This is a genomic window from Sphingomonas sp. 35-24ZXX, from assembly GCF_000786215.1.
In the GTDB taxonomy this organism is placed as follows: Bacteria; Pseudomonadota; Alphaproteobacteria; order Sphingomonadales; family Sphingomonadaceae; genus Blastomonas.
Genome location: NZ_JROG01000004.1, coordinates 630,925 through 854,227, shown reverse-complemented (window position 1 = coordinate 854,227; position 223,303 = coordinate 630,925). Strand labels below are relative to the sequence as shown.

At 64.4% G+C, this 223,303-nt stretch carries 227 protein-coding genes, 4 tRNA genes, 1 other RNA gene and 1 pseudogene (2 of these 233 running past the window's edge); 101 read left to right on the top strand and 132 right to left on the bottom strand.

All coding sequences use genetic code 11. The annotated features are described in order from the left end of the window. From LI72_RS12195 to LI72_RS12180, 4 genes are all read left to right on the top strand, one after another. Positions 1–148, top strand: the 3' end of a protein-coding gene (locus LI72_RS12195) for a serine hydrolase domain-containing protein (RefSeq protein WP_033926053.1). 1,229 nt of this gene lie to the left of the window's left edge; only the last 148 of its 1,377 coding nucleotides appear in the window; its start codon lies off the left edge, out of view; its stop codon occupies positions 146–148. A 3-nt stretch (positions 149–151) separates the two neighbouring features. Continuing rightward, positions 152–1,045 carry a hypothetical protein gene (locus LI72_RS12190; RefSeq protein ID WP_033926052.1) on the top strand — a complete coding sequence of 298 codons (894 nt, stop codon included), beginning with the start codon at positions 152–154 and terminating at the stop codon, positions 1,043–1,045. A gap of 32 nt (positions 1,046–1,077) precedes the next feature. Continuing rightward, positions 1,078–1,153: transfer RNA gene (locus LI72_RS12185), tRNA-Thr, on the top strand. Positions 1,154–1,210: 57 nt separating this feature from the next. Continuing rightward, a complete protein-coding gene (locus LI72_RS12180) occupies positions 1,211–2,017 on the top strand; it encodes a hypothetical protein (protein ID WP_033926051.1) in 807 nt (268 codons plus the stop codon). Here LI72_RS12180 and LI72_RS12175 read toward each other — a convergent pair whose 3' ends face one another. Then, complete coding sequence (locus LI72_RS12175; protein WP_033926050.1) at positions 2,018–2,596, bottom strand: superoxide dismutase family protein; 579 nt, start codon at positions 2,594–2,596, stop codon at positions 2,018–2,020. A 134-nt stretch (positions 2,597–2,730) separates the two neighbouring features. On the opposite strand from LI72_RS12175, the gene LI72_RS12170 reads away from it, so the two are divergent. Further along, a complete protein-coding gene (locus LI72_RS12170; RefSeq protein ID WP_033926049.1) occupies positions 2,731–3,174 on the top strand; it encodes a PaaI family thioesterase in 444 nt (147 codons plus the stop codon). Positions 3,175–3,189: 15 nt separating this feature from the next. On the opposite strand, the gene LI72_RS12165 is transcribed toward LI72_RS12170, so the two are convergent. Then, entirely contained in the window at positions 3,190–3,981 is a 792-nt protein-coding gene (locus LI72_RS12165) for a DUF1499 domain-containing protein (RefSeq protein ID WP_197051887.1), read from the bottom strand. Positions 3,982–4,138: 157 nt separating this feature from the next. Between LI72_RS12165 and LI72_RS12160 the strand changes: the two genes are divergently transcribed. From LI72_RS12160 to LI72_RS12145, 4 genes are all read left to right on the top strand, one after another. Next, positions 4,139–4,657, top strand: a complete 519-nt coding sequence (locus LI72_RS12160; protein WP_033926047.1) for a GNAT family N-acetyltransferase — start codon at positions 4,139–4,141, stop codon at positions 4,655–4,657. 61 nt (positions 4,658–4,718) lie between these two features. Continuing rightward, positions 4,719–5,300 carry a DUF1285 domain-containing protein gene (locus LI72_RS12155; protein WP_033926046.1) on the top strand — a complete coding sequence of 194 codons (582 nt, stop codon included), beginning with the start codon at positions 4,719–4,721 and terminating at the stop codon, positions 5,298–5,300. Then, positions 5,297–5,887 carry a CoA pyrophosphatase gene (locus LI72_RS12150; RefSeq protein WP_033926045.1) on the top strand — a complete coding sequence of 197 codons (591 nt, stop codon included), beginning with the start codon at positions 5,297–5,299 and terminating at the stop codon, positions 5,885–5,887. Before LI72_RS12155 ends, LI72_RS12150 begins: the two co-directional genes overlap by 4 nt. Next, a complete protein-coding gene (locus tag LI72_RS12145; protein WP_033926044.1) occupies positions 5,884–7,083 on the top strand; it encodes a CCA tRNA nucleotidyltransferase in 1,200 nt (399 codons plus the stop codon). Before LI72_RS12150 ends, LI72_RS12145 begins: the two co-directional genes overlap by 4 nt. Here LI72_RS12145 and LI72_RS12140 read toward each other — a convergent pair whose 3' ends face one another. Both LI72_RS12140 and parC read right to left on the bottom strand, forming a co-directional pair. Then, the gene (locus tag LI72_RS12140; RefSeq protein WP_052129771.1) at positions 7,084–8,736 is read right to left on the bottom strand and encodes a putative bifunctional diguanylate cyclase/phosphodiesterase; all 1,653 of its coding nucleotides are present in this window, start codon (positions 8,734–8,736) and stop codon (positions 7,084–7,086) included. A 160-nt stretch (positions 8,737–8,896) separates the two neighbouring features. Beyond that, positions 8,897–11,200 (bottom strand): DNA topoisomerase IV subunit A, encoded by a 2,304-nt coding sequence (gene parC, locus LI72_RS12135; protein WP_052129770.1) that lies wholly within the window; start codon positions 11,198–11,200, stop codon positions 8,897–8,899. A 196-nt stretch (positions 11,201–11,396) separates the two neighbouring features. Between parC and LI72_RS12130 the strand changes: the two genes are divergently transcribed. The 3 genes from LI72_RS12130 to LI72_RS12120 all read left to right on the top strand — a co-directional run bounded on the left by LI72_RS12130 (position 11,397) and on the right by LI72_RS12120 (position 16,427). After that, positions 11,397–12,380, top strand: a complete 984-nt coding sequence (locus LI72_RS12130) for a bifunctional helix-turn-helix transcriptional regulator/GNAT family N-acetyltransferase (protein WP_033926042.1) — start codon at positions 11,397–11,399, stop codon at positions 12,378–12,380. Between the two features lie 152 nt (positions 12,381–12,532). After that, positions 12,533–13,312: a phosphoribosylaminoimidazolesuccinocarboxamide synthase gene (gene purC, locus LI72_RS12125; protein WP_033926041.1), complete on the top strand. Its 780-nt coding sequence runs from the start codon at positions 12,533–12,535 to the stop codon at positions 13,310–13,312. A gap of 172 nt (positions 13,313–13,484) precedes the next feature. After that, positions 13,485–16,427 (top strand): M16 family metallopeptidase, encoded by a 2,943-nt coding sequence (locus LI72_RS12120; RefSeq protein WP_052129769.1) that lies wholly within the window; start codon positions 13,485–13,487, stop codon positions 16,425–16,427. 15 nt (positions 16,428–16,442) lie between these two features. Here LI72_RS12120 and LI72_RS20325 read toward each other — a convergent pair whose 3' ends face one another. Then, a complete protein-coding gene (locus tag LI72_RS20325) occupies positions 16,443–16,592 on the bottom strand; it encodes a hypothetical protein (protein WP_197051886.1) in 150 nt (49 codons plus the stop codon). Between the two features lie 176 nt (positions 16,593–16,768). On the opposite strand from LI72_RS20325, the gene purS reads away from it, so the two are divergent. Together purS and purQ are read left to right on the top strand one after the other, a co-directional pair. Further along, complete coding sequence (gene purS, locus LI72_RS12115) at positions 16,769–17,002, top strand: phosphoribosylformylglycinamidine synthase subunit PurS (protein WP_033926040.1); 234 nt, start codon at positions 16,769–16,771, stop codon at positions 17,000–17,002. Next, positions 16,999–17,673 carry a phosphoribosylformylglycinamidine synthase subunit PurQ gene (purQ, locus tag LI72_RS12110; RefSeq protein ID WP_033926039.1) on the top strand — a complete coding sequence of 225 codons (675 nt, stop codon included), beginning with the start codon at positions 16,999–17,001 and terminating at the stop codon, positions 17,671–17,673. Before purS ends, purQ begins: the two co-directional genes overlap by 4 nt. 39 nt (positions 17,674–17,712) lie before the next feature. On the opposite strand, the gene LI72_RS12105 is transcribed toward purQ, so the two are convergent. The 7 genes from LI72_RS12105 to glmU all read right to left on the bottom strand — a co-directional run bounded on the left by LI72_RS12105 (position 17,713) and on the right by glmU (position 24,980). Then, the gene (locus tag LI72_RS12105) at positions 17,713–20,064 is read right to left on the bottom strand and encodes a putative bifunctional diguanylate cyclase/phosphodiesterase (protein ID WP_331378441.1); all 2,352 of its coding nucleotides are present in this window, start codon (positions 20,062–20,064) and stop codon (positions 17,713–17,715) included. Positions 20,065–20,250: 186 nt separating this feature from the next. Then, on the bottom strand, positions 20,251–20,406 hold the full coding sequence (locus LI72_RS20320; protein WP_197051885.1) for a hypothetical protein: 156 nt from the start codon (positions 20,404–20,406) through the stop codon (positions 20,251–20,253). A 37-nt stretch (positions 20,407–20,443) separates the two neighbouring features. Next, positions 20,444–20,833 carry a GFA family protein gene (locus LI72_RS12100; RefSeq protein WP_231562456.1) on the bottom strand — a complete coding sequence of 130 codons (390 nt, stop codon included), beginning with the start codon at positions 20,831–20,833 and terminating at the stop codon, positions 20,444–20,446. Between the two features lie 15 nt (positions 20,834–20,848). Beyond that, complete coding sequence (glmS, locus tag LI72_RS12095) at positions 20,849–22,672, bottom strand: glutamine--fructose-6-phosphate transaminase (isomerizing) (protein ID WP_033926038.1); 1,824 nt, start codon at positions 22,670–22,672, stop codon at positions 20,849–20,851. Positions 22,673–22,687: 15 nt separating this feature from the next. Then, on the bottom strand, positions 22,688–23,068 hold the full coding sequence (locus LI72_RS12090; protein WP_033926037.1) for a PIN domain-containing protein: 381 nt from the start codon (positions 23,066–23,068) through the stop codon (positions 22,688–22,690). Next, the gene (locus tag LI72_RS12085) at positions 23,065–23,442 is read right to left on the bottom strand and encodes a ribbon-helix-helix domain-containing protein (protein ID WP_033926036.1); all 378 of its coding nucleotides are present in this window, start codon (positions 23,440–23,442) and stop codon (positions 23,065–23,067) included. Before LI72_RS12085 ends, LI72_RS12090 begins: the two co-directional genes overlap by 4 nt. Before the next feature lie 179 nt (positions 23,443–23,621). Then, on the bottom strand, positions 23,622–24,980 hold the full coding sequence (glmU, locus tag LI72_RS12080) for a bifunctional UDP-N-acetylglucosamine diphosphorylase/glucosamine-1-phosphate N-acetyltransferase GlmU (protein WP_033926035.1): 1,359 nt from the start codon (positions 24,978–24,980) through the stop codon (positions 23,622–23,624). A gap of 94 nt (positions 24,981–25,074) precedes the next feature. Between glmU and LI72_RS12075 the strand changes: the two genes are divergently transcribed. Continuing rightward, positions 25,075–25,770, top strand: coding sequence for an HAD hydrolase-like protein (locus tag LI72_RS12075; protein WP_033926034.1), 696 nt, complete (start codon positions 25,075–25,077; stop codon positions 25,768–25,770). Then, positions 25,755–26,177, top strand: a complete 423-nt coding sequence (locus LI72_RS12070; RefSeq protein ID WP_052129768.1) for a GNAT family acetyltransferase — start codon at positions 25,755–25,757, stop codon at positions 26,175–26,177. The genes LI72_RS12075 and LI72_RS12070 overlap by 16 nt, the downstream gene beginning before the upstream one ends. On the opposite strand, the gene LI72_RS12065 is transcribed toward LI72_RS12070, so the two are convergent. The 4 genes from LI72_RS12065 to LI72_RS12050 form a co-directional block, all read right to left on the bottom strand. Further along, the gene (locus tag LI72_RS12065) at positions 26,174–27,193 is read right to left on the bottom strand and encodes a nucleotidyltransferase domain-containing protein (protein WP_033926033.1); all 1,020 of its coding nucleotides are present in this window, start codon (positions 27,191–27,193) and stop codon (positions 26,174–26,176) included. The genes LI72_RS12070 and LI72_RS12065 overlap by 4 nt on opposite strands. Then, positions 27,190–28,080, bottom strand: coding sequence for an HprK-related kinase A (locus LI72_RS12060; protein WP_033926363.1), 891 nt, complete (start codon positions 28,078–28,080; stop codon positions 27,190–27,192). The genes LI72_RS12065 and LI72_RS12060 overlap by 4 nt, the downstream gene beginning before the upstream one ends. A gap of 96 nt (positions 28,081–28,176) precedes the next feature. Then, a complete protein-coding gene (locus LI72_RS12055; RefSeq protein WP_052129767.1) occupies positions 28,177–28,485 on the bottom strand; it encodes an HPr-rel-A system PqqD family peptide chaperone in 309 nt (102 codons plus the stop codon). A 21-nt stretch (positions 28,486–28,506) separates the two neighbouring features. Further along, the gene (locus LI72_RS12050) at positions 28,507–28,935 is read right to left on the bottom strand and encodes a hypothetical protein (protein ID WP_033926032.1); all 429 of its coding nucleotides are present in this window, start codon (positions 28,933–28,935) and stop codon (positions 28,507–28,509) included. Between the two features lie 189 nt (positions 28,936–29,124). On the opposite strand from LI72_RS12050, the gene LI72_RS12045 reads away from it, so the two are divergent. From LI72_RS12045 to LI72_RS12010, 8 genes are all read left to right on the top strand, one after another. Further along, on the top strand, positions 29,125–30,423 hold the full coding sequence (locus LI72_RS12045; RefSeq protein ID WP_052129766.1) for an ATP-binding protein: 1,299 nt from the start codon (positions 29,125–29,127) through the stop codon (positions 30,421–30,423). Positions 30,424–30,668: 245 nt separating this feature from the next. Next, positions 30,669–31,682: a substrate-binding domain-containing protein gene (locus tag LI72_RS12040; RefSeq protein WP_443018122.1), complete on the top strand. Its 1,014-nt coding sequence runs from the start codon at positions 30,669–30,671 to the stop codon at positions 31,680–31,682. A 7-nt stretch (positions 31,683–31,689) separates the two neighbouring features. Further along, entirely contained in the window at positions 31,690–33,066 is a 1,377-nt protein-coding gene (gene pstC / locus LI72_RS12035) for a phosphate ABC transporter permease subunit PstC (protein ID WP_033926031.1), read from the top strand. Positions 33,067–33,076: 10 nt separating this feature from the next. Then, on the top strand, positions 33,077–34,360 hold the full coding sequence (gene pstA, locus LI72_RS12030; protein WP_052129765.1) for a phosphate ABC transporter permease PstA: 1,284 nt from the start codon (positions 33,077–33,079) through the stop codon (positions 34,358–34,360). Between the two features lie 8 nt (positions 34,361–34,368). Next, positions 34,369–35,157: a phosphate ABC transporter ATP-binding protein PstB gene (pstB, locus tag LI72_RS12025; RefSeq protein WP_033926030.1), complete on the top strand. Its 789-nt coding sequence runs from the start codon at positions 34,369–34,371 to the stop codon at positions 35,155–35,157. Positions 35,158–35,247: 90 nt separating this feature from the next. Further along, positions 35,248–35,958: a phosphate signaling complex protein PhoU gene (gene phoU, locus LI72_RS12020; protein ID WP_033926029.1), complete on the top strand. Its 711-nt coding sequence runs from the start codon at positions 35,248–35,250 to the stop codon at positions 35,956–35,958. A gap of 32 nt (positions 35,959–35,990) precedes the next feature. Then, positions 35,991–36,686 (top strand): phosphate regulon transcriptional regulator PhoB, encoded by a 696-nt coding sequence (gene phoB / locus LI72_RS12015; RefSeq protein ID WP_017669853.1) that lies wholly within the window; start codon positions 35,991–35,993, stop codon positions 36,684–36,686. 162 nt (positions 36,687–36,848) lie between these two features. Further along, positions 36,849–37,745: an SDR family oxidoreductase gene (locus LI72_RS12010; protein WP_033926358.1), complete on the top strand. Its 897-nt coding sequence runs from the start codon at positions 36,849–36,851 to the stop codon at positions 37,743–37,745. A gap of 143 nt (positions 37,746–37,888) precedes the next feature. On the opposite strand, the gene serB is transcribed toward LI72_RS12010, so the two are convergent. After that, on the bottom strand, positions 37,889–38,767 hold the full coding sequence (gene serB, locus LI72_RS12005; RefSeq protein ID WP_033926028.1) for a phosphoserine phosphatase SerB: 879 nt from the start codon (positions 38,765–38,767) through the stop codon (positions 37,889–37,891). Between serB and miaA the strand changes: the two genes are divergently transcribed. From miaA to LI72_RS11945, 12 genes are all read left to right on the top strand, one after another. Beyond that, positions 38,760–39,725, top strand: coding sequence for a tRNA (adenosine(37)-N6)-dimethylallyltransferase MiaA (gene miaA, locus LI72_RS12000; protein WP_033926027.1), 966 nt, complete (start codon positions 38,760–38,762; stop codon positions 39,723–39,725). The genes serB and miaA overlap by 8 nt on opposite strands. A 225-nt stretch (positions 39,726–39,950) precedes the next feature. Beyond that, positions 39,951–41,699, top strand: a complete 1,749-nt coding sequence (gene ilvB / locus LI72_RS11995; RefSeq protein ID WP_033926026.1) for a biosynthetic-type acetolactate synthase large subunit — start codon at positions 39,951–39,953, stop codon at positions 41,697–41,699. A 115-nt stretch (positions 41,700–41,814) separates the two neighbouring features. After that, positions 41,815–42,330 carry an acetolactate synthase small subunit gene (gene ilvN / locus LI72_RS11990; protein ID WP_033926025.1) on the top strand — a complete coding sequence of 172 codons (516 nt, stop codon included), beginning with the start codon at positions 41,815–41,817 and terminating at the stop codon, positions 42,328–42,330. Positions 42,331–42,449: 119 nt separating this feature from the next. Further along, on the top strand, positions 42,450–43,469 hold the full coding sequence (ilvC, locus tag LI72_RS11985) for a ketol-acid reductoisomerase (protein WP_033926024.1): 1,020 nt from the start codon (positions 42,450–42,452) through the stop codon (positions 43,467–43,469). 7 nt (positions 43,470–43,476) lie between these two features. Beyond that, the gene (locus LI72_RS11980; protein ID WP_033926023.1) at positions 43,477–44,616 is read left to right on the top strand and encodes an 8-amino-7-oxononanoate synthase; all 1,140 of its coding nucleotides are present in this window, start codon (positions 43,477–43,479) and stop codon (positions 44,614–44,616) included. Then, a complete protein-coding gene (gene bioD / locus LI72_RS11975; RefSeq protein WP_033926022.1) occupies positions 44,613–45,230 on the top strand; it encodes a dethiobiotin synthase in 618 nt (205 codons plus the stop codon). The genes LI72_RS11980 and bioD overlap by 4 nt, the downstream gene beginning before the upstream one ends. After that, a complete protein-coding gene (locus LI72_RS11970) occupies positions 45,227–46,480 on the top strand; it encodes an adenosylmethionine--8-amino-7-oxononanoate transaminase (RefSeq protein WP_033926021.1) in 1,254 nt (417 codons plus the stop codon). Before bioD ends, LI72_RS11970 begins: the two co-directional genes overlap by 4 nt. An 86-nt stretch (positions 46,481–46,566) precedes the next feature. Further along, on the top strand, positions 46,567–47,190 hold the full coding sequence (locus LI72_RS11965; protein WP_033926020.1) for a YceI family protein: 624 nt from the start codon (positions 46,567–46,569) through the stop codon (positions 47,188–47,190). Positions 47,191–47,348: 158 nt separating this feature from the next. Next, positions 47,349–48,017 carry a DUF2490 domain-containing protein gene (locus LI72_RS11960; RefSeq protein WP_033926019.1) on the top strand — a complete coding sequence of 223 codons (669 nt, stop codon included), beginning with the start codon at positions 47,349–47,351 and terminating at the stop codon, positions 48,015–48,017. Positions 48,018–48,380: 363 nt separating this feature from the next. Continuing rightward, positions 48,381–50,045 carry a 2-isopropylmalate synthase gene (leuA, locus tag LI72_RS11955; protein WP_033926018.1) on the top strand — a complete coding sequence of 555 codons (1,665 nt, stop codon included), beginning with the start codon at positions 48,381–48,383 and terminating at the stop codon, positions 50,043–50,045. Positions 50,046–50,279: 234 nt separating this feature from the next. After that, positions 50,280–51,254 carry an NAD(P)H-dependent flavin oxidoreductase gene (locus LI72_RS11950; protein ID WP_033926017.1) on the top strand — a complete coding sequence of 325 codons (975 nt, stop codon included), beginning with the start codon at positions 50,280–50,282 and terminating at the stop codon, positions 51,252–51,254. A gap of 116 nt (positions 51,255–51,370) precedes the next feature. Beyond that, a complete protein-coding gene (locus LI72_RS11945) occupies positions 51,371–52,291 on the top strand; it encodes a hypothetical protein (protein WP_033926016.1) in 921 nt (306 codons plus the stop codon). Between the two features lie 16 nt (positions 52,292–52,307). Here the strand turns inward: LI72_RS11945 and LI72_RS11940 are convergent, their stop codons facing one another. The 11 genes from LI72_RS11940 to LI72_RS11895 all read right to left on the bottom strand — a co-directional run bounded on the left by LI72_RS11940 (position 52,308) and on the right by LI72_RS11895 (position 63,532). Next, complete coding sequence (locus LI72_RS11940; RefSeq protein WP_033926015.1) at positions 52,308–52,607, bottom strand: putative quinol monooxygenase; 300 nt, start codon at positions 52,605–52,607, stop codon at positions 52,308–52,310. 11 nt (positions 52,608–52,618) lie between these two features. Further along, a complete protein-coding gene (locus LI72_RS11935; RefSeq protein WP_033926014.1) occupies positions 52,619–54,538 on the bottom strand; it encodes a potassium transporter Kup in 1,920 nt (639 codons plus the stop codon). Between the two features lie 185 nt (positions 54,539–54,723). Continuing rightward, entirely contained in the window at positions 54,724–55,425 is a 702-nt protein-coding gene (locus tag LI72_RS11930) for a tetratricopeptide repeat protein (RefSeq protein WP_033926013.1), read from the bottom strand. Beyond that, positions 55,425–55,814 carry a cytochrome c-type biogenesis protein gene (locus LI72_RS11925; protein WP_231562454.1) on the bottom strand — a complete coding sequence of 130 codons (390 nt, stop codon included), beginning with the start codon at positions 55,812–55,814 and terminating at the stop codon, positions 55,425–55,427. Before LI72_RS11925 ends, LI72_RS11930 begins: the two co-directional genes overlap by 1 nt. A gap of 137 nt (positions 55,815–55,951) precedes the next feature. Then, positions 55,952–56,479, bottom strand: coding sequence for a DsbE family thiol:disulfide interchange protein (locus LI72_RS11920; protein WP_033926012.1), 528 nt, complete (start codon positions 56,477–56,479; stop codon positions 55,952–55,954). Next, positions 56,476–58,458: a heme lyase CcmF/NrfE family subunit gene (locus LI72_RS11915; RefSeq protein WP_033926011.1), complete on the bottom strand. Its 1,983-nt coding sequence runs from the start codon at positions 58,456–58,458 to the stop codon at positions 56,476–56,478. Before LI72_RS11915 ends, LI72_RS11920 begins: the two co-directional genes overlap by 4 nt. Beyond that, a complete protein-coding gene (gene ccmE / locus LI72_RS11910) occupies positions 58,455–58,907 on the bottom strand; it encodes a cytochrome c maturation protein CcmE (RefSeq protein ID WP_033926010.1) in 453 nt (150 codons plus the stop codon). The genes LI72_RS11915 and ccmE overlap by 4 nt, the downstream gene beginning before the upstream one ends. Before the next feature lie 27 nt (positions 58,908–58,934). Then, a complete protein-coding gene (locus LI72_RS20640; RefSeq protein WP_269429436.1) occupies positions 58,935–59,063 on the bottom strand; it encodes a hypothetical protein in 129 nt (42 codons plus the stop codon). Continuing rightward, positions 59,060–59,791 carry a heme ABC transporter permease CcmC gene (gene ccmC / locus LI72_RS11905; RefSeq protein WP_033926009.1) on the bottom strand — a complete coding sequence of 244 codons (732 nt, stop codon included), beginning with the start codon at positions 59,789–59,791 and terminating at the stop codon, positions 59,060–59,062. Before ccmC ends, LI72_RS20640 begins: the two co-directional genes overlap by 4 nt. Before the next feature lie 169 nt (positions 59,792–59,960). Beyond that, on the bottom strand, positions 59,961–62,540 hold the full coding sequence (gene clpB, locus LI72_RS11900) for an ATP-dependent chaperone ClpB (protein ID WP_033926008.1): 2,580 nt from the start codon (positions 62,538–62,540) through the stop codon (positions 59,961–59,963). Positions 62,541–62,650: 110 nt separating this feature from the next. Continuing rightward, entirely contained in the window at positions 62,651–63,532 is an 882-nt protein-coding gene (locus tag LI72_RS11895; RefSeq protein WP_033926356.1) for an HpcH/HpaI aldolase/citrate lyase family protein, read from the bottom strand. Positions 63,533–63,783: 251 nt separating this feature from the next. On the opposite strand from LI72_RS11895, the gene LI72_RS11890 reads away from it, so the two are divergent. Next, positions 63,784–64,227, top strand: a complete 444-nt coding sequence (locus tag LI72_RS11890; protein ID WP_197051884.1) for a winged helix DNA-binding protein — start codon at positions 63,784–63,786, stop codon at positions 64,225–64,227. A gap of 83 nt (positions 64,228–64,310) precedes the next feature. After that, positions 64,311–64,772, top strand: coding sequence for a PilZ domain-containing protein (locus LI72_RS11885; RefSeq protein WP_033926006.1), 462 nt, complete (start codon positions 64,311–64,313; stop codon positions 64,770–64,772). 58 nt (positions 64,773–64,830) lie between these two features. Here LI72_RS11885 and serA read toward each other — a convergent pair whose 3' ends face one another. From serA to LI72_RS11865, 4 genes are all read right to left on the bottom strand, one after another. Continuing rightward, a complete protein-coding gene (gene serA / locus LI72_RS11880) occupies positions 64,831–66,417 on the bottom strand; it encodes a phosphoglycerate dehydrogenase (RefSeq protein WP_033926005.1) in 1,587 nt (528 codons plus the stop codon). Between the two features lie 129 nt (positions 66,418–66,546). Beyond that, entirely contained in the window at positions 66,547–67,704 is a 1,158-nt protein-coding gene (locus LI72_RS11875) for a phosphoserine transaminase (RefSeq protein ID WP_033926004.1), read from the bottom strand. Positions 67,705–67,858: 154 nt separating this feature from the next. Beyond that, a complete protein-coding gene (locus LI72_RS11870; protein ID WP_231562453.1) occupies positions 67,859–68,170 on the bottom strand; it encodes a PepSY domain-containing protein in 312 nt (103 codons plus the stop codon). Positions 68,171–68,186: 16 nt separating this feature from the next. Further along, positions 68,187–68,792, bottom strand: a complete 606-nt coding sequence (locus tag LI72_RS11865) for a sulfite oxidase heme-binding subunit YedZ (RefSeq protein WP_033926002.1) — start codon at positions 68,790–68,792, stop codon at positions 68,187–68,189. A gap of 368 nt (positions 68,793–69,160) precedes the next feature. Between LI72_RS11865 and LI72_RS11860 the strand changes: the two genes are divergently transcribed. Genes LI72_RS11860 through LI72_RS11850 form a run of 3 tightly spaced genes read left to right on the top strand, consistent with a single transcriptional unit; the run spans position 69,161 to position 71,272 of the window. Further along, the gene (locus LI72_RS11860; protein ID WP_052129824.1) at positions 69,161–69,853 is read left to right on the top strand and encodes an extensin family protein; all 693 of its coding nucleotides are present in this window, start codon (positions 69,161–69,163) and stop codon (positions 69,851–69,853) included. 25 nt (positions 69,854–69,878) lie between these two features. Then, positions 69,879–70,748 (top strand): LOG family protein, encoded by an 870-nt coding sequence (locus LI72_RS11855; RefSeq protein WP_033926001.1) that lies wholly within the window; start codon positions 69,879–69,881, stop codon positions 70,746–70,748. Then, positions 70,706–71,272: a GrpB family protein gene (locus tag LI72_RS11850; protein WP_231562452.1), complete on the top strand. Its 567-nt coding sequence runs from the start codon at positions 70,706–70,708 to the stop codon at positions 71,270–71,272. The genes LI72_RS11855 and LI72_RS11850 overlap by 43 nt, the downstream gene beginning before the upstream one ends. Here the strand turns inward: LI72_RS11850 and proC are convergent. The 6 genes from proC to LI72_RS11820 form a co-directional block, all read right to left on the bottom strand. Next, positions 71,266–72,069 (bottom strand): pyrroline-5-carboxylate reductase, encoded by an 804-nt coding sequence (proC, locus tag LI72_RS11845; RefSeq protein WP_033926000.1) that lies wholly within the window; start codon positions 72,067–72,069, stop codon positions 71,266–71,268. The two genes, LI72_RS11850 and proC, sit on opposite strands and share 7 nt — an antisense overlap. Positions 72,070–72,182: 113 nt before the next feature. Beyond that, positions 72,183–72,710 (bottom strand): YbjN domain-containing protein, encoded by a 528-nt coding sequence (locus LI72_RS11840; RefSeq protein WP_052129764.1) that lies wholly within the window; start codon positions 72,708–72,710, stop codon positions 72,183–72,185. 119 nt (positions 72,711–72,829) lie between these two features. Then, the gene (locus LI72_RS11835) at positions 72,830–73,099 is read right to left on the bottom strand and encodes an accessory factor UbiK family protein (RefSeq protein ID WP_033926352.1); all 270 of its coding nucleotides are present in this window, start codon (positions 73,097–73,099) and stop codon (positions 72,830–72,832) included. 97 nt (positions 73,100–73,196) lie between these two features. Beyond that, the gene (locus tag LI72_RS11830; RefSeq protein ID WP_033925999.1) at positions 73,197–73,766 is read right to left on the bottom strand and encodes a TspO/MBR family protein; all 570 of its coding nucleotides are present in this window, start codon (positions 73,764–73,766) and stop codon (positions 73,197–73,199) included. A 105-nt stretch (positions 73,767–73,871) separates the two neighbouring features. Next, positions 73,872–74,651 (bottom strand): TlyA family RNA methyltransferase, encoded by a 780-nt coding sequence (locus tag LI72_RS11825; RefSeq protein WP_052129763.1) that lies wholly within the window; start codon positions 74,649–74,651, stop codon positions 73,872–73,874. A 488-nt stretch (positions 74,652–75,139) separates the two neighbouring features. Next, a complete protein-coding gene (locus LI72_RS11820) occupies positions 75,140–76,135 on the bottom strand; it encodes an adenosine kinase (RefSeq protein ID WP_033925997.1) in 996 nt (331 codons plus the stop codon). 132 nt (positions 76,136–76,267) lie between these two features. Here LI72_RS11820 and LI72_RS11815 point away from each other — a divergent pair, with 132 nt between their 5' ends. Together LI72_RS11815 and LI72_RS11810 are read left to right on the top strand one after the other, a co-directional pair. Beyond that, positions 76,268–76,948 (top strand): EI24 domain-containing protein, encoded by a 681-nt coding sequence (locus LI72_RS11815; RefSeq protein WP_033926351.1) that lies wholly within the window; start codon positions 76,268–76,270, stop codon positions 76,946–76,948. Then, complete coding sequence (locus tag LI72_RS11810; RefSeq protein ID WP_033925996.1) at positions 76,948–77,313, top strand: hypothetical protein; 366 nt, start codon at positions 76,948–76,950, stop codon at positions 77,311–77,313. The genes LI72_RS11815 and LI72_RS11810 overlap by 1 nt, the downstream gene beginning before the upstream one ends. A gap of 1 nt (position 77,314) precedes the next feature. Here the strand turns inward: LI72_RS11810 and tatC are convergent, their stop codons facing one another. The 9 genes from tatC to LI72_RS11765 form a co-directional block, all read right to left on the bottom strand. Further along, complete coding sequence (gene tatC, locus LI72_RS11805; RefSeq protein WP_033925995.1) at positions 77,315–78,157, bottom strand: twin-arginine translocase subunit TatC; 843 nt, start codon at positions 78,155–78,157, stop codon at positions 77,315–77,317. After that, on the bottom strand, positions 78,154–78,552 hold the full coding sequence (gene tatB, locus LI72_RS19075; RefSeq protein ID WP_052129761.1) for a Sec-independent protein translocase protein TatB: 399 nt from the start codon (positions 78,550–78,552) through the stop codon (positions 78,154–78,156). Before tatB ends, tatC begins: the two co-directional genes overlap by 4 nt. A gap of 55 nt (positions 78,553–78,607) precedes the next feature. Beyond that, positions 78,608–78,856, bottom strand: coding sequence for a twin-arginine translocase TatA/TatE family subunit (locus tag LI72_RS11795; protein ID WP_017670128.1), 249 nt, complete (start codon positions 78,854–78,856; stop codon positions 78,608–78,610). Between the two features lie 29 nt (positions 78,857–78,885). Beyond that, a complete protein-coding gene (gene scpB, locus LI72_RS11790) occupies positions 78,886–79,542 on the bottom strand; it encodes an SMC-Scp complex subunit ScpB (protein WP_033925994.1) in 657 nt (218 codons plus the stop codon). After that, positions 79,539–80,360: a segregation and condensation protein A gene (locus LI72_RS11785; protein ID WP_443018117.1), complete on the bottom strand. Its 822-nt coding sequence runs from the start codon at positions 80,358–80,360 to the stop codon at positions 79,539–79,541. Before LI72_RS11785 ends, scpB begins: the two co-directional genes overlap by 4 nt. After that, positions 80,357–81,364 (bottom strand): beta-N-acetylhexosaminidase, encoded by a 1,008-nt coding sequence (gene nagZ / locus LI72_RS11780; RefSeq protein ID WP_033925993.1) that lies wholly within the window; start codon positions 81,362–81,364, stop codon positions 80,357–80,359. Before nagZ ends, LI72_RS11785 begins: the two co-directional genes overlap by 4 nt. A gap of 33 nt (positions 81,365–81,397) precedes the next feature. Beyond that, a complete protein-coding gene (locus LI72_RS11775) occupies positions 81,398–82,024 on the bottom strand; it encodes an SPOR domain-containing protein (protein WP_052129760.1) in 627 nt (208 codons plus the stop codon). A 47-nt stretch (positions 82,025–82,071) separates the two neighbouring features. Then, a complete protein-coding gene (gene argS / locus LI72_RS11770) occupies positions 82,072–83,808 on the bottom strand; it encodes an arginine--tRNA ligase (protein WP_033926347.1) in 1,737 nt (578 codons plus the stop codon). A 199-nt stretch (positions 83,809–84,007) separates the two neighbouring features. Next, complete coding sequence (locus LI72_RS11765) at positions 84,008–84,673, bottom strand: hypothetical protein (protein ID WP_033925992.1); 666 nt, start codon at positions 84,671–84,673, stop codon at positions 84,008–84,010. Between the two features lie 185 nt (positions 84,674–84,858). On the opposite strand from LI72_RS11765, the gene ispH reads away from it, so the two are divergent. Genes ispH through rnhA form a run of 3 tightly spaced genes read left to right on the top strand, consistent with a single transcriptional unit; the run spans position 84,859 to position 87,269 of the window. Further along, complete coding sequence (gene ispH / locus LI72_RS11760) at positions 84,859–85,824, top strand: 4-hydroxy-3-methylbut-2-enyl diphosphate reductase (protein ID WP_033925991.1); 966 nt, start codon at positions 84,859–84,861, stop codon at positions 85,822–85,824. After that, the gene (thrB, locus tag LI72_RS11755; protein WP_033925990.1) at positions 85,824–86,795 is read left to right on the top strand and encodes a homoserine kinase; all 972 of its coding nucleotides are present in this window, start codon (positions 85,824–85,826) and stop codon (positions 86,793–86,795) included. The genes ispH and thrB overlap by 1 nt, the downstream gene beginning before the upstream one ends. 36 nt (positions 86,796–86,831) lie before the next feature. Then, positions 86,832–87,269: a ribonuclease HI gene (gene rnhA / locus LI72_RS11750; RefSeq protein WP_033925989.1), complete on the top strand. Its 438-nt coding sequence runs from the start codon at positions 86,832–86,834 to the stop codon at positions 87,267–87,269. 66 nt (positions 87,270–87,335) lie between these two features. Here the strand turns inward: rnhA and LI72_RS11745 are convergent, their stop codons facing one another. From LI72_RS11745 to gspI, 5 genes are all read right to left on the bottom strand, one after another. Beyond that, positions 87,336–88,403, bottom strand: coding sequence for a Leu/Phe/Val dehydrogenase (locus LI72_RS11745; protein WP_033925988.1), 1,068 nt, complete (start codon positions 88,401–88,403; stop codon positions 87,336–87,338). 64 nt (positions 88,404–88,467) lie between these two features. Next, positions 88,468–88,544: transfer RNA gene (locus LI72_RS11740), tRNA-His, on the bottom strand. A gap of 161 nt (positions 88,545–88,705) precedes the next feature. Continuing rightward, the gene (gene gspK / locus LI72_RS11735) at positions 88,706–89,707 is read right to left on the bottom strand and encodes a type II secretion system minor pseudopilin GspK (RefSeq protein ID WP_033925987.1); all 1,002 of its coding nucleotides are present in this window, start codon (positions 89,705–89,707) and stop codon (positions 88,706–88,708) included. Continuing rightward, on the bottom strand, positions 89,704–90,399 hold the full coding sequence (gspJ, locus tag LI72_RS11730) for a type II secretion system minor pseudopilin GspJ (protein WP_269429435.1): 696 nt from the start codon (positions 90,397–90,399) through the stop codon (positions 89,704–89,706). Before gspJ ends, gspK begins: the two co-directional genes overlap by 4 nt. After that, complete coding sequence (gene gspI, locus LI72_RS11725; protein WP_052129758.1) at positions 90,396–90,773, bottom strand: type II secretion system minor pseudopilin GspI; 378 nt, start codon at positions 90,771–90,773, stop codon at positions 90,396–90,398. The genes gspJ and gspI overlap by 4 nt, the downstream gene beginning before the upstream one ends. A gap of 113 nt (positions 90,774–90,886) precedes the next feature. Here gspI and LI72_RS11720 point away from each other — a divergent pair, with 113 nt between their 5' ends. The 5 genes from LI72_RS11720 to LI72_RS11700 are packed head-to-tail and all read left to right on the top strand — an operon-like array spanning position 90,887 to position 95,111. Beyond that, positions 90,887–91,534 carry a prolyl hydroxylase family protein gene (locus LI72_RS11720; RefSeq protein WP_052129757.1) on the top strand — a complete coding sequence of 216 codons (648 nt, stop codon included), beginning with the start codon at positions 90,887–90,889 and terminating at the stop codon, positions 91,532–91,534. Further along, positions 91,504–92,754 carry an NRAMP family divalent metal transporter gene (locus tag LI72_RS11715; RefSeq protein WP_052129756.1) on the top strand — a complete coding sequence of 417 codons (1,251 nt, stop codon included), beginning with the start codon at positions 91,504–91,506 and terminating at the stop codon, positions 92,752–92,754. The genes LI72_RS11720 and LI72_RS11715 overlap by 31 nt, the downstream gene beginning before the upstream one ends. After that, entirely contained in the window at positions 92,751–93,542 is a 792-nt protein-coding gene (pxpA, locus tag LI72_RS11710) for a 5-oxoprolinase subunit PxpA (protein WP_156139581.1), read from the top strand. The genes LI72_RS11715 and pxpA overlap by 4 nt, the downstream gene beginning before the upstream one ends. Beyond that, the gene (locus LI72_RS11705; protein ID WP_052129754.1) at positions 93,514–94,173 is read left to right on the top strand and encodes a 5-oxoprolinase subunit B family protein; all 660 of its coding nucleotides are present in this window, start codon (positions 93,514–93,516) and stop codon (positions 94,171–94,173) included. Before pxpA ends, LI72_RS11705 begins: the two co-directional genes overlap by 29 nt. Next, positions 94,170–95,111 (top strand): biotin-dependent carboxyltransferase family protein, encoded by a 942-nt coding sequence (locus LI72_RS11700; protein ID WP_052129753.1) that lies wholly within the window; start codon positions 94,170–94,172, stop codon positions 95,109–95,111. The genes LI72_RS11705 and LI72_RS11700 overlap by 4 nt, the downstream gene beginning before the upstream one ends. Positions 95,112–95,123: 12 nt before the next feature. On the opposite strand, the gene LI72_RS11695 is transcribed toward LI72_RS11700, so the two are convergent. Both LI72_RS11695 and LI72_RS11690 read right to left on the bottom strand, forming a co-directional pair. Further along, complete coding sequence (locus LI72_RS11695; protein ID WP_033925985.1) at positions 95,124–95,759, bottom strand: glutathione S-transferase family protein; 636 nt, start codon at positions 95,757–95,759, stop codon at positions 95,124–95,126. Positions 95,760–95,807: 48 nt separating this feature from the next. Then, complete coding sequence (locus LI72_RS11690; RefSeq protein WP_033925984.1) at positions 95,808–97,127, bottom strand: serine hydrolase domain-containing protein; 1,320 nt, start codon at positions 97,125–97,127, stop codon at positions 95,808–95,810. A 286-nt stretch (positions 97,128–97,413) separates the two neighbouring features. Here LI72_RS11690 and LI72_RS11685 point away from each other — a divergent pair, with 286 nt between their 5' ends. Continuing rightward, positions 97,414–97,809 (top strand): hypothetical protein, encoded by a 396-nt coding sequence (locus LI72_RS11685; protein WP_033925983.1) that lies wholly within the window; start codon positions 97,414–97,416, stop codon positions 97,807–97,809. Between the two features lie 15 nt (positions 97,810–97,824). Here the strand turns inward: LI72_RS11685 and LI72_RS11680 are convergent, their stop codons facing one another. From LI72_RS11680 to LI72_RS11650, 7 genes are all read right to left on the bottom strand, one after another. After that, on the bottom strand, positions 97,825–98,574 hold the full coding sequence (locus LI72_RS11680) for a hypothetical protein (protein ID WP_033925982.1): 750 nt from the start codon (positions 98,572–98,574) through the stop codon (positions 97,825–97,827). Positions 98,575–98,663: 89 nt separating this feature from the next. Beyond that, on the bottom strand, positions 98,664–99,353 hold the full coding sequence (locus tag LI72_RS11675) for a glutathione S-transferase family protein (protein WP_033925981.1): 690 nt from the start codon (positions 99,351–99,353) through the stop codon (positions 98,664–98,666). A 2-nt stretch (positions 99,354–99,355) separates the two neighbouring features. Continuing rightward, a complete protein-coding gene (locus LI72_RS11670) occupies positions 99,356–100,258 on the bottom strand; it encodes an alpha/beta hydrolase (protein ID WP_033925980.1) in 903 nt (300 codons plus the stop codon). After that, on the bottom strand, positions 100,255–100,890 hold the full coding sequence (locus tag LI72_RS11665; protein ID WP_033925979.1) for a 3-oxoacid CoA-transferase subunit B: 636 nt from the start codon (positions 100,888–100,890) through the stop codon (positions 100,255–100,257). The genes LI72_RS11670 and LI72_RS11665 overlap by 4 nt, the downstream gene beginning before the upstream one ends. Before the next feature lie 3 nt (positions 100,891–100,893). Beyond that, complete coding sequence (locus LI72_RS11660; RefSeq protein WP_231562450.1) at positions 100,894–101,346, bottom strand: hypothetical protein; 453 nt, start codon at positions 101,344–101,346, stop codon at positions 100,894–100,896. Further along, positions 101,343–102,242: an HAD family acid phosphatase gene (locus LI72_RS11655; protein ID WP_231562449.1), complete on the bottom strand. Its 900-nt coding sequence runs from the start codon at positions 102,240–102,242 to the stop codon at positions 101,343–101,345. Before LI72_RS11655 ends, LI72_RS11660 begins: the two co-directional genes overlap by 4 nt. Next, the gene (locus LI72_RS11650) at positions 102,242–102,949 is read right to left on the bottom strand and encodes a CoA transferase subunit A (RefSeq protein WP_033925978.1); all 708 of its coding nucleotides are present in this window, start codon (positions 102,947–102,949) and stop codon (positions 102,242–102,244) included. The genes LI72_RS11655 and LI72_RS11650 overlap by 1 nt, the downstream gene beginning before the upstream one ends. Before the next feature lie 179 nt (positions 102,950–103,128). Between LI72_RS11650 and LI72_RS11645 the strand changes: the two genes are divergently transcribed. After that, complete coding sequence (locus LI72_RS11645) at positions 103,129–103,950, top strand: universal stress protein (protein ID WP_052129752.1); 822 nt, start codon at positions 103,129–103,131, stop codon at positions 103,948–103,950. Positions 103,951–103,977: 27 nt separating this feature from the next. Here LI72_RS11645 and LI72_RS11640 read toward each other — a convergent pair whose 3' ends face one another. Next, positions 103,978–106,173, bottom strand: coding sequence for a TonB-dependent receptor (locus tag LI72_RS11640; RefSeq protein WP_231562448.1), 2,196 nt, complete (start codon positions 106,171–106,173; stop codon positions 103,978–103,980). A gap of 204 nt (positions 106,174–106,377) precedes the next feature. On the opposite strand from LI72_RS11640, the gene LI72_RS11635 reads away from it, so the two are divergent. Then, positions 106,378–107,412, top strand: a complete 1,035-nt coding sequence (locus LI72_RS11635; RefSeq protein ID WP_052129751.1) for an alpha/beta fold hydrolase — start codon at positions 106,378–106,380, stop codon at positions 107,410–107,412. A gap of 13 nt (positions 107,413–107,425) precedes the next feature. After that, positions 107,426–108,154 carry a ParA family protein gene (locus tag LI72_RS11630; protein WP_033926335.1) on the top strand — a complete coding sequence of 243 codons (729 nt, stop codon included), beginning with the start codon at positions 107,426–107,428 and terminating at the stop codon, positions 108,152–108,154. A gap of 7 nt (positions 108,155–108,161) precedes the next feature. On the opposite strand, the gene LI72_RS20635 is transcribed toward LI72_RS11630, so the two are convergent. From LI72_RS20635 to ispG, 5 genes are all read right to left on the bottom strand, one after another. Beyond that, positions 108,162–108,290, bottom strand: a complete 129-nt coding sequence (locus LI72_RS20635) for a hypothetical protein (protein WP_269429434.1) — start codon at positions 108,288–108,290, stop codon at positions 108,162–108,164. Between the two features lie 54 nt (positions 108,291–108,344). Beyond that, the gene (locus LI72_RS11625) at positions 108,345–108,725 is read right to left on the bottom strand and encodes a type II toxin-antitoxin system VapC family toxin (RefSeq protein WP_033925977.1); all 381 of its coding nucleotides are present in this window, start codon (positions 108,723–108,725) and stop codon (positions 108,345–108,347) included. After that, complete coding sequence (locus LI72_RS11620; protein WP_033925976.1) at positions 108,722–109,012, bottom strand: AbrB/MazE/SpoVT family DNA-binding domain-containing protein; 291 nt, start codon at positions 109,010–109,012, stop codon at positions 108,722–108,724. Before LI72_RS11620 ends, LI72_RS11625 begins: the two co-directional genes overlap by 4 nt. A 104-nt stretch (positions 109,013–109,116) precedes the next feature. Continuing rightward, positions 109,117–109,596: a GNAT family N-acetyltransferase gene (locus tag LI72_RS11615; RefSeq protein WP_033925975.1), complete on the bottom strand. Its 480-nt coding sequence runs from the start codon at positions 109,594–109,596 to the stop codon at positions 109,117–109,119. Continuing rightward, entirely contained in the window at positions 109,593–110,744 is a 1,152-nt protein-coding gene (gene ispG, locus LI72_RS11610; protein WP_033925974.1) for a flavodoxin-dependent (E)-4-hydroxy-3-methylbut-2-enyl-diphosphate synthase, read from the bottom strand. The genes LI72_RS11615 and ispG overlap by 4 nt, the downstream gene beginning before the upstream one ends. 106 nt (positions 110,745–110,850) lie before the next feature. On the opposite strand from ispG, the gene LI72_RS11605 reads away from it, so the two are divergent. Together LI72_RS11605 and LI72_RS11600 are read left to right on the top strand one after the other, a co-directional pair. Then, positions 110,851–112,284, top strand: coding sequence for a M20/M25/M40 family metallo-hydrolase (locus LI72_RS11605; RefSeq protein ID WP_081984864.1), 1,434 nt, complete (start codon positions 110,851–110,853; stop codon positions 112,282–112,284). A 17-nt stretch (positions 112,285–112,301) separates the two neighbouring features. Next, positions 112,302–112,964, top strand: coding sequence for an SDR family oxidoreductase (locus LI72_RS11600; protein WP_033925973.1), 663 nt, complete (start codon positions 112,302–112,304; stop codon positions 112,962–112,964). Positions 112,965–112,971: 7 nt separating this feature from the next. Here the strand turns inward: LI72_RS11600 and egtD are convergent, their stop codons facing one another. The 5 genes from egtD to gluQRS all read right to left on the bottom strand — a co-directional run bounded on the left by egtD (position 112,972) and on the right by gluQRS (position 117,032). After that, positions 112,972–113,955, bottom strand: coding sequence for an L-histidine N(alpha)-methyltransferase (gene egtD, locus LI72_RS11595; protein WP_052129750.1), 984 nt, complete (start codon positions 113,953–113,955; stop codon positions 112,972–112,974). A 31-nt stretch (positions 113,956–113,986) separates the two neighbouring features. Next, positions 113,987–115,249, bottom strand: a complete 1,263-nt coding sequence (gene egtB, locus LI72_RS11590) for an ergothioneine biosynthesis protein EgtB (RefSeq protein ID WP_052129749.1) — start codon at positions 115,247–115,249, stop codon at positions 113,987–113,989. A 107-nt stretch (positions 115,250–115,356) separates the two neighbouring features. Then, a complete protein-coding gene (locus LI72_RS11585; RefSeq protein ID WP_033925972.1) occupies positions 115,357–115,920 on the bottom strand; it encodes a cob(I)yrinic acid a,c-diamide adenosyltransferase in 564 nt (187 codons plus the stop codon). A 30-nt stretch (positions 115,921–115,950) separates the two neighbouring features. Further along, positions 115,951–116,172, bottom strand: coding sequence for a hypothetical protein (locus tag LI72_RS11580; RefSeq protein WP_033925971.1), 222 nt, complete (start codon positions 116,170–116,172; stop codon positions 115,951–115,953). After that, the gene (gene gluQRS / locus LI72_RS11575; protein WP_443018121.1) at positions 116,169–117,032 is read right to left on the bottom strand and encodes a tRNA glutamyl-Q(34) synthetase GluQRS; all 864 of its coding nucleotides are present in this window, start codon (positions 117,030–117,032) and stop codon (positions 116,169–116,171) included. Before gluQRS ends, LI72_RS11580 begins: the two co-directional genes overlap by 4 nt. A gap of 196 nt (positions 117,033–117,228) precedes the next feature. On the opposite strand from gluQRS, the gene LI72_RS11570 reads away from it, so the two are divergent. Further along, entirely contained in the window at positions 117,229–117,831 is a 603-nt protein-coding gene (locus LI72_RS11570) for an HNH endonuclease (protein ID WP_033925969.1), read from the top strand. Positions 117,832–117,901: 70 nt separating this feature from the next. On the opposite strand, the gene LI72_RS19640 is transcribed toward LI72_RS11570, so the two are convergent. From LI72_RS19640 to LI72_RS11560, 3 genes are all read right to left on the bottom strand, one after another. Then, positions 117,902–118,342, bottom strand: a complete 441-nt coding sequence (locus LI72_RS19640; RefSeq protein ID WP_197051882.1) for a hypothetical protein — start codon at positions 118,340–118,342, stop codon at positions 117,902–117,904. Positions 118,343–118,636: 294 nt separating this feature from the next. Beyond that, on the bottom strand, positions 118,637–120,022 hold the full coding sequence (locus LI72_RS11565) for a protein arginine N-methyltransferase (protein WP_033925968.1): 1,386 nt from the start codon (positions 120,020–120,022) through the stop codon (positions 118,637–118,639). A 119-nt stretch (positions 120,023–120,141) separates the two neighbouring features. Next, complete coding sequence (locus LI72_RS11560; protein WP_033926331.1) at positions 120,142–120,684, bottom strand: DUF3237 domain-containing protein; 543 nt, start codon at positions 120,682–120,684, stop codon at positions 120,142–120,144. Between the two features lie 120 nt (positions 120,685–120,804). Here LI72_RS11560 and LI72_RS11555 point away from each other — a divergent pair, with 120 nt between their 5' ends. The 6 genes from LI72_RS11555 to LI72_RS11540 all read left to right on the top strand — a co-directional run bounded on the left by LI72_RS11555 (position 120,805) and on the right by LI72_RS11540 (position 128,902). After that, on the top strand, positions 120,805–121,641 hold the full coding sequence (locus LI72_RS11555; protein ID WP_033925967.1) for an ImuA family protein: 837 nt from the start codon (positions 120,805–120,807) through the stop codon (positions 121,639–121,641). Continuing rightward, the gene (locus LI72_RS11550; protein ID WP_197051881.1) at positions 121,523–123,142 is read left to right on the top strand and encodes a Y-family DNA polymerase; all 1,620 of its coding nucleotides are present in this window, start codon (positions 121,523–121,525) and stop codon (positions 123,140–123,142) included. The genes LI72_RS11555 and LI72_RS11550 overlap by 119 nt, the downstream gene beginning before the upstream one ends. Next, positions 123,139–126,402, top strand: coding sequence for an error-prone DNA polymerase (locus tag LI72_RS11545; protein ID WP_033925966.1), 3,264 nt, complete (start codon positions 123,139–123,141; stop codon positions 126,400–126,402). The genes LI72_RS11550 and LI72_RS11545 overlap by 4 nt, the downstream gene beginning before the upstream one ends. Before the next feature lie 189 nt (positions 126,403–126,591). Next, positions 126,592–127,119, top strand: coding sequence for a hypothetical protein (locus LI72_RS20315; protein ID WP_197051880.1), 528 nt, complete (start codon positions 126,592–126,594; stop codon positions 127,117–127,119). Then, entirely contained in the window at positions 127,116–127,862 is a 747-nt protein-coding gene (locus LI72_RS20035) for a hypothetical protein (RefSeq protein WP_156139580.1), read from the top strand. The genes LI72_RS20315 and LI72_RS20035 overlap by 4 nt, the downstream gene beginning before the upstream one ends. 182 nt (positions 127,863–128,044) lie before the next feature. Beyond that, on the top strand, positions 128,045–128,902 hold the full coding sequence (locus tag LI72_RS11540) for a class I SAM-dependent methyltransferase (protein ID WP_033925965.1): 858 nt from the start codon (positions 128,045–128,047) through the stop codon (positions 128,900–128,902). A 15-nt stretch (positions 128,903–128,917) separates the two neighbouring features. Here the strand turns inward: LI72_RS11540 and LI72_RS11535 are convergent, their stop codons facing one another. Next, positions 128,918–129,628: a hypothetical protein gene (locus tag LI72_RS11535; RefSeq protein WP_033925964.1), complete on the bottom strand. Its 711-nt coding sequence runs from the start codon at positions 129,626–129,628 to the stop codon at positions 128,918–128,920. 4 nt (positions 129,629–129,632) lie between these two features. Continuing rightward, positions 129,633–130,157: a hypothetical protein gene (locus tag LI72_RS11530; RefSeq protein WP_231562447.1), complete on the bottom strand. Its 525-nt coding sequence runs from the start codon at positions 130,155–130,157 to the stop codon at positions 129,633–129,635. Between the two features lie 352 nt (positions 130,158–130,509). On the opposite strand from LI72_RS11530, the gene LI72_RS11525 reads away from it, so the two are divergent. After that, a complete protein-coding gene (locus LI72_RS11525) occupies positions 130,510–132,345 on the top strand; it encodes a sensor domain-containing diguanylate cyclase (protein WP_197051879.1) in 1,836 nt (611 codons plus the stop codon). 406 nt (positions 132,346–132,751) lie between these two features. Here LI72_RS11525 and LI72_RS11520 read toward each other — a convergent pair whose 3' ends face one another. From LI72_RS11520 to aroA, 6 genes are all read right to left on the bottom strand, one after another. Continuing rightward, positions 132,752–133,033, bottom strand: coding sequence for an integration host factor subunit beta (locus LI72_RS11520; protein WP_033925962.1), 282 nt, complete (start codon positions 133,031–133,033; stop codon positions 132,752–132,754). A 321-nt stretch (positions 133,034–133,354) separates the two neighbouring features. Further along, the gene (gene rpsA / locus LI72_RS11515) at positions 133,355–135,067 is read right to left on the bottom strand and encodes a 30S ribosomal protein S1 (RefSeq protein ID WP_033925961.1); all 1,713 of its coding nucleotides are present in this window, start codon (positions 135,065–135,067) and stop codon (positions 133,355–133,357) included. Positions 135,068–135,267: 200 nt separating this feature from the next. Next, on the bottom strand, positions 135,268–135,909 hold the full coding sequence (gene cmk, locus LI72_RS11510; protein ID WP_033925960.1) for a (d)CMP kinase: 642 nt from the start codon (positions 135,907–135,909) through the stop codon (positions 135,268–135,270). Further along, positions 135,906–136,829, bottom strand: coding sequence for a subclass B3 metallo-beta-lactamase (gene bla / locus LI72_RS11505; RefSeq protein ID WP_033925959.1), 924 nt, complete (start codon positions 136,827–136,829; stop codon positions 135,906–135,908). The genes cmk and bla overlap by 4 nt, the downstream gene beginning before the upstream one ends. Next, a complete protein-coding gene (locus LI72_RS11500; RefSeq protein ID WP_033925958.1) occupies positions 136,826–137,110 on the bottom strand; it encodes a CBU_0592 family membrane protein in 285 nt (94 codons plus the stop codon). The genes bla and LI72_RS11500 overlap by 4 nt, the downstream gene beginning before the upstream one ends. After that, positions 137,107–138,450 carry a 3-phosphoshikimate 1-carboxyvinyltransferase gene (gene aroA, locus LI72_RS11495; RefSeq protein ID WP_033925957.1) on the bottom strand — a complete coding sequence of 448 codons (1,344 nt, stop codon included), beginning with the start codon at positions 138,448–138,450 and terminating at the stop codon, positions 137,107–137,109. Before aroA ends, LI72_RS11500 begins: the two co-directional genes overlap by 4 nt. A gap of 186 nt (positions 138,451–138,636) precedes the next feature. Here aroA and LI72_RS11490 point away from each other — a divergent pair, with 186 nt between their 5' ends. The 3 genes from LI72_RS11490 to LI72_RS11480 all read left to right on the top strand — a co-directional run bounded on the left by LI72_RS11490 (position 138,637) and on the right by LI72_RS11480 (position 139,892). Beyond that, a complete protein-coding gene (locus LI72_RS11490; RefSeq protein WP_017669778.1) occupies positions 138,637–138,951 on the top strand; it encodes an FYDLN acid domain-containing protein in 315 nt (104 codons plus the stop codon). Between the two features lie 130 nt (positions 138,952–139,081). Continuing rightward, positions 139,082–139,157: transfer RNA gene (locus LI72_RS11485), tRNA-Ala, on the top strand. Between the two features lie 102 nt (positions 139,158–139,259). Further along, the gene (locus LI72_RS11480; RefSeq protein WP_033925956.1) at positions 139,260–139,892 is read left to right on the top strand and encodes an NAD(P)H-binding protein; all 633 of its coding nucleotides are present in this window, start codon (positions 139,260–139,262) and stop codon (positions 139,890–139,892) included. A 14-nt stretch (positions 139,893–139,906) separates the two neighbouring features. Here the strand turns inward: LI72_RS11480 and LI72_RS11475 are convergent, their stop codons facing one another. From LI72_RS11475 to hisI, 8 genes are all read right to left on the bottom strand, one after another. Next, positions 139,907–141,571: a M20/M25/M40 family metallo-hydrolase gene (locus LI72_RS11475; RefSeq protein ID WP_033925955.1), complete on the bottom strand. Its 1,665-nt coding sequence runs from the start codon at positions 141,569–141,571 to the stop codon at positions 139,907–139,909. 88 nt (positions 141,572–141,659) lie between these two features. Continuing rightward, positions 141,660–142,880, bottom strand: coding sequence for a GNAT family N-acetyltransferase (locus tag LI72_RS11470; protein WP_033925954.1), 1,221 nt, complete (start codon positions 142,878–142,880; stop codon positions 141,660–141,662). A gap of 141 nt (positions 142,881–143,021) precedes the next feature. Continuing rightward, entirely contained in the window at positions 143,022–144,539 is a 1,518-nt protein-coding gene (locus LI72_RS11465) for a globin-coupled sensor protein (protein WP_033925953.1), read from the bottom strand. A gap of 271 nt (positions 144,540–144,810) precedes the next feature. Further along, positions 144,811–145,095 (bottom strand): hypothetical protein, encoded by a 285-nt coding sequence (locus LI72_RS11460; RefSeq protein WP_033925952.1) that lies wholly within the window; start codon positions 145,093–145,095, stop codon positions 144,811–144,813. A gap of 330 nt (positions 145,096–145,425) precedes the next feature. Next, positions 145,426–147,228 carry an acyl-CoA dehydrogenase C-terminal domain-containing protein gene (locus tag LI72_RS11455; protein ID WP_033925951.1) on the bottom strand — a complete coding sequence of 601 codons (1,803 nt, stop codon included), beginning with the start codon at positions 147,226–147,228 and terminating at the stop codon, positions 145,426–145,428. 99 nt (positions 147,229–147,327) lie between these two features. Beyond that, positions 147,328–147,756 (bottom strand): MerR family transcriptional regulator, encoded by a 429-nt coding sequence (locus tag LI72_RS11450; protein WP_052129746.1) that lies wholly within the window; start codon positions 147,754–147,756, stop codon positions 147,328–147,330. A 41-nt stretch (positions 147,757–147,797) separates the two neighbouring features. Continuing rightward, a complete protein-coding gene (locus LI72_RS11445; RefSeq protein ID WP_033925950.1) occupies positions 147,798–148,328 on the bottom strand; it encodes a hypothetical protein in 531 nt (176 codons plus the stop codon). After that, the gene (hisI, locus tag LI72_RS11440) at positions 148,325–148,690 is read right to left on the bottom strand and encodes a phosphoribosyl-AMP cyclohydrolase (protein ID WP_033925949.1); all 366 of its coding nucleotides are present in this window, start codon (positions 148,688–148,690) and stop codon (positions 148,325–148,327) included. The genes LI72_RS11445 and hisI overlap by 4 nt, the downstream gene beginning before the upstream one ends. Before the next feature lie 138 nt (positions 148,691–148,828). Here hisI and purF point away from each other — a divergent pair, with 138 nt between their 5' ends. From purF to LI72_RS11425, 3 genes are all read left to right on the top strand, one after another. Then, the gene (gene purF / locus LI72_RS11435; protein WP_033925948.1) at positions 148,829–150,289 is read left to right on the top strand and encodes an amidophosphoribosyltransferase; all 1,461 of its coding nucleotides are present in this window, start codon (positions 148,829–148,831) and stop codon (positions 150,287–150,289) included. Positions 150,290–150,300: 11 nt separating this feature from the next. Further along, positions 150,301–151,014 (top strand): SDR family NAD(P)-dependent oxidoreductase, encoded by a 714-nt coding sequence (locus tag LI72_RS11430; RefSeq protein ID WP_033925947.1) that lies wholly within the window; start codon positions 150,301–150,303, stop codon positions 151,012–151,014. Between the two features lie 334 nt (positions 151,015–151,348). Next, on the top strand, positions 151,349–153,751 hold the full coding sequence (locus tag LI72_RS11425) for a TonB-dependent receptor (RefSeq protein WP_052129745.1): 2,403 nt from the start codon (positions 151,349–151,351) through the stop codon (positions 153,749–153,751). Positions 153,752–153,954: 203 nt separating this feature from the next. On the opposite strand, the gene serS is transcribed toward LI72_RS11425, so the two are convergent. Then, a complete protein-coding gene (gene serS, locus LI72_RS11420) occupies positions 153,955–155,226 on the bottom strand; it encodes a serine--tRNA ligase (RefSeq protein ID WP_033925946.1) in 1,272 nt (423 codons plus the stop codon). A 239-nt stretch (positions 155,227–155,465) separates the two neighbouring features. Between serS and LI72_RS20490 the strand changes: the two genes are divergently transcribed. From LI72_RS20490 to LI72_RS11395, 4 genes are all read left to right on the top strand, one after another. Continuing rightward, a complete protein-coding gene (locus tag LI72_RS20490; protein ID WP_231562446.1) occupies positions 155,466–156,584 on the top strand; it encodes a hypothetical protein in 1,119 nt (372 codons plus the stop codon). A gap of 219 nt (positions 156,585–156,803) precedes the next feature. After that, positions 156,804–157,034 (top strand): hypothetical protein, encoded by a 231-nt coding sequence (locus LI72_RS20310; protein ID WP_197051913.1) that lies wholly within the window; start codon positions 156,804–156,806, stop codon positions 157,032–157,034. A 268-nt stretch (positions 157,035–157,302) separates the two neighbouring features. Beyond that, complete coding sequence (gene dksA / locus LI72_RS11400) at positions 157,303–157,767, top strand: RNA polymerase-binding protein DksA (protein ID WP_017672417.1); 465 nt, start codon at positions 157,303–157,305, stop codon at positions 157,765–157,767. A gap of 129 nt (positions 157,768–157,896) precedes the next feature. Further along, positions 157,897–158,271 (top strand): PilZ domain-containing protein, encoded by a 375-nt coding sequence (locus LI72_RS11395; RefSeq protein ID WP_033926325.1) that lies wholly within the window; start codon positions 157,897–157,899, stop codon positions 158,269–158,271. Positions 158,272–158,308: 37 nt separating this feature from the next. On the opposite strand, the gene LI72_RS11390 is transcribed toward LI72_RS11395, so the two are convergent. Next, positions 158,309–159,499, bottom strand: a complete 1,191-nt coding sequence (locus tag LI72_RS11390; protein WP_033925944.1) for a CaiB/BaiF CoA transferase family protein — start codon at positions 159,497–159,499, stop codon at positions 158,309–158,311. A 233-nt stretch (positions 159,500–159,732) separates the two neighbouring features. On the opposite strand from LI72_RS11390, the gene LI72_RS11385 reads away from it, so the two are divergent. Then, entirely contained in the window at positions 159,733–159,915 is a 183-nt protein-coding gene (locus LI72_RS11385; RefSeq protein ID WP_033925943.1) for a hypothetical protein, read from the top strand. A 23-nt stretch (positions 159,916–159,938) separates the two neighbouring features. On the opposite strand, the gene LI72_RS11380 is transcribed toward LI72_RS11385, so the two are convergent. From LI72_RS11380 to prfB, 4 genes are all read right to left on the bottom strand, one after another. Next, positions 159,939–161,099 (bottom strand): acyl-CoA dehydrogenase family protein, encoded by a 1,161-nt coding sequence (locus LI72_RS11380; protein ID WP_033925942.1) that lies wholly within the window; start codon positions 161,097–161,099, stop codon positions 159,939–159,941. Positions 161,100–161,201: 102 nt separating this feature from the next. Beyond that, positions 161,202–162,605 (bottom strand): NAD(P)H-dependent flavin oxidoreductase, encoded by a 1,404-nt coding sequence (locus tag LI72_RS11375; RefSeq protein ID WP_033926324.1) that lies wholly within the window; start codon positions 162,603–162,605, stop codon positions 161,202–161,204. A 94-nt stretch (positions 162,606–162,699) separates the two neighbouring features. Beyond that, positions 162,700–163,431, bottom strand: a complete 732-nt coding sequence (locus LI72_RS11370) for a class I SAM-dependent methyltransferase (protein ID WP_052129744.1) — start codon at positions 163,429–163,431, stop codon at positions 162,700–162,702. Beyond that, entirely contained in the window at positions 163,421–164,548 is a 1,128-nt protein-coding gene (gene prfB, locus LI72_RS11365; protein WP_017672410.1) for a peptide chain release factor 2, read from the bottom strand. Before prfB ends, LI72_RS11370 begins: the two co-directional genes overlap by 11 nt. A 112-nt stretch (positions 164,549–164,660) precedes the next feature. Between prfB and aat the strand changes: the two genes are divergently transcribed. Then, a complete protein-coding gene (gene aat, locus LI72_RS11360) occupies positions 164,661–165,488 on the top strand; it encodes a leucyl/phenylalanyl-tRNA--protein transferase (protein ID WP_033925941.1) in 828 nt (275 codons plus the stop codon). A 35-nt stretch (positions 165,489–165,523) separates the two neighbouring features. Here aat and LI72_RS20485 read toward each other — a convergent pair. The 4 genes and pseudogenes from LI72_RS20485 to LI72_RS11345 all read right to left on the bottom strand — a co-directional run. Further along, positions 165,524–165,706: pseudogene (locus LI72_RS20485) on the bottom strand (DUF2155 domain-containing protein); the annotation flags it as partial. Between the two features lie 248 nt (positions 165,707–165,954). After that, positions 165,955–166,350: an NADH:ubiquinone oxidoreductase subunit NDUFA12 gene (locus LI72_RS11355; RefSeq protein WP_033925940.1), complete on the bottom strand. Its 396-nt coding sequence runs from the start codon at positions 166,348–166,350 to the stop codon at positions 165,955–165,957. 182 nt (positions 166,351–166,532) lie between these two features. Further along, positions 166,533–167,438: an RNA polymerase sigma factor RpoH gene (gene rpoH, locus LI72_RS11350; RefSeq protein WP_033925939.1), complete on the bottom strand. Its 906-nt coding sequence runs from the start codon at positions 167,436–167,438 to the stop codon at positions 166,533–166,535. 76 nt (positions 167,439–167,514) lie between these two features. Beyond that, a complete protein-coding gene (locus tag LI72_RS11345; RefSeq protein WP_033925938.1) occupies positions 167,515–168,468 on the bottom strand; it encodes an RluA family pseudouridine synthase in 954 nt (317 codons plus the stop codon). A 16-nt stretch (positions 168,469–168,484) separates the two neighbouring features. On the opposite strand from LI72_RS11345, the gene LI72_RS11340 reads away from it, so the two are divergent. From LI72_RS11340 to rnpB, 10 genes are all read left to right on the top strand, one after another. Beyond that, positions 168,485–168,895 carry a M67 family metallopeptidase gene (locus LI72_RS11340; RefSeq protein WP_033925937.1) on the top strand — a complete coding sequence of 137 codons (411 nt, stop codon included), beginning with the start codon at positions 168,485–168,487 and terminating at the stop codon, positions 168,893–168,895. A gap of 145 nt (positions 168,896–169,040) precedes the next feature. Next, complete coding sequence (locus LI72_RS11335) at positions 169,041–169,691, top strand: histidine phosphotransferase family protein (protein ID WP_033925936.1); 651 nt, start codon at positions 169,041–169,043, stop codon at positions 169,689–169,691. 95 nt (positions 169,692–169,786) lie between these two features. Further along, positions 169,787–172,165, top strand: a complete 2,379-nt coding sequence (locus LI72_RS11330) for a chemotaxis protein CheA (protein ID WP_033925935.1) — start codon at positions 169,787–169,789, stop codon at positions 172,163–172,165. Next, positions 172,162–172,596 (top strand): chemotaxis protein CheW, encoded by a 435-nt coding sequence (locus LI72_RS11325; RefSeq protein WP_033925934.1) that lies wholly within the window; start codon positions 172,162–172,164, stop codon positions 172,594–172,596. The genes LI72_RS11330 and LI72_RS11325 overlap by 4 nt, the downstream gene beginning before the upstream one ends. A 110-nt stretch (positions 172,597–172,706) precedes the next feature. Further along, positions 172,707–173,072: a response regulator gene (locus LI72_RS11320; protein ID WP_033925933.1), complete on the top strand. Its 366-nt coding sequence runs from the start codon at positions 172,707–172,709 to the stop codon at positions 173,070–173,072. 28 nt (positions 173,073–173,100) lie between these two features. Continuing rightward, positions 173,101–174,195: a chemotaxis protein CheB gene (locus tag LI72_RS11315; protein ID WP_081984951.1), complete on the top strand. Its 1,095-nt coding sequence runs from the start codon at positions 173,101–173,103 to the stop codon at positions 174,193–174,195. Next, positions 174,192–175,061, top strand: a complete 870-nt coding sequence (locus LI72_RS11310) for a CheR family methyltransferase (protein WP_033925931.1) — start codon at positions 174,192–174,194, stop codon at positions 175,059–175,061. The genes LI72_RS11315 and LI72_RS11310 overlap by 4 nt, the downstream gene beginning before the upstream one ends. A 103-nt stretch (positions 175,062–175,164) precedes the next feature. Next, positions 175,165–176,082, top strand: a complete 918-nt coding sequence (locus LI72_RS11305; protein ID WP_231562474.1) for a DMT family transporter — start codon at positions 175,165–175,167, stop codon at positions 176,080–176,082. A 67-nt stretch (positions 176,083–176,149) separates the two neighbouring features. Continuing rightward, positions 176,150–176,785, top strand: a complete 636-nt coding sequence (locus LI72_RS11300) for an N-acetylmuramoyl-L-alanine amidase (RefSeq protein ID WP_231562473.1) — start codon at positions 176,150–176,152, stop codon at positions 176,783–176,785. 37 nt (positions 176,786–176,822) lie between these two features. Next, positions 176,823–177,224, top strand: an RNA gene (gene rnpB / locus LI72_RS19105) — RNase P RNA component class A. A gap of 44 nt (positions 177,225–177,268) precedes the next feature. On the opposite strand, the gene LI72_RS11295 is transcribed toward rnpB, so the two are convergent. Continuing rightward, complete coding sequence (locus tag LI72_RS11295) at positions 177,269–177,460, bottom strand: hypothetical protein (protein WP_033925929.1); 192 nt, start codon at positions 177,458–177,460, stop codon at positions 177,269–177,271. A gap of 249 nt (positions 177,461–177,709) precedes the next feature. Here LI72_RS11295 and LI72_RS11290 point away from each other — a divergent pair, with 249 nt between their 5' ends. Beyond that, complete coding sequence (locus tag LI72_RS11290) at positions 177,710–178,243, top strand: J domain-containing protein (RefSeq protein ID WP_033925928.1); 534 nt, start codon at positions 177,710–177,712, stop codon at positions 178,241–178,243. Positions 178,244–178,272: 29 nt separating this feature from the next. Continuing rightward, entirely contained in the window at positions 178,273–178,569 is a 297-nt protein-coding gene (locus tag LI72_RS11285; protein ID WP_033925927.1) for a hypothetical protein, read from the top strand. An 89-nt stretch (positions 178,570–178,658) separates the two neighbouring features. On the opposite strand, the gene LI72_RS11280 is transcribed toward LI72_RS11285, so the two are convergent. Continuing rightward, positions 178,659–179,042: a glycine zipper 2TM domain-containing protein gene (locus LI72_RS11280; RefSeq protein ID WP_033925926.1), complete on the bottom strand. Its 384-nt coding sequence runs from the start codon at positions 179,040–179,042 to the stop codon at positions 178,659–178,661. A gap of 190 nt (positions 179,043–179,232) precedes the next feature. Between LI72_RS11280 and LI72_RS11275 the strand changes: the two genes are divergently transcribed. Both LI72_RS11275 and rarD read left to right on the top strand, forming a co-directional pair. After that, positions 179,233–179,454 (top strand): hypothetical protein, encoded by a 222-nt coding sequence (locus LI72_RS11275; RefSeq protein ID WP_033925925.1) that lies wholly within the window; start codon positions 179,233–179,235, stop codon positions 179,452–179,454. A gap of 9 nt (positions 179,455–179,463) precedes the next feature. After that, positions 179,464–180,372 carry an EamA family transporter RarD gene (gene rarD, locus LI72_RS11270; protein ID WP_052129742.1) on the top strand — a complete coding sequence of 303 codons (909 nt, stop codon included), beginning with the start codon at positions 179,464–179,466 and terminating at the stop codon, positions 180,370–180,372. 114 nt (positions 180,373–180,486) lie between these two features. On the opposite strand, the gene grxD is transcribed toward rarD, so the two are convergent. From grxD to leuC, 8 genes are all read right to left on the bottom strand, one after another. Further along, positions 180,487–180,819 carry a Grx4 family monothiol glutaredoxin gene (grxD, locus tag LI72_RS11265; protein WP_033925924.1) on the bottom strand — a complete coding sequence of 111 codons (333 nt, stop codon included), beginning with the start codon at positions 180,817–180,819 and terminating at the stop codon, positions 180,487–180,489. Between the two features lie 34 nt (positions 180,820–180,853). Continuing rightward, a complete protein-coding gene (locus LI72_RS11260) occupies positions 180,854–181,087 on the bottom strand; it encodes a BolA family protein (RefSeq protein ID WP_033925923.1) in 234 nt (77 codons plus the stop codon). Between the two features lie 3 nt (positions 181,088–181,090). Beyond that, positions 181,091–181,417, bottom strand: a complete 327-nt coding sequence (locus LI72_RS11255) for a DUF1476 domain-containing protein (RefSeq protein ID WP_033925922.1) — start codon at positions 181,415–181,417, stop codon at positions 181,091–181,093. 90 nt (positions 181,418–181,507) lie between these two features. After that, positions 181,508–182,503, bottom strand: coding sequence for an NADPH:quinone oxidoreductase family protein (locus LI72_RS11250; RefSeq protein WP_033925921.1), 996 nt, complete (start codon positions 182,501–182,503; stop codon positions 181,508–181,510). 64 nt (positions 182,504–182,567) lie between these two features. Beyond that, positions 182,568–183,161: a 3-isopropylmalate dehydratase small subunit gene (gene leuD / locus LI72_RS11245; protein ID WP_033925920.1), complete on the bottom strand. Its 594-nt coding sequence runs from the start codon at positions 183,159–183,161 to the stop codon at positions 182,568–182,570. Continuing rightward, positions 183,148–183,333 (bottom strand): hypothetical protein, encoded by a 186-nt coding sequence (locus LI72_RS11240; RefSeq protein ID WP_033925919.1) that lies wholly within the window; start codon positions 183,331–183,333, stop codon positions 183,148–183,150. Before LI72_RS11240 ends, leuD begins: the two co-directional genes overlap by 14 nt. A 5-nt stretch (positions 183,334–183,338) precedes the next feature. After that, positions 183,339–184,178, bottom strand: coding sequence for an N-acyl homoserine lactonase family protein (locus tag LI72_RS11235; RefSeq protein ID WP_033926320.1), 840 nt, complete (start codon positions 184,176–184,178; stop codon positions 183,339–183,341). 73 nt (positions 184,179–184,251) lie between these two features. Then, the gene (gene leuC / locus LI72_RS11230) at positions 184,252–185,679 is read right to left on the bottom strand and encodes a 3-isopropylmalate dehydratase large subunit (protein WP_033925918.1); all 1,428 of its coding nucleotides are present in this window, start codon (positions 185,677–185,679) and stop codon (positions 184,252–184,254) included. Between the two features lie 143 nt (positions 185,680–185,822). Here leuC and LI72_RS11225 point away from each other — a divergent pair, with 143 nt between their 5' ends. Further along, the gene (locus tag LI72_RS11225; protein ID WP_033925917.1) at positions 185,823–186,326 is read left to right on the top strand and encodes a sterol desaturase family protein; all 504 of its coding nucleotides are present in this window, start codon (positions 185,823–185,825) and stop codon (positions 186,324–186,326) included. Positions 186,327–186,525: 199 nt separating this feature from the next. Here LI72_RS11225 and LI72_RS11220 read toward each other — a convergent pair whose 3' ends face one another. From LI72_RS11220 to LI72_RS11200, 5 genes are all read right to left on the bottom strand, one after another. Further along, complete coding sequence (locus LI72_RS11220; RefSeq protein ID WP_033925916.1) at positions 186,526–187,695, bottom strand: acyl-CoA dehydrogenase family protein; 1,170 nt, start codon at positions 187,693–187,695, stop codon at positions 186,526–186,528. A gap of 33 nt (positions 187,696–187,728) precedes the next feature. Next, on the bottom strand, positions 187,729–188,895 hold the full coding sequence (locus tag LI72_RS11215; RefSeq protein WP_081984862.1) for an acyl-CoA dehydrogenase family protein: 1,167 nt from the start codon (positions 188,893–188,895) through the stop codon (positions 187,729–187,731). A gap of 4 nt (positions 188,896–188,899) precedes the next feature. Further along, on the bottom strand, positions 188,900–189,712 hold the full coding sequence (locus LI72_RS11210) for an enoyl-CoA hydratase/isomerase family protein (protein ID WP_052129741.1): 813 nt from the start codon (positions 189,710–189,712) through the stop codon (positions 188,900–188,902). Further along, on the bottom strand, positions 189,712–190,734 hold the full coding sequence (locus LI72_RS11205) for an NADP-dependent oxidoreductase (protein WP_231562445.1): 1,023 nt from the start codon (positions 190,732–190,734) through the stop codon (positions 189,712–189,714). The genes LI72_RS11210 and LI72_RS11205 overlap by 1 nt, the downstream gene beginning before the upstream one ends. An 89-nt stretch (positions 190,735–190,823) precedes the next feature. Beyond that, a complete protein-coding gene (locus LI72_RS11200; RefSeq protein WP_033925914.1) occupies positions 190,824–191,330 on the bottom strand; it encodes a MarR family winged helix-turn-helix transcriptional regulator in 507 nt (168 codons plus the stop codon). Between the two features lie 110 nt (positions 191,331–191,440). Here LI72_RS11200 and LI72_RS11195 point away from each other — a divergent pair, with 110 nt between their 5' ends. The 3 genes from LI72_RS11195 to LI72_RS11185 all read left to right on the top strand — a co-directional run bounded on the left by LI72_RS11195 (position 191,441) and on the right by LI72_RS11185 (position 193,919). Beyond that, complete coding sequence (locus LI72_RS11195; RefSeq protein ID WP_033925913.1) at positions 191,441–192,526, top strand: branched-chain amino acid aminotransferase; 1,086 nt, start codon at positions 191,441–191,443, stop codon at positions 192,524–192,526. A 119-nt stretch (positions 192,527–192,645) separates the two neighbouring features. Beyond that, positions 192,646–192,720: transfer RNA gene (locus LI72_RS11190), tRNA-Gln, on the top strand. A 302-nt stretch (positions 192,721–193,022) separates the two neighbouring features. Continuing rightward, complete coding sequence (locus LI72_RS11185; RefSeq protein ID WP_052129740.1) at positions 193,023–193,919, top strand: ThuA domain-containing protein; 897 nt, start codon at positions 193,023–193,025, stop codon at positions 193,917–193,919. Positions 193,920–194,040: 121 nt separating this feature from the next. On the opposite strand, the gene LI72_RS11180 is transcribed toward LI72_RS11185, so the two are convergent. Then, positions 194,041–196,206 (bottom strand): PKD domain-containing protein, encoded by a 2,166-nt coding sequence (locus LI72_RS11180; protein WP_197051878.1) that lies wholly within the window; start codon positions 196,204–196,206, stop codon positions 194,041–194,043. Positions 196,207–196,295: 89 nt separating this feature from the next. Beyond that, entirely contained in the window at positions 196,296–199,112 is a 2,817-nt protein-coding gene (locus LI72_RS11175) for a TonB-dependent receptor plug domain-containing protein (RefSeq protein ID WP_197051877.1), read from the bottom strand. A 422-nt stretch (positions 199,113–199,534) separates the two neighbouring features. Between LI72_RS11175 and LI72_RS20030 the strand changes: the two genes are divergently transcribed. The 4 genes from LI72_RS20030 to LI72_RS11150 all read left to right on the top strand — a co-directional run bounded on the left by LI72_RS20030 (position 199,535) and on the right by LI72_RS11150 (position 205,094). Further along, on the top strand, positions 199,535–199,885 hold the full coding sequence (locus LI72_RS20030; protein ID WP_156139578.1) for a hypothetical protein: 351 nt from the start codon (positions 199,535–199,537) through the stop codon (positions 199,883–199,885). 153 nt (positions 199,886–200,038) lie between these two features. Further along, positions 200,039–202,282: a glycoside hydrolase family 3 N-terminal domain-containing protein gene (locus LI72_RS11165; protein ID WP_033925910.1), complete on the top strand. Its 2,244-nt coding sequence runs from the start codon at positions 200,039–200,041 to the stop codon at positions 202,280–202,282. A 17-nt stretch (positions 202,283–202,299) separates the two neighbouring features. Then, entirely contained in the window at positions 202,300–203,805 is a 1,506-nt protein-coding gene (locus tag LI72_RS11160) for a GH39 family glycosyl hydrolase (RefSeq protein ID WP_197051876.1), read from the top strand. Positions 203,806–204,218: 413 nt separating this feature from the next. Beyond that, on the top strand, positions 204,219–205,094 hold the full coding sequence (locus LI72_RS11150; RefSeq protein ID WP_033925908.1) for an SDR family NAD(P)-dependent oxidoreductase: 876 nt from the start codon (positions 204,219–204,221) through the stop codon (positions 205,092–205,094). Between the two features lie 58 nt (positions 205,095–205,152). Here LI72_RS11150 and LI72_RS11145 read toward each other — a convergent pair whose 3' ends face one another. Genes LI72_RS11145 through LI72_RS11125 form a run of 5 tightly spaced genes read right to left on the bottom strand, consistent with a single transcriptional unit; the run spans position 205,153 to position 209,827 of the window. After that, on the bottom strand, positions 205,153–206,163 hold the full coding sequence (locus LI72_RS11145) for an alcohol dehydrogenase catalytic domain-containing protein (protein WP_033925907.1): 1,011 nt from the start codon (positions 206,161–206,163) through the stop codon (positions 205,153–205,155). Continuing rightward, entirely contained in the window at positions 206,160–207,341 is a 1,182-nt protein-coding gene (locus LI72_RS11140) for a sulfotransferase family protein (protein ID WP_033925906.1), read from the bottom strand. Before LI72_RS11140 ends, LI72_RS11145 begins: the two co-directional genes overlap by 4 nt. Positions 207,342–207,353: 12 nt before the next feature. Then, a complete protein-coding gene (locus tag LI72_RS11135; protein WP_033925905.1) occupies positions 207,354–208,526 on the bottom strand; it encodes a hypothetical protein in 1,173 nt (390 codons plus the stop codon). Then, the gene (locus tag LI72_RS11130) at positions 208,516–209,301 is read right to left on the bottom strand and encodes an SDR family NAD(P)-dependent oxidoreductase (protein ID WP_033925904.1); all 786 of its coding nucleotides are present in this window, start codon (positions 209,299–209,301) and stop codon (positions 208,516–208,518) included. Before LI72_RS11130 ends, LI72_RS11135 begins: the two co-directional genes overlap by 11 nt. Positions 209,302–209,311: 10 nt before the next feature. After that, positions 209,312–209,827, bottom strand: a complete 516-nt coding sequence (locus tag LI72_RS11125; RefSeq protein WP_033925903.1) for a VOC family protein — start codon at positions 209,825–209,827, stop codon at positions 209,312–209,314. A 1-nt stretch (position 209,828) separates the two neighbouring features. Between LI72_RS11125 and LI72_RS11120 the strand changes: the two genes are divergently transcribed. After that, positions 209,829–210,536 carry a TetR/AcrR family transcriptional regulator gene (locus LI72_RS11120; protein WP_156139577.1) on the top strand — a complete coding sequence of 236 codons (708 nt, stop codon included), beginning with the start codon at positions 209,829–209,831 and terminating at the stop codon, positions 210,534–210,536. Between the two features lie 34 nt (positions 210,537–210,570). On the opposite strand, the gene LI72_RS11115 is transcribed toward LI72_RS11120, so the two are convergent. The 3 genes from LI72_RS11115 to cysD are packed head-to-tail and all read right to left on the bottom strand — an operon-like array spanning position 210,571 to position 214,153. Next, the gene (locus LI72_RS11115; RefSeq protein WP_231562472.1) at positions 210,571–211,302 is read right to left on the bottom strand and encodes a 3'(2'),5'-bisphosphate nucleotidase CysQ; all 732 of its coding nucleotides are present in this window, start codon (positions 211,300–211,302) and stop codon (positions 210,571–210,573) included. A gap of 17 nt (positions 211,303–211,319) precedes the next feature. Then, positions 211,320–213,224 carry a sulfate adenylyltransferase subunit CysN gene (gene cysN / locus LI72_RS11110; protein WP_033925900.1) on the bottom strand — a complete coding sequence of 635 codons (1,905 nt, stop codon included), beginning with the start codon at positions 213,222–213,224 and terminating at the stop codon, positions 211,320–211,322. After that, on the bottom strand, positions 213,224–214,153 hold the full coding sequence (gene cysD, locus LI72_RS11105) for a sulfate adenylyltransferase subunit CysD (RefSeq protein WP_033925899.1): 930 nt from the start codon (positions 214,151–214,153) through the stop codon (positions 213,224–213,226). The genes cysN and cysD overlap by 1 nt, the downstream gene beginning before the upstream one ends. Positions 214,154–214,239: 86 nt before the next feature. On the opposite strand from cysD, the gene LI72_RS11100 reads away from it, so the two are divergent. Next, positions 214,240–215,349, top strand: coding sequence for a helix-turn-helix transcriptional regulator (locus LI72_RS11100; protein ID WP_052129737.1), 1,110 nt, complete (start codon positions 214,240–214,242; stop codon positions 215,347–215,349). A 24-nt stretch (positions 215,350–215,373) separates the two neighbouring features. Here LI72_RS11100 and LI72_RS11095 read toward each other — a convergent pair whose 3' ends face one another. The 6 genes from LI72_RS11095 to LI72_RS11070 all read right to left on the bottom strand — a co-directional run. Continuing rightward, on the bottom strand, positions 215,374–216,873 hold the full coding sequence (locus LI72_RS11095) for a CoA-acylating methylmalonate-semialdehyde dehydrogenase (RefSeq protein ID WP_033925897.1): 1,500 nt from the start codon (positions 216,871–216,873) through the stop codon (positions 215,374–215,376). A 152-nt stretch (positions 216,874–217,025) separates the two neighbouring features. Further along, positions 217,026–218,438 carry an amidohydrolase family protein gene (locus LI72_RS11090; RefSeq protein ID WP_231562443.1) on the bottom strand — a complete coding sequence of 471 codons (1,413 nt, stop codon included), beginning with the start codon at positions 218,436–218,438 and terminating at the stop codon, positions 217,026–217,028. 93 nt (positions 218,439–218,531) lie between these two features. After that, positions 218,532–220,136, bottom strand: coding sequence for an SMP-30/gluconolactonase/LRE family protein (locus LI72_RS11085; protein WP_033925896.1), 1,605 nt, complete (start codon positions 220,134–220,136; stop codon positions 218,532–218,534). Between the two features lie 15 nt (positions 220,137–220,151). Beyond that, positions 220,152–221,561, bottom strand: a complete 1,410-nt coding sequence (locus LI72_RS11080) for an aldehyde dehydrogenase family protein (RefSeq protein WP_033925895.1) — start codon at positions 221,559–221,561, stop codon at positions 220,152–220,154. A gap of 29 nt (positions 221,562–221,590) precedes the next feature. Next, positions 221,591–223,153 (bottom strand): hypothetical protein, encoded by a 1,563-nt coding sequence (locus LI72_RS11075; protein ID WP_231562442.1) that lies wholly within the window; start codon positions 223,151–223,153, stop codon positions 221,591–221,593. Positions 223,154–223,168: 15 nt separating this feature from the next. Then, positions 223,169–223,303 carry the final stretch of a thiamine pyrophosphate-binding protein gene (locus tag LI72_RS11070; RefSeq protein WP_033925894.1) on the bottom strand. It continues 1,695 nt past the right edge of the window, so the window shows 135 of its 1,830 coding nt (coding positions 1,696–1,830); its start codon lies off the right edge, out of view; its stop codon occupies positions 223,169–223,171.

Below are 223,303 nucleotides of genomic sequence, written 5' to 3'. Positions count from 1 at the left end.
TGCCTTTGCCGCGCTGGGCAATCGCGGCCAGCACCTCGTCATCATCCCCAGCCGCGATCTGGTGATCGTGCGGCGCGGCTATGACACCGGCGCGGATCCGTTCGATATCGCAAAATTCACCGCCGAGGTGCTGAAGCAGATCCGCTGACCCATGCGCCAGTTTGCCCATTATGCCTGTTTCGACTGGTCGGGTCAGGCGGTCGCGCGGCCCAAGGGGCTGGCGCTGGCAACCATCGCCGCCGCTGCAGATGCGCAGCCGGTGCTGCTGCGCCCGCACGGTGGCTGGTCGCGCGCCGAGGCGCTGGACTGGCTGCTCGCGCATGCCGATGCCGGGACCGACATGCTGATCGGCATGGACCTGTCGCCATCCTTCCCGTTTGTCGACGCGGGCGGCTATTTTCCCGGCTGGGACGAAAGCCCGGCCGATGCGCGCGCGCTGTGGGCGATGGTGGATGCGCTGTGCGCCAGCGATGATCATCTGAGCGCGGCGAGCTTCGTTGGCCATGACCAGGCACGGCGCTATTTTCGCCACGGCAAGGGCGATACCGGCGACCGCTTCGGGCTGGCAGGCACCGGGCGGCTGCGCGCGGTGGAGCAGCAGCAGCGGATCACCGGGCAGGCCAACAGCGCCAGTTGCTTCAACCTTGTGGGCGCAGCGCAGGTCGGCAAGTCGAGCCTCACGGGCATGCGGGTGCTCCACCGGCTTGCCGGGCGCATTCCGGTCTGGCCGTTCGACCCGGTGCCCGACCGCGGCCCGGTGATCGTCGAAATCTACACCACCATTGCCGCTCGCGCCGCTGGACGCGGGCTGTCGCGGAGCAAGGTGCGCGATGCCGAGGGGCTGCATGCGGCGCTGACGCAGCTGGGCAGCCTGCCACCCGCGCCGCTGATGGCGCATGACGATCACAGCACCGATGCGCTGATCACGGCAGCCTGGCTGCGCGATGCCGCGCGCGATGAGGCGCTCTGGCACAGCTTCTGGAACCCGCAAGCGCTCGATGACGCCATCCGCGTCACTGAAGGCTGGACCTTTGGCGTCAAATAGAGCATTGGACGCGGCGCAAATGCGCCTGAAGCGCCGCTTTAGCTCAGCTGGTAGAGCAACCGCCTTGTAAGCGGTAGGTCGTTGGTTCGAATCCGACAAGCGGCACCATTCGGGCATAATCAGGGGCTGGGGGGCCGCAACCGCACGAGAGCTAGCCTGCCGCTGATGGATACTGCCCCGACCGAACCCCTTTCCGAAGAACCAGAGGCACGTGGCCGGGCGATGACCTGGCTGCGATCGCGGCTGGGTGAGCGCGCGGGCGGGGTGCTGTTTGCGCTGCTCGCAGAGCTGTTGTTCGTGCTGGCACTGCTGTCGCTGTCGATCGCGCCGCCCGGGGAAAAGCCGCAAGAAGAGCTGATGACGGTGTTCGGCGTCAGCCCAGACCCCTCCGAGGAAAAGACCGAGGAGGAAAGCCCCAAGCCCGCCGAAAATGCCGCGCAGTCGCCGCAGCCGACCGAAGAGACCGAAAGCCCGGTCGAGACGCCGAGCCCGGTGGTCACCCCGCAGGTCTCGCCCACGCCGCCGCCGATCATTCCGATGCCCTCACCGCAGGCCGCGCCCGCAGCGCCGCCGGCTGCGCCCAAGGCGCGCGCGGTCATCAAGCCCGGGCAGGTCTATGGTCCGGCAGACAAGGGCGTGCCGGGCGACAGCGAAAGGGTGGGTTCAGGCCCCAATGGCGAGCCGCTGTATGCTGCAGCCTGGTACCGCGAACCTTATGAGGACGAGCTGTCAGGCTATCTGTCGACGGCGCGTGGCCCCGGATCGGCGCTGATCGCCTGCCGCACGGTGCCCGATTTCCGCGTCGAGGATTGCGTTCAGCTGGGCGAAAATCCGCAAGGCTCCGGGATTGCGCGGGCCGTGCTGGCGGCGGCGTGGCAGTTCAGGGTCCGCCCGCCACGGGTCGGCGGCGTCTCCAAGGTCGGCGAATGGGTGCGCATCCGCATCGACTATCAGCAACGCCGCCAGCCGTGATCAACCGCGGGTAAAGACGCCGCAGGCCATCCGGTCGCCGCTGTCTCCTGAGGGATCGGTCATCTGGTCATCAACCTTGGCGTGGATGACCAGCGCCGCGCCATCCGCATCCATCATCTCGCCGATCTGTGCCTCGCGGATGACATAATCCAGCTTGCCGGTGCCATCGCTCGCCACGGTCAGATTGGGCATGTCGCCATGGTGCTGGCCCTGCGGATTGCTCAGCCCGTGCTTTGCTCCTGTGGGGTTCCAGTGCCCGCCAGCGCTCTCGAACTTCGGGCCTTCGCATTTGCCGGTCATGTGGACATGGATGCCATGCTCCCCCGCACTCATCGCGGTGGCGCTGACAGCAATGGCGATCCCGTCCTCGCGTTCGGTGGCGGTGACCGTGCCGGCATCCTTGCCATCGGCGGTCTTCAGCGTCGCGGTCGCGGTCATCGGCGGCATGTCGGCCGCAGGCGCTTGGGCGGTCTGTGCCTCGGGCGCGGCGCTGCTGTCCTGCGGATCGTTGCCGCACCCCGCCAGAAGCGTGGCTCCTGCCAGCATGGTCGCGCCGAGGAAAGTCTGGATGGGGGTCATGGCAAAGCTCCTGTGTCTGTCTCCCAATTACCGGGCAAGGCCGTGAGGGTTCCGCCCGCGGCCCCAAAGTCGTTTGACATTCAGCATGGTTGCCGGTTGGCTGCGATGATCGATCACTGACCCTGTGGAGCACCATGACCCTTATCGAAGCCGCGTCGGCACCATCCGATCTCAACCAGTCGCTAGGATTTGTGCGCATCGTCGAACTTGATCCGCAAGGCCGCGCGACCATCGAATATCAGGCGGGGATGCACATGTGCCATTCGGGCGGCGTGGTTCAGGGCGGGTTCGTGAGCGGATGGATCGATGCGGCGATGGCGCATGCCGCGATGGCGATGACCGGGCCTGATGTCGTGCCGATGTCGCTGGAGCTGAAGGTCAGCTTCTTTGCCCCGGCCCGCCCTGGCCTGGTGCTGGCCAAGGCCTGGGTCGAACGGCGCGGGCGCAGCACCTGCTTTTTCGAAGGACAGCTGCTCGACGCTGCAGGCAAGGTGCTGGCCAAGGCGAGTTCGACGCTGATGCTCGCCGAACGCAGCCGGATCGAACAGGCGTCGAGCGCCGCCCTGCAGCAGGGGTAGAGACTTCGCGCGCCGTCAGCCCTTGGGCGCTGCGGCCTGCAGGTCCTTGAGGAAATTGCGGATGCGGTTGGCGTTGACGCCGAGATCGCTGCGCCCGACGCGCGACACCGATCGCACATCGACCTCGCTGGTCAGGCCACCGGGACCCGGCTGGATGCGAATGACGACATCATCCTGAAAGCGGAACAGCGACACGGTATCCACCGCCTCGACGCGCCCCTCTTCGGGCTTGGCGAGCGCGACCTTCCAGCCGCGTTCGCGTGCCAGCTTCTCCGCCAGGGTCACCGCCTGATCGACCGGCATCTTGAGCGTCACGGTCTTGAGATCGCCATAGGCTTCGCGGTGCAGCACCTTCCAGCGCTCCATCGCGTCCATCCCCGCATATTTCGGCTCGCCGCGGCCCGGGATGTCGGCAAAGTCGTCCGGGCGCAGCTTGAGAACCTGGAACTGGGGCGGATTGTCGAGATTGGTGGTGATGTCGTGGATCTGCGGCACGCCCATCGCGATGTTGACCCAATAGCCGATGAAGCCCAGATAGGCGACCGAGCAGATCAGGCCCATCAGCGTGAGATCGCGGATGCGGGTGCCCTTCTTGCGATACAGCAGCAGCACGATGAGCGAGAAGACGAGCCCCAGCAGCGCGACCACGACCGCAGCGGTAACCACGCTCAGCCCGGTCAGCTTGCCCCACCAATCCTGCCCCGCACCGATCGCGCCGGCGAGCGCCATCACGATGGCTCCGGCGCCCAGAAGCAGGCACAACCGCGCCAGCCAGATTGATCCATGCGGTTTTGCGGTCGCGTCCATGCTCATCCCCTGTTGCCATTAAGACACATAGGAAAGCCGCGCGCTTTTGGCAAACCTTTGTCGATCCGCTCTCCGGGTGGTGCGAATTGCGCTCGACTTGTCGGGGCCAGCCCCCTAATTGCGCGGGCTTCCGTTGCCTCATGAGCCGTCTGGACCGATGACCGAATTTAACATTATCCCGCTGGATCAGGTGGATAAAGCCTGGGTTGACCAATTGCTCGATCAGGTGTTCGGGCCCGATCGCGCCAGCCGCACCATCTATCGGGTGCGGGAGGGGCTCGATCCGCTACCCGCGCTCAGCTTTGCGGCGCTCGACGACCAGGATTATCTGGTCGGATCGATCCAATGCTGGCCGGTGGCGCTGACCGATCCCGATGGCCTTGCCTATCCGATGATTCTGGTGGGGCCGGTGGGCGTCGCGCCCGATCATCAGGATCAGGGTATCGGCCGGGCGCTGATGGCATCGGTGTTCGGCGCGCTGGGCGTGGGCGAAAAGCTGCCGCTCGTGCTGCTGGGAGATCCCGAATATTACGGCACGCGCTTCGGCTTCTCGGCGGATCGCACCGGCGGCTGGACGTTACCGGGGCCCTACGAGCAGCACCGCCTGCTGGCATTGGTGCGGCCCGATCTGCCGATCCCGGAACGCGGGATGCTGGGCCCTTGGCGGATGATCTGATCGGCAAAAGCGCGGCATCGCCCTTTGCATCACCGGCGCTGCGTGCTTATCTGGCAGACTGATGCCTTATGACCCTCCCCCCGAGATGCAGAACCTCTCGCTCGCCGATATTGCGGCGCTCGTCGCTGCGCGCAAACTGCCGCCGGTCGAACAGTGGAGCCCCGCCGCCGAGAACGACAGCCATATGCGCATCGCCGCCGATGGCCGCTGGTATCACCAGGGCGGGCTGATTTCCCGCCCCGCGATGGTCCGGCTGTTCGCAAGCGTTCTGCGCCGCGAGGACGACGGGCGGTTCGCGCTGGTGACGCCGTTCGAAAAGCAGTGGATCGAGGTCGAGGACGCCCCGCTGCTGGCGGTGGAGCTCAAGTCGGAAGGGCAAGGCCAGGACCGCAGGCTCGCCTTCCGTCTCAACACCGACGAGCTGGTGGTGGCAGGGCCGGACAAGGCGTTCACCATGCGCGGCACGGCAGACGAGCCCCGCCCCTATCTGGGCCTGTGGCGCGGGCTTGAAGCGCGGATCGAGCGCGCAGTCTATTATGACCTTGTGGAGCTTGCGCTGGCTGAGGCTGATGATGCAACGGCGGGTCTGTCGATCTGGAGCGACGGGGCCTGTTTCCGCCTCGACCGGATCGATGGCCAATGAGCCTGTTTGACCGGCTGTCCGATGCCCTGGCGGCGAGCGAAGGCATGCCGGGCGAGGACGAGGCGCACATTCCACCCGATCGGGGGCTGCACATTCCTGCTGCGGTGCTGATCGCGGTGACCGATCGTCCGCAGCCCGGTGTCATCCTGACCCAGCGACCCGATTATCTGCGCAGCCACCCCGGCCAGATCGCCTTTCCAGGCGGCAAGATCGACCCCGACGACGCCAGCCCGGTGGCAGCGGCGCTGCGCGAGGCGGACGAGGAACTGGGGCTGTCGCCGCATCATGTGCGCGTCATCGGATCGGCCGATGTCTATCGCAGCGGCAGCGGCTTTGCGATCACGCCAGTGCTGGGCGTCATCCCGCCGGATCTGAGCTATTCGCCCAATCCCGGCGAGGTCGCCGACTGGTTCGAGGTTCCGCTCGCTTTCGTGCTCGATCGCGACAACCATGTCCACCACAGCACGATGTGGAAAGACACCGAGCGCCGCTATATCGAGATCCTATGGGGTCAGCGCCGCATCTGGGGCGTGACCGCCGGTATCATAGCCAATCTGTCGCGGCGGCTGGAAGGGGTGATGGCATGACCCGAATCACCGCTGCATGGACCGCGCGCGAGGATCTGGCAGCGATGCTGGCCGCGCTCAACGCCGATGGCGACCATTGCCGCTATGTCGGCGGCGCGGTGCGCGATGCCCGGCTGGGGATCGAGGCGACGGATATCGATATCGCCACCCGGCTGCCCCCCGAAGAGGTGATCGCGCGGCTGGAGGCGGCGGACATCCGCGCTGTCCCCACCGGCCTCGCGCACGGTACAGTGACCGCGGTGCTGCCGATGGGGCCGGTCGAAATCACCACCCTGCGCCGCGATGTCGCCACCGATGGGCGCCATGCCGAGGTCGCCTTTACCGACGACTGGCGCGAGGACGCGGCGCGGCGCGATTTCACCATCAATGCGCTGTTCGCCGACCCTGCCACGCTCGAGGTCACCGATTATTTCGGCGGGCTCGCTGATCTGGATTCCCGGCTGGTGCGGTTCATCGGCGATGCCGGCGAGCGCATCCTGGAAGATCATTTGCGCATCCTGCGCTATTTCCGCTTTCACGCGCGCTTTGGCGGCCAGGCCGATCCGCAGGCGCTGGCAGCGTGCACCACGCATGCCGATCGGCTGAAGGCCTTGTCACGCGAACGGATCGCGCGCGAACTGCTGCTGCTGCTGGGCAGCGCCGACCCCCTGCCTGCAGCCCGATTGATAGCCGATTGCGGCATCTGGCAGGTGATCCTGCCCGAGATGGCACCCGATGGTCTGGCGCAGCTGGCGACGTTGCTGGCGCGCGAGGCACGCGTGGCGGCCAGGCCCGAGCCCATGCTGCGGCTCGCGGCGCTGCTGCCAGCCGATCCGCAACTGGCCGATACGGTCGCGGCACGGCTTCGGCTCTCGAAGGCACAGCGGCTGGCCATCGGGCGGTTTGCGACGCCCTGGCCCGCTGAGGGCACCGCGCGGCAGATCGCAGCGCAGGTCCAGCCGGTGGAGAGCGTCTCCCCGTGGTTGCTGCTGCGCGCGCCCGATCCGTCGCTGGAGGCGGGCTGGCGGGCCCTGCAGGGCTGGACCGCACCCGAATTTCCGCTGGGTGGCCGCGACATTCTGGCGATGGGAATTCACGCAGGCCCGGCCGTGGCGAAGACGCTGGGCGAAATCCGGCGGCGCTGGATCGCCGAGGATTTTCCGCAGATCGACCGGCTGCGCGAGATCGCAGGTGAGGTGGCGCGATCCGCGGACTGATCAGCCCATGCGGTTGATCATGAAATCATAGGCCAGGTTGGCGGGCACCGGCGGAGAATAGAAATAGCCCTGGCCATACGAGCAGCCCAGGGCCGCCAGCGTATGCGCGATCTCCTGCGTTTCGATGCCTTCTGCTGTCGTTTCCATGCCCAGCGCGCTCGCCAGCGACAGGATCGCGCGGACGATGGCCACCTTGTCGCGTTCCTGCAGCATGTGCGTCACGAAGCTGCGGTCGATCTTGAGCACGTCGATCGGCAATTGCTGCAGATAGGCTAGGTTCGAATAGCCGGTACCGAAATCGTCCATCGCCAGCGATACATCGAGCGCGCGCAGCGCATGCATCACCTTGGCGGCGCGCGCAGGATCGCTGACCACCACCGATTCGGTCAGCTCCAGCATGATCCGCTCCGGCCTGGTCTTGTTGGCGCGCAGGATCCCTGAGACCATGTTGGGAATGTCGTCGCGCGCGAACTGGGCGGCAGACACGTTGACGCTGATCTTGAGCGGCAGCTGCTCGCCCGCCTTGGCATCCCATTCGTTCAGCACCTGGCAGGCGCGTTCGAGCGCCCAGCGTCCCAGCGGGAGGATCAGGCCGCATTCCTCTGCCACGGGGATGAATTCCACGGGCGAGATCATGCCGTAATCGGGGTCCTTCCACCGCGCGAGCGCCTCGAACCCGGTGACGAAGCCGTTGCTCATGTCGATCAGCGGCTGAAAATACAGCTCCAGCCGGTCGAGCTCGATGGCCTTGCGCAATTCGGTTTCCAGCGTGAAGCGGCGGCGCGCCTTGTCGAGCTCCTCGGGGGTGTAGATTTCCGCCTGACGCGTGCGCTTGGCGCGCTTGAGCGCGATCTGCGACTGGCGGATGTAATTGGCGCAATCGGTCTGGCCCGGCTTGCTGAGCGCTATGCCGATCGCGCCATCGATCTGGATTTCAAGATCGGACAGGCGGTAGGGCTGGACGAAGATGTCGCGGATGCGATTGGTGATTCGCGTCAGCTCGCGCGGGGTCGTTCCGCGCAGCGGCACGAACAGCGCGAACTCGTTGCCACCGATCCGCGCCACCAGATCGGTCTTGCGCATCCGGCCCATCAGACGCCGCGCCACGGTGATGATCAATTCATCCCCGACGATGCTGCCAGCGCATTCGTTGATCTGGCTGAACCGCGCGATATCGATGGTGATGATCGCAAACGCCCCCATCGTCGAGCGGCCATCGGCGGGATGGTCGGCCAGCCGCCGTTCGACCTCGTCCTCGAAGCCGGCGCGGTTGGGCAGCCCGGTCAGGCTGTCGCGCATGGTTTCGCGGCGGAAGCTGTCGTGCGTCTCGATCTCGCTGGTGCGGTCGAGCAGGCTGACCAGGAAATGCGGCCATTCCATGCCGCGCAGGTCCATCCGCGCCACGGTCACATCGTAGCGCCGCGCCTTGACCGGGTCGTTCGACATCCACGGGCGGACCGCATGGCCGCTGTCGTTGCGGTGCGCGATCGACACCAGGTCGGCGAGCAGTTGCGCATCCAGCCCGGCGGGCAGCCCGGGCGCGAGGCCGCGCTGGTCGAAGGCGGGGTTGGTCACCACGATCTCCAGATCGTCTCCCGCCCGCAGAACCACCGCTGCCGGGATCGGCAACGGGTCCAGTGCGGCCGTGATCAACGGGTGCGCCCGAGGGGCCACCAGCCCACCGGGCTTGTCCGGGGCGCTTCTTGGGCGCGCTTTGAAAGGTGGTGTCGGGCTGACCATGGTTACTGTGACCTAGCCAGCAAAATGTAAATTTAACTTAAATCCGAAGCAAAACATTCTGCATGGTTTTGCTTTAGCCTTCGAATTTGTTGTTCCGCGGGAAACCATTGGGAGGCAGGCGACCGGCGGCACCGCGCGCCACGCGCCACAGCCCCATGTCCCTTTCGGTGCGCGTACGCCCGCTTTCGCCGCCCATCGTCCAGCTCAGACCGTCTTCCAGGCGGAAGGTGATCGCATCGGACAGCGCCCCGTCGCGATAGCGCTGCAGCTGCACCCCCTGCCCGCGCGCCATCACCGGAAGCTCGGCGATCGGGAAGACCACCAGCTTGCGATTCTCGCCCACCACCGCGACATGGTCGGCGCTGGCCGGGACCAGACGGATCACCATCAGCTTGACGCCTGCCTTCAGGTTGACGACCTGGCGGCCCTTGCGAGTCTCGGCGATCAGCTCGCGCGTTTCGGCGAGGAATCCCCGGCCGTTCGAGGCGGCAAGCAGCAGCTTGCCCGCCGGATCATAGGGCATCAACGCGATGATCTGGGCCTCGTTCTCCATGTCGAGCATGCCGCGAACCGGCTCGCCAAAACCGCGCGCGCCGGGCAGCTTTTCCGCACCCAAAGTATAGAAGCGGCCGTTGTCGAGCGCGATCAGCAGCTTGTCGGTCGATTGGGCGTGGAAGGCAAAGCCGGGGCCGTCGCCTTCCTTGAACTTGCTGAGCTCGGCGGCCGCCAGATCGGCATGGCCCTTCATCGCCTTGATCCAGCCGCGCCGCGACATGATCACCGTCACCGGTTCGCGTTCGATCATCGCCTCGAGCGGGATCTCGCGCGCTGGCGCGGCTTCCTGCAGATCGGTGCGGCGACGACCGAGCACTGTCGTCTCCGAATACAGCGCGCGCAGCGCCTTCAGATCCTTTTTCAGCCGCTTTTTTTGCAGGCCCGGATCGGCCAGCAGCTTTTCCAACTCCTCGGCTTCCTTGACCAAGGCATCATGCTCGCGCCGCAGCTCCATCTCTTCGAGCTTGCGCAACGAGCGCAGCCGCATGTTGAGGATGGCTTCGGCCTGGCGGTCGGTCAGCTCGAATTCGGCCATCATCACCGGCTTGGGCTCGTCCTTGGTCCGGATGATCTCGATCACCCGGTCGAGGTTGAGATAGGCGATGATATAGCCGCGCAGCAGCTCGAGCCGCGCCGCGATCTTGTCGAGGCGGTGGCGGCTGCGATTGGTGAGGATGAGTATCTGGTGCCGCAGCCAGGATTCGAGCAGCGGCTTGATGCCCATGACCCCGGGGGTACGCGTCTCGTCGAGAACGTTGAGGTTGAGCGGGAAGCGGATTTCCAGATCGGTCAGCCGGTACAGGCTGTCCTTCAGGATTTCGGGATCGACATTGCGGCTCTTGGGCTCGAGCACGATGCGGATCGTCTCATCCGATTCGTCGCGGATGTCAGCGAGGATGGGCAGCTTCTTCTCGGCGATGAGCGTCGCGATCTGCTCAATCAGCTTGCCCTTCTGGACCTGATACGGAATTTCGCTGAGCACCAGCTGCCAGGTACCGCCGGGCAGCTTCTCGATGCCGGTCTGCTCCCAGTTGCCCTCGGCATCCCTGCCGGTCGAATAGCGCGCGCGCAGCCGGAACGCGCCGCGTCCGGTGCGATAGGCCTGCGAAATCGTCTCGGCACTGTCGACCAGCAGACCGCCGGTCGCAAAGTCGGGGCCGCGGAATACCTCCATGATCTGCTCGTGGCTGGTATCGGGCCGATCGATCAGCAGCATCGCCGCATCGATCACCTCGGCGACATTGTGCGACGGAATCGACGTCGCCATGCCCACCGCGATGCCGCTGGCGCCATTGGCGAGCAGGTTCGGAAACAGCCCGGGGAATATCTCGGGCTCTTCTTCCTCGCCATTATAGGTCGGCTTGAACGCGACCGTGCCCTCGTCGAGCCCCGCCATCAGCTCGATCGCGGTGCGCGTCAGCCGTGCTTCGGTATAGCGATAGGCCGCTGCGTTATCGCCATCGACATTGCCGAAATTGCCCTGCCCGTCGACAAGAGGATAGCGCAGCACGAAATCCTGCGCGAGGCGGACCATCGCATCATAGACCGAAGCATCGCCGTGCGGGTGATACTTGCCGATGACGTCGCCGACGACGCGCGCGCTCTTCTTGTAGCTGCTGGCAGGGTCGAGCTTGAGCTGGCGCATTGCCCACAGCAGGCGGCGGTGAACGGGTTTCAGGCCATCGCGCAGATCGGGCAGCGAACGCGCGGTGATGGTGGAAAGCGCGTAGACGAGATAGCGATCCGACAACGCGCGGTCGAACGAGGTATTCTCGATTTCAGGAATGTCGTCGCCAGACCCGGCGCTCGCGTCTTTAGCCATAGATCAGCCGCGTAGCAGCGCGGATGCGGCAAGGCGAGAGGCTTTGCCCGGTTTTCTGGTGGAAAACCCCCGTCCCACCGAGGCAAACCGCCCAAAAGATGAGCCAGCGTCTGCAAAAACCCCATGCCGCTGGTTTACACCACAGCCCCAAATTTATATAACGCGGTATATATCGCGTTATATATAGAGGGTTGCCATGACGGATGATGTGTTGCGCGCGCTGGGTCCCGTGTTTCTGGGAAGCCGCCTCAAGCGCCTGGGCGAGCGGATGCAGGCGGGAGCTGCCCGCGTCATTTCGGGTGCTGGCCTCCCTGTCCAGCCGGTCCATATGCCCCTGCTTGCCGCGCTCGACGCGCAGCCCATGTCGATCAACGCGTTGGCTTCGGCGATTGGCATCAGCCAGCCAGGAGTCACAAGGGCGGTCGCCCAGCTCGTCGATCTGGGGCTGGTCCAATCAGCACAATGCCAAGACCAGCGTCAGCGCATGATATCGCTGTCCGATACCGGCAGGGCCGCCGCGGCGCGCGCCAAGCTGCTGGTGTGGCCCAAAGTCGAACAGGCGGTGCATGCGCTGTGCGATGGCCATACCGATGCTCTGCTGGACATGATCGCAGCAATCGAGACGGCGCTTGCCGTGTCACCGCTCGACGAGCGCGCCGCGCTGGCACAGCCTGATGTGCTGCAAATCCATGAATTCAGCGATGATCTGGCCGGCGCGTTCCATGACATCAATGCCGCCTGGATTGAATCGATGTTCCATCTCGAAGACACCGACAGGGAGGTTCTCAGCAATCCGCGCAAGCATATCATCGACCCAGGCGGGACCATCCTGTTCGTCGAGGCCAAAGGTCTGGGCATCGTCGGCGCCTGCGCACTCCAGAAGACCGGCGAGACTAGCTTTGAACTCACCAAGATGGGCGTGCTGAGCGCTGCACGCGGATTGAAAGCTGGGGAATTTCTGCTCGATGCCATCCTCCAGCGGGCGTCCGCGCTGGGAGCCAGTCCGCTTTACCTGCTGACAAGCAAGCGATGCGAAGCTGCAATCCACCTCTATTCCAAGGCAGGTTTCCGCCACGATGCCGAGATCATGGCGCTTTATGGTGTGCGCTACGCCCGATGCGATGTGGCCATGCGATTTGCGCCAGACGCTCCGAGCCCTCAACAGCCTAGCACGGCTTAGAAGTTGACCCCAAATGGGGCATCATGCCGTGAACGCCTCAGACAATTGCGTGGCGGCACCCAAGCGGCTATAGGGGCGCTGAATGACGCCCCGGCACTGCGCGCATTGGTTGCCGCACCGGGGCGTCCTGCTTTCTATCGGAGATACGTGCCATGACCCGCCGCCGCCAGATTTACGAAGGCAAGGCCAAGATCCTGTATGAAGGACCTGAGCCGGGCACGCTGATCCAGTATTTCAAGGATGATGCCACCGCATTCAATGCCCAGAAGAAGGGCACGATCAACGGCAAGGGCGTGATCAACAACCGCATCAGTGAATATGTGTTCACCCGCCTGTCGCACATCGGCATCCCGACGCACTTCATCCGCCGCCTGAACATGCGCGAGCAGCTGATCCGCCAGGTCGAGATCGTGCCGATCGAGGTCGTCGTGCGCAATGTCGCGGCCGGATCGATCTGCACCCGGCTGGGCCTGGAAGAAGGCCAGCCGCTGCCGCACACCCTGATCGAATATTGCTACAAGGACGATGCGCTGGGCGATCCTCTGGTCGCCGAAGAGCATATCGCCTGCTTCGGCTGGGCGACGCAGGAAGAGATGCAGGACATCTCGTCGATGGCGATCCGCATCAACGATTTCATGTGCGGCATGTTTGCGGCGATCGGCATCCGCCTGATCGACTTCAAGCTCGAGTTCGGCCGCCAGTTCGACGGTGATTTCTCGCGGATCATCCTGGCCGACGAGATCAGCCCCGATGGCTGCCGCCTGTGGGATCTGGAAACCGGCGAGAAGCTCGACAAGGACCGGTTCCGCCGCGATCTGGGCGGTGAGGTCGAGGCCTATCAGGAGGTCGCACGGCGTCTGGGGCTGCTCAACGAAGGTGGCGACAACGAGGTGCTCGATCTCGACAGCCACCGTCGCCGCAAGGGCAAGTAACCGCCGTTCGGGCGGCTGATCGCTTTACGTTTCCGTCATCTTGCGTGGGATCACTGCGCATGCAACATTTTCGCCACACACCAATAACAAGTGGGCGGAGATGGATCGAAGCGGACGGCATCCCGTATGGACAGCAAATTGGGCGCTGGCAGGATTTGCCGCTGCCGCCCTTATGCTGGCCCCCGCCCCGCTGGCTGCCCAGAGCGCTCCGGCCGACCCCGCGACCACCAGTTCCAACGACACGCCAGCCATCGTCCGCGACGACGCTGCGATCGCGGCCGCCTGGGGCTATGCCGCAACCGATCTGGCCCCCGACCCTGCCGTCCGCTTTGGCGTGCTGCCCAATGGCATGCGCTATGCCATCCGCAAGAACGCAACGCCGCCGGGCACCGCGGTCATGCGGCTGCTGATCAATGTCGGATCGACCTCCGAAGCGGAGGACGAGCGCGGCCTGGCGCATTTCATCGAGCATATGGCCTTCAACGGGACGACCAACGTCCCCGAAGGCGAGATGATCAAGATTCTCGAGCGGCTGGGGCTGGAATTCGGCGCGGATACCAACGCGTTCACCAGCTATGACCAGACCGGCTATCTGCTCGATTTGCCCAATGTGAAGGCAGAGACGGTCGATACCGCGCTCTACCTGCTGCGCGAGACCGCGAGCGAAATCCGCTTCGAGCCGGAGGCGATCGACCGCGAGCGCGGCGTGATCCTGTCGGAGCTGCGCACCCGCGCGAATTATGCGCAGCGCAACCGCGAATCGCTGTTTTCCTTCACGGTGCCCGGTACGCGGATCGCCACGCGCTCGCCGATCGGCGACAAGAGCGTCATCGAGACCGCCCCGGCCGATCGTTTCCGCAGCTTCTATGAGCGCTATTACACGCCGGGGCGTAGCACCCTGGTCGTCGTCGGCGATATCGACGTTGCCGAGATGGAAACCAAGATCCTGGCGAGCTTTGGCAACTGGCAGGCCAGGCAGGGCGAATCACCCGAGGTGCCGCTTGGCCGGATCGACACTGCGCGTACCGACGAGGCCAACATCTTTGCGCATCCCGCCATCGACGAGGTGGCCACGGTGCTGCGCTTTACCCCCTATGTCGAGGAGCCCGACAGCAAGGCCACGCGACGTGCCAAGCTGACCCGCGCGCTGGCTTATAACATCATCGGGCGCAGGCTGGGGCGGATCGCCCGGCAGGAAAACGCGCCGTTTGTCGGCGCGTCGATCGGTCGATCGGATGTCTACAAAATCGCCAACCAGTCGGTGCTGAACGTCGCCACGCGCGATGGCGAATGGCAGCGCGGCCTGGCCGCGGCCGAGCGCGAGGTGCGCGCGGCGCTGCGCTTTGGCTTCACCAAGGCAGAGCTCGCCGAACAGCTCGCCAATTTCACCACCGGCTATGAAAACGCGGTGCTGGGCCACCAGACCCGGCCCAACGACCAGCTCGCCGACCAGCTGCTGGCGATGGCCAAGGACGGCATGATCGTCACCACGCCCGAAAGCCAGCTCGAACGCTTCCTTGCGCTGCGCGACACGTTGACGCCGAAGGTCCTGCTCAAGGCATTGCGCGAGGACTTCGGCACGCTCGACAAGCCGCTGATCCACCTTGCCACCAAGGTCGATCCGACCGGCGGCGTCGATACGGTGCGCACCGCCTTTGGCGAGGCGCAGAAAACCAGGGTCGCCAAGCCCAAGGCGCGCGATGCGCAGGCCTTTGCCTATCAGGACTTCGGCGCTCCGGGCACGGTGGTGGCAGACAGCACGATCGACGATCTGGGCATCCGCACCGTGCGCTTTGCCAACAATGTCAGGCTGAACCTCAAGAAAACCGATTTCGACAAGAACCGGGTGCTGGTCTCGCTGCGCATCGATGGCGGCGACCTGCTCGCCTCGCGCGACAATCCCGAAGCCACCAGCCTGATGAACATCTTCGTGCGCGGCGGGCTGGAAGCGCACAGCCTCGATGATCTCTATTCGATCTTCGCAGGCCGCGCGGTGTCGCTCAATTTCGGATCGGGCGAGGATTATCTCGGCGGCTATCTCGCCACCACGCCCGACGACCTGTCGCTTCAGATGCAGGTGCTGACCGCCTTCACCACCCACCCGGGCTATCGCAGCGAGGCGATCAACCAGTACCGCAGCTATCTGCCCAATTTCTATGCGCGGCTGAACGCGACCCCCGAGGGCGCGATCGGCAGCCAGATCGGCGCAATCCTCTCCGACAACGACCCGCGCTTCTCGCTGGCCGACAAGGCGGTGTTCGAACGGCTGACCTTCGACGACCTCAAGGCATCCATCGGCGACCGACTGGAAAAGGGTGCGATCGAGATCGGGCTGGTCGGCGATTTCAACGAGGAAGAAGCGATTGCCGCGGTTGCCGCGACCTTTGGCGCCCTGCCCGAGCGCGAGGCGGACTTCCGCGACTATGGCGATGCACGGATGCGCCAGTTCACCGCCAACCGGGCCCCGCGCATTCTGCACCACAAGGGCGAAGCCGATCAGGCGATCGTGGAATTCTACTGGCCGACCACCGACGACCGCGATTACCGCGAGGACGTGCGGCTGCGGCTGCTGGCCGAACTGCTGCAGATCAAGGTGACCGACCAGATCCGCGAACAGCTGGGCGCCAGCTATTCGCCGGTCGCCCGGTCGTTCACCTCGTCGATCTATCCCGGCTATGGCTATATCCAGATCAGCACCAATGTCGCGACCGGCGATGTCGAGAAGGTCGCCGAGGCCGTGCGCCATATCGCCGCAGAACTCTCCGCGCCGCCGCCGATAGCGGGCGCAACCCCCATCCCCTCGCCGATCGCCGCCGATGAGCTGGCCCGCGCCCGCACACCGATCCTGGAAAACATTGCCAACAGCGTGAAGAGCAATTCGGCATGGCTGGCGGTGGTCGATACCGCACAGAGCAAGCCCGCACGGCTCGACCGCTTCCGCAGCGGGGGAACGGCGTTCGGCAAGGTCAGCGCCGAGGAGCTGCTGACCATGGCGCGCACCTATCTGGCCCCCGAACGGGCACTGCTGGTGCAGGCGCTGTACGAGGGCGTCGAAACCGGGACCGCGCTCGCTGCGCGCCCGTCCTCGGTCGCCGCCAACGCCGCGCCGCGCTGAGGTTTGGCCGCGCGCCTATCCGCGCGTTCGATAGCCGCTGATGATGCCGAAGATGAACGCCATGAACAGCGCAAGCTGCACATTGCCCTTGGGGTCGCTCCACCCCAGCATCTCGTGGCCGAAGCCGAACAATCCAATGAACATTGCCAGTGCAAGGCCTGCCATATGTTTTCCACCCCCTTGATCGAGAAAGGCTATGCGACAAGCATTTACGGCACTTTGTTAAGGGAGGTTAACGCGGCAGCCCCTGCGCGCGAACCAAACTCGCCGCAAGCACCCCCTTGCCCCGCCGCTGGCGCACGGTATAGGGCAGGCCATTCATTCTGCCAGGAGGACGCCCGATGAAGGCCCGCATTCACGTGACCCTGAAAGACGGCGTGCTCGATCCGCAGGGCCGTGCCATCCACCACGCGCTGGAAGGCCTGGGCTTTGGCGGCGTCGAAGACGTCCGCGCCGGCCGGCTGATCGAGCTGACCTTGGCCGACGACACCAGCGACGAGGATATCGACGCGATGTGCCGCAAGCTGCTCGCCAACATGGTGATCGAGAACTATCGCATCGAGCGCGTCGCATGAAATCGGCAGTCATCACCTTTCCCGGTTCGAATTGCGACCGCGACCTGGCGGTGGCGATCGAACGGGTGACCGGCCATGCGCCGATCCGGCTGTGGCATGGCGAGCAGAGCCTGCCCGAGGGGCTCGACCTGATCGGCGTGCCCGGCGGCTTTTCCTATGGCGACTATCTGCGCTCGGGCGCGATGGCGGCCCGTTCGCCGGTGGTCGGCGCGGTGATAGCAGCCGCCGAACGCGGCGTGGCGGTGCTGGGCATCTGCAACGGCTTCCAGATCCTGACCGAAGCCGGGCTGCTGCCGGGGGCGCTGATGCGCAACGCCGGCATCCGCTTCGTCTGCCAGACCGTCGAGCTTACCGTGGAGAACACGTCGAGCCGGTTCACCCGCGGTTATGCGCAGGGCGAGACGATCCGCATTCCGGTGGCGCATCATGACGGCAACTATTTCGCCGATGCCGCGACGCTCGACCGGATCGAGGGCGAAGGCCAGGTCGCGTTCCGCTACAATCAGGACATCAACGGATCGGCGCGCAACATCGCCGGCGTACTCAACGCCAAGGGCAATGTGCTGGGCATGATGCCGCACCCCGAACGGATGGTCGAGCCGCAGCATGGCGGCACCGATGGCGCGCGGCTGTTCGAGGCGCTGGCCGCATCGGTGCTCGAACGCGCCTGACCTGACCGATCGGTCGATCAGGCCCGTGCCGGGTGCCGATTAGCCGTAGCTGGCCGAGGGGTGATCGATGAAAAGCTCGCCGACATCGTGCGCGGACATCGGGCGTCCGTAGAAATAGCCCTGGATCTTCTTGCAGCCCAGCTCGCGCAGAACCTTCACTTCATGCTCGGTTTCGGCGCCTTCCGCGGTGGTGGACATGCCCAGGCTGTCCGCCATGGCGACCACGGCGCGGATGATCGCGATGCTTTCCTGCGCGCCGCGGGCTGCACCCTGCACGAAACTGCGGTCGACCTTGATGGTGGTGAAACGGGTCTTGCTGAGATAGCCCAGCGCCGAATAGCCGGTGCCAAAGTCGTCGAGCGACAGGCCAACGCCCAGCGCAAGGATGCGATCCAGCGTCTCTCCGGCCCGCGATCCTTCACGCAGGAACACGCTTTCGGTGACCTCCAGCTCCAGCCGCTGCGGCGGCAGACCAGCCTCGGACAGTGCCTCGACTACGGTGTCGACGAAATCGGGCTCGTAAAGCTGTTCTGCTGAAACATTGACCGCAACGCGGACATTGGCGGGCCAAGTGACCGCCTCGCGGCAGGCGCGGTGCAGCACCCAGTTGCCGATCGGCACCACCAGCCGCGCATCTTCTGCCAGCGGGATGAACCGCGCAGGGGAGACCTGGCCGAATTCGGGATTGTGCCAGCGCAGCAGCGCTTCGAAGGCCACCAGAGATTCGCTTGCTGCATCGACGACCGGCTGGAAGGCAAGCGTGAACTCGTCCTTTTCCAGCGCCTTGCGCAGCGCGATTTCCATCACCCGGCGCTCTTCGGCGTGGCTGTGCAACTGCGGCTCGTACAGGTTGTGGCGACCGCCGCCCTCATCCTTGGAGCGATAGAGCGCCAGATCCGCGCTGCGCATCAGTGTTTCGACGGTGCGCCCGTCGCGCAGGCCATGCGCGGAGCCGACGCTGGCGCCGATGAACAGCGTGTGCTGGTCGACTTCATAGGGCCGCGAGAGCACATCGATGATCCGCTCGGCGACATCCTTGATCCGCTGACCATCGCCGGTGTCGCGCATCACCACGGCAAATTCGTCACCGCCCAGGCGGCCGCACATCTCGTCCTTGCCCATCAGCGAGCGCAGACGCAGCGAAACCTGCGCGAGCAGCCGGTCGCCGACCAGATGGCCCAGAGTGTCGTTGACCGACTTGAACCGGTCGAGGTCGATCATCAGGAAACCGCAGCGGCAGTTCCACTGTTCGCATTCCTTGAGCGCCCGATCGAGCGCCTCGGTCAGCTGCAGGCGGTTGGGCAGCCCGGTCAGCGTATCGAACCGCGCCAGGCGCGCGATCTTCTCGGCGCTTTCGCGGCTTTCGGTGACATCGGATCCGACACCGCGAAATCCGGTGAAGGTGCCGTTGTCGTCATAGCGCGGTGAGGCCGACAGTTCCCACCAATAGGTCTTGTCCTCGCCATGTACCTTGACGACGAGGTTCGAAAAGCTCTCGCGCTTGGTCAGCTTGTCGGAAAGGATGTGCAGGCTGGGCGGCAGGTTGCCCGATTCCCACAGCTTGCCTGCGATCAGCTGCGTGAGCGGCATGCCTTCGATCGCGCTGGCCTCGCGGCCGGCGGCATAGGCAAAGCGCGGGCTGGCCGCGACGATCCGGCGAGAGGCATCGATCTGCCACAGCCAGTCGGCATCGCCTTCCTCGAATTCGCGCAGCAGCAGGCTGACGACCTCGTCCTTCTCGGCAAGGCCGTGCTCGGACAGCTTGAACATCAGATAGCCGCGGGCATTCTCGAAGCCGGAAAGCGCGAGCAGGATCGAAAAGCAGGTGATCGCACCCACGGTCACCATGTTGCCGGTCTGCCAATAGGCAACGACCGAGGCCGACATGAGCACCAGGTTGAAGAGGAAGGCCCCCAAAGGCAGGGCATTGAGCAGCAAGGTGCCGCCCACCACCAGCGCGGCCAGAATGGTCCAGATCGTGGCCAGTTCCAGATCGCCCGCAAGCGGCGCGAACACCAATATCGGGATGCACCAGACAAACGCGATCAGGCTGGTCGCCGCGACCAGCTGCAGCACGAACCGCCGCGCAACATGATCATGATTGACCATGCCGCTTTGCCGATAGACGATCGTGGGGAAATACAGCGCCGCGCCCAGCATCGCCATCCATCCGGCGAGCTGCCACAACGGAACATAGCCGCTGAACAGCTGACACGCCATCAGACCCAGCACCAGATTGGTGACGACGCGCAGGTTCGAATAGCGGGCCAGCCCGGTATACTGGATCGCGCGGAAATGGTCCCAATCGCCCTGCGCAGGGTCGCGCAGGCCAAGAATGGCCATGACCGGCAGATCGCGTGCGGTGGATGGGCTGTGTTTGGTCTTGCTCACCCGGGCGGCATAACCAAACAAAGTTAGCGAACGGTAACCGCTGCGCCCGCCGTCTTGCTGCAGGATGGGTTAAATGATGTGGGGATATGGTTTCCGGAGTAGCCACCTTGCCTGCAGCCGGCAAATCTGCGGGCTGCAGGCGATGGCGAACCGGCCGTGCCACCGGTTGTCCGGTGGCGCTTGAAATCAGATAACGGCCAGCATGATGACGGCGCTGCTGACGAAGGCAGCGGCCAGATTGAATGCAATACGCATGACGAACTCCTGCAAAACAGATGGAATTGGCCGTGCAGACATCCTGCTCTCTGAACAGGCAAATAGGTCATAACTGCTGACGTACAAGTGCAATTGTTTTCCATGCACTTGTGTTTTTTGCATGCTACTCGTCGTCGATGAGGCTCGCTCTGGCGGCTTCCCAATTGCGGCCGTCAAACGCTTCCACCTCGGCAGACAGGCCGTGACTGTCGTCGAGGCAGCGGAAATCCACCGACCAGGCTTCAGGGTGCGAGCGTGGCTGATAGAAGCTGCGGATACCGCATGTCTTGCAGAACAGATGTTCGGCCGCGCCGGTCCCGAAGCGATAGCTGGACAGCATGCCCTGCCCCTGCAGCAGCCGGAAATCGCCATGCGGCACGATCAGATGCAGGAATCCGGTCTTGGCGCACATCGAACAGTTGCATGCCAGCAGCCGCACCTGCGGCGCGACATCGGCTTCGAACCGCACCGCCCCGCAGTGGCACCCGCCGGATACCATGATCGCTCGATCCATCATCGCCACTCCAGCTTATTCGACGGTGACGGATTTGGCGAGGTTCCGGGGCTGATCGACATCGGTGCCCTTGGCGACCGCGACGTGATAGGCCAGCAGTTGCACCGGCACGGCATAGACGAGCGGCGCGATCAGCGGGTGCACCTTGGGCATCTCGATCGTCGCCAAGCACCCCTCTCCCGCCTCGGCCAGACCTTCGGCGTCGGAGATCAGCACCACCTTGCCGCCCCGCGCGCGCACCTCCTGCATGTTGCTCACCGTCTTTTCGAACAGCGGGCCCGAAGGCGCGATCACGATGATCGGCACCGCCTCGTCGATCAGCGCGATCGGACCGTGCTTCATCTCGCCTGCGGCATAGCCTTCGGCGTGGATATAGCTGATTTCCTTGAGCTTCAGCGCGCCTTCCAGCGCCAGCGCATAGTCCGGCCCGCGGCCGAGATAGAGCACGTCGCGCGCTTGCGCGATCGTGTGCGCCATTGCCTCGATCTCGGCATCATGGCCCAGCGCCTCGTTGATCGCCGCCGGGGCCTCAATCAGATGGCGGACGATCTCGGCTTCCTCTGCCTTGTCCAGCCGGCCCTTGGCACGCGCGAGATTGACCGCAAGCGCCGCCATCACCGCCAGCTGGCAAGTGAATGCCTTGGTCGAGGCCACGCCGATCTCGGGCCCGGCATGCGTCGGCAACAGCAGATCGACCTCGCGCGCCATCGAACTGGTGGGCACGTTGATGATCCCGGCGGTGGTCACCCCGCCCGCCTTCATGTGCCGCAGCGCCGCCAGCGTATCGGCGGTCTCGCCCGATTGGGACACCACGACCCCCAGCATGCCGGGCGTCAGGACCGGATCGCGGTAGCGGTATTCGGATGCCACATCGACCTCGACCGGCACGCGCGCCAGCTGCTCGATCCAGTATTTGCCGATCATGCCGACATAGGATGCGGTGCCACAGGCGATGATCGTCACCCGGTCGATCGCCGAAAGTTCAAAATCCATCTGTGGCAATGCGACCTGCTGCTCGACCGAGCGAATATAGCTTTGCAGCGTCTGCGCCACGACCACGGGTTGCTCGAAGATTTCCTTCTGCATGAAGTGGCGGTGGTTGCCCTTGTCGATCAGCGCGCCGGTGACACCCGAGAGGGTCACCTCGCGTTCGACCGGTGCATTGTCGGCATCATAGACCTGCGCGCCATCACGCGTGAGCACCACCCAGTCGCCCTCTTCCAGATAGGCGATGCGCTGGGTCAGCGGCGCGAGCGCCAGCGCGTCCGACCCCAGATAGGTCTCGCCGTCGCCATAGCCCAGCACCAGCGGTGAACCCAGCCGCGCGCCGATCAGCAGATCGGGATGCTGGCGGAACGCGATGGCGAGCGCAAACGCGCCGCGCAGCTGCGGCAGCACGGCCTTCACGGCCTCCTCCGGGCTGTCGCCCGCCTCGATCCGCTCGCTCAAAAGGTGCGCGACGACCTCCGAGTCGGTTTCGCTCTCGAACCTGCGGCCGCGCGCAATCAGCGCATCGCGCAAGGATTTGAAGTTCTCGATGATGCCATTGTGCACCAGCGCAACCTCGCCTGTCGCATGCGGATGCGCGTTCGATGTGGTCGGTGCGCCATGGGTCGCCCAGCGGGTGTGCGCGATGCCGACATGACCGGGTGCAGGGTCCCTGGCGAGCACATCGACCAGGTTGCGCAGCTTGCCCTCGGCGCGGCGACGCACCAGCTGCCCTTCGTGCACGGTGCAGACGCCAGCCGAATCATAGCCGCGATATTCCATCCGCTTCAGGCCATCGACCAGATCGTCCACGACATCGCGCCGGGCGAGAATTCCAACGATACCACACATAGGGGAATGGGCCTTTCAGAGCAGATAGGGAACGCGGATGCCCGGCATCTCTGCCTGAAAATCCTTGGTATTTCGTGTCACCAGCACCCGGCCGCGTATCTGGGCTGTCGCGAGGATGATGGCATCCATGGCTTTCAACTTTTGCCTTTCGCGCCGTAGCGCGGCTGCGCGTCGGCCGATTTCGGCATCCACTTCATCGATACCGAACCCCGACAGAAGCGTTTCGGCGCGCCTTAGCGAATCCCCCTCGCCCTTGGACATCACCTCGACCCAGACCACACGACTTATCCAGGCCCGAGCTCCGAAATCGGTCGCACGGTCGATTTCTGCTCTTGCCTGAATAAATCCAGCCAATGCATCGATGATGATGTTTGAATCGAAACTAAAGCCACTCACTTGGAATGTAACTGCTTCGGTTCAGGATATATGCCCACGAGCATGTCGAGATGGATTTGACGCTGACGGTCATCCTCTTCATCAAACAGATCAGGAAACTCGGCTTTGACGTCTTCGTAATCATCGTCCCAAGGTCGTGTCGATGATGCACGTTCACGTCTTTGCCATGCGACCGAATCGCCGATATCGACGCTGTCACGCCATGCGCCGAAGCCGATATCGAGCCATTTCTTGTCTCCTGCCGCGGAAAATCCGACTTTATAGTCCGCTACCGCCTCCCGCAGAACCTGCGCGCGCGACTTGCCCTGCTCGGCAGCCAGCTGGTCGAGCCATTCGATGTCGTCTTCCGGGAGGTCAGCAAGGATGCGTGGCATGATGATATACTGATATCATATCATGATATCATGTCAAGGCGTCTCGCAATGCGCCAGCCGTGTCATCGACGTGATGGCCCCGCCCTGGGCGATGCAATTCGACGTGCGCCAGATCAGGCCGGCGATACCGAGCAGCAGAATTATCAGGCCAATGGCAACCGCAATCAGCGGATGCCGCCTCACTTGCCCTCGCGCTTCTTCTTGCGCATCGCGTCGTGAAAGCGGTCGGCCCAGCCGGGCTTGACCAGCTGCTCAGCCCGAACCATGCGCAGTTCGCCATCGGCGACATCACGACTGACCGCGCTTCCCGCCGCGACAATGGCGTCACGACCGATCTTGACCGGGGCAATCAGCGCACTGTTCGATCCGATGAATGCGTTGTCACCGATCACCGTCTGATATTTGAAATAGCCGTCATAGTTGCAGGTGATGGTTCCTGCGCCGATATTCGCGTTCGCGCCGACGGTCGCGTCGCCCAGATAGGTCAGATGGTTGGCCTTGGCCCCTGCCCCCAGCACCGCGTTCTTGACCTCGACAAAATTGCCCACGCGCGAGCCTTGCTGCATCTCCGTGCCGGGCCGAAGCCGCGTGAAAGGCCCGACAATGCACCCATCGGCGATGGTTGTGCCCACGATCTCGCAAAAGGCGCGGATCACGACATTGTCGGCAATCGTTACGCCGGGTCCGAACACCACATTGGGCTGAATGACCACATCGCGGCCGATCACGGTGTCATGCGCAAACCATACCGTGTCCGGTGCAATCAGCGTGGCGCCTTCCGCCATCGCCTGCGCGCGGCGGCGGGCCTGCCAGATGCTCTCGGCCTCGGCGAGTTCGGCGCGGCTGTTGATGCCGATCAGTTCGTCGGGATCGGTTTCGACCACCACCGCACGGTCGCCATCCGCCAGCGCCAGCATGACGATATCGGGCAGGTAATACTCACCTGCGGCGTTATCATTGCCCACGCGCTCGAGCAGCGGCCAGAGGTCAGAAGTCCGCACCGCGGTGACGCCCGAATTGCACAGCCTGACGGCGCGCTCCTCGGCGCTGGCATCCTTGAATTCGACCATCTTGGCAATGTTGCCGCTGTCATCGGCGATGATCCGGCCATAGGCTTTGGCGTCTTCCGGAACGAAGCCGAGCACCGCGACACGTGGTGCATCCCCGGCCAGCAGCCGTTCCTTGAGCTTCAAAATGGTCTCGGGCGTGAGGAACGGCGTATCGCCGAAGCAGATGATCGCAATACCGTCGAAATCGGCAAGCGCGGCCTTGGCCTGCAGCGCCGCATGCGCGGTGCCCAGCTGTTCGGCCTGATGCGCGATTTCGACACCGCGCGGGGCAACCGATGCCTCCACCTGCTCGCGCCGTGCTCCCACAACGACGACCTGGCGTGCGGCCCCCGCCGCCGTCAGACTTTCCAGCAGATGATGCAGCATCGGCAGCCCGGCAACAGGGTGTAGCACCTTGTGCAGATCGGACTTCATCCGTGTGCCCTGGCCCGCCGCCAAAATGATTGCAGCCAGCGCCTGCTCACCCATGCTTCTCGTTCTCCGCGTTTCCCAAAGCAGATCGCAACACCCCTTGCCACGAACCGCTTGCATCTTCCACCTTTTTCAGGCGATGCAGGCTCCCATGACAGACTTTCCCTACCAAATCATTGGCTTTGATCTTGATGGCACGCTGCTCGACACCAGCCCCGAGCTGACCGTTTCGGTCAATCACACTCTCGCGCTGGCAGGCCTGCCGCCGTTGTCACAGGAAGAGATCAAACCGATGGTCGGCCTGGGTGCCAAGCACATGCTGCAGGTCGGGCTCGAGCGGTCTGGCAACACCGACCCGCAGGCCCTGCGCGAATATCTGCCGATCCTGCTCGACCATTATGGCGAGAACCTCGGCACTGGCTCGCCGCCGTACCCGGGCCTGCTTGATGCGATGGCGCGGTTCGATGCGATGGGGGTGAAGATGACCATCGTCACCAACAAATACGAACGGTTTGCGGTCAAGCTGCTGACCGAGGTCGGCCTGATCGACCGGTTTGCCTGCGTGATTGGCGGCGACACCATGGGCAAGGGCAAATCCAAGCCCGATCGCGCGCCGATCGACGAGATGATCCGCCGCTGCCGGGGCGAACCGGGCGTGACGCCCGCCGCCTTCATCGGCGACAGCATCTACGACGTGATGGCGGCGCACAATGCCGGCATACCCTGCGTCGCGGTGAGCTTCGGCTTTCTGCACCAGCCGGTCGACGAACTGGGCGCCGATGCGATCATCGACCATTATGACGAGTTCATCCCGACGCTGGAACAGATTGCGTGTCGGCAGCCATAAGGCGTTTCGATCTGGGCGATTTTGCCGGGGTCGAGGCGCTGTGGGACGCGTGCTTTCCTGACGATCCCCCGCACAACCGTGCTGCTGTGGCCATTCCGCAGAAGCTGGCGTTTCAGCCTGAGCTGTTCTGGGTGGCTATGGCAGGCGAACAGGTCGTGGGCAGCATCATGGCAGGCTATGATGGCCATCGCGGCTGGCTGTATTCGGTCGCAGTGTTGCCAGGCGAGCAGCGCCACGGGCTGGGCAAACGGCTGGTTCGCACAGCCGAGGCGGCGCTGACCGCGCTCGGTTGCACCAAGGTCAACCTTCAGGTTCGCGACACAAACCACGCGGTGGCGGCTTTTTATGCGCGCCTTGGCTATGCAGAAGAACCCCGGGTCAGCATGGGGCGGAGGCTCGAGGCCTAACCCCGGTGTCCCTTGCGCCATTTGGTCCACAGATGCCGCGCGAGCATCGCAGGCGGCATGCGCAGCAGGTGCGAGCGAATGTAAAACCCCTGGCGGGTGAGCTTGCGCGTCTTGCGGCCCCAGCCGTCGACCGCGGTGATCCGGCGCAGGAACAGGGCATCGGCCGATTGACGCCTGGCGGGCCAGAGCGATGGCGTGCCGAACAGCTGTGCGGAAAGCCGCAACGCCCGCTCTACCGCATCGGTCAACCCATGCAGCCTGGCCCGCTGCGCGAGCGTTTCTGAAAAGCCCGGTTCGTCTGACGCGAACTGCCGCACCAGCCGGTCGATATCCCACAGGTTGCGCATGCCGCCGGACAGGTCGCCATCGGCGATCAGATGCGCGGCGGCATGGCAGATCATGTCCGCAGGCGAGAGCACCCAAAGCCCGGAAGGCAGCGCGCGCGCATCGGCGATCAATGCAGCCGCATCGGGCTTCGGTCCGGCGGTAAGCGGCAATATGGTATGGTGCACATCGATCATCCGATCGCGTGTCGCATGGATCAGCGGCGGCAACTCGTGCATCCACTGGCGGTAATAGGCATCATCATAGGGGTCGGGCTTCACCCATTCCCAGCCTGCCGTGAGCAGCAACGCCTCGACCTGATCAAGCCCGTCACGCGCCACCAATATGTCGAGATCGCCGATCGACCGGCCGCGTGCCGCGTCGTACCCGGCCGCGGCAAAGGCCGTGCCCTTGAGCAGCACGACCCGGCCCGGATAGGCGTCCAGCGCCCTCGCCGCGCATTCGGCCTCCCAGAGCGCCTGGCGCTGACCGGTGACGTTGGAATGACGCACATCCGAAAGCACACGCGCGACATCGGGCGGGATCGATGCATCGGCGAGCGTCTCTGCGAGAGTGCCGATCAGCGACAGCGCGCGTGCGGCGGAGAGCAGATGCGTCCAGCCACTGGCGTCGAGACCGGAAACCGACCCCGGATCGGTAAGCGCGCGCGCAACCGACCAGCCATCGGTCATGCCGCCGCCCTGGCTCCCGCCTTGGCACCTTGCTCGGACCACAGGCGCTCGACCAGCTCCGCCCCCTCCTCGCCATCCGCATAATCGATCGCGCAGGCACGGACCGAGCGCACCAGACCGGTCAGCGCATCAAAGCCGCGTTCGCCGAGGGCAACATAATTGGTCGACGCCTGGGTCAGGCGCACGAAGCTCTCGGCCTCGTCGACCCGCCGCACCGCACGCGGATAGCCAAAGCGCGGAAACAGCAGCAGGCCGGGCCGGGTTTCGCGCGCCATCTGCTCGACCCATTCAGCGCGCGGATGCAGATGACGAATAGTGCCCTTGGGCGTATCGTGCATCACCGGGCCGAAGCGTGCATCATCATCGACCTCGCGCTCCATGGCGGCAATCGCCTCGTTCTTGAGGCTGATCGGTCGTGGAAACGGCGCAATATTGCCGGTATCAGGGTCGATGAGCACGAACTCGTCACCCAGGAACCGCCAGCCACGCTCCCCCAGCAGCGCCGAAAGCGTCGATTTGCCTGCCCCCGACACCCCGGTCATGATCACCGCGCGGCCGTTGCGCGATACCGCGCTGGCGTGCAGCAGCAGATGCCGCCGCCAGCCCAGGGCCATCTGCAGGTTCATCGCCATCTCTGCCGCGAGCAGCCCCTGCTCGAGCGGCAGCGGTGCGGCATCGGGCAGCGTGAAATCACCTGCGATCGCCACCTGCGGACGGACGAACCGGCGCAACGCGGATGTTGCCTGCAGCCGGACGGTAAAGTCGGGAACCGTCTGCTCCATCGGGTAATCGGCATACAGCTGGCGCAGCTGATCGATGGGCGCGCGCCAGTCACTGCCGATGCGGAATCGGGCCGGGCCTACAGCGATGAAACAGGAGTGGCGCATGAGCAGCGCCATATCGTGTGGCGGGGCGCGGACAAAATGGAAACAGAGGGTTAGGCCCGGCCCGATGCAGATTTGCATCGCCCTGATGCAAGCGTGTCACGCATGCGCGCGGACCGCCACCAGACCCAGTGCCGCAAGTTCCGCAAGACGCTCGGCCAGCACTGCCTGCGGTGGCTCTGCTGGGTCATCCGCTTCGATATCGAACCGCTCGCCGATCAGCAGCAAAAGCTCATCAGGTGTGACAAAACGGCCCGGGCCTTGCCGCTCGAGCATGTCGAGCAGATCGGGTACCGGCTCTGCCAGCAGATGGGTGATTCCCGACGGCAGATGGTAGATCGCCTCCAGTCCGCCCAGCGTGACGCGCTTCAAGGCGCTGGCGGGCAATGCAGCATAGGCGGTCGGCATCAACGGCTGTGCCCCCGCGGCTCAGCGGCGCGGCATCTGCAGCGAGGCATAGCAGGTAAAGCCGCTCTGCCCGTTCTGCAGCTTGCGGATGTAATTGAGATAGGCCTGCGACTGTTCGCGGGTGGTTCCGGGCAGATTGCGACCCTGCAGCGCCTGGCGCACCTCTTCTCCGGTGAAATCGCGCGGTGACGGCGGAAAGGCGCCGGGGGTATCGGGGGAAACGAGCTTGCCGGCGGGGTCGATGAACATGCCCTTGCCGCGCTCCGGCACGGGGATCTGGCAGTTGAGCACCGATCCTGCGGTCTGGGCCAGCGCAGGGCGGATGCTGACCACGGCAGATGTCGCCACCGCACCGATCAGAAGCGTCCGCCGCGTCGCACCACCGCGTGATTCTTCCGGCGCTGGGCCGTCCTGCCCGTGCTGATCCGCCTTGCCGTCTTGACCGCTCATGCCTGTACTCTCTTCGTGTCCTGTCCGTGCAGACACCTTCGCGCGGAACTAAAGAGGCTTCACCCCTTCAAGGCAAGCCATTTGATCGCTTGTCCTTCTGCGGGACAGGGTGCCCGCCAAGGGTAAATTGAACGTTAGGCCGGATCATCAATGGCGCGGCCCCTGCAACGCTGGTATAGGCCTGCTTCCATGGGAGACGCCAGCGATACGGGCCTGAATGGCGGTCGATTTCTTCTCGCGACGGCGTTGCTCGGCGCGGGGGTGGCGATCAGCCAGTTCGGCAGCAACGGCATTGAGCAGGCGATGATCTGCTTTGCCGCGGGGCTTGTCGCGATCGTCGCGATGGCGGATCTGTCGAGCCCGGCCAAGCACAATCCGCAAGCCGCAGCCCCGATCCGCGAGCCCGAAGTCAAGCCGATCAGCCAGCATCGCGATTTCACCAGCTTCATCGACGGGCTGGCCGATCCGGTGCTGGTGCTGACCGGTACCACGGTGCGCCGCGCCAACAGCGCCGCGCGCAAGCTGCTGGGCGAATATTGCGTCGGCGAGGATATCCGCCTCGTCATCCGTCACCCCGCCGCGGCCGATCTGCTGGCCGAAAGCCTGCAGACCAACGAGGGCCCTATCCAGCTGGTCGGCATCGGCAGCCGCGATCAGCGCTGGGAGATGCTGGTGCGCGACATGCCCGGCGGTGAGCGCATCCTGCACCTGTGGGACCGATCGGGCGTCTATGCCGTCGAGCGGATGCGCACCGATTTCGTCGCCAATGCCAGCCACGAACTGCGCACGCCGCTCGCCTCGATCAAGGGCTTCATCGAGACGCTGGAAGACAAGGAAGCCGGCGAGGATCCCGAAACGCGGGCGCGTTTCCTCAATGTCATGTTCCGTGAAGCCAACCGGATGCAGAAGCTGATCGACGATCTTATCTCGCTGTCGCGAATCGAGGCGGAGAAGTTCCGCGTCCCCGATACGCCGATCGACCTGCCCGACCTGATGCGCGAGGTGCAGACGGTGCTGCGGCACAGCCAGCCCGATCGCGGGGCGGACATCGTGGTGGATATCGGCCCCGATCTGCCGCCGCTGCGCGGTGATCGCGCCCAGCTGTCGCAACTGCTGCACAATCTGGTGTCGAACAGCATGAAATACGGCCAGCCGGGGACGCCAGTGACGATGCGGCTGCGCACCTCGCGCAATGCGGCGCTGGTGCGGCTTTCGGTCAGCGATTGCGGCGAAGGCATCGCGCCCGAGCATCTGCCCCGCTTGACAGAGCGTTTCTATCGTGTCGATTCGAGCCGCAGCCGCGCGATCGGCGGCACCGGGCTGGGCCTGTCGATCGTGAAGCATATCGTCGAGCGCCATCGTGGGCGGCTGGAAATCGACAGTGTCGTCCAGCGCGGCACCACCATCACGATCACCCTGCCCGCCGATCCGCGCGCGCCCCAGGCCGATACCGGCAGCACCTCAAGCGAGCCCGCCATCCCGGCTTGAGCGTGCAATCACTCTCCCTACCGGGGGCGGTGTCATAAAAAGGTCATCCATTTGTCATCTTCGGGCAACCCCCCCTGCCTAACGGCTCAGACCTGAGGGGGCCGATCAAGGGACATGCACCGCGTCGCGCGATTCTGCCCTGCCCGGAGCCATCGCCAGCCATGGCCGGAAGCATCGTGGCAATTTTTGCCCAGAGAGGGGTAGCAGTGTTGATCAGGAAGCTCGTCTTTGCCTGCCTTCCAGCCTTGGTGCTGGCCGGATGCCAGGACCCTGCCTCGACGAACGAAGGCAGCAGCCGCAGCGAGATCCGCATTGTCGGCTCGTCGACCGTGTTCCCGTTCGCCAAGAAGGTGGCCGAGGAGTTCGTCAACTTCGACCCCGAGCGTCGCTCGCCCATTCTCGAATCGACCGGCACCGGCGGCGGCGTGGAACTGTTTTGCGCCGGCGTGGGCGCGAACACCCCCGATATCGTCAACGCATCGCGCCGGATGAAGAAAAGCGAATTCGAACGCTGCAAGGCCAATGGCGTCGATGGCGTGATCGAGATTGTCATCGGTTTCGACGGCATTGCGCTCGCCCAGTCCAAGAACGGCCCCAAGATTTCGCTGACGGTGGAAGAATTCTACACCGCGCTCGCGGCCCAGCCGTTCGGCAAGGGGCCCAACAAGGCGATGCGCTGGCCGGACATCAACCCTGCGCTGCCCGACACCCGGATCAACATCTTCGGCCCGCCCGCCACATCCGGCACGCGCGACGCGCTGGAAGAGATCATCATGGAAAAGGGCTGCAAGGCCGATCCCGCGGTGAAGGCATTGTCCGACACCGACAAGGAAAAGTTCGAGGAAATCTGCCATTCGGTTAGGACCGACCAGGCCTATACCGACACCGGCGAGAACGATAACCTGATCGTCCAGAAGCTTTCGACCAATCCCGATGCGGTGGGCATCTTCAGCTACAGCTATCTCGCCGACAATGCCGATACCGTACGCGGCGTGCCGATCGGCGGCGTCGAGCCCAGCTATGCCACGATCGAAAGCGGCGAATATCCTGGCGCCCGCACGCTCTACATCTACGTGAAGAAAAAGCACGTCGATGTCATTCCGGGCCTGCGCGAATTCGTGGCGGAATTCCTGCGCGGCGGCGAAACCGACGGCTATCTCAGCCGCATTGGCCTCATCGCCGCACCCGACCGGGTGCGCACCCAGATGCAGGCGCGCATCCAGTCGCTGACCGCGCTTGACGTTGCCGAGCTGAAATAGGGCCATCATGACCAGTACTGCCATCCTGTTCCTGATCGCCGGCCTGGGCCTGATCACCTGGGTGTTCGCGCGCGCACGCGCCGGACGCTTCATCCAGCAGGGCGCCGCCAGCGTCCATTCGCTGCCCAGCTATCATGGCTGGTATGCCGCGATGTGGGCTGTCGTCCCCGCTGTCCTGTTCCTGCTGGCCTGGAGCACCATCGCACCAGCGCTGGGCAGCTATGCGGTTCTCGAAAGCCCGCTGGCCGCGCAGCTGCCGACCGACGCGTTCGAGCGCGCGGCGATCCTGTCCGAGGCACGCTCGCTGTCGCGCAACCCGGACGTCAAGGTGTTCAACGATGCCGCGCGCGAACTGGCACCGCTCTATGCCGATGCCGACCGCAACTATGCGATGATCGGCGCGCTGGCGGCCTTCCTGCTGTGCTTTGCCGGTGGCGCCTATGCCTTCACCCGCATCCGCCCGGACTTCCGCGCCCGCACCCAGGTCGAACGCACGGTGATGCTGGGCCTGCTGCTTGCCTCGCTGATCGCGATCCTGGCGACGCTCGGCATCGTCGCCTCGCTGATCTTCGAGACCGTGCGCTTCTTCAGTCTGGTTTCGCCGTTCGAATTCCTGTTCGGGCTGCAATGGAACCCGTCGGACAAGGTCGTCGATGGCCGGGCCACCGGCTTTGGCGCTGTGCCCCTGTTCTGGGGCACGGTGTTCATCGGTGCAATCATCGCGATGCTGGTGGCGATCCCGCTCGGCCTGATGAGCGCGATCTACCTCACCCAATATGCCAGCCCCACGGTGCGCAAGTGGATGAAGCCGATCCTCGAGATCCTCGCTGGCGTCCCGACCGTGGTCTATGGCTATTTCGCCGCGCTGACCGTGGCGCCCGCGCTGCGCAGCTTTGCGGTGATGATCGGCATTACCGATGCCTCGTCCGAATCGGCGCTGGCCGCAGGGCTTGTGATGGGCGTGATGATCATCCCGTTCGTGTCGTCGATGGCCGATGACAGCATCGCTGCTGTCCCCGGCAGCATGCGCGACGGATCGCTGGCGATGGGCGCGACCAAGAGCGAGACGATCAAGCAGGTGCTGATCCCCGCCGCGCTCCCCGGCGTGGTCGGCGGCGTGCTGCTAGCCGTCAGCCGCGCGATCGGCGAGACGATGATCGTGGTGATGGCCGCTGGTCTTGCCGCCAATCTCACCGCCAACCCGTTTGCCAGTGTCACCACCGTGACCACCCAGATCGTGCAGCTGCTGACCGGCGATACCGATTTCAACAGCCCGATGACGCTGGCGGCATTTGCCCTGGGCCTCACGCTCTTCATCGTGACGCTGTTGCTCAACATCGTCGCGCTCCAGATCGTCAAAAAGTATCGGGAAGCCTATGACTGAGGCCACCAGCATGTCCGCAGACAACCAAGCCGCCGCCAACACCACCGGCCGGCGCAAGACCGACTGGATGGGCGATGCCATGCAGAAGCGCATCGCCCGGCGCTATGCGGCAGAGCGGCGCTTCAAGTGGATGGGGCTGGCGGCAGTCGCGCTGTCGTCGCTGTTCCTCGCCTTCCTGCTGGTGGTCATGGTCGGCAATGGCGCCAAGGGCTTCATCAGCACCGAAGCGACGCTGACCGTCGACCTGCCCACCGCGACGGGCAGCATCTCGCCCGATCAGCTGACCCAGCCGCGGCTCGCCGCGACCATGGCGTCGATCGACGTGCGGCGGATCTTCGACAACGCCGTCCAGGCCCAATATGGCGAGGATGGCGCCCGCTATTTCGCCAGCACCGCCTGGACCGCGCTGCGCGACCAGCTGGCCGAGAACCCCAATCTGGTGATGAGCAAGACCAAGTTCTGGCTGCCGACCTCCAGCGATATCGATCGCGCGGCCAAGGACACATCGACCCCGGAGGCAGAGGCGGATTATGCTGCGCTCACCAAGGCGGGCGAAGTGCGGCAGAGCTTCAACTGGCGCTTCCTCACGGGCTCGGATGGCACCGATCCGGCGCAGGTCGGCATTTGGGGCGCGCTCAAGGGATCGCTGATCACCATGGTCGTCACCCTGTTCCTCGCCTTTCCGGTCGGCGTGCTTGCAGCCGTGTATCTCGAAGAATATGCGTCCAAGAACCGGCTGACCGATCTGATCGAGGTCTCGATCAACAATCTGGCCGCCGTTCCCTCGATCATCTTCGGCCTGCTGGGGCTGGCGGTGTTCCTGCAGTTCTTCTCGATGCCACGCTCGGCAGCGATCGTCGGCGGTCTGACCCTGGCGCTGATGACGATGCCGGTGATCGTGATCGCCGCGCGCAATGCGATCAAGGCGGTGCCGCCTTCGATCCGCGAGGCCGCAATGGGCGTGGGTGCCAGTCCGGTGCAGGTGGTCTTCCACCACGTCCTGCCGCTCGCCATCCCCGGGATCATGACTGGCACGATCATCGGCATGGCACGCGCGCTGGGCGAAACCGCGCCGCTGCTGATGATCGGAATGCGCGCCTTCACCACAACCCCGCCCGATGGCCTGACCGACCCTGCCACGGTGCTGCCGGTGCAGATCTTCCTATGGTCGGACGAGGTCAACCGCGGTTTTGTCGAAAAGACATCCGCTGCGATCATCGTCCTGCTCGTCTTCCTGCTCACCATGAACGCGATTGCCGTCTATCTGCGCAACCGCTTTGAAACGCGATGGTAACCCGATCCATGCTCGACAATACGGCCACCACCACGACCACCAAACCCAAGATGTCGGCGCGCGACGTCAAGGTCTTCTATGGCGACAAGCAGGCCATCAAGGGTGTCTCGATCGACATCGACATGGACAATGTCGTTGCCTTCATCGGCCCTTCGGGCTGCGGCAAGTCGACCTTCCTGCGCACGCTCAACCGGATGAACGACACCATCCCGATTGCGCGGGTGGAAGGCGACATCACGCTCGATGGCGAGAACATCTATTCCGCCAAGATGGATGTCGTGCAGCTGCGCGCGCGCGTCGGCATGGTGTTCCAGAAGCCCAACCCCTTCCCCAAGTCGATCTACGACAATGTCGCCTATGGTGCGCGGATCCACGGCCTGGCCCCCAACAAGGCAGAGCTCGACCAGATCGTCGAGAACTCGCTGGTGCGCGCAGGCCTGTGGAGCGAGGTCAAGGACCGGCTGTCCGACAGCGGCACCGCGCTTTCGGGCGGCCAGCAGCAGCGCCTGTGCATTGCGCGCGCGATCGCGGTCGACCCAGAAGTCATCCTGATGGACGAGCCCTGCTCGGCGCTCGACCCGATCGCCACCGCCAAGATCGAGGAGCTCATCCACGAACTGCGCGGCCGTTATGCGATCGTCATCGTGACGCACAACATGCAACAGGCGGCGCGCGTTTCGCAAAAGACCGCGTTCTTCCACCTGGGAACCATGGTAGAATATGGCGACACCTCCGATATCTTCACCAACCCGCGTGAAGAACGGACCCGCGACTATATTACTGGCCGTTACGGCTAAGCCCCACATGCTTAAGCGACCGGACAGGCGGTGCATGGGACAGTCTGCCCTCCCTTCCGCCCCCGGGCCCGCGATGAACTGGAAAATTTGATGAACCACAGCCAAAACGAACACACCCTAAAGGCGTTTGACGGCGATCTTGCCACGCTGCGCGGCCTGATTGCCGAAATCGGCGGCCGCGCGGAAAAGGCGGTCGAAGGCGCGATGACCGCGCTGACGAACCACGATCTCGATCTGGCGCGCACGGTGGTCGAGGGCGACAAGCGGATCGACGCGCTGGAAGAGCAGATCGACCGGATGGTGATCCAGACGATCGCGTTGCGCGCGCCAATGGCCGACGATCTGCGCGAACTGGTCGCCGCGCTGAAGATCTCGGGCGTGGTCGAGCGCATCGGCGATTATGCCAAGAATATTGCCAAGCGCGTCGCGCTGATCGATCCGGCGCAGCATATCGATGCCGCGCGGCTGCTGCCCGCCATGGCCGATGCAACCCGCCAGCTGGTCGACGATGCGTTCACCGCCTTTGCGCGGCGCGACGCCGATCTCGCGGTCGCGGTCTGCGCGCAGGACAAGACGGTCGACGATTTCTACAACAGCATCTTCCGCGCGCTGATCGCGCACATGATCTCGAACCCCGAGCATGTCGGCGCGGGCACGCACCTGCTGTTCATCGCCAAGAACCTCGAGCGGATCGGCGACCACGCCACCAATGTTTCTGAAATGGTTTATTTCGCAGTCACCGGGCAGTCGATGAACGAGCGAGAGCGCGGCGACGATACGCTGGCGCCCGGCATCGACTGATCGGGACTTTTGACACGGAAAGCACATATACGATGACGACTCCTCATCTGCTGCTGGTTGAAGACGACATGGCTCTGTCCGAGCTGGTGTCCTGGCACTTCGACAAACAGGGCTTTCGTGTCAGCCACACGCCCGATGGCGAAGAGGCGATGCTGATCGCGCGCGAGGAGCGGCCCGATATCGTGCTGCTCGACTGGATGATCGAGAATCTGTCGGGCATCGAGGTCTGCCGCCGCCTGCGCCGCGACAACGACACCTCGAACATCCCGATCATCATGATGTCGGCGCGCGGCGAAGAGGAAGACCGGGTGCGCGGTCTGGACATCGGCGCGGACGATTATGTCACCAAGCCCTTCTCCCCCCGCGAGCTGATCGCCCGGGTCAACGCGGTGCTGCGCCGCGTGCGCCCGGCGCTGGCGGGCGAGGCCCTGAGCTTTGCCGACATCGAGATGGACACGGTCGGCTACAAGGTGAAGCGCGCCGGGCAGACCATTCCGCTGGGCCCCACTGAGTTCCGCCTGCTGCGCCATTTCCTCGAGCACCCCGGCTGGGTGTTCTCGCGCGAGCGGCTGCTCGACAGCGTCTGGGGGCATGACAGCGACATCGAGATTCGCACCGTCGACGTGCATATCCGGCGGCTGCGCAAGGCGCTGAACGCGCATGGCCAGCCCGATATCATCCGCACGGTGCGCTCAGCCGGCTATGCGCTGGACAGCGAACTGGCCTGATCGCCGTAACGTCAGCGCCGCTTTACGCGAACGTCAATCGGGCCTGCGGTTGTCGGGGCGCAGCTTGGCGCTTGCCAAGCGCCGCAACATGGCTAAAACCCGCGCCATTCCGCGCGGATTTGTCGCGCGCCTGTGTAAACCATGCCCGAGAGGATGCTTGCCATGACCATCAGTTTCAAGGACCGCGTTGCCATTGTCACCGGCGCAGGCGGCGGCCTGGGCCGCGCTTATGCGCTCGATCTTGCCGCGCGCGGCGCCAAGGTTGTCGTCAACGATCTGGGCGGTGCCCGTGACGGCACCGGCACCTCGGATGCTGCCGCGAAGGTGGTCGAAGAGATCAAGGCTGCTGGCGGCGAAGCCATGGCCAATGGCGGCAACGTCACCGAATACGAGCAGATGGTCGAAATGGTCGCCAAGGCCAAGGAAGCCTGGGGCGGCGTGCACGTTCTGATCAACAATGCCGGCATCCTGCGCGACAAGAGCTTCGCCAAGATGGAGCCTTCGGATTTCGATCTGGTGGTCAAGGTCCACCTGCTGGGCTCGGCCAACTGCACCAAGGCGGTGTGGGAAACGATGCGCGAGCAGAACTATGGCCGCATCCTGATGACCGCGTCGTCGACCGGCCTTTATGGCAACTTCGGCCAGGCCAACTATGGCGCCGCCAAGCTCGGCCTCGCCGGCCTCACCAAGACGCTGTATCTGGAAGGCGCGAAGAACAACATCAAGGTCAACACGCTGGCTCCCGTAGCCGGTACGCGCATGACCGAAGACATCTTCCCGCCTGAAGCCTTCGCCGCGTTCAAGCCTGAAAACGTCGTCCCCGCCGCTGTCTATCTGGTGTCCGAAGACGCACCGACCAACATGATCATCGGCGCAGGCGCAGGCGCATTCCACGCCGCCTATGTCACGATGACCCAGGGCGCGGCCCTTCCCGAGGGCGAGCGCACCGCCGAAGGCGTTGCACGCATCTTCGACAAGATCACCGACCGCACCGGCGAGACCGTTCCCCAGTCTGGCAGCGAACAGGCGATGACGATCATGCGCCTGCTGCAGGGCTGATCTGCCCAGCGCAACAAGGGCCCATTTCCCGTCACCCCCGCGTTCGCGGGAATGACGAGCAAGGGGTCGGATGGCTGAGCCAAGGCCTATAAGATCGTTCAAAATTGGGGGTGTGGCTCAGGCCACGCCCCTTTTTTGTGCGATCAGTCGGACCAATCACCCCGCGGGATGCCGAGCGCGTGGAGCAGCGCGGTCCAGTCGCCATGCGCGATATGGCCGTCTGCCGCCGCGATCGCGGCAGGCTTAGCGTGATAGGCGATGCCGGTCCCGGCAGCCTTGAGCATCGGGATGTCGTTCGCGCCGTCGCCCAGGGCGATCACCTGCGCTGCCTCCAGCCCGTGCCCGACCGCCTGCTCCATCAGGATCGCCGCCTTGCGCGCGGCATCGACGATGGCGCCTTCCAGCTCGCCGGTCAGATGGCCGTGATCAATCACCAGCCGGTTGGCGAACACCGCATGAAAGCCCAGCTCCGCGCCGATGACATCGGCAAAGGAATGAAACCCGCCCGAGACCAGCACGCAATCACACCCGCGCGAACGCAGCGTGCGCACCAGCGTGCGCGCACCGGGCATCGGCTGGATGCGATGGCCCAGGCAATCGCCGATCACATGCTCGCTCAGCCCCTTGAGCAGCGCGACGCGCTCGCGCAGGGCCGCCTCGAAATCGAGCTCGCCCTGCATCGCGCGTTCGGTGATCTCGGCAACCTGCGGCTTGACCCCGGCATAATCGGCAAGCTCGTCGATGCACTCATTGGCGATCATCGTGCTGTCCATGTCGGACATCAGCAGGCGCGGGGAACGCGCCGCCTCGTCGAGCACCAGCACATCGGCGGCGGTGCGCAGCGAATCGAGCGGGGCGTTGGCGGCTGCCGCATCGCCCGTGAAGTGCAGCGCGCCGACAAGCCCGGGTTCGATCCACTGGCTTTGCCCGACCACCAGCCCGGCCTGATGCAATCTGTCGGCGGCGGCGTTTAGCTCTCCCGCTGGGAGGGGCTCTGCTGCTATCAGCGTGGCTATGGGCACAAATACTTCCCCCGATGCAGCCGGAAACACCCGTCCGGCGGTGGCGCTTATTGCCGGACCAACCGCCAGCGGCAAGAGCGGATTGGCGGTCGCCTATGCCCAGCAGCTGGAAGCGCGCGGCCAGCGCGCGGTGATCATCAATGCCGACAGCGCGCAGGTCTATGCCGATCTGGCGATTCTGAGCGCACGGCCGACCGAGCAGGAGATGGGCAGGATCGAGCACCGGCTGTTCGGCTATATCGACGGCGCCGAGGCCTGTTCCGCCGCGCGCTGGGCGGCCGATGCCCGGTCAGAGATCGCCGCTGCGCAAGCCGCAAGCGCGCTGCCGATCCTGGTCGGCGGGACGGGCCTGTACATCCGCACATTGCTCGACGGTATCGCCCCCATCCCGGAGATCGATCCTGCGATCCGCGAGGCGGTCCGCGCGATGACGGTCGATGATGCCTATGCCGCGCTCGCCCGCGAAGACCCCGGCAGCGCTGCGCGGCTGGCCCCGGCCGATACCACCCGCGTCGCCCGGGCGCTGGAGGTTGTCCGCTCCACCGGGCAGACGATCACCCACTGGCAGGCGCACAAGCAGGGCGGCATCGGCGATACGGTGGCGATCAAGGCTCTGGTGCTGCTGCCCCCGCGCGACTGGCTGCTGGCGCGCTGTGACAGGCGGTTCGCCGCCATGCTGGAGTCGGGCGCACTGGACGAGGTCGAAACCTTGCTCGCGCGTGCACTGCACCCCGATCTGCCGGTGATGCGCGCCATTGGCGTGCCCGAAACCGCCCGGCTGCTGCGCGGCCTGACCAGCCCGCAGCAGTGCCTGGCCGATGGGCAACTGGCCACAAGGCAATATGCCAAACGGCAATACACCTGGTTCCGCAACCAGACTCCAGCGGACTGGCAGCGGCACCATGAGGAACTTTCAGATAGTCGTAGGCTCAATTTTGATATTTTATTTCCGGATTAGCTGTTGACACAGCATTTTATGTCTCTTAGAGCGGCGGTGTCACGACGTTGCTGCCAGCGTTCCACGACACGTCACACCTATTCCCAACCCGGCGCGGGCCTCCTGCGCCGGGTTGATTTTCGCCGGTTCCGGTACTCGTGGGGCGCGCGGCAGCTTATGGTTTTGCAACATCGGTCCGCTTTGTCTAAGCGGGCTCACGTTTTTTGAAGAAGTAAGGCTTTCATCATGGCCGAATTGAGCGGCGCGCAGATATTGGTTGAAACGCTGGTCGAACAGGGTGTCGAGGTGATCTTCGGCTATCCTGGCGGCGCGGTGCTCCCGATTTACGACGCGATCTTCGGTCACCCCTCGCTGCGCCATATTCTGGTGCGGCACGAACAGGCCGCTGCGCACGCCGCAGAGGGCTATGCCCGTGCCACCGGCAAGCCCGGCGTCGTGCTGGTCACCTCGGGCCCGGGGGCTACCAACGCGGTCACCGGCATCACCGATGCGCTGATGGATTCGATCCCGATGGTCGTCATCACCGGCCAGGTAGCGACCAACCTGATTGGCACCGATGCCTTTCAGGAGGCCGATACCATCGGCATTACCCGCCACTGCACCAAGCACAATTATCTGGTGAAGGACCCGGCAAAGCTTGCCTCGACGGTGCGCGAAGCCTTTCACATCGCGACGCAGGGCCGCCCTGGCCCGGTGCTAATCGACATCCCCAAGGACGTCCAGGTCGCCACCGCCACGCATGATGCCGATACCCCTGCCCGCCCCAATCTGCGCTATGCCCCGGTCAAGCAGGGCACCGCGGATGACATTGCCACTGCGGCCAGGATGATCGCGGAATCGACCAGCCCGGTGATCTATTCGGGCGGCGGCGTCATCAACGCCGGGCCCGAAGCGAGCACATTGCTGCGCCGGTTGCAGGCGATGACCGGCGCGCCGGTGACCTCGACGCTGATGGGTCTGGGCGCCTTTCCCTCCGAACATGCCGACTGGCTGGGCATGCTGGGCATGCACGGCACCTATGAAGCCAACATGACGATGAACCGCGCCGATCTGGTGATCTGCGTCGGCGCGCGCTTCGACGACCGCGTCACCGGACGGCTCGATGCGTTCTCGCCCAGCTCGAAGAAGATCCACATCGATATCGATCGGTCGTCGATCAACAAGACGGTGCGCGTCGACCTCGGCATTGTCGGCGATTGCGCGACGGTGCTGGGCCAGATCATCGATGCGCTCGATGCGATGGGTCATGGCCCACGCGACCTGTCCGAATGGAAGGCGCGGATTGCCGGCTGGCGCACCCGCGAATGCCTGGCCTATCCGGCCAGCGCGTCCGAAATCATGCCGCAGCTGGCGATCGAGCGGCTGTATGCGCTGACCAAGGACCAGAGCCCGATCATCTCGACCGAGGTCGGCCAGCACCAGATGTGGGCCGCGCAGTATTTCCGTTTCGAAGAGCCCAACAAGTGGCTGACCTCGGGGGGGCTGGGCACCATGGGCTATGGCCTGCCCGCCGCGATCGGCGCCCAGCTCGGCAACCCCGAAGCCTTGTGCATCGACATTGCCGGCGAAGCCTCGATCCAGATGAACATCCAGGAGCTGGGCACCGCGACGCAATACCGCCTGCCGGTCAAGATCTTCATCCTCAACAACGAGTACATGGGCATGGTGCGCCAGTGGCAGCAGCTGACCTATGAAAGCCGCTATTCGGAAAGCTATTCCGATGCGCTGCCCGATTTCGTCGCATTGGCCGAAGCATATGGCTGGAAGGGCATCCGCATTTCCGATCAGGCAGAGCTGGACGCAGGAATCCAGGCGATGATCGATCACCCCGGCCCGGTCATGGTCGACTGCCGCGTCGCCAAGCTCGCCAACTGCCTGCCGATGATTCCGTCGGGCGCGGCGCACACCGACATGATCCTGTATGGCGACGAGGTTGCCGGGACCATGGAAGACGAAGCGAAAGCCCTCGTCTGATGCGGTTCTGCCCTTCCCGTGCCGTCCCACTGGCGAAAGCCGGTTTGCCCATCCTGCTAGCGTGGCATCATGCCCCGGGCAGCATCGGCTTTCACCCCTTCTGAAAGATCGCCCCATGCACATCCAGCAACAGGCATCCGAACGGCACGTCCTGACCGTGACCGTCGACAACGAGGCAGGTATCCTCGCCAAGATCGCGGGCATGTTCACTGCGCGCGGCTATAATATCGAAAGCCTGACGGTGGCCGATATCAGCGAGGATCACGCCACCAGCCGCATCACCATCGTCACGGTGAGCCCGCCTGCGGTGATCGACCAGATCATTGCGCAGCTCGACCGGCTGGTCGCCGTCCACCGCGTCGCCGACCTCACCGAACTGGGGCCGCATGTCGAGCGCGAACTGGCGCTGATCAAGGTCGCAGGCGCGGGCGAGCACCGCATCGAGGCGCTGCGGCTGGCGGACATCTTCCGCGCCCGCCCGGTCGATACCAGCACCAGCAGCTTCGTGTTCGAGATTTCCGGATCGGTCGAGAAGATCAACCAGTTCATCGCGCTGATGCGCGAGGTCGGGCTGGTCGAGGTCGCCCGCACCGGTGTCGTCGCCATGACCCGGGGGGCCGAGGCGGGTTAACGTTTATTGTACCACCATATCGTCACCTCCGCGCACGCGGGGGTCCCGCTTCTGCATAACCGCAGCGGGCTTTCCGCTGCCGCGGGAATGACGAAAACGATGAGAAATGGGGAAAGACTATGCGCGTTTTTTATGATTCCGATTGCGACCTGAAGCTGATCGCCGACAAGAAGATCGTCATCGTCGGCTATGGCAGCCAGGGCCATGCCCACGCGCAGAACCTGCGCGACAGCGGCGTCAAGGATGTCGCGATCGCGCTGCGTCCCGGCAGCGCCACCGCCGCCAAGGCCGAAGGCGCGGGCTTCAAGGTGCTGAGCAACGCCGATGCCGCCGCCTGGGCCGATATCGTGATGATCCTGGCACCCGACGAGCATCAGGCCGCGATCTATGCCGATGACTATCACGCCAACATGAAGCCCGGCGCGGCGCTCGCCTTCGCCCACGGCCTCAACATCCATTTCGGCCTGATCGAGGCGCGCGAAGACCTCGACGTCATCATGATCGCGCCCAAGGGCCCCGGCCACACGGTGCGCAGCGAATATGTCCGCGGCGGCGGCGTGCCCTGCCTCATCGCGGTCGAACGCGACGTTTCGGGCAACGCGCATGACATCGCGCTCGCTTATGCATCGGGCGTCGGCGGCGGCCGCAGCGGCATCATCGAAACCAACTTCCGCGAAGAGTGCGAAACCGATCTGTTCGGCGAGCAGGCGGTGCTGTGCGGCGGCCTGACCCATCTGATCCAGGCCGGGTTCGAAACGCTCACCGAAGCCGGCTATGCACCTGAAATGGCCTATTTCGAGTGCCTGCACGAGGTGAAGCTGATCGTCGACCTGATGTACGAAGGCGGCATCGCCAACATGCGCTATTCGATCAGCAACACCGCCGAATATGGCGACATCACCACCGGCCCGCGCATCATCACCTCGGAGACCAAGGCCGAGATGAAGCGCGTGCTGGAGGACATCCAGCAGGGCCGTTTCGTCAAGAATTTCGTGCTCGACAACCGCGCCGGCCAGCCTGAGCTGAAGGCCGCGCGCAAGCTGGCCGCCGCGCACCCGATCGAAAAGACCGGCGCGCAGCTGCGGGCGATGATGCCGTGGATCGGCGCGAACAAGCTGGTCGACAAGGCGAAGAACTGACCCTTCGTTGAACACGCCCTTTTTCGAGGACCATGCAGCGCAACTCGAATCCCTGAAAAGGGGTTCGAGGCTGCGTGCGCTCGGGCCCCGCGAGGGCAAGGATTTCGCCTCGAACGATTATCTGGGACTGGCGGGCTCCACGCTGCTGCACGATGCCCTGCGCGAGGGCATGGCACTGGGCCTGCCCGCAGGCTCGGGTGGATCGCGGCTGCTGCGCGGCAACCATGCAGCGCACGAGGCGCTGGAAGCCGATGCAGCAGCGCATTTCGGATCCGAAGCCGCGCTGTTCTTCGCGACCGGCTTTGCCGCCAATGCGGCCCTGTTCGCGACGCTGCCGCAGCGCGGCGATCTGGTGGTGCACGACGCACTGATCCACGCCTCTGCGCATGACGGCATGAAGCTAGGCCGCGCCGAAACGCGCGTCGCCGCGCACAACGACCCCCAGTCCTTCGACGACGCCATCACCACATGGCGGCTTGCCGGCGGCACCGGCCGCGTGTGGATCGCGGTCGAAAGCCTCTACAGCATGGATGGCGACTGCGCTCCGCTGGCAGATTTGGCCGACATCGCCGCGCGCCATGATGCCGTGCTGGTGATCGACGAGGCGCACGCGACCGGGGTGTTCGGCATCGGCGGTGCAGGGCTTGCGCATGCGCTGGCGGGGCAACCCAATGTCATCACGCTGCACACCTGCGGCAAGGCCTTGGGCTGCGAAGGCGCGCTGATCTGTGCGCCGCGCGTGGCCATCGATTTCCTGGTCAACCGCGCGCGGCCCTTCATCTTCTCCACCGCGCCTTCGCCGCTGGTGGCGCACATGGTGCGCAAGGCGCTGGCGCTGGTGGCAGGGCATGACGACTGGCGCGAGGACCTGTTCGCGCGGGTCGCCGAAGCGCGCCGCCTGCTTGCCGCCCGGCTGGGCGCTTCGCCATCCAACACCCAGATCCTGCCCGTCATCATCGGCGACGATGCCCGCACGATGCGCATCGCCGCCGCGCTGCAGCGTCAGGGCTTCGACATCCGCGGCATCCGCCCGCCGACCGTGCCGCAGGGGACCGCTCGGTTGCGCATTTCGATTACCCGCAACGTGACAAAGGGTGATATCGGCGCGCTCTCCGAATCACTCGACAGGATCATGATCCCCGCATGAAACCCCGCTTTGTTGTGACAGGCACCGACACCGATATCGGCAAGTCGGTGTTCAGTGCTGCCCTCGTTCAAGCTCTGCAGGCCCGCTACTGGAAGCCGGTGCAATCCGGCCTGGAGGGCGAAACCGACACCGCGTTCGTCGAACGCATGGTGCCGGGATCGACGCTGCCCGAAGCCTGGCGGCTGGTGACCCCGGCCTCGCCGCACCTCGCCGCCGAGATCGACGGCGTGGAAATCGATACCGATGCCTTGAACCCGCCCACCATCGATGCACCGTTGGTGATCGAAGGCGCAGGCGGCGCCCTGGTGCCGGTGACGCGCAATGTGCTCTATGCCGATGTGTTCGCGCGCTGGCAGATTCCGGTCATCGTCTGCGCGCGCACCGCCTTGGGCACGATCAACCACAGCCTGATGACCGTCGAAGCGCTCAAGGCGCGCGGCGTGCCGATCCACGGCATCGCGTTCATCGGCGAGGCCATGCCCGACAGCGAGGCGACCATCCCGGCGATCGCCGGCGTGCGCCGCCTGGGCAGGCTCGACAGGCTCCCTGCCATCACGCCGGAGGCGCTGCGTGCGGCGTTCGCCGCCGGGTTCGACATCGCCGATTTCACATGAGCGGCTCCCCGGTCTGGCATCCCTTCACCCAGCACGGGCTGGGCGAAGACATTCCCCTGATCGCGCGCGGGCAGGGCGCGGTGCTGCACGGCGCCGATGGCCGGACATGGATCGATGCGATCTCGAGCTGGTGGGTGACAACGCACGGCCACGCGCACCCGCGCATCATGGCGGCGATCCGGGCCCAGAGCGAGCAGCTGGACCAGATCATCTTTGCCGGCTGGACGCACGAACCCGCCGAGACATTGGCGCACGGTCTGATCGAGATCACGCCGCCAGCGCTGACCCGCGTGTTCTTCAGCGATTCAGGCTCCACCGCAGTCGAGGTCGCGCTGAAGATGGCGCTGGGATACTGGCACAACCGCAAGCAGCCGCGCCAGGGCATCATCGTGATGGAGCACAGCTATCACGGCGACACCATCGGCGCGATGTCGGTCGGCGCGCGCGGCGTGTTCAACCGCCCCTATGCGTCGCTGCTGTTCGATGTCACCGCTGTCCCCTTCCCAGCTGAAGGCGCCGAACAGGCGACGCTCGACGCGCTGGAGGCCGCGTGCAAAGCAGGCGCGGCGGCGTTCATCGTCGAGCCTTTGGTGCTGGGTGCGGGCGGGATGCTGATGTATCCCCCGTCTGTGCTGGCCCAGATGGCGGCGATCTGCGCCCGCCATGACGTCCTCTTCATCGCCGATGAAGTGATGACCGGCTGGGGCCGCACAGGGACGATGCTGGCGTGCGAGCAGGCGGGCGTCGTCCCCGATATCCTGTGCCTGTCCAAGGGGCTGACCGGCGGGTCGATGCCGCTGGCGGTGACTTTGGCGCGCGAGGACATCTTCATGGCGCATTGGTCGCAGGACCGCGCCGACTGCTTCTTCCATTCGAGCAGCTACACCGCCAATCCGATCGCCTGCGCGGCAGCGGTGGCCAATCTGGCGATCTGGCGCGACGAGCCGGTGCAGGCGCGGATCGATACTCTGGCGGCACTGCAGGCGGCAGAACTGGTTGCCATCGCCAGCCACCCGCAGGTGGTCAGCACCCGGCAATGCGGCACCATCGCCGCGTTAGACCTGCACGCCGATGCGAGCGGCTACCTCTCCAACTGGGCAGTTCATCTGAACGCGTTCGGCAAGGCGCATGGCCTCCTGATCCGTCCGCTGGGCAACACGGTCTATGTCATGCCGCCCTATTGCATCACCGCCGAGCAGCTGGCCCAGGTCTATGCCGTGGTGCTTGCCGGGCTCGATCGCGAAACGTAAACGGTGCGTTGCATTTATGAGCGATTGACTTGCAGCGGCGTGGAACCCAGTTTCCGGGTTCCTACCCCCCTCCCAAGGAGTTCGTCATGCGCAAGACTCTCGCTATTCTCGCTCTCGTCGCCGCCACCCCCCTGATCGGCCAGGGCATGCAGTTGCCCGGCCAGAAGGACGCCAGCCGCGTCACCGCCGGCACCTACAAGACCGATCCCGGCCACTCGCTGATCGGCTGGGAGGTCAATCATTTCGGTTTCAACGATTATTACGGCCTGTTCGGTGACATTGCCGGCACGCTGACGATCGACCCTGCCAACCTCAACGCCTCGAAGGTCGATGTCACGATCCCCGTCGGCAAGGTGACCACCGCCAGCGCGGGCCTTACCAGCCACCTGCTGCGGGCAGGCAAGGACGGCGGCAAGCCCGACTTCTTCGGCCCCGCGCCCGCCGATGCGCGCTTCGTCTCAACCAAGGTGGTGGCCAGCGGCATGACCGCCAAGATCACCGGCAATCTGACGCTGAACGGCGTCACCAAGGAAGTGACCTTCGACGCCGAGTTCACCGGCGCGGGCGCCAACCCGTTCAACAAGAAGGCAACGATCGGCTTCGAAGCCGAGACCGAAATCAAGCGCAGCGATTTCGGCATCGCCTACGCGCTGCCGATGGTCAGCGACGAAGTCGAACTCGACATCAGCGTCGCGTTCGAAAAGCAGTAATTGTGACATCTCTCCCCGGCCTCGCGCCGGGGAGAGGACTTGCTGCGGCGATCCGTCGAAACCCCGTTTGCTGCGCCCGTACCGCGCAACGAAAGACCTGCCCAGTGCCATGCGCGACATACAGGTCTGCGCGAGCCTCTCCATAAAAGTGATTTTCCATGCCACTGCGCCTGCTGTGCTGCGCCATCATCTCGGCGATGCTGAGCTCGCCCGCTATGGCGAGCGAGGATGATTTCAACATCTGGCTCGGCCAGTTCGCAACCATCAATGCGAGCGATGACGTCTATGTGCGGGTCGAAGCCCAGGAACGGTTCACAAACGATGCCGATCGGCTGGGCCAGCTGCTTCTGCGCTCACTGGTCGGCTACCGGCTGAACCGCGACACCAGCATCGGCGCGGGCTATGCCTTTATCCATACCAACCCTGTCGGCCCGGCAGAGCTGAACGAACACCGTTTCTATCAGGAGTTCAATACCCGTCTGATTTCGACCGGACGTGGCCTGACACTCGATTCACGGACGCGTCTGGAACAGCGGACCTTCGAGCAACGCAGTGGGACCGGATGGCGCCTGCGGCAATTCGTTCAGCTGCGCGTGCCGATCAGCCAGCACAACAAGCTCGTCGCCTATAGCGAGCCGTTCTTGGACCTCAACCAGACCAGCGTTCAGCGCGGCGGGCTTTCGATCTGGCGCAACTTCATGGGGGTTTCCATTCCCTTGGCCAAAGGCGTGGAGGTGGTGCCGGGATATCTGAACCAGTATGTTGTGCGCGATGGCCAGGACCGCTCCGACCATACCGCCAACGTCAACCTGTTTATGGCCTTCTGACCGGACAGCCAGGCCGCCCCACGCTGAATGCTGCGTGTTTGGGCAATCTCCATTCGCTTGCAGCATGCTGGATCCAAAGACAGGCCCGCATGCTGGCGATCATCGGAAGTGTCGCCGTATTTCATTTTTTTGTTGCGCATTTCCGCCCGTTCACGCAATGACGCGGTGATAATGACACGCCCGGCTCTTCTTCTTGGACTGCGACTTACACGCCCTTAGGCGTGTTGTGTGTCTGTGCGTCGATGCGGCGCGCCACGCCTAAGGGCTTTTTCACCTGCCAGCATCCCAAGCGCCCGTCACCGGTTGCGCTGATCGCTGGTCACCCTTATCGCACCACCAGATAATCAGGGGCGCCTTTCAGCCATGCCGATGCTCAACAATCCTTCGCAAAAATACCGATCCTTTCCGCGGGTCGACCTGCCGAACCGCACTTGGCCTGATGCGGTGATCACCGCGCCGCCGCGCTGGCTGTCCACCGACATGCGCGATGGCAACCAGGCGCTGATCGATCCGATGGACGCGGCCAAGAAGCAGCGCTTCTTCGACCTGCTGGTCAAAATCGGCCTCAAGGAGATCGAAGTCGGCTTTCCGTCCGCCGGCGAGACCGAATTCAACTTCATCCGCGGGCTGGTCGATGGCGGCAAGATTCCCGAGGACGTCACCGTGCAGGTGCTGACCCAGTCGCGCCGCGATCTGATCGAACGCAGCTTTGAAAGCCTCGCCGGCGTGCACCGCGCCATTGTCCACCTCTACAACGCCGTCTCGCCCGCCTGGCGCGAGATCGTGTTCGGGCTGGACCGTGCGGGGGTGAAGGCCATCGCGGTCGAAGGCGCCAACATCCTCAAGGAACAGGCAGCGAAATACCCTCAGACCGACTGGCATTTCGAATATTCGCCCGAAACCTTCTCCACCGCCGAGCTCGATTTCAGCCTGGAGGTCTGCGAGGCGGTGATGGAGGTGCTTCAGCCGACGCCCGAAAAGCCGCTGATCCTCAATCTGCCCGCCACGGTCGAGGCCTCGAGCCCCAATATCTATGCCGACCAGATCGAATGGATGTGCCGCCATATCAGCAAGCGCGATTGCGTGATCATCAGCCTGCATCCGCACAATGATCGCGGCTCGGGCATTGCCGCGGCAGAGCTCGGCCTGATGGCCGGCGCGGACCGGATCGAGGGCTGTCTGTTCGGCAATGGCGAACGCACCGGCAATGTCGATCTCGTCGCGCTAGGCCTCAACATGTACACCCAGGGCATGCACCCGGGGCTCGATTTTTCCGACATGGACGAGATCGTCAAGACGGTCGAATATTGCAACCAGTTGAAGGTGCCCGAGCGGCATCCGTATGCCGGCGAACTGGTGTTCACGGCCTTTTCGGGAAGTCATCAGGACGCGATCAAGAAGGGCTTTGCCGCGCAGGAAGCGCGCAACGACCAGCTGTGGCTGGTTCCCTATCTGCCGCTCGACCCGGCGGATATCGGCCGCTCGTACGAGGCCGTCATCCGCGTCAACTCGCAGTCGGGCAAGGGCGGCGTCGCCTGGGTGCTCGAACAGGATCAGGGCTTGAAGCTGCCCAAGCGTCTGCAGGCCGATTTCAGCAAGACCGTGCAGGCGCTGGCGGATGCGAAGAGCATGGAACTGTCGTCCAGCGATATCTGGCAGGCGTTCCAGACGCGCTACCGGCTGGATGGCGAAGGCAAATACCGGCTGGTCGACTATGAAGAGCGCAAGGCGGGCAGCGACCGGCTGTTCGTCGGGCGGATCATTGCGGACGGCCAGGAAATCCCGGTCAGCGGCCGCGGTAACGGGCTGATCTCGGGCGTGGTCGATGCGCTGTCCGCCGCGCTCGGCATCGCCATCGACATCGCCGATTACCGCGAGCATGCGATCGGCGCCGGATCGAAGGCACGCGCCGCCGCCTATGTCGAATGCGCGATCGACGGCCGCTCGCCGTGCTTTGGCGTCGGCGTCGACGAGGATGTCGCCACCGCCTCGATCAAGGCCGTATTGAGCGCGCTCGAAGAGATTTGAACCCTGAAATCCTCCCCGAGCTTGCTCGGGGAGGGGAACCGTTCGCGAAGCGAATGGTGGAGGGGTTCTACGCAACGGTAGCCAAGGGCCCCTCCACCATCCTGCGGATGGTCCCCCTCCCCCAGACAAGCTGTGGGAGGATTTTTATCACCCCAAGCCGTTTTCTTTCAAAACTTAATCGCCTGGTTAAGAATGCCTCTGGACAGCCATAGAACGATGGCTAATGTCGCGGCCATGACCATGCCATCCCCGCTTTGCGACAAGCTGCGCCTGCCCGTCATCGGGTCGCCGCTCTTCATCATCTCCGGCCCCGAACTCGTCATTGCGCAATGCAAGGCGGGTGTGATCGGCTCGTTTCCGGCGCTCAACGCGCGGCCGCAAAGCCAGCTGGACGAATGGCTGCATCAGATCACCGAGGAACTGGCCGAATACAACCGCGCCAATCCCGATGCGCCTGCCGCGCCTTATGCGGTCAACCAGATCGTCCACAAATCGAACGACCGGCTGGAGGCCGATATCGCCACCTGCGCCAAGTGGCAGGTGCCGATGGTGATCACCTCGCTCGGCGCGCGCGAAGACCTGAACAAGGCGGTGCACGATTGGGGCGGCATCACGATGCACGACGTGATCGACGACCGCTTTGCGCGCAAGGCGATCGAAAAGGGCGCCGACGGCCTGATCCCGGTCGCAGCGGGCGCCGGCGGCCATGCCGGGACGATCTCTCCCTTCGCGCTGATGCAGGAAATTCGCCGCTGGTTCACCGGTCCGGTGGCGCTGTCAGGTTCGATCGCCAATGGCGCGGCCATCCTGGCGGCCCAGGCGATGGGCGCGGACTTTGCCTATATCGGTTCGGCCTTCATCGCGACGGCTGAGGCGCGCGCGGACGAGGGCTACAAGAACGGCATCGTCGAGGGCAAGGCCGCCGACATCGTCTATTCGGACCTGTTCACCGGCGTTTCGGGCAATTACCTGCGCCAGTCGATCGTCAATGCCGGGCTCGACCCGGACAACCTGCCCAAGGGCGATTACAGCACGATGAACTTCGGCTCGGGCGGCAACACCGACGCCAAGGCCTGGCGCGACATCTGGGGCAGCGGCCAGGGCATTGGCGCGGTCGACAAGGTCGACACCGTCGCCGACATGGTCGGGCGCCTGACTCGCGAATATCACGCGGCCAAGGAATCGCTGCTGGCGCGCTCTGCCTATTGATGGCGGCGGCGGCGCTCCGGTTCAGGAGTGCGAGCCCCTTCGGTCATCCACCGTTCAGGCCGCATAGTGCCAAATCCCCCTCGTTACGGGCACGTTTTGAGGGGGATTTGGCCATCATGCGGATCAATGCTGTCGCTACGACTGTCGCACTCGCCTTTTCGTGGCAAGCCATGGCAGCGAGCAAGCAAGCGTTACCCGAAGAGCTTGTCCTGACAGGCAACAACCTGATCGACGTCACCATCAACGGCCTGCCGCTCAAGCTGGAAGTCAGGCCCGAAGCCGCGGACGCGCCGACACTCAACCCCGATGTGGCCGCAAAGCTGCAGCTGAAGCCCGGCATGTTCGGCTTCATCACCGCTGTCGGCTCGGAGCGGGTCAGCGGTGATTCTGCTGTGCACAAGGTCGACTATGGCGCCGGGGCCAAGAACCAGCGGATTTTCTGGGCCAACCGTGCGTCTTCGACCATTGCCGATGGCATCATCAGCCCCGCCTCCCTCCCCTACAAGCGGGTGCGGTTCCAGCTGGCTCAGCCCGCACCGGGCGAGCGCACGCAGCAGCTGCCGCTCGACAATTTCGGCTTTCTGGGTCGGGGCGGCATCGGCACGACATTGCCCGTCGATGGAGGGGACATCCGTTTCCAGTTCAGCCTGCAACGCGCCGAAACGCTGACCAGCGCGCCCACCGGCAACTGGCTGGCGCACAACCGCGATGGCCGGTTCACCGGCCCGCCGAAGCAGACGCTGATCTATTTCGGCATTCAGCGCCCGACCCGCGAGATGACGCTGGCGAAGCCTGTCGCCATCGGCGAGACCCTGCTGACGACGGTGGACGTGCGCTACAGCGACTATGGCGATGCCTCAGGCATTGCGGAGCAGGCCCCCGAGGGCGCGGACTCCGACGAGATCGTCGTGGTGGCCAAGAAGGACAAGAAGGTCGACCTGCGGATCGTTGCCGGACGACGGTTTCTGCAAGGCTGCTCGAGCCTGCTTTACGACCTGCAGCAGCGCAACCTGACGTTGAGCTGCAAGACCGGCTGACGACCGGGAAACGCGCTCAGAGCGAGCGCGATCCTGTGACATCATAAGCAGTAATCGTCCGGTCATGGATGCCGTGCGCAGCGCTGGCGGCGCGCCATTCGGCCATGTGCGCGCTGGTCGCGTGCGCCTTGAGCGCGGCTTCGTCCTCCCAGGATTCGCTGACCCGGATCAGGCCGGGCTCCACGATATCTTCGGAAAAGGCATAATGCCCGCAGCCAGGCTCGGCGCGGCTCAAGTCGATCATGCGCGCCATCGCCGGCTTCACCGCATCAAGCTGGTCCAGAGGAAAACGATAATAGCCTGCAATCACGATCATTCCGGAACCCCTCAAATTTCGAGCTGGCTGCCCAGCTCGACCACGCGGTTCGAGGGCAGGTTGAAGAACTCCATCGGGCTGGCCGAATTGCGCAGCATCCACGCGAAGATCTTCTCGCGCCACACCGGCATGCCGGGCCGTTCGGCGGTGAGCAGCGTCTGGCGCGAAAGGAAGAAGCTGGTCTGCAGCATCTCGAACTTGCCGCCGCACAGCTCCTTCACGTCCTTGAGCGCCGCGGGCACATCGGTCGACTGCATGAAGCCGTAACGCAGGATCATCCGGTAGAAGCCATGGCCCAGGCTTTCGACCTGGAACCGGTTGGCCTCGGTAACATAGGGCACTTCCATGATCTGCACGGTGAGGATGACCACGCGCTCGTGGATCACCTTGTTGTGCTTCATGTTGTGCAGCAGCGCGGTGGGCACGCCGGTGGTGGCCGATGCCATGAAGATCGCGGTGCCCTTGACGCGGGTGGCCGAGCCTTGCGCGGATTTGACGAACACCTCGATCGGCAGCGCGCTCTCGATCATCGTCTCGCGCATCAGGTTGCGCCCGCGCGCCCAGGTGGTGAGCAAGGTGAAGGTGAACGCGCCGATCACCAGCGGGAACCAGCCGCCATCGGGGATCTTGGTGGCATTGGCGAGGAAGTACGCGCCATCGACCACCACGAAGGTGACGATGACGGGGATCGCCATCCACAGCTTCCATTTCCACATCGCGATCAGCAGCACCGCCATCAGGCAGGTATCGATCAGCATCGCCCCGGTCACCGCGATGCCATAGGCCGCGGCGAGATTGCTGGAGCTCTGGAAGGTCAGCACCAGCAGCAGCACCGCGATCATCAGCACCCAGTTGATCAGCGGAATGTAGATCTGGCCGCTTTCAGACGCGCTGGTGTGCTTGATCGACAGCCGCGGGATATAGCCCAGCTGGATCGCCTGATGGGTGATCGAGAAGGCACCCGAAATCACCGCCTGGCTGGCGATGAACGTCGCGCAGGTCGCCAGCAGCACCAACGGCAGGCGCAGGACATCGGGGGCGAGCAGGAAGAACGGGTTCTTGATCGTCTCGGCAGCAACCTCGGGGCTCATGCCGATGATCATCGCGCCCTGGCCGAAATAGTTGATCAGCAGCGCGGGCATGACAAAGGCGAACCACGACAGGCGCAACGGACCGCGTCCGAAATGCCCCATGTCCGAATAGAGCGCCTCGGCGCCGGTCACAGCCAGCACCACCGAGCCCAGGGCCAGGAACGCGTACCAGCCATCGTTGAGGAAGAAGCGGACGGCATACCAGGGGTTGAGCGCCAGCAGAATTTCGGGATTGAAGACGATCTGATAGACGCCAAGACAGGTGATCGTGGCGAAATACAGCACCATGATCGGCGCAAACAGCGTCCCGATCTTGGCGGTGCCACGCGACTGGATGAAGAACAGGAAGACCAGCAGGCCCACCGCGATCGGCAGCACCAAAGGTTGCAGCCCGGGATTGACCACGGTCAGACCCTCGACCGCCGACAGCACCGAAATCGCCGGCGTGATCATGCTGTCGCCATAGAACAGCGCGGTCGCGAACACGCCCAGCAGGATCAGCAGCCAGCCATAGCTGGTGCGTCCGATGCTGCGCGAGATCAGCGCGACCAGCGCCAGGCTGCCACCCTGCCCCTTGTTGTCGGCGCGCATCAGGATGCTGACATATTGCACGCCGACGACCAGCGTCATCGACCAGAAGATCAGGCTGACGACACCGAAGATATGCTCGCGATCCGGGGTGAGCGGATGGTGGCCGGCAAAGGTTTCGCGAAACGCATAGATCGGGCTGGTGCCGATGTCGCCGAACACGATACCGATGGCGCCAAAGGCCAGAAGCGCAACCGAACTGCTGTGCGTATCCGCATTGCCCGCTTGCTGGGCAACCTGTTCGCCCGCCATCGACCCGGCGGTTTGCGGCTGCGGCGGCGTTTCTGATGGAGTGTCTGTAATCATCGGGCAGTGTGCGAACGCATGAAGCCAAAGCCGCCTGCGCTCATCGTCCCCTTTCGCCTATCGCCAAAACGGCAATGGCACGCGGATTAGCATGCGCCATGATGCGGTGCAATATAATCGCAATGAGCGGTTTATGGTTGCGATTCAACGGGTTGTGCAGGCCCAGCAGCGGGCGGCACCGATCCGGGCATGCCCGGCGCGGGCGCGCCGTTCTGCTGAGCGATCAACGCGTCGATCCGCGCGAGTCGTCCGGTCAGGTCCTCACGCCATTCCGCCTCGGGCGGCGAACGCTCGAGAAGCTCGGCCCAGATGGCCCGCGCCTGCGGCAACTGCCCCGACGTCGCCAGCGCCAGCCCCAGGAAAAACGGCGGCGCGGGATGATCCGGAGAGAGCGTTGCAGCCTTCTGATAGGCGAATTGCGAGGCCGGGGTCAGCAGCCCGTTGCTGTGCCCGACCAGGGCATTGCCCAGCGCGACCCACAGGTCGACATCGTCGGGATAGGTCTCAAGCCCCTTGCTGAGCGCGGTGGCGGCGGTGGCGAACTTGCCCTGGCGGCTCTGCGCATCGGCAAGCACCAGCCAGGCGCGGGCATCGCCGAAATTGCCACCCATCTCGTCGCGCTGCTTGGCAAGGTCCTCGTCGAACAGGCTGAGCTTTTCGACTGGCTCCTTGGGCGATCCGGCGAGCGAGGGCTGGCCCTGCCAGGCATAGCCCGCAATTCCGATGAACAGCGCCGCGCCCGAAAGTTCCCACGCCTTGCGCGGCAGCTTGCCCAGCCAGATCATGCCGGCCATGATGAGGATCGCGACCAGCGCGACGATGATCCAGGCCATCAGCTCTTGTCTCCAGTGGCCCGCGCGCGGCCGAAACGCTTGCGCAGCAGCAATGCCGCCATCAGCAGCAGCACGATCGGCGCGGCAAACAGCGGCCAGGTCATCGCGGTGACTTGCGGCTCATACGACACCCAGTCGCCATAGCGCTCGATCAGCCACGCACGGATCGCCTCGGGGTCTTCCCCGGCCTCGATCCGCTGGCGCACCTGGTGGCGCATGTCGCCCGCCATCGGCGCATCGGAATCGGCGATCGACTGGCTCTGGCAAGTCAGGCAGCGCAGCGTCATCATCAGATCCTGCGCAGCCTTTTCCTTCGCCGGATCTTCCAGCTGCTTGTAGGCATAAGGCGCGGGCGGAAGTGTGTCTTGTGCGATTGCGGGAGCAGCCAAGGTAACGAGGCACAGTACAATCGCGACAACCTTCCCGAGTTCCCGAGCGAAGTCGAGGCACGTGCGCGCAACCGCCGCGATAAGGTCCCTCGACACGCTCGGGACAAACGGATGAGGGGCGCAGAGCTTATGCACCATCACTGCGCTTCCTTCAGCTTCTGCAGGATCATCGGCACATGCTCGGGCCGGATGTCGCCGATATGCTGGTAGGTGATGATGCCCTTGCCGTTGATCACGAAGGTCTCCGGCACGCCCGACGATCCCAGATCGAACTGGATCTTGCTGACGTCATCGGCACCGATGCGGGCATAGGGGTTGCCGTTGCGCGCCAGGAACGCCTGGACGTCGGGTCCGCGATCGCGGATCGCGACGCCATAGATATCCACGCCCGCATTGGCGAGTTGCTGCAGATACGGCGCTTCAGCGACGCAGGGCACGCACCAGCTGGCGAAGACGTTGAGCAGCTTTGGCTTGCCGTCGGTAAAGTTCGCACGGGCCACCGCAGGGCGGTCCGGCACCGCCTGGGGCAGATCGAAATCGGGCAGCGGCTTGCCGATCATCTGCGACACGATCGTCCGGTCGCCCGGCGCGATCAGCCCCGAGGCGAACACCGCAAACAGCACGCCGAACAGCGCGAGCGGCAGCCAGATGGCCCAATGTTTCATGCGAGGGCTTCCTTGCCTCCGGTCGGCAACGCGCCCGGCGCGGGCTCGGCGATCGGTTCAAGCTCGGGCTGATCCTTGCGGCGCAGATCGCGCGAGGTGCGTCCGACCAGCGAGAGGATGCCACCGAGGCCGATCATCAGACCGCCATACCAGATCAAGGGCACGAAGGGCTTCCACCACAGGCGCAGCTGCCAGCGGCCATCTTCGCCCTCTTCACCCAGCACGACATAAAGCTGGCCGTTCCAGCGTGTGAGCAGGGCAGCCTCGTTGGTGGCGGTGGGCGGCGATGCGAACATGCGCGACTGCGGGTTGAGCACCGTCTGCACGTTGCTGTCGCCATAGCGCGCGACCATCCGTGCCTCGAGCGCAGTCCAGTTGGCACCAGCGATCGGACGCACGCCCTGCAGTTCGATCGTCCAGGGGCCGACCTTGTGGCTTTGGCCGAATTCGCTCGCCACCAGCTTTTCGGTGTTGAACGCGCTTTCCGATGCCATGCCGGCCAGCGCCACCGCGATGCCCAGATGCGCGATCACCATGCCCCAGATGTGCGCAGGCGTGCGGCGCAGATTGCGCTTCCACAGTGGCAGCACGCTGGCGACGGCCAGTCCGGCGGCGAACACCAGGCCGAGCAGCGGCAGCAGGTTGATGTCACCGGCGAACACCACCACCAGCGCCAGCGCAGCAGCGGCGGCGAGCGCGGGCACGGCCATCAGGTTGGTGAGCTTGCGGCCATTGTCCGATCGCCAGCGCATCAGTGGCCCAGCCGCCATGATCACCAGCATCGGGAAGACGAAGATCGCGCTCACCGGATTGAAATAGGGCGGGCCCACCGAAACCTTGGTGCCGAACGCCTCGGTCACCAGCGGATAGAGCGTGCCCATCAACACGATGCCCAGTACGCCGACCAGCAGTACGTTGTTCATCACCAGCGCGCCTTCGCGGCTGAAGAAGTGGAACCGCGCGCCCTCGGTCACGGTCGAGGCGCGCAGCCCGAACAGCGCCAGCGCGCCGCCGATATAGATGGCGAGCAAGGCGAGGATGAAGCTGCCGCGCTCCGGATCGACCGCAAACGCATGCACGCTGGTCAAAATCCCTGAGCGCACCAGGAAGGTACCGACCATCGACATCGAGAAGGCGACCACCGCGAGCATCACCGTCCAGGCCTTGAGCGCGTTGCGCGTCGCCAGCACGCTCACCGAATGGAGCAGTGCGGTGGCAGCGAGCCAGGGCATCAGCGAGGCGTTCTCGACCGGATCCCAGAACCACCAGCCGCCCCAGCCGAGCTCGTAATAGGCCCACCAGGAGCCTGCGGTGATGCCCAAGGTCAGGAAGATCCATGCACCCATCACCCAGGGTCGCATCGCGCGGGCAAAGGCAGGGCCGACATCGCGGGTCACCAGCGCGCCGATGGCGAACGAGAAGGCGATCGAAAGCCCGACATAGCCGATGTAGAGCGTCGGCGGATGGAAGGCGAGACCGGGGTCCTGCAGCAGCGGATTGAGACCATTGCCCTCGACCGGAGCGGGGTTCAGCCGCTCGAACGGGTTCGAGGAGAACAGCATGAAGGCGTAGAAGCCGAGGCTCACGAACGCCTGGCCCGCGAGGGTCGCCACCATCGTGCGCTCGTTGAGCCGCCGTTCGAGCAGGGCGACAAAGCTGCCCGCCAGGCCCATCACGGTGACCCACAGCAGCATCGAGCCTTCATGATTGCCCCAGGCGCCCGCCACCTTGTAGATGATCGGCTTGAGCGAATGGCTGTTGGCAGCGACCAGCTTGACCGACAGATCGGTACGCAGGAACAGCACGATGAGCAGCGCGAAGGCGGTGGCCACGAGCAGCCCCTGGACCACCGCGATCGGGCGGATGGCGCGCAGGAATTCGGCGCCGCGCGCCGTCAGCGCATAGCTGCCCAGCCCCAGCTGGAGAACCGCCAGCGCCCCGGCGAGCCACAACAGCGCAAGCGCGATTTCCGCAATCATGGCTGCTGCACCGTGCCCGCTACCTCTTTGATGTCCGCTTTGGTCATGTCGCGCATCTCGCGCGGCACATAGTTCTCGTCATGCTTGGCGAGCAGATTGTCCGCCACGAAGAACCCGGCCTTGTCCATCCGGCCTTCGGCGACGACGCCCGAGCCTTCGACGAACAGATCGGGCGTAATGCCGGTGAAGCGCACGGGCACCGTGCCCTTGCCATCCTCGACGATGAAATCGATGGTGACGCCATCGGCGCGGGTCTTGATCGACCCGGTCTGCACCATGCCACCCAGACGGATCGCGCGGCCCGGCTCCACGCCCTTTTCGGCGATATCGCCCGGCGTGTAGAAATAGCTCGCCTGGTCACGCAGCGCATAGGCCGCGATCAGCCCAGCGGCGATCAGCCCAACAAAGGCGATGCAGATCAGGACGAGACGCTGGTGCTTGGCTTTCATGGGGCTGGGCATTGGGGGGTGTCCGGTTTACTTGCGCTTGAGCGCGTCGAGCCGCGCTTCTGCGCGTTTCAGGGCCATCCAGCAATAGCCGATCAGGCCGATGCTGCCGCCAATGCCAAGGGCATAGGCCATGACGACATAATGCCACTGGGTCATGCGGCAGCCAGCCTGCGCATCCGCGCCTCGATACGGATATCGGCGAGCAGGGTGCGCATGCGCATCAGCACGATCGCGCCGAAGATCAGCGAAAAGCCGATCACCGCCATGCCCAGAGGCCACAGGAACGCAGGATCGATGGCGGATTTGCCCATGGTGATGCTGGCCGGCTGGTGCAGGCTGTTCCACCACACCACCGACCGGTTGATGATCGGCACGTTGACCGCGCCGACGAGACCGAAGATCGCGGCGACACGGCCTGTTCCGGTGCGTCCGGCCGCAGCGTCCTTCTGGCTCGCATCCGCCAGCGCCATGTAGCCGAGGTACAGGAACAGCAGGACCAGCATCGAGGTCAGCCGGCCGTCCCACACCCACCATGTGCCCCAGGTCGGCCGCGCCCAGATCGATCCGGTCGCAAGGCAGAGCGCGCAGAAGAAGGCGCCGGGCAGAGCGGAGGCGCGCGCGGCGATTCCCGCGAGCGGATGCCGCCAGACCAGCTCGACCAGGCTGGCGATGGCAATGCTGGTCCAGCCCGCCATGCCCAGCCAGGCGGCGGGCACGTGAATGTACAGGATGCGCACCGTATCGCCCATCAGCCGGTCGGCAGGCGCGTTGAAAAGGCCCAGGAACAGGGCAATGGCGACCATGATCACACCTGTGACCATCAACGCCGGAGTGAGCGGGCGGGCTATCGACAGAAAGCGCGTAGGGTTGGCAAAACCGTGCATGAGCAAAAGTGCGTCAGCTTCCTTGCGCCGAGGCATATCGGCGTCGTCCCTTGTTGCCACGATGCGCCCACGGCCTCAAGGGATTTTGCGTGGGGCGGCCTGCAGACATGCCATCTGCGCCCCGGGAAAACCTGTTCCCCCTCCCTCGCCGGGAGGGGGGAATGCAGAGTTACTCTACGGCCAGCTCGAGCTGACCATCGCCATCGGTGACCTTGACCGTCGATCCATCGGGAATCTCGCCGCGCAGCAGCTTGTCCGCGAGCGCATCCTGCAGATATTTCTGGATCGCCCGTTTCAGCGGACGCGCGCCGTACACCGGATCGTATCCGACGCGGCCCAGCCACTTCTTCGCGCTGTCCGAAAGATCGATGGTGATCTTGCGATCCTTGAGCAGACGGGCGACGCGCGCGACCTGGATGTCGACGATCGGGGCCATGTGCTCTTCGCCAAGCCGGTGGAACAGGATGATCTCGTCCAGCCGGTTGAGAAATTCGGGGCGGAAGTGCCCGCGCACGACCTCCATCACCTGCGGCTCGACATCCTTGACCTTCTGGTCCTCGGTCATCCCGGCAAGATACTGGCTGCCCAGATTCGAAGTCAGGATGATCAGCGTGTTCGAAAAATCGACCGTGCGGCCCTGGCCATCGGTCAGGCGGCCATCGTCGAGCACCTGCAGCAGCACGTTGAACACGTCAGGATGCGCCTTTTCGACCTCGTCGAACAGCACGACCTGATAAGGCCGGCGCCGCACCGCTTCGGTCAGCACGCCGCCTTCCTCGTATCCGACATAGCCCGGAGGCGCGCCGATCAGCCGCGCGACCGCGTGCTTCTCCATGAATTCGCTCATGTCGATACGCACCATCGCGTTGTCGTCATCGAACAGGAAGCCTGCCAGCGCGCGTGTCAGCTCGGTCTTGCCGACACCCGTGGGGCCCAGAAACAGGAAGCTGCCGAGCGGACGGTTGGGGTCCTGCAGACCCGCACGCGACCGGCGCACCGCCTTGGCCACCGCCTCGACCGCCGCCTGCTGGCCGATCACCCTTTTGCCGATATGCTCTTCCATCTTGAGCAGCTTCTCGCGCTCGCCCGCGAGCATGCGCTCCATCGGAATGCCGGTCCACTTGCTGACGACGGCAGCGATATCGTCCTCGGTCACCTTTTCGCGCAGCATCGCGCCTTCGGTCAAAGAGACCGCCTCGGCCAGCTTGCGTTCCAGCTCGGGAATGCGGCCGTAGGACAGTTCGCCCGCGCGCGCGAGGTCGCCGTTGCGCTGCGCCTGCTCCAGCTCGATGCGCAGACCGTCGAGCTCTTCCTTGAGCTTCGTCTCGGCGTGGATCTTGTCCTTTTCGCCTTGCCAACGCGTGGTCAGCTCGGTCGACTGCTGCTCAAGCTCGGCAAGTTCCTTCTGAAGATTGACGAGCCGATCCTTCGACGCAGCGTCGCTCTCCTTGCCCAGTGCCGATGCCTCGATCTTGAGCTGGATGATGCGCCGATCGAGCCCCTCGATCTCCTCGGGCTTGCTCTCCACTTCCATGCGGATGCGGCTGGCGGCCTCGTCCATGAGGTCGATCGCCTTGTCGGGCAGAAAGCGGTCCGAGATATAGCGATTCGACAGCGTTGCCGCCGCGACAAGCGCATTGTCGGTGATCGTCACGCCATGGTGCAGTTCGTATTTTTCCTTCAGGCCGCGCAGGATCGAGATCGTGTCCTCGACATTGGGCTCGCCGACGAACACCGGCTGGAACCGCCGCTGCAGCGCGGGGTCCTTTTCGACATGCTTCTGATATTCATCGAGCGTGGTCGCGCCGATGCAGTGCAGTTCGCCGCGCGCCAGCGCAGGCTTCAAGAGGTTCGAGGCATCCATCGCCCCCTCGCCCTTGCCCGCGCCGACCAGGGTGTGCATCTCGTCGATGAACAGGATGATCTCGCCATCGGCGCCCTTGACCTCGTCGAGCACCGCCTTGAGCCGCTCCTCGAACTCGCCGCGATATTTTGCGCCCGCAATCAGCGCGCCCATGTCGAGCGCCATCAGGCGGCGGTCCTTGAGGCTGTCGGGCACATCGCCATTGGCGATGCGCAGCGCCAGGCCCTCGGCGATCGCGGTCTTGCCCACGCCGGGCTCGCCGATCAGCACGGGATTGTTCTTGGTCCGCCGAGCGAGGATCTGCACCGTACGGCGAATCTCTTCGTCGCGGCCGATGACGGGGTCGAGTTTGCCCTCGCGCGCCACCTCGGTGAGGTCGCGGGCATATTTGTTCATCGCTTCATAGCTCTCTTCGGCGCTGGCCGAGTTGGCCGCGCGGCCCTTGCGCAATTCGTTGATCGCGGTGTTGAGCGCCTCAGGGGTCAGGCCAGCCTTGGCGAGCGCATCGCCCGCCTTGGTGCCCTTGGCAAGCGCGATCGCCAGCAGCAGCCGTTCGACGGTGACAAAGCTGTCACCGGCCTTGCTGGCGACCTGCTCGGCGCTGTCCAGCAGCCGCACCGCGTCATTGTCGAGGCCCGGCGTCTGCTGCGCGCCGCCGCCCGAGACCGCAGGCACCTTGGCAAGAAGACTGTCGACTTCCTGCACCGCAACAGGGGCATTGCCACCGGCGCGCTGGATCAGGCCGGCAGCCATGCCTTCTGAATCCTCCAGCAGCGCTTTCAGGATATGTTCGGGGCTGATCCGCTGATGGCTCATGCGGATGGCAACAGTCTGCGCCGATTGCAGGAAGCCCTTGGCGCGGTCGGTAAATTTCTCGAGGTTCATGGGAGTTTCTCCACCCTATCTAGCCCTTGCCGATCAGACATAGTGTTGCATCTTTGCAACGCAAGAGGACGGCGCAGCTGTTTTTGCAACACCGCGCCGCGCATGCCGGATCAGCGACGCCCGACCTGCGCCAGAAGCTGCTGCGCGCGCGACAGATGCGGGCGGTCGAGCATGCCGCCCTTGTGGCCGATCGTCCCGACCCCGGGGTTGGCGGCAAACAGGTCTACGATCGCCTGAGCCTCGGCGACCTCCTCCTCGCTGGGGGTGAACGCCGCATTGATCACATCGACTTGCGCAGGGTGGATGGCGAGCATGCCGGCAAACCCGTCGCGCCGCACCTTTTCGGCGCGGGCCTTCAGCCCCTCCAGATCGCGAAAGTCGCCCTGGATCGTCTCGATCGCCGCCACGCCGGCACGCGCCGCACCCAGCAGGCACAGGCTGCGCGCCAGTTCATAGGTAAAGCCATAGCTGCCATCGGCATTGCGATTGCTGCTCGCCCCGATCGAATCGGCGAGGTCTTCGGCGCCCCAGCTCATCGCGACCAGCCGCGGCGAGCCCTGGTAATCACCGGTGTGGAACATCGATCCGGCGGTTTCGGTCACCAGCGCGATCACCGGGGTGGACCCAGCGGGGATGCTATTGGCCACCTCCAGCGCCGAAAGATAGTGATCCAGCCGCTCGACATCCTGCCGGCCCTCAGCCTTGGGCAGCATGATGCCGCCCGGCCGGGCGGGCATCACGGCGACCAGATCGCTCAGCGTGTGCGGTCCGTCGAGCGGGTTGACGCGCACCCAAAGCCGGGCGCGACCCTCGGCGCGCTGCACCAGCAAATCGTGGACCATCTGCCGCGCGGCTGGCTTGGCATCGGGGGCGACCGCATCCTCCAGATCGAAAAGCACCATGTCGGCGGCACTGTCTGCGGCCTTGGCCATCTTCTTTTCGCTGTCGCCAGGGGCGAATAGCCACGATCGCATTGAAAGAGGGACATCCATGATCATCGGTCTCGTTCGGTCACCGCACGGGGTCCATCACCCCGGCCCCTGCCTTCTACCGCCGTTGGCGCACGGCGCAAAGGGACAGCAAATCGTGCATCATCCCCTAAAAACTGGGGTAGTAACTGATTGAAGATACTGCAAGAAATGTCTCACAGAGAGCCAACCGCGGTTTTGCGGCCAATCCGGTCGCGTCAGATTGACGGAAAATTTGGCCAACAGGGCGCGTATTCGACCACAGGGGTATGCACGTGAAATCATTAGCCAGAGATACTACCGCGCGGGCCGCCACTGCTTGGCATCGGCCTATTCGCACCGAGACCACGGTTGCCGATACAGCGCGCAACACCGCACAGGATGCCGACCGCAAGATGCGGCTGATCATGCGCGAGCAGCAATCGAGCCGGCTGCGCTCCAGCAGCTTTCCCGGCCTCAAGCTGCGCAACCCGCTGTGGGACATGCTGATCGCGCTGCTCGCGGCCAAGCGCAGCGGTAATCAGCTGTCGATGAGCGACCTGTGCCTGATGAGCGATGCGCCGGAAAGCACCGCCCTTCGGCTGATCCACCAGCTGCGCGAAAAGGGCTATGCCGAAATGGTGCCCGATCGCTCCGACCGGCGCAGGACGCGGGTGTCGCTGACCAGCTTGGGCGAATCGCAGTTTGACCAGTATCTCGACCGGTTCGATCCGTCCTGACCCCCGCCACCGATCGAGGCTGCCGATTTTACCTCGATTTAAGGGTTTTTGATTACGAGTGGTGACGTGAGGAAACACGCACCATGGCATTCGGCAAAAAGGGACTGACTGATCACGTCGATATCGCCGCGCCAAGCGGCGGTGACGCGATGCCGACACGCGAAGCGCGCGTGCATCGCCTGATGAAGGTCACCATATTCCACGAACGCTTCGGCAGCGCAGACGGCGTCATTCGCGATATCTCGAGCGGAGGCCTGGGCGGCCGTTGCGGTGCGCCGCTGGTCGCCGGTGACGTGATCGAGATCGACCGGCCCGGGCTTGGCCGTTTCGAGGCCGAAGTGCGCTGGGTGCGCAACGGCCAGTTCGGGGCGCAGCTGACATCCGATCTCCGGATCGACACCAAGCAGCTCGAAAATCTGTCGTTCAACAGCGGAAACTGGGACAGCAAGGTCAACAAGCCGCTGGAAAACCACGTATTCACGCGGTTCAAGCCGATGCAGAGCACCTACCGTCCGACCATATCGATGGTCCGCCGCGACAAATGAAAATGGCCCGCCGCGGCCAATCGGCACAGCGGCGAGCCCCTTTTCAAACCCGAAGGCGTCAGTCGAACTTCAGGCTCTTCACCTTCTTCACACCTGCAAGCTGGCACAGCTTCCACAGGACCGGCTCTTCCACTGCGCCATCGAGCGACAGCAGCAGCACCGCCTCGCCGCCTGCGCGCGCCTCGCGGCGGCCCAGATGGAAGGTCGCGATGTTGACATTGGCCTCGCCCAGCGTCGATCCCAGACGACCGATGAAGCCGGGCTCGTCGCGGTTGACGATGTAGAGCATGTGGCCATCGAGATCGGCCTCGATCTTGATGCCGTAGATCTCGACCAGACGCGGGGTCGCGTTGCCGAACAGGGTGCCGGCCACCGAGCGCTCGCCATCTTCGGTCGCCACCGATACGCGCACGAGAGTGTGGTAATCACCCTCACGGTCGTGACGCACCTCGCGCACGTCGAGTCCGCGGTCCTTGGCGAGGAACGGCGCGTTGACCATGTTCACTGAGCTGCTGAAGGCGCGCATGAACCCGGCGAGCACCGCGGCGGTGATCGGCTTCATGTCGAGCTCGGCCGCAGCGCCTTCGACTTCGATGGCGATGCTCTTGACGCGGTCGCTTTCGAGCTGACCCACCAGCAGGCCAAGATTGGTGGCGAGCGCCATATAGGGGCGCAGCTTGGGCGCCTGCTCCGCCGACAGGCTGGGCATGTTGAGCGCATTGGTGACGCCGCCCTTGACCAGATAATCGGCCATCTGTTCGGCGACCTGGATCGCGACATTGACCTGCGCTTCGCTGGTCGATGCGCCCAGATGCGGGGTCGAGACGAAATTGGGGGTGCCGAACAGCGGGCTGTCGGTGGCAGGTTCGGTGGCGAACACGTCGAGCGCGGCGCCTGCGACCTGGCCCGAATCCAGCGCTTCCTTGAGCGCCGCCTCGTCGATCAGTCCGCCACGTGCGCAGTTGATGATGCGCACACCCTTCTTGGTCTTCGCCAGCGCGTCCTTGCTGAGGATGTTGCGGGTCTGATCAGTCAGCGGGGTGTGCAGCGTGATGAAGTCGGCGCGCGCCAGCAGCTCGTCGAGCGTGACCTTCTCGATGCCGAGCTCCACCGCGCGTTCGGGCGTCAGGAACGGATCGAACGCGACCACCTTCATCTTCAGCCCGAGCGCGCGATCGGCGACGATCGAACCGATGTTGCCCGCACCGATCAGACCCAGGGTCTTGGCGGTCAGTTCGACCCCCATGAAACGGTTCTTTTCCCACTTACCGGCCTGAGTCGAGGCATCGGCCTCGGGCAGCTGGCGGGCGAGCGCGAACATCAGCGCGATGGCGTGTTCTGCGGTGGTGATCGAGTTGCCGAACGGGGTGTTCATCACGACCACGCCCTTGGCCGAAGCCGCCGGAATATCGACATTGTCGACACCGATCCCGGCGCGGCCAACGACCTTGAGGTTGGTGGCGGCATCGAGGATCGCCTTGGTCACCTTGGTCGATGAGCGGATGGCGAGGCCATCATACTGGCCGATGATGCCAGCGAGCTCCTCTGGCGTCTGGCCGGTAATGACATCGACTTCGCAGCCGCGCTCGCGGAAGATCTGCGCGGCTTTTGGGTCCATTTTGTCGGAGATAAGAACTTTGGGCATGTGGGGATTCCTTTTGTCGGAAAAATGGTGTGCGGGTCACCGGCGCAGGCGAGGGCCCATATCCGAAACCGTGCACTTCACACGGCCGCAGGAGATGAGTCCCCGCCTTGGCGGGGAACCCGGTTCAAATCACTTGGAAGTCAGCTCGGAATAGGCCCAGTCGAGCCAGGGGCCGAGCGCCTCGATATCGGCGGTATCGACCGTGGCACCGCACCAGATGCGAAGGCCCGGGGGAGCATCGCGATAGCCTGCGATGTCGAACGCCGCGCCTTCCTTTTCGAGCAGACCGGCAAAGGCCTTGATGAAGGCTTCGTCCGCGCCTTCGACCGTCAGGCAGACGCTGGTGGTCGAACGGGTCGCGGGGTCGGGCGCAAGATGGCCCAGCCATGGGCGTGCCTGGACGATGGCGTCCAGCGCTGCGGCATTGGCGTTGCTGCGGGCGACCATGCCTTCGGCACCGCCGATGGACTTGCCCCATTCGAGCGCGAAAATCGCGTCTTCTACGGCCAGCATCGACGGCGTGTTGATCGTCTCGCCCTTGAACACGCCTTCGGCCAGCTTGCCCTTGGAAACCAGACGGAACACCTTGGGCAGCGGCCATGCGGGCGTATAGGTTTCGAGCCGCTCGACCGCGCGGGGGCCGAGGATGATCACGCCATGCGCGCCCTCGCCGCCGAGCACTTTCTGCCAGCTGAAGGTGGCGACGTCGATCTTGTCCCACGGCAGGTCATACGCGAACACCGCGCTGGTGGCGTCGGCGAAGCTCAGGCCCTCGCGGTCGTCTGCGATCCAGTCGCCATTGGGAACGCGCGCGCCCGAGGTGGTGCCGTTCCAGGTGAACAGCACATCGTTGGACCAGTCGACGGCCGCCAGATCGGGCAGATGGCCGTAATCGGCGCGCACGATGGTCGGATCGAGCTTGAGCTGCTTGGCGGCATCGGTCACCCAGCCTTCGCCGAAGCTTTCCCAGGCAAGTGCAGTCACCGGGCGTGCGCCCAGCATGGTCCACATCGCCATTTCATAGGCGCCGGTGTCGGACCCGGGCACGATGCCGATGCGGTGAGTGTCGGGGAGCTTGAGCAGCTCGCGCATCAGATCGATGCAATATTGCAGACGCGCCTTGCCGATCTTCGAGCGGTGCGAGCGTCCCAGCGATTCGGTGGCAAGCGCTTGCGGCGCCCAGCCCGGAGGCTTGGCGCAGGGGCCGGAAGAAAAATACGGCCGAGCAGGCAGGGTTGCAGGTTTTTTGGCGAGCACGGCAGTGCTCGCGCCAACAGTATCAGTCATGTCAGTCTCTCCTTACAGAGAGCACGCGCGGCGTTGGGACCGCGTGGCCCGTCGATGGCGTTAGAGATGAATTGCAAGGATGGCAATCACCAAATGGCCGACGGGTTCGCAATCGCGCCGCCCGGTGCAACAAAAGCACAGGGCGGCGCCATCATCACTTCTTGAAAATTACCTTGCCACGCTGAGAAACCAGCAGCTTTTCCATCGTGACCGGGTGGAAATAGGCTTCGACATTCTGGCCTTCGGGGGTCACGCCATAGACTTCGTAGCAACCGCCATCGACCTTGGACTTCTTGACCGTCCAGCCATCCTTTTTGAGCTTCGCCTCGAGGTCGGTGCGGCTCTTCCAGGTCGTCTGCGGACCCGAGTCGCACTTCATCTTGCCGGTCGCAGCGGCTTCCGGGCTTGCCGAAAACTGCATCGCCGTGGCTGCGGCAACCGCCAGCATCGCCTGAGCAAATTTCATAATTGATCCCTCTTCTCTATCCAGTGAGCGCCTCTTTGCGCCCCCGCACTGAACGACGCTTTAACATAAGGATGATCCGGGCTGTTTCCAGGACGAGCAGCGGAACGAAATGCACCACCATCCCCATGATCTCGCCATCAACATAGACCCAGTGCAAAGCGATCAGCAATGCTGCTGGATACACCAGCCGCTGCAGCCGCTTCCAGTTCGCCCGCAATGCGCGCTGCGAGGCGTTGTTGCTGGTGAGCCCCATCGCGATGAATATCACCAGCGCGGCATAGCCGGTCCAGATGCTGAAGATCAGCGCCTCTTCGGCAATCATCGCCCAGTCGCCCATGTCATACAGATAAAAGGCCAGGTGCAGCACGCCATAGCCGCATGCCGCCACGCCCAGTGCCCGGCGGCGGGCGAGCAGCCAGTCGAGCCACCGACGGCGCCCCAGCACCGCGCGCAGGGGCGAGATCATCATCGCGATGATCATGAACCGCACCGAAAATTCGCCGCTGGGGTGGATGAGATCGAACGCGGTGACCGGGTCCTGTGCGAATCCCGCGATCATTCCCAAGGCAGGAACGGCCAGCACCAGCCAGAAAAAAGGATGCACATTGATCAATCGCAGCATGTTGCCGATCCGTTGGTGATGGACGCTTCATTCGTCGCGCCAAGCGGTACCCCTATCGCAAAGTCCGCGCAATGCCGGGCTTGCAGCCCCTAACAGCGCGTTAACCAAGCTCGGCACGGCAGGGTTAAAGTTCACCGTGTAACACAATCACCATGTCCGAACGCGTCCACCCCCCCGAAGCTGCGGCCATGGCCTGCCCACCCTCCGTTCCGATGGGCGGGCTGGATCTGCCCGCAGCAGACGGACCCGCCGCGATCGGCGCGCCGTTCCCGGTTGCGACAGGCAGCTGGCACCAACGGCACAGGTCGGCCGCGCGCCGCGTCGATCCGCGTTTTCACAGCCATTTCGAATCGCCCGAGCTGCAACGCATGGCACTGGTCGCGGCGCTGACGGTGCTGCTCGCCGGCTGCTCGATGCTGCCCGAGGGCCGAGGCCTGTCGCGCGCACCCGCTCAGCCGCCCGCGCGCAGCAGCACCAGCACGGCCGCCCTGCCCCCGCCGCCGGCAGCCGAAACCCGGCAGTGCATCAACCAGCTCGCCAAGGCGCAGGTGCGCTTCACCCCCGTGCCGGACCAGACCTTCGGCGCGGGCTGTTCGCAGCTGGGCAGCGTGCGCCTGTCGACCATCGGCCTGACCGATATCGGCCGTGGGCGCGCCGAACTGGCGATCAGCAACATCGGCCCCGTGCGCTGCGAACTCGCGCAGCGCTTCGCCGGATGGGCGCAATACGGCATCGCTCGCGCCGCCGAGCAGATGCTGGGCAGCCCGCTGGTGAAGATCGAGACGATGGGCAGCTATGCCTGTCGCAACATTGCAGGCTCGCTCAAGCTTTCGCAGCACGCGCACGCCAATGCGATCGATATTGCCGCTTTCGTGCTGGCTGACGGCCGCCGGATCAGCGTCAAGCAGGGGTGGAACGGATCGAACCAGGAGCGCGCCTTTCTGCGCACGATCCACTCCAGCGCCTGCAAGCGCTTCGGCACGGTGCTGGGCCCCGACTATAACGCGGCGCATCGCGACCACCTGCATGTCGACATGAGCGGCCAAGGCTATTGCCGATAGGCGATCGGCTCATTAATTGCGGGAGATGACCAAGAAAGAACTGACCGAGCCGCGGTTTCGTCCCGCCGCCGAAGACGCCCGTACCGCTGAAGCTGCGGTGCACGACACCCCCCAGACCCAGGACCCCGCCTACCGGCTGGCCTTTGGTGATACCGAATTCCTGCTGCGCCAGGAGCTGCGCCCGGTGCGCTTCCAGCTGGAACTGCTCAAGACCGAGATGCTGCTGGAAGAGGCCGGCATCGGATCGACGCTGGTGATCTACGGATCGGCGCGCATCCCTTCGCCCGACAAGACCGAAGGCCTGGTCGAGGCAGCCCGCACGCCCGAGGAAAAGACCGTCGCCGAACGGCTGGTCGCCAAGGCGAAATATTATGACGAAGCCCGCAAGCTCGCCGCACTCGCCAGCGAATGCGGCGTCGAAGAAGACGGCAAGCGCCAGTTCGTCGTCTGCTCGGGCGGCGGCCCATCGATCATGGAAGCTGCCAACCGCGGTGCAGCCGATGTCGGCAAGGATTCGATCGGCCTCAACATCGTGCTGCCGCACGAGCAGGCGCCCAACCGTTTCGTCACCCCGCACCTGTCTTTCCAGTTCCACTATTTCGCGCTGCGCAAGATGCACTTCCTGCTGCGCGCCCGCGCGGTCGCGGTGTTCCCCGGCGGCTTCGGGACGTTCGACGAATTCTTCGAATTGCTCACGCTGATCCAGACCGGCAAGATGGCGCCGATCCCGATCATGCTGTTCGGCCGGGAATTCTGGAACCGCGTCGTCAACTTCGAGGCTTTGGCCGAAGAGGGTGTGATCTCGGCGAGCAACCTTCAGCTGTTCAGCTTTGTCGAAACCGCCGACGAGGCGTGGGACAAGATCCGGAGCTTCTACGACCTGCCCTGTTCGTAAGCGAAGCGCGGGCGATGCTGGTCGTGCCGCACGATCCCGCATGGGCCAGAGCGTTTACGGCTGAAGCACAAGCGATCGGCGCGGCCCTGGAGGGTCCGCTGATCGCTTTGCACCATATCGGCAGCACGGCCATTCCAGACATTCTGGCCAAGCCGATCATCGACATGCTGGCAGAGGTGCGCGATCTGGCTGATCTGGACCAGGCAGCGCCCGCTCTGGTGGCGCTGGGCTATCAGGCGATGGGAGAGTTCGGTATCCCCGGACGCCGCTATTTCCGCAAGGAGGACGCGGCAGGGACCCGCATCCATCATCTTCATGCCTTCGCCCAGGGATCGCCGCACGTCGTGCGTCACCTCGCCTTTCGCGACTATCTGCGCGCGCATCCGGCCAGGGCGGCGGACTATGACGCGCTCAAGCAGCGGCTCGCGGCCGACCCCGATCATTATGTCGAGCGCAAGGGTCCTTTCGTTCTGGCGACCGAGGCCGAAGCGCTCGCGTGGTCCGCGGAACGCGGCGGTTACTGACCCAGCTCGACGCTGCGCTGGGCCGCTGCCGCCATCGCCTCGCCGACAAGGCGGTCCAACACATCATCCGCGTCGAACACGTTGAGCGCGGCGCGGGTGGTGCCGCCAGGACTGGCGACGCGTTCGGCGAGTTCAGCCGGCGATTCGGACGAGACATGGGCCAGCTCGGCCGAGCCAACCACCATTGCCATCGCAAAGCGCGCGGCCTGGTCTTCCGCCATGCCGAGCGCTACCGCACCCTTGCCCAGCGCATCGATGAACCGGAACAGATAGGCCGGGCCCGATCCGCTCAAGGCGGTGACGAGGTGCATCTGCGATTCGTCCGTCAGCCATTCGGCGGTGCCGAGCATCGCGAACAGCGATTCGAGCCGTTCACGGTCCGGCTGATCCAGCGCATCGGCATAGAGCGCGGTCACCGACTGGCCGATGCCCACCGCCATGTTGGGCATGATCCGGGCAATCGCGCGTACCGTCGGCACGGCCCTTGCCAGGCTTGCGATTTCGATACCGGCGAGCATCGAGACCAGCAGCGTGCCCGAAAGGTCGATTGTGGCCAACTGCGGCGCGACATCGCCCAGCATCTGCGGCTTGATGCCGAGCAGCAGCCAATCGGGCGCGGCGATGGAGGCATCAATGGCGGTCAGGTGGCGCACACCTTCGGGCAGGTCACGCGGTGACGGGTCGACGATCGTGACGCTGGCGGGCGCAAGGCCTTGCGCAAACCAGCCGCGCAGCATCGCGCCTGCCATGTTGCCCGATCCGATGACCAATAGAGATTGGGGAAAGACGCCCGACACAAGAAACTCCGTATGTCCCGAGTGAAGTCGAGGGACCTGATGGGCAACCGTCGCGCGTACGTCCCTCGACTTCGGTCGGAAACGCGGCTGAAGTGGCTATGCTGCCAGGACCCTCAGGCCTCGCCCTGGGTATCGATCAGTGCTGCGGCCAGCGCTTCCTGCGGGGTCTTGTCGCCCCAGAGGATGAACTGGAAGACGGGATAGAAGCGGTCGCACTCATCGATCGCAGCTTCCACAGCCAGCTGGGCCTGGTCCAGCCCCAGCATCGCATCGCTGCCGAGCATCATGCCGTTGCGATACAGCACCACGCCGCTGTTCGACCAGATATCGAAATGGCCCAGCCAAAGCTGCTCGTTGATGAGCGCAAGCGCCTCGCAGATCACCGCAAACTTGTCGTCGGGCACGCGGATATCGGGCATGGCCAGCAACTGCAGGACATTGTCCTCGTGCCGCCAGATCGCGCGCAGCTGGTAGCTGGTCCAGCTGCCCTTGACCTCGGTCAGGAGCTCGTCCTCGCCGACCATTTCGCATGGCCAGCCGCGCGCTTCGAACAGCGCTGCGAGCATATCGACCGGGGCTGCTTCCTCCCGGTCCAGATCAAGCTGCTGTTCGTTCACGTAAAATGTCCTTTCGCGCCCCATGGCACTGCGGTCAAAATGACCCGTTGCCTGGCTGCGCGCAATGCCCCCACGGCGCAGCGCGGGCCGTGATGTGGCGAAGTCTGTTCAAAAACTGTGGATAAAGACAGTGTATGAACGCCTTATTCGCTGCCCGCAGCACCCTTGGTTGCCATTGCGGCTTCCAGTGCAGCCAGGCGCGCCGCCAGGCTGTCAGCCTCTTCGCGCGCCTTCGCGGCCATTTCCTTGACCGCCTCGAATTCCTCGCGGCTGACGAAATCGAGCCCGGCGATCCACTCGCGGGTACGCTCGCGCGCGCTTTCGCCCGCTTCACGGCTCATGCCGGCGACGGTGCCAGCGAGGCCATTGATGAACTTTGCGAAATCGCCGCCAAATTCGGACTTGTTCTGCATGATGGGCTCCTTGGAGAGGCACAGCAAGGCCTCTCGGGTCATTGGTTATGCTATCATGTGGGGCGGTTCGCGCCAATCGCAACCCGCAGCCCGCTGTTCACTGGGCAGGCGGAGCCAGCTGAATGCGCTGGGCATCGCGCGGCACGACCAACTGCTCCGCATCGGGATTGAGCGCATCGATCTGCTTGTTGAGCACCGACGCGAAGCACAGCCAGACGAGATACGGCACCATCAGCCACGCTGCCAGCGGGCGCACCCGGCCGAACACGATGGTGGTCGCGAACGCCGCCACGAACACCGCGACGATCAGATAGAAACCACCCGTCACCTGGTGCATGCCGAAGAAGTAGATCGGCCAGGCAAGGTTCAGCGCCAGCTGCACGAAGAACAGCAGCACGGCCAGCCCGCGCAACCGCGCGCCGCGTGCGGTGACCACGACGGTCAGCGCGAACCCCATCATCACGTACAGGATCGACCACGCGAGGCCGAAGGCCCAGCCCGGAGGCTGCGCCGCCGGCTTCTGTAGCGCCTGGAACCAGCGGTTTTCTTCGCCCGATCCGGAAAAATTGCTCACTCCGAAGCCCAGCAGAACCACCAGGGGCACAAACAGCAGCGCCCATCGCAGAAAGGAGAGGCGAAGCTGCATGGGAGAGGCAATTTCATTCATCGAAGCGAAGTCTCCTGCCCGAAAAACTGGGCGTGTGGCTTCGCATATCGGATTCGCCATCGCCGCGCCAGCGCGGTTTACCATGGTAATTATGGACTTTTTGCGTCAGCAGCTACGCCCTTTCTGCGCGGCGACCAGAAATTCCACATTGCCGCTGGGGCCGGTGATCGGGCTTTGCGTCAGGCCAGTGACCGGCCAGTCGATGCTCTCGAGCCACCGCATCACCTGATCGCACACCGCCGCGTGCAGATCGGGATCGCGCACCACGCCGCCCTTGCCGATCTGATCGCGCCCCACTTCGAACTGCGGCTTGATCAGCGCGGCCAGCCAGGCGCCGGGGCGTGCGAACGACATCGGCACCGGCAGCACCTTGTCGAGCGCGATGAAGCTGGCATCGCACACCACGATATCGATGGGCCGGGTGATGTGCGCATCGGTGATGATCCGCGCGCTGGTCTGTTCGTGCACGGTCACCCGGTCATCCTGCCGCAGCTTCCAAGCGAGCTGGTTGGTGCCGCTGTCCACCGCAAAGACATGGGCCGCGCCGCGGGTCAGCAGCACATCGGTAAATCCGCCGGTCGACGACCCGACGTCGATCGCGGTCATGCCGGTCACATCGATCTTGAAATGGTCGAGCGCATGCGCGAGCTTGATGCCGCCGCGCGAAACCCAGGGGTGATCGCGCCCGCGGACGTCGATCGGCGCGTCGCCGGGCACCGTCTCGCCCGCCTTGGCGACCTTGCGCTCGCCCACGAACACCAGCCCCGCCAGGATCAGCGCTTGCGCGCGCGCGCGGCTCTCCGCCAGCCCCCGCTCGACCAGCAACTGGTCGACGCGTGTCTTGCGCGGTTTACCGGGATTGGAGGCGGGGGAATGCTCGGCCATGATAGCTGCCCATAACGGCAGCGATATCGTTTTGCGAGCGCGCGATGATGACGCCGAAATTTTTGAAATACAAGTCTTGCTGTAGGCCCGGCAATGATTCACAACAGGGGTGCAAGGTATACAGATCGTCAAGAACCCGCGAAATACCGGGTTTTTGCGAATGGCCCTTCACTTGGTTTCAACATAGCGAAAGGAGGTGATCCGATGTCTCATGGTTCAGCAAAGGGGTCGGTCAAGTCCATTCGGAGTGTTCGCGGCTAACAGCCTTCTGCCCTATGGTCTGGGCAGGCGCTTGTTAAAGCGCGAGATACACTTCGAAGGCGGCACTTCCGGCCGCTGACCATGTGATGGGCCGCGCGGGGAGCCTCGACTCCCGGCGGCCCCTCTCATATTTTCCGGCTTCTGCGCCGATGATCCCTATCGCAAGCCGCTTTGATGCGGCAGCGGCTCAGACGGGGGCACCAGGCCCCCGCCCTCTCCCAGACAGTTCAGCCCAGCTTCTGCGCGATCAGCGCCTTCAGGTCCGCCGAAGAGCGTGCGCCGAAGTGCGAGATGATCTCGGCTGCGGCAATCGCGCCCATCTTGAGGCTGGTTTCGGCGTCGCGACCCTGCGCCTGTCCGGCGAGGAAACCGGCGGCGAACAGATCGCCCGCGCCGGTGGTGTCGACGACCTTGTCGATCGGCTCGGCCGGAACGGCAAAGCGCTGGCCGTCCTGCACGGCAATCGCGCCATGTTCGCTGCGGGTCACGACCAGCGTCGGCAGCTTGGCGGAGATGGTGGCGACGGCGGCTTCGAAGTCATCGACTTGCGCCAGCGAGCAGATTTCCGCTTCGTTCGAGAACAGGATGTCGATCTGGCCCTTGTCGAGCAGATCGAGGAAGTCGGCGCGGTGACGATCGATCACGAACGCATCCGACAGCGTGAAGGCGACCTTGCGGCCGGCCGAGCGGGCGGCATCGATGGCGGCGCGCATCGCGGCACGGGGCTCTTCGGGATCCCACAGATAGCCTTCAAGATACAGCACGGCGGCGTCCGCGATCATCTTGGGGTCGAGCGCGCTGGCGGGCAGGAACTGCGATGCGCCCAGGAAGGTGTTCATCGTGCGCTGGCCATCGGGGGTGACGAGGATCAGGCAGCGGGCGGTCGGGGTTTCGCCCGCGCGCACCGGCGTTGCATAATCGATGCCCAACGCGCGGACGTCATGCGCGAACACTTCGCCCAGCTGATCGTCGGCGACCTGACCGATGAACGCGCACTTGCAGCCCATCGCGGCGAGGCCTGCCAGCGTGTTGGCGGCCGATCCGCCGCTGATTTCCTGCGCCGGGCCCATCGCTTCGTAGAGCGAGGTCGCGCGCTCTGCATCGATCAGCATCATGCCGCCCTTGGTCAGGCCTTCGTTGGCGAGCAGGGCATCATCGGCAGGGGCCATCACGTCGACGATGGCATTGCCAATGGCGAGGACGTCAAAACGGGGGTTGGTCATAGAAGGCAGGACTTTCTGTAGGCGCGGGCGCGCAGGAATATTGCCGCGCGGCCTATCGGCTTGGGCGCAGCGGTTCAAGCCCATTCGCGCGCGATTGACCCGCCCGGCGAATTGCCCGACACACGCTCCACGATGATCAGCGCCTTTTTCAAGAGCCTGGGGCAGCTGGGCGACCGTGCGATCCTGGGCGCACTGCTATGGACGGTGCTGTGCGCCGCGCTGATCTTCGCCGCTTCCGGCTGGGCATTGTGGCAGGGCCTTGCCTGGGCGATGGCGACCTATGGCGGACCGCTGAGCGACTATGCGGCATGGACCGGCGTGATTGCTGCCTTCGGCACGATCATCGCCTTCTGGTTCTGGTGGCGGGTGGTGGCGATCGCGGTGCTGCAGCTGTTTGCCGACCGCATCGTGGTCGCGGTCGAGCGCAAGCATTATCCGCAGGCGGCTGCCAGCGCGCGGGATCTGCCGCTGGGCCCATCGCTCGCCATGGCGCTGCGCAGCCTGGCGCGCGCGGTGCTGTACAATGCGATCGCCCTGCCCTTTGCCTTGATCCTGCTGTTCACCGGGGTCGGCGCGCCGATGCTGTTCCTCGCGGTCAACGCGATCCTGGTCGGCCGCGATCTCGATGAGATGGTGGCAGCGCGACACCCCGGCCTGGCGAACGCGGCCGGGACAAGGACCAGCCGTTTCGTGCTTGGGCTGGTTGCCAATCTGCTGCTGCTCGTCCCCTTGGTCAATCTGCTCGCGCCGATTATAGCCGCCGCCATGGCCACGCATCTTTTCCACCAGCGCGGGGCCGGGGGGAAATCCTGATGGTCCGTTATCCCGTATTGCTGGCGCTGGCCGCAGGGCTTGCTGCCTGCGCCGCACCGCAAAAGGTCGGCGCCCCGCCCCGCACCGCCGTCCCGGCGCGCAGCACGACGCTCAACGTCAAGGGGCTGGAAGCGGTGCTGGGCAAATCAGCGCGCGACCTCGAACGGATGTTCGGTCAGCCGCGGCTCGATGTGCGCGAATTCGATGCGCGCAAGCTGCAGTTCGCGGGCAGCGCGTGCGTGCTCGATGCGTTTCTCTACCCGGAAGGGTCAGGCGGGGCGCAGATCGTCACCTATATCGATGCAAGGCGCAGCGACGGGCAGTCGGTCGATCGCGCCGCCTGCGTCGAAGCGCTGCGCAAATAGTCTATTCGGCAGGTTCGGACTGGGCTGGCGCCGCCGCGGCCGCATCGGCCTGGGCTTCGACGGGCTTGTCCTTCGCTGCCTTGCGATCGGTGAACCAGATCGCAAGGATGCTCAGTTCATAGAGCAGCACCAGCGGGATCGCGAGCATCAGCTGCGAGACGACATCGGGCGGCGTCAGCACCGCCGCAACAATGAACGCGCCGACGATCATGTACCGGCGAAGGCCGATCAGCTGCGTCCGCGAGACAATCCCGGCGCGGTTGAGCAGCATGAGCAGCACCGGCAGCAGGAAGCTGATCCCGAAGGCCAGGATGAACTGCATCACCAGCGAGAGATAGGCATCGGTGCTGGGCAGGGCTTCGACCTCGAGCCCGCCCGATTCGCCCTGGAACTGCAGGAAGAAATGGAAGGCCGTGGGCATCACGATGTAATAGGCCAGAGCTGCGCCCGCGGTGAACAGCAGCGGGGTCGCCAGGATGAAGGGCAGCAAAGCGCGCTTTTCCTGCCGGTAGAGGCCCGGCGCGACAAACGCCCACATCTGGTTGGCGATGATCGGGAAGGAAACGCAGAACGCCGCGAAGATCGCGACCTTCACCTGGACGAAGAACGCCTCGTACAGCTTGGTATAGACCAGCCGCCCGCCGCCATCCCCGAACGCTTCCTTGAGCGGAACGACGAGGAAGGCGAAAATGTGTTCGGAAAAATAGAAGCAGACCGAAAACGCCACCAACAGGGCGACAACGCACTTCACCAGCCGCTGGCGCAGTTCGATCAGATGGTCGAGCAGCGGCGCGCGCGATGCGTCGACCTCGTCTTCGGGCAGATCGGTCTCAGCCGTGCTCATCGTTCGCCCTCGATGACCGTTGCAGGCGTAGGTGCGGGCGCGGGTACGGTGGGGGCACCCTCGGGCACGGCAGTTGCTGCCGCCGGCGCATCCAGAGCTTCCATCACCGGAGCGGGTGCAGGAGGCGATGCGGGGGCGGAGGCGGGCGTAGGCGTGACGGCGGCATATTCGCGCATGATGCGCTCATTGTCCGCCTTCCACTTCTTCTCCATTTCCTCAAGCTCGACTTCGCGCACCATCGCATCGATGCCGGTGCGGAAATGGCGGGTCACGCTCTTGGCCTTGCCGATCACCTGCCCCACCTTGTAGAGCGCGCGCGGCAAGTCCTTCGGGCCGATCACGACGATCGCCACGATGATGATCATCAACAGTTCGGTCGATCCGATGTCCATCATGACATGGTCATACCTTCATGCTGCCGCGCCGATGGGCCGGCGGGCAGTCGCGAGTTCAGCCGGGTTTGCGCTCTTCGGTCGCGCTGGTCGCGGTCCCGTCGATGGTGCGCGCAGGTGGTGCCTCGATCTGGGCGACCGGCCGCTTGGGCTGAACCGGCTCGTCTTCATCGTCGGCCATGCCCTTCTTGAAGCTTTTGATGCCCTTGGCGACATCACCCATGATCGACGAAATCCGTCCGCCGCCAAACAGCAGGACGATGATGATCAGCACGATTACCCAGTGCATCAGGGAGAACGATCCCATGGCAAATCTCCTGAAAGCCTGCGGGCTATCTAGGCCCGATCCCGATGGTTTTCCAGCAATGAATCCGATTCGTCGGATGAGCCGTCACCATTGTCGCCCGGATCATCGTCGCGATCGTCCGTCGCGAGCGCGCCTTCCAGTGCCAGATCGACCGGGTCGAGCAGGCCGGCCGCGCGCAGGTCCTCCAGCCCCGGCAGATCGCGCCGGCTGGTGAGCCCGAAATGGGTGAGGAAGCCGGGGGTCGTGGCATAGATCAGCGGCCGTCCAGGCACTTCGCGGCGTCCGGCAGGTGCAATCCAGCCCTCTTCCATCAGCACGTCGATGGTGCCCTTGCTCACCTGCACGCCGCGAATCGCCTCGATCTCGGCGCGGCTCACCGGTTCGTGATAGGCGATGATCGCGAGCGTCTCGGTCGCCGCGCGCGACAGCTTGCGCGTCTGTTCGGTCTCGCGCCGCAGCAGCCAGGCCAGATCGGGCGCGGTCTGGAAATGCCAGCGCCCGCCCCGCTCGACCAGCTCGACCCCGCGCCCGGCATAATCCGCCGCCAGCCGCGTCAGCGCACCTGCGATGTCGGCTTCCGCCCCGATCTGCGCGCGGAGGTCCTCGACCGTCTGCGGTTCGGTGGCGGCGAACAGCGCCGCTTCGACCGCGCGCACGACGGGATCGGGCAGATCGGGCTCGCTCATGATGCCTTGCGCACCTGCAACGGCGCAAACGCCCCTTCCTGCGCCAGCTCCACCCGGCCCTGCCGCGCCAGTTCGAGCAGCGCCAGAAAGGTCGAGGCAGTGGCCGAGCGGCGCAGCTGCGGATCGGCGCTCTCGGGCAGAAACGCGCTGAGCTCGGTCCAGTCGAGCGCGGTGCCGAGCATGTACGACAACCGCGCGAGCGCATCTTCCAGCGTCATCACCCGGCGCGACTTGACCATGTGCACCACCGGCTCGCTGCGCTGCTTGACGCGACCATAGGCGCTGAGCAGATCGAACAGCGAGCATTGATAGCGCGTCCGCGTCAGCAGCCGCAGCCCTTCGGCCTGGCCATGCGCGAAGACATCACGCCCCAGCCGGTCGCGGCCCAGCAACCTGCCCGCCGCCTCGCGCATCGCCGACAGGCGCTGCAAGCGCAGTTGCAGCCGCAGGGCAAGCTCCTCGGGCGAAGGCTCGACCTCCGGATCGCCAGGCAGCAGCAGCGCCGATTTGAGATAGGCAAGCCACGCCGCCATCACCAGATAATCGGCGGCCAGTTCGAGCTTCAGACTGGTCGCGCTCTCGACGAAACCCAGATACTGGTTGGTCAGATCCAGGATCGAGATCTGCCTGAGATCCACCTTCTGCCGCCGCGCCAGATCGAGCAGCAGGTCGAGCGGACCTTCCCAGCCATCAACATCGATCAGCAGCGCTTCGGCTGCGGCCGTGGCGGCGGGCACGGGTTCGCGAAAGAAGATATAGTCTTCATCAGGCGGCGCCTTGGTGCTCGCGGCGCCGGTGATGAGGTCGAGTTGGTTCACGCCAGCGCCAGCAGCGCGTCACGCTTGGCGATCAGCTCTGCCTGATGCGACCAGTCGGTGACCGGGTTGATCGCGGCGCGCGCGCGGTCAACCCGGGCATGCGATGCGTCGGAGATATCGGGCAGCGCCTCGACGATGCCGATCATCTCGTCCATCCGCGCCCAGCAGTTGAGCGCAATGTCGCACCCCGCCGCGATCGCGCGCGCGGCGCGATCCGGCACCTCGCCCGCCAGAGCCTTCATGTCGAGATCGTCGCTGAGCAGCAGCCCCTCAAAGCCGATCTTCTGCCGGATGATCTGCTCGACAATCCAGGGTGAATGCGTCGCGCACCGGTCGCGATCCCACGCCTCGAACAGGATATGCCCGGTCATGCCGATCTCGGCGCCGTTGAGCGCGCGGAACGGGGCAATGTCCTGCTCCAGCTCTTCATCGCTCGCGGTGACGCGCGGCAGCTCCATGTGGCTGTCGACCATCGCACGGCCATGGCCCGGCATGTGTTTGATCGTGCCGAGCACCCCGCCGCGCCGCAATCCGTCGAGCACCGCACGGCCCAAGGCCGCGACGCGCATCGGCTCCTGCCCCAAGGCCCGGTCGCCGATCGCGGGTGTGCCCCCGGGGATCGCGACATCGAGCAGCGGCAGGCAATCGACGGTGATGCCGACCTCGGAAAGATCGAGCGCCAAAGCCTCGGCATTGACCCGCGCCGCCTCGATCGCACTGGCCGGAGCGACATCGTACAGGCGGTCGAACGCGCCGCCGGGCGGAAACGCCAGCCAGTGCGGCGGCTTCATCCGGCTTACCCGGCCGCCTTCCTGGTCGATCAGGATCGGCAGCCGGTCATCACCGTGCAGCGCGCGCAGTTCGTCGGTCAGCGCGCGCACCTGCGCACGGGTGTCGATGTTGCGGCCGAACAGGATGTAGCCGGCGGGCACGCTGTCCTTGAAAAAGGCGCGCTCGTCGGCGGTCAGTTGATGGCCGGCAAGGCCGAAGATCACGGGTTTCATGACAAATGTGTGTCGGCCAAGCGGCCGCCGAAATCAACGCACCACGAGGCAGTTTTGCCCAGCTTTCTTGAGCTGGTCGCAGACCTGGCCCGCTCTGGCGGGGGAATCGAGCACGACGCTCAAGCGATAGACCGTTCCGCCATCGACCGTCGCAGGCGCGATCCGCCGGTTGAGGCCCGACAGAACCTCGTGCCGCTGGCTCAGCTTGCCCCAGCCGTCGACCGCGCTGGCCTCGTCTGTATAAGCGCCCAGCTGCACCAGCGCGCTACCGGCGGGCGGCGGCGCTCCGGCCGCATCGGCGAGCTGGCCGGCGGGCTGTTCACCCTGGCTGACGGCGAAGCTGGAATCGCCGGTGCCTTCGACCTTCTGCTCCTGGCTGTCCTTGGGGCGAACCTTGTAGTCGCCTTCCGGCGCGGCGATCAGACTGCCGTCGCCATCGGCAGAGGCGCCATTGTCGCCCAGCCAGTAGACCCCGGCCAGCACGATCGACAGGCCTACCAGGCCCAGCAGCACCAGCCCGAGGATGCGGCCTGCACCGCCACCGCCCGACGGCACATCGTCCACCGATTCGAGCCAGGGCAGGCGGTCGTCATCGGCATCCAGCCCCAGGGGCTGATCCCGCAGTTCGTCATCCAAGCCATCATCCAGCCGATTGCTCATTCACCCGCCCCATTCACGCGCAGTCGCCTTGCCTATCCGGCCCGGGGCTACATTTGTGTAGCCGCCTCAACCGCCATCAGCGCAAGGCCGTTGGCGATGACTTGCCCGATATTTGCCGCCATGAAAAGCCTCGCGCCGCTGGTCGCGGGATCGTGCGCCATAACGATACGCTTCTCCGGACGGTCGTTGCCGAGGTTGAAGAACGCGTGGAAAGCCGCGGCCAGATCGCCAAGGTAGAAAGCGATGCGGTGCGGTTCGCGGTTGAGCGCGGCGGCCTCGACAATGCGGGGGAACTGAGCGGCCATCGCGATCAGCGCGTGTTCTTCGCTGCCCAGAAGGTCGAGATGATCGGCCGTGGGGCTCAGCCCCTCGCTTGCCGCCTTGCGCATGATCGAATGGATCCGCGCATGCGCATATTGCACGTAGAAGACCGGATTGTCCTTCGACGCTTCGACCACCTTCTCGAAGTCGAACTCCATCTGCGCATCCGCCTTGCGGGTGAGCATGGTGAAGCGCGCGACGTCCTTGCCGACCTCGTTGACGACATCGGCCAGCGTCACGAAATTGCCCGAGCGCTTGGACATCTTGAGCGGCTCGCCGCCGCGCATCAGCTTGACCATCTGCACCAGCCGCACATCGAACCGCGCCGGGCCGCTCGCGCGGTCTTCGGTCAGCGCCGCGACGGCGGCCTTGATCCGCTTGACGGTGCCGGCATGGTCCGCGCCCCAGATGTCGATCAGCTGATCGGCGGTCTCGGCTTTCTGGTAATGATAGGCGAGGTCCGCGCCGAAATAGGTCCAGCTGCCATCCGACTTGCGGATTGGGCGATCCTGGTCGTCGCCAAACTTGGTCGAGCGGAACAGCGGCAGTTCGACCGGCTCCCAGTCCTCGATCACCTTGCCCTTGGGCGCTTCGAGTTCGCCGTCATAGACCAGATCGCGCGCGCGCAGCACGGCTTCGGCCGCCTCGGGCTTGCCCGCTGCCTGCAATTCGGCCTCGGACGAGAAGACATCATGATGAATGCCGAGCAGCGCAAGATCGGCGCGGATCATGTCCATCATCGCGGCCACCGCGCGCTTGCGGAACGAGGGCAACCAGTCGGCCTCGGGGGCATTGGCGTGCGCATCGCCGAGTTCAGTGGCAAGCTCCTTCGCCAGCGGGACGAGATAGTCGCCCGGATACAGGCCTTCGGGCATGTCGCCGCTTTCCAGCCCCAATGCCTCGCGATAGCGCCAGTGCACCGAGCGCGCGAGAACATCGACCTGCCCGCCCGCGTCATTGATGTAATATTCGCGGATGACCTTGTGGCCCGAATATTCGAGCAACGTCGCCAGCGCATCGCCGACCACCGCGCCGCGGCAATGGCCCATGTGCATCGGGCCCGTCGGGTTGGCCGAGACATATTCGATGTTCACCGTGACGCCCTTGCCCAGCTCGGAGCGGCCGTAATCGGCGCCCAGCCGGGTGATCGCGTTCAGCTCGTCGGTCCACACTGACGGTGCCAGCCGCAGATTGAGGAAACCGGGTCCGGCGATCTCGACGGCGGTGACCGCCTCGATCTTGCGCAGTTCGCCTGCGATCGCCTCGGCCAGCGCGCGCGGATTGGTGCCGGCGGGCTTGGCGAGCACCATCGCAGCGTTGGTTGCCAGATCGCCATGCGCGGGGTCGCGCGGCGGCTCGACCGTGAGCGCGCCGCGATCCAGCCCGGCGGGCAATGTGCCGGCGGCTTCCAGCGCGTCGAGCGCTTCGTGCAGATGCTGGGTGAAGAGAGTGTAGAGTGTCATGGTCAAGGCCTTGTCATCCAAACTCCTCGCCCCTTCAGGGGTGAGGACAACGAGACTTGGCCTGCCTGCAGGCCTAGTCGCAGTCGGTGAGGGGCAGGAGCGGACCGCAAGGGCAGCTCCCCTCTCCAACATGGCCTAGGTCAGCAAGCTGGCAAGGCCATGTATCCTCTCCCCTGAAGGAGAGAGGACTGCGCAAGCGTCATCGGGTCGCGTTGTACTGCAGCTGGTCTGCGGTCAGCTGGAAACCGACCAGCAGTTCGAAGCTCGTCCGTTGCAGCGCCTGGCGCACCTCGGGGATCGACAGCGGGTCGATCGCGGCATCGGGGTCGCCCGACTTGCGCTTGCGGGTGATGCGTTCGCGAATGTCCTCGGGCAGCGTGGCCGCCGCCTTGTTGATATAGCCCGCCGCCGTCGCCTTGGCTTCGGCGCGATACGATCCATCGGCGAAGTTGAGCGTCACCGATCCCAGACGCTTGGCAACCACGGTATTGCCGCCGCGCATGACGGTAGAGAAATAGGGCAAGGTCACGGTGCGCTGGCCGCGGTTGTCGCTGCGCCGCGCGAAGACATCGAATGCCGCGGTCGCATAGATTTCCGCGCCGGTCTCGTCGCAGGCAGGGCGCACGTTGGTGATGGTCGCTACCACGTCGATCGCGCTGGCATCGCGGCTGCTGGCGGGATTGAACAATGTGACGTCGCCGGTGTGCTCGGGGATCGCGGTATTGGGGCAGGCCGACAGGGTGGAAGAGACGCCGACGCCCGAGTCCACGACCAGCTGGTTCTTTTCCGCACAGCCCGACAGGCCAAGCAGCGCAAGCCCCGTCCCCAATATGGCGATGGACGATTTTATGGGCAGAATGGGCATATGCAAACAAAAATCCTTCGAGGCCACAGTGCATCGCTCCTTATCTGTCGAAGGGTTTCAGCGCAACGGCCAGATTTCCGGCGCCTGCACCTTGGCCCTGTACGGAATTGCGCAAGCGGGTTGGGCTTTCCACCGCGCCCCGCATCGCCTAAGACAGGGGTCGAACTACGAAAGCCTTTCTGAACATGACCGAAACCGCCCAGCCTCCGCTCCTGGTCAAGATTGCCTCGCCGCGCGGCTTTTGCGCCGGGGTCGATCGCGCGATCGAGATCGTGGAGCTCTCGCTCCACAAATATGGCGCGCCGGTCTATGTCCGGCACGAGATCGTCCACAACAAGTTCGTCGTCGACAGCCTGAAGGCCAAGGGCGCGATCTTCGTCGAGGAACTCGACGAGGTACCCGATGGCGTGCCCGTGGTGTTTTCTGCGCACGGCGTGCCGAAGTCGGTTCCGCACAAGGCGGCCGAGCGCGGTCTCAACTATCTCGATGCCACCTGCCCTCTGGTGTCCAAGGTTCACCGGCAGGCCGAACGCCAGGTCGAGGCAGGCCGTCACATCATCTTTGTCGGCCACAAGGGCCATCCTGAAGTGGTCGGCACCTTCGGTCAGGTCGAGCCGGGGCACATGACGCTGGTGGAGACGGTCGAAGATGTGATGAAGCTGGAAGTGGAGGACGAAAACCGCCTCTCCTTCCTGACCCAGACCACGCTCTCGGTCGATGACACAGCCGAAATCCTGACCGCGCTGCGCACGCGCTTCCCTGCGATCGTCGGACCCAAGGCAGAGGACATCTGCTATGCCACGTCCAACCGCCAGGCGGCGGTCAAGGTGATGGCCGAAGATTGCGATCTGGTGCTGGTGATCGGCGCGCCCAACAGCTCGAACTCGCTGCGGCTGGTGGAAGTGGCCGAGCGCGAGGGCACCCGCGCCAAGCTGATCCAGCGCGCGGTCGAAATCGAGCTGCGCTGGTTCGAGGGCGTCAAGACGCTGGGCCTGACCGCTGGCGCATCCGCCCCGGAAATCCTGGTGCGCGAAGTCATCGACGTGCTGGGACGGCATTTCGACCTCACCGAGGAACGCGTGAAGACTGTCGACGAACGCATCACCTTCAAGCTGCCCCGTGCGCTCGCTGCGGAGGCCGATGCTGCCTGATGGCTGTCTATACGCATGTCAGCGCCGAGATGATGGCGCGGTTTCTGGACGATTACGACACCGGTGAGCTGATCAGCTTCAAGGGCATTGCCGAAGGGGTCGAGAACAGCAACTTCCTGGTCGAAACGCGCGGCGGGGCCGATGGCCACCGCTTCATCCTGACGCTGTACGAAAAGCGGGTGGACCCTGTGGATCTGCCGTTCTTCATGGCGCTGCTCGATCATCTGGCAGAGCGCGGATGCCGCGTGCCGCGCGCGATCGCGGACCGGCAGGGCGTGCAGATCCGCGAACTCGGCGGTCGCCCGGCGTGCCTGATCGAGTTTCTCGAGGGCATATCGCTCAGCACCCCCAACCCTGCCCAGGCGCGCGCGGCAGGCGCAGCCCTGGCCGACCTGCACCGCGCCGTGGCCGATTTTGCCGGCGGGCGCCCGAACAGCATGGGCCTGGCCAGCTGGCACGATCTGGCGACCAGGTGCGCAGGGCAATGGCAGCAGATCGATCCGGCGCTCGAAGACATCGTCAGCAGCGAGCTTGCTTATCTGGACGCGCACTGGCCGCGCGACCTGCCGCAATCGGTGATCCATGCCGATCTGTTCCCAGACAATGTGCTGATGCTGGGCGATCAGGTCAGCGGCCTCATCGACTTCTATTTCTCGTGCACCGATGCGCGCGCCTATGACCTGGCGATCACGCACAGCGCGTGGTGCTTTTCCGGCGACGGCACCCAATTCGATGCCGCCTTGTCGGACGCGTTGCTGGACGGCTATCGCAGCCATCTTGCGCTGAGCGCCGAAGAACAGGCAGCGCTTCCCATTTTGGTACGCGGCGCGGCGCTGCGTTTCACTTTAAGTCGCGCTTATGACTGGATTAATACTCCGGCAGATGCTTTGGTAACGCGCAAGGACCCGATGGCCTTTGCCCGGCGGCTTTTGTTCTATGCAGACCCGGCGCAGGCCGGGCTGTTCGCCTGAAACGGGCCCTGGGCAACAGGCACAAGTTGAGCAGCCATGAAAACAGTCGAGATATTCACCGATGGCGCCTGCAAGGGCAATCCCGGCCCCGGCGGCTGGGGCGCACTGATCCGCTATGGCAAGCACGAGAAGGAACTCTCGGGCGGCGAGCGCGACACGACCAACAACCGCATGGAAATGATGGCCGCGATCCGCGCGCTCGACATGCTGATCGAGCCCTGCAACGTCATCCTGCACACCGACAGCACCTATGTGAAGGACGGCATCACCAAATGGGTCGAGGGCTGGCAGCGCAACGGCTGGAAGACTGCATCCAAAAAGCCCGTCCGCAATGCCGATCTATGGCATGAACTGATCGGCGCCGTCGCGCGGCACACCGTCGAATGGCGCTGGGTGAAGGGCCACTCGGGCCATCCCGAGAATGAGCGCGCGGATCGCCTCGCCAGCGCCGCCGCCGAAGCCTTGATGCGGTAAGGCACTGGGCCTGCCGGGCGCGACCCCGGCGAGGCCCAAGGCCCTAAACCATAAACGGGTCCAGGCTCAGCCTCGGCCGATCAGCTTCTGCGCCATCCGGTCCGCGACGGTCGCGGGCGATTCGCCGGTGCTGCGGCTTTCCTGCCAGATTCCGGTCAAACGCTGCGGAATGCCGGTCAGGCGCGCATGCACCTCGGCCACCTGCGCGGCACGACCTTCGGCCTGCGCGAAATACTCGAGCGCGACCGAGATGATGCCGCCGGCATTGATCACATAGTCGGGGGCGTAGAGGATATCGCGGTCGATCAGCATGTCGCCATGGTGCGGCCGCGCCAGCTGGTTGTTGGCGCCGCCTGCGACGATGCCGACGTTGAGCTTCTCGATGCTTTCCGAATCGAGGATCGCGCCCAGCGCGTTGGGGCTGAACACGTCTGCCTCGACCTGCATGATGCGGTCGGCGGGCACGGTCTCGGCGCCCAGTTCGTCGGCCAGCGCCTTGGCGCGGTCTGCGTTGACATCCGCGAGCGTCAGCTTGGCGCCTTCGGCTGCGAGCAGACGGGCGAGCCCGCCGCCGACGCTGCCAGTGCCCTGCACTGCGACGCGCACGTCCTTGAGCCTGTCGGTGCCCAGCTTGAACGCGACCGCGGCCTTGACGCCCAGGAAGATGCCCTTGGCGGTGAACGGACCCGGATCGCCCCCGGCAGAGCCTGCGTCCTGCACCGGCAGGCCCGAGACGAACTTGGTGCGCTGGCTGATCGCGACCATGTCGGCATCCGACATGCCGATGTCTTCGGCGGTCACGTAGCGGCCGCCCAGCGCGTTGATGGCATCGCCGAACGCGGCGAGCATCTCGGGCGTCTTGCGGTTGTCGCTGTCGGCCAGGATCACGGCCTTGCCGCCGCCCATGGGAAGGCCGGCCATCGCGTTCTTGTAGCTCATGCCGCGCGACAGGCGCAGCGCATCGGTGATGGCGCGGCTCTTGTCGGCATAATGCCAGAAACGGGTGCCGCCGCCTGCGGGGCCCAGCTTGGTCGAATGGATGGCGATGATCGCCGAGAGGCCCGATGCGCGGTCGTGCACATATTGCACGGCCTCGTGTTCGTCGAAGTCAGGCAGGTCCCAATAGCTTTGCATGCGCCAGTATCCCCAGGATGGTCAGCACGCGGAAGTGGCCTTGTGGCCATCATTTCAGGGCAGATGGGGCGACCGAGGGGTCTCGAACCCCCGACCTCCGGTACCACAAACCGGCGCTCTAACCAACTGAGCTACGGTCGCCACACACTGCACACGCCACGCGGAGGCGCTCCTTAGGAGCGCGTGGCGGCGATCGTCAAGCGACGATTGAAGGCGCTCGCTATCTTACAAAGAGGGGCGGCAATGCAAGGGAAAATGCAGGAAATCACCTGTGCAGACGAAATTAAATTAGCCGCTGCGATTCATGGCTCGCCGACCCTGCGCGCGATAATCCTGGCCGGGCTGAGCTGCGCATCGAGCAAGCTGGTCTGCCGCCAGCGGCTTTCCCCCTGCGCGACCACCAGATCGAGCTCGAACCAGCGGCTGACGATCTGCGGCTGCGATTCGATTTCGGGCCCGAATGTCTGCGACTGCAGCGCCAGCGGCCGCCAGAAGTCCGCAATCCGCGCATAGCCCAGCTGCGGGCGTTGTGCGATCAGGCTACGCGCGCGGTCGAGCGGGATCTTGCCCGGCGCCAGCATCATGATCAGCGGCGCCTGTTCGGGCAGCAACGTGTTGACGTTGATCGGCGAGAGCATGGAGTCGGGCAGCGCGCAGATCCAGGGCTCCAGCCGCGCATACAGCTGCGGCGTCATGCCGCGCAGCGCCTGCACCTCGCCCTTGTCGCCCAGCAGACGCCCGGCGGTGCGATAGGGCTGGTCGAGCTGCATGTAGAACTGGTCCTCCGCGCCCGCAGGCAGCGAAATCTGGTCGGTATCGATCCAGTCCGCCAGCGCATCGGCCATCCCGCGCGCCTCGTCCGATGCGACACCCAGCGCCTGCATCAGCCCGGCAAACTGGCCGATGCCCACCGGGCGCGAGGCCAGGTTGCCGGGTTCACCTTCTACCACCGAATTGAGATTGAAGCAGTTGCCGCCATCGCGCACCGTCGCGGTGACCACGGCGCCCGAGCCGTCGTCGATCGGCAGCACCGTGGGCGTACCGATCCAGCCACCCGCGTTGACCGTGCGCGCAGGGCTGAGATCGAGCCGCCGCTTGATCTCGCGCGCGGCAAGGCTTTCCGCGCCCAGCGCGACGAAGCGGGCGCGATCGGACGCGTCGGCATTGCCCGCCAGCCGCACCGCCAGGTTCACCCGGTCGAGAATCAGCGTGGTGACGATCGCCATCACCGCGACCAGCAGCAATACGCTGAGCAGCGCGATACCGCGCTCGGAGCGGGCGATGACGGGGCGCTGGGCGCTCATGCGCCGCCACCCGCCACCAGGAACTGCAGCGTCAGCGGCCGCGCCGCATTGCCGGTCTGGACCAGGGTCAGCTCGATCGCAATGGGAAGCTCGTCGGTGCGCTGTGGCCGCCAGTCCGTCTGCCACACACCCTGCTTGTCGCGAAATCGTACCCGCGCGGAGTCGATGCCTTCCAGAATCGCCACCGGCGCGCCCGTCTTGGCGCCATCGGCCTTGGCCGCGATAGCACGCGTCAGCCGCCCCTCGCCCAGCGCCCATTCGACTCGCTGCAGGCTGGAGACGCCGGGCTGAGGATCGATCTGCGCCACCTGGCGGGAGAAGCCGAGCAGCAGCTCATCTTCGCTCATCAGCGCCACCCGGTCGCTGCCCAGCGCATCGCGCGATGGCCGCGGCAGCATCAGCGTCAGGTCCTGCGCCATGATCGCCGAGAACCGGCGCAGGTCACCCATCTCCTCCAGTCGCACCGCGCTGCGCGCCTCGGCCTCGACCGTCTGGCGCAGCAGCAGCACCGATGCGCTGGCGATCATCCCGAAGATGAACAGTGCGACCATCATCTCGACCAGAGTGAAGCCGTTTCTCTGCCGTGAAGCGCTCTCCTCTCCGCGTTCCCGAGCGAAGTCGAGGGACGGTTGCGCAACGTCCCTCGACTTCGCTCGGGACAAACGGGATTGTGCTACAACTGTATCTCTCACAGCACCGGCCTCAGCACCGTCAGCGTGACCTCTGGCCCGGCCGCCTGCTTGACCGCGACCTCGACCTTCAAGATCTCGCCGCCTTCCAGCGCCGTGGTGGTCCGGCGCCAGCTGAAATTGCGCCCCGCATTGGTGGCAGCGCCTTCTGCATCGCCCAGCGATGGAGGGTTGGGGTCGGTCAGCGCCTCGACCGCCAGATTGCGCACCATGATCTCGCTGTAAAGGCGGCTGTCGAGCTCTGCGGTCTGCATGAGGCTGGCCCCCTGCAGCTTGATCAGCGCCAGCGCCGCGATCGAGAACACCGCCAGCGCCACGAGCATCTCCAGCAGGCTGAAGCCGGCGGATCGATCTCGTAGGGGCGGGCGGCACGGCATGGGCGATCATTTAACCGGCAATGCCGCACCGCGCCAGCCGTTTGCGGGGTTGAACTCCGCCCGAATTGAGGGCTAATCGGCGGGCAGAAGTCAGCCGCCCATGGATCGGACCAATGAGCCAGACCAATACCGCCAGCAACCAGTGCAATATCGCCGCGCTGACGAAGGTGCCGGGCATCCAGCGGGTCCCGACGCCGCGAATGGAGCTTTTCATCCTGCGCGCTTTCCTGACGCCGGAAGAATGCGCGCGCTTTGTCGACAAGATCGATGCCGACCGCCGCCCCTCGACCATCGCCGACCCCAATGGCGACCATTATTTCCGCACGTCGGAAACCTGCGATCTGCGCGCCGACGACCCCGAGGTGGTCGCGCTCGACGAGCGGCTGAGCGTGCTGTCGGGCATCGACCGCCAGTTCGGCGAGACGATGCAGGGCCAGCGCTATGCCGTGGGGCAGGAGTTCAAGGCGCATACCGACTACTTCGAGCCGGGCGGCGAGGATTTCGAGCGCTATACCAGTGTCGCAGGGCAGCGGACCTGGACGTTCATGATCTATCTGAACGAGCCGGTCGCAGGCGGCGCGACGCGGTTCAAGACCATCGGCAAGTCGATCCAGCCCGAGACCGGCAAGCTGGTCGCGTGGAACAACCGGCGGCCCGACGGCAGCCTCAACCCTGCCACCATCCATCATGGCATGAAGGTGCGCGAGGGGACGAAGTACGTGATCACGAAATGGTATCGCGAGAGGCCCTGGGGCTGGTGACCCTGGCTGGCTATCGCCCCGGCCCTGCCATGCTGGTCACCGCGGCCTTTATCGGCCCCGGTACCGTCACCGCCTGCGCCAGCGCGGGCATCGGCTTTGGCTATGCCCTGCTCTGGGCGCTGGCCTTTGCGACCATCGCGACCATCATCCTGCAGAACATGGCGGCGCGCGTCGCCATCGTCACGGGCCAGGGCCTTGCAGAGGCGATCCTGGCGGCCGCGTCCAGCCCGCCGCTGCGCTGGGCGATCGCAGCGTTGATCTTTGCCTCGCTCGCCATCGGCAATTCGGCGTACCAGGCCGGCAATATCAGCGGCACCGGCGCAGGGCTCAAGCTGCTGGGCCTTGCTGGCGTCTCGCCGGCGTTACTTTCCCTGGCCACGGGCAGCCTGGCTGCCGGTCTCATCATCATCGGCAAGCCGGCGTGGCTGGAGAAGTTGCTGATCGCACTGGTGCTGGCGATGTCGATGGCCTTCATCGGCGGGCTGGCGGTGATTCAGGTCGACTGGGCCGCAGCGGCGCGTGGGCTGGTTCCGGCTCTGCCCACGGGCAGCCTGTTCACCGCGATCGCACTGATCGGCACCACCGTCGTGCCCTACAACTTGTTTCTGCACGCGGCATCGGTGCGCGGCAAGTTCGCCGCCGACCGCGCAGGTCTCGCGGCATCGAACCTCGACACGGCCATCTCGGTGGCACTGGGCGGCTTGCTGTCGATGGCGATCGTCATCATGGGCGCGGCGACCGCCGCAATGCCCGGCACCAGCGCCGGGCCGCTCGACGATGTCGCGCTGCGGCTGGAGGAGCTGTTCGGCGCGCCTGCGCGGATCGTCTTTGCTTTGGGTCTCGTCGGCGCCGGGTTCAGTTCTGCGCTGACCGCGCCGCTCGCCACCGGCTATGTGCTTGGCGAAATGCTGGGCGGTCAGGACAATCCGGTTCGGCGCACGCGCATCTTCAAGCGCACCGCGCTGGCGGTGGTCGCCATCGGCACGGGCTTTGCCTTTTTCGCGGTCAATCCCGTTGAACTGATCCTGATCGCCCAGTCGGCCAACGGGCTGCTGCTGCCGATCCTGGCCGCCTTTCTGCTGTGGGTGGCATCGCGGCGGCAGAGCCTGGGGGCATTTGCCAACGGTACGGTGGCCAATGTCGCTGGCGCTGCGGTGGTGCTGGTGTGTGCAGGGCTTGGCCTGCGGCTGATCCTGCGCGCAGCGGGCGTGTGGCCATGACCGGCTGGATCGACCTCAACGCTGATCTGGGCGAAGACCCGCTGGAAGAGACGCGCGACATCGCGCTGATGACCCATATCTCCAGCTGCAACATTGCCTGCGGCGGCCATGCCGGCGACGATGCCAGCATGACGCGGATGCTGATCGCCGCGCGCGAGGCAGGGGTAGCCGCCGGCGCGCATCCCTCCTACCCCGACCGCGCAGGGTTCGGCCGTACCTCGCTTGCCATGCCGCTGCCCGACCTGATCGAATCACTGCTGGCACAGGTCCGGGCGCTGGTGCGGGTGGCAAACGGCCTCGCCATCCCCCTCACCCACATCAAGCCGCACGGCATGCTCTACAACGATCTGGCCGATCGCGCCGACATGGCTGGCCCCGTCGCCGCCGCGCTCCACATGGCCTTCCCGACGCTGGCCCTGGTAGGCCTCGCGCATGGCGCATTCGAACAGGCCGCAAGGGACGCAGGCGCGCGGTTCATCGCCGAGGGCTTTGTCGACCGCGGCTATACGCCCGCGCGCCGTCTGGTGCCGCGCAGCCAGCCCGGTGCGCTGATCGCGGGCGATGAGGCCCGCGCCGCGCAGGCGCTCGCCATCGCGACGGGCCAGCCGCTCACCGCCAGCGACGGCAGCCTGATCCATGTTGTTGCACACAGCCTGTGCATCCATTCCGACAGTCCCGGATCGGAACAAACCGCTTTGCGGATCGCCAGGGTGATGGCAAGCAAGGGCATAAGCATAAAAGCGCCCGGAGAGATGCCCGATGACCCTGCCGATCTACTGCGCCGATGACTGGCTGATGATCCGATCGCTCGCGCCGGATCAGGTGGCGGGCCTGGCGCTGGCGGCGCAGGAACAGGGGTGGGACGATATCGTGCCCGGGCTGGACAGCCTTTCGCTGAGCTGGAACCCGGCGGCGCGATCGCTGGAGTCGGCGCGTGCAACCGCAGAGGCCCTGCTGGCCGGAGCGGCCCAAGCGCCTGCCCAGACTACCCTCCCCGCTGTCACCTTGCACATCTGCTACGACGCAGCCTGGGCGCATGACGCGGAGATCGTCGCCGAGCTGCTGGGCATGACCACCGACGCGCTTCCGCAATGGCATGGTGCGCAGGACTGGAAGGTGGCGATGCTGGGGTTCCAGCCGGGCTTTGGCTATCTGGTCTGCGACGCCCGGATTCCCGATATTCCGCGCCTGTCCGATCCGCGCGCGCATGTTGCGGCGGGCTCTGTCGGCCTGCTCGGCCAGATCTGCGGGCTGTATCCGCATGCAGGGCCCGGCGGCTGGCCGATCATCGGGCGCATCGCCGAAACGCTGTTCGACCCGCACGCCGCCTCGCCCGCACTGCTCACCGCCGGGCAGAAGGTGCGTTTCGAGCGGATCGACGCTGCGACCCTTGCCCGCCTGACGGGAGCCAGCGCATGAGCATCACCGTCATCAAGGCCGGGCTGCAGTCGAGCGTTCAGGCGGGGCCCTTCCGCGCGCTCAGGCGGCTCGCAGTGCCTTCGGGAGGCGCGGCCGACACGTTGAGCCTGGCGCTCGCCAACCGCCTGGTGGGCCAGCCTTATGATGCCGCCGCGATCGAGATCACGCTGGGCCCGGCAGAGTTCCGTGCCGATCAGGCGATGGCCGTCGCGGTCACCGGCGCGCCCTGCCAGGTCGAGATCAATGGCGAGGAGGTCGAACCGCATCACACGCTGCATCTGAAGGCGGGCGACAGGATCTCGATCGGCCGGGTCTGGGCGGGGTGCCGGGTCTATCTGGCATCCTCCGCGCCGATCGCGGTGCCTGCGGTGCTGGGTTCGCAATCGACGCTGATCGGTGCGGGCTTTGGCGGGCTGGAGGGACGCGCGCTCGCCGATGGCGATGTCATCCCGACGCACGGTTCCGATGGCCGCACGGACGATCTTGTCACCCCTGCCGAACTGCAGCCCTTTTTCGGCCATGGCTTCGTGCTGCGCGTGGTCGCCGGGCCCGAGAGCGACCGGCTGGCGCTGGGCATGGCAGCTCTGGCGCGCAAGCGCTGGCGGGTGTCATCGCGGTCGAGCCGGATGGGGCTGAAGCTTCAGGGGACGGCGATCGATCTCAATTCCGCCACCCCGATCCGCAGCGGCGCGGTCTTCCCCGGCATCATCCAATGCCCGCCCGATGGCATGCCCTATCTGATCGGCTGCGAGGGCCAGACCACCGGCGGCTATCCGCGCATCGCGCAGGTCATCCGCGCCGACCGTCACCTGATCGGCCAGCTGGCACCCAATGCGACGATGCTGCTGGTCCCGGTGCAGCCCGAACAGGCCGAGCAGATCCTGGCCGAAAAGATCGGGCTGTGGGGCGAGTGGCTTCCCGGGCTGACGCTGTCGTAACGCTGGCGGCGATCAGCCGCCCATCGCACTGAAGATCATCGGGCCGCCGATCTCGATCGACTTCTTGTAGGCCGGGCGGTCGCGCAGCCGCTGCAGATAGGCCCGGAGCGCCGGACGCTCGCCCAGCAGCTTGCTGGCATCGGCGACTTCGAGCAGATAGGCCATGTTGATGTCCGCACCGCTCAGCCGGTCGCCGACCAGGAATTCATGGCCCGTGACTGCCTTGTCGGCATGGTCGAGCAGCTTGGTCACTTCTGCGCCCAGAAATCCGCCGAGCATGGGGCCAAGGCCGCCGAAACGCGGGCCAAGCGCGGTGAAGATGATCGGGCCGGACATCGTGCCTTCGGCAAAATGCAGCCATTCGAGATAGGCCGGGCGGTCCTTGGCATTGGCAGGCGCCAGCGTTTCGGACCCGAAGCGCTCGATCAGATATTCGATGATCGCGCCCGATTCGACCATCACATGGCCATCGATGATCACCGTGGGCGCCTTGGACAGCGGATGCACCTCAGCCAGTTCGGGCGGCGCGCGGAAGGTTTGCGGATCGCGCTGGTGCCGGACCATCTCATAGGGCGTTCCCATTTCCTCCAGCAGCCAGATGACCCGGGTGGAACGCGAATATTCAAGATGGTGCAGCACAACGCTCATGGCAGGTCTCTCCGGTCGGTTCTGGTTATGGTTGTCGATTGGGTCGTGTCAGTCGGCAGCTGTCAGCGCACCGGCCGTGTCCACAGGCGGCAGCGCCTGAGGTGCCATCATGCGCGGGTCCTTGTCCATGTCCAGCCAGTCGCTGTACGGACGGCCATAGACCTGGTCGAAGAATTCGTACGGCAGCCGGAAGGGCCGGGTCGAGCCGCTGTTCCACAGCATCACGATGCCGGTCTGCGTGGCGGGGTCGAACCACATCGCCGCGCGATAACCGTTGACCGCGCCGCCATGGCCGACCAGCCAGTGGCCGTCATAGATATGGCTGCGCCAGCCCTGGCCATAGCCATGGCTGATGATCAGCGAATCCGGCCCGCTGCGGCCGCCGCGATAGGTGGCCACGCGCGGGCGGTGGATTTCGGCGCGGACATTGGCCGAGATCACCTGCGGCGACTGGCCCATCTGCGCCTGCATCCAGCGCGCCAGATCGACGATGTTCGAACTGACCCCGGCCGCCGCCGGCACGCGGAAATAGGCATCGGACAAGACCTGCACGCGTCCGCCGCGATAGGGCCGCGCCCAGTTGCGCGCACCCGTGAGGTTGGGCATGCCCAGCCCTGCGCTCTTCATGCCCAGCGGGGCAAACAGCATCTGTGCTGCGGCGAGTTCGTACGGCATGCTGGTGGCATTGCCGACGATCTCGCTGAACGCATCATAGGCAACGTTCTGATAGCTGTGGCAATCGCCGGGCAGGCACTGCTGCGGCACGGTGGAGAGCATGTTGCGGAGCATCGGGGCGGGATCGCCCGATTCCAGCTTGCCGTCATAGGCATTGCGCGCAAGGCCCAGCCGGTGCGCCAGCAGATCGGGGATCGCCAGCCGGCTTTCCGCGCCGCCCGCCAGCTTCAGGCTGGTGCCGAACGATGCCAGCGGTGCCGAGAGGCTGAGCTTGCCCTGTTCGGCCAGCTTGTAGGCCAGCGTGCCCGCAACACCCTTGGAGACCGAAGCCCAGCGAAAGACGGTATCCGGCGTCACCGCAAGGCCCGCTTCGCGATCGGCAAAGCCATAGCCGTTCACAAAGGCAAGACGTCCGTTCTCGACCGTGGCGACCGCAAGACCCACCATTTCGGGATCGCGCATCATCCGCTGGATCCGAAGATCGAATCCGGCATAATCGACCTTGCCCTGCCAGCGCTCGGGCGCCAGCGGCAGATTGGCATCGTCGATCAGCGGCTGGCTCGCCTGCGCCGCGATGGCGGGTGAGCCGGTCACCACGCCGCCGCCCCGCGATACATTGAGGCCGATCAGCAACGCGCCTGCGGCGATGCCGCTGGCTGTCCATACAGCAGGACTGCGCAGCCAGTGCTTCATGCTGTCTCCGATGGTAAAATTGCGCCCCGGCCCCCATGCATTATTGCCTGCATTTCAGCCACTCTACCTGTTTTGCCCTGTAAAATGCTTAAGAGCAAGCCAGTGCGGATTCGGTCTGTCGCCGGTGAGGTTCGGATCATCCGCTGAGGCGGCCCCGAATACTGCACCGCGACCGTTCCCTGCTGCGGCCTTTCCCGTGTGCCCAGTGTCACAAGGGTGCGTCGAAACTGTGCTATCCGCCCGCCCGGTCGTCATTCAGACCCACGGTAAGGAAAAGGAGAGCCCCATGTCGATTGCCTGCAAGACCCTGGCCGCGATTACGCTGCTGTGCACCGCCACCCTGACACAGGCAGCCGCACCTGCAGGCCCGGCGAGCGGCACCTGGGCCACGGACTTTGGTACGATCACGCTGGTGGAAGATGCGCAGGGCATGATCAGCGGCGCATATGAAACCGACGATGGCCGCATCACCGGCAAGATCGAAAATGGGGTGATCGAGGGCTTCTGGGTGGAAAGCGCATCGGACTATACCTGCGACACTGCCAAGATGGGCAGCCGCCACTGGGGCCGCATTCGCTTTGAGTTGAACAGCGCGCGCACCGCCTGGACCGGCATCTGGTCCTATTGCAACTATGAATATCTCGTCGGCAATGTCTGGAACGGCAAGCGCGCGGCCAAATGACCTGCCTGGCGCAGCTCAGGCCAGGCCAGACAGCCAGCGGGCGAACGACAGCCAGCCTTGCGTCGACCAGACCATCGGGGTCAGCAGGATGCGCGCCAGGACAATGGCGGCTCCCACGACCGCGGCAGGGTGAAAGCGACGGGTGACGAGGCGGTCGCGCAGCAGCAGCACCGCCAGCAACATCAGCACCACCAGGCCAGAGAGCGGCCCCACGGCTTCACCGGGCAGACCGGACATGCCGATCAAGCGCCCCGCTGAAGGCTGGACCATGTTGATCATCGCGACCAGCATCAGGCGCTTGTGGATATCGGGACGCTGGCGCAGCATCAGGGCTGCGATGATCAATCCGCCGAACACCGGTGCATCGAGCAGCGGCAGTGCGGCCCAGGACAGCGGGTCGATCCCCGGCGGCGCGGTCAAGGGCCGGTGGATGCCCGCCACTCCGACCGCGATCGCCAGCGGGATCATCATCGCTACCAGAACCATGCCCAGCAACCCCAGTTGCCGGTGCAGATGGCGCTTGCCTGCCGAGACCAGGCCCACCTGGACGAGGAACAGCAGCACCCAGGCGCTGAACACGATGCCATGCAGGTGCACCAGCAGGTTCAGCGGCTCCATCGGGTGCGGCGGCGGGATGAAGGCGCGCAGATAATAGCTGGGCGCAAAGCCGATCACGGTGAGCAGCAGGATCAGCGCCGCCATCGTCAGAAAGAAGCGATGCTCGCGCTCCGCCTTGCTCGGGCCCATGCCCACGAATTGCGCCATAATGCCGATCCCCCCGGATAAGCCCTCAGTCTGAGGCGTTATCGGGCGATAGGCAATGGCTCGTTGCGGGAAAACCGCCGCAGACAGGATCAGATGCCGGCGCGATAGTCCGCCGTGATCGACGCCACCGCCGCGATCTCATCCTCATGCGCCGGGTCGCGCCAGGTTTCCGCCAGGCCCATCGCTTCCCAGTCCAGCATCGCCGGGTGGCCGAGCATCCGTCCCACCCAGCCGTTGGCAGCGTCCGACAGGACAAGACCGAAGCTGCGCACCCGGAAGGCGACAGGGGCAAAGAAGGCATCGACGGCGCTGAATTCGGCGCCTGCCAGCCAGGGACCGCCAAACCGGTCGAGCCCTTCGGTGAATAGTTCGGATATCCGGTCGATATCGGCCTGCAGCGCGGGCGGAATGGCGATCAGTTCGGCGCGCACGCCCACGCTCATCGGGCAGATGTTGCGCAATGGCGAGAAGCCAGAGTGCATCTCCGCCGCCGCGCAGCGCGCCCAGGCGCGCGCGACGGGATCGGACGGCCAGACACCCTGGTGACGCTCGGCCAGATATTCGACGATGGCCAGCGAATCCCAGACGACGATATCCTCGTCATGCAGGCACGGCACCTTGCCATTGGGAGCGAAGCTGTGAAACTCGGCCGCGTTGTCCGCTCCGGCGAACGGTACCAGCCGGTCATCGAACGGAATATCCAGCGCACGCATCAGCAGCCAGGGGCGCAACGACCAGCTGGAGTAATTGCGGTTGGCGGTGAACAGTGCGTAGGCCATGATTACTCCGCTGCTGCGAGGTGCGTCTTCAGAAAACGGGTGCTGTCGCCGAGCACCGGTCCCTTGCCGCGGAACGGCTTGGACAGCGCCATCACCACCTCTTCGTGGTCGAGCCCCTGATAATTGATCATCTCGACCACCGCGCCTTCCTGCTTCAGGCGCGCGGTGAGGTTGATCGCGTTGCGCGGACGCACCGTGGTGTCGAGGGTGCTGGTGACCAGCAGCATCGGCGGCGCATCGGCGCGGGCAAACGCGATCGGCTGCGTGACCTTGGGGTCAGGATAATCCGCCATCGCATCGATCGAGCGCTTGGTGGTGAAGGGGTAGAAATCATAGGCCCCGCTCAGCCCCACCACCGCCTTGACGATGCCGGGATCTACCCCCGCCGCCGTCAGCCAGCGCGGATCGAGCGCCAGCAACACCGCGGTGTGTGCGCCTGCCGAATGGCCGGAAAACCCGATGGCATCCGCATTGCCGCCATAGCGCGCGATATTGTCGCGGGTCCAGGCGACCGCGTCGGCGGCATCCTCGACAAAGGCGGGGAAGCGCACCTGGGGCACTTTGCGGTAATCGGGCACGACAACGACAAAGCCCTGTTTGGCAAAGGCGCGCCCGGCAAAGGCATAGTCCTGACGTGCGCCCTTCACCCAGCCGCCGCCGTGCCAGAAGATCAGCACCGGCCTTTTCTCACCATCCTTGGCATCGGCAGCCCGCCAGACATCGAGCGTCTGGCCATGATCGCCGAACGGCACCGCCTCTGCCACCAGCGCGGCACCCTTGCCGCCACCCATCACCGCATCGAGATGGCTCAGCAGCAGCGGCGGCGATGTGGTCGCAGCATAGGCTCCGAAGCCGCCGACGGCGGCGAGCAGTGCCCCCAGGCCCAGCTTTGTGCCGCGCTTCACGTGGTGTAGTGCGCCGTCGTCTTGGCCGCGACATCCTCAGCTGTCACGCCCGGGGCCAGTTCGATCAGCTTGAACGGGCTGTCATGGTCGGGCCGCTGAAACACGCACAGATCGGTGATGATCATGTCGACCACGTTCTTGCCGGTCAGCGGCAGGGTGCACGCCGGAATGAATTTGGGGTCGCCGTTCTTGGAAGTGTGCTCCATCACCACGATGATCTTCTTGACGCCCGCGACCAGATCCATCGCGCCGCCCATGCCCTTGATCATCTTGCCCGGGATCATCCAGTTGGCGATGTCGCCATTTTCGGCGATCTCCATCGCACCGAGCACGGTGAGGTCGATATGCCCGCCACGGATCATCGCAAAGCTGTCCGACGAGCTGAAATAGCTCGACGAGGCGAGTTCGCTGATCGTCTGCTTGCCCGCGTTGATCAGATCGGCGTCCTCGTCGCCCTCCATCGGGAACGGGCCGATGCCCAGCATGCCGTTTTCCGACTGCAAGGTCACCTCGATGCCCTCGGGCACGTGATTGGCCACCAGCGTCGGGATGCCGATGCCCAGGTTGACGTAATAGCCGTCCTTGAGTTCCTTCGCGGCGCGCGCCGCCATGTCGTCACGGGTCCAGGGCATAGTCTAGGCTTCTCCACTCAAGCTGTTCCAGGCTCGCCAGGTCCCGATGGCATACACCAGGCCGAAGGCGAGAACGATGATCGAAGACCAGCGGAGAAAGGATTCCGACAGGTCGGGACGTTGAAAGGCGGATGGGAAAAACAGCACCATTCCGCGCAGAACATAAATGGCGCTGATCACGACCAGCCCGGCGCGCAACAGCGGCAACCGGGCGATCAGACCGGCGCCCGAAAACGCATAAGCCGCCCAGATCGCGAGCACCGCAGCGATGCCGGACGTCATGGCAGCCGGAACCCAGCTGCCCCGCGCTGCGGCCTGCGCGACCCGCTCGCCCGCACCGAAGAACCGGTACCATTCCGGACCGCCGATGATGCAGCCCAGATGCAGCAGCGATGCGGCAATGCTCAGCGATCCGCCGGCAATCAACCACATCTGCCCCTGCGACAGGCTGTTCACTGCTGCGGCTCCCAGTGCGTTTCAGCCGGGAAGATGTCGTCATAGCCGCCGCGGATCGACGGGCCGTAGACGGGGTTTGCAAACAGGAACCAGCCGTTACCCCACAGTCCGTCATAGGGAGCGGCGGTGGCCAGCGTTCGGCGCGCCAGTGGCGGCTGCTCGGGCTTGTTGAAACCATTGCGGAAATCGCCGAGCTGGTCGCCCGCCATCGCGATCACGCACCAGCGCGCCGCGATGGTCGCCCGGCGCTGATCCTTGCTCGAACCGGTGGCATCATCGCCCATCAGGAAAAGGGTCTCGCCGTGCTTGAACGCGCCAAGGCCGGCTGCGGCCAATGTCTGTTCGCTACCTGCGGCATTGACCGCGGACCGGTTGGTGTTGGCAATCGGCGTGATCCCGGCGGCGCGCAGCGCAGCCATGGCCTCCAGCGCGCCGGGCATCGCGACCGCCTTGCCCGTGCCGGTCTTTTCCCACTGGTCCCAGGTCTTGGCGTCGAATTCCTTGCCGGTCAGCGCGAACCAGCGCATCGGGCCGATGTTCCAGATCAGGGTCTCGTCGGCATCGAACACGGCGGCTAGCGGTTTGTCACCGCAGGCGAACGGCTTGCCGGTCGTCTCGTCGATGATCACGCTGTCGGCGGGCCGCGCCTTTGCCTTCGCCAATGCATAAGCGGTCAGCTGGCTGTAGGTCTGGCGGACCGAGATCGCGCCTTCGGCCGAACCGTAGAGCCATTGCTGGCCCATCGGCACGGAAGGCGCCGGAACGGCGGCAGGGGCTGCCGGCGCGGCAGGCGATTCGACGATGGTCGTGGTGCATGCAGACAGGGCAAACGCGCCCAGAAGCGTCGTGAACGCGGCCCTTCCCTGCCTGCGCCAGGGGAGAGGGTCAGAGCGCATCACGCTGCAGTCCGCTCGCGCACGGTCTTGAACTCGATCTTCTTGTCATAGGGCGCGCCGCAGATCAGGCGCTTCACATAGATGCCTGGCAGGTGGATGCAGTTTGGGTCGAGGCTGCCGGTCTCGACGATTTCCTCGACCTCGGCAACGCAGATCTTGCCTGCGGTCGCCATCGGCTGGTTGAAGTTGCGCGCGGTCTTGCGGAAGATCAGGTTGCCCGAGGTGTCGGCCTTCCACCCCTTGATGATGCACAGGTCGGCGTAGATGCCGCGCTCCAGAATATAGGTCTGGCCGTCGAAATCCTTGTGCTCCTTGCCCTCGGCCACCTGGGTGCCGACGCCGGTCTTGGTATAGAAGCCGGGGATGCCCGCGCCGCCTGCGCGGCAGCGTTCGGCGAGCGTACCCTGAGGGCAGAATTCGACCTCGAGCTCGCCTGCCAGATACTGCCGCTCGAACTCCTTGTTCTCGCCGACATAGCTGGAAATCATCTTCTTGACCTGGCGGGTGCGCAGCAGCTTGCCCAGCCCCTCGCCATCGATCCCGGCATTGTTGCTGGCGATGGTGAGATCCTTGGTCCCGGCATCGCGGATCGCATCGATCAGACGTTCGGGAATACCGCACAGGCCAAAGCCGCCGGCGCAGATGTGCATCCCGTCAAACAGCAGACCTTCCAGAGCGGATGTGGCATCGGGATAGATTTTCTGCATGACAAGAAGTCTCCAAGGCAAATGGATGAAAGCAGCCGTCCAACGGCAGGATTTCCGTGATTCGCGTTCCCCGCCAGCCCTAGCGGCAAGCCCGTGCTTTTTCCAGCGCCCGGTTGATTTGAATCAATGCATTCGCCTGCATTGAGGCGCAGGCTGCAGACATCAAAAGAGGAGAGCGCATGATGAAATCCATTCTGGTTTATGCCGATGGTGGCAAGGCATTCGAATCCCGGTTGCAAGTCGCGCTGGACCTGGCGCGCAGCCAGAACGGGCATATCACCTTTCTGCAGGCAACCCCGCTCTCCGGCTTTATCGTCATGGATCCAATGGGGGGCAGCTACGTGCCGTCCGGCATGCTGGAACAGCTGCGCGCAGACGAAGAAAAGCTGCGCGCGCTGGTCGAGGCGCAGATGGGCATCGAGGGCCTGCCATGGGACTGGACCGCCTATGACGGCGATGTCACCCAGGCCGTGATCAGCGCCTCGCGGCTGGCCGACGTGATCGTGCTGTCGCTGGACAATGCCCAGCGCAATGTCCGCCCGCACCCGCTGCTGTCGATCGCCGATGTGGCGGTGGAGACGCGCTGCCCGGTGCTGGCGGTGCCGACAACGCTGAAATCGCTCCACACCGGCGGCAAGGTGCTGATCGCCTGGGACGGCAGCCACGAAGCGGCCAGTGCGGTCCGCCAGGCGGTGCCCCTGCTCAAGAATGCAGCATCGGTGCATCTGGTGTCGATCGTCGAACCCAAGAAGGCCGGCGGCTTCCCATCGACCGAGGCGTGCGAATATCTCTCTCGCCATGGCGTGTGCAGCGAGCTGATCGAGCGCGAACGCGGACTGCTGGCGATCGAGGAAGTGATCGAGAATGTCGCGGGCGAGATTGGCGCCGACCTGCTGGTGATGGGCGCGTTCGGACACAGCCGCCTGCGCGAAGTGCTGCTTGGCGGGGTGACTCGCTATTTCCTCAAGGATTCGCCGATCCCGCTGCTGCTCGCGCACTGACTGCGCGCATTGCCACGGACGGGCGCGTCAGAAGCGCGCCCGGACCGTGAAGCGGGCGTTGATCGGCTCGCCCGTGGTGATGTTGTTGTCGTTGTGCGAAGCCGGGAAATAGCGCTCGTCGAACAGGTTCTCGACATTGACCTGCGCTTCGATCTGGTCGGTCAGCTTGAAGAACACCGCCGCATCGACCCGGGTAAATGCGGGCAGCCGCACGATGTTCGAAATGCTGGCGAACTGGCTGGACTGGTGAGTGACGCCCAGGCCGAAGCCCAGCCGGTCGCTGACGTCAAACCGGTTCCACAGGCTGGCCATGTGACGCGGCACCTGCCCGATCGTGCGGTTGGCGAGCGCGCCTGCGACCACCCGGCCGCGTTCATCGGAATCGAGGTACGAATAGCCTGCGTTGACCTGCCAGGCCGCGGTGATCTGGCCTGTGAACTGCGCTTCGAAGCCTCGCGTACGGCTGCCGGTGAGCAGCGAATTGGCCGGGTTGGCAGGATCGACGACGACGCCGTTTTCCCGGTCGAGCTGGAAGATGGCGGCCGACACGCGCAGATTGTCGGCAATGTCCCATTTCGCCCCGATCTCGTAATTGTCGAAGGCTTCGGGGGCAAGCGTCGCCTGGGCGGGGGTCAGCGTGAGAAACTGGTCGCCCGATCGCGGCAGGAAGGTCTTGGTGTAGCTGGCATAGAAGGACATCGCCTCGATCGGCTTGAAGATCAGGCCCAGCCGGGGCGACCATTCTGTATCCGTCCGCGACAGCTGCCGCCCGGCCTGGATATCGTTGACGTCGATCTCGAAGCGGTCGTACCGCGCGCCCAGCACGATATCGAAATGCTCGCCAATGCCGATCTGGTCCTGGAGATAGAGCGAATAGAAGCTGACATCCGACACCGTGTTGCGGTTGGTGACCGGGAAGGTCACTGCCGGAATGACCAGCGGGTCGGAGAAGGCGAAGGTCGCCGTGTTGGTGCCGCTGGTGGCAAAACGCCCATTCTGCCGGTTGTTGGCCGAACGCTGGTCGCCATATTCATAGCCCGCCAGCAGCGTGTGCGCGAATATCCCGGTCTCGCCGGTCCAGACGAGATTGCCCTGCACGAAGAAATTCTCGCGCTGGGTCGCATCGCGATAGGAATCGAGCGTGACCCGTCCTGCCCCCAGATTGCTGGCCGCCGCAAACAGATTGCCATAGGCCTTGTCGTAATCGGCATATTGCACGGTCATGTCGTAGCGCAGATTGTCGGTGAAGCTGTGCTCCAGCCGTCCGCGCAAGATGTGCGCTTCCAGCGAGGTCTGGTTGACCTGCGCCGATCCGAAGAAGGTCCGATACACGCCGCGTTCTGGGCGCGCCGGATTGGCGATCGTGCCCCCCGGGATAGCCGGGATCCCGCGGTCGACAATGCGATCATCGTCGATGAATTCATAAGAGAGCAGCAACCGCGTGTTGTCGCCGATGCTGAAACCGGCGGTCGGGTTGATCGCGATGCGATTCCCGCCGAAGACGTCGCGGTGGTTGTCGAATTCCTCGTACATCGCGTTCAACCGCAGGCCTGCGGTCTCGCCCAGCGCGGCGTTGATGTCGCTGGTCAGGGCAAAGGCGCCGAAGCTGTCGACCGAGGCCGATCCACCGTAGAAGGTCTCATCGAGCACCGGGGTCTTGCTGACACGGTTGACCACGCCGCCACCGCCACCGCGGCCAAAGAGCAGGGCGTTAGATCCCTTGAGGACTTCCACGCGCTCCAGATTGTAGAGCGGGCGGTAATACTGCACGTCATCGCGAACGCCATCGACGAAGAAATCGGCAGTGGTGTCCTGACCGCGGATCGAGATCTGGTCGCGATGCCCCTCACCCTGATTCGACGACACGCCGGGCGTATAGCGCAGCACATCGGCCAGATCCTGCAGCGCCTGGTCTTCGATCTGCTCGCGGGTGTAGACCGAGATCGCCTGGGGAATGTCGACCAGCGGTGTGGGCGTCTTGGCCGCGCGGACGATATCAAGCGCGAGATAGCCCTCGGAGCGGCCGGTCACGATAATCTCGCGCTGGTCGTCGGCGCTTTCGACATCATCGCTCGCAGCAGCGGCGCTCGCAGCAGCAGCGGCGCTCGCAGCAGCAGCTGCTGCTGCGCTCGCATCGGCTGCATGCACAGGGACCAGAGCTGCGCTCAACGCCAGAACCGAAACCGCGCCCAGAACGCCCGCAAACCCCGAATTCAGCAGCATGAAGCCCCACCCCGTTTCGCGGCATGACATTGCCAGCGATTCTCGTTTTCAGTGGGCGCGTACTAATGATAGGCATTCTTAACTGCAACAGAAATCCGCAACCACGCCGAGGGCTCGGTGCGGCGATGCCAAGGCGCTGGAATTGGCCAGACATTGCCACTAGCATGGCCGGATTGCACTGCCTGCAGCGAGGACCCGCGCACTATGCTCAAATTCCTGAAATGGCTGCTTGTTCTGGTTGTCGTCGCGATCATCGGTCTGGGTGTGTGGGGCTATGCGCCCGATATCGAGCCCAGCGAGCTGCAAGCGCAATATGGCCAGCCGCCATCCCAGTTCATCGAGCTGCCCAATGGCCAGAGCGTGCATGTGCGCGACGAGGGACCGCGCGATGCGCCTGCGATCCTCCTGATCCATGGGTCGAACGCCTCGCTGCACACCTGGCAGGGATGGGTCGATGACCTGAAAAAGGACTATCGCGTCGTTCGCTATGACCAGCCGGGCCATGGCCTCACCGGGGCGCAGGTCAAGGGCGACTACAGCACCGAGGCGTTCCGCGATACCGGCGCCGAAGTGATGAACGCGCTGGGGATCAGCCGCTATGTCGTTGCGGGCAACTCGATGGGCGGCTGGGTCGCCTGGAACATCGCGCTGAAATATCCCGCGCGCGTTGCCGGGCTGGTGCTGGTCGACGCGTCGGGTGCGCCCGAGGCCAAGCCCACCAAGATCCCGATCGGCTTCCAGTTGGCGCAGAGCGCCGCGGTCCGCCCGATCATCAAAGTGTTCACCCCGCGCGTGATCATCAAGCAGAGCCTGGAGCAGAGCGTAGGCGATCCTTCCCGGATCACCCCTGCCATGGCCGATCTCTACTGGAAGCTGCTGCGCCACCCCGGCAACCGCGAAGCCACCGTGGCGCGCGGCGATTTCCCGCGCAAACCGGCCGATGCGATGGAATTTGCCGGGCTGACCATGCCCTCGCTGATCCTGTGGGGAAAGAAGGACACGCTGATTCCGCTGCCCAACGCCATCTGGTTTGCGCGCCAGCTGCCCAATGACACTCTGGTGACATATGACAATCTGGGCCACCTGCCGATGGAGGAAGATCCGGCCCGCACCGTGGCAGACCTGCGCGGATGGCTGGAAAAGTCCGGACTGAACCAGCCTGCAACAGTCCCGACACAATCGGCGGCTAGCGGTGCTGCTGCTCCTGCTGCCATACCAACAGCGAGAACAGGGGGCTGACATGGGGGACCGGATGCACAGCATCGCCGTCTACAATCTCAAGGGCGGCGTCGGCAAGACCACCAGCGCGGTCAACCTGGCGTGGTGCTCCGCAGTGCTGTCGTCCCGGCGAACGCTGTTGTGGGATCTCGATCCGCAGGGCGCCGCCACCCATCTGATTGGCAATGAGCGGGTGGTGAAGGACGAGGCGCGTTCGATCTTCGCGCGCGATGTCGCGCCCGAAAAGCTGGTGCGCCCCTCGCAGATCGAGGGGCTCGACCTGCTCGCGGCAGACCATTCGCTGCGCGGGCTCGACCGGCTGCTGTTCGAGATCGGCAAGGCCAAGCGGCTGAAGAAGCTGCTCGACGGCCTCGGCAAGACCTATGACCGGATCATACTCGATTGTCCGCCGGGGCTGAGCGAAACCTCCGACCAGGTGCTCCGCGCGGCCGATCTGGTGATCGTTCCGATCATCCCCTCGCCGCTTTCGCAGCGCGCCTTTGTCGAGGTACAGGCCTATCTCGATGGCAAATCGGGCAAGCACGCCCCGATGCTGCCGGTGTTCGTGATGGTCGACCGGCGGCGCGCGCTGCACAAGCAGGCGCTCGAAACCTATCCCGACTGGCCGGTCATCCCGATGGCAAGCTCGGTCGAGCGGATGGCCGAGGAGCGCAAGCCGGTGGGTGCGTTCGATCCCAAAAGCCCTGCAGCGCAGGCTTATGCGAAGCTATGGCAGGGGATTGAGCGCAAGCTGGCGGGATAAGCCGCCGTCAGAAAGGCAGCGGATAGCGCGCCAGCATCAGCGCGGTGGCGCATCCGGAAACCAGCATGAAACGGATCACGCCTTGCCATACAGGATCATGACCGGACGGGGCAGCGAGGGCTACAGCTTTGCTCATGCCAGCATGCTGCGGCCAAAAGACCTAAAAACCCGTTAAACCGCTCGGCAAATTCTAGCGGATCAGCTGGATGTCCACCCCGACGCCAAGACCTTGCCATTGCCGGTCTGCGGTCAAGGCCGGCATGCCGCGAAGCTGCGCCAGAGCAAGACATGCCCGGTCCGCAAAGGACAGACCGCGATGCCGCGTAGGCTGGCGCAGGGCAGCGCCAAGGCGAGCCTCAGCGACTGAAAAAGGCACGATGTCGATGCCCAGACGAGCAATCTGCCTCTCCAGGCTGGCACTCTCCATGCCGCGTTCAAGGCAGCGCGTGAGCACTTCACTGTAATTCACGCTCGACATCACACTGTCGCTCAGCAGCTCGGCCACGTCGTTTCCGCCCGGCTCCTCGAATATGACAGCGAGGACCACCGAGGCGTCCAGAACGAAAGTCACTTCGGCCCCGGGTGCTGTCCGACGTTCGCAGCTTCCTGTTCCTCCAGACGTGCTTCCGCGCGACGGTCGTCCATCAAGGCATCCACCAAGCTGCTGCCATCGCTGGGCCGAAAGGGGCGAAAGGCTTCCTGAACTTCACGCACCACCTGGCGGTAGCTCTTGATCACCAGCGTCTCGCCTTCTCGTTCGAACACCAATCGGTCGCCCTCGGTGAAACCCAGTTCGCGGCGCAGATCCGCCGGAATCACGATCTTTCCGCCTTTGATCAGCTTGGCCGAATAGGTCATGCGCGTCTCCTTGGGACCTGAAATTACCATAGGACCCAGAGGGCTTCAACAACCCGCTCCGGCGCAGCGCAGCAGAGCCAAGCGCATATTCACGCGAAAGGGGGTTATCCGTCAGCCAGTCGCTCCAGCGCCTCGCCCTCGATCCGCCAGGGTTCCCAGCCTTCGGAATGGTGTGCGCCGATATGGTGGTAGAAATCCTTGGCCTTGGCGTTCCAGTCGAGCACGGCCCAGTCCATGCGCGCGCAGCCGCGCGCCTTGGCCTCGCGCGCCAGCGTGGCCAGCAAGGCGCGACCGGTCCCGGTGCCACGCGCCTTCCGGTCGACGAACAGGTCTTCCAGATACAGCGAAGGCGCGCCGGTCCAGGTCGAATAGGTCAGCAGCCACAGCGCGAGCCCGACCACCTCGCCGTCCATCTCGGCGAGATGCGCGAACACCTGCGGGTTGTCGCAGAACAGGGTCGTGCGCAGCGATTCCTCGGTCGCCTGCACCGCATCGGGTTCACGCTCGTAGACAGCCAGCGCGACCACCAGTCGCAGGATATCGGCCTCATCGCCGGGCCGCGCGGGCCGGATCGAAATGGTCATTCCGCAGCCACGGCCTCGGCATTGCCAGCGTCGGTGGCTTCGGCCTCGATTTCCGCCGCCTTGGCCTCGACCAGCCGGACGATGTGATCGACCATGCCTTCATCCTCGACCGTATGGTCGGTGATGCCGGACAGATACACCATGTGCTTGCCCTTGCCGCCGCCGGTCAGGCCGATGTCGGTCTCGCGCGCTTCGCCGGGGCCGTTGACGACGCAGCCCAGCACCGAGAGCGACAGCGGCGTGTTGATATGCTGCAGCCGCTCCTCGAGCTTCTGCACGGTACGGATGACATCGAAGCCCTGGCGCGCACAGCTGGGGCAGCTGACGATGCGCACGCCGCGGGTGCGGATGCCCAGCGACTTGAGGATCTCGTAGCCGACGCGCACCTCTTCCTCGGGCTCGGCCGAAAGCGAGACGCGGATGGTGTCGCCGATCCCTGCCCAGAGCAGGTTGCCGATCCCGATCGCGCTCTTCACCGTGCCGCCGATCAGGCCGCCCGCCTCGGTAATGCCGAGGTGCAGCGGGCAATCGACCGCATCGGCGAGCTGCTGATAGGCTGCGACCGCGAGGAACACGTCGCTCGCCTTCACCGCGACCTTGAACTCGTGGAAATCATGGTCCTGCAGCAGCTTGATATGATCGAGCGCGCTTTCGACGAGCGCCTCGGGGCAAGGCTCGCCATATTTCTCGAGCAGGTCCTTTTCCAGCGAACCGGCGTTGACGCCGATGCGGATCGCGCAGCCATTGGCCTTGGCAGCGTTGACGACCTCGCGCACGCGCTCGGACGATCCGATATTGCCGGGGTTGATGCGCAGGCACGCAGCCCCTGCGTCCGCAGCTTCGAGCGCGCGCTTGTAGTGGAAATGGATGTCGGCGACGATCGGCACCTTCGAGGCGCGCACGATCTGCTTCATCGCGGCGGTGGATTCGACATCGGGGCACGACACGCGGATGATATCGACTCCGGCCTCTTCGCAGCGGCGGATCTGGTCGATCGTCGCTTTCGCGTCGGATGTCAGCGTGTTGGTCATCGTCTGCACGCTGACCGGGGCGTCGCCCCCCACCGGTACATTGCCCACCATGATCTGGCGGCACTTGCGCCGGTCGATATCGCGCCAGGGACGCAGAGAAGGGTTGTGGGCCGACATAAATTGCTCTCCAAGAGTGTCAGGTGGTTATAGTCGCTCGATGCGGCTTTGGCGAGACATCAGGGCATAAAGACAGCCACCTCAAAACCGATCGGGGGATTTGCAGATGAAGACGATGATGAAGCTGGCACTGACGGCAAGCCTGCTGGCGATGGCGGGAACGGCCAGCCTGCCCGCGCTCGCGCAACCGACGGCGACCCAGCGTAGCGCGCAGGAGCAGGCAGCACGCGAATTATATCGCAACATCATCGGTTTCCGCACCGCACGCGGCCACAAGCAGGTCCCTGCCATGGTCGCGTATCTCAAGGGCGAGTTCGTCAAGGCGGGCTTCCCCGAAGGCGACATCACCGTCACCGATTATGACAGCGATGGCGAGCCCACCCAGGGGCTGATGGTCACCTACCGGGCCAAGGGCAAAGCCAAGGCCGGGCCGATCGTGCTGCTGGGGCATATGGATGTGGTCGAGGCGCTGCCCGAGGATTGGGAGCGCCCTCCGTTCACGCTGACCGAGGAGGAAGGCTATTTCTTCGGCCGCGGCACGCTGGACAACAAATACGGCATCGCCAGCCTGGCGCACACTTTCATCCGGCTGAAGAAGGAAGGCTGGACGCCGAGGCGCGATCTGGTGCTCGTCTTTTCGGGCGATGAAGAGACCGGCATGATCAGCACCCGCGCGCAGGCGAAGATGGTCGCCGAGACGATCAAGCCCGCATTGGTGCTCAACAGCGATGCCGGCGGCATCCGGCTGACCGAGGATTTCAAGCCGATCATGTTCGGGGTGCAGGCAGCGGAAAAGACGTTCGCCACGTTCGAACTGACCGTCACCAACCCCGGCGGCCATTCGTCGCGCCCCCGGCCCGACAATGCGATCTACGAGCTGGCATCGGCGCTGAAGGCGATAGAGGCCTATCGCTTCCCGGTGCGCGACAATGCGATCACGCGCGGATCGTTCGCCGAGTTGGGCAAGATCACGCCCGGCCCGCTGGGTGAGGCGATGCTGGCGTTTTCGCGCAACCCGGCTGACGAAGCGGCGCGTGCGACATTGCTGGCTTCGCCCGCGACATCGAACATGCTGTCGACCACTTGCGTGGCGACGATGCTGAAAGGCGGCCATGCCGAAAACGCGCTGCCGCAATCGGCCACCGCCACGGTAAACTGCCGCATCTTCCCCGGTGAAGGCGGTGCCGCTGCAGCCGAGGCCGCGCTGAAGAAGGCAATCGGCAACGACAAGGTCACCTTCAAGCTCGCCACCGATGTCGTGGAAAGCCCTGCCTCGACGCTGGATGCCGAGGTGCTCGGCGCGGTCAAGGCCGGTGTGCACGCGCGCTTCCCCGACATGGTCATCGCACCCTATATGGAATCAGGCGGCACCGATGGCATGCACTACCGCGCTCTCGGGCTGAACACCGTTGCGATCAGCGGCGCTGCGATGCGCGATGCGGACATGTTCGCGCACGGCCTCAACGAGCGCATCCGGGTCGAGGATTTCTACGCCGGACTGGATCACTGGTATCTGATCCTCAAGCACCTGGCCGATTGAGCCGACAGGAGACACTTATGCCGACGGTATTCATCACAGGAGCCAATCGCGGGCTCGGGCTCGAGTTCGCACGGCAATATGCCGCGGACGGCTGGACCGTCATCGCCACCGCGCGCGATCCTGAGGCCGCGACGGAGCTCAAGGGCACCGGGGCCGAAGTGATCGCTTTGGAAACCACCGATCCCGCAGGGCTCGATGCGTTGCAGGCCACGCTGGGCGATCGACCGATCGACGTGATGATCGCCAATGCCGGCATGCTCGGACCACAGACGTTCGATCGCGCTGGCTGGTCGGATACGTTCATGACCAATGTCATCGCGCCGACCGAGCTCGCCATCCGGCTGAAGGGCAATGTCCTTGCCTCGGAGCAGCGCAAGATGATCGCGCTGTCCTCGACGCTGGGCAGTATCGCGGGCAACGACGGTGGCGGCCTGCTGGCCTATCGCAGCTCCAAGGCCGCGCTCAATGCGGCCTGGCGTTCGCTCAGCATCGACTGGAAGGACAGCGGCCTGGCGCTGGCGATGGTCCATCCCGGCTGGGTCAAGACCGACATGGGCGGCCCCGGCGCGCAAATCGATGCTGCTACCAGCATCACCGGGTTTCGCGCGGTGATCGCCAATCTGTCTCCCAGCCAGAGCGGGTCGTTCCTCGACTATCAGGGCAACCGGCTGGAGTGGTGACCGCCGATCAAGGCGCGCGCTGGAAGGGCTTGGCTTCGGCGAGGATCAGCGCGAACCAGTCATCGGGGTCGGTCCATTCGTGCCGCGTCGTCCAGCCTCCCGAGCGCAGCAGCAGCCGCGCATCGCGGGGGCCGTATTTGTGGCTGTTTTCGGTGTGGATCGTCTCGCCCTTGGCCATGCTGAACCGCTCGCCCAGCACCTCGAACGCCACATCCTCCAGCGCCTCGAGATGCATTTCGATCCGCGCATAGCTGTCGTTCCAGCGCGCGACATGGCGAAAGCTTTCGACCGGAATGTCGCCGTCCAGCTCGCGATTGATGCGGCGCAGCAGGTTGAGATTGAACTCTGCGGTCACGCCCTGAGCATCGTCATAGGCGGGGATCAGAATATCGGGCGACTTGATCCGATCCATGCCGATCAGCAGCATTGCCCCCTCGCCCAGCGTCTCGCGCATCGACCGCAGCAGATCGACCGAGGTGCGCGCGACCATGTTGCCAATGGTGGAGCCTGGGAAGAAGCCGAGCTTGGGCACATCGGCGATATCATCGGGGAGCTTGAGCGGGTGCATGAAATCGCCCTCGAGCGGGTGCACCTGCAACTGCGGAAAGTCCGCAGCGAGGCTTGCGGCGGAATCGCGCAGGAAATCGCCCGAGATATCGATGGGCACATAATGATCGCCCTGAACCGCGCGCAGCAGATGGGGCGTCTTGACCGACGATCCCGAGCCGAATTCCACCACCGCCCGGCCCGCACCGCCCTGCGCCGCCACTTCGCCGCAATAGCGCTGAAGCAGCGCGGTTTCGGTGCGGGTGGGGTAATATTCGGGCAGATCGGTGATCGCCTCGAACAGCTCCGAGCCTGCCAGGTCGTACAGCCAGCGCGCCGGGATCGCGCGCCGCGTGCTGCGAAAACAGGCGAGGACGTCGTCCCTGAAGGCCGGATCTGCCTCTGCCGACGGTGTCTGGTCCGGGGCGTCGGAAGTCTGGATCATGGTAGCCAAGGGATGCGCTCCTGCAGGTCGATCAGCTCAGGTCTTTGGCCAGCCTGAGGCCGGTGAACTGCCATCTTTGATGGGGGTAAAAGAAGTTGCGATAACTGGGACGCACGGAGCCGCGCGGGGTTGCACAGCTTGCGCCGCGCAGCACGAACTGGCCGGACATGAACTTGCCGTTATACTCGCCCACCGCGCCTTCGGCCGCCTTGAAACCCGGATAGGGGCGATAGGCGCTGCCGGTCCATTGCCAGACATTGCCATACACCGATGCCGCAGCATCGGCGCGCGGGCGCACCGGGCCGGCCCGGTCAAGCTGGTTGCCCGAGGCACTATCGTGCAGTGCGGCGATCGCCTCCCATTCGGCCTCGGTCGGCAGCCGAGCGCCCGCCCAGGCGGCATAGGCATCGGCCTCGTACAGGCTGATATGGCAGACGGGCGCGGCCGGATCGACGCTGCGCAGGCCATCGAGCCCGAACTGCTGCCAGCCGCCGTCCTGATCCTTGCGCCAATAGAGCGGCGCTTCGATTCCATTGGCCTGCACCCAGGCCCAGCCATCGGACAGCCAGTGGCGCGATTGGCTGTAACCGCCATCTGCGATGAAAGCGGCCCATTCGCCATTGGTCACGGCGCGGTTGGCGAGCGCATAAGGGGTTAGCCACACCGGATGGCGCGGCCCTTCGCAGTCGAACGCAAAACCAGCGCCATCATGGCCGATCTCGACCCGGCCGACCGGCCCCTCGATCCATTCGATCGGCAAGGCGTGGGTCGACGCAATCGGCGCAGGCGGCCAGATCGCGGGGTTCAGCGGGTTCTGCGCAAAAAGGTACAGAATGTCGGTCAGGAGGAGTTCCTGATGCTGCTGTTCGTGGTTCAACCCCAGTTCGACCAGTGCCAGCACTTCGTTACTGAGCGTGGGCATAGCCTGCAGCATCGCGGCATCGACATGCGCGCGATAGGCGCGGATGTCGTCGAGCGACGGCCGGGTCAGCATGCCGCGCATCGGCCGCGCATGGCGCGCGCCCTCGGCCTCGTAATAGCTGTTGAACAGAAAGTGATAATTGGGGTCGAACGGCTGATAGCCCGGCACATGATCGCGCAGAATGAAGGTTTCGAAGAACCAGCTGGTGTGCGCCAGATGCCACTTGGCGGGAGAGGCATCGTCCATCGCCTGCACGGTGGCATCGGCATCGGACAGCGGATCGGTCAGGGCCACGCTGAGCGCGCGGACCTGGGTGAACAGATCGGCCAAGACGGGGGCGTGTATCGCAGGAATGGAGGCGGCGGCGTTCATGATGGTCTATCCTCCCCGTATATCCGTTTTCCGGCGCACGTCGGAATCCAGGAGCGATGGCGCTCTGTCGGACTCCTGGGCCCCGGCGCTGGCCGGAGAACAGAGTGTTATCGCGATGCGCCCGGTACCCAGAGCGGATCGTTGCCGTTGTTGATCCGGCGCGCGAGCACGAACAGGAAGTCCGACAGCCGGTTCACGTAGATACGCGCAGACGGATTGATCGATCCGTCATGCGAGGCGGCGACCAATGTGCGTTCGGCGCGGCGCGCGATGGCGCGGGCAAGGTGCACGGCTGCCGCGCCGGGGCTTCCGCCGGGCAGGATGAAGCTCTTCAGCGGCGGCAGCGAATCATTGATGGCATCGATGCGCTGTTCGATCCACGCGATCTGCTGCGGCACGATGCGCAGCACCATTTCGGAAGGCTCGAAATCGTCGCCCGGGGTCGCGATATCGGCGCCCAGATCGAACAGGTCGTTCTGCACGCGGATCAGGTCGGCGGTGAAATCGCTCTCGCCCAGCGCGACCACGGCCAGCCCCAGCGCGCTGTTCAGCTCGTCAATATCGCCGATCGCCGCCATGCGCGGACAATCCTTGGCGACGCGCGAGCCATCGACAAGGCCCGAAGTGCCGTCATCGCCGGTGCGAGTGTAGATCTTGTTGAGCTTGACCATGTGCCGTTGCCGCGTGTCGCCCCTGAAGGCTCAGCGGTTTACCAGCATCAGCACCGCGACCGCAGCAATCGCCATCGCCTGATATTTGACGCGGGCGAACATCATCTTGTTCTGCATCTGGTGGCTGCGACCGACGCCGGGCGATTTGAGGTCTTCCTCCGTCATCTGGATGAAGGCGACAAGGCCACGCACGAGGCTGACCAGAACCATGACTGCCAGAGCGACAATCGCCAGGATGATGATGATGTTCATGGCCTGCTATATGAGGGCTCGCCCCACGAAATGCCAGAAGGAAGCATGGCTTTTCGCAAATTTTCCAGCAGCGCCGGTCCATCCGCCCCGGCCTCGCGCAATGACGCTAGGGCTGCGGCACCTTCGCTCTTCGCAAGCTTGCGCCCGTCGGCTCCTGCGAGCAGTCGGTGATGATGGTAGATCGGCACCGGCAGATCGAACAACGCCTGCAGCAGCCGGTGGACATGGGTGGCGGCAAACAGGTCAGCCCCGCGCACGACATGGCTGATCTGCTGGTGGGCATCATCGAGCGTCACCGCCAGATGATAGCTCGCGGGCGCATCCTTGCGCGCCAGCACGACATCGCCGAAGTGATCGGGGCGCGCCGCCTGCTCGCCCGCCTCCTGGTCGTGCCAGGAGAGCGCGCCCGCCTGCGCCTTCGCGGCGGCCATATCCAGCCGCCAGGCGTGCGGTTCATCGGCCATTCGCCGGGCCCGTTCATCCTCGCCTAGCGCGCGGCAGGTGCCGGGATAGACCAGACCCTCCGGCCCCGGCTGCGCGCCTGCCGTAGCGATCTGGCTGCGCGTGCAGAAACAGGGGTAGAGGAGGCCCCTTGCCCTGAGATCGGCGAGCGCGGCCTCGTACGCTGCAAGCCGCGTCGACTGGAACAGCACCTCGCCGTCCCAATGCAGCCCCAGCCAGCGGAGGTCGGCAAAAATCGCCTCGACCAGATCAGGTCTTGAACGCACCCCATCGATATCCTCGATCCGCAGCAGGAACGCGCCGCTCATCTGCCGCGCAAGGTCGTGCGCGCGAAGTGCCGCATAGGCATGGCCCAGATGCAATGCGCCATTGGGGCTCGGCGCAAAGCGGGTGCGCATCATGGCCTGCACGTCCACGGCTTGGGTGTAATGTGCGCAGTTATCACCATATATCGTGGGTGTGCCCTCTTGACCTTGGTCGTGTCGGCATGCTGATTAACCGTAAATTCTGTTACCGCATTTTTGTCATGGGGCTGTCACGCACTTGGGTTTATAGGAAGCAGCGCGGACGAATGGGAGAGGGTTTAAGCCGACCATGTTTCATCCCGATTTGATTGAACGGGCCATAAGGGACCCGCATCCCGACTTTATCCGGCACCCGGATAGCTGCCCCGCCCTCGTTCTCAACGCCGATTACACCCCCTTGAGCTATTATCCGCTCAGCCTGTGGCCGTGGCAGACCGCGATCAAGGCGATCTTCCTCGACCGGGTCGATGTCATCGAGACCTATGAGCGCGAGGTGCACTCCCCGACGATCCAGATGAAGATCCCGTCGGTGATCGCATTGAAGCAATATGTAAAGCCGTCCGAATATCCCGCTTTCACCCGCTTCAACCTGTTCCTGCGCGACCGCTTCCACTGCCAGTATTGCGGATCGCCGCACAACCTCACCTTCGACCACGTCGTCCCGCGCCGCCTGGGCGGCAAGACCACCTGGCAGAACGTCGCCACCGCATGTGCACCCTGCAACATGCGCAAGGGCGGACGCACGCCGGCGCAGGCCAACATGCGCCTGATGGTCCAGCCGATCCGCCCGACCAGCTGGCAGCTGCAGGAACGCGGAAGAGCATTTCCGCCGAACTACCTGCACGAAAGCTGGCACGACTGGCTGTATTGGGATGTCGAGCTGGAGGCTTGAGGGGGGATTGCCTTCAAGGCGTTCTGGGGACAGCTGTCGCGGCGCGAACATAGTGGAAACCGGATATCGCTTAGCGCTTAGCGAGATCCTCGTGCACGATTTCATTTAACAGGATTGAACAAGCCGACACTTCGTCCGCGAATGCATCGATGGCTGATATTGTCCATTCTTGGCCGCGCCGAAATAGCCGCTGATCGCCATTTGGAGCCGTACCTGGTTTCCCATGCAGTAAACCATTGCGTTCCTGGACCAGTCTTTGGAATTCCATCGAGGGTATGAGACAGATCGCCCTCAAGGTTGGATCGTTGATTGCTTTAACAAGATCAATTAGCTCTTTCGCGATCACACCTGCCGTTTTACGCAAAGGCTCTATCGTGCTAATATAACCGGGCTGTAATCGCTCGGCTGACCACACAGCATTCCACTCGCATATTGCAAAACAATATGCCGCTAGCCCAAGCGCATGAGCATATTGGTCATCGATTGAGATGCGTTTGCGATCATTCTGCATCAGGACATTCTATCTCGGAGTATATTGATCGTCGAGCGAGGTCTGCTCAGTCTCGGCCTCTGTTTAGCAGTCCTTTCCGCCAAGGCCCTTTAACTCCCTCCTCCGCTCAGCCTGAGCCTGTCGAAGGCCCCGCACTACGGCCAGCGTGGGCGCGGGTCCTTCGACTTCGCGGGCTGAAGCCCGCGGCTCAGGATGAGCGGGGGTGGTGAATGGCATGTCTGCTAAATGGTCGGATCACAACAATGAAACGGAGCACATTCCACTCCTTGCAGGGAGGGAAGTTTTGGGTGTGCCTTACGCCACCTTCACCTGCTCGGCCGCCGCGATCACCTCAAGCGGGCGGACGATCAGCGTCACGCGGTCGTGGCCCACCGCGACGTTCAGCACATCGCCCGCCTTGACCACGACGGGCTCAGGAAAATTGTGCAGCATCTGCAGCCAACCGCCGTCGGTATAGCCGTCGGGATGGTTGTCGAAGGTGATGCCTTCGGCCAGGTCGACATGCATCCACTGGACGATGCCGCTGGCGATGCCGTCTTCGAGCACGTTGATCTGCAGCAGGTGCAGGTCGCTCTGGTGGCGGGTGTGGGTGAGGTCGATATGGACCAGTTCGACATCGTCGGACAGGCGCTTCCAGTCGGTCATCGTGCCGTGGATCGGCAGCCGGGGCGAGGCGAGCGCGCCGAAGCGCGAGATGTCGAAGCCCGAGACCTGATCGACGAAGACGTAATCGGCAAGCACCTGGCTTTCGACAAGGCAGCCGATCGCCGAGGCGGCACGCGGGATGACGATGGCATCGGGCTTGAGCAGCCGCGCATGCGCATCCTCGAAGGTGTCGATGACATGCTCGGTGAGCAGGTCGCTCGAGAGGATTTCGGAGACCAGGATGTCCGCGCGCTCGTCCAGATGCTCACCGACCTTGAGCTCGTTGGAGGGTGCGGTGTGGACAGTGATCGCATCGGCATAACCGTTGTCGGCGATGATCTTGCGCGCCATGTCGGCGATGATCGGCACCATCTCGCACGCGGTGACCGATTGCGCACCCGCGCGTGCGGCCATCATGGACAGGAGCCCGCTGCCGGTGCCGATATCGAGCACGCGGGCATCGGGTCCGGCCTCGGCCAGCGCGGCGATGATCGCGGCTTCGAACGCATCGTTGCGGCGCACGTCGTTGAGCATCGGGATATGCCAGAAGGGCACCATTTCGGCGCTGAGGCGGCGGATCTGGTGTTCGATATGGATGTTGCCCGGCTGCAGCGCCTGTGCACGCTGGAACTGCTCGAGCGCCTCGGCCTTGCGACCGGCATCGGACAACATCACGGCCAGGTTGTTGGCAGCGACGGCGTTGGCAGGATCGGCAGCGCAGCTCGCCTTGAGCGCGGTGATGGCAAGGTCGATACGGCCGGTGCGGCTATAGATCAGCGCCTTTTCATGATGTGCCACGGCATGTTCGGGGTTGATCGCGAGCAGCGTGTCCCACAGCTCCAGCGCCTCGGCATTCGCGCCGCGCTGGCCCAGCAGGCAGGCCAAGATCGGCAGCACTTCGGCGGTGCGATAGCCATATTCGATGACCATGCGGTAGCGCTCTTCGGCAGCGACCACATTGCCCGCCTCCTGAAGCAGCATCGCCTCTTGCAGCAGGGTCCGTGCGATGGCGATGTCTTGATCGGTATGCGTCATGCTGTCCCCCGTTGAGGCCTGTTAACTCAGTTCAACAGACTATTAACGTGAAGGGTTAACAAAGCGTAACGGGTCGATTTATGAGGGAAATTCGGGGAGAGATGAAGTCCTGGCGGGCCTCAGCGCACCTTGTAGAAATCGATCACGACATGGTCGGGCTTGCGGATGCCGCGCGCCACGAAGACATGCCTGTTCAGCCAGTCGTGCGGCCCGGAGGCGACCTCGAACCGGGTGGTCGTGCGAAAATAATAGAGCGAGGGATCGACATCCTCGCCCCTGGCGAGCTTTTCGATGATCTCGGGCGCGGCGGTACGGACACCCGCATTGGTGATACCGATCACGGTGCCATCATCAGCCCGGATCTGGTATCGCGCCCAGACGTCGGTCAACCCGTTGGCTCCGATGGCCTGCCAGTCGCCGCCGCCATCCAGTACCTGGCCGTGAAGACGCGGCCCGTAGACGGTGCCGCCGGTCACGGGGATGAAACGCTTGCGCTTGCCATCGATCTCGCCCTGTTCCTGCGGCGGATCCAGCGTCGCGCGGACGGAAAAGACATATTCCAGGTCGGGCGTCGGGGCAGCGGGCTGGGCGATGGCCGGGGCCGATGCGGCGGCAAATCCCGCCGTCATCAGCCAGGCGGTAGCAAGCGATCTTCTGGTCATGAACGAACGATAGCGCTGCTGCGCAAATCGGTGCAACCACCAATCCCGCCCTCGGCGCACTCTGTTTCTTGACTCTGTTCCAACGGGGAAGGATATATGGAACATAAAGTGAACAAATAGATGCGCCCCGATTCCCTCCAGATGCTCAAGAGCACCCTTGCCGCGATCGAATGCGTGCGGGCAGCGGGCGTGGACGCGCATGCCGCAGCGCTGGCGCGCACCGGGCATGCGGGAATCGATGCGGCTTTGGGCGGCGGGCTGGCGCGCGGAAAACTGCACGAGGTGTTCGCCGCCGAAGCCCAGGATGCCGCCTGCGCGAGCGGCTTTGTCGCCGCCCTGGCGCTGCGACTGGGCGGAACCCTGGTCTGGCTGCGCGAGGGCCAGGCGGAAAAGCAGGGCGGCAGGCTGCATGCGCCGGGGCTGGCGGAAATCGGCCTGCACCCTGCGCAGGTCATCCTGGGCATCATGCCCGATCCGCTGGCGGTGCTGCGCGCGGCGGCCGATGTGGTGCGCTGCCCCGAGGTCGGCGTGGCGGTGGTCGAGCTGTGGCGCGAACCCCGGCTGCTCGACCTGACCGCAAGCCGGCGGCTGGCGCTGGCGGCGGAGGCCTCGGGCGTCACCGTGATCGGCTTGCGCATCGCGGCGGCACCCTCGCCCAGCGCCGCGCAGACCCGATGGCAGGTGGCCGCCGCGCCCTCGCTGCCGATGGAAGCCAATGCGCCAGGCTATCCTGCCTGGTCGATAGACCTGTTGCGCCAACGCGGACGCCCGGCGGGCGGCCGATGGCGCGTGGAGTGGAACCGTGAACAAGCCTGTCTTGCAGATGCCTTCTCCCCTGATGGCGCCGGAAACGCTGCCGGAACCGGGGCTGCAGCGGCGCTATCTGGCGCTGTTCTTCCCCTTTCTGCCGGTCGACCGGCTGGCCCGGCAGCAGCAGCCCTGCGCTACGCCGGATAGCGCGCCGGGCAGCATAGGAGACGATTGCGCGCCGCTGGTGCTGGTGGAAAAGGTGCGCGGTGCGATGCGCATCGCCGCGTCCTGCCCGCAGGCGCAGGCGCTCAGCATCGCGCCAGGCATGATGCTGGCCGATGCGCGCGCGCAGCTGCCGCAGTTGCGCGTGCTGCATCACGATCCGCTCGCCGATCTGCAATGGCTTGAGCGGCTGGCCGATCATTGCGACCGGTTCACGCCGCTGGTCGCGACCGATCCGCCCGACATGCTGGTGCTCGACATCACTGGCTGCGCGCATCTGTTCGGCGGCGAAGCGGCGCTGGTCGCCGCCGCAGAGCAGTATCTCGCACGCTTTTCCGACGATTGCCGCTCCGGCTGCGGCGACACGCCCGAGGCGGCGCAGGCGCTGGCGCGCTTTGCCCCCGGCCTGCCATCGGCGCGCGCCGAAGATGCCGACGCGCTGCTGCGCCGCCTGCCGGTCGCCGCCCTGGGCATCGAGGAAGAGACGCAGACCGCCTTGATCCGCGCCGGGCTCAAGACCATCGGTGATCTGGCGATGCGGCCCAGCGCGCCGCTCGCCGCGCGCTTCGGCGCCGATCTCGTCGACAGCCTCGACCGGCTGCTGGGCAGCGCCGACAGCCGCATCACCCCGCGCCGCACCGCGCCCGCCCTGCGCTTCGAGCAGCGCTTTGCCGAACCGATCGCGCGCACCGAAGCGGCGATGGCGGCGATCGGAGAGCTCGCGCAAGAGGCCGCGATCGCGCTGGAGCAGCGCGGCATGGGCGGGCGGGTTTTCACCGCGCGCTTCTATCGCAGCGATGGCCGCACCTTCGACCTGGCGACCGAAAGCAGCCTGCCGATGCGCGACCCGGATGTGCTGATGCGGCTGCTGCGCGAGCGGCTGGATGCGCTCAGCGATCCGATCGACCCGGGCTTCGGCTTCGACATGATCCGGCTGGCGGTGCCGCGCATCGAGCCGCTGACCCCGGCGCAATTGCAGCTGGAGGGCGGCAGCACGGGCGACGAGGCGATGGCCGCGCTGGTCGACCGGTTGAGCAGCCGGCTGGGGCGCGGCGCGATCCGCCGTTTCCAGCCGCGCGACACGCATGTGCCCGAACAGGCGGCGCTCACCCTGCCCGCAGTCGACCTGCCGACCCCCGAACCCTGGACCGCGCCGGAGCCGGGCGAGCCGCCGAGCCGCCCCATCCACCTGTTCGATCCGCCCCAGCCGATCGAGGTGATCGCCGAGGTTCCCGATGGCCCGCCGCACCGCTTCCGCTGGAAGCGCCAGCAGCACCATGTCGTGCGCTTCGAAGGGCCCGAGCGGATCGCGGCGCAATGGTGGAAGCATCCGCCGGGCAAGGGCCCCAGGGGAGGTGGGGGTTTGACGCGCGATTATTACCGCGTCGAGGATGCGCGCGGGCGGCGCTTCTGGATCTTCCGCCACGGCCTGTACGAGAGCGAAAAGCCCGATCCGCGCTGGTATGTGCACGGGTTATTTGCGTGAGTGTGACCTTTGCCGAGCTGGTCTGCGCGAGCAATTACTCGTTCCTGCGCGGGGCATCGCACCCGGCAGACATGGTCGCGCGCGCGATCGAACTGGGGCTGGCAGGCATCGGCATTGCCGATCGCAACACGGTCGCGGGCGTGGTCCGCGCGCATATCGCGCTGCGCGATGCGCACAAGGCCGCCGCCGAGATCGGCGTGCCGCTGCCCCCGCTCAAGCTGGTGGTCGGGGCGCGGCTGGTGTTCGCCGATGATACGCCGGACATCATCGCCTATCCCGCCACGCGGCACGGCTGGGGGCGGCTCACCCGGCTGCTGACGCTCGGCAATCTACGCACCACCAAGGGCGACTGCACGCTGCACCTTGATGATCTGTTGGGTCACCTCGACGACCTGCTGCTGATCGTGATGGCCTCGAACACCGATGCCCCGGTGCTGCGTACGCTGCACGCCGCCGCGCCGGGCCGCGTCTGGGCCGGCGTCACCATGCCGCGCAAGGGAGCAGACCGCCGCCGTCTCGCGCGGATGATGCAGCTCAGCGCCGACACCGGCGTGCCCTTGCTCGCCACCAACGATGCGCTCTATGCCGCGCCCGAGCAGCGTCCGCTGCACGACGTGCTGACCTGCATCGGCGCAGGCACCACGCTCGCGCAGGCGGGGCGCAGGCTGGAGGCGAACGCCGAACGCCATATCAAGCCGCCCGCCGAGATGGCGCGGCTGTTCGCCGACTGTCCGCAAGCGATCGAACAGACCACCGCCCTCCTTGATCGCATCAGCTTCACCCTCGACGACCTGCGCTATCAATATCCGCTCGAGCCCGTGCCCGAAGGCTGGGAGGCGCAGGCCTGGCTCGAGCATATGGTGACCGAGGCCGCGCGCGATCGCTATGGCAGGGATCTGCCCGCCAAGGTTCGCAAGCTGCTCGACGAGGAGTTCGCGCTGATCGCCAAACAGAAATACGCCTGCTATTTCCTCACCGTGCACGATCTGGTGCGCTTTGCTCGCACCCGCGATCCGCCGATATTGTGCCAGGGGCGCGGCTCTGCGGCCAACTCGATCGTCTGCTTCCTGCTCGGCGTCACCTCGGTCGATCCGGTGACGCATGACCTCCTGTTCTCGCGCTTCGTCTCCGAAGAGCGCGCCGAGCCGCCCGATATCGATGTCGATTTCGAGCACGAGCGGCGCGAGGAGGTGATGCAGTACATCTACCAGCGCTATGGCCGCCACCGCGCCGGGATCGCCGCGACGGTGATCCACTATCGCCCGCGCAGCGCGGTGCGCGAGGTCGGCAAGGTGCTGGGCTTTTCCGAGGACGTGACCGCCCGCCTCACCAGCACCATCTGGGGCAGCTTCTCCTCGTCGATGGCGCAGCAGCGCTATGCCGAGGCCGGGTTCGAGCCCGACAATCCCGCGATCGTGCGCCTGCGCGAGCTGGTCGACCAGATATTGCACTTCCCCCGGCATCTTTCGCAGCATGTCGGCGGCTTCGTGCTGACCGAGGACCGGCTCGACGAGACCGTGCCGATCCACAATGCCGCGATGGAGGACCGCACCTTCATCGAATGGGACAAGGACGATATCGACGCGCTCGGGCTGATGAAGGTCGATGTACTCGCGCTCGGCATGCTCACCTGCATCCGCAAGGCGTTCGCGCTGATGCGCCAGCATGGCCTGGGCGAGCACGACCTCACCGTCGATCTGGAGGCGGACGATCCGGAGGTCTATGACATGCTGTGCCGCGGCGACAGCATCGGCGTGTTCCAGGTGGAAAGCCGCGCGCAGATGAACATGCTGCCGCGCCTTCGCCCCCGCACGCTCTACGACCTTACCGTGCAGGTCGCGATCGTGCGCCCCGGGCCGATCGAGGGCGACATGGTCCACCCCTATCTGCGCCGCCGATCCGGCATCGATCCGGTCGAATACCCCTCGCCCGCGCCGCCGCACGACCCGGACGAATTGAAGACGCTGCTCGGCCAGACCTATGGCGTGCCGCTGTTCCAGGAACAGGCGATGAAGCTCGCGATCGTCGCGGCGGATTTCACCCCGGGCGAGGCCAACCACCTGCGCCGCGCGATGGCGACCTTCCGCAATGTCGGCACGATGCACAACTTCCGCGAGAAGCTGGTCAAGGGCATGACCGCGCGCGGCTATACCGCCGAGTTTGCCGAGCGCTGCTTCAAGCAGATCGAGGGTTTCGGCAGCTACGGCTTCCCCGAAAGCCACGCGCTGTCGTTTGCGCGGCTGGTCTATGTCTCGTCCTGGATCAAGTGCCACCAGCCTGCGGTCTTCGCCTGCGCTTTGCTGAATTCGCAGCCGATGGGCTTCTATGCGCCCGCGCAGATCGTGCGCGATGTGCGCGAGCATCAGGTCGATGTGCGCCCGATCGACATCAATGCCAGCAGCTGGGACAACACGCTGGAGCGCGACCTGCATGGGCGGCTGGCGCTGCGGCTGGGCTTTCGCCAGATGGATGGCTTCCGCGCCGCCTGGGCCGAGGCTCTGGTCGCGGCACGGCGAGCGGACGGGCGCTTTGCCTCGATCGAGCGGCTGGCGCGGCGCGCCGACCTGCCCACAGCGGCGCTCAGGATGCTCGCCGATGCCGATGCCTTCGGATCGCTGCGCCTCAGCCGCCGCCAGGCCCTGTGGGAGGTGCGCCGCACGCCCTCGGGCGAGTTGCCGCTGTTCGCCGCTGCGCGTGCGCGCGAGCTGGGCGCCGAGCCCGACATGCAGCTGCCGATCATGCCCGCGTCCGAGGAGGTGGTGACCGATTACCAGACGCTGCGGCTCTCGCTCAAGGACCACCCGATGACCTTCCTGCGCGCGGGCCTGCGCGAGGACGGCGTGCTGTCGTGCGAGGACACCAACAATAGCAAGGCGGGCAAGACGGTGCGCACCGCCGGCATCGTCCTCGTCCGCCAGCGCCCTGGCAAGGGCAACGCCATCTTCGTCACGATCGAGGACGAGACCGGGATCACCAATATCGTCCTGTGGGCCCGCCTGTTCGAACGCTACCGCCGCGCGGTGATGGCCAGCCGCCTGATGCAGGTCGAAGGCGTGCTGCAACGCAGCCCCGAAGGCGTGGTGCATCTGATGGCCAACCGCGTGGTGGATCGGACGGATCTGCTCGCGACGCTGACGCAGGTGCGGGGGGATGGCGCGATCAAGCCGACGTTGGCGCGGGGCGATGAGGTAGCAAGGCCGGTGCCCTCGCGCCATCCGAGGGATGCAAGGGTGCTACCGAAGTCGCGGGATTTTCATTGAGGGGGAAGGCCAAATGCGGGCGGGCATTCCGCATCATGTGCGTTATGTCGCCTACAGAGGACTGCAAAACCAGTGGCACCATTGAGACTCACCAGTTGCAAAGCTGCTTCTTCAAATTATGTACTCACCAAATCAACTCGTAACCTAAGCTGAGTCGACTTTCGTTTCTGATTCGAATAACGATTGGACATGGGGAAGATCACTCAGGCCGAAATACTGCGCGTAGACGAGTTTCTCGACTGCGAAAAAACACTGACGGAAAATGAGCCCACATGGGGCACCCTCGACAACGGGCGATGGTTTGCATCTTGGCCTGTTAGAGACGATCTTGGTGCGACGCGCGGTTCATTAAATTTTCGGGTCGATCCAAAGTATCCCGAATACCCAGGCCTTACCCTCCTATTTGAAGGGCGAAGCATCAGCCGCGTTGATCTCACACCATCTCACTGGGTTAAGCGCACCCCCCCGTGGGCAATTAGCTGCCCTCCCACTGTACGCGGGAACCATGTCCATACATGGGCAGACAATCGCGCACGCATAGCTGCGATCAACAAATGGAACTTGCAAGCTCGGCAGCCGGTCCCCCACGCGGTGAAGCGAGTTCCGCAAATGCTAAAGTGGTTTGCAGAGCACGTCAAAATTCGTTTATCGGGTAACCAATTCCATTTCGATTTTTCTCCGAAACGGGACCTGCTTGGTGGGGAGGCTGGCGAATGAAATGCGATCTGACTGTTGCCGCCTTAGCTGACCTCCAATGCGAGGAAACCGCCGATGGTGCCCGCATCCTGACGCACTGCTTATACCCGAATTTCGACCAAGTCGCGATTTATATCCAAACACATCTGGATGGCTTTTTGGTTCACGACAATGGGGCATGCTTCGACATCGCATTCGACGAAGGACAAAGCCCAACCGCGATGAAAGGCACAATGCGGGAGTATTCAGCCCTTTTCGGGGCTGACACCAATGATCACCGAATTTTTGCTCGTGCACTATCTGGCGAATGGCTTGCAAGCGCAATTATGTCGGTCGCTAATGCATCATCGTCAGCAGCAACCGCACTGCTAAACAGCGCAAGCGATGACCGTGTTGAGGATCGAGAGTTCCGTGAACGGACCTACTTAACCCTCTGCGATGCGTTTAATTCGAAACATGTGCCGCGTCGTATAAAGCGTCGTGGTCGAACTGGTAAGCTTTATACATTTGCTTTTGGAGTGACTTACAAGAGCGAGGTCGCACTAATAGATACTGTTACTCCGAATGCAATTTCAGTTGCATCTCGATTCACTGCTTTTTCTGCGACTGGTGGGCGCAAGGAGCATGGTGCATTCCTCGCATACAAGCGTACCTTGTCAAATGCGGATTCTGCCTTGCTGGCGGAAGTGGCAGATATAGTTCCATTAGAAGCACTGGTTGCAAGCATCGAACGAGAGTTTCGGATCAGAACAGTAATTCAGTGACGCCAAGGTGGTACAACGTATTTAATCGCTCACTTCCCGAACTTTCGCCCAGAACCTGATCGCCCGGATGCCCGATGCCGTGCGCGAGGCGTTGAACGCGACCTGATGCTTCACGTGCGTTCTCCATTGACCTCGCCCCGCCACCGCCTACCCTCTCCCGCACAACGACAGGAGAGCCCGCCATGACCGCCACCACCACCGACCCCAACGCACTCAAGGGCGAGGATTGGGCGGGGGAGATGGGGGTCAAGTGGCTCACCCATATCGACCGGTTCGAGGGCATGATCGCGCCGATTGGCGATGCGCTGCTAGCGCGGGCTGCGATTGCGCCGGGGGAGCGGGTGATTGATCTGGGGTGCGGCGGGGGATTGACCTCGCTCGCCGCCGCGCGCGCGACGGGGCCGCAAGGGGCGGTGCTGGGGCTGGATATCTCGCCCGATCTGATCGACGAGGCCCGCCGCCGCGCTGCGGACCATCCCAATGTCAGCTTCATCTGCGCCGATGCCGCTACCGTAACACTCGACGATGCGCCTTATGACCGGCTGATCTCGCGCTTCGGATCGATGTTCTTTGCAGAACCCTATGCCGCGTTCACCAACCTGCACGGCCTGATCAGGCCCGGCGGGCGGATTGATCTGGCGATCTGGGCCGCGCCGCGCGACAATCCGTGGATGATGGAGCTGATGGGGGTCGCCCGCTCGCATATAGACATCCCCTCGCCCGATCCGCGCGCGCCAGGCCCGTTCGCCTTTGCCGATCTGGACTATGTCCGCGACATCCTGGCGCACGCGGGTTTTTCCGCACCCGAGATCGTGGCGTATCAGGGCGAGCAGGCGATCGGCGGCCCCGGTGCTACGCCCGACGAGGCTGCAGACTTCGCGCTTGCCTCGATGGCGATCGGCCGCGCGCTCGCGCAAGCCGGCGATGATGTGCTTGCCCGCGCCCGCGCCGACCTTGTCCGCCTGTTCGGGCAGCGGCACGTGCCGGGTCAGGGCGCGATGATGGCCAACAAGGTATGGCTGCTCAGCGCGACGGCGTAGGGCTCCGCACGCGGCTCACTCCTGCACGTTGGCCACGTTGTACTTGAACACCTCGTCCTGCGTCAGGCAGCGCCGGGTCGATTGGTCGCCACCGCCGCTCGCCACCGCCTTCTGCTTGTACATGATGTCGGTGAGCAGCTTGCGCGAAACGCCCATGCGGATCAGGAAGTCGTTGTCCTCGCTGGCCAGCAGGGCGCTTTCCTGCTCGATATCGCCGATCAGCTCGACCGTGGTGTCGGTGCCCAAGGCCACCGACTGATCGATCGCGGCGCGGTCGTTGGTCATGGTGAACATGTGCACCATGAAATTGCCGCCGGGCTCCACCACGCGCAGCTGGCCGCCCATGAACACGAAATTGCACGCGCTAAAGCAGGTCCAGCCTGCCGGAATGCGCGTCACCAGTCCCGGCGTGCTGCGGATCAGCCGCCCCGCGGCATTGCCTGCCCGCGCATTGCCGCCGGGCGAGCGCAGCCAGATCTCGGCGATGTCGGGATTGTCGGCCAGCGCCTGTTTCAGCCGATCGGGAAGCGTCTGGTCGACCGGCCCTTCGGCCAGCAGCACCCGGGCATCGCCCTTCTTGACGACCTTGAGCGCCATGACCTTGTTGTTCGACCAGTCCGGCGCCTTGGGGCAACTGGGGTTGGCCGGGTCCATCTGCGCCGGGCTCTGCCCGCACAGCAACAGGCCCGCAGCCGCCAGCACCAGAGTCCGTGGCAAAATCCGCATCCGATCAGGCCTGCGCGATTTCATAGCGCGCCGCGCCCGGCTTCTTGCACATGCGCTTGGACACCGTGGTCTCTTCGCCCTCGACGATGATCACGTCGTTGACGTTCATGCAGGTCGAGCCGTCCGCCAGCTGGGTCTTGCCGACCACGGTCGAGGTGCCCGAGACGTCCTTGCGCGTCTCGCTTTTCCAGGCAGACGTGCTGCCCACCTCTTCGCCGCGCGTCGCCTCCAGCGTCGCGTCGGCCGCCTTTTTCTGCTCCTCGGGTTCCAGCTTGCAGGCGATGGCATCGGTCAGCAGGCCGGCGACCTCGGGCACGGGCAGATAGCTGATGATGCCGCCTGCGCGCCCGGCCAGGCCGCCCAGCATGCCGCCGATGACCGAGCGGCCCACGGCCTTGCCCGCGCTGTCGTCGCAGCCGTTCTCGGTCTTGCCGCTGCTGCTGGCCCGCGGCTTGGATCGCAGCAGCCCGCCGAACTGCGCGTGCGCCGGCACCGGCAAGGCCAGCGCCAGCACCGCGGCAAAAGCCACGGACCGTGCTGCAGAGTTCAAGAATGTCTTATCCATCGCCACGCCTCTCCCCACAGGAACCGCCAACGACCCTGTTGTCACGCTACCGTAGCGGAAACCGCGGGTCAAACCATGACCCGCATCACACGTGCGCGTCCTGCCTGCGAAAATGGGCCCGAGCCGCCTGCCGGGATAGGAGATATTGGCCAGATTGACCGAAAAACCCGTGTGTTTGCGGATAATTAACCAAAGTATTCCAAAAAGCGTCATGCTCGCTCGCCTGTCTTCCTGGTCTCGCACACTTTCGGTCAGCTCTCGCACCGCCCTTAGCCTCGCGGTTGGGTTTACCATCGTCATCGCAGCGACCGCCCTGGTGGCATTCGGCCAGGAACACGCCACCGCCATCGATGAATCGCTGGCCCGGCTCGACCAACGCAACGCCAAGGTGGTGGAAGAACTCGCCGATCGCTTCGACCGGATCGGCAAGACCCAGGCCGATGCCATCGCGCTGTTTCGCGCAGAACGTGCCGCGCTGAGCCCCGGCGAAGCACGCCGCCTGTTCGATCAGCTGTATCTGCGCGCGCCCGACGGCAGCCGCCGCGGCACCCACGCGATGTTCGAGGGGGGGCCAACCGCGATCGGCCTGACCCGGGGCATGACCGGATTCATTCCCGCCAGGATCGAACGCGATGACGAGGCGGTGCGCGACATTGTCGCAGCGACGCTGGCGGTGCGCAGGCTGGGCGAAGGCAGCCGGTTCGAGCTGGAAAGCCTGTATTATTTCACGCCGCAGAACGGCATCGTCATCTTCGCGCCGGACCGGTCGGATCGGCTGGAATTCTATCGGCGCACCGCCCCTGGCGACTTCAGTTTCCAGGACCGCGAGTTCGCGACCATCTCGACCATGGCTGCCAACCCTGCGCGCAAGATGATGTGCACGGGCCTGCAGTCGCTGATCTCGCTGAAGGATCAGGAGGTGTGGACCACCGGCTGCATGACCCCGGTGGACCGCGACAACCGCCATGTCGGCACGTTCGGCACCTCGATGCCGCTGGACCAGATCGCCCCCGCCGGTCGATTTGCCGGATCGATCGACGAGAATGTCATTCTCATCTCGCGCGAGGGCAGGCTGATCTATCATCCCGACTACACCCTGCAGCACAGCTCGCACACCGGCACCTATCTGGACATCACCACCAGTGACACGCCCGAGCTGGCGGCCCTGTGGCAGCTGGTCAGCCGCCACGGGAAGACGGGCTTTTCGGGCAAGGTCGATGCGCTGGGCGCCTTCGTGTCCTTGCGTTCGGTCCCGGGCGCTGGATGGTATGCTCTGGCCGTCAAGCCGCAGGGGATGATCCTGGCCGAGGCCTTGCGGCCGATCCCGCGGATCGCCGCGATGGCGGTGATCGCGCTGACCGTCTGTCTGCTGATCGTGACGCTGGTGCTGCGCCGCCTGGTCGCGCGCCCGCTGCGCCGCCTGTCGCGCGATGCCGAGCGCATCACGCGCGAACTGGCCGCGGAATCCATGCTCGAACTGCCGGATGGCGAGCGGACGGGAAGCGAAGTGGGACAGCTGGTCTCGCGGTTCGAAACGCTGGCAAGCGCGATCCGGCAATCGCACAGCCAGCTCGAGGCGCGCGTCGCCGAGCGGACACGGGCGCTCAACGAGGCGAATGAGAAGCTGCGCGTCCTCTCAGAGCTCGATCCGCTGACCGGCGTCGCCAACCGGCGCAAGATCATGGCAGAGCTGGAAGGCCGCATCGAACGCATGGGGAGCGCCAGCGCGCTGGCGGTGCTGATCCTCGACATCGACAGCTTCAAGTCGATCAACGACCGCCATGGCCATGTCGCTGGCGACGATACGCTGCGTGCGCTTGCCGCCCGTGTGCAGTCGCTGCTGCGGCCCGGCGATGCGCTTGGCCGAATGGGCGGCGAGGAGTTCATGATCGTCCTCGACCGCGCCCGTCCGGTGGTTGCCGAGGCGATTGCCGAGCGGGTGCGCGCGGCGATCGCGCGGCAGCCGTTCCAGGTGCATGGCAATGTCACGCTCACCGTCACTGCCAGCCTGGGCGTGGCGGGCTGGAGGCCGGGCGATACGGCCAAGGCGCTGTATGCCCGCGCGGATGCCGCGCTGTACCAGGCCAAGGCGGCTGGCCGAAACTGCGCCATTTCCGCGCAGGATCAGACAGGCAACCGCTCTGCGGCCTGAAACGCAAAGGTTGGTGCGGGCGGGGGGACTCGAACCCCCACGGGCAAAGCCCGACGGATTTTCTTACCCACCACGGCTTTCGCCGCCGCCCCTGCCTGGGGCGTTCGGGGTCTGGACTATCCCTTCACCCTGCCCCGCCGATGCGGGGTTTAGGTGCTGCCCGTCTAGTCTCTACACCTTCCCGGCTGGATAAGCCGGGCTTGGCTCGGGATTGCCATCTGACAGGGTTCCCCGAATTTGAGCAGTTCTACAGCGCGGGTTTCCCCGCGTGCACTCAGTTTGTCTTCAAGTCCGTTGCGTCTACCATTCCGCCACGCCCGCACGAACGGCTGCGTCTATAGGCCGGGAAGGAATTGCGCGGCAAGCCCGTTCACCCGGCAAGCGCATCTGCAGGAAGGCCGATCGATCAGTCGGTGTTCAACCGGGCGCGCATTTCCTTGCCCGGCTTGAAATAGGGAACGCGCTTGGCGGGCACATCGACGGCCTCGCCCGTCCGTGGGTTGCGGCCCTTGCGCGGCTCGCGTGCGCGGGTGGAAAAGGCACCGAAGCCGCGCAGTTCGACACGGCCGCCTTCGGCCAACCGCTGGATGATGTTGTTGAAGAAGATGTCGAGGATCTTTTCGATCTCCTCGGGCCGCAGTTCGGGATTTTCATCCGCTAAGTGCTGCAGCAGCTCCGATCGTATCATGGCCAATCTCCTGCAATCGATTACACGACGGGATGGATACAACGAAGCACGCCCAAAAGCTCCGCCCGTTAATCAATTGACCAGCCCCCCGACAAGCCAATACGCCAAGCCGTGAAACGGAAGGCGCAGGTGCATGTGCCGGACTGCCCGCGAGCGGTAATCCAACCCTGGAATGCTGTCAGAATTCGTGCCTGAATTCAACGTCGTTCTTGGCCGATGGCGATCAAGATAGGACCGACAGATGTAAAAAGGGGCACCGGCTGTGCGCCGATGCCCCTTTTTGAAACGGGGTCTGCCCTTTCGGGCGGACCGAACCGTCGATCAGTCTTCGCGCTGCTTGAGAGCGGCGCCCAGGATGTCGCCCAGCGATGCGCCCGAGTCGGACGAACCATACTGCGCCACGGCCTGCTTTTCTTCGGCCAGCTGGTGTGCCTTGACCGAGAAGGTCGGCTTGCGCGAACGGTCGAAGCCGGTAACCATGGCATCGAGCTTCTGGCCGACCTGGAAACGGTCAGGACGCTGTTCGTCGCGGTCGCGGCCCAGATCGTTGCGCTTGATGAAGCCGGTCGCTCCATCTTCGCCCACCTGGACTTCCAGACCACCGTCGCGCACTTCGAGCACGGTGACGGTGACGACTTCGTTCTTGCGCAAGTTGGAGCTGTCCGCACCGCCAACGGCAGGCGCGCCCTTTTCCAGTTGCTTCATGCCGAGCGAGATACGCTCCTTTTCGACATCGACGTCCAGAACGATCGCCTTGACCTGTTCACCCTTGAGGTGGAGGTTGAGCGCGTCTTCACCCGAGATGCCCCAGGCGATATCCGACATGTGGACCATGCCGTCGACGTCGCCATCCAGGCCGATGAACAGACCGAATTCGGTCGCGTTCTTGACTTCGCCTTCGACGACGCTGCCCACCGGGTGCTTTTCTGCAAAGGCGTCCCAGGGGTTCGACTGCGCCTGCTTGAGGCCCAGCGAAATGCGGCGCTTTTCGGCATCGACTTCCAGAACGATGACATCGACTTCCTGGCTGGTCGAAACGATCTTGCCGGGATGGACATTCTTCTTGGTCCACGACATTTCCGAAACGTGCACCAGACCTTCGATACCGGGCTCCAGCTCCACGAACGCGCCGTATTCGGTGATGTTGGTGACAGCACCGGTGAGCTTCGCGCCGACGGGGTACTTGACGCTGGCGCCTTCCCACGGATCGCTTTCGAGCTGCTTCATGCCCAGCGAGATGCGCTGCGTTTCCGAATTGATGCGGATGATCTGCACCTTGACGGTCTCACCGATGGTGATCGCTTCGCTGGGGTGGTTGATGCGCTTGTAGCTGATGTCGGTGACATGCAGCAGGCCATCGATGCCGCCCAGGTCGACGAACGCACCGTAATCGGTGATGTTCTTGACGATACCGTCGATGATCTGACCTTCGGCCAGCGACTGGATGAGGCCGGTGCGCTGTTCTGCGCGGGTTTCTTCCAGAACGGCGCGACGCGAGACAACGATGTTGCCGCGACGACGGTCCATCTTGAGGATCTGGAACGGCTGCGGAATGTCCATCAGCGGGGTGACATCGCGCACGGGGCGGATATCGACCTGGCTGCCGGGCAGGAAGGCCACGGCGCCGTCGAGATCGACGGTGAAGCCGCCCTTGACGCGGCCGAAGATCACGCCTTCGACGCGCTTGCCTTCGCCAAATTCGCTTTCCAGCTTGTCCCATGCGGCTTCGCGGCGTGCGCGGTCGCGCGACAGCATCGCTTCACCATCGGCATTTTCGATCCGATCGACATAGACTTCGACTTCGTCACCGACCTTGAGGCCGTGATCCTGACCGGGCGCCGCGAATTCACGCAGGGCCACGCGGCCTTCCGACTTCAGGCCAACGTCGATGACAGCCTTGTCGTTTTCAATTGCGGTAACCGTGCCCTTGACGACGCGGCCTTCGAATCCACCGTCGGTGGCAGCGCCGCCGCCCAGTGATTCGTCGAGAAGTGCTGCGAAATCATCGCGGCTGGGAAATGCCGTAGAGGCCATAAATCCTGTATTCCTTAAACTGTTTTGTCCGGCCAGCCGGTTGTCTCCGGCGGTCTTGGCCCAACCTGCCCCCCGGGCCGAATGCACCGGAAAGCGCCCGAAAAGCGCAGTTTACGGGGGACAGCAGCCGATATGCGAACAGCGCGAACGGCCGCGCGGGCCGCTTGCGGCGCGTGCGATGTTCACGACGGTCGAAACATCTAGGGTCGGGCGGATGATCCGCCTTCTGCCCTGCTGTTCACCAGCTCAATGGCTCTTTGAACGGCCTGCCCTATAGTCAAATCGCTGGTATCAAGCAAGAGCGCGTCACTGGCGGGTTTGAGCGGGGCAACCGCCCGGCTGGAATCGCGTGCGTCGCGTGCCGCCAGATCCGCCGCGATCTCCGCCAGCGTTACCTGCTCGCCGCGCCGCACCATCTCGTTGAACCGCCGCGCGGCGCGTGCAGCGACGCTCGCGGTAACGAACAGCTTGGCCTCGGCCCCTGGTGCGATCACCGTGCCGATGTCCCGGCCATCGAGCACGGCCCCTGCCGGCTGCCCCGCAAAGGCGCGCTGGCGTTCCAGCAACGCTGCGCGCACCGCCGGGTGCCGCGAGGCGCGACTGGCCAGCCCGCCCGCCATCTCGGACCGCAGATGCTCGTCTGCCAGCAGCGCATCGTCGAACGCGCAGCCCGCCAGTGCCTCATCGGCATTGTCAGGATCGCCTCCCAGTCGCACCGCCATCACCCCGACCGCACGATAGAGCAGTCCGGTATCCAGATGCGGCAATCCGAAATGCGCCGCCAGCGCCTTGGCGATCGTTCCTTTGCCGCTCGCGGTGGGCCCATCGACGGCGATGATCATCGCTTCGCAGCCTGTTGCTTCAGATCCCCTTCGAACTGCGCTTCCATCCGGGAATTGAAGCCTTGCAGTTCATCGGGGTTCACGAACGCGTTCGCATCGCCCGCAATCTGACGCCTGCGCTTGTCGGCCAGCGCAAAGAAATTGTCGTGGTTGGCCAGGAAGATATCCGCCCTGATGCCCTTCACCTTGGCAAAGGTACCGCGAAACGCCGCGACCATGCCCGGATAGGCTTCGGGCACCAGCGACTGGCCGGCAACCGTGGCGCTGCAATGCAGGAACGCCTGGCGTTGCGTACCGTCGGCAGCCTTGACCGGCAGGCTCCAGGATGTGCAGCCCGGCGAATGACCAGGGGTCAGGTGTGCGGTCAAAGCTGCACCGCCCAGCGCGATGACATCGCCGTCACCGATCAACCGGTCGACGCGCACCGGCGGAAAGCGCATGCCCTGGCTCGGCCCATGGTCGATCGCTCCTGCTTCCAGGAAAGGCTTGTCGGCAGCGCTGGCGAGCATCTGCGCGCCGCTGGCCCGCTGCAGCCCCGCCAGCCCGCCTGCGTGATCAATATGCGCGTGCGTATTGAGCAGGTATTTCACGTCGGCAATATCGAAGCCCAGCGCCTTGATGTTGCCGATGATCTGCGGGACCGACTGCGCCAGCACTCCGTCGATCAGAACATGTCCATCCGGAGTGGTGATCAGAAAGGCACTGACCGTTGCCGTGCCAACATAATGCAAATTTCCCGCGATGGTGAATGGCGCGAAGGGCTCATTCCAGCGGCCCTCCTTGGCAAACCCCTCGACCGGAGCCGCCTGCGCCGCATCGATTTGCGCATCGGTCGCCAGGCGCGATGCGGGGACGGGCTGTGCCCCGGCACACCCCGCGCCGATTGCCGCAAACATGGCCGCAATGATGATCCGCTTCATGATGCACGCTCTTCCCGTTGTTTGCGCGATGATCCCGCCCGTCGCTCTCGCGCAGCCTTGACCAGACCGACCAACGCGATCCCGCCCCAGGCGGTCTCCAGGATCACCGCAGCCAGATTGAAGTGGACCGACAGCGATAGCAACAACAGGATCGAGCCTGCCAGGTTGACCGCATTGAACAGCAGCTTGTCGATCCGCTCGACGATATTGGCATAGGCAAAGCCGCCGATGAACAGAACGCTGCCGATGACGCCGACAATGTTTGCGACGAGCGGCGTCATGCCCCGCCCGTCGTGCGTGCCAGCAGGCTGAGGAAATCGGGAAAGCTGGTCGCGATCGGGCGGGTGTCGTCGACCTCGACGCCAGCGCGGCTGACCAGGCCCGCAACCGCAAAGCTCATCGCGATGCGGTGGTCGAGCAGCGTCGCCACCGGGCCGCCGCCGGGCAGCAGAGCGCCGCCGCTGCCGGTAATGACCAGCCCGTCCTCGCGCTCTTCCACCTGCACTCCGATCGCTTCCAGCCCGCGCGCCATCGTGGCGAGCCGGTCGGATTCCTTGACCCGCAGTTCGTCGAGACCGCTGGTGACCGTGGTCCCTTCCGCTTGCGCAGCGGCAATGAAGAACACGGGAAATTCGTCGACCATGCTCGGCACGATCGCGGGATCGACGGTGATGCCCTTGAGGGCGCTCGCCCGCACCCGCAGGTCCGCCACCGGTTCGCCGCCCACTGTGCGCTCGTTCAGCCGCTCGATCTGCCCGCCCATCTGCTCGAGCACCGTGACGATCCCGCTGCGGGTGACGTTCATTCCGACATTTTCGATGATGAGGTCCGACCCCGGAACGATCAGCGCCGCCACGATGAAGAAGGCCGCCGAGGAGGGGTCGCCAGGCACGACGATGTCCTGCGCGGTCAGATCGCACGGGCCGGTGACCGAAATGTGCCTGACGCCGTCCGCATCGGTCTCCACGACCAGATCCGCGCCAAAGCCCTTGAGCATCTTCTCGCTATGGTCGCGCGTCGCTACCGGCTCGATCACCGTGGTGGTCCCCGGCGTATTCAACGCGGCAAGCAGGATCGCCGACTTTACCTGGGCAGACGCGACCGGCAGCCGGTAGGTAATCGGCACCGCCGGGTTGATCCCCCGCACCATCAGCGGCAGCGTGCCGCCGGGGCTGGCGTTGAACTCCGCCCCCATCAGACCCAGCGGATCAGTGACGCGCGCCATCGGACGGCGGCTGAGCGAGGCATCGCCAGTGAACATCGCGGTGATCGGATGGCTGGCAACCAGCCCCATCAGCAGCCGTGTCGAGGTGCCGCTGTTGCCCATGTCGAGCGCCTGGCCAGGCTGCATCAGTCCGCCGACCCCCACGCCGTGGACTGTCCAGATGCCGTCGTCACCGCGCACGATATCTGCGCCCATCGCCCGCATGGCGGCGGCGGTGGCAAGCACGTCCTCGCCCTCGAGCAGGCCAGAGATGCGGCTCTCCCCCACGCACAGCGCCGAGAGCATCAGAGCACGGTGGGAAATCGACTTGTCGCCGGGCACACAGATGGTGCCCGTCAGCGCGGAACCTGCGGAAAAGCGGCGCGGGGTTGCGGCCTCTTGCGAATGATGGGCCATGATATCCTGTACAATTGGGTTTGGGCAGGCATGTGCTGCACGGAGGAAAAGCGACGCAGCTTTTGACAGCGGCACAAAGCTATGGCAAGGCGCACGCCGATTTTCCGAACACGGCGACTGCCGTCTTGCGGAAGCCTGCATCTCTCCACACATAATCAAACATCTACCAGAACCGAGGCATTATTCATGATCAAGGCTGAATGGGGCGCCAAGCACAGTTGCCCGAAATGCGGCACCCGCTTCTACGATCTTGGCAAGGACGACCCTGTCTCCTGCATCAACTGCGGCAACAGCTGGACTCCCGAGCCCGTGCTGAAGTCCAAGCAGCCGCTGCCCTTCGAGGAAGAAAAGAAGAAGGTCATCGAGAAGGAGGACGTGGATCTGGCCGATGAGGATCTGGACATCGACGAGGACGGCGATTCGCCGGACAACGATGTCGATCTGGGCGGTGACGACGATCTGGGCGTGGCGGCAGCCGACGACAAGGACGAGGAAACCTGAGGGTTTTCCGACCCACCGGATACCGAATGCGAAATATCGGCAAGGGGCGAAATTAGCCCCTTGCCACCACCCGATGGCTCGACTAAAGGGCTGTCCTTCCCGACGCCGGGGACCCAAAACCGGCGCAAATGGGGCCTTAGCTCAGCTGGGAGAGCGCTACACTGGCAGTGTAGAGGTCAGCGGTTCGATCCCGCTAGGCTCCACCATTTTCCTTCCGTTGCTTTACCGTCTCCTCCGACCGAATTCGGAGTGAATGGCTATCGTGCTGCGCCGCGCTGGCGTAGAACCGGCTCCACGGAGGCACGGACATGACCACCCTTCTCATCGCAGGCGCAACCGGTCTTGTCGGACAAGAAACGCTCGCACGCGCGCTGGCTGACCCGCGCATCACGCGCGTCACCGCCCTCACCCGCCGCGCGCTGCCGCCACATGCCAAGCTCACCAACCCGATCGTCGATTTCGAGGGGCTGCCGCTGGATGCCGACTGGTGGCGCGCCGATGCCGTGATCTGCGCGCTGGGGACAACGCGGGCCAAGGCGGGATCGGCAGAGGCCTTCATTCGCGTCGACCACGACTATCCGCTCGCCATCGCGCGCTCTGCGCGTCAGCACGGGGCACAGGCCTTTGCGTTGGTCTCTGCGATCGGTGCGGATGCGACCTCCAGCCTGCTCTACAACCGCACCAAGGGCGAGGTGGAGGCGAGCATCGCTGCGCTCGACTATCCCAGCTATACCATCGTCCGCCCCGGCCTGATCGGCGGCGAGCGCGACGAGTTCCGGGCTGCCGAGCGCGTGTCCGAGGCGATCCTGCGTGCGTTTGCACCGGTGCTGCCGCGCGGATGGCGGATCAGCCCGGCCGGGAACATCGCCCAGGCGCTGATCGAGGCAGCGGTGGCAGCAGCGCCAGGGCGGCACATCGTCTCGGCCGCCGCACTCGCCTGACCGAAAGGCCGCGCCTACTGCTTGGGCACGCCCGCCTTATCGCGGAGAGCCTTGAACTCGGACCCCGGCTTCCACTGCGGCCAGCGCGCCGAGTTGGCGAGCTCCGCACCGATCAGCCCGACCAGTTCGATATCCTGCACCGCGCCATCCAGGTTCCAGTCCGGGCCCCACGCGTCGCAGGCCTGGTGATAGCACTGGCCGGTATAGGCATCGATCCATGCCTGCCCGGCCGCATTGCCGCCTTGCTTCAGGTTAGAGGCGCCCGCGATGCCCATCAGCAGCATCACCGGCACGCCGCGCTTGGCGAACGAGAAATGGTCGGCGCGGTAGAACAGACCGCGTTCGGGCAGGCTTTCGGGCGTCACGGTGCGGCCCTGGGTGGCGGCCACCCGCGCCATGTCGTCTTCCAGCGTGTTCTGCCCCTTGCCGACCAGCACGACATCGTTGGCCGCACCCGCTGTCTGCAGGATGTCGAGACCCAGATTGGCAACGGTCCTGGCCATCGGGTAGACCGGGTTGGCGGCATAATATTCAGAGCCCAGCAGGCCGCGCTCTTCGGCCGTCCACACGCCGAACACCACGCTGCGCTGCGGAGCGGGCTGCGCCTTCATCGCGCGCGCGATCTCCAGCATGCCCGCGATCCCCAAAGCATCGTCATTCGCGCCTGCACGGTAGATGCGGCCCTCGGCATCGGGCTTGCCCTCGCCATAGGCATCCCAGTGCGCGCCGATCATTACGACCTCTTCGGGCCGGGTGCTTCCGGGAATCTTGGCCAGCACATTGTGGCTGGTGACGACCTCGGGAACCACCGGAATGTCGGCGTTCAAGGTCACGCCCTTGAGCTCGATGGGGCGGAAGCCGGGCGAGCGGGCCGCCAGCTCCAGCTTCGCCAAATCCTGCCCCGCCGCCTGGAACAGCCGCGCCGACATCGCGGCAGAAAGCCAGCCCTGCAGCTTCAGGCTGCTCAAGGCATCGGGCGCGCGGACGATGTCATAATTCTCGCCGCCGGGGCTGATCACGACGTTCCAGCCATAGCCCACGCCTGCGGCATTGTGCACGATCAGCGCCGCGACAGCGCCCTGACGCGCGGCTTCCTCGAACTTGTAGGTCCAGCGGCCGTAATAGGTCATCGTCCGGTCGCCGAACTTGCCTGCAGCAGGTTCACCGGGCGCTGCGGCGAAATCGGGATCGTTGATCAGGAACACCGCGACCTTGCCCTTGAGGTCCGCGCCCTTGAAATCGTCCCAGCCGCGCTCGTCCGCCTTCACGCCATAGCCGACAAAGACCAACGGCGCGTTTTCGATCTTCGCCACGTCTTCGGGGCGGATGGTGGACAGATAGATATCCTCGGCGGGCTTGGCGGCAACAGCGCCCGCCGGAGTCGCGAACGCCAGCTGGCGCGGGGTCTGCAACCGCGTGTGGAGCAGCGGCACCTTCTGCAGCCAGTCGCCGTCGGGCCCTGCGGGCTCAAGCCCCAGCGCCTCGAAGCGCGCGATCAGATAGCCCAGCGTGCGGTCCTCTCCGCGCGTGCCGGGGGCGCGGCCCTCGAACGTATCGGAAGCAAGCGTGCGGACGGTCTGCGTGAGCCTGTCAGGATCGACCGACATCGGTGCCTGGGCAGAAGCGGGGGATGACAGGGCAGCGCTGGCTGCGGCGAGGAGCAAAAGCGGTTTCAGCATCGGCCACCCTTAACGGCGGCAGGCAAGCAGGCGCAAGCGCCACGGTGCGACCACAGCCCGATTGCGGAGCCGGAAGAGCTGGAGCGTTCTAGTCGGCCAGCATCGAGGCCGCCGCCGACAGGGCAAGGCCCGACATCAGCAGTCGCCGCAGGGTCAGGCTGGAAGGCAGGCCGGTGACCTTGATCGCGTCGGCCAGCCCCGCAACGATGGCGCGCGTACCCGACCCGGTCGATTCCTCCCAGCGCGGTCGCAAGGCCGCCGCAAGAGAGGCGCTGCGCACCAGCAGAATATCCTGGATGCGCGAGCCGGGGCGGGCGCCGAGTTCCTGCTTGTAGCCGCTATCCCCTGCGCCCCAGTCGATCTGGCGACTACCCTGCGCCAGGCCGTCATCGATCGCGTGAACCGTCACGATCTGGCCGGGCGAAAAGGCCGCAAAATCATGGTCATAGCTGCTGGCGATGCCATATTGCAGCGACCCGCAGAGCATATCGAGCGAGAAGGCGATCGGCCGGTCGCCGACATAGAGCAGGCTTGCCGTCAGCATCCGCGCGAGCTCTGGGTCACTCACGACGCGCCGCCAGTGCGCCATCATGTGCGGATTGAGGAACTTGGCGCCGCTGCGATCGGTGCGCGTGCCCACCCAGCTGTTCTCCTCGATCTGCCGCAGATCGTGGAACACCTGGTCGGACCAGTCGCTGCCGCGCACGGTGCGCAGGCTGAGCGGCCCCTGCTCTTCCAGCCGGCTGGCCATGCGGCGCAGCTTCTTGCGGCGCGACTTGCTGGGCCATCCGTCGGCAGCACCCGGCGCGGGCAGATCCTGGATGAAGCTCTGACCGATGTCGCGGACCAGCACATGCCACCCGGTTGCATCTGCCGCCGCGGTTATCAACTGCGCCAGGCGGTCGTCGTGATAGATCGGCCCCAGGCGCAGCAACGGGCCGATGGCCGCCTGCGTCACCGGATGATCGAGCACCGCCCGCATGTCGCCCACGCCGATGCTCGGATCCAGCGCGGCGCTGCGAAACGGCCAGTAGCTGCCTGCCAGCGCCCGCGCCTTGAACCCCGACGGGCCCAGCGGCCGCAGCGGCAGGGCAAGAATTTCGCTGCCGTCGCCGCGCCGTGCGACGAGAGTCGAGAGGATTTCGGGTTCTCCACGGCAGAACCAGGCATCGCGCAGAAAGCCGTGGCTGGCGGGAGCTGCCGCTGCGAGCTGGTTGATGACTGGCGACACACCCGGCACCACCACGCAGTCGATCGCACCCAGCGCTACCGCTTGAGTCCGCAACCGCTTGGGGTCGATGTGCATCATGGGCCTCTCCTGCGGATGTGCGTGCCCGCCCAGTCATGCCAGCGAGACGATAAGCGAAGGTAAACCGGCGTGCAGATTATCGGAAAGATGGCCGCCGAAGCAAGCAGCTCCGGCGACCGTCTTTCCCTCACTGGGTCAGGATCAGAATTCAGACCAGTCCTCGTCATCGTCCTTCAGCGCCAGGTTGCCCGAGACCCGGGGCATGCGCGCCGGCTTTCTCGGCGCGGCGGCATAGGACCGGCGCTGGGTCGGCGCCATCGGCGCGTCGCCCAGCTGGAACCGTCCCACCTTGGCGGCGAGTTCCTCGGCTTCGCTGGCCAGGCTGCGCGCCGAGGCGGCGGTCTCTTCCACCATCGCGGCATTCTGCTGGGTCATCTTGTCCATGTCGCCCACGGCCGAGTTGACCTGCACCATGCTCGCCGACTGGCTTTCCGCCGATGCGGCAATGCGGGTGATGACCTGGCTGACTTCGCCGACGCGTTCGACGATGCGGTTGAGCATCGTGCCGGTTTCACCCACCAGCTTCACGCCGTTGTCGACATGTTCGGTGCTGTTGCTGATCAGGACCTTGATCTCCTGCGCCGCATCCGCGCAGCGCTGCGCGAGCGCTCGCACCTCGTGCGCGACGACGGCAAAGCCCTTGCCGGCATCGCCGGCGCGGGCCGCTTCCACACCGGCGTTCAGTGCCAGCAGGTTGGTCTGGAAAGCGATGCCATCAATCACCGTGATGATCTTGCCGATTTCGCTCGACGATTTCTCGATCGAATCCATCGCGCCGACTGCCTTGCCGACGATCTCGCCGCCTTCGGTGGCCTCGGCCTGCATCTTGGCCATCTCGGTATTGACCGCGACGGCGCTGCGGGTGGTTTCCTGCACCATGTCGGTCGCCGCGCGCATCGCAGCGGCGGTTTCCTCGAGCGAGGCTGCCTGTTCCTCGGTCCGCGAAGCCAGATCGTCGGCTCCGGTGCGAATTTCTCCGCTGCCCGACGAAATCACGCTGACGCTGGAACTGACCGCAAGCAGCGTATCGCGGAGCGAGGCGGTGGCGGCGTTGAAGTCCTTTTCGACCTGGGCATATTCGGATGGCAGGCCCGCCATCTGCGCGGTCAGGTCGCCTTCGGCCAGTTGCTTGAGCGCCGTGCCCATCTGGCCCAGCACCACGGCGCGGACCTTTTCTTCGGCACCCGCGAAATAGGTCGACAGCGCGACATCGATATCGAGCAGCGACACCTTGACCAATGCCGCGACATCGCGCGCCAGCTTGCGCCGACCGGGCACGAAGCGCAGCAGACCCGGAGAGATCATCCCGTGGATCATCTCTTCCAGGATCAGCGCATAGCCGCCGACATACCATTTGGGTTCCAGGCCGATCCGGGCGTGCACCTGGCCCACGCCAACGGCACGGTTCATGTACTCGTCGGTGAGACCGTCACCGAAGATCTTCATCCAGTGGCTATGCTGCGCGTTCTTGGCATAATCGAGCCGCGACGGATCCGAAAAAAAGCCCTTGAGCTCGGGGATGGCCCCGACCTTGCGGTAGAATTTTTCCAGAGCGCGATTGACGTGGCGACCGAGCGACCGCTTGACCCTGCGGAAGGTCGAACGATCGGTGCGGTTCAATTCGTAGAACTCAAGCCTCTCCTGCAATCCGGATTGCATTTCCTTTTCTCCCAAAAAAGGTAAAACAACTCTCCGGGCAAGGCATAGACGGAGGCGGTTAATCAGCGGTTTCCGCGGCGAAAAAACCTCAAAAACGGTGGTAAACGGGCATTAACACTCCCGCGCAGGCGAAACGGCGCCGGGCTTAAATCATTGTTTGTGAAAATAAAAATCTTAATACTGTTTCGTATCTTCAACTTCTTGCAGATACACAAAAAAGGCCGGGAGATTGCTCTCCCGGCCTTCCGTTGCGACCCTTGCGGGGTAAGTGTTATTCAGCGGCTTCCATCGGATCGGCCTTGTCGGGCTGGCCGTCGCCGTCCGTATCCCAGGCGTCAGCCTTGCCGTCGTTGTTGCGATCCCAGGCATCCATCGTGCCATCGCCGTTCGAATCGAGCGTGGCGGGCGGGACCTGGCTGTCACCGGCCGGAGCTTCAGTCGCAGGCGCTTCCTGGGTCGGGGTCGCCGGGGCCTCGGGGGTCATTTCCTGCGCCATGGCGGGGGTAACGGTCAGGGCACCAGCGGCAATCAGCGTTCCAAAAATGGTCTTCTTCATGGTCTTGCTCCTCGTTGGCGGGCCTTGGGGTAACTTGGGAAGGCCCTTTGAATTTTCATGTTTGCGGGACGATCTGGTCTCCGCAGCATCAACGAGGATGATCAAAGGCTGTTCCGGGCGAAGACTGGCCGCCGTGGCGGCGTTAGGCCGGTTCCCGCAAGTTGTCGCGGCCAGGTCTCGACAAGGCGCACCTTTGGAGGGAGCGCCGCGCCAAATCGTTGCAGACAAGCGACCAAAACAACTTTCAGCTCGTCGCAAAACGACATGAAAAAGGCGCCCTCTCGCAAGAGAAGGCGCCCTTTTTACTGACAGGCGTGAAAGTTAAGCCCGTCAGGCTGCAGCAAACAGCTCCGGCTCGAGGGCCATGATCGCTTCGGACCCGGCTTCGATCTTGCGCCGCAGAGCCCCTGCATCAGGCATGATCCGCTCGGCGAAATAGCGCGCGGTCTTGAGCTTGGTCTCATAGAACACCGCGTTTCCGGTGCTTGCATCCAGCGCCGCAATCGAGGCGCGCATCATCCGCAGCCACATCAGGCCCAGCGCCACGATGCCCATGATGTGCATGTAGCTGTGCGCGCCTGCGCCGACATTGTTGGGGTTCATCAGACCGTTCTGCATGAACCACATCGTGGCGGCCTTGAGCTCTCCGGCTGCCTTTTCCAGACGCCCGGCGAAATCGGCAAGCCGCTCGTCACCCTTGGCATCGGCGCATTCGCTGTCGAGGATGCCGAAGAAGGTCTGTACCGCGCGGCCGCCGTTCTGGGCGAGCTTGCGGCCGACGAGGTCCATCGCCTGCACGCCGTTGGTGCCTTCATAGATCATCGCGATGCGCGCATCGCGGACATACTGTTCCATGCCCCATTCGGCGATATAGCCATGGCCGCCATAGACCTGCTGCATGTTGGTGGCGATCTCATAGCCCTTGTCGGTGCCATAACCCTTGATGACCGGGGTCAGCAGGCTGATGATGTCGTCGGCAGCGACGCGCTCTTCTTCGGTCTGCGCCTTGTGCGTCAGGTCGACCTGCAGGCCGCCCCACAGGATCAGCGCGCGCAGACCCTCGTTGATCGCCTTGGCTTCCATCAGCATGCGGCGGACGTCGGGGTGGACGAACAGGGTGTCCGCCTTCTCATCGGCATCCTGTGCGCCGGTGAGCGCACGGCCCTGGCGGCGGTCGCCTGCATATTGCACCGCGTTCTGGTACGAGACTTCGCCCATCGACAGGCCCTGCCCGCCGACGCCGAGGCGCGCCGCGTTCATCATGATGAACATCGCAGCCAAGCCCTTGTTCTCTTCGCCCACCAGATAGCCGGTCGCGCCGTCATAGTTCATCACGCAGGTCGAGTTGCCGTGAATGCCCATCTTGTGCTCGATCGAGCCGCACGACACCGCGTTACGCTCGCCCAGCGAGCCATCGTCGTTGACGAGGAACTTGGGCACGATGAACAGCGAGATGCCCTTGACGCTGTCAGGCGCATCGGGGGTCTTGGCCAGGACGAGGTGGATGATGTTCTCGGTCAGGTCATGCTCGCCCGACGAAATGAAGATCTTGGTGCCGGTGATGGCATAGGTGCCACCGGGCTGCGGCACCGCCTTGGTGCGGATGAGGCCCAGGTCCGTTCCGCAATGCGGTTCGGTCAGGTTCATCGTGCCGCCCCACTTGCCGCTGATCATGTTGGGCGCGTACTTTTCCTTCTGCTCCTGGCTGCCCTTGGCGAGGATCGCCGAGACCGCGCCGTGGGTCAGGCCGGGGTACATGGCAAACGCCATGTTGCTCGACGACATGAACTCTTCGAACGCGATGCCCACGACATGCGGCATGCCCTGGCCGCCGAACTCTTCGGGTGCGGCCAGCGTGCCCCAGCCCGCTTCGCAATATTGCTCATACGCAGCCTTGAAGCCATCGGGCGTGGTCACGGTGCCGTCGGGGTGACGGGTGCAGCCCTGCTGATCGCCGATCTGGTTGAGCGGGAAGAGCACTTCCTCGACGAACTTGCCGGCCTCTTCCAGCACGGCCGACAGCACGTCGGGGGCGGCATTGTCGAAGCCCGGCAGGTTCGAATATTTCTCGATGCCAAGAACTTCGGTCAGGATGAACTGCGTATCGCGCACGGGGGCGGTATATTTGGGCATCTTGCTGTCCTCTCAAGGTTCAACGTCAAATGCAGGCGGGGTAGCCTGGGAAAGCGGGCGTGGTCCGTGCCGGCAACCGCCCGAAAACGCTTGGGGCCGTCAGGCCTGGTCGGTGCGGTCGACCTGCTCGACCATCTTCACGAATTGCGAAAGCTCCTGGATCGAGCTTTCGATATCCTTCTTCTGCTTGCGCATCAGCGCGATGCGCTCCTTGCAACGCTGCAGCGTGACGCGGCGCTGTTCGCGGCGGCCGTCGCCGATATCATAGAGATCGATCATCTCGCGGATTTCGCCGAGGCTGAAGCCCACGTTCTTGGCGCGCATGATCCAGGCCAGCCGGGCGCGGTCGCGCTTGGAATAGACGCGGGTCAGGCCCTTGCGTTCGGGGGCGATCAGCCCTTCATCCTCGTAAAAGCGCAGCGCCCGTGCAGTTACACCGAATTCGTCCGAAAGATCGGAGATGGTGTAGCTGTCCCGGTTCTGGAGGTCGGGGGTATCGATGCGGCCAAGGGTCGAACGGTCGTGCATGATGCCGAGCTACATTCCCTTGACGTAAACGTCAAGCAGAATCAGTCCGCGCAGAGCTGGTCGATGGCACGCCCCGGTGCATTGCGGGCGGCGGCATTGCCCTGTTCGACCAACGCGAAAGAGGCCCCGGCCAGGCTGGCACGGTCCCCGCACGCCGCCGCGCACCCGGCGGGCACGCTGCCGGGCAGCGCCAGCGCGCTGCCATCGAAATACGCATCGAAGCTGCAGCCTGTGATCGCCTTGCCGCGACCGGTACGGCTGAGGCTGATCCGCGCGCGTTCTCCGGTCAGTTCTGCCCGCCCCGTGCCCTCGCACTGGGTTGAACCGCCAAAGGTGACCAGCACGCCGACCTTGTATCCCTGCTCGCGATTGCCGCGCGCACAAAAGGCATCGCTGCCGGTGCCGCCGGTATCGGCAAAGCTGCCCGCCAGATCGATCGCCTTGGGATCGGCGATCACGCCTGCATCGATGGCGGCGGCATCCAGCGGCGTCACCGCCGCGCCATCGCCCTCGGCCTGAGTCTCGCTGCACCCCGCCACCAGAAGGCAGACCAGAGCGAGCGTGCGCTTCATGCAATCCGCTCCAGCGCGCCATCACTGGTCACCCGGCGGTAGAAGCACGATGGCGCGCCGGTGTGGCAGGTCGGGCCGGCGGGCGATGCGATCACCCAGACCGCATCCTGGTCGCAATCGATCCGCAGCTCGACGAGCTTCAGCACATTGCCCGAGCTTTCGCCCTTTTTCCAAAGGCTTGCGCGCGAACGGGACCAGAAATGCACCTCGCCGCTTTCCAGCGTCAGCTGCAAGGCCTCGGCATTCATATGGCCCACCATCAGCAGTGCGCCGCTGGCTGCGTCGGTGACACAGGCGGTGATCAGCCCTGCGGCGTCATATTTGGGGTCCAGGGCCAGCCCGGTTTCGCGCACATCTGCCATCGCGCCCGGTTAATCGCACCCAGCGCGGCGTGCAACACGGTTAACGAAAAATGACCTGTGACAAAAGCAAGACAAACCCCATTTGCGTGCCTATAGGGAAGCCGAACCAGCCGGCGGCAACCGAATCGGGCGCGCGACATGATCACCACTCATCCTTTTGAAGACGACAAGCTGCGCGAAGAGTGCGGCGTATTTGGTGTGGCCGGAGCCACCGATGCCGCCGCAATGGTCGCATTGGGGCTGCACGCGCTGCAGCATCGCGGACAGGAGGCGGCTGGCATCAGCAGCTTCGATGGCCGCACCTTCCACAACCACAAGGCGCTTGGCCATGTGGCGGGCAATTTCGATTCCGAAGACACGATGCGTGCGCTCAAGGGCGATTCGGCGATCGGCCATGTCCGTTATGCGACGACCGGCGAGACCGCGCTGCGCAACGTGCAGCCGCTCTATGCCGAGCTGTCATCGGGCGGCTTTGCCATCGCGCACAACGGCAACATCTCCAATGCCATGAAGCTGCGGCACGATCTGGTGCGCACCGGGTCGATCTTCCAGTCGACCTCGGACACAGAGACGATCATCCATCTGGTCGCGACCTCGCGCTACCGGACGCTGCTCGACAAGTTCATCGACGCCCTCAAGCAGGTCGAAGGCGCCTATTCGCTGATCTGCCTCACGGAAACGGGCATGATCGCCTGCCGCGACCCGCTGGGCATCCGTCCCCTGGTGATGGGCCGTATCGGCGATGCGGTAATCTTCGCGTCGGAAACCGTGGCGCTCGACATCGTGGGCGCAGAATTCGTGCGCAGCGTCGATCCGGGCGAACTGGTGATCGTCAGCGGCGGCGAAATCCGCTCGCACCGGCCCTTTGCCGACAAGGCATCGCGGCCGTGCATCTTCGAGCATGTCTATTTTTCGCGCCCCGATTCGATCGTCGACGGATCGTCGGTCTATTCGGTGCGCAAGGCGATCGGCGCGCAGCTGGCGATGGAAAACCCGGTCGATGTCGATCTGGTGGTTCCCGTTCCGGACAGCGGCACCCCTGCGGCCATCGGCTATGCTCAGCAATCGGGCCTGCCGTTCGAGCTGGGTATCATCCGGTCGCATTATGTCGGCCGCACCTTCATCCAGCCGGGCGACGGGGTGCGCCATCTGGGTGTCAAGCTGAAGCACAATGCCAACAAGCCGCTGATCAGCGGCAAAAGACTAGTGCTGATCGACGATTCGATCGTGCGCGGCACCACGTCGCTCAAGATCGTCCAGATGATGCGCGATGCGGGCGCCGCCGAAGTGCACATGCGCATCGCCAGCCCGCCGACCATGCACAGCTGCTATTACGGCGTCGACACGCCCGAACGTTCCAAGCTGCTCGCCGCGCAGAAATCGATCGAGGAAATGCGCCAGTTCATCCAGGCGGATTCGCTGTCGTTCCTGTCGATCGACGGCCTGTACCGGGCGCTCGGCGAAGCCAACCGCGACGACAACCGTCCACGCTATTGCGACGCCTGCTTCACCGGCGACTATCCCACCACCCTCACCGACCTTGCCGAGCGCGATCAGCCCAACCAGCTGACCTTGCTGGCCGAACGGGTCGCGGGCTGAGGACACTCTTCATGACGGACAAGGTACTGGACGGGCAGCTGGCCCTGGTGACGGGTGCAAGCCGCGGCATTGGCGCTGCGACCGCAAAGGCGCTGGCCGCACGCGGTGCGCACGTCATCCTCACGGCGCGCACCGCCAAGGATCTTGAAAGCGTCGAGGATGCGATCTTCGAAGCGGGCGGAAGCGCCACCATCGCGCCGCTCGATCTTGCCGACGGCGACAGCATCGCCCGGCTGGCCACCGCGATCAGCGGTCGCTGGCAGGCGCTCGATATCCTTGTGCTCAATGCCGCGATGCTGGGCAGCCTGGGGCCGGTCTCGACCATCGACGGAGCCGAGTTCAACCGCCTGATGACGCTGAACGTGCTGAGCACGCAGGCGATGATCGCCTATTTCGACCCGATGCTGCGCAAGAGCAGCAACGCCCGCGTCATCGGCCTTACCAGCTCGGTCGCTGCCGCACCGCGCGCCTTCTGGGGTGCCTATGGTGCATCCAAGGCCGCGCTCGAGGTGCTGCTGGCGTCCTATGGCGAAGAGATGCGCAACATGAGCAGCATCCGCACCGCGATCGTCGACCCGGCCCGCACCCGCACGGCGATGCGCGCCAAGGCCTATCCGGGCGAAGATCCCGCCACGGTCAAGGAACCCGATGTGGTCGCATCGGCCATCGCCGATCTGGTATCGACCAGCTTCGAGACCAACCACCGTCTGGTCCTGCAGGGCTAAGTCCCGATTCCCTCATCGCAGTGACCTCTCCCCTCCCGCTCGCGGGAGCGGTGGCTGGGCCGCGGGTGAAAGCGGGGTGCGAACATCCACAGGTCATGGCGTCGGGCCCACCCCGGTTCAGCAAGCTGAACCTGCCCCCCGCGCCGGCGGCAGGGGAGAAGCAGGCCTCGTGATCTCCGCCAGCCTGGTCCTTCCGCTACGGCACACCCGCGCCTGTCGCGATGTTACAAACGAAACTCCAAATCGCCATAAATGTGTAATTGCTGCGACGCACAAAAGTCGCCGGCTGCATGCATGGGGCGGGCATTCACACTCATTTCGAGGATATGTCCCGATGCGTTACCCGCTTTCGACTCCGGTTCAGACTTCACTGTTCGCGCTCGCGTTCGCCCTGTCGGCTGCCCCCGCACTTGCACAGGAACAAGCCGATGACGAAGCCCGCAACGACAACACCATTATCGTCACTGCGCAAAAGCGGGAACAGTCGATCCAGGACGTGCCACTCACGGTATCCGCGATCACCGGCGAGCAGATGGACAAGATCGGCATCGACGAATTCGATGAGCTGTCCGCCTATATCCCGGGCCTCAACATCCAGGAGCAGAGCGCCAACAACCCCGGCTTCGTTATCCGCGGCATCACGTCGGATTCGGGCAGCGCCCAGATTGCGCCGCGCGTGACGATCTATCTCAACGGCATCGATGTCTCGCGCTCGCGCGGCTCGTATTTCGACCTGTTCGACATCGATCGCATCGAGGTCGTCAAGGGTCCGCAGGCCACCCTCTTCGGCACCGCCGCTACCATCGGCGCAATCTCCGTTGTTACCGCGAAGCCCGAGCCAGGCGTTTCGGCAGACCTGCGCGCAAGCTATGGCAACTTCGGCCTGGATGAAGGCCGCGCGATGATCAACGTCGGCAACGACAAGATCGCAGGCCGCATCGCCGCTTCGTACAAGAAGCGCGACGGCTACATCCGCAATATTGCAGGCGACACAGGGACGATCTCGGCACGCACCGTGGGCCAGCAGCAGGCTGACCTCAACGGTATCGACCAGTTTGCGGTGCGTGGTTCGCTGCGCATCTGGCCGACCGCCGAAAGCACGATGGATTTCGTGTTCAACTACGAACAGCAGCGCAACCCCGGCACCGCGTTCAAGTCAGGATCAATCGCGCCGACCGGCGGCACCACCAGCCCGTACACCTTTGCCGAACTCGGCGGCGCGCCTGCCGACCTCAGCCGTGCGATCCTGGGTCTGCCCGAGCTGGGCCTCAACCGCGAAGTCTATGACGCCAGTGTCACTTTCCAGACGCCGATGGGCGGTGGTTGGTCGCTTACCTCGATCAGCGGCTATCGCAAGTTCGACAGCCTCGAGACGTTTGACGCCGACGGCAGCGCACTGTTCTTCCTCGAATTCGCCGAGGATGCGCAGGGGGAACAGTTCAGCCACGAGACGCGCTTTGCCTATGACAGTGACCGGCTGCGCGGCTTCTTCGGCTTCAACCTGTTCCACGAGCAGGGCACCCAGGCCGTGCCGTTTGTGACTGATGAAGGCACCTATATCAGCTGCGCGCCGTTCGCCGCATTTGCGGCGGTACGCAACAATGTCGCTGCAGTTCTCGGGGTGCCCGGCGCATCGACTTGCGGCGCGCTCAACAGCACCAACCCTGCACGCAACGCCACCGCGATCCTGACGCGAGGTGCGGCCACCGTGCTGCCCTATTCCAGCTCGTTCACCAATGGCGGCAAGAATTCTGTCTATTCGGTGTTCGCCGATCTGACTTTCGACGTCTCCGACCGGTTCGAGCTGTCGGCAGGCGTGCGCTATCTCTACGAAGACCGCTCGTCGACCTACACGGCCGTTCAGCCAGGAAGCCAGATCTTTGCATCGCTGGGCGTGCGCGGCGTCTCGCTGCTGGGCGCGGCTGACACCGGCGGCCAGATTTTCCGGGCGGAGGACAATTTTGATGCGTGGTTGCCGCGCTTCAACGCGCTCTACCGCGTCACCGACGAGGTCAATGTCTACGCCACCGTTTCCAAGGGCCGGCGTTCACCGGTGCTGAACCTCAGCGCAACTGCCCGCCCCACCGGCGCCGTGGCGAACTTCACGCTCGTGCCGGAAGAGAAGATCTGGAACTATGAAGGTGGCATCAAGGCCGCTTTCGGCAGCTTCACCGGATCGGTCGGCGTGTTCTATCAGGATTATTCGAACTTCCAGACCAGCTTCTTCAACGAGCAGGGACAGGTCGTCCCTGTCAATGCAGGCAACGCCGGCAACTTCGGCGTGGAAGTGGAAGGTGCGCTGCGGATCGGCGAAAATGTCCGCCTGTTCGCCAACTATGCCTTTATCGACGCGAAGATCGAATCGCCCAACCCGGCCTTCCAGGACAACCGTTTCCGCCTGCAGTCCAAGCACCAGGCTGCTGCCGGTATCGACGTGACGATTCCGATGGGCGACAGCGCCGAGCTGTTCCTGTTCCCGACCGTTACCTACTCGAGCAAGCAGTTCTTCGAAATCCCGAACACCGAGCGACTGAGCGAAAACGGCTATCTGCTGGTCAATGCCCGCGCCGGCGTTCGCTTTGACGAGGGCCGTTACGAGATCACCGCCTTTGCCCGCAACCTCACTAACGAGGATTATCTGATCGACGCAGGCAATACCGGCGGCGCGTTCGGCACGGCGACCTTCATTGCGGGCGAACCGCGGCTGTACGGCGTGCAGGTGGCGGCGAAATTCTGACCGGGCAGCCTCGCCTGGAGTTGCGAACGGAAAAGCCCTCCCCCTGCTGGGGGAGGGTTGGGTGGGGGTAATCCTTCGGGATTGTGCGCCGGCTGGAATGATCTGCTGCTGGCGTCCAGCCGCAACCCTCACCCCCACCGCTGCGGCATCCGCAGCGCGCTGCCTGGCCACGCTGGTCCCCCACAAGGAGAAAAGCGAAGAGGTCAGGGCCGCAGTATCTCGACCCCGCCCATGTACGGCACCAGCGCGTCAGGCACCCGGACCGAGCCATCGGCCTGCTGATAGTTCTCGACGATCGCCACCAAAGTCCGGCCGATCGCCAGCGCCGATCCGTTGAGCGTGTGGACGAACTCCGTCCCCTTCTCGCCTTCGGGGCGGAACCGCGTGTTCATGCGGCGCGCCTGATAGTCGCCGCAGTTGGAAATGCTGGCGATCTCGCGATAGGCATTCTGCCCCGGCAACCAGACCTCAAGGTCATAGGTCTTCCGGCTCGCCTGACCCATGTCGCCCGCGCACAGCAGCATCTTGCGGTAGGGCAGGCCCAGCGCCTGCAGGATCGCCTCGGACGCCTCGCACATCCGCTCATGTTCTGCCGCCGACTGGTCGGGTGCGGCGATGGTGACAAGCTCTACCTTCTCGAACTGGTGCTGGCGAATGAGGCCGCGCGTATCGCGCCCGGCAGAGCCCGCCTCGGACCGGAAGCACGGGGTCAGCGCGGTCAGCCGGATCGGCAGTTCGGCCGCCGTCAGGATCTGCTCGCGCACGCTGTTGGTCAGGCTGACCTCGGATGTCGAGATCAGCCAGCGGCCATCGGTGGTCTGGAACAGGTCCTCGGCGAACTTGGGCAGCTGACCCACGCCAAACACGGCCTCATCGCGCACCAGATAGGGCGTCGCGCATTCGTTATAGCCGCGCGCCACCTGCGCATCGAGCATGAACTGGCCGAGCGCGCGGTTCATCCGGGCGATGCCGCCGCGCAGGAAGGTAAAGCGCGCGCCAGCGATCTTGGCGGCGGTCTCGAAATCCATGCCCAGGGCGGGGCCGATATCGGCATGTTCCTTGGGATCGAAACCGAACTGCGGCTGGTCGCCCCAGCGGCTGATCTCGACATTGCCGGCCTCGTCGACGCCATCGGGAACATCGGCGGCGGGCAGGTTGGGCAAAGCTGCGAGCCGTTCGGCCAGCGCGGCATCGCCTGCCCTTGCCTGTTCTTCCAGATCGGCAAGGCGCGTCTTGAGCTCGGCCACTTCGGCCTTCAGCGCATCGGCCTTGGCCGCATCCTTCTGCGCCATGGCCTGGCCGATCAGCTTGGAGGCCTCGTTGCGCCGCGCCTGCGCCGCCTGCGATTCATTCAGCGCTTCGCGCCGCGTCGCATCGAGCGCGATGATCTCGGCAGCCACAGGTTCAAGCCCCTTGCGCGCGAGTGCGGCGTCAAAGGCTTCGGGGTTTTCGCGGATGAATTTGATGTCGTGCATGGCGCCAGCCTATGCCCTGCCCGCCTGCCCCGATGCAATGCGCAATCGCGTGTCGCTGACAGCAAAAAAGGGCGACCCAGGCTGTGCCGGGATCGCCCTTTTCCGAAAGGCGGATGATCGTCAGGCGGCGGTGACGGACGCCGCCAGCCGATCAGGCCGCATCACGCTTGGAGTCTTCCTTGCGCTTGGCAAAGCGACGGCGCGCTGCCAGCGCCACGGCGCCCGCACCAAACAGCAGGATGGCGGGCGGAGCCGGGACGTCGGTGCCGCCGGTCGAGCTGGTGCCGCCGCTGGAGCTGGACGAGCTGCTCGACGAAGACGAGGACGAGGACGACGAGCTGGACGAGCCCGAGGAACCGGTGCTGCCGCTCGATCCGGTCGAACCGCTGCTGCCGCTGCTGGTGCCGCCGAAGCTGGACGAGCTGCCGGTCGACGTCGCGCCCGACGACGTGCTGGACGAGGATGAGCTCGACGAGCTGCTCGACGAAGACGAGGACGATGATCCACTCGATCCGCTGGAACCCGACGAGCCACTCGAACCCGAAGAGCCGCTGGAGCCTGACGAACCGCTCGAACCCGACGAACCGCTCGAACCCGACGAACCGCTCGAACCCGACGAACCGCTCGAACCCGACGAACCGCTCGAACCCGACGAACCGCTCGAGCCCGACGAGCCGCTGGAGCCCGACGAGCCGCTGGAGCCCGACGAGCCGCTGGAGCCCGAAGAACCGCTCGAACCCGACGAACCGCTCGAGCCCGACGAACCGCTCGAGCCCGACGAACCGCCCGGCTTGCCAGGCTTGTCGCCGCCCGAAGACGAGGAAGACGAGCTTGACGACGAGGAGCTCGACGACGACGAGCTTGAAGATGACGACGAGGAACTCGACGAGCTCACGTTGCCCGACGAGGACGAAACATTGCCCGACGAGGACGAGACGTTGCCCGAGGACGTGCTGACACCGCCGGTGGAGGTCGAGACGCCACCGGTCGAGGTGCTGACGCCGCCAGTGGAGGTGGACGTCGAAACACCGCCGGTGGAGGTGCTGACACCCCCGGTCGAGGTCGAAATGCCGCCGGTGGAGATGCTGCCCGAAGACGTGCTGGTGGAGCCACCGGTGCTGGTGAAGCCACCGGTCGAGGTGCTGGTCGATCCGCCCGTGCTGGTGAATCCGCCCGTCGAGGTGCTGGTCGATCCGGTCGACGAGATCACGACGCTGCCGCCGCCGCCACCGCCGCCGCCGAAGAAGCCGCCGAAGAAGCCGCCGCCAAATCCGCCGCCGAAGCCGCCGCTACCGCCGACCACGACCGGGAAGCCGCCGCCACCGCCGGAGAAGCCGCCCGAATCCTGTTGCGGATAGGCGGGCAAGGGCAGCGGGATCGGGGCCTGCTGGGTGGTGACCGTGATGACCTGCGGTGTCTGCACCGGGGTGCGGGCCACCATGCGGCGTGCGCGCTTCACCTTGCGAGGCGCAACCTTGGCGATCTGGCGACCGCGAATCGGCTTGGTGGTCTTGGTTTGCCGGTACTGCTTCACCTGCGCAGGAGGCGTGTCTGCGACATGCACTGCACCGCCGCCGATGATTGCTCCACCGCAGGTGCAGGCGCACAATTTTGCCAAGGCCATCCGTACAGACATCGTTTTTTCTCTCTCAGACCTGGGAGACTGCTTGCGACGACCGATACCAAAACCGAGGTCGGGTCAGCATCCCGATATGCAAGGCAAGCCAGAACAAAGCGTTAATCTCAATGGTGTTAACCTTGATTTGACAATCCGCGCGACAAAAATTTGCGCCTTTGCTGCCTTGTGACCACCCCCTGTCCCGATTTGGAACCGAAACGTCAGGCAAAATTAACCCATGCCAATCACCAAGCCGGGCTTTTGCCGCGCCGTGGGTGGGTGCCGGTACGGCAAGCTTGCATCCCCGGGACAAACCGACGGATTCTCGCCAAATCCCTAGCTTTGCAGCTTGTATGCCCCCTTGCCGCTGGCTATAGGCCGCTGCAACCAAAGGCCGACGGGATGTGTCCGACCCTGGGCGCATGGCGGCGGTGCTGCAGAATCACCGGGAGCATTCAATGGCGTCCATTTCGACGGCAATCGACGATATCGATGTGCTGGCCAAGGCGCGCAGGAACATATCTGGCGATTATTTCCCCTCGCCCGATGAAGACTATATGTCTGCCCGCCAGCTGGAATATTTCCGCACCCTGCTGCAGGAATGGAAGCGCTCCATTCTGGCAGCCTCCAAGGACACGTTGCAGCAGCTGCAGGACGGCCCGATGCGCGAGCCGGACCTCAACGATCGCGCCTCGAGCGAAACCGATTGGGGCATCGAGCTGCGCACCCGCGACCGCCAGCGCAAGCTGATCGCCAAGATCGATTCTGCGCTGCGCCGGATCGACGAGGGCGAATACGGCTATTGCGAGGTCACCGGAGAGCCGATCGGTCTGGGGCGTCTGGTCGCCCGCCCGATTGCCACGATGACGGTGGAAGCCCAGGAAGCGCACGAACGCCGCGAGAAGATTTCTCGCGACGATTGAGCCATCGTCCGCATCGCCTGACCTTGGTATTAACCAATTGGCGACATTCCAGCGGGTATAAGACTCATGCGCACGACGTCCCCGCCATGGTGAGGGCACCGCGTGATCTCAAGCCTGGATGCCGGACCGATGACCATTCCTGTCAGCCCCAATTCGCTAGAAAGCCAGGAGGCTCGCGCCAGAGACAGCCTGTTTCTGCTGGCGGATCTCACGATCGAGGACACAGGCGGTCAGCACAAGGTCAAGGTGCGCAACCTGTCCGCCGGGGGCATGATGGTCGAATCCGATCTGGAGGTGACCCAGGGGCAGAGCATCGTCGTCAACCTGCGCAACATCGGCCCGGTCCGCGGCGAAATCGCCTGGGCGCGCAGCGGCCGCTTCGGCGTCGCGTTCAACCGCCCGGTCAATCCCAAGCTGGCGCGCAAGCCGGTGGGCACCGCCGCCGACGACACCCCGCGCTATCTGCGCACGCCGCTCACGCACAGCCCGTCCTTCACACGCTGACCGGCCCAGCGGCCAGCCAGCGCGAAAGCAAGCGGCCTCAATCGTTGGCCGGCCGAGGCAGGTCACCGTTCTGCGCGCCGACGCTCTGCGGGGCCAGCCGCTGATTGGCCGGACTGCCGGCAAAGGCGATGGGGTGGCGCAGCGTCCGGTACGGTCCGATGTGCGGCGCATCCATGTCCATGAAAAAGCCGGTCGCCTTCAGGTGCGGGTCGTCGGGCACGGTCTCGATGGTGTTGAACCGCATCGCAGGGATATCTTCCTTGTCGAGCAGTTCCACCCATTCATCGGTGGTCTTGGTTGCGGCCACCTCCTCGATGATCGCGTACAGATCTCCGGTGTGCTTCGTCCGCTCCTCATAGGTTGAGAACCTTGGGTCTTCGAACACGTTCGGACGCCCGCCAATCTCGAAGAAGCGCGCCCATTGCCGGTCGACATAGGGAACGATGGCGATGTAGCCGTCCTTGGTGGGATAGGGCCTGCGGCGCGGATTGATCGAGCGGGTGTAGCCGAACTTGCCCTCGCCGGGGAACGTCTGCCCGTAGAGGTTTTCCACCATGTTGAAGAAGGTGAAGCACTCGAACATGGGGACGGACACGAACTGCCCCTGCCCGGTCCTCTCCTTGTGCACCAGCGCCGCAAGCGTCGCGGTGGTGGCAAACAGCCCCACGGTCTTGTCGGCCACCAGCGAGGGGGTATAGGCGGGCGCGCCGTTCGACCGCTTGGCATAGAGATCGGCCCAGCCCGATGCGGCCTGCACCAGATCGTCATAGGCCTGACGCTTGCCGTAGGGGCCGTCGGCGCCATAGCCGCAGCAATGGATGTAGATGATGCCGGGGTTGATCTTCCGGACCGATTCATAATCCAGCCCCAGCCGCTCCATCCCGGCCATGCGGACGTTGTGGAAGAAGACGTCGGCCTCGCGCAGCAGGGTTTCCAGCTGCGCCTTGCCCTCGGCGTCACGCCCGTCGATGGTCACGGCCTTCTTGTTGCGGTTGAGAGCCATGAAGATCGGGCCCAAGTCGCCGGTGGGCGATGCACCGGCATAGCGCATCATGTCGCCGGCATGCGTGCCGCCCTTGTTCTCCACCTTGATGACATCCGCGCCCATGTCGCCCAGCATCATCGTGGCCAGCGGCCCCATGACAACGCTCGACATGTCGAGCACGCGCACACCCGCCAGCGGGCCGGTCGCGGCAATATCGCTTATCGTCCAGATTGATTCTGCCACCGTGGCGCTCCTCGTTGCGATGAAATTGTCATGATCCCAGCCATATTCCCGTGCGATACCGGCGCTGGTTGATCGAAAATGGCACAAAACCGGGCTTTTCGGACCGAAGCAGAGCGTTTCGCAGTTGCGGAATCCTCCGATTTGGAGGTATATTCCGCGCCGCCGGAGCAGGGGTGTCTTGGCCTGGAATAGCGGGTTGTGCCTTTTTCCGTGGGGGGTTTATGGTATTGAGCTTGTTTGAAAGCGCCGAGCAGCGGCGCAAGGATGATGAAGAATTGGCTTCTATCCACCGTAAATACGGTGAGGAGACGTGCAAGGTCCTGCAGGCCCGCGTCAACGACGAGACTCTCAAGTCGCGCGACCGCAAGCATTGGGGCCGGTTGCTGCGCAAGGCCAAGTCGCGCTTCGCCAGCTGACGGCGACGGGATACTGACATCGCCTAGCGCCTCTGGTCGAAGCGCCGACCGATCATGGCGCTGGCGATGTTCACCTTCTGAATATCGATCGCACCCCCGGCAATGCCCCAGCCCCATGCATCTCGCATGCGGCGTTCCATCGGATATTGGGTGGAATAGCCATAGCCGCCCATCAGCTGCACCGCATTGCCGGTGACGGTGCGGGCAATCTGGTTGGCAAAGCACTTGGCGGACGAACTGTCGAGGATCGAGGGCAGCCCCTGGTCCGAGTTCGCGGCCGCGCGCCAGATCAACAGCCGCGCCGCCTCGACCTCGATCTGCATTTCGGCGAGCTTCATCTGCACCGCCTGAAAATCGACCAGCGGCTTGCCGAACTGCTGGCGTTCCTGGACATAGGCGATGACGTCTTCCAGCGCGCCCGAGGCCTGACCCAGCGCCATGGTGGCATTGCCGCAGCGTTCCAGGTCAAAGGCTTCCATCAATTTGGCAAAGCCGCCCGCCGGCACCACGATATTGCCCTCGGGCACCACGCAGTCATCGAAGATCAGGTCGGCCGAAGGCACGCCGCGAAAGCCCATCAGCGTCTCCGGCTGGCCGAAGCTAAGGCCCGGCGTGCCCTTTTCGACCAGCACCGCGCCAATGCCCTTGGCCCCTGGCGCATCGGACAACCGGGTATAGACCAGATAGGCATCGGAATGCCCGCCACCCGAGCACCAGCGCTTGGTGCCGTTGATCGTCACCTTGCCGTCGGCGATCACGCCGCGCGTGGTCAGATCGGTGAGCGCGGTGCCGGCGGCAGGTTCCGACATCGAAACGGCGACGATCATCTCGCCGGCGCAGACCTGCGGCACGATCCTCTGCTTGAGGGCTTCCGGAGCGAAATGCTGGATCGCGCGGACAGGGCCGACGCAGGCTTCGAACACGGGAAAGGCGATGGCCGAACTCACCTTGGCGAGCTCTTCCAGCACCACCAGGGCATCCAGATTGCTCAGCCCCAGACCGCCAAGAGATTCGGGCGTGTTGATGCCCAGCAGACCCATTTCGGCATAGCGGCGCACCATCGCACGCGGCACCGGGCGGTTATCGCGCTCCAGTTCGGCGGCCAGAGGGATCAGCTCGGTGCGGGCAAAGCGCCGCACCGTATCGCGCAGCGCGACCTGATCGCCTGTCAGGTTGAAATCCATCTCCGCACCCTTGTTAATCGAACGGTTAACAAGGGGATGGGGGAGAAAGCGCCCCGCGTCAATGCCCAGATATGCCAGGCATTGCGCGAGGACGAGCCAGCATCAATCGCCGGTGAGAATCCGGTCGACCAGTTGTTTGACCGTCGGCACGAAGCCGTTGGAATAGAACGGATCGGTGCCGAAATTATAGGCGGCATGGCCCGCGAACATCAGGTTCTTGTCGACATCCTCGCCGTGCGCGATGTTCTGCAGTGCCTTCTGGATGCAGAAGCTGCGCGGGTCGGCCAGATAGCCGGTCGAGAAATTGTCGTGGTCCTTCCAGGCGGAAAACCCGCAATGGGACAGGCAGCCCATGCAATCGGCCTGATCCTTGCGGATTTCGGCGCGCTCGTCGGGCGTGCAGAACACCAGGGTATTGTCGGGCGTCTTGAGCGCGGTGGTAAAGCCCTGCGCGTCCCAGCGGCGCGCGCGCTGCAGATCTTCCGGCGTGACCCAGAAATTCTTGCCCTTCACCCCGACATCAAGCTGCGCGGTGTGTTCGCCTGCGGTTTCGGTCGAGAACGGGATCTGCCGCTCTGAGCGGGCCTCCAGGCTGCGCAGGAACGGATTGCGCACCGCGCTGGAATAGAAGCCGGTCGGGCTGAACTTGTGCAGCAGCACGTCGCCGGGCTGAATCTTGGTCAGCTCGTCCTTCCAGCCCTGCGGGATCGGGCTTTCCTGCGTCAGCAGCGGACGGGTGCCGAACTGGAACGAGATGGCGCCCAGCTCGGGATTGTCGATCCAGTTTTCCCAGTCGCGCAGATACCAGACGCCGCCTGCCATCACGATCTGCACGTCTTCCGACACGCCTTCGGCGCGCATCGTTTCGCGCAGCGCCTTGACGCGGGGATAAGGGTCCTGCGGCACGCGCGGGTCCTCGGCGTTGGACAGGCCGTTGTGGCCGCCCGCCAGCCAGGGATCTTCATAGACCACCGCCGCCATCAGATCGGCATATTTGTGATAGGCGCGCTTCCACAGCGCACGGAAGGCGCGCGCCGAGCTGACGATCGGCAGATAGCTGACATTGTACTGGGCCGCGATCTCGGACAGCTTGTAGGGCATGCCCGCACCGCAGGTGACGCCTGCCACCATGCCGCGGGTCTGTTCCAGAATGCCGTGCAGGATCGGCTGCGCGCCGCCCATTTCCCACAGCACGTTGATGTTGATCGCGCCGTTGCCGCCCGCGATTTCATAGGCGCGGCGGACCTGCTCGACGCCGCCCGCAATCGCATAGCGGATCAGTTCCTCATGGCGTTCGCCGCGCGTGCGCCCATGATAGACCTGGGGGATGACGTTGCCGTCTTCGTCATAGCTGTCCGCGTTCACCGCCGACACCGTCCCGATGCCGCCCGCGGCCGCCCACGCGCCCGAACTGGCATGGTTGGTGGCCGAGACGCCCTTGCCGCCCTCGATCAGCGGCCAGACTTCGCGTCCGCCATAAACAATCGGCTTCAAACCCTTAAACACGTATTCGCTCCCACATTGGCGCAGCCGTATAAACATGCTGCGCAGCAAATGCCCAATAAAAACGCCCGGCTGGCGGGTGCGTTGCCTGAACCGGTCAGGGCTGGTCGCATCCCTTGATCTGGTCCACCGCAAGCGCGGGGCCCGCCGCCTCGAACCGCGCGAAATAGCCGGCAATCTCGGGCTTCTCGATAAACTCGACCAGTTTGTAGCCCACTGCCTCGAACTCGCAGAACAGCAGCTTGGGCGGAATGCCGTGCCGGTTGGTCGGCCGATCGACATCGACCACGATCACCTGCCCGCCCTTCTTGAGCGCGGGCCGCAGCCGCCAGATGAACGCATAGGGCTCGGTCACCTCGTGGTACATGTGCACCATGAAGATGCGGTCGAAACTCGCTTCGGGCAGACGCGGATCATCGGCATCGCCCGGCTTGATCGAGACATTGTCCAGTCGTTCGCGCTCGACGCGGGTGCCCAGCCGCTTGAGCGCTGCATCGTCGATATCCTGCGCCAGCACCCGGCCTTCCGCGCCGACGCGTTCGGCCAGGCGCACCGTGTAATAGCCATTGCCGGCGCCGATATCGGCCACCGTCATTCCGGGCGTGATGCCCGCCAGGTCCATCACCGTGGTCGCCTCGTTGCGGTCGTCGCGGGCTTCCTCGTTCGAGAACTCGTTGCTGACCACGCCAGCCACCGGCCTGTCGGCCCGCGGAAATGCGCGTGCGGTTTCCGGCCGGTCGCCCTGATCACCCGATGCCGGCTGGCAGGCAGCAAGCCATGCCGTTGCCAGCACCAGCCCCGCCCGCCGGCCGAACCGGTCAGTCGACATCTTCGACGTCCACCTTCTCGCCGGTGACCTTCTGCGACAATGCGGCCGCCATGAACGGATCGAGCGCGCCGTCGAGCACGTCGCCGGGCGCGGTCGAGGTGACCCCGGTGCGCAGGTCCTTGACCAGCTGATAGGGCTGCAGGACGTAGGACCGGATCTGGTGACCCCAGCCGATTTCGGTCTTCGCGGCATATTCGCCCGAAGCTTCGGCCTCGCGCTTCTGCAGTTCGGCCTCGTACAACCGCGCCTTCAGCATGTTCATCGCGGTCGCGCGGTTCTTGTGCTGCGAACGGTCGTTCTGGCTGGCGGCGATGATGCCGGTGGGAATATGCGTGATGCGCACCGCCGAATCGGTGGTGTTGACATGCTGGCCGCCCGCACCCGAGGCGCGATAGGTATCGATCTTGAGGTCGCTTTCCTTGACCTCGATCTCGATATTGTCGTCGATCACCGGATAGACCCAGACGCTGGAAAAGCTGGTGTGCCGCCGCGCCGAGCTGTCATACGGCGAAATCCGCACCAGCCGGTGCACGCCGCTTTCGGTCTTGGCAAAGCCATAGGCGTTCTCACCCTTGATCAGCAACGTGGCAGACTTGATACCCGCCTGTTCACCCGCGTGATAATCGACCAGTTCGACCTTGTAGCCGCGCCGTTCGGCCCAGCGCGAATACATGCGCTGCAGCATCTCGGCCCAGTCCTGACTCTCGGTGCCGCCGGCGCCGGCATGGACTTCGAGATAGGTGTCGTAGCTGTCAGCCTCGCCCGCGAGCAGCGCCTGCACCTTGTCACGCTCGGCCCGTTCGGCCAGCGCCTTCAGGCTCGCGAGCCCTTCGGTGATGGTCTCGTCATCGCCCTCGGCCTCGCCCAGTTCGACGAATTCGATGGCATCGGCCATCTCGGCGCCGATCTCGTTGACCGTGCCGATCGCCTGTTCCAACCTGCGCCGTTCGCGCATGACCTCTTCTGCGGCCTTGGGATCGTTCCACAGCGTCGGGTCCTCGACACGGGCGTTGAGCTCGTCGAGGCGACGCAGCGCGCGGTCCCAGTCCAGAAACTTGCGGACCAGTGCCAGCGCGGCGTTGATGGTATCGATATGGGCCTGCCCTTCGGCACGCATGGGTTCACTCCTGATAACTTGGTGCCGCGCTCTAGCCGATTGCCCGCCAATCGCAAAGCCCTGCACCGCAATGGCGATTGATCTTGGGCGGCAAGCGCCTAGATTGATAGCCATGCACGGCACCCCCGGCCCGGTCACCATCGATTTAAACATGCTGATGCGTGCCTATGCGATCGGCATTTTCCCGATGGCCGATGCTCGTGACGATGTCGATGTCTTCTGGGTCGAACCCGAAATGCGCGCCATCCTGCCGCTCGATGGCTTCCGCTTTGCCAAGTCCTTGAAGAAGGTGGTTCGCCAGGACCGGTTCACCGTCACCTGCAACCGCGCCTTTGCCCGCGTCATCGCGATGTGCGCCGAATCCGCCGATGGCCGCGAACAAACCTGGATCAACCGCACGATCGAGGCGAGCTTCATCGCGCTGCACCGCCAGGGCCGCGCGCACAGCATCGAATGCTGGCAGGGTGACGATCTGGTGGGCGGGCTCTATGGCGTCGAGATCGGCCGGGCCTTTTGCGGCGAGAGCATGTTCAGCCGCGCGACCGATGCCAGCAAGGTGGCGTTGGCCTGGCTGGTCGCGGCGATGCGCAAGGGTGGCCTCAGCCTGCTCGACTGCCAGTTCATCACCCCCCATCTGGCGTCGATGGGCGCGATCGAGCTGCCGCAGGGCGAGTATCTCAAGCTGCTGAACGAGGCGATCTGCGATTCGCCTTTTGCGCCGCCGCGGGCCCAGCGGCCCCACCCGGTGATGCCGGGGCTTTATTCGGTGTCGGTCGAAGGCGTGGTGGGCCCGGGAGCAGATTCGGGGCTGGTCGCAGGGTTTTCGGCATTGGCAGGGGGCGATGCCGTGGAGGCAGCGGATGGCGCGCCGCTTTCCTCTGCAACCGGGGCTTCCTCGCCAGGATATTCCATTGCGCAATTCTTGACCCAGACATCATAGATCGGGTGCTCGACGACGTTGAGCGACGGCGATTCCTTGAACACCCAGCCCGAGAACACCCGCTTCCACACCGGCTCGGACGAGCGCGTCTCGCGGTCCTGCACCAGCAGCTGAACGAAGGCACCGGTCTCGGGCACCGGCTCCCAGGGCGCCGTGCGCTCGCAGGCGGACAGGCGGATGATCGCATTGCCGATCCGCCGCGATTCGCCGGGTTTCATCTCGATATCGCGCGTTTCGCCGTTGCGCTTGTTCAGGAAGGAAATGGTGGCGACACGTTGGGCCATCGGCGTGGCATCGCCCTCGGCCAGTTGCATCGGCGGTGGGGCGGCAGCGCGCGTGGCAGCGCGCTTGGGCGTTTCGCGCTTGGCAGAGGGCAACAGGCGGTCGCCATATTGCAACCCGCCATAGACGCCCGCCCCGAAGAGCGCAGCGACAACAAGGATGATGGCGATGATTCGCCCGCGCGTCACGCCTCGGGCGTCCACGCTTCATAATCGCCGGTGGCAGCAGCGCGGACGCCGCCGCGTTCCAGCGAGCCAGCCGGACGATAGGCACCGGTGGTGCCGGTCAGGTTGGGAACATAGTCCTTTTCCCAGATCCGCGGCGGCGGCAGGTGGCTCTCGGGAATCGCATCATAGCTGTTGTGCAGCCAGCCATGCCATTCGGACGGCACGCGGCTCGCATCGTTGGCGCCGTTGTAGAGCACCCAGCGGCGTTCCTTCTGGCCCTTCTTGGGCTTGGAGCGGAAATAGGTATTGCCCTGGTGGTCTTCGCCGACCTTTTCGCCGTTCAGCGCGCTGAACAGATGCGTACCGACGGTCGCGCCGTCCCACCAGGTGAAGATTTTTGCCAATAGTCCCATGCGAGCCCGCTTAATGCCTGCCAGCGGAAAGGGGAAGATGGTTTTGCACCCAAACGTCCACGGTCTGTGCGATTGCTTGCGCGAAAAAGTGAAGCGGGACGGCAGCGCCATCCCGCTTCGATCCTCAGGTGCGACCCGTGGGGATAAGGGTCGCCGGGGTGTCGCCACCCCGGCAATAGGGTTCAGCCAGCCAGCGCCATCTGCTTGTCGGAGACAAGCCGGTGCATCGCCTTCTGCAGCTTTTCGAAGGCGCGCACCTCGATCTGGCGCACGCGCTCGCGGCTGACGTTATAGACCTGGCTCAGTTCCTCGAGCGTCTTGGGGTCATCGACCAGACGACGCTCGTTGAGAATGTGACGCTCGCGCTCGTTCAGCGACTGCAGCGCCTCACCAAGCAGCGCATGGCGCATTTCGGCCTCCTGCGCATCGGCCACGGCGACATCCTGCAGCGGCGTATCGTCGGTCAGCCAGTCCATCCACTGACCGTCGCCATCCTCGCGCATCGAGACGTTGAGCGACGCATCGCCCCCCATCGCCATGCGGCGGTTCATGTTGACGACCTCGGTCTCGGACACGCCCAGCTTGGTGGCTATGGTCTTCACGTCATCGGGATGGAGATCGCCATCCTCGAAGGCGCGCAGGTTGTTCTTCATCCGGCGCAGGTTGAAGAACAGCTTCTTCTGCGCCGCGGTGGTGCCCATCTTCACGAGGCTCCAGCTGCGCAGGATGTATTCCTGGATCGACGCCTTGATCCACCACATCGCATAGGTCGCGAGGCGGAAGCCGCGGTCGGGCTCGAATTTCTTCACGCCCTGCATCAGGCCGATATTGCCTTCGGAGATCAGCTCGCTGACGGGAAGGCCATAGCCGCGGTAGCCCATCGCGATCTTCGCGACGAGACGCAGGTGCGAGGTGACGAGCTGCGCAGCGGCTTCAGGATCCTGATGTTCCTGATAGCGTTTGGCGAGCATGTATTCCTGCTCGGGTTTCAGCAGCGGATATTTACGGATTTCGGTGAGGTAACGGTTCAGGCTCGCCTCGCCGCCAAGGGCGGGGATGGTTGCCGGGACACTTCTGGTCGCGCTCATTTTTTCCCTTTCTGCCAATCCGTTATGCAGGCCTCGAAGGAGCGCCCGTCATGGGGATCGCATTTCGACTTGCAACCTAAACACGCAATCTATCCAAAAGTTCCGCCATGTCGGCCGGAATCGGACTAAAAAAGTCGCATTCAGATCCAGTCACCGGATGTATAAAGCCCAGCCGCTGTGCGTGCAATGCCTGACGGCGGAAATCCGCCGCTTTCAACAGATCGCGCAACGCCTTGGGCGGGCGCGAATACAACGGATCGCCAAGCAGCGCATGGCCGATGCTGGCCATGTGGACGCGCACCTGGTGCGTCCGCCCGGTCTCCAGCCGGCACTCGATCCGCGTGGCCCCGGAGAGCTTCTCCTCGCTGGTAAAGTGGGTGACGGCATGCTTGCCGCGCCCTTCCGTCACCAGCGCCATCTTCTTGCGATCGTGATCGCTGCGGCCGATATTGCCGCGCACGGTGCCGTTTGCAGGACTGGGCCGCCCCTGGACGATCGCGACATAGCGCCGGTTGATCGAGTGTTCGGCAAACTGCGCCGCCAGCCCCAGGTGCGCGGCATCGGTCTTGGCGACCACCAGCAGCCCCGATGTATCCTTGTCGATCCGGTGGACGATGCCGGGCCGCGCCACACCGCCGATGCCCGAAAGCTGGCCTGCGCAATGGTGCAGCAGCGCATTGACCAAAGTGCCATCGGCATGACCTGCGGCCGGATGCACGACCAGCCCGGCTGGCTTGTCCACCACCAGCAGGTCGCTGTCCTCATAGACAATCTCGAGCGCGATATCCTGCGCCTCGGTGTCGAGCGCCCGCGCTTCCGGAATGGCGATCGCATAGGCCATGCCGGGCACGAGCTTGACCGAAGGGCGGGTCTGCGGCTTGCCGTCCAGCATCACCGCCCCGGCGCGGATCAGCGCCTTGATCCGTTCGCGCGACAGTGCAGGCTCGACCACGGCGAGGCCCGCATCCAGCCGCTGGCCCGCGACGGCGTCGGGGATTGTTCCGGTGACACTGGATTGCGCTGGATTCATCGCTATCCTCTGGCCGATGCCGGTCCTGCTTTCAAGCGCGCTCCACGCCCAGCTGCTTGCGCACGCCGCAGCGACGCATCCGGTCGAATGCTGCGGCCTGCTGCTGGGCAGCGACGGGGCGATCGAGACGGTCCAGGCCTGCCCCAATGTGGCAGACGATCCTGCGACCGGTTTCGAGATCGACCCAGCCACCCTGATCGCGGCGGAACGCGCGATGCGCCAGGGCGGCAAGCGGCTGATCGGCCATTATCATTCGCATCCCAATGGCCGCAGCGCGCCATCGCCGCGCGATGCTGCCAGCGCGGCTGCCGACGGGCGGCTTTGGCTGATCATTGCGGGCGGCGAGATCACGGCCTGGCGGGCGGTCTCCGGCGGCGCGCTGCATGGCGCGTTCGATCCGGTTGCGCTGCGCCTGTCGGACGGATAACAGCCACCATCCGCCATAGCCACGGCTTTGCGCCGCATTAAAGCTTGAACCTGTGCGGCCTTTTCGCCACATCGGCGCAAGCCGGCCTTTGCGCCGCTCTGCACGACCACATTCTTCCTTACGCCACAAAGGCCAGCCCCCGCTTATGCCCAGTTCCACGGACCTGTCAGAAATCGAACTCGCCAGCCTGCTCTGCTCGCGCCTGTGCCATGATCTGCTGAGCCCGATTGGCGCAATGAACAACGGCCTGGAGCTGCTGGCCGACGAGACCGATCCGGAAATGCGCGCGCGCTGCATCGAACTTCTCTCCGACAGCGCCCGGGCCTCGGCCAGCAAGCTCAAGTTCTTCCGTCTCGCCTTTGGCGCTGCCGGCGGCTTTGGCGACAAGGTCGACGTCAACGAACCGCGCCAGCTGATCGAGGGCCTGGTGGCGGACAAGCCGCGCATCGAACTGCAGTGGCACGTCCCCACCGCGATGCTCGCAAAGCCTGCGGTCAAGGTGCTGCTCAACCTGGCGCTGATCGGCCTGGATGGCCTAGTGCGCGGCGGCCAGTTGATCATCGCGGCCGAGGAACAGGGCGGAACCTGCGAGATCGCGGTCAATGCCACCGGCCCCAAGGTGGTGATCGACGAGGCGCTGGCCGCCACGCTGCAGGGCATGATCGGCAGCGGACCGCTGAGTCCGCGCACGGCGCCGGCCTATATGATCGAACGGATCACGCGCGCCAATGGCGGCACCATCCAGCTGGCAGCGACCCCCGAATCGCTCATCATCGGCGCCACGCTCAGCGTCTGATCACGCAGAACTTTGACCGCTCTCCTGCGAGCGGCGCAACGTGATCTTAACCATATCCGGCGCACACCGTCTCCCAGCGCTTGCGGACGGTGACGATGGACGACCTGGTACAGGAATTTATTGCGGAGACCCGGGAAACGCTGGACGCGTTGGCCAGCGAGCTTGTGCTGTGGGAACAGAACCCGCAGGACAGCGAGCGGTTGGCGAGCATCTTCCGCTTCGTCCACACGGTGAAAGGCAGCTGCGGGTTTCTCAACCTGCCGCGCTTCGAGCGCCTGAGCCATGCTGCCGAAGATGTGCTGGCGCAGGTGCGTGACGGCAGGCGCGAGGCTTCCGCGCCGCTGGTCGATGCCGTGCTGGCCGTGATCGACCGGATCGGCGAACTGATCGTCGTCATGGAAACCGGCGATGCCTTGCCCGACGGAACCGATGCCGACCTGATCGCCGCGTTGAGGCTGCGGGACGACAAGCCGGATGCCCCTGATGCCACCGCCACGCCGGTGAGCGAGGATGCCAGAAGCCATGCGCGTCGGCAGGCGGCGATCCGATCGATCCGGGTACCGCTTGATCTGATCGATCATCTGATGAACGGCGTGTCCGACATGGTGCTGGCGCGCAACGAGGTCGCCCGGTGCCTGCGCGACGAGCAGAACGGCGCGACTTTGGAAAACGCGTTCGAGCGGCTTTCCGCGTGCATCGCGGACATGCGCGATGCCATCGGCCAGACGCGGATGCAGCGTATCGAGCGCATCTTCTCTCCGCTGCCGCGGCTGGTGCGCGATCTGTGTGCTGACCTTGGCAAGCAGGTCGATCTGCGCACCTCGGGCAACAATGTCGAGCTCGATCGCGAGATGATCGAGATGATCCGCGACCCGCTCACCCATATCATCCGCAACGCCATCGACCATGGTATCGAAACGCCCGCCGCACGCCTGAAGCTGGGCAAGCCTCAGATGGGCCGCCTCAGCATTTCCGCCCGCCAGTCGGGCAACCAGATCCTGATCGAGATCGCCGATGACGGCCAGGGCATCGACACCGACAAGCTGGTCTCGCGCGCGCTGACCTCCAAGGCGCGCAGCACGGCCGAGATCAACGCGCTGAGCGAGCGGGCGCGGCTGGAACTGATCTTCGCACCCGGGCTGAGCACCGCCGACGAGGTGACCGCCATCTCCGGCCGCGGCGTCGGCATGGATGTGGTGCGGTCGAACATCGAGCGCATTGGTGGATCGATCGACCTCGAGAACAATCCCGGCAAGGGTCTGCGCGTTATCCTGCGCGTGCCGCTGACGCTGACCATCATCCCGTGCCTGACGGTTCGCGCCGGTGGCCAGGAGTTCGCGATGCCGCGATCGGCGATCCGCGAGATCCTGTTCGACACCAACAGCCAGGTCCGCATCCAGCAGGTCGGCGGTTGCGATCTGGCCCATATTCGCGGCGAATGCCTGCCCTATGTCGCGCTGGAAACGCTGCTGGGGCTGGCGATGGAGCCGAACCCCGCCGCCAGCTATCGCACCATCATCACGGTCAACGCTGCATCGGACCTGCGCTATGCGCTGGCGGTGGAAGCGGTGATCGATCATGAAGAACTGGTCGTGCGCCCCGGCGCCCCGGTCATCATGGCCGACGGCCTGTATGCCGGAACCACCCTGCCGGACAACGGGCGGCCGATGCTGCTGCTCGATCCCCTGGGCCTCGCCCATCGCGCCCGCTTGAACGAAATGGTCCGCCTGGACGAGCCGATGGCTGGCGACGGGCAGACAGCGGCGGTCGCCGAGCGCAGTTCGGCGCTGCTGTTCCGCGAGGCGAGCGGCGATCTGCGCCTGATCGCGCTAACCGCGGTCGAGCGCGTGGAAGACGTCGCGACCCAGCGGCTTGCGGTGGCTGGCGGCCAGGTGCGGCTGAGCATCGACGGCGAAAGCCGCCCGGTGATCGGCCTCAACGCTGTTCCGGCCGACGAATTCGTCAAGCTGCTGCACCTCACCGATGGACGCCTGCAGGTGCTCTATGCGGTGGAGGACGTGATCGACATCGTGCGGCTGCCTGCCAAAGTCGAGCCGGTTGCCCAGCCCGGGCTGGTCGGCGGCATCGCATTGGTCGATGACATGCAGCTCGAGGTGCTCGATGCGCATTGGCTGTTCAGTACGCTGGCCGGCGTGCCGCCCGAATCGGAACGTCCCGCGTGCCGCCTGATCGGCCAGGACGATGCCTGGACGCGCAATATCCTGGCGCCTCTGGTCGCTGCCGCTGGCTATCGGCCGATCCTGGTCGATGGCGATTTCGACGACGACGGGGAGGCTGCCATCTGCATCATCGTGGGTGACGGTGCTCCCGCTCCGGCCAGCCTGCGCGGACAGATCATCCGGCTGAGCGATTCGATCGGTAGCGCCAACGCCGACAGCAACACGATCTACCGCTACGATCGTGCGGCATTGCTCGGCCGCCTGATCGCCGGCCAGCAAAGGCACGTCGCATGAAGGATCTCTATCTGATCGCCGTGATTGCAGGCGAAAGCGTGGCGCTGCCCACCAACCAGATCGACAGTGTCGTCAAGGTCCGCGAATCGGTCCCGGTGCCATCGGCCGCGCCGTTCATCTCCGGGCTGTTCGCATTGCGCAGCCGCGTGCTGACGCTGATCGACTGCCAGTATTTCGTGACCGGAGAGCCGGTCGATCTGGTTCCCGGCCAGCCCGCGATCGTGGTCAATATCGGCGGCTGTTCCTATGGCCTGCTGGTCGACGAGGTGCTGGACGTGATCCAGATCCGGTCGCAGGCGATCCCGCTGCCGGGTCAGCTCCCCGCCGGATGGAGCGAGATCGGCCATGCCCTGCTGCAGGTGAACGACGACACCTATCTGCTGATCGATCCCGAATATCTGGTCAATCCCGCCACCCGGCGCGCCGCCTGAAAAGCCCCATGATGGATCGGTTGGCCGCAAAGGCCGCGCCGTTAAGCTGCTGATTACCAATGGGCCATAAGATCGGCCCGTGGCAACCATGCCGCAGGGAGGCCGCTTCAATGAAAACGTGTCTGGTTGTCGACGACAGCAAGGTGATCCGCAAGGTTGCGCGGCACATCCTTGAAACGCTTGATTTTTCCGTCTCCGAAGCTGCCGATGGCAGCGAGGCGCTGGACCAGTGCGGCCGTGCCATGCCCGATGTCGTCCTGCTCGACTGGAACATGCCGGTCATGGGCGGAATGGAATTCCTTTGCGCGCTGCGCCAGATCGAGGGCGGCACCGTTCCCAAGGTCGTTTTCTGCACCACCGAAAATGGACGCGGCCATATCCAGGCGGCGATCGAGGCGGGTGCCGACGAATATGTGATGAAGCCGTTCGACCGCGAAACGCTGCACAGCAAATTGCAGATTGTCGGCTGCGCCTGACCATCAGCGGCGGGAGGATCAAGAGAGCATGACAGGGTCGAGGCAAGTCGCCGTCGCCCGGCCAGGCCCGCAGGGGACTGAAGCCTTTGGCGCGGCCAGCCGGGTGCTGATTGTCGACGACAGCCTTGTCGCGCGCTCCATCATCCAGCGGATCGTCGAAAACCTGCCCGGCTTCGAAATCGCTGCCAGCATGGCGTCCGCCGCAGCAGCGCTGGCCTATCTTGCCGACCATCCCGTCGACATCATCGTCCTCGACATCGAAATGCCCGACCGCAGCGGTCTCGACGCGCTGCCCGACCTGCTGGCCGCCAGTGGCCATGCCCGCGTCCTGGTGCTCTCGTCGCATTGCGGCGATGGGGCGCCTGTCCAGATCAAGGCGCTGGCTCTGGGGGCCAGCGATACGCTGGCCAAGCCCGACCGCCAGTTCTACCCGCAGGATTTCGTCACCGCCTTCCATGCCCGCCTGCGGCTGCTGGCCGAGGCCCGCCAGACGCGCCGCGAGCCGGTGCCGGTGGTGCTGGCCCGCCCTGCCCGCGCACCCTGCCCCTTGCGCTGCATCGCGATCGGGTCCTCCACCGGCGGCATTCCTGCGATCCATGAACTGCTGACCGCGCTCGACCCGCGCATATCGGCGCCGATCCTGATCACGCAGCACCTGCCTACCGAGTTCATGCCGCATTTCGCCCGGCACATCGACGATCTGGGCCTGCGCCCTGCCCGGCTGGCGACGCATGGCGGGGCGCTCGAGCGCGGGCATATCTATTGCGCGCCCGGCGATGCGCATCTGGGGCTGGAATGCCGCGATGGCACGGTCCGCATGGCGCTGCTGCGCGACTGGCCGAACACCGTCTACAAGCCTTCGGTCGACCCGATGCTCGACGCCGTTGCCCGATGCTTCGGCGCCAGCGGTGCGGGCATCATGCTCAGCGGCATGGGCAGCGACGGCATCACCGGCGCCCACAGCCTCGCGGCACAAGGCGCCCCCATTTACGTTCAGGACATGCAGTCCAGCACCATCTGGGGGATGCCCGGCGCGGTCGCCCGCGCGGGGCTGGCCAGCGTAATCCTGCCCCCTGCCGGCATTGCCCGGTTCATGGCCGATTGCTGGCTGGAGGACGCATGATCCATTCCCAACCTGCTGCCAGCGCCACCCGCATTCTGGCGGGACTGCTGGAAACCCGGACCGGCCAGCAGATTGCGCCGAGCCGTTATTGGCGCATCCAGACCGCGCTGGCGCCGCTGCTCAAGCAATATGCCATACCCGATCTCGATGCGCTGGTGGCTGTGCTGTCCGATCCGGACAATGAGCCGCTGCTACAGGAATCGCTCGAGGCGATGCTCAACAACGAGAGCTTCTTCTTCCGCGACACCGCGCTGTTTGCGACCCTGCGATCGGAGGCATTTCCGATGCTGCGCGAGCGACGCGCCCAGCGCAAGACGCTGCGCGTCTGGTGCGCAGGCTCGTCCACGGGACAGGAAGCCTATTCGATCGCCATGCTGTTCGATACGGAACGCGAGAAATGGGCCGGCTGGTCGATCGAGATCGTCGGCACCGACATTTCGACGTCCGTGGTCGAGCGGGCCAGGGCCGGGCGCTACAGCCAGTTCGAAATCCAGCGCGGCCTTTCGGTCGACTATATGCTGCGCTATTTTGCGCAGGACGGCGAAGACTGGGTGATCGACCCCGCCATCCAGAAGATGGTCCGGTTCGAGCAGGAGAACATCCTGAAGCCGCGCAGCGACCTCGGCAGGTTCGACATTGTGCTATGCCGCAACGTGCTGATGTATTTCGGCCCCGAGACCCGCGCGATTGCCTATGCCAAGCTGGAACGTTCGCTGGAGGATGACGGCCTGCTGATGCTGGGTGCCGCCGAATCCGTGCTGGGCCAGACCGATCAGTTCTCCGCCACGCGCGAGATGCGGGGGCTTTACTGCAAGGCCGTGCCGGGCCGCACCGGACTTTCGGCGCTGCCCGCACCCTTTGCCTGATCATTTTGACCAGCCATCTGTTCGCAGACGCAGCAAATAGCTGTTCTGTAGCAGCATTTGCCGTATGTCCGCGGGCATGCAGCCTGATTCGTCCTTGACCGACGTGCCCGAACGGGGCTTTGGCCGTCTCGACTGGGCGGTCGCCGTGGCGATGATGCTGCTCTGGGGCTTCAATATCATCGCGATGAAATCCGCGGTCGACAGCGCCGGCGCGCTGCCTGCGGCGTTTCTGCGGCAGGCGATCGTCGCACTCGTCTGCCTGCCGTTCCTGCGTATCGTGCCGGGCCGCATGCGGCTGATTGCCGTGCTCGGGGTCCTGAGCGGCGGCTTGTTCTATGTCGCGGTCGGCGTTTCGCTCAAGGTCAGCACCAATATCAGCGCACTTGCCATTGCCGGTCAGTTGGGCGTTCCCTTCTCGCTGATTCTCGCGGTCATCTTCCTCAAGGAAAAAATTGGCATTCCGCGCTTGATCGGCATTATCCTGGCGCTGTTCGGGGTCGTGCTGCTGGTGTTCGATCCCAAGGTTGCAGGCGAACTGCCCGCCATCGCCATCTCTGCCTGCGGATCGCTGATCTGGGCGATTGCAACGCTGATCCAGCGAAATCTTGGGGGCATCGGCGTGCTCAACATCAGCGGCTGGCTGGGGCTGATCGGATCGCTGGTGATCCTGCCCTTTGCGCTGCTGCTGGAGCCCAATGGCATGGCGATGCTGCCGGATCTCAGCATGGAAACCTATGCCTGGACGATCTACGCCGCATTGGGGTCCAGCATCGGCGGCCATGGCGCGATGGTGTGGCTGCTGCAGCGGCACAGCGTCTCCACCGTCAGCCCGCTCACCATTCCGACCCCGGTCATCTCGGTCGCCTTTGCCACCTGGTGGTTCGGCACGCCGCTGACCCCGCTGATGATTGCAGGTGGATTGATCGCGTTGCTCGGCGTCTCTATCGTGGCGATCCGCAACGCGCAGCGCTCGCGGATGCTGGCCGAGGCACGGCTGATGAAGGAGGGGACAAGATCTTGACGGAAGGAACTGGATCTTGATCGACACCCCGTCGCCGAATTTCGACGAACGCACCCTGCCGATCACCATGCTGGTGCTGCATTATACCGGCATGCAGGACGCGCCTTCCGCGATCGACTGGCTGGCCAACCCCGCCTCCAAGGTCTCTGCACATTATGTCGTGACCGAAGACGGCCAGATCATCCGCATGGTCGACGAGGCCAACCGCGCCTGGCATGCGGGCCGTGCGCACTGGCGCGGCATCAAGGACGTCAACAGCGCGAGCATCGGCATCGAGATCGTCAATCCCGGCCATGAATTCGGCTATCGCCCCTTTCCCGACGAGCAGATGTCGGCGCTGATCCCGCTGGTAGCCGACATTGTCGAGCGGCACGGCATTCCGCGCGCCAATGTCGTGGGCCACAGCGATGTCGCGCCCGCGCGCAAGCAGGACCCGGGCGAGCTGTTCGACTGGCAGAGGCTGGCGCGCGTGCGGCTGGCGCTGCCAATACCCGACGGACGGCTGGTCGACCCCTATTGGAGCGACGGCGCGTTCCTGCTGGCACTCGAACGCTTCGGCTATGACATTTCCGATGGCCGCGCCGCCACCACCGCTTTCCAGCGGCGCTGGCGCCCCGGCACGATTACCGGCGAGATCGATGGCGAATGCCGCGCGATCCTGTTCTCGCTGCTGCTCGACCGCGACGCTGGCCGTTACCGCTGATTGCGCTCACCGCATTTCGCCGCTAGGGCCTCGGCTGCCAGAGGGTCGGGCAGCCGCGGGTCAGCAATGACGCGAGGAAAGTCCGGGCTCCACGAAACAGGGATGCCGGGTAACGCCCGGCGGGGGCGACCCCAGGGACAGTGCAACAGAAAGCAGGTTGCCCACGGCTTCGGCCCGGTAACATTGAAAGGGTGCGGTAAGAGCGCACCGCGCGGCCCGCAAGGGTTCGCGGCATGGTAAACCCCATCCGGAGCAAGACCGAATAGGGGCGGATTTGGCGATACGGCTGTTGCTTGCAACGGCGCGTCCCAGGGGAGTTTCGGCCCCTTGCCGCCCGGGTTGGTTGCTTGAGCGGTGCAGCAATGCCCCGCCTAGAGGAATGGCTGCCCATGGCGGGAAACCGTCAGGACAGAACCCGGCTTACAGACCCTCTGGCAATTTTTGCGAATGATGGCGCGATGCGGCGCGCATCCCGGGCGACCCTCAGAGCGAGGCGAGCACCAGCTTCGACGGCACCGAATAATCGATGGCGGCGGGCGACTGTTCCAGTTCCTCAAGATCGCACTGCGCGAAATCCTGCGCCGCATCGCCGCCGGCATAGGCCTGCGAACCCAGCACGAACGTCGCCATCATGGCGATCGAGAGCATGGCGGAGAACATCAGCTGGCGGCTCATTACGACAAATCCCTGAAACGTCTTGATATGCAATCTATGCTGCAGACGCGAGATGGATAGCCGCGGAATGCTTTCAAGACCCTTAGCGTTCGACAAACGACATGGGGGAGCGATGAAGGACCCGTACCGGCCAGGTCCCGGATGCCAGGCCGCGATGTTCACGGGCGGGCGGAAACCACGACCCCTTCCGCGCTTCGCTTCACCACCAGGGGGCTAGCCGTAAGCCCTCACGGTAGCTAAATGCCACCCATGGCAGGCAGACGATCCACCGACTGGGGCTTTCCCCGCTGGCGAGGCTATGGGTCTTCGCGCGAGGCGCAGGCGGTGCGGATCTGTGATCGGCATGGCTGCAACGAGGCAGGCAACTGTCCCGCGCCCAAATCGCCCAACAGCCCGGATCGCTGGTATTTCTGCGAGAAGCACGCCGCCGAATACAACCAGGGCTGGGACTATTTTGCCGGGCTCGACAAGGAAGAGGCTGCGGCGCGCGCCGCCGAGGAAAAGCGCGATACATCGGGCTATCGCGAATCGGTGTTCAACGAATGGGCTGGTTCGGGCGACGGCAGCCGCTCGCGCGACGAGATGCGCGCGCTCGATGTGCTGGAATGCAACGCACACAGCGAGTTCGACGAGATCAAGAAGGCCTATCGCCGCCTCGCAAAGGCCAACCATCCCGATACCAACCAGAACGACAAGGACGCCGCCCAGAGGTTCCAGGCGATCCAGGCGGCTTATGCGGTGCTGCGCAGCGCCGAGGAAAGAAAGACTTGGAAAGGCGTGTAATCGCCTCTCCCGGCCCCTATCTGCTCCCCATGAAAACCGAAATCCGCGCCAACTGGTCGCATGCCATTCTCGTGTGCAAGAAATGCCAGAAGCGGGCCAAGGCCAGCTTCGGCCCCGAAGGTGATCCCTCGCTCGCCAAGGCGCTCAAGCGGCGACTGCCTGCCGGCAAGGGCCGCAAGGCCCGGCTGGGAGTGATCGAGGTGCCGTGCGTCGACATCTGCCCCAAGAAGGGCGTGGTACTGATCGATACCCGCCACCCGGACAGCTGGCGCATCGTGCGCGGCGATGCCGATATCGATCGGCTGGCCGAAGACCTCGTCACCTGATCTGACGCACAGCAAAAGGGCCCCTTCCGTTGCCGGAAGAGGCCCTTCGCATTGGGCAGGGTAGGTGCCTGATGAGTGCAGGTCAGGCCTTAGCGGCAGCTGACCCGGCTGCGATCGATCGCACGGCCAGCGGCTGCACCGCCGAGGCCACCGACAACCGCACCGAGCGTCTTGTCGCCGCGACCTGCGATCTCGTTGCCGAGCAGCGCGCCGACGCCAGCGCCAACCAGAAGGCCGGTGGTACCGTTGCTGCGCTTGCAGCGATAGCGGCCATCGTCACCGCGCCAGTAGCGGCCTTCGTAGCGTGCCTGACGACGGGCGTCGCGGCGGCCTTCACGATAGGCACGGCGTTCGCCGCGGTCGAACTGCGCGACGTCCTGCGAATAGAAGTTGGTCGAAACGGGAAGGGCCGCCGGGGCCGAGGGGGCCGGGTTCAGAAAAGCAGCGGCGCTGGCAAGGGCAAGGGTCAACATGATGGTATCTCCACTAATTGCTCCGGGCGTTTGGCCCGGCTCAATGCTAACAACATTCATCCCCGCCCCCGGTTTCATGAACAGAGTACAACGATGCCGAATCCGCCCCTTATGGGGTCCAGCCGAGCCTGGCGCGCGATGAACCGTGAAATCGCTTGCAACCGGAAGCTGTCTTATCCATATAAGACACATGCTGAACATTCTTTCCATCCTCATCGGGATCGTCGCGCTGCTGCTCGCCATCCCCGCCTTCATCCCGCTGCTGGGCGCGCTCAACTGGCTGATCGTTCCGATCGCGCTGGTGGGCGTGCTGCTGGGCTTTCTGTCGAGCAGCAACACAGGCCGCAATTTGTGCCTGGTGGTGCTGGTGGTCTGCATTATTCGGCTATCGCTGGGCGGCGGCATCCTTTAACCGGCCGCGATGAGCGGTGAGACACAGCGACTGAAGGGCCTGCCCGAAGCGGTGGGCGCCTATACCATCTGGGGCTTCATGCCGCTGTTCTTCAAACAGTTGCAGGGCATATCCCCGGCGGAAATCGTCGCGCACCGCGTGATGTGGTCGGTGCTGCTGGTGCTGGCGATCCTGTGGGCCCGCAAGAGCCTCGGCGAATTCCGGACCGCGATCACCGATCCGCGCACCCGGCGCTTCATGCTCGCCAGCACGACATTGATCGCCGCCAACTGGCTGATCTACATCTGGGCGATTACCAACCAGCATATCCTCGCGGGCAGCCTGGGCTATTACATCAACCCGCTGGTCAATGTCGCGCTGGGCGTGGTCTTCTTCAGCGAGCGGATGAACCGGACACAGTTGATCGCGATCGCGCTGGCGGCAGCCGGCGTGCTGGTGCTGGCCAGCGAGTCGCTGGCCTCGATCTGGATCAGCCTGTCGCTGGCGCTGTCATTCGGGCTGTACGGCATGGTCCGCAAGATGGCCCCGGTCGGCTCCTTGCCCGGTCTTGCCTGCGAAACCGCGCTGATGCTGCCCGTTGCGATGGGCTATGCGATCTGGGCGGCGCTGTACGACCCGACACCGGGCTTCGGCCATTCAGGCTATACCGATGCATTCCTGGTCGCCGGCGGCGTGATGACCACGGTCCCGTTGCTGCTGTTTGCCAGCGCGGCGCGCAAGATGCCGCTGTCGACCCTGGGGTTCATCCAGTTCATTGGCCCCACCATCCAGTTCGTGCTGGGCGTTTTCGTATATGACGAGCCCTTTACCCGCGCCCATGCGATCTGCTTCGCGCTGATCTGGAGCGCCGTGGTGGTCTTCTGCCTGGATGGGGTGCGGCGATCAAGGGCAGCGCGGCTGGCGCAGCGGACGGCCTGATACCGGGCCCCGCGTCTTCGCGCGCGCACAAGGCCGCTGCCGCGCAGGCGATACACAGCAAAACGGCACCCCCGCCTGCGCAAGGGTGCCGCCTAAAGAGTGATCCGAAAAGCCTCAGCCCGCCGAAACGAGACCCTTTTCCTGCATCAGCGTCTGAAGCTCACCGGCTTCGAACATTTCCATCATGATGTCCGATCCGCCGATGAATTCGCCCTTCACATAGAGCTGCGGAATGGTCGGCCAGTCGGAGAATTCCTTGATGCCCTGGCGGATTTCCATGTCCTGCAGGACATCGATGCTCTCGTAATCGACGCCCAGATGGTCGAGAATGGCGATCGCCTTGCTCGAAAATCCGCACTGCGGGAACAGCGGCGTGCCCTTCATGAACAGCAGGACGTCATTGGCTTTGACGATTTCGGCGATGCGCGCGTGTGCGGTGTCGGTCATGGGTTCAGCTCCGTGAATATGCAGATCATGCCAATTAGCTGGGAAGCGCCGTGGTCAGTTGCAAGGCGTGCAGTTCTCCGCCCATCCTGCCGCCCAGTGCGGCATAGACGGCGCGCTGCCGGGCAACGCGCGACAGCGAGCGGAAACTTTCCGCCACGACATGCGCCGCATAATGGTCGCCATCGCCCGCCAGATCGGTGATCGTGACCTCGGCATCGGGAATGCCCGCCTTGATCAACGCCTCGATATCGGCGGCATGCATCGGCATGGCTCAGTTCGCCTCTTCGATATATTGGCGGCGCGCTTCGGCCATCTTGGCTTCCAGCGCGGTTCGAACACCCAATTCGTCGATATCGACACCGGCGGAGACCAGATCGCCCAGCAGTTTGCGGATGACGTCTTCATCGCCCGCTTCCTCGAAATCGGCCTGAACGACCGACTTGGCATAGGCTTCGGTTTCTTCGGGGGTCAGCCCCATCTGCTGTGCGGCCCAATGGCCGAGCAGGCGGTTGCGCCGCGCGGTGATGCGGAACTGAAGGTCTTCATCGGCTGCAAACTTGGCTTCGAACGCGCGTTCGCGATCAGTGAAACTGTTCATGTCGGCCCCTTGTTGGTCATGCAGGTCTGGCGTTAGCGCATAGGGGCAGTGCGCCCTAGCGGCAAGCGCCAAACCGCATGAATCCGTTGGTCACATCGTCACTACAAGCTTGCCGATTGCCTCGCGATTTTCAAGCCGGGCAATCGCCTGGGGCGCGTTTTCGAAGCTGAAGGTTTCCGAGATGCGCGGCGAAATCTTGCCCGCCGCCCACAGATCGAACAATTCGGCGATGTTGGCAGCGTTGCGCTGCGGCTCGCGGGCGGCGAAGGCGCCCCAGAACACGCCGCAGACATCGCAGCTCTTGAGCAAGGTCAGATTGAGCGGCAGCTTGGCAATCCCGGCGGGGAAGCCGACCACCAGAAAGCGCCCTTCCCAGGCCATCGCGCGCACCGCAGGCTCGCTGTAATCGCCGCCGACCGCGTCATAGACGATGTCTGCGCCATGGGGGCCGACCGCATCCTTGAACGCATTCGCCAGCGCCTTGGACTGATCCTTGTCGAACGGCTGGCGGGCATAGACCACCACCTCGTCCGCGCCCGATTCGCGCGCAGCCTTGGCCTTGTCCTCGCTCGACACTGCGGCCACGACGCGCGCGCCATAGGCCTTGCCGAGCTCAACGGCAGCAAGACCGACGCCGCCTGCCGCACCCAGCACCAGCAGGGTATCGCCGGGCTTGATGTGGCCGCGGTCCTTGAGCGCGTGGATCGAGGTGCCATAGGTCATTAGCAACGATGCGCCCTGCTCAAAGCTGAACTGTTCGGGCAGCTTGTACGCGCCTGCGGCGGCCACGACCTTCTTTTCGACCAGCCCGCCAAAGCCCGTGCCCGCGATCACCCGGTCGCCGACCGACCAGCCGGTGACGCCCTCGCCCACCGCCTCGACGGTTCCTGCGATTTCGCTGCCCGGCGCGAACGGGCGCTGGGGTTTCAGCTGATACATGTCCTTGATGATCAGTGCGTCGGGGAAGTTGATCGAACACGTCTTGACCGCCACCAGCAGCTCGCCGGGGCCGGCAACCGGGGTATCGACTTCGGTCATGGCCAGCGTATCGGGACCACCGGGCGCATTCGACAAAAGGGCTTTCATCAGGCTCTCTCCATTTTTTTGATTGGGTTTGTTCGCGCTCCCGACCTTGCGGGAGCAGGGCCATTCACGCCGCTGCGGGCACCAGCCAGGGCCGTTCTGCGCGCGCCTTGGCCTCATAGGCGCTGATCGCGTCGGCCTTGCCTAGAGTCAGGCCGATCTCGTCCAGCCCCTGCATCAGGCAGGTCTTGCGGAACGGGTCGATATCGAAGGTGAACCGGTCCTGGAACGGGGTGGTCACCGACTGGCTTTCCAGATCGATATGGATCGGATCGCTCGCCGCGACCTCCATCAACCGGTCGACGGCCTCTTGCGGCAGCACCACGGTCAGAATGCCGTTCTTGAAGGCATTACTGGCGAAAATGTCGGAAAAGCTGGGAGCGATCACCGCATGGATGCCCAGATCAGTGAGAGCCCAGGCCGCGTGCTCGCGGCTCGAGCCGCAGCCGAAATTGTCGCCAGCGATCAGGATCGGCGCGCCTGCGAATTCGGGATCGTCGAATACGTTGCCGGGCTCGGCCCGCACCGTTTCGAATGCGCCCTTGCCCAGGCCTTCGCGGCTGATCGTCTTCAGCCACTGCGCCGAGATGATGATATCGGTATCGACATTCTTGCGGCCAAAGGGGATGGCCCGTCCCTCGACACGCTCAATCGGTTGCATGGGGACCCTCGGTCGCTTCGGCACCCGGCTCTTCGGGCTTGGCAGGCGCATCCGCCTTGGGCTTGGCAAACTGCTTGCCGACATACAGCAGGGCGGCAGCGAGCGCTGCTGACCCCACCGCCGCGCCGGCCATCGCCTGGTTCGACCAGCCGCTCTTCTTGTCCTTGGTCACGTTCGTTACTCCGCCGCTTGGGGAAAGGCCGGCAACTTCTTGATATCAGCCGGCTCGTGCTGAATGATCACCTTTGCCTTGAGATTGTCGGCCAGTTTCTTGAACCGGTCAAGCGAAGCCAGCGTTTGCGCCCGGTCGAAATTGAAAGTCGGCACGCCATTGCTCGCGTAATTCTCTTTGAAATGCGCCAGATCGCCGGTCAGAAGCACCGGCCCCTTGGTCTTCAGCCGCACCAGCAGCCCGTTATGCCCGGGAGTGTGCCCCGGCAGGCGCAGCATGGTCACCGATCCATCGCCAAAGATGTCCTTGTCGTTCGCGACCGTTTCCACCTTGCTGCCACCCTTGATCCAGGGTTCGAACGGCTTGGGGTCTGCGCCATAGCTGGCGGGATCGGTGGTCACCACCTGCCAGTCGGGCTTGCCGACCAGCAAGGTTGCACCGGGAAATTCGCCCAGCTGACCGATATGGTCGAAATGATAATGGCTGACCCCGACATATTTGATCTGCGCCGGATCGACCTTGAGTTCTGCCAGCTGCTCCTTGATGGTGGCCGTCACCGTGGCATCCATCGCAGCCTTGGGGTCGAGCGGCTTGCCCTTCATCGCGGCGGGAAGCCCGGTATCCCACAGCAGATAGTCCGCTCCATGCTGGATCAGATAGCAGCTGCTGGCGAGCCGCTTCGACTGGCCGGTATAGGCCTTGGTGTCCGAAAAGGCATTGAGATCGTTGGCCGCGACCGACCCGCAATCGAGCCGCCAGAGCTTCACTTCGGCCTGCTGGGCTGCGGCGGGGCTGGCGAGCCCCAGGCCCGTGGCCATAGCGAGATAGGTCATCAACCGGCGCATCACGTTTCCCCTTCCATCCCGAACCTGGCCATCGGCTGCCATCGACACGGCGACGGCAACCGGCCTCATCCCATCACATCAATTCGCGCACATCGCTCAGCCGTCCGGTCACCGCGGCGGCGGCCGCCATCGCGGGCGACACCAGATGCGTGCGCGCACCGGGCCCCTGGCGGCCGACGAAATTGCGGTTGGAGGTCGAGGCGCAGCGTTCGCCTGCCGGCACCTTGTCCGGGTTCATGCCCAGGCACGCCGAGCAACCCGGCTCGCGCCATTCGAAGCCGGCTTCGATGAAGATGCGGTCGAGGCCCTCTTCTTCCGCCTGGCGTTTGACCAGGCCGGATCCCGGCACGACCAGAGCCGACTTGATGCCCGGGGCGTTGCGCCGCCCCTTGAGCACGGCGGCGGCGGCGCGCAGATCCTCGATGCGGCTGTTGGTGCAGCTGCCGATGAAGACATGCTCGACAGGAACCTGCGTCAGCGGCGTGCCCGCGGACAGGCCCATATAGTCGAGCGATTTCTGCGCGGCGGCGCGCTTGGAAGCATCGGCAAAGCTCTGAGGGTCCGGGATGCTGCCGGTGATCGGGACGACATCTTCCGGGCTGGTGCCCCAGGTGACCGAAGGCGCGACATCGGCGGCGTTGATCACGACGCTCTTGTCGAACACCGCGCCGTCATCGGTCCTGAGCGTGCGCCAATAGGCTACCGCTGCATCCCAGTCGGCCCCCTTGGGCGCCATCGGGCGGCCTTCGAGATAAGCGAAGGTCGCATCATCGGGCGCGATCAGACCGGCGCGCGCGCCTGCCTCGATCGACATGTTGGAAATGGTCAGCCGTCCCTCGATCGACATCTGTTCGAACACGCGGCCGCGATATTCGATGACATGGCCGGTGCCGCCAGCCGCGCCGATCTGGCCGATGATGTGCAGGATCAGGTCCTTGGGGCTGACGCCAGCAGGCAGATCACCCTCGACGCGGATCTCCATCGACTTCGACCGCTTGAGCTGCAGCGTCTGGGTTGCCAGCACATGCTCGACCTCCGAGGTGCCGATGCCGAAGGCAAGGGCTCCCAGCGCGCCGTGCGCGGCGGTGTGGCTGTCGCCGCACACCATCGTGCAGCCGGGCAGCGTAAAGCCCTGCTCGGGCCCGATGACATGGACGATGCCCTGACGAATGTCGGTCGCATCGATATAGGGCACGCCGAACGCGGGCGCGTTGCGCTCCAGCGCCTCGAGCTGCGCGCGGCTTTCAGGATCGGCGATCGGAATACGCTTGCCCGCAGCATCGACCCGCGCGGTGGTGGGCACGTTGTGATCGGGTACGGCGAGCGTCAGATCGGGCCGGCGTACCTTGCGGCCGGCGATGCGCAGGCCTTCGAACGCCTGCGGGCTGGTGACTTCGTGCACGAGATGCCGGTCGATGAAGATGATCGCGGTGCCATCGTCGCGCTGATCGACGACATGCGCATCCCAGATTTTCTCGTAGAGCGTTTTTGCCTGAGCCATCGCGCAAATTACCCCTTATGGACCGATCTTTGCAGGCCGATTGGCAGAAGCGGAAAGGCAAATCCAGCGCGGATTTGGTTGCCTTTGCAACCAGGACAATATGCCCTCTTCAATCGGCATGCGAATGCGCCTATTCTAAGACCATGCAAGCCCTCATCAATCTCGGCATCGTTGTCGCTTCGGTCGCGTTCATGGAATTCGTGGCGTGGTGGAGCCACAAATATGTGATGCACGGCTGGGGCTGGGACTGGCACCGCGACCATCACGAACCGCACAACAACACCTTCGAGAAGAACGACCTCTACGCCATCGTGGGATCGGCCATCTCGATCAGCCTGTTCATCATCGGTGCCTGGCTGTGGGAACCGGCGACCTGGATGGGCATCGGCGTGATGATCTATGGCGCGATCTACACGCTGATCCACGACGGGCTGGTGCATCAGCGCTATTTCCGCTGGGTGCCCAAGAGCGGTTACGCCAAGCGTCTGGTCCAGGCGCACAAGCTGCACCACGCGACCATCGGCAAGGAAGGCGGGGTGAGCTTCGGCTTCATCGTCGCCGAGGACCCGATCAAGTTGAAGCAGGAACTCAAGCGCCAGCGCGAGGCCGGGATCGCCGTCGTGCGTGATTCGGTCGGAGCGGCTTGAGCCCCGTTCTTGAACATTAGCTAAAGCCCTACCCCTCGATGGCGGAGAGATGGGAGGGGTCATCCTTGTTCGGCAGCCGACTGCGCGGGGCCTTCGACAGGCTCAGGCTGAGCGGAAGGTGCTGAATGGCTTGGACAAAAAGGCGAATTAGCACCCAAGCCCGCTCAGCCTGAGCCTGTTGCAGGCCTCGCTCCCGCCCTCACAGCATCGCCATATCGGTCGGCAAACCCAGCGACACGCGCCCGACAAGCTCATAGACGCTGCTCGCCGTCGCGATATGCTGCGTGGCGACATGCGCATCGCGGAAGCGGCGTTGCAGGTTGCTGGTCATGTAGACCGCGCTGCCGCCGCCAATGGTGAACGCGGTCTTGGCGACATCAGCTGCGGTTTCGGTCGCGAAGGTCGCGGCCAGACGCAGCAGCGCACGTTCATCGGCAGAAAGCTCGCCGCGCGTCGTCGCGCCGTCCCAGCATTTTTCCACGCTTTCGCGCAGATACGCTTCCGCCCCGCCCAGCTTTGCCTCGGCGCGCATCAGTTCGGTCTGCACCACGCCGCGTTCGGCGAGGCTGCGCTGTCCGCCCTGCGGCTTCTTGGCGCGGGCGAGCGCCCTGATCTCGTCCATCGCGCCCGCCGCATTGCCCAGCGCCACTGACGCCACGCCCAAGGCCAGCAGCCCGAAGATCGGGAACTGGTAGAGCGGCCCCTGCTCGACCGGCTTGTCGGCGATCAGCGAGACGCTGCGCTCCTTGGGCACCTTGATGTCCTTGACCGTGAAATCGCCCGAGCCGGTGCCTTTCATCCCCATCACATGCCAGGTATCGAGCAACTCGGCCTGATCGGCGGGGAACATCATCATCCGGTGATAGGGCGCACCGTTTTCGAAGCGCTGCAGTTCGCCGTCCTTGAAGATCATCGCCCCGCCCGACAACCAGTCGCAATTGGCGCTGCCCGATCCCCATTGCCAGCGGCCCGAGACGACATAATGATCACCCATGTCATCGGCGCGGCCCATCGGCGCGAACACGCCGCCGGTGATCGAATGTGGGTCGGAATAGATTTCCCTCGCGACATCGTGCGCGAGATAGGCGGCGTTGAGCGCGGTGGTCGATCCGATCATCGCGCACCAGCCCGCGCTCGCCTCTGCCCGGGCGATCGCGTGCAATACGCCCATCATGTCCATCGGCGACAGCTCGAGCCCCGCCAGGCTGCGTGGCCGAAGGATGTTGAACGCCCCGGCATTCGCCATCTGTTGCGCGATATCGGCAGGCAGCCGCCGCGCCGCCTCGATCTCGTCCGCCCGCGCGGCAATGCCGGGCAGCAAAATAGAAATGGCATGGCCAAGAGGCTGGATGCTTTCGAGTGGTTGCATGACGTTTTCCCAAACCCCGTTATGTCGCTGGCGCTACAGCCGCATCAGGCTCGCCAGATTGTTGCGCTGCATGTCGCTCGACCCGCCAACGATCGGCATGCCCAGCAGGTCGCGGACATGCCGCTCCATCTCATAGGCATCGCTGAGCGCATAGGACCCCATCACCTGCTGACAGGCGAGCGCGATCTCCACGCCCGTATCGGCGACGAACAACTTGGCCATGCTGGTCTCGACCGAACAGGGCCGCCCCTCGTGCGCCAGCCATGCGGCGTGATACAGCATGTGCCGCGCCGCGTGCCATTTTGTGCGCGCGGTGACCAATTTGTGGCGGATCGCCTGATGCTGGCTGATCGGCTTGCCGAACTGCTCGCGCTCCTGCGCATAGGCCCAGGCTTCGTCGATCGCGGCGCGCGCGATGCCAAGTGCAACAGCGGAAATCTCGAGCTTCTCGACATCGAGCGCGCGGCCCGCGAGCAGCTTCCACCCCATGTTCCACATCGCCTCGCCGCCGACGATGGCGGATACTGGCAGCCGGACATTGTCGAAATACACGTCCTGGCTGTGCGTGTAGCGCAGGTTGACGTGCTCGATATCCTGCATCGACACGCCTGGTGCCTGGGTCGGCACCAGCACGAACGAAAGGTTCTTGTAGCGCTCTTCCGCCGGGCCGGATCGGACCAGGCAATAGATGTAATCCGCCCAATCGGCGCCGGTGCACCAGCGCTTGGCACCATTGATGACGATCTCGTCGCCGTCGCGCACCGCGCGCGTCTCGACACTGGCAAGGTCGCCGCCGACATTGGGCTCGGACAGGCCATAAGCGAAGAACATCTCGCCCCTGGCAAGGCGCGGCAGAAACTCGGCCTTCTGCTCGGGCGAGCCGTTTTCGCTGAGGTTCATGCCGCCATAGAAGCTCGTATGGATGAACGGGCCCGCCAGGCACGGTCCGGCGGCGGCCAGTTCCTCGATCACTGCGATCGCAGCGACCAGATCCTGCCCGGCCCCGCCATGTTCCTCGGGCACGGTCAGCGCGGTGAGGCCCAGTTCGTTGAGCCTGGCATAGACATCGCGCGGCCAGCGCGCCGCCTTGTCCCACGCCTGCCGCGCCTCGCGCGGGGCATGCTCGGCCACGAACCGCTGGATCGTCGCGCGCAGGGCGCTGACATGATCGGGCTCGTCGGTGAAGGTCTGCAGGGTCACTTTGCTATTCCCCCGTCAGCTTGGGTGCGCGCTTCTCGGCCATCGCCGCCACCGCCTCGCGCCGGTCGCCCAGATAGTTGGAGACGCTTTCCCAGCCGATCGCCGCGTCCATCATCTGCGCGGCGAGCGCGCGCAACGGGATGTTGGTCACGCTCTTGGTCCAGCGCACCGCCCATTTGGGGTTGCCCTGCAGCTTGGCGATGATCTCTCCCAGCTTCGTATCGAGCTGGTCGCCCGGCACCGCATGATTGATCAGCCCCAAAGCCTTGGCCTCGCTCGCAGTCAGCATATCGCCGGTCATCAGCAGCTCCTTGGCGCGGGCATAGCCGATCAGCTGCGGCCAGATCAGCGCGCCGCCATCGCCTGCGACCAGCCCCACCTTGACATGCGGATCGCCGATCAGCGCCCTTTCGTCGGCCACGATGATGTCGCACAGCAAGGCGATGGTCGCCCCCAGCCCAGCCGCCGCGCCGTTCAACCGGCACAGGATCGGCTTTTCCATCTCGAGCAGGCTGGAGACGATACGCTTGGCATCCCAGGCGATCGCGCGGAAGCTTGCGGGATCATCGATCTGCTGCTGGAACCACTCGAAATCGCCGCCGGCGCAAAAGGCCCTGCCCCTGGCGGTCAGCACGATGATGTCGCTGTCGCTGTCGCGCTGCAGGTCGGTGAACACCCGTGCCAGCTCGTCATGCATCGGCCCGTCGACACCGTTGACCGGATGGTTCGAGGTGATGATCGCGCTCAGCACCCGGCCATCGCGCTCGAAGGTGAAGCGGCTGTAGCTCTGGTCCTCGATGCGGAAATGCTGGCTCATCAAAACTCTCCCAATCGCACCAGTCGGCGGCCGAAGCTGGCCCCGGTGAACAGGCCGCAAAACGCCTCGGGCATTGCCGCCAGCCCATCGAACATTTCTTCGCGATAGATCAGCTTTCCATCGCGGATCATCGCGGCCATCTCGGCCTGCGCGGCGGCGAACTGGGGGATATCGTCGAACACCAGGATGCCGCGCATCGTCAGCCTCTTGGCGATGAACTCGCCGGTGTTGGTGATCCCTGCCCGCTGTTCGTGCGGGACGTTGTAATCCGCCACCTGGCCCGAAACCACAATATGCCCGTTCAGCCGCATCATCGGCAGCACCCGGTCGATCATCGCATTGCCGACATTGTCGAACAGGATGTCGACGCCCTTGGGGCAGGACGCAGCGATCGCCGCGTCGAGATCATCGACGGCCTTGTAGTCGATCGCCGCATCGAAGCCGCACGCCTCGACCAGCCAGTCGCATTTGTCCTTGCCGCCTGCGATGCCGGTGACGCTGGCTGCGCCCCAGGCGCGTGCAAGCTGGCCAGCGGTCGCGCCGACGACACCGGCGGCCGAGGTGATCAGCACATGCGCGCCTTCGCGCATCTCGCCCACGCGCTTCAGGCCGAACCAGCTGGTCATCCCCGGAATGCCGAGCACGCCCAGCCACAGCGAGCGCGACAGGCCCGTATCGGCGACCGGCATCACATAGCCGCGCCCGTTGCCGATGCTGTGCGTCGTCCAGCCGCCGCTGCCGGTCACCCAGGTGCCTTGCGGGAAGCGCGCATTGCGGCTTTCGACCACCTGCCCGACCATGAAGCCGTCGATGGTGCCGCCCGGCGGGATCGGCGGGGCATAGCTCGCCCCGGTGGCATGCAGCCGCGAACGAACCCCGGGATCAACCGAGGCAATCCGGTGTTCGATGAGGAACTGCTGGTCGTCGAGCGCGGGAATTGCCTGCTCGACAAGGGCGAAATGATCGGGCTGCGGCAGGCCATCGATCGGCGCTTTCAGCACCACGCTGCGCATTGTCGCCATGACCCTCGATCCGCTCCTGCCTGTGTTATCGCTGCAGGCTTGATTGCATAACCGATACCATTAGCAAAGCAGAAATGCTGACATCAATGTCAGCCGGGGCGACGCTCGCTGCCTAGCTCGGCGAGCAGCGCGCGGTCCGCATCGGGCACCAGCCCTTCGAGCACGCGCCAGAAGCCGGTCACCGATTCCTGCCCGGCGCGGCGATAGGCCTGCGACAGACGGCTGCGCAATGCATCGAACAGCTCGGACTCGAGCGCAGCCCCCGCCGCGGTCAGCCGCAGCAGCTTCTGCCGCCGGTCGGTCTCGCCGCTGCGAGTCTCAATCAGGTCGCGCCGCTGCAGCTCGGTGAGCACCCGGCCCAGCGACTGCTTGGTGATCGCCAGCGCCCGCAGCAGCTGGCTGACGGTCAAGTCGGGGTTGCGCGCGATGAAATACAGCGCGCGGTGGTGCGCGCGGCCCAGCCCCTGCACCGCAAGCTGATCGTCGATCGACTTGGTCAGCCGGGTGTAGCCGAAGAACAGCAGCTCGACACCGTGGCGGATTTCATCCTCGCGCAGGAACAGCGCGGAAGCCGAGGGGGAAGATGGGACAGGCATGTTGACCTTGATTGCCAGCGCGATTAGGTCTTGGCAAGCCCGCGTTGCAGCAAGGTCAACGAACCGGGCCGGATGACCACCGATAAGCCTTGCAGTTTTCAGGGGATGACATGCTGCCCTTCGCCATCGAGCCGACCACCAATCCCACGCCTGCGGACGCGCGCGATGCCGCGCTGCTCGATCCGGGTTTCGGCAAGCTGTTCACCGATCACATGGTGGTGGTGCGCTATGACGCGGACATGGGCGGCTGGTATGATGCCAAGGTGACCGCGCGTGCGCCGATCCCGATGGATCCCGCATCGTCGGTGCTGCACTATGCGCAGGAAATCTTCGAGGGCATGAAAGCCTACAAGCTGTCCGATGGCAGCACCGCGCTGTTTCGCCCCGATGCCAATGCCCGCCGCTTCAACGAATCCGCTGCACGCATGGCGATGCCCGATGTGCCCCAGGACCTTTTCATCGAATCGGTCGAGCAGCTGGTGCGGATCGACTCGCAATGGTTCCCCAAGGTCGATGGCGGCGCGCTGTATCTGCGCCCGTTCATGTTCGCGAGCGAGGTGTTCCTCGGCGTGCGCCCGGCCAAGCAATATCTTTTCATCACCATCGCCTCGCCCGTTGGTGCCTATTTCAAGGGTGGCATCGCGCCGGTGACCATCTGGGTGTCGCAGCATTACACGCGCGCCGCGCCGGGTGGCACGGGCGCGGCCAAATGCGGCGGCAATTATGCTGCCAGTCTCGTCGCGCAGGCCGAAGCGACTGCACAAGGCTGCGACCAGGTCGTGTTCCTTGATGCCGCCGAGCACAAATGGGTCGAAGAGCTGGGCGGCATGAACCTGTTCTTCGTGTTCGAGGACGGCTCGATCATCACCCCGCCACTGACCGGAACGATCCTGCCCGGCATCACCCGCCATTCGATCATCGAACTGGCCCGTGCGCAGGGGCTGACCGTGCGTGAGGAACCCTATTCGATCGACCAGTGGCAGGCCGACGCGGAGAGCGGCAAGCTGCGCGAGACCTTTGCCTGCGGCACGGCCGCCGTGGTGACGCCGGTCGGCACGGTGAAAAGTCCGCAAGGCAGCTTCACCATCGGGGGCAACCAGTCAGGCCCCGTGACCGCCAGCCTGCGCTCGGCGCTGGTGTCGATCCAGCGCGGCGATGCGGCCGATCCGCATGGCTGGGTCCACCGCATCGGCTGATCGCGCAGCGCGCGCCCCAGCGCCCCAAAAAGGCGCTTGGCGGCCCGCGCCTTTTCCGTATATAGGCCGCTCCCGCGCTGCCCCGGCCCACCGCCAGGACAGCGCCGCGAGCTCGGCATTGGGGTGTCGCCAAGTGGTAAGGCACCGGTTTTTGGTACCGGCATTCGCAGGTTCGAATCCTGCCACCCCAGCCAGCTTTTAAACTGCCTTCAAGTTATTGAAAAATAACAGGTTTGAATGCGATTCAAAACCTCGTGGCACCGTGCCATGGTACCATGCCGAGGCCCCGACCCGCAGACCTTGAATCGGCCTGGTTTGGATCGCAAGCTAAACATGGCAACGACCACGCTTATCCACAGATCGATGCACGCCTAAAGGCTGTAATCTAAGTCTGATACCAGGGAGCAACACATTCCTGCCGCCCAGATATCGCCACCGCGTTTCGCGGGATCTGGAATGCCGTGCGAATGTCTGCGTGACCAGGGGGGAAGCAGGCATGATCCGCAAGGTATTGAAGGCGATTGGAATTGTGCTCGCGCTCGCGGGGCTGTGGCTCGCGTTTTCCGTGTGGCGGAACTGGGATACGATCCAACGCGTGTTCCTGGGCGGAGTAAAGGTCTACGAAACCACTGCCCCTGCCATGCCTGCAACCATTTCACGGCCCGCGATCCTCGTTTTTTCCAAGACTAACGGTTTTCGCCACGAAGAGGCTATTCCAGCTGCAAAAGAGATGTTTGAACGCCTGGCACGAGAAAACGGCTGGGGGATTTTCGAGACCGACAATGGTGCAGCCTTCTCGCCGGAAATCCTGTCCCGCTTCGATGCGGTGATCTTCAACAATGTCAGCGGAGACGTATTCACGCCTGATCAGCGCGACGCGTTTAAGGCCTTCGTGTTGCAAGGCGGCGGCTTTGTCGGGCTCCATGCCGCCGGCGATAATTCGCACCAAGCTTGGGACTGGTACGTCAAGAACATCATCGGCACCCAATTCGTCGGCCATCCAATGGATCCGCAGTTCCAACAGGCGAGAGTGACGGTCGAGGATCGCACTCATGCCGCTGCGCAAGACCTGCCGAGCGTATGGATACGCATGGACGAATGGTATTCGTTCGATAACTCGCCGCGCGCGACGCCCGGTGTCACCATCTTCGCGACCATAGACGAGACCACCTACAAGCCAGGGAGCCTGACGGGCACCAATCTCGCCATGGGCAAAGACCACCCGATCGCTTGGTGGCGGTGCGCTGGCAAAGGCCGGGTGTTTTACTCGGCGATGGGGCACACCGCCGAAAGCTTTGCCGAACCTGCCTACCGGCGCATGTTGGCTGGCGCGACCCGCTGGGCGCTAGCTATAGATGGCGAAGGGTGCCGGAACAATCGCGGGAGACCCTAGCCAGCGCATTCGCCAAAGCCCCCCAATGGCGAGGCGAAAGGCCGCAGATCTCAGCCACTACCGACCTTGGCGGTTTGCTCCTGATGGGGCACCCTTCCGGGCTGTCCACCTGGCACAAACTCTATCTCGAAACCACAACGCGTACGCGGGCAAGGTTGATGAGCTCCGCGTAAGGCGTTCCCAACGCATCTTGTGGTTGCGACATGGCGCGCAAGGTGACGAAATAGGTTCCTGGCGTGGCAAAGCGGTGTGTGCCCCTGACCATCGCCGCTGACTTTTTCGACAGGGGCACGCGATCGACAAAAGTCCCGTCGCCGTCGTAATCCCAGTCGGCCCAAACCAGCGCACCGATAGCCGGAGCAGAAACGACATTGCCCTCGAAGCGCACCTGCTGACCTACCCTTACCTCGGCCCGCGAGGAACCATTGGCCGTCAGCGAAACGACTGGCTGGATGCCGTTGCGCTGGACAGCGCCGCCGGGAACAAGCACCTGGCCATCGGCGATGGTGTACCCAGTGCTGGCGGGCGGCACCTTGCCGTGCTCGACCCAGTCAGCCAGCAGGCGAAGCGACTGCTGGAGAGGCCCTTGATAGGACACGATCCTGCTCGGATCCTCGTTGTCCGGCTCGTCGCCGTGAAGGGCGTGCTCGGTGAAGTATAGGCGGACATTGTCCGTGCCCCCGGCATTGGCTACGACCCTGCGGCGATACCAGTCGGCCTGCCACGGCATCGCCTCGCGGTCCCAAAGCGAGGCGGCAAGAACCACCTTTTCGCTGCCGACATTGCCGGTCAGCGTCGTGCCCGCCGTAGAACGCACGAAGAGCGGGCCGACAAGAAATGGGCGCTGCGGATAGATCGGCTGGCCTGCCTTGTCGCGAAACTGGTCCCACACCGGAAAGTCCGATCCTGGCACCTGATGGCGGTGGTAACTCTCCATGGCGAGGAAATTCGAATTGTCGACCATGACTGTGTCGCCTACGGCCAGCTTCGCGATCTGCTTCGGCTCGGTTACACCGAATAGGATCATGTCGCCGCGGATCTTGTCCAGAAACACGCGCTGTCCGGCCAGCGCGCCGCTCTGGACCATCAGCTCGCCGCCGAGGAAGTAGGTCTGGCGGGGCGCTTCGGCGAGGCGGAGGCCGACGATCTGGTCTGGGTCTGCGCCGGCCGGTAGCATGAAGGCATTGTCGACCCCGCCACGGCTGGTTTCGCTGAAGGGATTGGAATCGATCCCCATCGCGGCCGCTTCGCCGACGGTGACGATATCGGCGATGGTGCTGGTATGCTGGAGCCGGTCTTCCTTGAACAGGTCGCGCCTGTCGTGTCCGAGATAGCCCGGCTTGGTCCAGAAATCAGTGAAGTAGCTGGGGTCCGCCATCGATACGCCGCCATAGAGCGCGGCAAAGCCGTGCAGGCCCATCGTTCGCCAGCCGAACCAGCTTTCCATCGGAAAGCCCATCTTCTCGGCCTCGCGCAGGACCTCGCTCTCGTGAGGGGTAAGGCCCGCATAGGGATCGCCGCTGCCGCCCGGTTCCAGCGCATCGACGATTTGCGGAAACTTGTCGCGCAGCACGCGGAGTGCCTGCATGCGGACGGTGAACATGTTGGGGATCGCCATGGTCGACCCGTTCACATAGGGCACGCCCCCATCCCAGACGCCCTCTGTGCTTTCGAGACTGCCGATGGTGCGGAATGCACCGCCCGAGCCGCCATAGACATAGCCATAGGGACGCTTGCTGCCGGGGTAGACCTGCGCTGCCACGTGGCGCGAGAACTGCGCTGCCGCGGCATTGGCGCGAAACGCCGTGATGGTGGGATCGGCGAGCGCCTGCGAACCTTTGGTGATGTCGAAGCTTCCACCGCCATTGGTCTCGACGAAATAGGCACCGCTAGCGGCGGCAAAACCGATCTTGTTGAATTTGCCTTCAGGCATCTTCTGCGCAAGATTTTCGCTGTCCGGCACGGGGGTGACATGCTGGAAAAAGCGTCCCTGATAGTCCTTTGCCAACGGGAAGTAATAAGAGAAGCGTGTTGCGGTCCCTTCGAAGCCGCCATGAACATAGAAGTGCGGCACCGGCGCCGAACGCCATTCCTGCACATCGATGAACGGCTTCGCAAACAATGCGTCCGTCGTGGCAAAGCCGGTCGCATCGATCGGCTTGATTTCAGGCCGTGCCGTGCCGGTCACCGATGCAACGCTCCCACCTGCGTCCTCCACCGTGGTGCAAGCCGCGGCCAGGCACGCCATGCTCGCCATTGCTGCGGCTCGAAGAATCCGGCTCGACATCATCCTTGGCTCCCATCCTTGTCCGAAGCAAATGATTGGGCGAGCGTTCGACCAGCGAACGCCCGCCCGTTTGTTCTGGAGATAACCATTCAGAATTTCTTCGAAATCCCGAACTGCACCAGCCTGCCGATGGTCAGGAAGTTGGCCGGCACGCCCTGCTGGCCACCGACCGGAATGTTGCCGCGAAACTCGGGCGGATCCGCATCGAAGACATTGTTGACGTTCAGTGTAAGCGTCAGGTCCTTGGCGATACCGCCGCCCGGGACGTCGAGCTTGAAGAACAGGTCGAAGACGTTGAAATCCGCGACACGGTTCTGGGGGATAAATCCGACCGCCGGGCTGACATCATAACCCTGGGTGAAATTCCAGGCCATCTGGGCGAGGAACGGCCCGACCTCCGCGCCGATGGAGCTGCGAGCCCGCAGACGGTTGGCATTCACCGACAGGCGATCAAAAAAAGGTCCGCCGGGCACGTTCTGCTGTTCGCGGCCGAGCTCATAGGTGCCCGCAGTGTCAAAGAAGATCGCCCCGAAACCGGTCTTGATCCGATAATTTGCCTGCCAGTCGATCCCGTCCAGCTTGAAGCCGCCGAAGTTGCGTTTGCGGGCATCGAACAGGGCATAGACGGTGGAAGGATTTGTCGGAGGAACACCATTGAAGACATCAGCATTCGCCACCGCGGCATTGAGTTCGGCCTGGGTCAATGTGGTATCAATGACGAAGGCGAAGTCGCGATAAAGCAGCGCAGGATTCTCGAACGGCGCAAGTCCAATGAAGTTATCGTAGGAGATGTTGTAATAGGTGGCGCTGAGGCGAAGACCGGGGATAATGGGTGGCTCCATTTCGAAGCCGACAGTCCAGGTTTCCGCCTCCTGCGGCACGATCCCGGGCGCATTGCCACGGATCGCCATGATGAGGCCTCCGGTGTAATTCGGGAAAGGCCCGCCGTTGGCCGCTTGCAGGCTGGCTGGCGGAGCAAAAAAGCCAGCGGCGGAGCCCACCAGGGTGAAAAGCTCATTCACATCGGCATTCTCGTTGTCGGCAAGGCTGGGTGCATTGAAGCTGGTGCCCCAAGCCCCGCGGATGCTGAACCAGTCGGTCACATCGACAGTCGCGCCAAAGCGTGGGTTGAAGGTATTGCCCACATCGCTGTAGTCGTCATAGCGGCCCGCGGCCGACACCCGAATGCCGAAACCACTTTCACTGGAAACCAGCGGCACAATCAGTTCGCCGAACGCCGATTTCACGTCGCGCGACAGGTTGAAGCGGGGAACCGGCGCCCGAACAGGCGCGATGAGCGTCGTTCCGACCGAACGGGCGGCCGAGCCGCTGAATTCCGACCCGGGAACTGCTTCACCGCGGCGGGAATCGAAACCTTCTTTGTAATATTCCAGGCCGAAGGCGATTTTGGCGGGGCCGGCGCCAATGTCGAACAGATCACCATCCACGATAGCGCGGACGTTGGTGAAGCGTTGCCGCGTTCGGCCGAACTCGCTGAAGTCCGAGATAATGCCAAGTGCCGTTGTGTTGCTCGAACCCGGATTGAATGGATTGAACAGCCCCGCCAGGATGGCATTGTCGAGTGCAACATCATTGACCGTGCGGGTACGAAGCGACGTCGTGCTCTGCCCGTAGTTGCCAAGAAAGCGCAGCTGGAAGTTGCCATCGAGATCGTATGCGAACTCGTTGCTTATGCCCCAGGTGTCCAGTTCGATGTCCGCGCCGGATGCGTCGTTAGGACCAAACTGGAACGAAACGTTCTGCACCAGGTCGACACCGTTGTTGCTGCCGGGCACAAACACCGGCCTGCCGCCCACGATGCCGCCGAAGTTCCAGGGATTGAAAGGGCTTGTTACGGCCGGAATGCCCAGCGACTGCGCCGTCCCGGCAAAGAAGGCGGGCACGACAACCCGGGATTCGCGATAAGGCCCGTTCTGGATTTGTGTCTGCCGGTTTGTGTAGAAGCCGCGCAGCTTCATCGTCAGCTTGTCCGAGAGATCCTGCGTCAGGCCACCGTACAGAGAATGACGCTCCGAAGCCGGGACAACGGTTGCAAAGTCGCTGCTGTCGCACTGGGTAACTGGCCCGCCGTTGACGCCGCGGACTGTCCCCGAAGGCGCGAAGGCTCCAGCGAGGGCCGAGATGTTGCCAGGCGCGCATTCCAGCGAAATCCTGCCGTCCGGCCCGGGAAACTGGCGGATGAAGTCGCGATCGCGGCCAAACAACTGATCTGACTTGGCATAGGCATAGGATGCGAAGATCGAACCCGTATCCCAGTCGATGCCGCCGGTGACGTTGGCATTCCAGCGATAGTAGTTGTCGGCAAAACCATAGGCACCGTCGACCTTGAGGCCGTCGAAGCGGTCGATGGTGATGAAGTTAAGTACGCCCGCAACCGCGTCCGAGCCATAGATGGCCGAGCCGCCGTCCGGCACGATTTCGATCCGTGCGATGACGCCCGGCGGGATGACGTCCGGATCAGGCGTGGTTGACGCAACGCCCATGCCGACGATGCGGTGACCGTCCATCATGACCAGCGTGGTCGACCCGCCGGCGTTGTTGAAACCGGGCAGTGCGCGCAGATTGGGCCGGTTGACTGCGACTTCGGGACTGACCGCCAGCGGCTGCAGCACGTTGTTGAACGCACCGAGTTGCGGGATGGTCTGGAGGATCTCGTTGGTCGTCGTTGCGCCTACCGCCTGAATGTCCTCGCTGGTGGTCGAAAGCACGCTTGCACCGGCCGGGGCAATGCCGCGCACCAAGGTGCCCGTTACGACGATCTCGGGCTCTCTCTCGACCTTGTCGCGATCGGCGTCCTGCGAAACGGCAGACTGCGGCATCAGAGCAATCGCAAAAACACCCGATAAAGCGGCTGAACACAGCAAACGCTTCACAATTTTCCTCATGAACATCCTCCCATAACCTCTACCCGGATATTTTTTTCCGCAGCCCTTTCCGGGTTGCATGCTGCGGAATTCAGAATGAGGCTCATCCGGCCCCTTGCTGGTAACCAATCCCCTGGCAGCGATCTCCGCAAACGATTGATGGCAAGCGCGGTCTTGGCGTCACAGCCTCGAGCGCATAATCATCCGGTGGCCTGTTTTTGGGAAGAATGACGGTATCCATATCGCGCGAGCGATGGCCATTCTCGCCAAGGCCGAAATGCTGCTTCAGCGACGGCACCATTTGTTTGCCAGCGAGATCGCCACCACGATATCGGGGGAAATTGCAAATCGCGAAGCTAACTGAGCCAAGCCTAGGCTTGAAGATGCAGTAGGTTTGTCCCGACACCCGGGCGCCATCGGACAAGCCCGGTCAAGGAGAGAATATGGACAGAAAGAGGATGGCCGCCTGCGCCCTCACACTCGCTTTTGCCGCACCGCTGCCTTTCGCGCCAGTTGACGCACAGCCAGCAAATCAGGCTGCGGAACTTGCAATCCCTGCCGCCCTGACGGGGCGATATGATGTCAGGGTAACGAACCTGGGCATGCTGCTTGATGATCCAGCTGCGAAGGCTGTGATCGACAATCGTATCCCAGGGCTTTCGAGCGAGCCCCAGATCGATCTTGGCCGCAGCTTGACGCTTCTGGCGCTCATGGAATTCGTGCCCGACCGGATCACCACCGAAACGCTGGTGGCGATCCAGACCGATCTGAACACATTGCCTCCAAAGGCATAGCTCCAGGATCGCCCGCGACATCCAGAAATACCAGCGGCCTCACCCTGCCTGCCCTCATTCCTTATTGGAGAACACATCATGCTCGCCTTCAGCGCGGCCGTCAGTTGGTTATCCGGGCTACGCAAACTCTGGCCCATATGTGGCGCCGCCGCGATGGCACTGACGCATATGACGCCTGCGGCGGCGGAGGATCGGCCACAACCGGCAAACGACAGCGCTGTCGAAGCCAAGGTTGAAAGCCTGCTGGCCCAGATGACCATCGAGGAAAAGGCGGCACAGGTCACCACCAGCTTTGCCCCGCCCGATCCCCGCCTCATGAAGCTCGCGGAAATGCGCGCAACAACGGGCGGAGGATCGCTGCTGTTCGTCAGCGATCCTGCCGAGACCAACCGGCTGCAACGGCTGGCCATCGACCAATCGCGGCTCAAGATTCCGTTGCTGTTCGGTTTCGATGTAATTCACGGCCTCGCAACCATTTTCCCGGTCCCGATCGCCAACGCCGCTTCGTGGGATCCCGGTACCGTGGAGAAGACTGCGGCGGCGGCGGCAGCCGAATCGCGAGCGGTCGGCATCCACTGGACCTTTGCGCCGATGATCGACATCGCCCGCGATGGCCGCTGGGGCAGGATCGTCGAGAGCGCGGGCGAAGACCCTTTTCTCGGCAGCGCAATGGCAGCGGCGCAGGTGCGCGGCTTTCAGGGCCCCGCCCTCGGCACGCCCGGCCGCATCATTGCCGGGCCCAAGCATTTCGTGGGCTATGGCGCGGCAGCCGGCGGTCGGGACTACGACGAGGTCGACATGTCCGATGCCCAGTTGCACAACGTCTACCTGCCCCCGTTCAAGGCAGCGATCGACGCGGGTGCAGCCAATATCATGGCCGCCTATATGGGTTTCAACGGCGTTCCAGTCACGGCCAGCAAGCCGATGCTGACCGACCTGCTGCGCGGCGAACTGGGCTTCAAGGGCTGGATAGTCGGCGACAACGAGAACGTGAGCAGCCTCAAGACCCACGGCGTGGCAGCTACGCCCGAAGATGCCGCAGCCCTCGCCATAAACGCGGGGCTCGACATGGAGATGAACCTTATCGGGCCGACCTTCGCCAATCTGCCCGCGGCGATCGCGGCCGGGAAGGTCGATCCCGCCCGCCTCGACGAAGCGGTGCGGCGCGTGCTTTCGGTCAAAGTCCGGATGGGCCTTTTCGAGAATCCCTATGTTGATGAGCAAGCGGCCGCAAAGCGGCTCAGGCAGCCCGCAACCCTCGATCTGGCGCGCGTCGCGGCCGAGCGTTCTGCGGTGCTGCTCCGCAACGAAGCCGGCCTTCTGCCGCTGGACAAGAGCAAGCTGCGCTCGATTGCGGTGATCGGAACACTGGCCGATGCGCCGCGCGACACGCTCGGCCCGTGGATTTTCAACCAGAACCAGCCGGCGATGCAGTCCATCCTCGAGGGTATCCGCAACAAGGTCGGCCTGGGAGTAACGGTAACGTATGCGCCGGGTGTGGTCATCCCTGCGCGGGTCAATCCTTCTCCCTTCGTCAATCTCGACAAGACCATCATCCGCGCGGTGCCCAAGGACGATGACAGCGGCATCGCCGAGGCCGTGGCTGCCGCCAAGGCCGCCGATGTGGCGGTGCTGGTGCTTGGCGAAAGCCAGGACATGGCCGGGGAAAGCTCGTCCCGATCGACCTTCGAACTGCCCGGACGCCAGCAGGAACTGCTCGATGCGGTGGTGGCGACGGGCAAGCCGACCGTGGTGGTGCTGATGAATGCCCGGCCGGTCGATCTCAAGGAGACCAAGGCCGGGGCGATCCTCGAGATGTGGTATCCCGGATCGCGCGGCGGGGATGCGACCGCAAACCTGCTGCTGGGCGATGCGGTTCCGGGCGGCAAGCTGCCTTTCACCTGGCCACGCAATGCGGGCCAATCGCCGCTGTTCTACGCGCGGCTGAACTCGCATGACCCGAAAAACGCCGACAAGCGATACGGCAACGAAAGCGGCGCGCCCGCCTATCCCTTCGGCTTCGGGCTCAGCTATTCGACCTTCAGCTATTCGGACATCACGGTGGATCGCGGCACAGTCGGGCCGCATGGCAGCGTGACGGTCAGCGCTGTGGTCACCAATACCGGCAAGCGCTCGGCCGACGAGGTGGTGCAGCTCTACATCCACCAGCGCGTGGGCAGCGCGGCGCGGCCGGTGCGCGAGCTCAAGGGCTTCGAGCGCATCACTTTGAAGCCCGGCGAACGGCGCGAGGTGCGCTTCACCCTTACTGACACCGAACTGCGCTACTGGAGCCCGCCCAAGAAGGGTTGGACCGTAGAAAATTCGGTCTTCGATGTGGCGGTGGGCGGGGATTCCACCGCGCCCTTCGCGACCACTTTCGAAACAACGGGGCGCTGAGAATGAGAGGCAAGGCAATGGATCGCAGGGAATTCGTCCGGGCCAGCAGCGCTCTGGCAGCGGCAGCCACCTTTCCCCACGCCGCTTGGGCCGCGCAGCAGACCGAACGCCTGCCCGTCACCATCCATGCCCGCGAGGTCGTCGGCACGCTTGCCCATGTGTGGGAGGAATCCGCCGGATCGGACCGCGCCGCGATAACCTTGCGCGAACGCTGGCGGCAGGATCTCGATCGCTGGGTCAAGGAGGTCGGGCTGAAGCGCGTGCGCTTCCACGGCATCCTCAACGACGAGCTCGGGGTCTATGCCCCCTCGATCCTCAACCGCCGCAAGGTCACACCCAATTTCCAGAATGTGTTCGAGGTCTATGACGGGCTGATCGAGCGCGGCGTATCGCCCTATGTCGAGGTCAGCTTCATGCCGCAGGCGCTCGCCTCTGGCACCGGCACTTTCGGCTTCTACAAGGGCAATATCAGCCCGCCCAAATCGCTCGACGACTGGTCGGCCTTCATCCGCACCTGGGTTGGTGCGCTGGCCGATCGCTATGGCGTTGCGGCGCTGCGCACTTGGCCGTTCGAAATCTGGAACGAGCCCAATCTGCCGTTTTTCTGGTCGGGCAACCAGCAGCAATATTTCGACCTCTACAAGGCGACCGCCGTGGCCATCAAGCAGATCGACGCCGTCATTCCGGTGGGCGGCCCGTCGACCTCGGAAGGCGCATGGGTCAGGGAATTCGCCGACTTCTGCGGGCAGAATAATGCCCCGCTCGATTTCTTCGGCACCCATGCCTACGCCGCCTCGGCCCAGAAGAAGGACGAGGATGTCAACGAGGCAGTACCCGATACGGTGCGCGAGGTGCGCCGGATAATCGAGGCCACGGCTCATGCGGGCAAGCCGCTGTGGCTGTCGGAATGGTCGTCGGACAGCCCGGCGATGATCGCCCATGTCGTCAAGGAATGCCTGCCCCATGTGCAGGCCATGTCGCACTGGACGCTGTCGGGCACCTATGAGGAGCTGGGGGTGTTCGACACGGTACTGCGCGAAGGCGACAATGGCTGGCCCGCGCTGTATCGCGGCATCGCCCGGCCCGGCTTCAACACCTACAAGTTGCTTCATGCCCTTGGCACCGAGCAATTGCATGTCGACGGCCCGGGGCTGGCCACGAGAATGCCGGGCCGCGGTGTGGCTGCCTTGGTGTGGAATCTCGCCAAGGCTCAGCAAGCAGCAGGCCTTCCCAGCGCCACGACGGAGCGCAAGGTAGAGGGCAGCCCCAAGACTCTGGATGTCCGCTTTGACGGGACGAAACCGGGTGCCAAGGCGGTGGTACGCTTCGTTGACCAGGAACGCGGCTCGCCGTTGCCCGCATGGCGCATGATGGGCTCACCGCAATACCTGAGGCCCGAGCACTTGACCCGACTGCGCGCCGCATCCGAAATCGCCCCGCCGGTGCGAATGCGGCTTGACGGGCGATCGACATTGTCGCTCGACCTTCCGCCTGAGGGCGTTGCCCTGATCGAGATTGTGTGACGATCCGACAGACCGACATATTTGCCGGTACCCGGGCCAGGCGAAGGCTGGTTGCTTTCCGTCAGGATGCAGGACAGCGTGCCGGGCCGATCCAGAGCGCGAGCTGGCAGAGGCACCTCCGCACCCTGACTTTCGCAAACGGTTCATGCCGACCAGAATGGAAATCACGCCGACCGCGCCTACCCCTCGCGTTTTTCGGAACGCGCGCCGCGTAATGATCGGTCAAAAGCACAAAGTCCGTCATGTCCGTCGGCATGACCTGATGTTCATGCCTGCCTTGTGTCGAAAGAAAGGCTCAGACCGGTTCGGCAAAAACCCGTTCATGCGAGGCATTCTGCCAAGCATCACCTCGGCGATTTGCTGTTCGTGGCCAGATCGGGGAGATTGCGCATCGAAATGGAGAGCGACAGGCGATGGTAAAAAGGACGGTGGTGATAACGGGGGCGAGTTCGGGCATTGGCAAGCACATCGCAATGACATTTGCCAACCAAGGCTGGAAAGTCATCGGCACCGGTCGCAATGCTGAACGCATAGGTCGTGTCGAAGCCCAGATTTCGGCGACCGCGGGAGGCATGGACTTCACCATGCTGGCTTCAGATCTTTCGTCGATGGCAGATACCTTGGAACTGGCGCGCCAGATCACAAGCCTGACGGACCGACTAGACCTTCTGATAAACAATGCAGGTGCGATGACAGCGGGCCTGGTGATGACCCGCGAAGGACTGGAGGCCAATTTCGCCGGGAACCACCTGGGTCCGTTTCTGCTGACCCAAGAGCTTTTGCCGCTGTTGAAACGGACCGCCCGGGACCAGGCCTATGGTGCGGTGCGCATTCTCAATACCACTTCCGATGCCAGCGAGATGATCCCTTCACTCGACCTTGACGATCTGCAGGGGCTGGCCCGGTTCGACCCGGGCCGCGCCTATTGTACCGGCAAGCTTGCCAATGTCATCTTTGCCCGCGCGCTGGCAGACCGGATTGATGCCGATGGCATCGTTGCGCACGCCGTTCATCCCGGTGCGGTGGATTCGAACTTCTTCTCCCATGCATCGCCCGAGACGCAGGAACGATTGAAGCATCTCGACAAGCTGACTGAGGCCGAAGGAGCAGACACGCTGATCTGGCTGGCGACCGCGCCGGAGGGCGCGCAATCCAATGGGGATTACTGGCACAAGCGCGCCCGGCGCCAGCCCAACCCGACGGTAGCAGACAGGGCCACGCGCGACCGGCTATGGGCTGAGAGCGAGAAGCTGATCGAGACGGCCCTGCGGCAGTCGGACACGGTTTGAAGTTTCCGAGCCGCCGACTGGCAATCACCCGTGGGCGACCAGAATGCCCGTAAACGCCCTAGCTGCAACGAACATGGACCTTGGTCTCGCCATGCGCGCTCCTGAGCCGCCCGAGCATCGCGGGTAGCTGATCCAGTCCGACCGTCGCTGTGATCGACGCCTTGGGATCGCAATGGCCTTTGTCCAGCGCGTCGGCAATATGGGTGAATTCGCCCATCGTATAACCGACCGAGAAATGGACGCTCAGACATTTGTATGCCGCCAGAGCCGGAGTGACGGGATCGGGAGCGGTACAGAACCCAAGCGAGACCAGCCGCGCGAAAGGTGCAGCATGGTCCACCGCCTTGGCGAACATGCCCACAGCCCCCACACATTCGAGCACGACAGATGGCGGGCCGTGCAGAGCGGCCTGGACTTCACCGCGTTCATCCGGACCGAAAGGCACCAGAGCATCTGCCCCCATCAAGCGTGCCATGTCCGCACGCTGCGCGCTCCGGGACATGGCAACGATCCGCCCAGCCCCCATGCGGCGTGCCCAGTAGATCGCATAGCAGGCCACCGCGCCTGCCCCAAGCACAAGCACTCGCTCTCCGGCGACAATCCCGGCCATCCGCAGACCATAAAGGGCGATGGCCATCGGCTCTATCAGCGCTCCATCGGCAAACGACAGGGACGCAGGCAGCAACGTGGCATTGCGGGCCGGAAGGCGGGCATATTCTGCAAATCCTCCGGTCAGTATGTCGGCAGATTCCTTGCACAGCACGTTGTTGCCATGGCTGGTGCACAGCGCGCAGGTGCCGCAGGAAACCGAAGGGAGCACGGCAATTCTGTCGCCCGTCCTGAGTCCCTCCACCGCGCGGCCCACCGCAACGATTTCTCCCGCGAATTCGTGACCGAACTGGCTATCTGGTCCATAGTCCCATGCGTCGCCACGGGTCATGGCCAGGTCCGTCCCGCAGATGCCGCAGCGGTCGACGCGTATGATGACATCCCCATCGCCCGGAACGGGATCGGCCCGGGTTTCGATGGCAACGGGCCCACCGCCACCGGCATAGATCGCCGCCTTCATGGCCTCGCCTCCGCCTGGCCGAAACGCCTGGCATAATCGCCAAAGACCTCTCTCAGTCCCTTTTCCGTCATATTGTAATCGGCAATGGCATAGCGATGCTCGCCATCACGCGGTCCGCCGATCTGAGCCTGCATCGCTTGCTTCAGGTCTTCCGTCAGGGTCATTCCGACAAATGCATAGACCCGCTCTATAACCGCCATCGGATGGCGATGAAGATCGCGCTGGACGACATCGAGCACCTGATCAGGATGGCGTGCACGCACCCTTTCGGCCTTGGCCAGCGCATCCGACCATTTTGCCGCCTCCCGCCGGATCATGATATCACCGCGCTGCTCGCGGCGCCCGGTTTCGATAACATCGTGACGCGCCATCAGCAGGGATACCAGCGAAGGAATAGCCTTGGCGGGGTCGCGATGCATCTGGATGATCCGCGCGTCGGGAAACGTGGCCAATAGCAGATCGAGATTCGCCACATGGCCAGGATTTTTCAGCAGCCAGCGCCGCTGTGGCTCGGCGCTGCCGATCAGTTGCACGCAGCGGCGGTAGTGCGCATAGGCCGGAGCTTCGGACTGTGCCTGCCACCAGGCGTCATAGCTCGCTGCCGACCAGCCTACAGTCCACAGATTCGACACGAAGCCCTGCCAGAGCAGCAGGCAGCATTCGTCGACCTCCTCCGCTGCCATGGCGTGCGCAGTCTGCTTGATCGGTGCATCGGCATAACGTTCGGCAAGCCGGGACGCAGTCTTGCGGAATTCGGGATAAGCCTCCCAGCTGGCGCGCGGTGGCCGCGGGCGAGGCGCTTCCAGCAGCCAAGTCTGCAAGCCCTGGAAGCGCGGGTCGAGCGCCATCAGCTTGTGCAGCGCTGTGGTTCCAGTCCGCGGCATGCCGGTGATGACCACCGGCGCGACAATGGGCGTATCGGCCCAGCCGGGGTTTTCGCGCATGGCCATATAGGCTGCAGCCCGGCTGCGCAGCACGCCCAGGACCTGCGACCAGGCAATGTGCCGTCCCCGTTCCGTGAACTGGGGATCATAATCCATCGAATGCAGGAGCATTTCGAGGCCAGAGCGATAATCGCCGGGCCCGAAATCGTCCGAGCCGAGATCCTGCGCAACAAGATCGTGCAGCCGTTCGGCCGAGTCCCTGAACCTGGTTGGGAGCGCATCCCGCAAAGTCATGATATCACCGCCCTACCAGCGACGACGACGCTGGCAGGCACGGACACGAAGGCGCAGTTCCTCCGCTCGTCCCTGTGGCGTGACGACGGGCGTATCGGGCGGAAGATGATCGCGCAGTTGCGCCAACTTCACGCGCTTGATGATCGGCACCGGCTCGGTATCGCAATCGTACCAGCGGCCATAGATGCCTCCTTCGGTATAGCCTGCCGGATCGAGCCAGTTAGGGACGCCTGGATCCGTCAGCGCAATCACTGCGCGCAGCCGGCCGTCGGAGCTCAGCTTGGCGGTGTGACCGTTGATGCTCGACAGGCGATAGACATATTCCAGCGCATTGAAGAGCGGATCGTTGAGCTGAATGTTCCAATAGGGACGCCGGGCGGGCAGATCGGTCTCGATGATCAGCGCCTCGTCCGGTTCCAGCTGGAAACAGGCAGGCCAGTAAACCTGCTTGGCCAGCGCACCGGGCATGCGGACAGGTTCGAAAACATTGAATCCGACCCGATCCTTCACTCCATTCTGCATGGGATAGTAGAGACGGGTCTTGCGCGCCGGGAAGCGGGCCATCTCTCCTATCCTGGCCTCAATTTCCTCCGGCGACAGGCGCGGCTTGGGCGGCACGGGGTCGAGACACTCGATAGAAAGCACCGGATCGACCTCGTTCAGCCAATCATAGCTGCGGGACCGCACTATCATGCCCCGCGCCTCAGGGTCGATTGGGGCCCAGCGCCCGGCATAGCCCTCTGGTCGGACTGCGCTGAAAATGACTTCGAATTCCTCGCCCGGCGCAAGGCCGAGATCGCTGTCGTCGACCTCGTTATGCCCGCTCGGGCGGGGCATCTCGTCGACGGTGCCGGAAAGCGCCCGCTGCGTCGTGAAACTGAGTATCCGGCACGTGCCGCGGTTCCCGGAAACGCGATATGTCAGGTCGCCCCGAATAGGGGACTGCAGATAGATGTCGTCGGGATTGGGCTGCAATGTGTAGACCGGGTTCCATAAAGGTGCCCAGTCGGGATGTTCGGCATCCGCATGGAAATAGGCGAAGCAGGCATAGGACAGGCTGGTCATCGTCTGGCGCAGCACGTCCGCCCGATAGGCCGGATCGTCCGGATGCCAGGTATGGGCCAGTTCCCGCACCGCCTGTTCCAGCGGCTCCAGTAGCGGCAGAAGCTGCGGCTCAATCGACATCGATCATGCCCTTGAGCTGAGGGCCGCCCCCGACCACCAGCGTCTCGCCGCTGATATAGGATGCACCATCGCCAGCAAGGAACAGGATTGCCTGGGCAACGTCCTCGGGCATGCCGGCCCGCCGCAGCGCAAAGCCGGATACGGCCTGCCCCTCGTCAAAGCCGGTGCGCGCCCATTTGGCCTTGGCCTTCTCGGTGGCGATGAGTCCTGCCGCAACGCAATTGACCCTGATCCCGCGCGGCCCCCACTCGGCAGCGGAAACGCGGGTGAACATCTGCAAGCCCGCCTTGGCGGCAGCATAGGGAGCGACGCCCATTGTCCCGAATACGCCGGCAAGCGAGGACACATTGACGATCGCGCCGCAGCCCTGCGCCATCATCGAAGAAGCAGCGGCCCTGGCGCAATAAAAGGCCGAATGCAGGTTGAGGTCGAACTCGGCGAGATACTTGTCGGTGCGGAACTGGCGGATCGGGACCTGGCGCGCACCGCCAGCATTGTTGACCAGCACGTCGATCCGCCCGAAGCGCGTCAGAACCTGATCGACAAGCAAGATACATTGCTGCTCATCGGTCACATCGGCAGGCATGCCGATGCAGCCAGAACCGGTCTGGGACGTGATGGCGGAAGCTGTGCGCTCCAGCGTCGGCGCAGTCCGACCGGCAATCACGACAGTCGCACCGGCGCGGGCAAATTGCATCGCCGTTTCCGCGCCGATACCCTCGCCTCCCCCCGTCACCACGGCAACCTTGCCGACAAAATCATGGGCAATCGGCATGGCGGGCTCCTCAGTTACGCGGGACGGAAAGAAGAAATTCGAGGCCAGCAGGCTCGGGCCAGATGTATTCGAGATAATGGCCAAGCGGCTGCGCATCGACGAAGCAGCTGCGCAGGAAGCCGGGATTGTCGTTCAGGTATGGCACCGGCAGATCGGCAGCCGCCGCCTTGACGATCAGGGCATCCCAGGCTTCGGTGGAATCGAGCAGAAAGCCCATATGATGGTGCCGGATCGCAAAGCCGGGTCCGGGCGGCAACCGGTCCATGTAAATGGCCGAACCAGGTCCGCTGGCACTCAGCAGTTCGTACATCACCGGACCGACCCAGGCGAGTTCGACGCGGATCTGTCCGCCTTTGGGCAGCTGTCCCTCAAGGCGACGAAACTGCGCAATGCCGAGCTGACGCCGGAACAGCTCGCACGCGCGGTCCACGTCATTGGTCGCATAGGCAAGCTGGAAATGCTCTGCGCGCAACAATCCGTCGCCAGGCGTCACGGGGGTGAAGGTGCGGGGCAGGCCCAAGACCATCGTGGCAAATCTTTCCGGTCGCGACTATCGTCGTTCGATCATTGATAGTGCACACTATCATTTTGTCCAACGGGAAGGCAAGCGGCCTATGACGGATAGATCAGCTAGTGCGGGCGGCCGACAGAAGCGCCGCAAACGTGGGGCCGAGGAGCTGATCGCCTCGATCCTTGCTGCTGCCCGGGCCGAGTTCGACATTCGCGGTCCGAATGGGGCTACCACCGCAGCCATCGCTGCCCGGGCAGGCGTTACCGAGGCGCAGCTGTTCCGCTATTTTCCCAGCAAGGCGACGCTGTTTCGTGAAGCGATGTTCGGCGCCCTGAATGCCCATCTTGCCGATTTTCGCGCGGCGCAATTGCCTTTCGCAGCGGGTGATCGCGATGCCGCAGACCGCTATGTCAGGACGCTGCTGGGCTTTCTGCGGAAGAACCGCCAACTACTCGTCGCACTGCTCTCTTCACAGGCCTTTGCGGGCGGTGAGGAGAACGGCCCGATCGCCGCCCTGTCGGACTATTTTGAAACCGGAGCGGCAATGAGGGCCGGACGCCTGGGCGACTCAGATCATCGCATGGCCGTACGCGTGTCCTTTGCCGCTGCGCTGGGCGCTGTGGTCTTTCGCGACTGGTTGTTTCCGCCGGGCCTGGCCTCTGACGACACCATTGAAAGCGCATTCGCGGATTTCATCCTAAATGGCCTCGGCGAGGCACGATGACGGACGTCGGAAAAGACCGGAAGCAATGGTAGTCCTAACCGGCTCCAGCAATTCTGGCGAGCACCCTGTCTGCATGCTCCTTCCGGCAGATCAGCAGGTCGGGCATATAGGTATCGGCCTGGTTGTAGACGAGCGGCGAGCCATCGATACGCGAAGCGTGCAGGCCGTGGGCGAGCGCTACCGCGGCAGGGGCGCAGCTATCCCACTCGAACTGGCCGCCAGTGTGCAGATAGATGTCCGCCTGGCCCAGGATCACCGCCATCGCCTTGGCCCCGGCGCTGCCCATTGGCACCAGTTCGGCGCTCAGGCTGGCCGCCACCGCCTGTGCCTCGGGTGCGGGACGGGTTCGGCTCACCACCATGCGCAATTTCTTCGGAGCGGGCGGCACGGCGACCGGCTGGTCGGAGCGCAGCACGATCCCCTGGCCCGGTAGCGCCACCGCCCCTGTAGTCGGCACGCCGTCCACCGCCAGCGCGACGTGCACCGCCCAGTCGGTGCGCGCCTCGCCATATTCGCGAGTGCCATCGACCGGATCGACGATCCAGCAGCGCGAGGCTGCAAGGCGGGCAGGATTGTCCTTCTCTTCCTCCGACAGCAGCGCATCATCGGGACGCTGCTCGCGCAGGGCGTGGCAGAGGAACTGGTTGGCGGTCGCATCGCCCGCCTTGCCCAGCGCCTTGAGGCTCAGCATCCCGCTCTTGCGAACCTCGATCAGCAAATTGCCCGCCACCTCGGCCAGGTGCGCGGCAAGTTCGGCATCGGTCATGGTCATGCGAACCTCCGTCATTTCAGCGGCAGCAGCTGGCGGATCACATATTCCGCCGCTTCCTCGATGGTCATGGCTCCGGTGTCGATCCGGATCTCGGGCGAGAGCGGTTCCTCATAGGGGCTGTCGATCCCGGTGAAGTTCTTGAGCGCCCCCGAGCGCGCCTTCTTGTACAATCCCTTCACATCGCGCGCCTCGGCGACCTCGAGCGGGGTGTCGACGAAAATCTCGACGAACTCGCCTTGCGGAAGCATCTGGCGCACCATGTCGCGTTCGGCGCGGAACGGGCTGATGAACGCGGTGAGCACGATGAGGCCTGCGTCCGCCATCAGCTTGGCGACCTCGCCGACGCGGCGGATATTCTCGATCCGGTCGGCCTCGGTAAAGCCCAGATCCTTGTTGAGCCCGTGCCGCACATTGTCGCCATCGAGCAGGAAGGTGTGCCGGTTCATCAGCGCGAGCCGCTTTTCCACCTCGTTGGCGATGGTCGACTTGCCCGCACCCGAGAGGCCGGTGAACCAGAGCACCTTCGGCATCTGGTTCTTCATTTTCGCATGGTCCTCGCGCGTGAGGTCGGTCGGCTGCCAGTGCACGTTCTGCGCGCGGCGCAGGCTGAAATGGATCATCCCGGCCGCAACCGTCGCGTTGGTGAGCTTGTCGATCAGGATGAAGCCGCCCAGGGCGCGGTTCTCGGCATAGGGTTCGAACACGATCGGCTTGTCGGTGATCAGCTCTGCGACGCCGATCGCGTTGAGGTCGAGCGTCTTGACCGCCAGCCGCTCCATCGTGTTGACGTTGACCGCATATTTGGGCTGCTGGACGGTGACCGAAACGGTCTGCGTCCCCAGCTTCAGCCAATAGGCGCGGCCCACGATCAGGGGATCGTCATCGAGCCAGACAAGGGTGGATTCGAACTGATCGGCGGCCTGGGGCGGCTGGTCGGCGGCAGCGATGACATTGCCGCGCGAGCAATCGATCTCGTCGGCAAAGCACAGCGTCACTGACTGGCCGGCAACCGCCTGGCCGAGATCGCGATCCAGCGTCACGATGCGCGTCACCGTGCTGGTCTTGCCCGACGGCAGCACGCGGACGGAATCGCCAGGCCGCAACGATCCGGTCGCGATCAGGCCGGAAAAGCCGCGAAAGTCGAGATTGGGCCGGTTGACCCATTGCACCGGCAGACGGAACGGCTTGTCCGCATCGACCGATGCGAGCACCTCGACCGTCTCGAGATGCTCGACCAGGCTCGGCCCCTCGTACCAGGGCGTGTTGGGAGAAGGCGCGGTGATATTGTCGCCCTTGAAGCCAGATATCGGCAGCGCAGTGAAGCTTTCTATGCCGATGCCCTGCGCGAACGCGGCATAATCGGCAACGATCTGGTCGTAGACATTCTGGCTGTAGCCGACGAGATCCATTTTGTTGACCGCCAGCACAATGTTGCGGATGCCGATCAGGTGGCACAAATAGGAATGCCGCCGGGTCTGGACGAGCACGCCCTTGCGCGCATCGATCAGGATGATGGCGAGATCCGCCGTAGAAGCGCCGGTGATCATGTTGCGGGTGTACTGCTCGTGCCCCGGGCAGTCGGCGACAATGAACTTGCGCTTTTCGGTGTTGAAGAAGCGATAGGCGACATCGATGGTGATGCCCTGCTCGCGCTCGGCGGCGAGGCCATCGACGAGCAGCGCGAAATCGATTTCCTGCCCCTGCGTGCCCACCTTCCTGCTGTCGTTTTCGAGCGCGGCGAGCTGATCCTCGAAGATCATCTTGCTGTCGTACAGCAGCCGTCCGATCAGCGTCGACTTGCCATCGTCCACCGACCCGCAGGTGATGAAGCGCAGCATGGTCTTGTGCTGATGAACATCGAGATAGGCATCGATGTCTTCGGCGATCAGGGCTTCGGTCTGGTACACGGCGTTCATCAGAAATAGCCCTCCTGCTTCTTCTTCTCCATGCCCGCACCGCCGGCATCCTTGTCGATCACGCGGCCCTGGCGTTCGGAGGTGGTGGTGAGCAAGGTCTCCTGGATCACCTCGCTCAGCGTGCTCGCGGTGCTTTCGACCGCCCCGGTAAGCGGGAAGCAGCCCAGGGTGCGGAAGCGGATCGAGCGATCGGTGATGTCGGGCGTCCTGCCCAGCACGCGGGTGAGCCGGTCGATGTCATCGGCCATGAACAATTGGCCCTCCCATTCGAAGGTCGGGCGGACGGCGGCGAAATACAGCGGCACGATCGGTACGTCGTTCAGCTGGATATACTGCCAGATGTCGAGCTCGGTCCAGTTGCTGATCGGGAAGACGCGGATGCTCTCGCCCTTGTTCTTGCGCGCGTTGTAGAGGTTCCACAGCTCGGGCCGTTGGTTCTTGGGGTCCCAGCCGTGGCTTGCGGTGCGGAACGAGAAGATGCGCTCCTTGGCGCGGCTTTTCTCCTCGTCGCGCCGCGCGCCGCCGAATGCCGCGTCGAAGCCGTGCAGGTCGAGCGCCTGTTTCAGCCCTTCGGTCTTCCACATGTCGGTGTGCAGCGGGCCGTGATCGAACGGATTGATCCCGCGCTCGGCCGCCTCGGGGTTCTGGTAGACCAGCAGCTCCATGCCGCTTTCGCGCGCCATATTGTCGCGCAGCGCATACATGTCCTTGAACTTCCAGGTCGTGTCGACATGCAGCAGCGGAAAGGGCGGGGGCGAGGGGAAGAATGCCTTGCGCGCCAGATGCAGCATCACCGCGCTGTCCTTGCCCACCGAATACATCATCACCGGCTTTTCCGCCTCGGCCACCACCTCGCGCATGATGTGGATTGCTTCGGCTTCCAGCCTCTCCAGATGCGTCAATACAGACGAACTTGCTTGCTGTGACATGTCATCCCCCGTCCGGAGTTCTTTTCCAGACTTGCCAATCGCCCTCGATCGGCTCATCCGTAACTCCCATATGGGAGCAAAACGGCATGATCATCGATTCATCTCGCCAGGACGATATTTTCCTGCCTCTGGTCGAGGGGATCCGCGAGCTGGGGCAATGGCAGCATTTCCTGGCGGCGCTGATGGCACGCACCCAGGCGCGGCGCGCGGTGATGCTGATCGCCCCCACCGAAGCTCCGCACGAAGCCGATTCTGCCTTTCTCCACCTCGCAGCGCCGCGCGCGGCCCAGGATCCACCGCTGGATGCCGAAGCGTTGCACAGGTTGAAGCTGCAGCCCCTCCGCTCGCTGCGACCGGCGCGTGTCTATGCGATCGACGAGCTGCTCGATTATGACGATGCCGTCCTGCTGAACGAGCAGCGAGCAGCGCTGGGCGCCCTGAATATCCGCTTCGGCCGCTGGATGCGCGTGACCGTGAACCGGCTCGTCGACGCCTGGATATTGTTGACGCGAGAAAAGGAGGATTTCAGTTCGGGAGCGGTGGCGACTCTGTCATCGACCGCACCGTATCTGCAGGCAGCGCTACGCGCGTTCATCGCGATTTCGGAGGAACGGATGGCGCGGACCCTTGCCCAGTCGACGCTTGCGCGGCTAGGCATTGGTCAGGTCGCGCTCGACGAGACGGGCCGGGTCCTGCTGGCCGATGCCATGGCAGAGCGGCTGCTCGCCTTTGTCGCCCCCCCTGACGGCCGCTCGGGCCGCAAGCTGCTGCTGCCACTTGCGGTAGCCGATAGGCTAGAGCGCTGTTGCGCCTCGCTGGCGGCAGGCCACATCATGGCCGAACCTCTGCTGATCCCCGTGAACGACGACCTGTCGCTGATGCTGCAGCCAGCCGCGCTGCCGACGCTGCCTTCGTTGGCGCAGCCTGTCGCCATCGCCACGTTGCGCGTCCCCGTGCGCGAGGATGAGCGCCAGGGCACAGCCATCTTGCGCGACCAGTATCGCCTGTCCCGGCGGGAGGCTGCGCTGGCGCAAAAGATCAGCCGCGGCGAGACGATCGTGGCAGCCGGGCGGGAGCTCCATCTGACCGACGAGACCGCGCGCAATTATTCCAAGCGCATCTACGCGAGGACCGGATCGAGGGGCCAGGCCGATCTGGTCCGCCATATCCTGTGCGGCCTTGCACCCTTGGCCTGAAGCCGCTTGCCTATAGAGCCCGTCTCAGCCGAGCGTCGGGATGACAAAAGCATTCGATCCATCCGAGCCGCCATCGGGCCAGCGAGCCGTGACCTTCTTTGCGCGCGTCCAGAAGCGGATGCCGTCCAGCCCGTACTGGTCGGTATCGCCATAACCTGACCGCTTCCAGCCGCCGAAGGAATGATAGGCAACGGGCACAGGAATCGGCACGTTGATTCCCACCATGCCGACATGCACGCGATTGGCGAATTCGCGCGCTGCATGGCCGTTGCGGGTGAAGATGGCCACGCCGTTGCCATATTGATGCTGCGACGGCAGCGCCAGCGCCTCTTCGAAATCGCAGGCACGCACGATCTGCAGTACCGGCCCGAAAATTTCGTTGTGATAGCTGCTCATGTCGGGGCGCACATGGTCGAGCAGCGTCGGCCCCATGAAATAGCCCTGTTCGTGGCCCTGGAGCAAATAGCCGCGACCGTCGATGACCAGCTCCGACCCCTCGTCGACCGCGGTCTGGATCCAGCGTTCGATGCTTGCCTTGTGCTGAGCCGTCACCACCGGGCCATATTGCGCCTCGGGATCGGTCGAAATACCGACCTTGAGCGCGTGGATCGCCGGTACCAGCTTCTCGCGCAGACGCTCGGCCGTCTCTTCGCCAACGGGAACGACCACCGGCAGCGCCATGCAGCGTTCGCCCGCCGAGCCGAAAGCCGCGCCGCACAGATCGTTCACCACCTGGTCCAGATCGGCATCGGGCATCACGATACCGTGATTCTTGGCACCGCCCATCGCCTGAACGCGCTTTCCAGCGGCAGCACCGCGCTGATAGACATAATTGGCGATATCCGACGATCCGACAAAGCTGACCGCACCAATGGCAGGGTGATCAAGAATCGCATCGACCATCTCCTTGTCGCCATGCACGACCTGGAAAACTCCGTCAGGCAGCCCCGCCTCACTCCAAAGCTCGGCAATCCGGTTGGGCACCGAAGGATTACGCTCGGAAGGCTTGAGGATGAAGGCATTGCCGACGGCCAGTGCGACGGCACCCATCCAAAGCGGGATCATCGCCGGAAAGTTGAACGGGGTAATGCCTGCACCGATGCCGATCGGCTGACGCATCGAGAAGACATCAATGCCCGGCCCTGCGCCTTGGGTATATTCGCCCTTTTGCAGGTGCGGTACCCCGCAGACGAACTCGACAACCTCCAATCCGCGCTGGATATCCCCCTTGGCATCAGCAATGACCTTGCCATGCTCTTGCGAGAGCATCAGCGCCAGATCGTCCATGTTCGTCTCGATCAGGTGCTTGAACGCGAACATAACTCGCGCGCGCCGCTGCGGGTTGGTTGCTGCCCAGGCCGGTTGCGCGGCCTTGGCAGCGGCGACAGCACGCTCGAGCGCATCGCTCGCGCCCAGAACGACCTCAGCCTGCTGGCAGCCGTTGTTTGGATCCATGACGGCACCGCGACGGCCCTGAGACAGGCCGGCAGTACCCCCGGCGATGACGTGATCGACAAGACGCATTTTCGCGCACTCCCATGCTGGCAATTCTGTTCCGCACTGCAAGCTGGGCAGCGGAGCGGCAAGAGGCAGAAGCCCTGCATCGCCGTCGTGCAGCGAAAGAACGCTAGGGCGATCAGAATCGGCCTCCGCCCCGCTCTGGCGAAGCTCGTGCCCTAGTCGTCGGCGCGATAGACAACCGTGCCGCAGCAGACAGTCATCCGCACCCGTTGCGCCAACAGGATATCACGCGCCTGCGACCATGGCCGGTCCAGCAGGCAAAGATCGGCGGCCACGCCTGGCTCGATCTGCCGGATCCGGCCAAGATCGAACGGGTCGGCAAGATAGAGGGCAAGCGCCCGCTCCGGGCTGAGCGCCTCTTGCGGCCCGAACAGCTGGCCTGCCAATGTCATGCGCTCCACGGCGGAGCGCATCGCGGCCCAGGGGTCAGCGCCGCCATAGGGCGAATCGCTTCCGCCCGCGATCACCAGCCCCGCATCCTGCAAGCTGGCGAGCCGGTAGAGCCAGGGCCATTCCACCTGAGGAATATCGGCGAGATACTGATCGCCCCGGGTTTCCACGAACCCGGCCTGCACCACCACCGGAAGCCCCATATGCAAAAGCGTCTCGAGCAGTGCATCGGGGATAACCGAGCCATGCTCGATCCGGTCGAGCTTCGTTACCCCCAGTTCCGCGAACAGACCGAGCGTGAAGACGAGCTCGGCCTCGGACACGCAGTGCACGGCGGTGCCCCTGCCCTGCTCGCGCGCTGCCCTGATCGCGGCCAGCGTCTCGTCCCAATCCGGAAAATGCGCTTCATGCAGGTGCAGCTTGAACGGACCGAGCGCCAGCCGGTCCTGCGGCTGCCATTCCCCCAATGCCAGCGATCCGGCCAGAACCACCCGCTGCGGCAGGGCACCGCACACCATCTGGGCGGCAAAATGACCGGCCTCGACAAGCGCGTTGGCTGGCGACATTTCGGTCAGCCCGGTAATGCCCAGCCGGGCCAGCGCCCCGCCCACAGCGTCGAAGACCGGTGGCGTTGCTGCCAAGGCTGACCGCAGCCAGCTGTCCTCGTCGAAAAGCCTGCCGGTCCATTCGCCGGCCTGCCGTTCCAGACCGGGCGGCGGCGCATGATCTGCCAGCAGGATGTCCAGCCCTGCCGAATTGAAGAACCACATGCGCCCCGAACGGTGCTGAACCCGTACCGGGCGATGCGAGGCGAGTTCGTCGAGCAGATGCCGGTCGGGCAGACCGGCTACGCTTTCGTGATAGCCGACCCCGCGCAGCCAGCCTTCACCCGGCCGTCCCAATGCCTGGCCAAGGCCTTTCAGATCGGTCACCTCGGGAGGGCCACAGCGCACCGATTGCATCGCAGCGACACTGGCGGCGACATGAATGTGGTGATCGTGGAGCCCCGGCAGCAGCCGCGCGCCGTTCGCGTCGACCACCATGGCATCCTGCGGCGGGTTTACGCTGCCGACCGCGACGATTTCGTCGTGCACGACCAGGACGTCGCACGTTTCACCGTCCGCAATCTCGGCTTCGCGGAAAACGATAGGGCGCAGGACGGGCTTGGGCGCTGACACGGAAAACCTCTCGGCGTGGACCGGGCCAGCCTAGGGCAGGACATCGGAAAAGGGAACTGCCGGGGCTGCGCGCGGCGGGGTCAATGGGGCCGCTCAAGCCTCGCGCAGCGCTAGCACGCTTCCCTCGGCATCGCCGGCGATCAGGATCGTCCCATCGGGTGCGCAGGCGATGTCCGCGAAATTGACCATCGGCCCTGCCATGTCACCGATAGGCCCCAGGAAATGCGGCAGCACCCCGGCGGGCGCACCAACCGGCAGGTTGCACGCAAGCTCCGTCACGCTGCCCGATTGCGGATCGATCTGCACCAGCCGCTTGCCGAGCGCATCGAGGACGAGGACCTTGGCATTGCGGACGCAAAGACCTTCGGGTCGGCCAAGGCCTTCGACCAGCGTCCGGGATTTGCCGGAGTCATCGATCGCGGTCACGCGCCCAGCACCGGCCTCTGCGACGATGACCGTCTGGTCGATCCAGCCGATGCCCATGGGCTGGTCCAGACCCTCCGCCAGGCGGCGCGGCTCGGCCCCTTCGATCAGATGAACGCAGCCGGTGCCATATTCCGCAAACGCCACAGTGCCTGCGCCCGCAACCGCTATCCCCATCAATTGGTCGTAACCGCTGGCCAGAAAGTCGCTTTCGCCTGCTGCAGGCCGATAGCGCGCCACCATGCCGAGCCCGGTCGTCACCAGCCATTCGCCTGGTGCGCCGCCCGGTGCCGCACCGCGCAGATAGCCGGGGCTGCCGGGCCAGAAGGCCATGCCGACCAGCCGCAGCGCGTCGATCCCCGCGGCTGCCCGGTCGAGCGCATAGCCGAACACGCCATCGCATACGAAAACCTGACCGTCATCGGCAGCTGCAATACCCAGAGGCCATTGCAGCCCACGCTGGACCAGCGGACGAGTGTTACCCTCGCCCAGGATTTCGGTGACCGATCCGTTGATGCTGGAAACGAACAGCCGCTCCCCGACAAAGGTCACATTGTCCAGACCCGGCCCAAGATTGGCGAGCGTCTCGCGCGTGCCGCTCTGCGGATCGATCCGCAGGACTTCACCGCTCGCGACCTGGGTCGAGACGATTCGCCCCTTGCCGTCGAACTTGACGCTGTCCGGAACCCCGAGAGAGCCTGCCACGACATCATGCTCGCCGGTTTCCACATCAACCCGCCAGATCTCGTTCGCCCCCATGACCGGAACGTACAGCTTGCCATCCGGGCCGATCTGAAAGGCATTGGCCATGGGCACGCCATCCAGAATGACCCGGGGGTCGCCGCCTGCCGGGTCAAGCTCCATGATGCGAGCACCCATGCGGCATTCGCCCGCAAACAGGCGACCCTGATGCCAGGTGATCGGATTGGCCACCGGAATATCGCCCCGCACCACGCGCGTCGTGCCATCAGGGCTGCGCATGGCGACCCGGCCGAGCGTGATTTCGGTCAGGTAGAGATTGCCCTTGTCGTCGAACACCAGATCATCGGGCGCGACGATATCGCCGCCTATCGGGCTGATGACCTCGATCGCGCCGGTATCAGGATTGATCGCGCTGACCTGGCTGGCGGGCACCTGCGCCACCCAGATGCGCCCGTCCGGCCCGGTAGTAAGACCGTTGGCGCCATAGAGGCGGCTCGGCGGGGTGAGGCGCGACAGGAGCCAGCCTTCGGCCACGATGCTGGCGGCGGGGGCGGCGTAACGGCTTGGCAGCATGGCGTTGGTTCCCCGTCAGCCTATGATCGATTTGACCTCTAGATATTCGGCAAAGCCGTGCTCGCCCCATTCGCGCCCGTTGCCCGACCGCTTGTAGCCGCCAAAGGGGGCATGAAAATCGAACCCGCCATTGACCCAGATGGCGCCCGTGCGCATCCGGCGGGCAATGGCAATGGCCGTGTCACGGTCCTGCCCGCTGACATAGCCACCCAGACCGAACGGGCTGTCATTGGCGATGGCGACCGCATCGTCCATATCGTCATAGCCGATGATCACGAGCACCGGCCCGAAGATTTCCTCGCGCGCGATCACCATGTCGTTGGTGCCGCGAAAGACGGTGGGCTTGCAGAAATAACCTCTGTCAATCCCCTCCGGACGACCCAGACCGCCTGCAATCAATTCGGCACCTTCGTCCAGTCCCTTGGCAATGTAATCCTGCACGACATTCCACTGCGCCTTCGATACGACCGGCCCCATAGCGACATCCGACAGCGGATCGCCCACGGTCACCGTCTCGGCAGCGGACCTCGCCGCAGCCAGTGCCTCTGCCAAGCGGGCATTGGGGACGAGCAGGCGCGACCCGGCGGAGCAGGTCTGCCCGGCATTGACCATCATCCCCGATGTCGCCGCAGCCACATTGGCAGCGAGCTGGTCGTCATCCAGGATCACCCAGGCGCTCTTGCCGCCCAGTTCCAGCCCCACGCGCTTCACCGTATCGGCAGCATCCTTGCTGATCTGCACACCAACCGGTTCTGACCCGGTAAAGCTGATCATGTCGACATCCGGATGGCGTGACAGCGCAGCGCCGATGACGCTACCCTTGCCCTGCACCATGTTGAACACGCCTGCCGGAACCCCGGCCTTGTCCAGGATTTCCGCCAGGATCTGGGCAGAGTAAGGTGCCAGCTGGGGCGGCTTGAGGACCGTGGTGCAGCCGGTTGCGAGTGCCGGAAATACCTTCACTGTCACTTGATTGAGCGGCCAGTTCCATGGCGTGATGAGACCGCACACGCCGATCGGTTCCCTGACCAGCAGGGTCGGGCCCTTCTGCTCTTCGAAGCGGAAGGTTTCGAGCACCTCGATCGCCGTCTGCAGATGACCCGCCCCCAGCCCGACATGGAAGCCGGTGCCCAGCGATAGCGGGGCGCCCATTTCTTCGGTCACCGCCTCGCCCAGTTCCTGCATCCGCGCTGCATATCCGGCCTGGATCGCCCGGAGAAGGTCAAGCCGCTCCGCTACGCTGGATTGCGACCAGCTGCCAAAGGCACATCGCGCAGCCTTGACGGCCAGATCGACATCCGCCTCCGATCCCAGCGAGATTACACCCGAAACCTGCTCGGTGGCTGGGTTGATCACATCTGCGGTCGCCGGGGTGACAGGGTCCGTCCAGCGTCCGTCGATGTAGAATTGGGTGCAGTTACGCATGGCGCTCTCCTGAAATCTAGTGTCGGCTGTCAGCTCTTGCAGGCTGCATTGCGCACGCCTCTGACCGCGATGAAGGTGATTGATCGGGCAGGCAGCGCGATGGATCCCTTTGCCCGGATGGGCTTGAGACCGGCCAGCGCACCATCGGCCGCCAGTTCAGGCCGCTTGCCGTTGACCTTCACCTGCGCGCTATCGATCGGTTCGGCTGTCATCGTCCAGACGTCGGCTCCCGATGGCGCGTCCAGGCTCTGATGTGCCTCGCCGATGTTCAGCGCTGCCAGCCCTACGCCGCCGCGCGTTCCAGTCAGACAATGGGCGTAAAGCCGCACTTGTACCGATGGAGAAGCCGGAGCCTTCAGAACCGTGGTCCCCATGATGCGCTTCCACAGCACTGCTGCCCAGTAATTGGGACGAGGCTGGTGGGTATCGCGATCTATCAGCGCATAGTCGGACGCGGCCAAGGTGTTGTGAAACACCACCTTGACGCCCTTCTGCGCGAGCAGCCCGAGCTGGTTCACATAGCGGAAGCTGTCGAGAAACGTGGATGCCCAGGGACTGCCACCGCAGGCTGCCTGCGCGGTTTCGGTTACCCAGATATCGTCGCCCGGTTCGAACCGGTCCCTGAGGCCGGAATAGTAGCGCCAATCGCGAAGGGTCAGGTCCAGCCAGCTGGGCTCCAGAGCGCTGTCCTTGTCTGCGATGCCGATGCTGGAGCCCTTGCAGCGTTGCGACACGGCCCCGTAGAAATGATAGGAAACACCGTCCAGCGTTCCCGGACTCGCTTCCATGAGCTTTTCGGTGAGCAGCAGGTTCTCGCGGACCGCCACCGGAATGCGGTCCAGCCCAGCCCCTTCTCCGACACCGCCCGGACCGATGATCCGCATGTCCGGTGCCGCCTTTCTGGCCCATTTCAGGAACAGGGCGAAATCGCGGGTGTAATCCTTGACCCCATAGCCCTTGGGCAGGCCACCGAGCCCCGCCGCATTCGGCTCATTGATGAATTCGGCAAAGGCGATTTCTCCACCGGACTGCCGGGTCAGATCGATCAGCCGCTGTGCCTGGTCGTTCCGCCAGACGCCATCGGGGCCGCGCGTGCCGTCACCGACGGCGAAGCTGGTGCCGATGCGCGCATTCACGGCTCTGGCAAATGCCAGAACGCCCTGCCATTGAGCGCGGGTGAGCACCTGCCGATAACCCGCGGGCGGAGCCGACAAATTCTCGCCCGGCGCTTCGAGATAGGTCGTGTTGGCCCAGGTGCCGCTGACCCGCATATAGCTGGGACCGAGATGGCGTGTCAGTGCCCGCAGCCTCCGGTTGGTGAGGTCTTCCGGGGGGCGCATCCGATACATCTCGTCGGGCGGACCGCCATAAGGTGCCCAGAAGCGACCGCCGGTCACCTCGACCATTTCCACATTGTACGAAAGGAAACGCGGGTCCACCTCGGCAAGCCGGGGCAGAGAGGCCAGCTCGCCCGGCCCGGCCGGAGCCGATGCCGGACCGGCTTGCGCCAATGCCGGGATAGCCAGTATGGCGGGGCCGAGGCTCGAAATCAGCCGATGGCCATGCGGGAACTTTCTGCGCTTTCTGGCCACCCTGCCAATCCTTCTTTATTGCGTTCCTTCCGCATACCAGGTGCGGAAGCGATCGTATTTCGGCATCTCTTCCGAATTCGCCTTGGGATCGATCGCGACATGGATCACCGCCGGGCCACCCTTGGCATAGGCGCGCGCGATGGCAGGGCC

What these genes read in the sequence shown, in the direction of transcription:
- LI72_RS11210 (WP_052129741.1), bottom strand. Translation starts at nt 189,712, where the DNA reads ATGAGCCAGCATTTCCGCATCGAGGACCAGAGCTACAGCCGCTTCACC.
- LI72_RS11920 (WP_033926012.1), bottom strand. Translation starts at nt 56,479, where the DNA reads ATGAAACATTGGGCCATCTGGCTGCCGCTCGCGCTGTTCGGCGTGCTG.
- LI72_RS12075 (WP_033926034.1), top strand. Translation starts at nt 25,075, where the DNA reads ATGACAGACTTTCCCTACCAAATCATTGGCTTTGATCTTGATGGCACG.
- purF (WP_033925948.1), top strand. Translation starts at nt 148,829, where the DNA reads ATGATCACCACTCATCCTTTTGAAGACGACAAGCTGCGCGAAGAGTGC.
- LI72_RS11465 (WP_033925953.1), bottom strand. Translation starts at nt 144,539, where the DNA reads ATGCAATCCGGATTGCAGGAGAGGCTTGAGTTCTACGAATTGAACCGC.
- purQ (WP_033926039.1), top strand. Translation starts at nt 16,999, where the DNA reads ATGAAATCGGCAGTCATCACCTTTCCCGGTTCGAATTGCGACCGCGAC.
- LI72_RS11795 (WP_017670128.1), bottom strand. Translation starts at nt 78,856, where the DNA reads ATGGGATCGTTCTCCCTGATGCACTGGGTAATCGTGCTGATCATCATC.
- LI72_RS12190 (WP_033926052.1), top strand. Translation starts at nt 152, where the DNA reads ATGCGCCAGTTTGCCCATTATGCCTGTTTCGACTGGTCGGGTCAGGCG.
- LI72_RS11200 (WP_033925914.1), bottom strand. Translation starts at nt 191,330, where the DNA reads ATGCCTGTCCCATCTTCCCCCTCGGCTTCCGCGCTGTTCCTGCGCGAG.
- LI72_RS20035 (WP_156139580.1), top strand. Translation starts at nt 127,116, where the DNA reads ATGAAATGCGATCTGACTGTTGCCGCCTTAGCTGACCTCCAATGCGAG.
- pxpA (WP_156139581.1), top strand. Translation starts at nt 92,751, where the DNA reads ATGACCGGCTGGATCGACCTCAACGCTGATCTGGGCGAAGACCCGCTG.
- LI72_RS11835 (WP_033926352.1), bottom strand. Translation starts at nt 73,099, where the DNA reads ATGCAGAACAAGTCCGAATTTGGCGGCGATTTCGCAAAGTTCATCAAT.
- argS (WP_033926347.1), bottom strand. Translation starts at nt 83,808, where the DNA reads ATGACACTCTACACTCTCTTCACCCAGCATCTGCACGAAGCGCTCGAC.
- LI72_RS11335 (WP_033925936.1), top strand. Translation starts at nt 169,041, where the DNA reads ATGCCCAGTTCCACGGACCTGTCAGAAATCGAACTCGCCAGCCTGCTC.
- purC (WP_033926041.1), top strand. Translation starts at nt 12,533, where the DNA reads ATGACCCGCCGCCGCCAGATTTACGAAGGCAAGGCCAAGATCCTGTAT.
- cysN (WP_033925900.1), bottom strand. Translation starts at nt 213,224, where the DNA reads ATGAACGCCGTGTACCAGACCGAAGCCCTGATCGCCGAAGACATCGAT.
- LI72_RS11935 (WP_033926014.1), bottom strand. Translation starts at nt 54,538, where the DNA reads ATGGCGGGCGAACAGGTTGCCCAGCAAGCGGGCAATGCGGATACGCAC.
- LI72_RS19640 (WP_197051882.1), bottom strand. Translation starts at nt 118,342, where the DNA reads ATGCAGAATGATCGCAAACGCATCTCAATCGATGACCAATATGCTCAT.
- LI72_RS11640 (WP_231562448.1), bottom strand. Translation starts at nt 106,173, where the DNA reads ATGCTGCTGAATTCGGGGTTTGCGGGCGTTCTGGGCGCGGTTTCGGTT.
- clpB (WP_033926008.1), bottom strand. Translation starts at nt 62,540, where the DNA reads ATGAACCTCGAGAAATTTACCGACCGCGCCAAGGGCTTCCTGCAATCG.
- LI72_RS11810 (WP_033925996.1), top strand. Translation starts at nt 76,948, where the DNA reads ATGGTCCGTTATCCCGTATTGCTGGCGCTGGCCGCAGGGCTTGCTGCC.
- LI72_RS11275 (WP_033925925.1), top strand. Translation starts at nt 179,233, where the DNA reads ATGCTGAACATTCTTTCCATCCTCATCGGGATCGTCGCGCTGCTGCTC.
- LI72_RS20635 (WP_269429434.1), bottom strand. Translation starts at nt 108,290, where the DNA reads ATGAGCAAAGCTGTAGCCCTCGCTGCCCCGTCCGGTCATGATCCTGTA.
- LI72_RS11705 (WP_052129754.1), top strand. Translation starts at nt 93,514, where the DNA reads ATGACCCTGCCGATCTACTGCGCCGATGACTGGCTGATGATCCGATCG.
- ccmC (WP_033926009.1), bottom strand. Translation starts at nt 59,791, where the DNA reads ATGCACGGTTTTGCCAACCCTACGCGCTTTCTGTCGATAGCCCGCCCG.
- LI72_RS11775 (WP_052129760.1), bottom strand. Translation starts at nt 82,024, where the DNA reads ATGAGCAATCGGCTGGATGATGGCTTGGATGACGAACTGCGGGATCAG.
- LI72_RS11570 (WP_033925969.1), top strand. Translation starts at nt 117,229, where the DNA reads ATGTTTCATCCCGATTTGATTGAACGGGCCATAAGGGACCCGCATCCC.
- LI72_RS11930 (WP_033926013.1), bottom strand. Translation starts at nt 55,425, where the DNA reads ATGGCCTGGATCATCGTCGCGCTGGTCGCGATCCTCATCATGGCCGGC.
- LI72_RS11620 (WP_033925976.1), bottom strand. Translation starts at nt 109,012, where the DNA reads ATGACCTATTCGGCCAAGCTGATCAAAGGCGGAAAGATCGTGATTCCG.
- LI72_RS12155 (WP_033926046.1), top strand. Translation starts at nt 4,719, where the DNA reads ATGCCTTATGACCCTCCCCCCGAGATGCAGAACCTCTCGCTCGCCGAT.
- LI72_RS12180 (WP_033926051.1), top strand. Translation starts at nt 1,211, where the DNA reads ATGGATACTGCCCCGACCGAACCCCTTTCCGAAGAACCAGAGGCACGT.
- LI72_RS11665 (WP_033925979.1), bottom strand. Translation starts at nt 100,890, where the DNA reads ATGCCCTGGACCCGTGACGACATGGCGGCGCGCGCCGCGAAGGAACTC.
- ilvC (WP_033926024.1), top strand. Translation starts at nt 42,450, where the DNA reads ATGCGCGTTTTTTATGATTCCGATTGCGACCTGAAGCTGATCGCCGAC.
- parC (WP_052129770.1), bottom strand. Translation starts at nt 11,200, where the DNA reads ATGGCTAAAGACGCGAGCGCCGGGTCTGGCGACGACATTCCTGAAATC.
- pstA (WP_052129765.1), top strand. Translation starts at nt 33,077, where the DNA reads ATGTCCGCAGACAACCAAGCCGCCGCCAACACCACCGGCCGGCGCAAG.
- LI72_RS11865 (WP_033926002.1), bottom strand. Translation starts at nt 68,792, where the DNA reads ATGCTGCGATTGATCAATGTGCATCCTTTTTTCTGGCTGGTGCTGGCC.
- LI72_RS12175 (WP_033926050.1), bottom strand. Translation starts at nt 2,596, where the DNA reads ATGACCCCCATCCAGACTTTCCTCGGCGCGACCATGCTGGCAGGAGCC.
- leuC (WP_033925918.1), bottom strand. Translation starts at nt 185,679, where the DNA reads ATGGCTCAGGCAAAAACGCTCTACGAGAAAATCTGGGATGCGCATGTC.
- LI72_RS11885 (WP_033926006.1), top strand. Translation starts at nt 64,311, where the DNA reads ATGGCATTCGGCAAAAAGGGACTGACTGATCACGTCGATATCGCCGCG.
- LI72_RS11165 (WP_033925910.1), top strand. Translation starts at nt 200,039, where the DNA reads ATGGCACTGACGCATATGACGCCTGCGGCGGCGGAGGATCGGCCACAA.
- LI72_RS11715 (WP_052129756.1), top strand. Translation starts at nt 91,504, where the DNA reads ATGGTATCGCGAGAGGCCCTGGGGCTGGTGACCCTGGCTGGCTATCGC.
- LI72_RS11470 (WP_033925954.1), bottom strand. Translation starts at nt 142,880, where the DNA reads ATGATGCACATCGACCCCAAGCGGTTGCGGACTCAAGCGGTAGCGCTG.
- LI72_RS11500 (WP_033925958.1), bottom strand. Translation starts at nt 137,110, where the DNA reads ATGACGCCGCTCGTCGCAAACATTGTCGGCGTCATCGGCAGCGTTCTG.
- LI72_RS11695 (WP_033925985.1), bottom strand. Translation starts at nt 95,759, where the DNA reads ATGAGCGTTGTGCTGCACCATCTTGAATATTCGCGTTCCACCCGGGTC.
- LI72_RS11220 (WP_033925916.1), bottom strand. Translation starts at nt 187,695, where the DNA reads ATGCAACCACTCGAAAGCATCCAGCCTCTTGGCCATGCCATTTCTATT.
- LI72_RS11820 (WP_033925997.1), bottom strand. Translation starts at nt 76,135, where the DNA reads ATGACCAACCCCCGTTTTGACGTCCTCGCCATTGGCAATGCCATCGTC.
- LI72_RS11490 (WP_017669778.1), top strand. Translation starts at nt 138,637, where the DNA reads ATGATCAAGGCTGAATGGGGCGCCAAGCACAGTTGCCCGAAATGCGGC.
- ilvB (WP_033926026.1), top strand. Translation starts at nt 39,951, where the DNA reads ATGGCCGAATTGAGCGGCGCGCAGATATTGGTTGAAACGCTGGTCGAA.
- LI72_RS11080 (WP_033925895.1), bottom strand. Translation starts at nt 221,561, where the DNA reads ATGCGTAACTGCACCCAATTCTACATCGACGGACGCTGGACGGACCCT.
- LI72_RS11095 (WP_033925897.1), bottom strand. Translation starts at nt 216,873, where the DNA reads ATGCGTCTTGTCGATCACGTCATCGCCGGGGGTACTGCCGGCCTGTCT.
- LI72_RS12065 (WP_033926033.1), bottom strand. Translation starts at nt 27,193, where the DNA reads ATGACCGATGGCTGGTCGGTTGCGCGCGCGCTTACCGATCCGGGGTCG.
- LI72_RS12055 (WP_052129767.1), bottom strand. Translation starts at nt 28,485, where the DNA reads ATGCCGACCGCCTATGCTGCATTGCCCGCCAGCGCCTTGAAGCGCGTC.
- LI72_RS11140 (WP_033925906.1), bottom strand. Translation starts at nt 207,341, where the DNA reads ATGACTTTGCGGGATGCGCTCCCAACCAGGTTCAGGGACTCGGCCGAA.
- LI72_RS11585 (WP_033925972.1), bottom strand. Translation starts at nt 115,920, where the DNA reads ATGGTCAAGCTCAACAAGATCTACACTCGCACCGGCGATGACGGCACT.
- rnhA (WP_033925989.1), top strand. Translation starts at nt 86,832, where the DNA reads ATGAAAACAGTCGAGATATTCACCGATGGCGCCTGCAAGGGCAATCCC.
- LI72_RS12150 (WP_033926045.1), top strand. Translation starts at nt 5,297, where the DNA reads ATGAGCCTGTTTGACCGGCTGTCCGATGCCCTGGCGGCGAGCGAAGGC.
- bla (WP_033925959.1), bottom strand. Translation starts at nt 136,829, where the DNA reads ATGAAGCGGATCATCATTGCGGCCATGTTTGCGGCAATCGGCGCGGGG.
- LI72_RS11870 (WP_231562453.1), bottom strand. Translation starts at nt 68,170, where the DNA reads ATGAAATTTGCTCAGGCGATGCTGGCGGTTGCCGCAGCCACGGCGATG.
- LI72_RS12165 (WP_197051887.1), bottom strand. Translation starts at nt 3,981, where the DNA reads ATGGACGCGACCGCAAAACCGCATGGATCAATCTGGCTGGCGCGGTTG.
- LI72_RS12120 (WP_052129769.1), top strand. Translation starts at nt 13,485, where the DNA reads ATGCTGGCCCCCGCCCCGCTGGCTGCCCAGAGCGCTCCGGCCGACCCC.
- egtD (WP_052129750.1), bottom strand. Translation starts at nt 113,955, where the DNA reads ATGATCCAGACTTCCGACGCCCCGGACCAGACACCGTCGGCAGAGGCA.
- hisI (WP_033925949.1), bottom strand. Translation starts at nt 148,690, where the DNA reads ATGGCAGATGTGCGCGAAACCGGGCTGGCCCTGGACCCCAAATATGAC.
- LI72_RS11450 (WP_052129746.1), bottom strand. Translation starts at nt 147,756, where the DNA reads ATGCACGACCGTTCGACCCTTGGCCGCATCGATACCCCCGACCTCCAG.
- LI72_RS11965 (WP_033926020.1), top strand. Translation starts at nt 46,567, where the DNA reads ATGCGCAAGACTCTCGCTATTCTCGCTCTCGTCGCCGCCACCCCCCTG.
- tatC (WP_033925995.1), bottom strand. Translation starts at nt 78,157, where the DNA reads ATGAGCACGGCTGAGACCGATCTGCCCGAAGACGAGGTCGACGCATCG.
- LI72_RS12160 (WP_033926047.1), top strand. Translation starts at nt 4,139, where the DNA reads ATGACCGAATTTAACATTATCCCGCTGGATCAGGTGGATAAAGCCTGG.
- bioD (WP_033926022.1), top strand. Translation starts at nt 44,613, where the DNA reads ATGAAACCCCGCTTTGTTGTGACAGGCACCGACACCGATATCGGCAAG.
- aat (WP_033925941.1), top strand. Translation starts at nt 164,661, where the DNA reads ATGCACGGCACCCCCGGCCCGGTCACCATCGATTTAAACATGCTGATG.
- LI72_RS11395 (WP_033926325.1), top strand. Translation starts at nt 157,897, where the DNA reads ATGACCATTCCTGTCAGCCCCAATTCGCTAGAAAGCCAGGAGGCTCGC.
- tatB (WP_052129761.1), bottom strand. Translation starts at nt 78,552, where the DNA reads ATGATGGACATCGGATCGACCGAACTGTTGATGATCATCATCGTGGCG.
- aroA (WP_033925957.1), bottom strand. Translation starts at nt 138,450, where the DNA reads ATGGCCCATCATTCGCAAGAGGCCGCAACCCCGCGCCGCTTTTCCGCA.
- LI72_RS11330 (WP_033925935.1), top strand. Translation starts at nt 169,787, where the DNA reads ATGGACGACCTGGTACAGGAATTTATTGCGGAGACCCGGGAAACGCTG.
- LI72_RS11860 (WP_052129824.1), top strand. Translation starts at nt 69,161, where the DNA reads ATGGCACTGGTCGCGGCGCTGACGGTGCTGCTCGCCGGCTGCTCGATG.
- LI72_RS11160 (WP_197051876.1), top strand. Translation starts at nt 202,300, where the DNA reads ATGGATCGCAGGGAATTCGTCCGGGCCAGCAGCGCTCTGGCAGCGGCA.
- LI72_RS20030 (WP_156139578.1), top strand. Translation starts at nt 199,535, where the DNA reads ATGGACAGAAAGAGGATGGCCGCCTGCGCCCTCACACTCGCTTTTGCC.
- LI72_RS11235 (WP_033926320.1), bottom strand. Translation starts at nt 184,178, where the DNA reads ATGCGCCGGTTGATGACCTATCTCGCTATGGCCACGGGCCTGGGGCTC.
- LI72_RS11150 (WP_033925908.1), top strand. Translation starts at nt 204,219, where the DNA reads ATGGTAAAAAGGACGGTGGTGATAACGGGGGCGAGTTCGGGCATTGGC.
- LI72_RS11185 (WP_052129740.1), top strand. Translation starts at nt 193,023, where the DNA reads ATGATCCGCAAGGTATTGAAGGCGATTGGAATTGTGCTCGCGCTCGCG.
- LI72_RS11280 (WP_033925926.1), bottom strand. Translation starts at nt 179,042, where the DNA reads ATGTTGACCCTTGCCCTTGCCAGCGCCGCTGCTTTTCTGAACCCGGCC.
- LI72_RS11840 (WP_052129764.1), bottom strand. Translation starts at nt 72,710, where the DNA reads ATGGGGCGCGAAAGGACATTTTACGTGAACGAACAGCAGCTTGATCTG.
- LI72_RS11370 (WP_052129744.1), bottom strand. Translation starts at nt 163,431, where the DNA reads ATGTCGACTGACCGGTTCGGCCGGCGGGCGGGGCTGGTGCTGGCAACG.
- LI72_RS11830 (WP_033925999.1), bottom strand. Translation starts at nt 73,766, where the DNA reads ATGAATGAAATTGCCTCTCCCATGCAGCTTCGCCTCTCCTTTCTGCGA.
- LI72_RS11345 (WP_033925938.1), bottom strand. Translation starts at nt 168,468, where the DNA reads ATGAATCCAGCGCAATCCAGTGTCACCGGAACAATCCCCGACGCCGTC.
- LI72_RS11285 (WP_033925927.1), top strand. Translation starts at nt 178,273, where the DNA reads ATGAAAACCGAAATCCGCGCCAACTGGTCGCATGCCATTCTCGTGTGC.
- LI72_RS11765 (WP_033925992.1), bottom strand. Translation starts at nt 84,673, where the DNA reads ATGCCCATTCTGCCCATAAAATCGTCCATCGCCATATTGGGGACGGGG.
- LI72_RS11340 (WP_033925937.1), top strand. Translation starts at nt 168,485, where the DNA reads ATGCCGGTCCTGCTTTCAAGCGCGCTCCACGCCCAGCTGCTTGCGCAC.
- LI72_RS11535 (WP_033925964.1), bottom strand. Translation starts at nt 129,628, where the DNA reads ATGCGGATTTTGCCACGGACTCTGGTGCTGGCGGCTGCGGGCCTGTTG.
- LI72_RS11145 (WP_033925907.1), bottom strand. Translation starts at nt 206,163, where the DNA reads ATGAAGGCGGCGATCTATGCCGGTGGCGGTGGGCCCGTTGCCATCGAA.
- LI72_RS11480 (WP_033925956.1), top strand. Translation starts at nt 139,260, where the DNA reads ATGACCACCCTTCTCATCGCAGGCGCAACCGGTCTTGTCGGACAAGAA.
- LI72_RS11520 (WP_033925962.1), bottom strand. Translation starts at nt 133,033, where the DNA reads ATGATACGATCGGAGCTGCTGCAGCACTTAGCGGATGAAAATCCCGAA.
- LI72_RS11675 (WP_033925981.1), bottom strand. Translation starts at nt 99,353, where the DNA reads ATGGCCTACGCACTGTTCACCGCCAACCGCAATTACTCCAGCTGGTCG.
- LI72_RS11605 (WP_081984864.1), top strand. Translation starts at nt 110,851, where the DNA reads ATGAAGACGATGATGAAGCTGGCACTGACGGCAAGCCTGCTGGCGATG.
- LI72_RS12130 (WP_033926042.1), top strand. Translation starts at nt 11,397, where the DNA reads ATGACGGATGATGTGTTGCGCGCGCTGGGTCCCGTGTTTCTGGGAAGC.
- LI72_RS11555 (WP_033925967.1), top strand. Translation starts at nt 120,805, where the DNA reads ATGCGCCCCGATTCCCTCCAGATGCTCAAGAGCACCCTTGCCGCGATC.
- LI72_RS11380 (WP_033925942.1), bottom strand. Translation starts at nt 161,099, where the DNA reads ATGGATTTCAACCTGACAGGCGATCAGGTCGCGCTGCGCGATACGGTG.
- purS (WP_033926040.1), top strand. Translation starts at nt 16,769, where the DNA reads ATGAAGGCCCGCATTCACGTGACCCTGAAAGACGGCGTGCTCGATCCG.
- LI72_RS11290 (WP_033925928.1), top strand. Translation starts at nt 177,710, where the DNA reads ATGGCAGGCAGACGATCCACCGACTGGGGCTTTCCCCGCTGGCGAGGC.
- LI72_RS11950 (WP_033926017.1), top strand. Translation starts at nt 50,280, where the DNA reads ATGACCATGCCATCCCCGCTTTGCGACAAGCTGCGCCTGCCCGTCATC.
- LI72_RS12145 (WP_033926044.1), top strand. Translation starts at nt 5,884, where the DNA reads ATGACCCGAATCACCGCTGCATGGACCGCGCGCGAGGATCTGGCAGCG.
- LI72_RS11720 (WP_052129757.1), top strand. Translation starts at nt 90,887, where the DNA reads ATGAGCCAGACCAATACCGCCAGCAACCAGTGCAATATCGCCGCGCTG.
- glmS (WP_033926038.1), bottom strand. Translation starts at nt 22,672, where the DNA reads ATGTGTGGTATCGTTGGAATTCTCGCCCGGCGCGATGTCGTGGACGAT.
- LI72_RS11600 (WP_033925973.1), top strand. Translation starts at nt 112,302, where the DNA reads ATGCCGACGGTATTCATCACAGGAGCCAATCGCGGGCTCGGGCTCGAG.
- grxD (WP_033925924.1), bottom strand. Translation starts at nt 180,819, where the DNA reads ATGACCGACACCGCACACGCGCGCATCGCCGAAATCGTCAAAGCCAAT.
- LI72_RS12060 (WP_033926363.1), bottom strand. Translation starts at nt 28,080, where the DNA reads ATGCGCCACTCCTGTTTCATCGCTGTAGGCCCGGCCCGATTCCGCATC.
- LI72_RS11310 (WP_033925931.1), top strand. Translation starts at nt 174,192, where the DNA reads ATGATCCATTCCCAACCTGCTGCCAGCGCCACCCGCATTCTGGCGGGA.
- phoB (WP_017669853.1), top strand. Translation starts at nt 35,991, where the DNA reads ATGACGACTCCTCATCTGCTGCTGGTTGAAGACGACATGGCTCTGTCC.
- rpoH (WP_033925939.1), bottom strand. Translation starts at nt 167,438, where the DNA reads ATGAGCGCGACCAGAAGTGTCCCGGCAACCATCCCCGCCCTTGGCGGC.
- LI72_RS11970 (WP_033926021.1), top strand. Translation starts at nt 45,227, where the DNA reads ATGAGCGGCTCCCCGGTCTGGCATCCCTTCACCCAGCACGGGCTGGGC.
- LI72_RS20325 (WP_197051886.1), bottom strand. Translation starts at nt 16,592, where the DNA reads ATGGCAGGCCTTGCACTGGCAATGTTCATTGGATTGTTCGGCTTCGGC.
- LI72_RS11425 (WP_052129745.1), top strand. Translation starts at nt 151,349, where the DNA reads ATGCGTTACCCGCTTTCGACTCCGGTTCAGACTTCACTGTTCGCGCTC.
- LI72_RS11180 (WP_197051878.1), bottom strand. Translation starts at nt 196,206, where the DNA reads ATGTCGAGCCGGATTCTTCGAGCCGCAGCAATGGCGAGCATGGCGTGC.
- LI72_RS11680 (WP_033925982.1), bottom strand. Translation starts at nt 98,574, where the DNA reads ATGGCGCAATTCGTGGGCATGGGCCCGAGCAAGGCGGAGCGCGAGCAT.
- LI72_RS11130 (WP_033925904.1), bottom strand. Translation starts at nt 209,301, where the DNA reads ATGCCGATTGCCCATGATTTTGTCGGCAAGGTTGCCGTGGTGACGGGG.
- LI72_RS11745 (WP_033925988.1), bottom strand. Translation starts at nt 88,403, where the DNA reads ATGCAAAGCTATTGGGACCTGCCTGACTTCGACGAACACGAGGCCGTG.
- LI72_RS12010 (WP_033926358.1), top strand. Translation starts at nt 36,849, where the DNA reads ATGACCATCAGTTTCAAGGACCGCGTTGCCATTGTCACCGGCGCAGGC.
- LI72_RS11690 (WP_033925984.1), bottom strand. Translation starts at nt 97,127, where the DNA reads ATGAAGCACTGGCTGCGCAGTCCTGCTGTATGGACAGCCAGCGGCATC.
- thrB (WP_033925990.1), top strand. Translation starts at nt 85,824, where the DNA reads ATGGCTGTCTATACGCATGTCAGCGCCGAGATGATGGCGCGGTTTCTG.
- ccmE (WP_033926010.1), bottom strand. Translation starts at nt 58,907, where the DNA reads ATGAAAGCCAAGCACCAGCGTCTCGTCCTGATCTGCATCGCCTTTGTT.
- LI72_RS20310 (WP_197051913.1), top strand. Translation starts at nt 156,804, where the DNA reads ATGATTGCTCCACCGCAGGTGCAGGCGCACAATTTTGCCAAGGCCATC.
- LI72_RS11940 (WP_033926015.1), bottom strand. Translation starts at nt 52,607, where the DNA reads ATGATCGTGATTGCAGGCTATTATCGTTTTCCTCTGGACCAGCTTGAT.
- LI72_RS11255 (WP_033925922.1), bottom strand. Translation starts at nt 181,417, where the DNA reads ATGAACAGTTTCACTGATCGCGAACGCGCGTTCGAAGCCAAGTTTGCA.
- LI72_RS11135 (WP_033925905.1), bottom strand. Translation starts at nt 208,526, where the DNA reads ATGTCGATTGAGCCGCAGCTTCTGCCGCTACTGGAGCCGCTGGAACAG.
- leuD (WP_033925920.1), bottom strand. Translation starts at nt 183,161, where the DNA reads ATGCAACCGATTGAGCGTGTCGAGGGACGGGCCATCCCCTTTGGCCGC.
- LI72_RS11175 (WP_197051877.1), bottom strand. Translation starts at nt 199,112, where the DNA reads ATGAGGAAAATTGTGAAGCGTTTGCTGTGTTCAGCCGCTTTATCGGGT.
- rarD (WP_052129742.1), top strand. Translation starts at nt 179,464, where the DNA reads ATGAGCGGTGAGACACAGCGACTGAAGGGCCTGCCCGAAGCGGTGGGC.
- LI72_RS11355 (WP_033925940.1), bottom strand. Translation starts at nt 166,350, where the DNA reads ATGGGACTATTGGCAAAAATCTTCACCTGGTGGGACGGCGCGACCGTC.
- gspI (WP_052129758.1), bottom strand. Translation starts at nt 90,773, where the DNA reads ATGCCGTGCCGCCCGCCCCTACGAGATCGATCCGCCGGCTTCAGCCTG.
- LI72_RS11430 (WP_033925947.1), top strand. Translation starts at nt 150,301, where the DNA reads ATGACGGACAAGGTACTGGACGGGCAGCTGGCCCTGGTGACGGGTGCA.
- gspK (WP_033925987.1), bottom strand. Translation starts at nt 89,707, where the DNA reads ATGAGCGCCCAGCGCCCCGTCATCGCCCGCTCCGAGCGCGGTATCGCG.
- nagZ (WP_033925993.1), bottom strand. Translation starts at nt 81,364, where the DNA reads ATGAAACCCGTGATCTTCGGCCTTGCCGGCCATCAACTGACCGCCGAC.
- LI72_RS11630 (WP_033926335.1), top strand. Translation starts at nt 107,426, where the DNA reads ATGCACAGCATCGCCGTCTACAATCTCAAGGGCGGCGTCGGCAAGACC.
- LI72_RS11615 (WP_033925975.1), bottom strand. Translation starts at nt 109,596, where the DNA reads ATGACCATTTCGATCCGGCCCGCGCGGCCCGGCGATGAGGCCGATATC.
- LI72_RS11550 (WP_197051881.1), top strand. Translation starts at nt 121,523, where the DNA reads ATGGCGCCGGAAACGCTGCCGGAACCGGGGCTGCAGCGGCGCTATCTG.
- leuA (WP_033926018.1), top strand. Translation starts at nt 48,381, where the DNA reads ATGCCGATGCTCAACAATCCTTCGCAAAAATACCGATCCTTTCCGCGG.
- prfB (WP_017672410.1), bottom strand. Translation starts at nt 164,548, where the DNA reads ATGCGTGCCGAAGGGCAGGCCCATATCGATACCATCAACGCCGCGCTG.
- miaA (WP_033926027.1), top strand. Translation starts at nt 38,760, where the DNA reads ATGGGCACAAATACTTCCCCCGATGCAGCCGGAAACACCCGTCCGGCG.
- LI72_RS11945 (WP_033926016.1), top strand. Translation starts at nt 51,371, where the DNA reads ATGCGGATCAATGCTGTCGCTACGACTGTCGCACTCGCCTTTTCGTGG.
- LI72_RS11445 (WP_033925950.1), bottom strand. Translation starts at nt 148,328, where the DNA reads ATGAAGCGCACGCTCGCTCTGGTCTGCCTTCTGGTGGCGGGGTGCAGC.
- rpsA (WP_033925961.1), bottom strand. Translation starts at nt 135,067, where the DNA reads ATGGCCTCTACGGCATTTCCCAGCCGCGATGATTTCGCAGCACTTCTC.
- LI72_RS11960 (WP_033926019.1), top strand. Translation starts at nt 47,349, where the DNA reads ATGCCACTGCGCCTGCTGTGCTGCGCCATCATCTCGGCGATGCTGAGC.
- scpB (WP_033925994.1), bottom strand. Translation starts at nt 79,542, where the DNA reads ATGAGCGAGCCCGATCTGCCCGATCCCGTCGTGCGCGCGGTCGAAGCG.
- LI72_RS11320 (WP_033925933.1), top strand. Translation starts at nt 172,707, where the DNA reads ATGAAAACGTGTCTGGTTGTCGACGACAGCAAGGTGATCCGCAAGGTT.
- pstC (WP_033926031.1), top strand. Translation starts at nt 31,690, where the DNA reads ATGACCAGTACTGCCATCCTGTTCCTGATCGCCGGCCTGGGCCTGATC.
- LI72_RS11195 (WP_033925913.1), top strand. Translation starts at nt 191,441, where the DNA reads ATGCTGCCCTTCGCCATCGAGCCGACCACCAATCCCACGCCTGCGGAC.
- LI72_RS11085 (WP_033925896.1), bottom strand. Translation starts at nt 220,136, where the DNA reads ATGCTGCCAAGCCGTTACGCCGCCCCCGCCGCCAGCATCGTGGCCGAA.
- ilvN (WP_033926025.1), top strand. Translation starts at nt 41,815, where the DNA reads ATGCACATCCAGCAACAGGCATCCGAACGGCACGTCCTGACCGTGACC.
- LI72_RS12050 (WP_033926032.1), bottom strand. Translation starts at nt 28,935, where the DNA reads ATGAGCGGTCAAGACGGCAAGGCGGATCAGCACGGGCAGGACGGCCCA.
- ispH (WP_033925991.1), top strand. Translation starts at nt 84,859, where the DNA reads ATGACCGAAACCGCCCAGCCTCCGCTCCTGGTCAAGATTGCCTCGCCG.
- LI72_RS11855 (WP_033926001.1), top strand. Translation starts at nt 69,879, where the DNA reads ATGACCAAGAAAGAACTGACCGAGCCGCGGTTTCGTCCCGCCGCCGAA.
- LI72_RS11125 (WP_033925903.1), bottom strand. Translation starts at nt 209,827, where the DNA reads ATGGTCTTGGGCCTGCCCCGCACCTTCACCCCCGTGACGCCTGGCGAC.
- LI72_RS11295 (WP_033925929.1), bottom strand. Translation starts at nt 177,460, where the DNA reads ATGAGCCGCCAGCTGATGTTCTCCGCCATGCTCTCGATCGCCATGATG.
- LI72_RS11100 (WP_052129737.1), top strand. Translation starts at nt 214,240, where the DNA reads ATGATCATCGATTCATCTCGCCAGGACGATATTTTCCTGCCTCTGGTC.
- LI72_RS20640 (WP_269429436.1), bottom strand. Translation starts at nt 59,063, where the DNA reads ATGACCCAGTGGCATTATGTCGTCATGGCCTATGCCCTTGGCATTGGC.
- LI72_RS11455 (WP_033925951.1), bottom strand. Translation starts at nt 147,228, where the DNA reads ATGCCCAAATATACCGCCCCCGTGCGCGATACGCAGTTCATCCTGACC.
- LI72_RS11315 (WP_081984951.1), top strand. Translation starts at nt 173,101, where the DNA reads ATGACAGGGTCGAGGCAAGTCGCCGTCGCCCGGCCAGGCCCGCAGGGG.
- cmk (WP_033925960.1), bottom strand. Translation starts at nt 135,909, where the DNA reads ATGATCATCGCCGTCGATGGGCCCACCGCGAGCGGCAAAGGAACGATC.
- LI72_RS11460 (WP_033925952.1), bottom strand. Translation starts at nt 145,095, where the DNA reads ATGAAGAAGACCATTTTTGGAACGCTGATTGCCGCTGGTGCCCTGACC.
- LI72_RS11300 (WP_231562473.1), top strand. Translation starts at nt 176,150, where the DNA reads ATGCTGGTGCTGCATTATACCGGCATGCAGGACGCGCCTTCCGCGATC.
- ispG (WP_033925974.1), bottom strand. Translation starts at nt 110,744, where the DNA reads ATGTCGGCCCACAACCCTTCTCTGCGTCCCTGGCGCGATATCGACCGG.
- LI72_RS11475 (WP_033925955.1), bottom strand. Translation starts at nt 141,571, where the DNA reads ATGCTGAAACCGCTTTTGCTCCTCGCCGCAGCCAGCGCTGCCCTGTCA.
- LI72_RS11700 (WP_052129753.1), top strand. Translation starts at nt 94,170, where the DNA reads ATGAGCATCACCGTCATCAAGGCCGGGCTGCAGTCGAGCGTTCAGGCG.
- LI72_RS20490 (WP_231562446.1), top strand. Translation starts at nt 155,466, where the DNA reads ATGGCGGGCGGAGCCGGGACGTCGGTGCCGCCGGTCGAGCTGGTGCCG.
- LI72_RS11325 (WP_033925934.1), top strand. Translation starts at nt 172,162, where the DNA reads ATGAAGGATCTCTATCTGATCGCCGTGATTGCAGGCGAAAGCGTGGCG.
- serA (WP_033926005.1), bottom strand. Translation starts at nt 66,417, where the DNA reads ATGCCCAAAGTTCTTATCTCCGACAAAATGGACCCAAAAGCCGCGCAG.
- LI72_RS11205 (WP_231562445.1), bottom strand. Translation starts at nt 190,734, where the DNA reads ATGGCGACAATGCGCAGCGTGGTGCTGAAAGCGCCGATCGATGGCCTG.
- LI72_RS11650 (WP_033925978.1), bottom strand. Translation starts at nt 102,949, where the DNA reads ATGCAGAAAATCTATCCCGATGCCACATCCGCTCTGGAAGGTCTGCTG.
- LI72_RS11260 (WP_033925923.1), bottom strand. Translation starts at nt 181,087, where the DNA reads ATGCCGATGCATGCCGCCGATATCGAGGCGTTGATCAAGGCGGGCATT.
- LI72_RS11875 (WP_033926004.1), bottom strand. Translation starts at nt 67,704, where the DNA reads ATGACTGATACTGTTGGCGCGAGCACTGCCGTGCTCGCCAAAAAACCT.
- serS (WP_033925946.1), bottom strand. Translation starts at nt 155,226, where the DNA reads ATGCACGACATCAAATTCATCCGCGAAAACCCCGAAGCCTTTGACGCC.
- LI72_RS11635 (WP_052129751.1), top strand. Translation starts at nt 106,378, where the DNA reads ATGCTCAAATTCCTGAAATGGCTGCTTGTTCTGGTTGTCGTCGCGATC.
- LI72_RS11580 (WP_033925971.1), bottom strand. Translation starts at nt 116,172, where the DNA reads ATGAACATCATCATCATCCTGGCGATTGTCGCTCTGGCAGTCATGGTT.
- phoU (WP_033926029.1), top strand. Translation starts at nt 35,248, where the DNA reads ATGAACCACAGCCAAAACGAACACACCCTAAAGGCGTTTGACGGCGAT.
- gluQRS (WP_443018121.1), bottom strand. Translation starts at nt 117,032, where the DNA reads ATGCGCACCCGCTTTGCGCCGAGCCCCAATGGCGCATTGCATCTGGGC.
- LI72_RS11565 (WP_033925968.1), bottom strand. Translation starts at nt 120,022, where the DNA reads ATGACGCATACCGATCAAGACATCGCCATCGCACGGACCCTGCTGCAA.
- LI72_RS11115 (WP_231562472.1), bottom strand. Translation starts at nt 211,302, where the DNA reads ATGACCGATGCCGAACTTGCCGCGCACCTGGCCGAGGTGGCGGGCAAT.
- LI72_RS11815 (WP_033926351.1), top strand. Translation starts at nt 76,268, where the DNA reads ATGATCAGCGCCTTTTTCAAGAGCCTGGGGCAGCTGGGCGACCGTGCG.
- LI72_RS11540 (WP_033925965.1), top strand. Translation starts at nt 128,045, where the DNA reads ATGACCGCCACCACCACCGACCCCAACGCACTCAAGGGCGAGGATTGG.
- LI72_RS11225 (WP_033925917.1), top strand. Translation starts at nt 185,823, where the DNA reads ATGCAAGCCCTCATCAATCTCGGCATCGTTGTCGCTTCGGTCGCGTTC.
- LI72_RS20315 (WP_197051880.1), top strand. Translation starts at nt 126,592, where the DNA reads ATGGGGAAGATCACTCAGGCCGAAATACTGCGCGTAGACGAGTTTCTC.
- pstB (WP_033926030.1), top strand. Translation starts at nt 34,369, where the DNA reads ATGCTCGACAATACGGCCACCACCACGACCACCAAACCCAAGATGTCG.
- LI72_RS11655 (WP_231562449.1), bottom strand. Translation starts at nt 102,242, where the DNA reads ATGCGCTCTGACCCTCTCCCCTGGCGCAGGCAGGGAAGGGCCGCGTTC.
- LI72_RS11685 (WP_033925983.1), top strand. Translation starts at nt 97,414, where the DNA reads ATGTCGATTGCCTGCAAGACCCTGGCCGCGATTACGCTGCTGTGCACC.
- egtB (WP_052129749.1), bottom strand. Translation starts at nt 115,249, where the DNA reads ATGAACGCCGCCGCCTCCATTCCTGCGATACACGCCCCCGTCTTGGCC.
- LI72_RS11915 (WP_033926011.1), bottom strand. Translation starts at nt 58,458, where the DNA reads ATGATTGCGGAAATCGCGCTTGCGCTGTTGTGGCTCGCCGGGGCGCTG.
- LI72_RS12045 (WP_052129766.1), top strand. Translation starts at nt 29,125, where the DNA reads ATGGGAGACGCCAGCGATACGGGCCTGAATGGCGGTCGATTTCTTCTC.
- LI72_RS11825 (WP_052129763.1), bottom strand. Translation starts at nt 74,651, where the DNA reads ATGGCCGAGCATTCCCCCGCCTCCAATCCCGGTAAACCGCGCAAGACA.
- cysD (WP_033925899.1), bottom strand. Translation starts at nt 214,153, where the DNA reads ATGTCACAGCAAGCAAGTTCGTCTGTATTGACGCATCTGGAGAGGCTG.
- LI72_RS11895 (WP_033926356.1), bottom strand. Translation starts at nt 63,532, where the DNA reads ATGGATGTCCCTCTTTCAATGCGATCGTGGCTATTCGCCCCTGGCGAC.
- LI72_RS11645 (WP_052129752.1), top strand. Translation starts at nt 103,129, where the DNA reads ATGATGAAATCCATTCTGGTTTATGCCGATGGTGGCAAGGCATTCGAA.
- LI72_RS12085 (WP_033926036.1), bottom strand. Translation starts at nt 23,442, where the DNA reads ATGCCACGCATCCTTGCTGACCTCCCGGAAGACGACATCGAATGGCTC.
- dksA (WP_017672417.1), top strand. Translation starts at nt 157,303, where the DNA reads ATGGCGTCCATTTCGACGGCAATCGACGATATCGATGTGCTGGCCAAG.
- LI72_RS12170 (WP_033926049.1), top strand. Translation starts at nt 2,731, where the DNA reads ATGACCCTTATCGAAGCCGCGTCGGCACCATCCGATCTCAACCAGTCG.
- glmU (WP_033926035.1), bottom strand. Translation starts at nt 24,980, where the DNA reads ATGGGTGAGCAGGCGCTGGCTGCAATCATTTTGGCGGCGGGCCAGGGC.
- LI72_RS11560 (WP_033926331.1), bottom strand. Translation starts at nt 120,684, where the DNA reads ATGACCAGAAGATCGCTTGCTACCGCCTGGCTGATGACGGCGGGATTT.
- LI72_RS11250 (WP_033925921.1), bottom strand. Translation starts at nt 182,503, where the DNA reads ATGAAAGCCCTTTTGTCGAATGCGCCCGGTGGTCCCGATACGCTGGCC.
- LI72_RS12100 (WP_231562456.1), bottom strand. Translation starts at nt 20,833, where the DNA reads ATGGATCGAGCGATCATGGTATCCGGCGGGTGCCACTGCGGGGCGGTG.